This is a genomic window from Geodermatophilus sp. DSM 45219, assembly GCF_900104025.1.
Taxonomy (GTDB): Bacteria; Actinomycetota; Actinomycetes; order Mycobacteriales; family Geodermatophilaceae; genus Geodermatophilus.
This window is the reverse complement of sequence record NZ_FNIQ01000007.1, coordinates 1-230,686: the sequence shown is the minus strand read 5'-3', so window position 1 is coordinate 230,686 and position 230,686 is coordinate 1. Positions and strand designations below refer to the sequence as shown.

Here is a 230,686-nt window from a genome sequence, read left to right as displayed (position 1 = left end):
GTGAGCGGCACGACGGCCACCGTCGACGGCGCCGTCGTCCACCCGGGGGACGCCGGCGCGCAGACCCGCCAGGCGCTGGCGAACCTCGCCGAGGCGCTGGAGCGGGCCGGCTTCACCCTCGCCGACGTCGTCCGCACGCGGATGTTCGTCACCGACATCTCCCGCTGGGAGGAGGTCGGCCGCGCCCACGGCGAGGTCTTCGGCGACGTCCGCCCGGCCACCTCGATGGTGCAGGTCGCCGCGCTGATCGACCCGGCCATGCTGGTGGAGATCGAGGCCGACGCGGTCCGGAAGGTGCCCGCGTGAGCCTCGCCGTGCGGGTGATCCCGTGCCTGGACGTCGACGCCGGCCGGGTGGTCAAGGGCGTCAACTTCGTCGACCTGCGCGACGCCGGCGACCCGGTGGAGATGGCCCGGGTCTACGACGCCGAGGGCGCCGACGAGCTGACCTTCCTCGACATCACCGCCAGCTCCGGTGACCGGGAGACCACCTACGACGTCGTGCGCCGGACCGCGGAGAGCGTGTTCATCCCGCTCACCGTCGGCGGCGGCGTCCGGTCGGTCACCGACGTCGACAAGCTGCTGCGCGCGGGTGCGGACAAGGTCGCGGTCAACACCGCCGCCGTCGCCCGGCCCGAGCTGATCAGCGAGATCAGCGACCGCTTCGGCAACCAGGTGCTCGTGCTGTCCCTGGACGCCCGGCGCGCCCGCGACGGCGCGGTCACCGACTCCGGCTTCGAGATCACCACGCACGGCGGACGGCGCGGCACCGGCCGGGACGCCGTCGAGTGGGTGGTGCAGGCCGCCGAGCTCGGCGTCGGCGAGGTGCTGCTGAACTCGATGGACGCCGACGGCACCGAGGCCGGCTTCGACCTCGAGCTGATCCGCGCGGTGCGCCGAGAGGTCTCCGTGCCGGTGATCGCCAGCGGTGGCGCGGGGGAGACCGCGGACTTCCCGCCCGCGGTCGAGGCCGGCGCGGACGCCGTCCTGGCCGCCACGGTCTTCCACTTCGGCAAGCTGCGCATCGGCGACGTCAAGGCCGCGCTCGGCGACGCCGGCGTCCCGGTCCGCCGGGAGACCGACCACCCCCTGTGACACCGTCGTCCTGCCGGACGACACCGCCTCCAGGTGCCCAGAAGGACCCCCTTCTCCCCACCCCTCGCAGGCTCGGGGCGGGACCCGGAAGGGGGCCACGCGGAGCTGCTCCGTCGTTCCTCGCGGGAGCCTCCGGCCCCCACTCGTCACGACACCGTCAGCCGGTGGTGACCCGGGCGACGTCGCGCCGCCCGCTCGTCCAGAGGAGCAGCTCCAGCGGCTCGCCCTCGACCACCGTCTCCGGTGTCCCGCTGCCGTAGCGCCGCTCCACCCCGGGCACGTCGCCGCGGCGCAGCACCAGGGCACCGGGGACACCGCCGGCGGCGACCCGGCCGAAGAAGACGACGTTGCCCCAGAGCCGGTCCTGGTCCCACCGCGGGAGCTCGCGAGGGGACCAGCCCGGCTGGGCCCGGCGGACGTCCTCGTGGTGGATGGCGTACTCCGCGGTGTCGACCACCGCGGCCACCGGCGGCCACGCGGCCGGCAGCCACCGCGGCGGCCCGGAGCGCACGCGGGCGACGAGGTCGGCGTAGCGGGTGCGGGTGCGCAGCCGGTCTTCCACGGAGTGCGACCAGGCGGCGAACGGCCGGCCGATCGGCGTGGCCTCGAGGGCGAAGCCCGGCGTGGTGTCCGGACGACGGTCGCGGGTGACGAGGTGCGCGGCCAGGTGCGCCGTCGTCCAGCCCGCGCAGCGGGTGGGCGCGTCCGGTCCCAGCTCCTCGAGCAGGTCGGCGAGCGCCGTGCGCTCGCGCTGGGCCAGCGGCCGGGAAGAGGAGGTCACCGGCCGGGGTTACCGACGGGGCCGTACCCGGAAACGGACAGGCCCGGAAACAGCAGGCCCGGAAAGCGCAGGCGACCAGTCGGTCCGCCTACGTACAGTCGCAGGCACCGCCCGCACCACCACCGAGGAGACCCGTGCCCCGCCGCCGAGACGCCGTCGTCCGGCGAGGGATGCGCCACGTCGGGCGGGCGATCGTCGAGCAGCCGGGGATGTTCGCGCTGGCCTTCCTCGCCAGCACCCTCTACGGCGCGATGACCGTCGCCAGCGCCTACGTGCTCGGCGAGGTCGTCGACCGGGTCGTCCTCCCGGCGCTGCGGGACGGCGTCACCTCCGCCGGCGCGCTCACCCTGGCCGCGGCCGCGATCCTCGGCGTCGCCGTCCTGAAGATCCTCGGCATCCTCGGCCGGCGGCTGTTCGCGGGCGTCATGGGCTACCGGCTGCAGGCGGAGTACCGCCGCCGGGTGACCGGCCAGTACCTGCGGCTGCCGCTGTCCTGGCACCAGCGCCACCCCACCGGGCAGCTGCTGTCCAACGCGAACTCCGACGTCGAGGCGGCCTGGTTCTTCGTCGCGCCGCTGCCCTTCGCCTGCGGCGCGGTGGTGATGATCGGGATCACCGTGGCCGCGCTGGTGGCCACCGACCCGTGGCTGGCGGTGGTCGGCCTGGTGGTGTTCCCGCTGGTCTTCCTGGTCAACGCCGTCTACTCGCAGGCCATGAGCCCGCGGATGCGGCGGGCCCAGCAGCTGCGCGCCGAGGTCAGCGAGATCGCCCACGAGAGCTTCGACGCCGCCCTGGTGGTGAAGACCCTCGGCCGGGAGGACGTCGAGACCCGCCGGTTCACCGGCCGCGCCGAGGAGCTGCGCGACGGGCTGGTCGCGGTCGGCCGGGTGCGCGGGCTGTTCGACCCGCTGATGGAGGCGCTGCCCGCCCTCGGCACGCTCGCCGTCCTGCTCATCGGCGCCACCCGCGTCGTCGACGGCGCCACCGACGCCGGCGACCTGGTCTCCATCGCCTACCTGTTCACCCTGCTGGCCCTGCCGATCCGCGCGATCGGCTGGGTGCTCGCCGACCTGCCGCGCGCGCTCGCCGGCTTCGACCGCGTGACGCCGGTGCTCGACGCGACCGGCGAGACCCCGCACGGCACGGAGGCCGCGGTGACCGGCACCGGCGGCGCGGGGCTGGGCCTGCGCGGGGTCGACTACGGCTTCGAGGGCGCCGCGCGGCCGACCCTGTCGGGCGTCACCTTCGACGTCGCCCCCGGCAGCACGGTCGCCGTCGTCGGGCCGACCGGGTCGGGCAAGTCGACGCTGGCCGGGCTGCTCGTCCGGCTGGTCGACCCGGCCACCGGCGACGTGCTCCTCGACGGGGTCGACCTGCGCGCGCTGCGCGAGGGCGAGGTCAGCGCCCAGGCGGCGTTCGTCCCGCAGGGCACCTTCCTGTTCGACGACACCGTCCGCGGCAACGTCACCCTGGGCGGGGACGTCCCCGACGACGAGGTGTGGGCCGCGCTGGCCACCGCCGCGGTGGACGACGTCGTGCGCCGGCTGCCCGAGGGCCTGGACACCCGGGTCGGGGAGCGCGGCGCGACGCTCTCGGGCGGGCAGCGGCAGCGGATCGCGCTGGCCCGCGCCGTGGTCCGCCGTCCCCGGCTGCTGGTGCTCGACGACGCGACCAGCGCCGTCGACCCGGCCGTGGAGGCCCGCATCCTCGACGCCCTGCGGGACGCCGAGCGGCCCTCGACCGTCGTCGTGGTCGCCTACCGGCAGGCCACCATCGCGCTGGCCGACGAGGTGGTCTGGTTGGAGGGCGGGCAGGTGCTCGCCCGCGGCAGCCACGAGCAGCTGCTCGCCGAGGTCCCCGGGTACGCCGCGCTGGTGCGGGCCTACGCGCAGACGGAGGTGGCGGCGTGACGGCGCTGGTCGAGCACCGGAGCGAGGGCGCGTTCGCCACGCTGCGCCGCGGCCTGCGGATGATGCCCGAGTTCCGCCGCGGCCTGCCGGCGACCTTCGCGCTCGCGCTGGTCGCCACCGCCGGCCGGGTGGTCGTGCCGATCGCCGTCCAGCAGGTCATCGACCGCGGCCTGGCCGGCCCCGGCGGCCCGGACCTGGACCTCGTCCGGAACGTCGTCCTGGCCTGCGCCGTCGTCGTGCTGCTGACCGTCGTGGCGGTCTACCGGATGAACGTCCGGCTGTTCCGGACGACGGAGACCGCGCTGGCCGGGCTGCGCACGCAGGCCTTCCGGCACGTGCACGACCTCTCGGTGCTGCACCAGCAGGGGCAGCGCCGCGGCTCGCTGGTCTCCCGCGTGACCAGCGACGTCGACCAGCTCTCCACCTTCATGCAGTGGGGCGGGGTGCTCGGCGTGGTGAGCCTCGGGCAGCTGCTCGTCGCCACGGTGGTCATGTCCGTCTACTCGTGGCAGCTCACCCTGGTGGTGCTGGTCTGCTTCGTCCCGCTGGCGATCGCCGTCCGCTTCTTCGCCGCCCGGCTGGCCGTCGTCTACGGCATCGTGCGCGAGCGGGTCGGCGACGTGCTGGCCGCGGTGTCCGAGGCCGTCGTCGGCGCCTCCACCGTGCGCGCCTACGGCATCCGCGAGCGCACCGCCGCCCGCCTGGACCGCGCCATCGACGGCCACTACCGCGCGCAGGTGCGGGCGCAGCGGACCACCGCGGCGGTCTTCGTCAGCGGCGAGTTCGTCGCCGCGGTCGCCAACGTGGCGGTGGTCGTCGCCGGCGTCCTGCTCGGTCTGGACGGCGACCTCACCCCCGGCACCCTCGTGGCGTTCCTCTTCCTCGTCACCCTCTTCGTCGCCCCCGTGCAGACCGCCAGCGAGGTGCTCAACGAGGCGCAGAACGCGATCGCCGGGTTCCGCCGGGTGCTCGACGTGCTGGAGACCGAGCCCGACGTCCGCGACCCCGCCGTCGCCGACCCGACCACCGCGCGGGAGCTGCCGCACACGCCGCTCGGCGTGCGGTTCGAGCACGTCACCTTCCGGTACGCCCCGGGTGCACCCCCCGCCCTGGAGGACGTCGACCTGGAGATCGCGCCTCGCCGCCGGGTCGCGATCGTCGGCGAGACCGGATCGGGCAAGACGACGTTCGCCAAGCTGGTCACCCGGCTGATGGACCCCTCTGAGGGCCGCGTGCTGCTGGGCGACGACGCTGCCGGGTGGGTGCCGCTGGACCGGGTGGCGTTCGCCTCGCTCCGGCAGCGGGTGGTGATGGTGCCGCAGGACGGGTTCCTGTTCGACGCGACCGTGGCCGACAACGTGCGCTACGGCCGCCCGGGGCTGACCGACGCCGACGTGTCCGCCGCCTTCGAGGAGCTCGGCCTGGGCGACTGGGTGGCCGGCCTGGCCGACGGCGTGGCGACCCGCGTCGGCCAGCGCGGGGAGTCGCTGTCGGCGGGGGAGCGGCAGCTGGTCGCCGTCGCCCGGGCCTACGTCGCCGACCCCGACCTGCTCGTGCTCGACGAGGCCACCAGCGCCGTCGACCCGGCCACCGAGCGCCGGCTCACCCACGCGCTGGACCGGCTCACCGACGGTCGGACGACGCTCACCATCGCCCACCGGCTCTCCACCGCCGAGCGGGCCGAGGAGGTGCTGGTCGTCGACGCCGGCCGGGTCGTGCAGCGCGGTGCGCACGCCGACCTGGTCGACGCCGAGGGGCCGTACGCGCGGCTGCACGCCTCGTGGCGCCGCTCCTCGGCGGGGGAACCCCAGCCCGCGGCCTGACCTGCGCCGTCATCGCCCGGAACCCGTGGTGTCGGGTCCCGGGCGACGACGGCGGACCCCGGGCGGGAAGGGGACGACGGCGGGTCCCCGCGCCCCTAACCTGCGGAGGGTGACGACCTCCACCCCCAGCGCCCCACCGGACGCGCGCACGCCGCCGCCGGCGATCCTCTCCGCCGCCCTCGGGCTCATCGGCGCGGTCCCGACCGGCTTCCTCGCCGTCATCGCCGTCGCGCTCGGCGGGCTGACCGCCGACGCGGGCCCCGACCCGTGGGCCTACCTGCTGGTCCTCGCGCCCCTGGTGCAGGTCTGGGCCGCGATCTGGCTGCTCGCCCGCCGCGGCTGGCTGCCGATGGTGATCGCCGTGGTCCCGGTGGCGGTCCTGGCCGGCGTGGTCGTCTGGACGGCCGCCCGGACCGAGGACGCCGGCAACCCGGTCCTGCCGCTGCTGCTCCTGCTGGCCCCGGTGGTGGCCGCGGTGCTCGCGGCCACCCCGCGGGTGCGCCGGTGGGTGGCCGGGCGGCCCCGCCGCACCGGCTGACGACGTCCAGCCGAGTGGCCCCCTCGTAGGGTCCCGCCACGAGCCCGCGAGTGGTGGGGGCAAGGGGGTCCTCCTCCTACGCTGCCGGCCATGGCGTCGTCCTCCTCGCGGAACCGGGCGGCGGCGCGGCGCTCCCCGCGGGCGGCGCCGCGCCCGCAGCCGCCGTCCCCGCCGGCCGGGCGGCCGGTGCTCGTCCCGTTCACCGCCGTCTTCGCCGTCCTCGTCGCCGCCGAGTACCTGTGGCTGGCCTGGCTGCTCCGCGACCCCGAGCTGTCCGCGGCCTGGTACGTCGTCGTCCCCGTGGTGCTGGCCGTGCTGGCGCTGGGCGGCGCGGCGCTGGCCTGGCTCGGGCGGGCACGGGCGTGGGCGCTGCTGGCCGTCGTCAGCGTCGCCCTCGCCCTCGCCCTGCTGGGCACCGCCGTGCTGTTCGGCGCGCTGGGCCTCGGGGCCGTGGTCGGGCAGGCGCTGCTGCTGCTGGTCGGCCCGGTCGGCTGCCTGCTGCTCGCCGTCCGCCGCCCGGTCCGGGAGTGGACCGGCCCCGCCCGGGCGACGCGAGGCCGGGAGCAGGGACGCGGGACGCAGCGCAACGGCTAGCGTGCGATCCGTGTTGGACACCGACGTCGTGGTGGTGGGGGCGGGGCTGGCCGGGCTGGTCGCGGCCGCGGAGTTGGCCGATGCGGGCAAGCGGGTGGTGCTGCTCGACCAGGAGCCCGAGCAGTTCCTCGGCGGGCAGGCGTGGTGGTCCTTCGGCGGGCTGTTCCTCGTCGACTCGCCCGAGCAGCGCCGGCTGCGGGTGCGCGACTCCCTGGAGCTGGCCCGGCAGGACTGGCTGGGCACCGCCGGCTTCGACCGCGCGGAGGACCACTGGCCGCGGCAGTGGGCCGAGGCCTACCTGCAGTTCGCGGCGGGGGAGAAGCGGGCGTGGCTGCGCGAGCAGGGCATCGGCTTGTTCCCGGTGGTCGGCTGGGCCGAGCGCGGCGGCTACACCGCCACCGGCCACGGCAACTCGGTGCCGCGCTTCCACATCGTCTGGGGCACCGGGCCGGGCATCGTCGCGCCGTTCGCCCGCCGGGTCCGGGACGCCGCCGACCGGGGCGTGCTGCGGCTGCTGTTCCGGCACCGCGTCGACGAGCTCGTCGTGAACGGCGGCGCGGTCACCGGCGTCCGCGGCACCGTGCTGGAGCCCAGCGACGTCGCGCGCGGCGAGGCGAGCTCGCGCACGGCGGTCGGCGAGTTCGAGGTCCGCGCCCAGGCCGTCGTCGTCACCTCCGGTGGCATCGGTGGCAACCACGACCTGGTCCGGCAGAACTGGCCCGCCCGCCTCGGGCCCGCACCGCAGCGGCTGCTGTCCGGCGTCCCGGCGCACGTCGACGGCCGGATGCTGCAGGCCACCGAGGCCGCCGGCGGCTCCCTGATCAACCGCGACCGGATGTGGCACTACACCGAGGGCATCGCCAACCACTCGCCGGTCTGGCAGCGGCACGGCATCCGGATCCTGCCCGGGCCCTCGTCGCTGTGGCTCGACGCCACCGGCACGCGGCTCCCGGTGCCGCTGTTCCCCGGCTTCGACACCCTGGGCACCCTGGCCCACATCGGGCGGACCGGCCACGAGCACACCTGGTTCGTCGCCACGCACAAGATCGTGGAGAAGGAGTTCGCGCTCTCGGGCTCCGAGCAGAACCCCGACCTCACCGGCAAGGACGTCACGCTGCTGCTCGGCCGGGTCAGGGCCGGCGTCGCCCCGCCCGTGCAGGCCTTCCTCGACCGCGGCGAGGACTTCGTGGTCGCCCGGACGCTGCCCGAGCTGGTCGCCGGCATGAACCGCGTCACCGGCGGCACCCCCGAGCTGCGGCTCGCCGACGTCGAGCGGGAGGTCGTCGCCCGCGACCGCGAGATCGCCCACCCGTTCACCAAGGACCTCCAGGTCACCGCGGTCCGCGGCGCCCGGAACTACCTCGGCGACAAGCTGATCCGGGTGGCCCCGCCGCACCGGCTGCTCGATCCCGAGGCCGGGCCGCTGGTCGCCGTCCGGCTCAACCTGATCACCCGCAAGACCCTCGGCGGGCTGGAGACCGACCTGTCCGGGCGCGTGCTGCGGGACGGCGGCGAGGTCTTCCCCGGGCTCTACGCCGCGGGCGAGGTCGCCGGCTTCGGCGGCGGTGGCATGCACGGCTACCGCTCGCTGGAGGGCACCTTCCTGGGCGGCTGCCTGTTCTCCGGCCGGACGGCGGGCCGGGCGCTGGCCTCCGCGCTGTGAGCGCGCCGCCGAACCCCTGGTCGGACCCGGCGACGGAGACCGAGGCCGGCGCGCCCTACGCCGGCCCGCCGCCGACGACGACGCCGTACTGGACCGCTCCGGGCTGGCCGCCGCCGTCCCCGTGGCCGCAGCCCTGGCCGCCGGTCCCGAGGCGTCCCCAGCGGCCGGGGCAGGTCGTCGCCGCCGCGGTGCTGGCCCTCGTCCAGGCCGCCGCCGTGGCGCTGGCGACCGCCTACCTCCAGCTGCTGGTCGCGGTCTTCGCGATGGCCGCGGACCAGCCCGGCTTCCCGGCCGACGGCGCGGCCCTGGTGGCGGAGGCGGGCACGTCGGCCGCCGTCCAGCTGGTCTCCGTCGTCGTCCTGGTGGCCGCCGGCGTCCTCGCGCTGACCCGCCGCAGCCCGCTGTCCCGGTGGGCTCTCGTCGGGGCCTTCGCCCTCCAGCTGGCCCTGGCCGCCTGGTGGGCGGTGCGCCTGCTGACCGCCTTCGACACCGGGAGGGGCGTCTTCCTGGTCCTCGTGCTGGCCCTCGCCGCGGCGCCGGCGGTCGCCCTGGGCCTGGCCGTCGGCCGGCCGGCCCGCGCCTGGTTCGCGGGCACCTCCGACGGGGGGACGACGCCGCACCGGTGACCCGGCCGGGGGTGCGCGGGTGGGACGATCGGGCGCATGCCCGCCGTCCCCGCCACCGAGTCCGCCCTGGCCCCCGAGATCGCCGCACTCCTGCGCCGCGACCCCGCCGGGCTGGTCGCCGCCGTCGTCCAGCAGCACGACACCGGCGAGGTGCTCATGGTGGCCTGGATGGACGACGAGGCGCTGCACCGCTCGATGACCACCGGCCGGGCCACCTACTGGTCGCGCAGCCGGCGCGAGTACTGGGTGAAGGGCGAGACCTCGGGGCACCGCCAGTGGGTCCGCGACGTCCGCCTGGACTGCGACGGCGACGCGCTGCTGGTGCTCGTCGACCAGGAGGGCCCGGCCTGCCACACCGGCGAACGGTCCTGCTTCCACCGCCCCCTGGAGGTCACCCGTGCGGCTCGGTGAGACCTCCCCGTCGGCGGAGGAGTTCGCCGGCCTCGACCAGCCGATGGTGCCGGTCACCCGCCGGCTGCTGGCCGACGGTGAGACCGCGGTCGGGATCTACCGCAAGCTCGCCGGCAACCGGCCGGGCACGGTGCTGCTGGAGTCCGCCGAGCAGGGCAAGCAGTGGAGCCGGTACAGCTTCGTCGGCGTCCGCAGCGCCGGGGTGCTCAGCGAGCGGGACGGCGCGGCGCAGTGGCTGGGCGAGGAGCTGCCGGGCCTCACCGACGACCTCCCGGCCGACCCGCTGGCCGCCGTCCGCACGCTGTCCCGGCGGCTGCGCTCACCGCGCCGTCCCGACCTGCCCCCGCTCACCGGTGGGCTGGTCGGCTACCTCGGCTACGACGTCGTCCGCCGCCTGGAGCGGCTGCCGGTCACCAGCACCGACGACCTCGGCATGCCCGAGCTCGCGCTCGTGCTGGTCACCGACCTCGCCGTGCTCGACCACCACGACGGCACGGTGCTGCTCATCGCCAACGCGCTGAGGGGGACCGGCGGCTACGACGACGCGGTCACCCGGCTCGACGCGATGGCCGCCGACCTGACCAAGGCCGGGCCGTCCGGGGTGGCCACCTTCGCCACCGCCGAGCCGCCGCCGGTGCAGAGCAACATGGCGCCCGGGGTCTTCGAGGACGGCGTCGAGCGGATCCGCGAGCACATCCGCGCCGGCGACGCCTTCCAGGTGGTGCTCGCGCAGCGCTTCGAGGTGGCGACCGAGGTGGAGGCGCTCGACCTCTACCGGGTGCTGCGGGCGACCAACCCCTCGCCGTACATGTACCTGCTGCGTTTCGCCGGCCGCGAGTCGCCGTTCGACGTCGTCGGCTCCTCACCGGAGGCGCTGGTCACGGTGACCGGCAGCTCGGCCGTCGTCCACCCGCCCGCCGGCACCCGCCCGCGCGGGGCGACCCCCGAGGAGGACGTGCGGCTGGCCGAGGGCCTGCTCGCCGACCCCAAGGAGCGCGCCGAGCACGTGATGCTGGTCGACCTGGCCCGCAACGACCTGGGCCGGGTGTGCGTGCCGGGCTCGGTCGAGGTGCCCGACTTCATGCGGATCGAGCACTACAGCCACGTCATGCACCTGGTGTCGACCGTGGCCGGTGAGGTCGCACCGCAGTGGGACGCCCTCGACGTGTTCGACGCGACCTTCCCCGCGGGCACCGTCTCCGGGGCGCCCAAGCCGCGGGCGATGGAGATCATCGAGTCGCTGGAGCCGACCCGGCGGGCGCTGTACGCCGGCACGGTCGGCTACGTCGACGCCGGCGGCGACCTGGACATGGCGATCGCCATCCGGACGGCGGTGCTGCACCAGGGCCGCGCCTACGTGCAGGCCGGCGCCGGCGTCGTGGCCGACAGCGACCCGGCGACCGAGGAGGCCGAGACCCGGCATAAGGCGCGGGCGGTGCTGTCGGCGATCGCGACGGCGGAGGGGATGCGGGAGCTGCCGTGAGCGGTCAGCGGCGCGAGATGGCCGCGGCCGTCGTCGGGCTGGCGGGAGCCGGCGGGCTGGCGCTGTCCAGCGGCGGGCAGACCTGGGTCACCGCCACCGTGGTGCGTCCCGCGCCGTTCCCGCCGGTGACCGAGGGGCTGACCGGGTCGGACCTGGCCCCGCTGGTGCCCGCCGGCGGGCTAGTGCTGCTGGCCGCGGCGGTCGCGCTGCTCGCCGTCCGCGGCCCCGGCCGGGTGCTCGTCGGCCTGCTCGCCGCGCTCGCCGGGGGAGTGCTCGGCTGGTCGGGCCTGCGCACCCTGGTCACCGACGGGGACGCCGCGGCCGCCGGAGTGGTCGGCGGCGCGACACCGGGCAGCACGCTCACCACCGCGGTGTCCGCCGCCTGGCCGGCGCTCGCGCTGGTCGCCGGTCTGCTCGCCGTCGCCGCGGGCCTGCTCGCCGTGCTGCGCGGCCGGGGCTGGCCGGGCATGGGCCGCCGGTACGAGCGCACCGCGACCGTCGCCGCCCCCGCCCGCCGGCAGAGCGACGAGGACCGCGCGCTCGACGCCTGGCGGGCCCTGGACCGCGGTGAGGACCCCACCGAGGAGCCGACGGAACGGCGCTGACTACCCGGGACCGCGCGGTCCACACCCCCCACGGGGGAGGTCCGCCGCCCCCGCGGGGAGGGCGGCGAGCGCCGCCTCTAGAGTGGGTCCACGGATACGGTCCCGGCCGGGGCCGCACCCCGTGGGTGCTCCCAGGACCCCGGTGGGTGGACGACGAGCAGCAGCGGGAGGACTCGTGTCCGTGCTCGACGAGATCGTCGCCGGCGTCCGTGAGGACCTGACGGCACGCGAGGCGCTCACCCCCCTGGCGGAGGTCAAGGCCGCCACGGCCGACGCCCGCCCGCCGCTCGACGCGCTGGCCGCGCTGCGCGCCCCCGGCGTCGGGGTCATCGCGGAGGTGAAGCGGCAGAGCCCGTCCAAGGGCGCGCTCGCCGACATCCCCGACCCCGCGGTGCTGGCCCGGCAGTACGCCGACGGCGGCGCCCGGGTGATCAGCGTGCTCACCGAGCGGCGCCGGTTCGGCGGGAGCCAGGCCGATCTCGCCGCCGTCCGCGCTGCGGTCGACGTCCCGGTGCTGTGCAAAGACTTCGTGGTCACCAGTTACCAGGTGCACGAGGCGCGCGCCCACGGGGCCGACGTCGTCCTGCTCATCGTCGCCGCGCTCGAGCAGAACGCGCTGGTGGGCCTGCTGGAGCGGGTGGAGTCGCTCGGCATGACCGCGCTGGTCGAGGTGCACACCGAGGCCGAGGCCGACCGGGCGCTGTCGGCCGGCGCCGCGGTCATCGGCGTGAACGCCCGCGACCTCACCACGCTGCAGGTCGACCGCTCCACCTTCGAGCGGATCGCGCCGGGGCTGCCCTCGGGGGTGGTCAAGGTCGCCGAGTCCGGCGTCCGCGGCCCGCACGACCTGCTCTCCTACGCGTCCGCCGGTGCCGACGCCGTCCTCGTCGGCGAGGGCCTGGTCACCGCCGGCGACGCCCGCCAGGCGGTCGCCGACCTCGTCACCGCCGGCGCGCACCCGGCCACCCCGCACACCCCCCGCTGACAGCGGACCCCGTCCTCCGCACGCCTCGCGGGCTCGGCGCGAGCCCCTGGACGGGGCCGCCCCGGTCCAGCCGGGCCCGGACGTCGTCGGGGAGCTCGTCGACGACCAGCGCCACCCTGGCCACCTCCGCGCCCTGCCGCCGGAGGAGCCCGGCGGCCGCCTCCGCCTGGCCCCCGCGCTCGGCCCGGTCGTCGACCACCAGAACCCGGTCGCCGGGGCGCAGCACCGCCTGGACGTGCAGCTCGTGCCGCGAGCCGCGGTGGTCGGGAGCCGCCCAGCCGCTGGGGGTCGGGCCGGGCAGCCGGCCCGGCCGCTTCCGGACCGGCACGGAGCCGGCGCCGAGCGCCATGGCGGTCGGGGCGCCGACGGGGAAGCCCCGGGCCCCCAGGCCGGCCACGTGGGTCACGCCGGCGCCGGCCCACACGTCGCCGTGGCCGTCGACCCACCGGACGGCCGCCAGCGCCGCCCGCCGGCCGTCGTCCCCGCTCCCCGTCACCCCGGCAGGCTGGGTGGGACGGGCCGACTCCCGCGCCGTTCCTCCTGTCCCCGCGCTGCTGCACCGGCGCGAGAGCGTGGAGAACGGCGCGACAGTGGCGCGCACCGCACGCCGGGACGGCGCGCTGACCCCCTGCGCCCCCTGCGCCGCCGGACGCGGGACACTGGGGCCATGACCACGAGCGCCGTCCACCCGCCCGAGGAGCGACTCGAGCCGGCGCAGCCGAGCTGGCCCGACGCCACCGGGCACTTCGGGGTCTTCGGTGGCCGGTTCGTGCCCGAGGCGCTGGTCGCCGCCCTCGACGAGCTGACCGAGGCCTACCGCGCCATGCGCGCCGACCCGGCCTTCATCGAGGAGTTCGCCGCGCTGCATCGGGACTACACCGGCCGGCCGAGCCCGATCACCGAGGTGCCGAGGTTCGCCGAGCACGCCGGCGGAGCGCGCGTCTGGCTCAAGCGCGAGGACCTCAACCACACCGGCTCGCACAAGATCAACAACGTCCTGGGCCAGGCGCTGCTCACCAAGCGGATCGGCAAGCAGCGGGTCATCGCCGAGACCGGCGCCGGTCAGCACGGGGTCGCGACCGCCACGGCCGCGGCGCTCATGGGGCTGTCCTGCACGATCTACATGGGCGAGGAGGACACCCGCCGCCAGGCGCTCAACGTCGCCCGGATGCGGCTGCTCGGGGCCGAGGTCGTGCCGGTCACCACCGGCTCGCGGACCCTCAAGGACGCCATCAACGAGGCCTTCCGCGACTGGGTCACCAACGTCGGGACGACGAACTACGTCTTCGGCACCGTTGCCGGCCCGCACCCGTTCCCGGAGATGGTCCGCGACTTCCAGCGGGTCATCGGCGACGAGGCGCGCGCCCAGGTGCTCGAGCGGACCGGCCGGCTGCCCGACGCGGTCCTGGCCTGCGTGGGCGGCGGCTCCAACGCGATCGGCATCTTCACCGCCTTCGTCCCCGACGACGGCGTGCGCCTGATCGGCCTGGAGGCCGGCGGGGACGGCGTGGGCACCGGCCGGCACGCGGCCAGCATCACCGGCGGGACGCCGGGGGTGCTGCACGGCGCCCGCTCCTACCTGCTGCAGGACGAGAACGGGCAGACCACCGAGTCGCACTCGATCAGCGCCGGCCTGGACTACCCGGGGGTGGGCCCGGAGCACTCCCACCTGCACGACATCGGCCGGGCGGAGTACCGCCCGGTCACCGACGCCGAGGCCATGGAGGCCTTCGCGCTGCTGTGCCGAACGGAGGGCATCATCCCGGCGATCGAGTCCGCGCACGCGCTGGCCGGGGTGGTGAAGCTGGGGCAGGAGCTCGCGGGGCGGGCCGGGGACGAGCCCCCGCTGCTGCTGGTCAACCTCTCCGGCCGCGGCGACAAGGACGTCGAGACGGCGTCCCGCTGGTTCGGCCTCGGCGACCGCGAGCACGTGGAGCCCGGCGCCGGCATGGACACCGACCAGCAGCCCACCGAGGGCGCGGTCACCTCCGGCGACGCGGTCGCCGGGCAGGACGCGGGGGAGTCGGCATGACGTCCGAGGGCGACGGTGGAGTGAGCATCGCAGCGAGCGCCGCGGAGGCGACTGACGGCGTCGAGCGAGGAGCGGAGCGAGACCGGAGCCGAGCCGTGTCACGGCTGCAGGAGGCCATCGACGAGGCGAAGGCGGAGGGCCGGGCGGCGCTGGTCGCCTACCTCCCGGTCGGCTACCCGGACGTCGACGCCTCCATCGCGGCCATGGTCGCGGCCGTCGAGGGCGGGGCCGACGTCGTCGAGGTCGGCGTCCCCTACAGCGACCCCGGCATGGACGGCCCGGTCATCCAGCAGGCCGTCGACCCGGCCGTGCGCGCGGGCGTCGGCATGCGCGACGTGCTGCGCGCCGTCGAGGCGGTCGCCGCCGCCGGTGCGACGGCGGTGGTGATGAGCTACTGGAACCCCATCGAGCGCTACGGCGTCGACCGGTTCGCCGCGGATCTGGCCGCCGCCGGGGGAGCAGGGGCGATCACCCCCGACCTCATCCCCGACGAGGCCGCGGCCTGGCTCGCCGCGTCCGAGGCCCACGACCTCGACCGGGTGTTCCTCGTCGCGCCGTCCTCCACCGACGCCCGGCTGGCCGCGACGGCCCGTGCCTGCCGCGGCTTCGTCTACGCCGCCTCCACCATGGGCGTGACCGGCACCCGGGCCGCCGTCGGCGACGCCGCCGAGGAGCTGGTCGCCCGCACCCGCGCGGTCACCGACGTGCCGGTCTGCGTGGGCCTGGGCGTCTCGAACGGCGACCAGGCCGCCGAGGTCGCCGGCTTCGCCGACGGCGTGATCGTCGGGTCGGCCTACGTGCGGGAGCTGCTCGAGGGCCGGGGGGCCGACGGCGTCCGCCGGCTGTCGGAGGACCTCGCCGCGGGCGTCCGGCGCCCGGTGGCTGCGCAGTGACGGTGCTGGCCGCGATCCCCAGCCCCACCCAGGCGGTCTGGGAGCTCGGCCCGTTCCCGCTGCGGGCCTACGCGCTGTGCATCATCGCCGGGATCGTGGCCGCGGTCGTGATCACCGAGCGGCGCTGGGTGGCCCGCGGCGGAGCGCCCGGCGACGTCCTGGACATCGCCGTCTGGGCGGTCCCGTTCGGGATCATCGGCGGCCGGCTGTACCACGTCGTCAGCAGCCCCCGGCCCTACTTCGGCGAGGGCGGCGACCCGCTGCGCGCCCTCGCGATCTGGGAGGGCGGCCTCGGCATCTGGGGCGCCATCGCCCTCGGCGCGGTCGGCGCCTGGATCGCCTGCCGCCGCCGCGGCATCCCGCTGCCCGCCTTCGGCGACGCGCTGGCCCCCGGGCTGCTGGTCGCCCAGGCCATCGGGCGGCTGGGCAACTGGTTCAACAACGAGCTCTACGGCCGGGCCACCGACCTGCCCTGGGCGCTGACCGTCTACGAGTGGACCGGCACCCGCGCGGTCGTGGGCGCCGACGGCCAGCCCCTCGTGCTGGGCACCTTCCACCCGGCGTTCCTCTACGAGCTGCTGTGGAACCTGGCCGCGGCCCTGGTCGTGGTGTGGGCCGACCGGCGGTTCCGGCTCGGCCACGGGCGCGCCTTCGCCCTCTACGTCGCCCTCTACTGCGCCGGCCGGCTGTGGATCGAGCTGCTGCGCACCGACCCCGCGGAGACGATCCTCGGCGTCCGGCTCAACGTCTACACCGCCGCCGTCGTCGGCCTGCTCGCGGTGGGGTACATGGTCTGGCAGCGCGGCCGCCCGCGCGAGGTGATCACCCGGGGACGTGACGCCGGCGACACCGCGACCGGCCGCGGCGACCGGGCCGGTGCCGCCCCGGCGGTCGCGCCCGCCACCGCGGAGGTCCGCGACGGCGAAGACCCTGGTGGGGACGGCGGTCGGCGACACTCCGACGGCTGAGGACGACGCGCCGCCAGCCGGGGTTCGGGCGTACGAGACCGGTGTCGCGCCTGTGTACCCTTCTGCCGAGACCCCACGGTGATCCCGGCGGGGTCGCACGCGTCGGAACCGGGCCAGCGCCGCCCCGCGGACGACAGCACCGGGGCACCATCCCCGGGGCTCGCCAGCCGGGTCGGGCCCGACGGTCTCCGGACCGTCCGCCGGCCGGCTCTCCCGCAGTGCTCCGCTCCTCTGCCCTCTGACCACCGGCCGGGCCCCGCGCCCCCGCCCTGCCCCCGCCGCCGCCGCCGGGGACGCAGGTGGCGTGCCGACGACGGGAGTGACATGTCCGAGTCCACCGCCCCCGCCGCGAACTCGTCGTTCTCCGGCGGCACCGCCGTGCCGTTCTCCGCCGTCCCGGCCGCGAGCGGCCTGTACGACCCGGCCAACGACAAGGACGCCTGTGGCGTCGCCTTCGTCGCCGACGTGCAGGGACGCGCCTCCCGGAGGATCGTGGCCGCCGGTCTCACCGCGTTGCACAACCTCGACCACCGCGGTGCGGCCGGGTCCGAGCCCAACTCCGGGGACGGCGCGGGCATCCTCACCCAGGTCCCGGACGCGCTGCTGCGCGCCGAGGTCGACTTCGACCTGCCGCCGGTGGGCGAGTACGCCGTCGGCGTCGCCTTCCTGCCCGTGGACGGGACCGAGCGCGCCGCGCGGCTCGCCGACGTGGACCGCCTCGCCGCCGAGGAGGGCCTGACCGTCCTCGGCTGGCGCGAGCTGCCCGTCGACCCCGACGGCGCCGACGTCGGCCCCACCGCCCTCGCGGTCATGCCGCACTTCGCCCAGCTGTTCGTCGCCGAGACCATCGGCGCCCGCGCCGACGCCACCGCGTTCGGCGGCGGCGTCGCCGTCAACGGCGTCACCCGGCTGGAGCGGCGTGCCTTCGTGCTGCGCAAGCGGGCCGAGCGGGCCGCGTCGGAGGCAGGCAGCTCCCTCTACATCGCCTCGCTGTCCTCCCGCACCGTCACCTACAAGGGCATGCTGACCACCGACCAGCTGCCCGCGTTCTTCCCCGACCTGCGCGACGAGCGCTACGAGTCGGCGATCGCGCTGGTGCACAGCCGGTTCTCCACCAACACCTTCCCGAGCTGGCCGCTGGCCCACCCGTTCCGGCTGATCGCGCACAACGGCGAGATCAACACCATCAAGGGCAACCGGAACCGGATGCGCGCCCGCGAGGCGAAGCTCGAGACCGAGCTGTTCGACGGCCCGGCCGGTCCGGCGTCGGAGCTGGGCCTCGAGCGGATCTTCCCCGTCACCGCCAGCGACTTCAGCGACTCGGCCACCTTCGACGAGGTGCTCGAGCTGCTGCACCTGTCGGGGCGGTCGCTGCCGCACGCGGTGCTCATGATGATCCCGGAGGCGTGGGAGAACCACGACGAGATGGACCCGGCCCGCCGGGCCTTCTACCGGTTCCACGCCTCGATCATGGAGCCGTGGGACGGGCCGGCCGCGGTCGCGTTCACCGACGGAACGCTCATCGGCGCCGTCCTGGACCGCAACGGGCTGCGCCCGGGCCGCTGGTGGCACACCAAGGACGACCTGGTCGTGCTGGCCAGCGAGGTCGGCGTCCTGGAGATCCCCGACGCCGACGTCGTCGCCAAGGGCCGGCTGCAGCCGGGCCGGATGTTCCTGGTCGACACCGCTTCGGGTGCGATCGTGCGCGACGAGGAGGTCAAGGGCGCGCTCGCCGCCGAGCACCCCTACGAGGACTGGCTGCACGCCGGCCTGGTCCACCTGCCGCAGCTGCCCGAGCGCCGCCGCGCCCGGCCCAGCCACGAGTCCGTCGTCCGCCGGCAGCAGCTGTTCGGCTACACCGAGGAGGACCTGCGGGTCCTGCTCACCCCGATGGCGTCCTCGGGCGCCGAGCCGATCGGCTCCATGGGCACCGACACCCCGGTGGCGGCTCTCTCGGACCGCTCCCGGCTGCTCTACGACTACTTCGGGCAGCTGTTCGCCCAGGTGACCAACCCGCCGCTGGACGCCATCCGCGAGGAGCTGGTGACCAGCCTGGGCCGCACCTTCGGCCCCGAGCAGAACCTGCTGCAGGCCACCCCGGCGTCCTGCCGGCAGCTGTTCCTGCCGTTCCCGGTCATCGACAACGACGAGCTGGCCAAGATCCTGCACATCGACGACGACGGCGACCTGCCCGGCTACGCCGCCGTCCGGATCACCGGCCACTTCGACGTCAACGGCGGCGGGGCGGCGCTGGCGCAGGCCGTCGAGCAGCTGCGCACCAAGGTCAGCAAGGCGATCGCCGCCGGCGCCCGGATCATCGTGCTCTCCGACCGGGACTGCGACGAGAACCGCGCCCCGATCCCGTCGCTGCTGATGACGGCCGCCGTCCACCACCACCTCGTGCGGCAGAAGACCCGCATGGAGGTCGGCCTGGTCGTCGAGTCCGGCGACTGCCGCGAGGTGCACCACGTCGCGCTGCTGCTGGGCTACGGCGCGGCCGCGGTGAACCCCTACCTGGCCTTCGAGTCGATCGAGGACCTCATCCGCGACGGCAACCTGACCGGCATCCAGGCCGCGCAGGCGGTCCGCAACGTGGTCAAGGCGCTGGGCAAGGGTGTCCTGAAGGTCATGAGCAAGATGGGCATCAGCACCGTCGGCTCCTACACGATGGCGCAGATCTTCGAGGCGGTCGGCCTCTCCCAGGAGCTCGTCGACGAGTACTTCACCGGCACCTCCTGCCCGCTGGGTGGCGTCGGCATCGACGTCCTGGCCGAGGAGGTGGCCATCCGCCACCGCCGCGCCTACCCGGAGAACCCGACCGAGCGCGCGCACCGGCGGCTGGAGACCGGCGGGGAGTACCAGTGGCGCCGCGAGGGGGAGGTGCACCTGTTCAACCCCGAGACGGTGTTCCTGCTGCAGCACGCCACCCGCGCCCGCCAGTACGACGTGTTCCAGCGTTACACCGAGACCGTGGACAAGCTGTCCGAGGAGGCCGCGACGCTGCGCGGGCTGTTCACGCTGCGGACCGGCGTGCGCCCGCCCGTGCCGATCGACGAGGTGGAGCCGGTCAGCGAGATCGTCAGGCGCTTCCAGACCGGCGCGATGAGCTACGGCTCCATCTCGCAGGAGGCGCACGAGACCCTGGCGATCGCCATGAACCGGCTGGGCGGCAAGTCCAACACCGGTGAGGGCGGGGAGGACCCCGACCGCTTCCAGCCCGACCCGAACGGCGACCTGCGCCGCTCGGCGATCAAGCAGGTGGCCAGCGGCCGGTTCGGCGTCACCAGCGAGTACCTGGTCAACGCCGACGACATCCAGATCAAGATGGCCCAGGGCGCGAAGCCCGGCGAGGGCGGCCAGCTGCCCGGCGCCAAGGTCTACCCGTGGGTGGCCCGCACCCGGCACTCCACCCCGGGCGTCGGCCTGATCAGCCCGCCGCCGCACCACGACATCTACTCGATCGAGGACCTCAAGCAGCTCATCCACGACCTGAAGAACGCCAACGACGCAGCACGGGTCCACGTCAAGCTGGTCAGCGAGGTCGGGGTCGGGACGGTCGCGGCCGGGGTGAGCAAGGCCCACGCCGACGTCGTCCTCATCTCCGGGCACGACGGCGGGACCGGCGCGGCGCCGCTGACCTCGCTCAAGCACGCCGGCTCGCCGTGGGAGCTCGGCCTGGCCGAGACCCAGCAGACGCTGCTGGCCAACGGCCTGCGCGACCGCATCGTCGTCCAGGCCGACGGGCAGATGAAGACCGGCCGCGACGTGATCATCGCCGCGCTGCTGGGCGCCGAGGAGTACGGCTTCGCCACCGCTCCGCTGGTCGTCGCCGGCTGCGTGATGATGCGCGTCTGCCACCTCGACACCTGCCCGGTCGGCGTCGCCACGCAGAACCCGGAGCTGCGCAAGCGGTTCACCGGGCGGCCGGAGTTCGTCGTCACGTTCTTCGAGTTCCTCGCCGAGCAGGTGCGCCAGTACCTCGCCGAGCTGGGCTTCCGCTCGCTGGACGAGGCGATCGGCCACGCCGAGCTGCTCGACACCCGCCAGGCGGTCGACCACTGGAAGGCCGCCGGGCTGGACCTGTCGAAGATGCTGGCCGTGCCGGAGCTGCCGGAGGGCGCGGCCCGGCACAAGGTGCGCGACCAGGACCACGGCCTGGACGTCGCCCTGGACCAGACGCTGATCCAGCTCTGCGAGGGCGCGCTGCTCGACGCGCGGCCGGTCAGCCTCGAGCTGCCGGTGCGCAACGTCAACCGCACCGTCGGCACGATGCTCGGCTCGATGGTCACCCGCCGCTTCGGCGGCGAGGGCCTGCCCGACGGCACGATCGACCTCACCTTCACCGGGTCGGCCGGGCAGTCCTTCGGCGCCTTCGTCCCGCGCGGCATCACCATGCGGCTGCTGGGCGACGCCAACGACTACGTCGGCAAGGGCCTGTCCGGCGGGCGGATCGTCGTCCGCCCGGCGCGCGAGGCCGGCTTCGCCGCCGAGGACAACGTCATCGCCGGCAACGTCATCGGCTACGGCGCCACCGCGGGTGAGGTCTTCCTGCGCGGCCGGGTCGGCGAGCGGTTCTGCGTGCGCAACTCCGGCGCGCTGGCCGTCGTCGAGGGCGTGGGCGACCACGCGCTGGAGTACATGACCGGCGGATCCGCGGTGATCCTCGGCCCGACCGGCCGCAACATCGCGGCCGGCATGTCCGGCGGCATCGGCTACGTCCTGGACCTGGCCCGGCACCGGGTCAACGCCGAGATGGTGGACGTGGAGCGGCTGGACAGCGAGTCCGCGCAGTGGCTGCGCGACGTGCTGGTGCGCTACGCCGCCGACACCGAGTCGCCGGTGGCCGCCGCGCTGCTGGCCGACTGGGGCCGCTGGTCCGAGCGGTTCAGCGTGATCATGCCGCGCGACTACCGGCGCGCGCTCGAGGCCCGGCGTGCCGCCGAGGCCGCAGGTACCGACGTCGACAGGGCAGTGATGGAGGCCGCACGTGGCTGACTCGACCGGGTTCCTCAAGCACGAGCGGGCGCTGCCGCCGCGGCGTCCCGTCGACGTTCGGATCCTCGACTGGAAGGACGTCTACCTCTCCCGGCAGAACGGGGAGGACGCCGTCTTCCCGGTCACCGCGGTGCGCCAGCAGGCCGCCCGGTGCATGGACTGCGGCATCCCGTTCTGCCACCACGGCTGCCCGCTGGGCAACCTGATCCCCGAGTGGAACGACCTCGCCCGCCGCGACGACTGGACCGAGGCGATCGAGCGGCTGCACGCCACCAACAACTTCCCGGAGTTCACCGGGAAGCTGTGCCCGGCACCGTGCGAGGGCTCGTGCGTGCTGAACCTGCAGGAGTCGCCGGTCACGATCAAGCAGATCGAGTGGGAGATCATCGACCAGGCGTTCCAGCGGGACCTGGTCAAGCCCGTGACCCCCCAGGAGCACACCGGCAAGAAGGTCGCCGTCATCGGCTCCGGCCCCGCCGGGCTGGCCGCCGCCCAGCAGCTCACCCGGGCCGGGCACGACGTCACCGTCTTCGAGCGGGCCGACCGGGTGGGTGGGCTGCTCCGCTACGGCATCCCCGAGTTCAAGATGGAGAAGGCCCTCCTGGACCGGCGGCTGGACCAGATGCGGGCCGAGGGCACCCGGTTCGTCACCGGCGTCGAGGTCGGTGGCAGCGGGGTCGACGACCTGTCGGCCGAGCAGTTGCGGGCCGAGTACGACGCCGTCGTCCTGTCCGGTGGCGCCACCGTGGGGCGCGACCTGCCGGCCCCCGGTCGTGAGCTGGTGGGCATCCACCTGGCGATGGAGTACCTGCCGGGCGGCAACCGCCAGGCGCTCGGCGAGCTCGACGACCCGCCGATCGACGCCCACGGCAAGCACGTCGTGATCATCGGTGGCGGTGACACCGGCGCGGACTGCCTCGGCACCGCCCACCGGCAGGGTGCGCTCTCGGTGACGCAGCTGGAGATCATGCCGGCGCCCCCCGGCCAGCGGGACGCCGCCACCAACCCGTGGCCGACCTACCCGATGGTCATGCGGGTCTCCAGCGCCCACGAGGAGGGCGGGGAGCGGCTCTACAGCGTGAACACGGAGCGCTTCGTGGGCGACGCCGACGGCAACGTGCGGGCGCTGCTCATCCACGACGTGGAGCGGGTCGACGGCCGGTTCCAGAAGGTCGAGGGCACCGAGCGCGAGCTGCCCGCCGACCTGGTGTTCCTCGCCATGGGCTTCACCGGCGCGCAGCGCGAGGGCCTGGTCGAGGCCCTGGGCGTGGACGTCGACCAGCGGGGCAACGTCGCCCGCGACGGCGAGTTCATGTCCACCGTCCCCGGCGTCTTCGTCGCCGGCGACATGGGCCGCGGCCAGTCGCTCATCGTGTGGGCGATCGCCGAGGGCCGGGCCGCCGCCGGCGCCGTCGACACCTGGCTGACCGGGTCCTCGATGCTGCCGCGCCCGGTCACCCCCACCGCGGTGGCGCTGCGGTGAGCTGAGCAGCACCCCTCGACGACCGGGGGCCGGGTCCCGCTCCCGCGGGCCCCGGCCCTCGTCGCGTGTGGACGAGGCTCACAGGGCGGCCTGCGCACGCGGGGACGGCCGCCCCACTAGCGTTTGACCCATGTCGCGACGCGCCAAGATCGTCTGCACGCTCGGTCCGGCGACCGGCTCCCTGGAGCAGGTCACGGCCCTCGTCGAGTCGGGGATGGACGTCGCCCGGCTGAACTTCAGCCACGGGGCGCACGCCGACCACGAGAAGGCCTACCGCATGGTCCGCGAGGCCTCCGACCGCACCGGTCGCGCGGTCGCCGTCCTGGCCGACCTGCAGGGCCCCAAGATCCGTCTCGGCACCTTCGCCGACGGCCCGGTCAGCTGGGAGACCGGCAGCCGCGTGTGCATCACGGTCGACGACGTCCAGGGCAGCGCCGAGCGCGTCTCGACCACCTACAAGGGCCTGGCCGCCGACGCCAAGGTCGGCGACCGGCTGCTGGTCGACGACGGCAAGCTGGCGCTGTCGGTCGTGGGGATCGAGGGCCCGGACGTGTGGTGCCTGGTCGTCGAGGGCGGCGAGGTGTCGAACAACAAGGGCCTGTCGCTGCCGGGCGTCGCGGTCAGCGTGCCGGCGATGTCGGACAAGGACGAGGAGGACCTCCGCTTCGCCCTGCACATGGGCGTGGACTTCGTCGCGCTGTCCTTCGTGCGCTCACCGCGCGACGCGGAGCTGGTGCGTGACGTCATGCGCCAGGAGGACGTCTCCGTCCCGGTGATCGCCAAGCTGGAGAAGCCGGAGGCGGTGGAGAACCTCGAGGCGATCGTCGAGGCGTTCGACGGGATCATGGTGGCCCGCGGCGACCTGGGCGTGGAACTGGCGCTGGAGCAGGTGCCGCTGGTGCAGAAGCGGGCCATCCAGGCCGCGCGCGAGCGCAACAAGCCGGTCATCGTGGCGACGCAGATGCTCGAGTCCATGATCACCAACTCCCGGCCCACCCGTGCGGAGGCCTCCGACGTCGCCAACGCCGTCCTGGACGGCGCGGACGCGGTGATGCTGTCCGGGGAGACCTCCGTGGGCGCGCACCCGATCGGGGCGGTGCGCACGATGGAACGCATCATCGACGCGGTCGAGAGCGACACCGTGCGGGCGCCCGAGGTGGTCCGCAAGTCCCGGTCCCGGTCCGGCGCCATCGTGCGGGCCGCCCGCGACATCGCCGAGTCCCTCGACGTCGAGGCCCTGGCCACCTTCACCCAGACCGGCGACAGCGCCCGCCGGCTGGCCGCGCTGCACCCGCGGATGCCGCTGCTCGCCTTCACCATCGACGGCCGGGTGCGCAGCCAGCTGGCGCTGTCGTGGGGTGTGGAGACCTTCCTGGTGCCCGAGGTCCAGCACACCGACGACATGGTCCGCCAGGTGGACTTCTCGCTGCTGTCGATCGGCCGGCTCCGGGACGGCGACCGCGTGGTCGTCGTGGCCGGCAGCCCGCCCAACACCCCGGGGTCGACCAACCTCATCCGCGTGCACGAGGTGGGCACCGACTCGTGAGCGGGCTCGCGGGGTCACGTCGAGGCGCAGCCCGTCCCGGCAGGGGTACGAGCGCCGGCGAGGAGGGCCGGTGACCCGCATGCGGGACGAGAGCCAGGCCGCCGCGCTGATGGCGGTCCTGGGCCTCGAGGAGCGCGGCACCGACCTCTACGTCGGCCAGACGCCGCGGACGCCGCTGCAGCGCATCTTCGGCGGCCAGGTCGCCGGGCAGGCGCTGATGGCCGCCTCGCGCACGCTGCCGGGGGAGCGCGGCGTGCACTCGCTGCACTCGTACTTCCTGCGGCCCGGTGACCCGCACGAAGAGATCCGCTACGCCGTCGAGCGGATCCGGGACGGGCGCACCTTCAGCACCCGGCGGGTCATCGCCTGGCAGCGGCGCCGCGGTGAGGACGTGGCCATCTTCGCCCTCACCGCCGACGCCTCGGTGCCGGAGACCCCGGTCGCGGAGCACGCGCTGCCGATGCCCGAGGTGCCCGCCCCGGAGACCCTGCCCAGCCTGCGCGAGGTCGTCGAGCCCTACGGCGAGCGGGCCGCCGCCGCGCTGACCATCAGCCAGGCCGTGGAGCAGCGGCTGCTCGAGGACCCGTTCGACCGGACGCTGAAGTCGCCGCCGGACACCCGCACGTGCGTGTGGATGCGGGTGGCCGGCCGGCTCCCCGAGGACGCCAGCGTGCACCGCTCCGCCCTGACCTTCGTCAGCGACCTGACCCTGCTCTCGGCCGGGCTCGCCCGGATCGGCGGCGGCTGGGGCGGGGAGTTCGTCGGCGCCAGCCTCGACCACGCGGTGTGGTTCCACGCGCCGGTGCGGGCCGACGAGTGGTTCCTCTACGAGACCGACAGCCCCGCGGCCTCCGGCGGCCGGGCGCTGTGCTTCGGCCAGGTCTGGTCGGCCGACGGCACGCACGTGGCCACGGTCGCCCAGCAGGGCCTGATCCGGTCGCTGAAGGCCTGACTCAGGAGCCGGTGCCCCGGGCCCCGGCGTCGGCCTCCGCGTCCTCCGGGACGACCCCGTCGGCCTCCGGACGCGCGGCGTCCTCCCCCGCCGGGACCGGCGTCAGGCGGTCCTGCTGGGCGCCGGCCTGCGCGGCCGTCTCGTCCTGCGCGGCCGGCGTCTCGACCGCCGCGGCCCGGGCGCGCTCGGCCTCCTCCCGCGCCCGCTCGTCGGCGGCGCGGCGCTCGGCCTCCTCCCGGGCCCGCTCGGCGGCGGACTCGGCGAAGTCCGCGGCCAACCAGTCGTGGCCCTCGCACAGCAGCGCCCAGGCCCGCTCGACGTGCGCCCGGGTGGTCGAGGGCGCGCCGATCGCCACCCGGAGCACCACCTGGCCGCGCACCGTCGTGTGGGTCAGGAAGACCTCGCCGCCGTCGTTGAGGCGCTCCAGCAGGGTCATGGTCGCGACGTCGGCGTCGACCCCCTCGGCCCAGCGCGGCCGCAGGCACACCAGCGACAGCGGGTGCGGGGCGGCCACCTCGAAGCGCTCGTCAGCGGCGGCCCACCCGGCCAGCTCCTGGGCGAGCGCGACACCGTCGCGGATGTGCGCCCGCAGCCCCTCGGCGCCGTACCAGCGCAGCACGAACCACAGCTTCAGCGCCCGGAAGCGGCGGCCCAGCTCGATCTGCCAGTCGCGGTAGTCGACGACCGAGCCGGCATCGGTGGCGGCGTTGCGCAGGTACTCGGGCAGGATCGCCAGGGCCCCGGTGAGGGCGGCCCGGTCGGCCACCCAGAACAGCGTCGCGTCGAAGCCGGTGAGCAGCCACTTGTGCGCGTCGGTGGTGTAGCTGTCGGCCCACTCCACGCCGGCCTGCAGGCCGCGCAGTTCCGGGACGACGGCGCTGACCCCCGCGTACGCGGCGTCCACGTGCAGCCACACGCCGGCGTCGCGGCACACCGGACCCAGCTCGGCGAGCGGGTCCACGGCCGTCGTCGACGTCGTCCCCACCGTGGCGCACACCAGCACCGGCCGGTACCCGCGCGCGACGTCCCGCTCCAGCCGGGCCCTCAGCGACTGGGGGCGCATCGCCAGGTCGCCGTCCACCTCGACGATGCGGACGGCGTCGCTGCCCAGGCCGGCGATCCGCACGGCCTTCTCCATGGAGCTGTGCGTCTCCGCGGAGACGTAGACGGTGTACTCGTCGGGCCGGACGCCACCGCGCACCGTCCCCCCGCCGCTGGCCCGGTGCAGCGCCGCGAGCAGCGCCACCAGGTTGGCCCCGGAGCTGGAGTCCTGGACCACGCCGCCGCCCGGGCCGGTGGACAGGAAGGCCTCCGGCAGGCCGAGCAGCCCCGCGAACCAGTCGAGCAGGTGCTGCTCGAGCTCGGTGGCCGCCGGGCTGGTCACCCAGGACATGCCCTGCACGCCGAGCCCGGCGCTCACCAGGTCGCCGAGCACCGAGGGCCCGGAGGTGTTGGCCGGGAAGTACCCGAGGAAGCCCGGGTGCTGCCAGTGGGTGACCCCGGGCAGGACGACGCGGTCCAGGTCGGCCAGGACGGCGCCGAACGGCTCGCCGTCCTCGGGCGGGTGGGCCGGCAGCGCGGCGCGGACGTCGCCGGGGACGGCGGGGGAGCGGACGGGCAGCGAGCCGACCCGCGTCCAGTAGTCGGCGATCCAGTCGACGACCTCGTGGCCGTGCCGACGGAACTGCTCCGGGGTCATGTGCGGGGCGGGCGGCGTCGGCTCGGGCTGGCTCACGGCCTCACCGTAATGGCCCGGTTCCCGGGTCCTACCGCGGCGACGGGACCCCTGCAGCAACTGAGCGGCGGTCGGGCACGGCACGTGGTCGCGGTGTCGTCCGGATGAGGTGAGTCAGACGTCGTGGCAGGTCCGACGTCGACCGGTCACGACGGGTGTCCGGGTGAGCAGATCGCCGACACCGTCCCGGCAGGTGGCTGTGGACGAGCAGATCCAGGTCGTGTCGGCGGTGTTGGGGGGTGAGTCGTCGCTGGCGGAGGGCGGCACGGTGTCTCTTCGGCGACGGTGGGGAACTGGCGGGACCGGTTCGTCGACGCGGGCAAGGCGGGCCTGGACCGGTCGCCGCCGGGCCCGGACGGTGGCCTGTCGCAGCCGGAGCGGCGGCTCCGCAGTGAGTGCGAGGAGCTGAAGCCGGCGGAGGCGGCGGTGCAGTCGCGGATCTGCCAGAAGGGCTCCGAGTACATCGACTCCGGCCGAGGTCCGGCACTCAGTGCCTGGTCTCGTACCTGGTCAGGACCACGCCGTCGGGAAACGTCCGGGTCTCCACCAGGGTCAGGTTCACCCAGTCGTCCAGGGCCGTGAAGAACGGCGTGCCGCCGCCCACCAGGACCGGTGCGGTGACCAGCACGTACTCGTCGATCAGCCCGGCCCGCATCGCCGCTGCGGCGAGGGTGGCGCCGCCGATGTCCATGGGGCCGCCGTCCTCGGCCTTGAGCCGGGTGATCTCGGTGACCGCGTCGCCGGTGACCAGGCGGGTGTTCCAGTCGACCGTGCTGGTCGTGGAGGAGAACACCACCTTCGGCATGTCCCGCCAGCGGCGGGCGTACTCGATGTGCGCCGGTGTGACGCCGGGCTGCTCGTGGGCGGTCGGCCAGTGGGAGCTCATCGTCTCCCACAGCCTGCGCCCGTACAGCGCCAGGCCGGTCGCCCCCACCCGGTCGGACCACCACTGGAACAGCTCGTCGCTCGGCACGCTCCAGCCGAGGTCGTCGCCGGGCGCGGCGATGTAGCCGTCCAGGCTCAGGTTCATGCCGAAGGTCAGTTTCCGCATGGCGTAGCTCCCGTGAGTCGGTAATCGGCGTACCAGACCAGCACGGCGCGGAGAAGTGATCGGTCAGACCACACCGACGGCCGGTCGACCACCATGCCGAGCGGATGCTGCGTACGGAAGGGGACCCCCTGCGTACACCCGACACCGGGGCGCCGGACCGCCATCACCTGGCCGGGGCCTGGACGTACCTGCACTGAGCCCCGGCTGGATCGAGATCGAACCCTGCGAACTCCTCGACGCACGACACGGAGGACGGCGACGCCACGGCGCCCCCGGTACGACTCGAACGCACACTGCGCGGGTCGTGTCTCGCTCACGAAGGTGCCCCCGGTGCGACTCGAACGCACACTGCGCGGGTTTTGAATCCGCTCCCTCTGCCGATTGGGGTACGGGGGCGTACCGGCCTGCAGCGGCAGGCGGTGGGCGAGCAGCAGCCTAACCGGCCGCCGGGACCCACCCGGCATCGATAGGCTCCGGCGCGTGAGCAGCGAGCCGATCCGGGTCCTCATCGCCGAAGACGAGGCGCTCATCCGCCTCGACCTCAAGGAGATGCTCGAGGAGGAGGGGTACACCGTCGTCGCCGAGGTCGGCGACGGGCAGCAGGCCGTCGACCGGGCGACCGAGCTGCGGCCGGACCTGGTGATCCTGGACATCCAGATGCCGGTGCTCGACGGGTTGTCGGCCGCCGAGCAGATCGCCTCGGCCCGCATCGCCCCGGTGATCGTGCTGACGGCCTTCAGCCAGCGGGAGCTGGTGGAGCGGGCGCGGGACGCCGGCGCGATGGCGTACCTGGTCAAGCCGTTCTCCAAGAACGACCTGGTGCCGGCCATCGAGGTCGCGCGGGGCCGGTTCGCCGAGATGACCGCCCTCGACGGCGAGGTGCGCACCCTCGAGGAACGGCTGGAGACCCGCAAGGTGGTCGAGCAGGCCAAGGGCAAGCTGATGGCCGACCAGGGGCTCAGCGAGGCCGAGGCCTTCCGCTGGATCCAGCGGACGGCGATGAACGAGCGGACGTCGATGAAGGCGCTCGCCCAGCGGATCCTCCAGCCGCAGGCCGCCGCGGACCCCACCGCGGGCGGCTGACCTCCCGGCCGGCCGCCGATCCCGCCGTGTGTCGGGCCGGGATCGAGCAGGTCACGACCTGATCACGGTCCGAGCGACGCCTGCTCCACCCCCGGATGTGGCAGCTACCTTCCCCCCACTGACCGGTGGCCTGCCTGGGTCGGCCGGTGCACGACTGACACCACAGTGGGAGTTGTTTGATGCGAACGGGCATCCTCGCGCGCAACGCCGCGATCTCGGCTGCGGCTCTCCTCGTCCTCACCGCCTGTGGCGGCGGGGGCGACGAGGAGGGCGGCACGGCAGCCGAAGGTACGGGCGGCGGTGGCGGTGGCGAGCAGCAGGTCAACGTCTACGGCAGCGACGGCAACATGGGCAACGCGCTCGGCGAGTCCTTCACGCAGCAGGGCGCGCTGGCCGGCATGTCGGGCACCACGCCGCTCACCGAGCTGTCCTCGGACTTCCGCGAGCGGCTGGACGCCGCCTACCCGGGGCTGCAGGACTACAACTACGCCGGTGAGACCTACGACGCCGTCGTGATCACGGCCCTGGCCGCCCAGCTGGCCGGCTCCAACGACGCCAACGTCTTCAAGGAGTACGTCAACGGCGTCACCTTCGGTGGCGAGAAGTGCACCGACATCGCCGGCTGCCTCGAGATCGTCAACGCCGGCGGCAACCCGGACTACGACGGCATCTCCGGCCCGCTGGCCTTCACCGATGCCGGTGAGCCCTCGGTGGCCAGCTTCGGCATCCTCAGCTTCGGCGAGGACAACGCCATCGACGACTCGCTGACCGAGTTCGTCCTCGCCGGCGACGAGGCCAACGCCGCCAGCGACGAGGGCCCGGCCCCCGCCCCGGCCGGCGCCACCGGCGAGCAGCTGGTCGTCGGCACGCTGCTGCCGCTGACCGGCAACCTGGCCTTCCTCGGCCCGCCCGAGGTCGCCGGCGCCCGCCTGGCGATCCAGGAGCTCAACGCCGCCGGCGGCGTGCTCGGCCAGGAGGTCCGGCTCGTCGAGGGTGACTCCGGTGACGCCTCGACCGACACCGCGACCCAGACCGTCGACCGCCTCCTGCAGGAGGGCGTGAATGCCATCATCGGCGCCGCGTCCTCGGGCGTGAGCCTCACGGTCATCGACCGGATCACCGGTGCGGGCGTGCTCCAGTTCTCGCCGGCGAACACCTCCGATCAGTTCACCGACTACAACGACAACGGGCTGTACTTCCGCAGCGCGCCCCCGGACACGCTGCAGGCCCGGGCGCTGTCGGACCTGATCATCAACGACGGCAACAACACCGTCGGGATCATGGCGCTCAACGACCCGTACGGCACCGGTCTCATGGAGAACACCCGCGAGAACCTCATCGCGGCGGGCCTGTCGGAGGACAGCATCCAGACGCTGACCTACGACCCGCAGGCGGCGAACTACGACGCCGAGATCCAGCAGATGGTGGACTTCAACCCCAACGCCATCGTGGTCATCGGCTTCGAGGAGTCGGCGCGGATCATCGAGGGCCTCAACTCGCAGGGCATCGGCCCGGCGCGTTGATCCCCCCGGGCGCCGCACGCGGCGCCTGACCGACGCAGACCAGTGGCCCGGCACCGCTCGCGGTGCCGGGCCACTGTGCCGTCCGGGCCTCGCCGAGCCCGGCCCGTGCCCTGCTGCCCGGGCTCGCCAGGAGCCGCTCAGGCCTCGGGCGGCATGCGGTACGGGGCCGTGCCGCCGGCGTCGACCTGCACGGTCGTCCCGGTGACGTACCTCGACTCGTCCGAGGCCAGGAGGAGGACGGCGTTGCTGATGTCCACCGCCTCCACCCAGGGGACGGGGAGGGCGTTGACCGGCAGGAACCCCTTGGCCGCCTCCTCCCGCGAGGCACCGGGCATGCCGAAGAGCTCGTACACCGCCGGGTTCTGCACCATCGGCGTGTCCACGGTCGTCGGGTGCACTGAGTCGACCCGGATCCGGTGCGGGGCCAGCTCGGGGGCCAGCGTGCGCACGGGACCGGTCACCCCGTGCTTGGCCGCGACGTAGTGCCGGAGGTGGGGGAACGCGACCAGGCCGGCGGTCGAGCTGGTGAGGATGAGCGAGCCGCTCAGGGCCCGGCCAGGTCTCCGCGGGGAGGCCGGACGCCGTCCCGGTCGGCGCCGGCGCGCGGCAGGGGCGCGCCGGCGCGGGACCGCAGCTCCCAGGTCCGGTCGATGCCGGTGGTCCACCCGGCACGTCGGCGCCGGTCCCCCGCGGGGGACTGGCGCCGACGTGGTGAGGTGCTGGACCGGCCCTGCAGCAGGCTCCTGCTTCAGTGCGCCTTGGCCAGCGTCCCCAGGTAGAGCTCGATGACCTTCGGGTCGTTCATCAGCGACTCACCGGTGTCGGTGTAGGCGTTGCGGCCCTGGTCGAGCACGTAGCCGCGGTCGCAGATCTGCAGGCACCGGCGGGCGTTCTGCTCGACCATGATGATCGAGACGCCGGTCGCGTTGATCCGCCGGCAGCGGATGAAGACCTCGTCCTGGTAGGCGGGGGAGAGGCCGGCCGACGGCTCGTCGAGCAGCAGGACCGAGGGCTCCATCATCAGGGCCCGGCCCATCGCCACCATCTGCCGCTCACCGCCGGACAGCGACCCCGCCTTGGTCTTGCGCCGCTCCCCGAGCATGGGGAACAGGTCGGCGACGTAGTCGAAGCGCTGCCGGAAGACCTTCGGCCGCAGGTAGGCGCCCATCTGCATGTTCTCCTCGATCGACAGCGAGGGGAACACGTTGTTGTTCTGCGGCACGTAGCCCACACCGAGCGACACCAGCCGGTGGGCGGGTGCCGAGGTGATGTCCTCCCCGCGCAGCGTCACCGTGCCCGAGCGCACGGGGATGAGCCCGAACAGTGTCTTGAGCAACGTCGACTTGCCGGCGCCGTTCGGGCCGATGATGCCGACCAGCTCGCCGTCCTGCAGGTAGAAGTCGCAGCCGTTGAGGATGTTGACCCCGGGCAGGTACCCGGCCACCAGCTCGTCGGCCCGGACCAGGGCGTCCTCGGCCAGCCGCTCGTGCTCCCCACGGGTGGCGGCGAGCTCGGCGGGGGACGTCCCCTCGGCGAGCGCCCGCTGGTCGGGGGTGCCGCCGTCGTTGTGCCCGACCTGGAACATCGGGTCCTCCATGGCCGGGTCGTCCATGGTGCTCATCGGTTCTCCTCGCGTCGGGTCTCGGAGCCGATGACGTCGCCCTCGGCGTGCTGCTCGCGGGCGATGGCCGCCTCGGCCTCGGCCAGGACGCGGTCCTCCTCCTCGATGGTGAGCGGGGCGTCGTGGTGGGCGCCGAGGTAGGCGTCGACGACCGCCTGGTTCTGGCTGATCGACTGCGGCGGGCCCTCGGCGATGACCTTGCCGGCGGCCATGACGACGACCCAGTCGCTGATGTCCCGGACGACGTCCATGTCGTGCTCGACGAAGACGACCGTCATGCCCTCCTCGCGCAGGTCCTTGACGTGCCCGAGCAGGCTCTGCGTCAGCGCCGGGTTCACGCCGGCCATCGGCTCGTCGAGCATGACGACCTTCGGGTCGCTCATGAGCGCGCGCGCCATCTCGAGCAGCTTGCGCTGGCCGCCGGACAAGGTGCCGGCGAAGTCGTCCTTCTTCCGGTCCAGCTTGAAGCGGCCCAGCAGCTCCATCGCCTTCTCGGTGTTCGCCCGCTCCTGCGCCCGCCACGTGCCGGGCACCAGCGCCCGCCAGAAGCTCTCGCCCTTCTGGCCCTGCGCGCCGAGGAGCATGTTCTGCAGCACGGTGAGCCGGGACAGTGCCTTGGTCAGCTGGAAGGTGCGGACGACGCCCAGCCGGGCCACCTGGTGCGGCGCGAGCTTGCCCAGCGGCCGCCCGTCGAACGACCAGGTGCCGGTGTTGGGCTGGTCGAACCCGGTGAGCAGGTTGAACAGCGTCGTCTTGCCGGCCCCGTTGGGACCGATCAGGCCGGTGATCCCGCCGCGCTGGACCTCCAGGTGGTCCACCGAGACCGCGGTCAGGCCGCCGAAGGAGCGGGTGACCCCGTCGACGACGATCGCCGGGTCGGGCTTGGGCACCCCGACCTCCCAGGCGACGTCGCGGAGCGCCGCACGGGCGAGCAGCCGGGGCGCACCGCCGGTCGCGGCCGGGTCCAGCGACGCGGCGTGCGCGCCGCCGGCGGCCGGCTGTCCGGGCGTCTGGTCAGCGGGCATCGAGCATCACCTCTCGTCGGTCACCGAAGATGCCCTGCGGTCGGAAGACCAGCAGCAGCATGAGCCCGAGCCCGATGAGCACGAACCGGATCTGCGCCACGTCGGTCGCCGAGAGCAGGCCTTCGGGGATGACCCCGTTGCCGATCAGCGTACGCAGCCCGGTGTCGGCGAACTGGATGATGAAGTACATCAGCATCGAGCCGATGACGGGCCCCAGGACGCGGGCCGCGCCGCCCAGGATCAGGGCGGCGTAGGCCAGGAAGGTGTTCGCGTTCTGGTACTGGTCGGGGTTGGCCGACGCGGTGCCCAGGGCGTAGACCATGCCGCCGAACGCACCGAGCACGCCGCCGAGCACCAGGGCCTGCATCTTGTAGACGTACACGTTCTTCCCCAGCGCGCGGACGGCGTCCTCGTCCTCGCGGATGGACTTGACCACCCGGCCCCAGGGGCTGCGGACCAGCAGCCAGATCAGCAGGCTGGCCAGCGCCACGAGCAGCCAGCCGACCGCCGTGACCCACAGCTCGGCGCCGCTCCACTGGGTGCCGAGGATGCCGTAGCGGCGGGCGGTGTCCCACGGGGCGAGGGCCACGAACTCGGCGTTGAAGCCCGACAGGCCGCGGGTGCCGTTGGTGACCGGGGTGGCCGACACCGAACGGAACAGCAGCCGCAGACCCTCGGCCGCCGCGATGGTGGCGATGGCGAGGTAGTCCGCGCGCAGCCGCAGCGTCGGCAGGCCGAGCAGCAGGGCGAGGACGACCGCGGCCAGCAGGCCCACGACCACACCCACCCAGAACGGCAGGCCCCACTGGCTGACGGAGATCGCGATGCCGTACCCGCCGAGCATGGCGAAGGCGATCTGGCCGAAGTTGAGCAGCCCCGTGTAGCCGAACTGCACGTTGATGCCGATGGCCAGCAGCGCCAGGAAGACGGCCTGGAAGCCCAGCCCGGCCTTGAGGGCGACGGCGAAGGCGTCGATCAGTTCACCCATGGCTCAGCCCACCCGTACCCGGCTGCCCAGGATGCCCTGCGGCCGCACGATGAGGATCACGATCAGCAGGAGCAGCCCGCCGACGTACTTGATGTCGTTGGGGACGACGAGGGTCGACATCTGCACGAAGACACCCACCACGATGCTGCCGACGAGGGCGCCGTACGCGGTGCCCAGCCCGCCGAGCGTGACGCCGGCGAACATCAGCAGCAGCAGCCGGAAGCCCATGTCCCACTGCACCTCGTCGGACAGGCCCAGCAGGACGCCGCCCAGCGCCGCCAGGGCGCCACCCATCATCCAGACGACCAGGATCACCCGGTTGACGTTGATGCCCGAGGACGCCGCGAGGTCGCGGTTGTCGGCCACCGCCCGCATCGCCTTGCCGATCTTGGTGCGCTGCAGCATGACCGCCACCAGCACGAGGACGGCCAGCGCGATGACGATCGAGGCGAGGTCGGCGTCGGTCATCCGGAACAGGCCGTAGTCCACCGCCCGCTGGCCGCGGTAGTCCGCGTACGCCTCGGACCGGCCGCCGAAGATGATCTGGTACAGGTACCGCAGCAGCATCGACAGGCCGATCGAGATGACCAGCGCGGCGATCAGGCCGGTGCCGCGGCGGCGCAGCGGCCGCCAGATGGCCAGCTCGTTGAGCGCCCCGACGCCCGCGCCGATCACCATCGCGATCAACGCCGCGGGGATGAGCGGCACGCCGCCCTGGACGTTGATGAACCACGCGGCGATCGCACCGATGGTGACCAGCTCGCCGTGCGCGAAGTTGGTCAGGCCGGTGGTGCCGAAGATCAGCGAGAGCCCGACCGCGGCCATCGCGATGAGCAGGCCGAAGCGCAGCCCCTCGACGAACAGCTGCACCCAGCGGACGGTGCCACCGCCGGCGCCGGTGCTGCCGTCGCTGAGCGCGATGATCACGCCCTGGTTGCGCCCCGCGTCGACGGTCACCGTGCGGGTGTTCTCCCCGGTGAGCACGACGCCCTCGGGCAGGCCCTCCTCGTCGATGGTCACCGTGTACTGGCCCGGTCCGGGCAGCGGCACGACCCACCGGCCGTTCTCGTCGGTCTCCACGGTGTCGACCTCGTCGCCACCGTCGTCGGTGACGACCACCTCGACGCCCTCGATCGGGCCGGAGAGGTTCGTCTGGAGGGTGCCCGACACCTGCTCGCTCGCCGTGCTCTCCTCGGGCTGCGCCTGGGCGACACCGGGAGCCAGCGTCAGCGCCACACCACCGAGGACGGCCAGCAGGAGCAGGCGGAGCAGCACCCGGCCGCGGGACGTCCGGGATCGCCGGACCGTCCGGGGCCGGGTCGGGGCGGCGCCCCTCGGTACGCCGTGTCGTGGTACACGGCCTGCCGCGTTGGTCACTCGGCCTCCCTGGCTCTGCGCATGAGGGGGGACGGTAGCCCAGCCTCGTTGCCGTCGGCGCACGTCGCGGCGAGCTGTTACCTGTCCGCGACACGCCGCACGCGTCACGCCCGTCCCACCGACGGCGCGCCGTCGTGATCACGGCTGCCCGCGGGTGCAGTCTCCGCTCACCGTCCAGGGAGGGCCAGTGTCAGTTCCCGGTTCCCGGTCCCGCGTCACGACGCGCGACGCGCGTCCTGCCGACCTGCCCGCCGTGCTGGCCCTGGTGCGCCAGCACCGCGCCGAGGCCCACGCCGAGGGCGTGCTGACCGGGCAGACCCCCGGAGCCGCGGCCGCCGCCGGCTTCCGGCGGCTGCTGGCCGACCCGGCGCACCGCGTGGTGCTCGCGGTGCTGCCCGGACCGAACGCGCCGGACGGCGCCGGGGGCGGCGGCGAGCTGGCCGTGGGCCTGGCCGTCCTCGGGACGGACCCGCTCTCGGTGGTCCTCGGCGTGCCACAGGTGACCGTCGACAACCTCGTCGTCCACCGCGACCACCGCCGCTGCGGCGCCGGGGCCGCGCTGCTCGCGGCCGCGGCGGCGCACGCCGCCCAGGTGGGGGCCGCGCACGTCGTGGCCGCCGTCGGCGGACACGAGGCCGAGCGGCAGCGGTTCTTCGCCCGGATGGGCTTCGCGCCGCTGACCACCCGGCGGATCGTGCCGCGGGAGACCCTCGCGCGGACGCTGGCGGCCTGGCAGCGGAGCGGGGGGACCGTGCCGCTGCAGCGCCGTCCGCCGCTGCGCCGCCGTCCGCCGGCCCGGCTGGTGCCGCTCCTGGACGCCGCGGCGGAAGGCTGAGCCGGCCCATCCCGAGGAGGACGGCGGCCACCCTTCAGGGGCCCGCCGGCCCCGTCCCGGGTCCCGCCCCGAGCCTGCGAGGGGTGGGGAGGACGGGGTCCTCTTACGAGGCGTGGGGGGAAGGGTGGTCCTCTCTCAGGCCGTCAGGAGCATGCAGGTGAGCCGGGCGGTCGCCGTCACACGACCGTGCTGGTCGGTGACCTCGATGGTGGAGGTGACCAGCGTCCGGCCTCGGCGGACCGGCGTGGCGACGGCGGTGACGACCCCCTCGGTGGCCGCCCGCAGGTAGCTCACGTTGAGCTCCACGCCGACGGCCTGCCGGCCGGGGCCGGCGCCCAGGGCCGCCGCCCACGAGCCGACCGTCTCCACCAGCGAGCAGGTGGCGCCGCCGTGCAGCAGGCCGAAGGGCTGCTGGTTGCCCTCGACCGGCATGGTGGCGACGACGTGGTCGGGGTCGAAGTCGGTGATGCGGATGCCCAGCTTGTCGTCCAGCGGGCTCGTGCGCTCGGCGTCGAGCCAGTCGGGGCGGTCCACGGTCACCCCGGCACCGTAGCCAGCGCCGGGCGGCGCGGCGGCGGGGGCTTCTCGGTCGGGAGCCGTCGGTGGGCGGACCTAGGATCGGCGGCGATGTCCGCTCCGGTCTCCGCCCCCGCGTCCAGCCCCGCCGTCCCCGCTGCCGACGGCTCCCGCCCGCGGCTGCTGCTGCTCGACGGGCACTCCCTGGCCTACCGCGCCTTCTTCGCCCTGCCGGTCGAGAACTTCTCCACGACCACCGGGCAGCCGACCAACGCGGTCTACGGCTTCACGTCGATGCTGATCAACATCCTGCGCGACGAGCAGCCCACCCACCTGGCGGTCGCCTTCGACGTGGGCCGCAAGACCTTCCGCAGCGAGATCTACGCCGACTACAAGGCCAACCGCAGCGAGAGCCCGACCGACTTCCGCGGCCAGGTGAGCCTGATCCAGGAGGTGCTGGCCGCGCTGCACATCCCGGTGATCACCGCAGAGGGCTACGAGGCCGACGACGTCATCGCCACCCTCACCGTCGCGGCGGTCGGGCAGGGCATGGACGTGCTGATCGCCACCGGCGACCGCGACGCCCTGCAGCTGGTCAACGAGCACGTCACCGTGCTCTACCCCCGCAAGGGCGTCTCGGACCTGACCCGGTTCACGCCGGAGGAGGTCCGCGCCAAGTACGACCTGACCCCGGAGCAGTACCCCGACTTCGCGGCCCTGCGGGGGGACCCCAGCGACAACCTGCCGAGCATCCCGAGCGTGGGGGAGAAGACCGCGGCCAAGTGGGTCCGGGAGTACGGGTCGCTCGACGCGCTCGTCGACCAGGTCGACACCGTGAAGGGCAAGGTCGGCGAGAAGCTGCGCGAGCACCTGTCCTCGGTGCTGCAGAACCGGCGGCTCACGGAGCTCGACCGCGCCGTCCCGCTGGAGGTGGGGCCGGCCGACCTCGCCGTGCGCCCGTGGGACCGCAACGAGGTGCACACCCTCTTCGACAACCTGCAGTTCCGGGTGCTGCGCGACCGGCTGTTCGCCACCCTCACCAGCGCCGAGCCCGAGGCCGAGGGCGGCTTCGACGTCACCGAGGACGAGGTGCCCGCCGGCGGACTGGGCGACTGGCTCGACCAGCACGCGCGCACCGGCCGCACGGGGATCATCTTCCGCGGCACCTGGGGGCGGGGCACCGGCGAGCTCAGCGGGCTCGCGCTGGCCGCCGCCGACGACCACGCCACCTTCGTCGACGTCGGCCCGGACCTGGACGCCGCGGACGAGCAGGCGTTGGCCGCCTGGCTCGCCGACCCGGACCGGCCGAAGGTCGTGCACGAGGTCAAGGGCCCGCTGCTGGCGATCTGGGCCCGCGGCTGGGAGCTCGCCGGCGTCGTCAGCGACACCGCCCTGGCCGCGTACCTCGCGCTGCCCGGCCAGCGGTCGTTCGACCTGGCCGACCTCGCCGTCCGCTACCTGCGCCGCGAGCTGAAGGACGCCGCCGCCGAGGAACCCCAGCTGACCCTCGACGGGCTGGGGCCGTCGGAGGAGGACCTCGCCCGCGAGGCCGCGCACGCCGACGTCCTCAAGGCCGTCGCCGTCAACGACCTCTCCGACGCGCTGGAGTCCGTGCTCGGGCAGCGCGGCGGGGACCACCTGCTCGGCGCGATGGAGCTCCCGCTGACCTTCGTGCTGGCCCGCATGGAGCAGCGCGGCATCGCCGCGGACCTGGACTTCCTGCAGGAGCTGCAGCGGGAGTTCGCCGACGGCGTCGCCGCCGCGGCCGCCGAGTGCTACGCGGTGATCGGCCGGGAGGTGAACCTCGGCTCGCCCAAGCAGCTGCAGGCCGTGCTCTTCGACGAGCTCGGGCTGCCCAAGACCAAGAAGATCAAGTCCGGCTACACGACGGACGCCGAGGCGCTGACCACCCTGCTCGCCCAGACCGGCCACCCGTTCCTCGAGCACCTGCTGCGGCACCGCGACGTGACCCGGCTGCGCACCGTCATCGACGGCCTCATCCCGATGGTCGACGACGCCGGGCGCATCCACACGACGTTCCAGCAGACGATCGCCGCCACCGGACGGCTGTCCTCGACCGACCCGAACCTGCAGAACATCCCGATCCGCACCGCCGAGGGGCGCCGGATCCGGCAGGCGTTCGTCGTCGGCACCGGCCACGAGTCGCTGATGACGGCCGACTACAGCCAGATCGAGATGCGGATCATGGCCCACCTGTCCGGCGACGAAGGCCTCATCGAGGCGTTCACGTCGGGGGAGGACCTGCACTCCTTCGTCGCCTCCCGGGCCTACGACATCCCCATCGAGGACGTCGACCCGGAGATGCGCCGCCGGATCAAGGCGATGAGCTACGGCCTGGCCTACGGGCTGTCGGCGTACGGGCTGGCCGGGCAGCTGCGCATCTCCGTCGAGGAGGCGCGCGAGCAGATGCACGCCTACTTCGAGCGCTTCGGCGGCATCCGCGAGTACCTGGACGGCGTCGTCGACCACGCCCGGCAGACCGGGTACACCGAGACGACGCTGGGCCGCCGCCGCTACCTGCCCGACCTCACCAGCGACAACGGGCAACGCCGGCAGATGGCGGAGCGGATGGCGCTCAACGCCCCCATCCAGGGCTCGGCGGCCGACGTCATCAAGGTCGCCATGCTCCGGGTGGAGGAGGGGATCGCCGCGGAGGGGCTGCGCTCGCGGGTGCTGCTGCAGGTGCACGACGAGCTCGTGCTCGAGGTGGCCCCGGGGGAGCGGGAGCCCCTGGAGGCCCTGGTGCGGCGCGAGATGGCCGGTGCCGCGCAGCTGTCCGTGCCGCTGGAGGTCTCGGTCGGCTTCGGCCGCACCTGGGACGAGGCCGCGCACTGAGCCGGGGTCGGCGGCGACGGTGTGCGCGCACGTGCGGTTCGGCACGGTAGGACCGCGCACCAGCGCACACCGTTGCCGTCCGTCGCACTCCGCGCCGGCTACGTCGAGGGCGTCGCCGTCGCGCCCGGCCACCGGCGCCGGGGCGTCGCCTCCGCGGTCATGGGCGCACTCGAGGAGCTCCTGCCCGCCGCCTACGGCCTGGGAGCGCTCAGCGCCGGCGCCGCCCTCTCCTCCGCCCGCGGTTGGCAGCGCTGGCGCGGCCCGACGTCCGTGCTCGCCCCGACCGGACCGGCCCGCACCCTCGAGGACGACGGGTCGGTGTCCGTCCTCCCGGGTGCCGTGGCGCTCGACCTCGACGGGAGCCTGAGCTGCGACGTGCGGGACGGCGACGTCTGGTGACGCCGGGACCTCAGCCGGGCTTCGCGCAGACCAGGATCAGCGTGCCGGGGACGAGGGCCCCGCGGGCCGGGGACCACTGCCCCCACTCCTGCGTGCGGCCCGGCGTCCACTCCGGCTCGACCAGCTCCTCGAGGACCAGCCCGGCGCCCACGACGGCCCGCACCCAGTCGCCGACGGTGCGGTGGTGCTCGACGTAGACGGTGCGGTCGTCCTCGTCGGTCTCCACGTACGGCGTGCGGTCGAAGTAGGAGGAGACGACCCGCAGGTCCCCGGGGTCGGGGGAGTCGGGCAGCGGCCAGCGGAAGGGGTGGTTCACCGACGCGACGAACCGGCCACCGGGCCGCAGGACGCGGGCCACCTCGGCCAGGGCGCCCTCGACGTCGGCGACGAAGGGCAGCCCGCCGAAGGCCGAGCAGGCCAGGTCCACGCTCGCGGCGGACAGCGGCAGCGCGCCGACGTCGGCCTGCACCAGCGGGACGGCGATCCCGGTGGCGCTGTTGAGCTCGGCGGCCCGGGCCAGCATCCCGCCGGAGACGTCCAGCGCCACGACGTCGGCACCTGCCCGGCGCAGCCACCGCGCACACGGTGCCGACCCGCAGCCCACCTCGAGCACCCGCCGGCCCGCCACGTCGCCCAGCAGGTGCGCGTCGGCTTCGCGCAGGCCCTCGGGACACCACAGGAAGTCGGCGTCCCCGAGGTCCGTGCCGTGCTCGGCGAGGTAGGCGGGAGCCGCGGCGTCCCACCAGCGCCGGTTGGCCGCGACCGACTCCGCCGCCCCCGCTGGCCGGCGGGCCACGCCGCCGGGAGCGGGGTAGCCGGCGTCGTCCAGGGGGAGGTCGCTCGGGGTGTCCATGACACGCCGATCGTGACACGCCGGGCCGGCCGGAGCGGTCCTGCACCCAGGTGGACCGGGCAGTGCCGGGCTCCGTACCATGGGAATGCGCCAGAGGTCTGTCAGTGCTGTCCCCATCGGGGATCGGCGCGCGCCGGCTCTCCCCGCTGCCTGCGGTCACCCGGCCGCGGGCTCCCTGTCCCTACGCACCCCCCGTCCGGAGCACTCGACCACATGACCTCCACCCAGGTCCGTCCGAACAGCACCCCCCAGGTCGCCGTCAACGACATCGGCACCGCCGAGGACTTCCTCGCGGCCATCGACCAGACGATCAAGTACTTCAACGACGGCGACATCGTCGAAGGCGTCATCGTCAAGGTCGACCGGGACGAGGTGCTGCTGGACATCGGCTACAAGACCGAGGGCGTCATCCCCTCGCGCGAGCTGTCCATCAAGCACGACGTCGACCCCAACGAGGTCGTCAGCGTCGGCGACGAGGTGGAAGCCCTCGTCCTCCAGAAGGAGGACAAGGAAGGCCGCCTGATCCTGTCCAAGAAGCGCGCCCAGTACGAGCGCGCCTGGGGCACGATCGAGGCGAAGAAGGAAGCCGACGAGGTCGTCACCGGCACCGTCATCGAGGTCGTCAAGGGCGGTCTCATCCTCGACATCGGCCTGCGCGGGTTCCTCCCCGCCTCGCTGGTCGAGATGCGCCGCGTCCGCGACCTGCAGCCCTACGTGGGCCGCGAGCTCGAGGCGAAGATCATCGAGCTCGACAAGAACCGCAACAACGTCGTCCTGTCCCGCCGCCAGTGGCTGGAGCAGACCCAGTCCGAGGTCCGCAGCGAGTTCCTCAACAAGCTCGCCAAGGGCCAGGTCCGCACCGGCGTCGTGTCCTCGATCGTCAACTTCGGCGCGTTCGTGGACCTGGGTGGGGTCGACGGTCTGGTGCACGTCTCCGAGCTGTCCTGGAAGCACATCGACCACCCGTCCGAGGTCGTCGAGGTGGGCCAGGAGGTCACCGTCGAGGTCCTCGACGTCGACCTGGACCGCGAGCGGGTCTCGCTGTCGCTGAAGGCGACGCAGGAGGACCCGTGGCGTCAGTTCGCCCGGACCCACCAGATCGGCCAGGTCGTGCCCGGCAAGGTCACCAAGCTGGTGCCCTTCGGTGCGTTCGTCCGCGTCGACGAGGGCATCGAGGGTCTGGTGCACATCTCCGAGCTGGCCGAGCGCCACGTGGAGATCCCCGAGCAGGTCGTGCAGGTCGGCGACGAGATCCTGGTCAAGGTCATCGACATCGACCTCGACCGCCGTCGGATCTCCCTGTCGCTCAAGCAGGCCAACGAGGGCGTCGTCGGCGACGAGGAGCAGTTCGACCCCGCCGCCTACGGCATGGCCGCGTCCTACGACGATCAGGGCAACTACATCTACCCCGAGGGCTTCGACCCGGAGACCGGCGAGTGGCTCGAGGGCTTTGACGAGGCCCGCGAGACGTGGGAGCGGCAGTACGCCGAGGCCCAGGCGCGCTTCGAGGCGCACCGCAAGCAGATCGCCGCGGCCCGCGAAGCCGACGCCGAGGCCGCTGCCGGGGGCAACTACTCCAGCGGCGAGGCCGAGGTCAGCGACACGTCGGGCGGCACCCTCGCCAGCGACGAGGCACTGGCTGCGCTGCGGGCCAAGCTCGCCGGCGGCGAGTGATCCCCGCTCGGCTCAGCTGAGCAGCAGCACCTGAGGCCGAGGCCCGGTACCCCGCGGGGTACCGGGCCTCGGTCGTCCCTCCCATCCCCGTGGAGGGACGGCTGCGGCCCCGCAGGGGGCCCTCCTCAGAGGCTGAGGATGATCGCGAACGCGGTGCGCGGGCGGCCACCGGAGGACGCGAGGAACTGCCAGGTGTGCCGGCCGGCCGGGGCGGTCGCCGACAGCCAGCGCAGGAAAGCGTTGCCCCGCCGGGCGGCGCCGTTGCGCTCCAGCCGCTCGCGCACCATCGGCAGGTCCGAGCAGCGCACCCCGGTGGGGCGGTGGAGCCGGTGCCGACCGGGGCCGCGGCGGCGGGCGGCGGGGGTCGACGAGGGGGCGGCGTGCGCGGAACGGGACATGGTCTGGTCTGCCTCTCTGGGGCGGGGGAGATCGCCGGGGAGAGAGTTGCCGATGGGGCACGTGTGACTGGAGCGACGCGCCGGGCCGGACGGCAGGGTGTTACCTGTCCGTGATCGCCGACCGCGTGCTGGCTACTGTCCGTACGTGCTGCGGATCGGGCTGACCGGCGGGATCGGATCGGGCAAGAGCACGGTGGCGGGCCTGCTGGCCGCCCGCGGCGCTCGGGTGGTGGACGCCGACCGCATCGCCCGGGAGGTCGTCGAGCCGGGGACGCCGGGCCTGGACGCCGTCGTCGCCGCGTTCGGGCGCGACGTCCTGACCGCCGAGGGCGCCCTCGACCGGCCCGCCCTGGCCGCCGTCGTGTTCGCCGACCCCGACGCCCGCCGCCGGCTCGACGGCATCGTGCACCCGCTGGTGCGGGCCCGCGCCGCCGAGCTGGTCGCCGCGGCGCCGCCGGACGCGGTGGTGGTGCAGGACGTGCCGCTGCTCGTGGAGACCGGGCAGGCGAGCTCGTACGACCTGGTCCTCGTCGTGGCGGCCGACCTCGCCACGCGCGTCGAGCGGCTGGTCGGCCGGGGCCTGTCCGAGGACGACGCCCGCGCCCGGATCGCCGCGCAGGCCACCGACGAGCAGCGCCGCGCGGTCGCCGACGTCGTGCTCGACAACAGCGGCACCGTCGAGGAGCTCGAGGCGCAGGTGGACCGCTTCTGGGCCGAGCGCGTGGCGCCTGCCCTCCGCTGACGGCAGACTCGCCGGGTGCCCGCCGATCAGCAGGTCCCGAGGTACCGGGACGCCGAGCGGGCGCGCAACACGGCCCGCATCTGGGCCGGGCTGGCCGTCCTGTTCGCCGTCCTGGCGGTCCTGCAGTGGCTCGCGGATGCCGATCCGTGGATCCCGATCGGCTACACGGTCGCCGCCGTCGCGTACGCCGGCACCGCCCCGGGGAGCCCGCCGACACGTGCGGGAGGTCACCGCACGAGCGCGGCCCGGGGATCACGGGACCACGGGGTGAGTCGCGACCCCGGTCACGGCTGCGCCCGGCCGTGCCGGGAGACGACGAGAGGCCCGGGTCCACCGGACCCGGGCCTCTGCTGCTGTGGGCGATACTGGGTTCGAACCAGTGACCTCTACCGTGTCAAGGTAGCGCTCTACCACTGAGCCAATCGCCCGATCCGGCCTGTCGGCCGGTCGCCTCCACCGTGCTCGGCGGAGGCCGAGGTGGAGACGGGATTTGAACCCGTGTAGACGGCTTTGCAGGCCGTTGCCTCGCCTCTCGGCCACTCCACCGCACGAGGGCGCCGGTCTCGCGACCAGCGCCCGAGGTCCCGAGCGGACGACGGGATTCGAACCCGCGACCCTCACCTTGGCAAGGTGATGCTCTACCAACTGAGCCACGTCCGCGTTGCTGTGTTGCAGGGAGAACCATACCCGACCCCGAGCAGGGGTCTCACGGGGGGTCCCCCCAGGGTCACCGGCCGGTCGGGTCGGCTCCGCCGTTGGACAGCAGGGCGGCCAGCTCGCCGTCCACCTGGAGCACCGAGGACTCCTCGCCGAAGGGCACGACGCTGGCGGTCAGCTGGAGGAAGCCCGCGACCGTGCCGCGGGAGACCTCGAACAGCGCCTCGCCGGAGGGCGCCCGCAGGTGGAGGAAGAGGACGTCGCCCGACGTCCGCGACGGCCACAGCCGCACGTCGCCCTCGCCGGCGGGGTGGTCGAGGCCCGCGTGCAGCAGGTCGCGGCCCACGAGCCAGGAGATGCCGTCCTCCTCCGCGCCGTCCCCGAAGGTGATCCGCACGGCGAACGGGTCGCTGACCTCGTAGCTGAGCAGCGCGGGGACCTCGGTCCAGGACTGCGGTCCGACCAGGTGCAGCGTCGTCGGGCACGTGTACCCGGGCGTGGCGCGGTTGATCATGTCTCCAACAACGACCTTCCATGACCGTGGTGACGCCCGGATGATCTCCGGGCGTGTCGTCCCGCTGTGTGCCCGTTCGCGGCGGACCTGAACCGCGCCGCCCGCCTGTTGCGAAGACCGCGTGTGACGATGGGACTCGTGAGCAGTCCGGCACGGCGCGTCGGGGACGGCCCGGCGGGCGCCGACCTCCTCGTGCGCATGCGCGCGGGCGACCGGAGCGCCGTCGACGAGCTCTACGACCGGTACAGCCGGCCGGCCTTCGCACTCGCCCGGCGGATCCTGGCCGACGAGGTGCTCGCCGAGGACGTGCTGCAGGACGTGTTCCTCAGCGTCTGGCGTGACCCCGGTGCCTACGACGCCGCACGCGGGTCCTTCTCCTCGTGGCTCATGGCGATGGTGCACCACAAGGCCGTGGACGCCGTCCGCAAGGAGGAGTCGCACCGCCGCCGGCAGTCCCGGGCCGAGGACGACCTGGCGCTGTCCACCCCGACGTCCACCCGCGACGTCGAGGACGAGGCGTGGAGCCGCGTCGTGTCCGAGCAGGTGCGCGGGGCGCTGAGCGCCCTGCCGGCGCCCCAGCGGGAGGCGCTGACGCTGGCCTACTACGGCGGGTACACGCAGAGGGAGGTCGCGGCGTTGACCAGCACGCCGCTGGGCACGGTCAAGACGCGCATGCTCGCGGGGATGCGGCGGCTCCGCGAGGAGCTGGGGGGCACGAACGGCGCCTCGCTCGGCGGGGCCCTCGGCGGCCCTGCGCCGCTCGACGGGACCAACCGGTGACCGCGCCCATGGACCCGCGCCGCGGGGAGCACGAGACGTTCGACGAGCTCGCCGTCGGCTGGGCGCTGCACGCGCTGGAGCCGGAGGAGGAGGAGCTCTTCGCCGTCCACCTGCCGACCTGCCCCCGCTGCCGCCGGACGGTCGCCGAGACCACCGACGTCATGGGTGCCCTGGCCGGCGACCTGCCCCCGGCCGAACCCCCGCCGGGGCTGCGCGACCGGCTGCGGGCCGCGGTGGAGCAGACCGAGCAGGTGCCCCCGCCGTCCGCGGAGGCCGACCGCGTCGCCCGACCGGCCCCCGTGGCCGACGCCACGACGCCACCGCCCGCGCCGCAGCCCGTGGGTACCGGCTCCGGTGCCCACCGGGCGCCGCTGCCGCTGGGCCCGGCGGGCCCGCCGCCGAGCTGGCGCCGGGTGCTGCCCAACGCGCTCGTGGCGGCCGCGGTGGCAGCGATCCTGGCGCTGGGCACCTGGAACGTCGTCCTCAGCTCGGCGCGCGAGGAGGCGCAGGCCGCCGCCACCGAGCAGGCCGAGCTGGTGGACGCCTTGCTCACGCCCGGCCAGGCGACCATCACACCGCTGACGGCCGACGGTGCCACGGTGGCGACCGTCGTGGCCCGCGACGACCAGGTGCAGGTGGTCACCCACGGACTGTCGCCCAACGACGCGCAGGAGCAGACCTACGTGGTGTGGGGGACCGGCCCGGGGGCGCCCACCGCGCTCGACACCTTCGACGTCTCCTCCCCGCAACCGGCGCTGCAGACCGTAGGCTCCGGGGCCGCCGGGCTGGAGACCTACACCGGGTACGCGGTGAGCCTCGAGCCCGGCCGGGAGGCTCCGCCGGAGCCGAGCGACATCGTGGCGATGGGGGAGGTGCCCAGCTGAGCGGTCCGGAGACGGTCGCCCGGTCCGGTGCGGGACAGCCGGTCGGACGGGCGCCCCGCGCCACCGGCGCGCACGCGGCCGGGGACGGGCACCGCAGCCTGCGCGAGCGCGTCGGGAAGACGAGGTGGCGACGGCGGCTGGCCGCCCGGCGTCCCCTCGACCACACCTACCGCCTGGTGGTCGGGGCACTCGGCGGGATCGTCGTGGCGTTCGGGCTGGTCACCATCCCGCTGCCCGGGCCCGGCTGGCTGACCGTCATCGCGGGGCTCTTCCTGCTCGCGACCGAGTTCGCCTGGGCCGAGCGGCTGCTGGACTTCACCCGCCGGCACGTCCGGGCGTGGACCGAGTGGCTGGGCCGGCAGCGGGCGTGGGTGCGCGTCGCCGTCGCCCTGGCCACCGCGGCCTTCGTCTACGGCGTCCTGGTGGTCGTGCTGCACCTGATGGGCGTCCCGGACTGGGTGCCGGGGTGGGTGCCGCTCTGGCGCTGAGCGTCTGGCAGAATGACCGGCGCAGGGGCGATTGGCTCAGTGGTAGAGCGCTTCGTTCACACCGAAGAGGTCACTGGTTCGAACCCAGTATCGCCCACCGCACCAGAGGCCCGGGTCCGCGAGGACCCGGGCCTCTCGTCGTCCCGGGGGTCAGCCCGCGGCCGCCGCCGGGCCGTAGGTCAGGTGGGCCACCCCGTTGCTCAGGCTCTCCACCCCCAGCAGGGACAGCGGCGTCCGCGGCCCGCCCTCGGGGAACAGCCGGATGCCGGTGCCGACGGCGACGGGGTAGACGTAGAGGTGCAGCTCGTCGGCCAGGCCGTCGGCGATCAGGGCCCGGACCAGGGTGGCGCTGCCGCTCACGTACAGGTCGCCCTGCTCCTTGAGCTCCCGGATCCGGCCGGCGTCGTAGCCGCCCAGGACGGTGGAGTTGCGCCACACCGACTCGGCATCGGTCAGCGTCGAGGAGACGACGTGCTTGGTGGTGTCGTTGAAGAACGGCGCGCCGGGATCGTCCTCGACCGTCCGCGTCGACCAGGCGGGCGCGAACATCTCGAAGGTCGTGCGGCCCAGCAGGATGCCCGACGCCGGGGCCGTGAGCGCGCCGATGGACGCGGCCAGGTCGTCGGGGAACCCGTAGTCCATCGTCCACATCGGGGCGTCGACGACCCCGTCGACGGTGGTGAACTCGTGCACCCTGATCGCGCCCATACCTGCTCCTCCGTGGTGGTGGTCTCGTCCGGCGCCCGTGCGCCGGTGGTGGATGTCGTCCGGGAGACCCTGGTCGCTCCCCTTTCTCATCGGTGGACGCCGCGCCGTCCTGGCGCCGGACCCGCAGTGGCCGGCGCCGGACCTCTGCACCCTGCGCGCCGTCGTGGAGCTCGACCCGGCGCTGGGCACCGACGTCCCCGTCGACGCGGCGCACGCCGTGGTGTCCGACCTGGCCGACCGGGCCTTCGGTGCCGGCTGGCAGCGCTGGTACACGGAGGCCCTGGACGCCGAGGGCGTCGGCGACGACGCCGGGCGGCTGCTGAGGCAGGACGACGTCGCCGAGCGCGTGCTGGAGCGGCTGCGCGCCCGCATGCGGGAGGACGACGGGGCGCCGGACCCGCCGGGCGACGAGTACGGCTGGTACGCCTACGCGCCCGGGACCAGCCCGGGACGCGCCCGTTTCCGGCGGACGGTGCGCGACCGGCGCCACAACGCCCGGGCCGCGCTGCTGCTCCCTCGCCGGCACCCGGTGGCCGGACGCCGCCGCGACCGGGACCGGCCCGCCCGTCCCGGCGCGCGACCTCGCCGAGGCGCACCATGGCGGGGGTGTCCCGCCGCCGCCCGCCCGCCCCGTCCGAGCCGGTCCGCTCCCGCAGGCCGGGGCGCGCCGAACGGCTGACCGAGGCGATGGCGCGCGACGGCGACACCTGCATCTGGTGCGGCCGCGTCCTCGGCGGCCTGGTGCCGCCGACCACCGAGCACGTCGTCCCCCGGCTCAAGGGCGGCCCGTCGTGGCTGGCCAACGAGGTCGCCGCCTGCCGCCGCTGCAACGCCGAGCGCGGGCACCGCGCGCCGGTCGACTGGCTCGAGGAGTGCGAGCGGCGCGGCTGGCGACCCGACGCCGAGCGGCTGGCCCGGGCACTGGACGCCCTGCAGCTGGCCATCGACCACGAGGGCGGCCAGCGCCGGGCCCGGCCCTACCTCGACGCCCAGCGGCGCCGGCTGCACCGCCGGCTGCCGCCCGGACCGGACGGACGTACGGTCGCCTCGTGAGCGGTCCCGGCAGTGTCGTGCAGGTGAGCGTGTACCCGGTGAAGAGCCTGGCCGGGCGGACGGTGCGGGAGGCCGAGGTCGGCCCGGCGGGGCTGGTCGGCGACCGGGCCTGGACCGTCGTCGACGCCACGACGGGGGAGCGGGTCACGGTGAAGACGACGCCGCAGATGGCCGAGGTCGTCGCCACGGGGGACGACGAGGCCGACACGATCACCCTCACCGAGGTGCTGGGCCGGCCGGTGCGCCTGGAGAGGTCGGGCGAGCCGCAGGTGGACGCCGCTGCGGTGCACCTGGTCAGCCGGTCGGCGGTGGCCCGCGCCGCGCAGGGCGACGTCCCCGAGGGCTGCTCGGCCGACGACCCGCGGGCGAACCTGCTGCTCGACCTGCCCGAGGGCGAGGACGAGCGCGGCTGGGTCGGGCGGACGGTGCGCATCGGCGAGGTCGAGGTCGCCGTGACCCGCACCCCGAAGCACTGCCTCGGGGTCTACGCCGAGGTGCGCCGGCCGGGGACGGTGCACGCCGGCGACCCCGTCGAGGTGCTCCCGGGCTGAGCCGGGCGCCCCGAGGTGACGCGGCTCGCGCACTAGTCTCGGGGGGTCAGGTCGTCGACCCCGCAGGAGCTCCCGTGTCAGCCGCGCCCACCTCCGCCGCCCCCGCCCCGATCCGGGTGCCGGCCGGGACGACGGCGCAGGAGGCGCTCAAGGAGGCGGGCGTCCCGCTCAAGGGCCCCGGCGGCGCGGTCGTCGTCCGGGACCTGGCGACCGGTGAACTCAAGGACCTCGCCTGGGCCCCCGAGGGCGACGCCGAGGTGGAGCCGGTGCCCGCCGCCAGCCCCGAGGGGCGGGCGGTGATCCGCCACTCGACGGCGCACGTCCTGGCCCAGGCGGTGCAGGAGCTCTTCCCCGGCACCCGGCTGGGCATCGGCCCGCCGGTGGAGAACGGCTTCTACTACGACTTCGACCCCGAGCGGCCGTTCACGCCCGAGGACCTGGCGGCCCTCGAGAAGAAGATGACCGAGATCGTGCGTGCCGGGCAGCACTTCGCCCGGCGCGAGATCAGCGACGCCGACGCGCAGGTCGAGCTCGCGCACGAGCCGTACAAGCTGGAGCTCATCGGGCTCAAGGGCGGCGCCGGTGAGGCGGCCGAGGGCGCGTCGGTCGAGGTCGGCGGCGCGCAGCTGACCATGTACGACAACCTCGACGCCCGCACCGGCGACCGGGTCTGGACCGACCTGTGCCGCGGCCCGCACCTGCCTCGGACCAGCGGCATCCCCGCCTTCAGCCTCACCCGGTCGGCGGCCGCCTACTGGCGCGGCAGCGAGAAGAACCCGCAGCTGCAGCGGATCTACGGCACCGCGTGGGAGAGCAAGGACGCGCACAAGGCCCACCTCGAGCAGCTCGCCGAGGCCGAGCGCCGCGACCACCGGCGTCTCGGCGCGGAGCTCGACCTGTTCAGCTTCCCCGACGAGATCGGCTCCGGCCTGGCCGTGTTCCACCCCAAGGGCGGCGTGGTCAAGCGGGAGATGGAGGACTACGTCCGCCGCCGGCACATCGAGGAGGGCTTCGACTACGTCGGCACCCCGCACATCACCAAGGCGCACGTCTTCGAGCTGTCCGGCCACCTGCCGTACTACGCCGACACCATGTTCCCGCCGATGGAGCTGGAGAACGCGCAGTACTACCTCAAGGCCATGAACTGCCCGATGCACAACCTGATCTTCCGGTCGCGCGGGCGGTCCTACCGCGAGCTGCCGCTGCGCTTCTTCGAGTTCGGCTCGGTGTACCGGTACGAGAAGTCCGGCGTCGTGCACGGCCTCACCCGGGTGCGCGGGCTCACCCAGGACGACTCGCACAGCTACGTCACCTCCGAGCAGGCGCCGGGGGAGGTGCGGCACCTGCTGTCCTTCGTGCTCGGGCTGCTGCGCGACTTCGGGCTCGACGACTACTACCTGGAGCTGTCGACGAAGGGCGACGACCCGGCCAAGCAGGACAAGTTCATCGGCTCCGACGAGGAGTGGGCGGTCGCCACGGCGGTGCTGGAGGAGGCGGCCAAGGACACCGGCCTGGAGCTGGTGCCCGACCCGGGTGGCGCCGCGTTCTACGGCCCGAAGATCTCGGTGCAGGCCCGCGACGCCATCGGCCGGACCTGGCAGATGTCGACCATCCAGTACGACTTCAACCAGCCGGCCGGTTTCGGTCTGGAGTACACCTCCGCCGACGGCGGCCGGGAGCAGCCGGTGATGATCCACTCGGCGAAGTTCGGCTCGATCGAGCGGTTCTTCGGCGTCCTCACCGAGCACTACGCCGGCGCCTTCCCGGCGTGGCTGGCCCCGGTGCAGGTCGTCGGCATCCCGGTCACCGACGAGCAGGTGCCCTACCTGGCCGACGTCGCGCTGCGGCTGCGCGGGAAGGGCATCCGGGTGGAGGTCGACGACTCCGACGACCGGATGCAGAAGAAGATCCGCACCGCCAGCAAGCAGAAGGTGCCCTTCGTGCTCATCGCCGGGGCGACCGACGCCGAGGCCGGCGCGGTCTCCTTCCGGTTCCGCGACGGCAGCCAGCACAACGGGGTGCCCGTGGAGCAGGCGGTGGCCGCGATCGCGGACTGGGTGGCCGGCCGGGCGAACACCGACCCGACCGCCGAGGCGCTGGTGGCCGGATGAGCACCGAGTCGCAGGAGGCCTTCCGGGTCGCCGTCTCCAGTGACGACGGCGGCCCGGCGACGGTCTTCGAGCACCTGTGGACGCCGTACCGGATGGCCTACATCCGCGGCGAGGGGAAGCCGACGGGTAGCCACGACTGCCCGTTCTGTCTGATCCCGCAGATGGACGACGAGGAGGGGCTGGTCGTCGCGCGCGGCGCGCACGTGTACGCCGTCCTCAACCTGTACCCGTACAACGCCGGGCACCTGATGCTGGTGCCCTACCGGCACGTGCCCGACTACACCGACCTCACGGCCGCGGAGGTCGCCGAGCTCGGCGAGTACACCCAGACGGCGATGCGGGTCGTGCGCGCGGTGTCCGGCGCGCACGGGTTCAACATCGGCATGAACCAGGGGTCGGTCGCCGGGGCCGGCATCGCCGACCACCTGCACCAGCACGCCGTGCCGCGGTGGGGCGGGGACACCAACTTCATGCCGGTCATCGGGCTGACCCGGGTGCTGCCGCAGGTGCTGAGCGACACGCGGGCGCTGCTGGCGCAGCACTGGCCCGACGGCCGGCCCGCACCGGGGACCTGAGGTGCTCGGGGCCAACGCGCGCGCCGCGGTGGGCCGGTTCTGGGCCCCGGTGGTGGCCCGGCTGGCGAAGGCGGGGGTCACCCCCGACGCGGTGACCCTCGTCGGCACGCTGGGGGCCGTCGGCGGCTCGGTCGGGCTGATCGCCACCGGGCAGCTGTTCTGGGGAGCCTTCACCGTCACCGTCTTCGTGCTGCTCGACATGCTCGACGGCGCCCTGGCCCGGGCCCGCGGCGGCGGCTCGGTGTTCGGCGCGGTCCTCGACTCGACCGGCGACCGCGCGGCCGACGCCGCCATCTTCGGCGCGCTGGTCTGGTGGTTCTCCGGCGCGGGCGACGACCGGCTGATCGTGCTGCTGGCGCTGCTGTGCCTGGTGCTCGGGGTGCTGACCTCCTACGTCAAGGCCCGCGCCGAGGGCATGGGCCTGTCCTGCGACGTCGGGATCGTGGAGCGCCCGGAGCGGCTGATCCTGGTGCTGGTCGGCACCGGGTTCACCGGCCTGGGCATCCCGTTCGCCCTGCACGTCGCGCTGTGGCTGCTGACGGTGGGCAGCGCGGTCACCGTGGCCCAGCGGTTCGTCGCCGTCCGCCGGCAGGCCCGCGGCCGGGCCCTGTTGACCCCACCCGCCCCGCCGTCGCCCACCTCGCCGCCGTCCCAAGGCCGGGTGCCGTGACCGGCGTGCCCGGTGCACGCGCCCGGGCCGCGGCCCGGCTGACCGACCTCGGCTACGCCGCCGGCTGGAGCGCGGTCAAGGCGCTGCCGGAGCCGGTCGCCCGGGCCGCCTTCGACGTGGGCGGCCGGTGGGCCGCCGGCCGCGGTGGCCGGGGCGTGCGGCAATTGCGCGCCAACCTCCGCGTCGCCACCGGCGGCCGGCTGGACGACGACGCGCTCGACGAGCTGACCACGCGGGCCGTGCGCTCCTACGCCCGCTACTGGCAGGAGGCGTTCCGGCTGCCCCGGCTGGGTGTGCAGCGGGTCCTGGCCGGCACCGAGATGGCGGGCCGCGAGCACCTGGAGAAGGCGCGGGCCGACGACCGCGGGCTGATCGTGGCGCTCCCGCACAGCGGCAACTGGGACGCCGCCGGCGTCTGGCTGGTCGACTGGCTGGGCGGGCCCTTCACGACGGTGGCCGAGCGGCTGCGCCCGGAGTCGCTGTACCGCCGCTTCGTCGCCTACCGCGAGACCCTCGGCATGCGGATCGTCCCGCTCACCGGCGGGCCGCGGCCGGGCTCGGCGGTGCTCCGTGAGTGGCTGGACGGCGGCGGCACCGTCTGCCTGCTGGTCGACCGCGACCTCGGGACCGGCGGGGTGCCGGTGCAGTTCTTCGGCCGGACGGCGACCATGCCCGGCGGGCCCGCGGTGCTGGCCGAGCAGACCGGCGCCGCGCTGCACCCGGCGGTGTCGCACTTCACCGAGCACGGCTGGCGGCACGTCGTCCACCCGGAGGTCGCCGTCGCCGGGCCCGGCCGGCTGCGCGAGCGGGTCGGCGCCGCGATGCAGGGGGTGGCCGACGCCTTCACCCGGGGCATCGCCGAGCACCCCGAGGACTGGCACCAGCTCGGCCGCGTCTGGGCCGACGTCCCGCCCGACCCGGTGGTGCGCGGCTGATGCGCATCGGGCTGGTCTGCCCCTACCAGTGGGACGTGCCCGGTGGGGTGCAGTTCCACGTGCGCGACCTCGCCGAGACGCTGCGCGGGATGGGGCACCACGTCGAGGTGCTCACCCCGGCCGAGCGGGAGGAGTCGCTGCCCGCGGAGTTCACGACCTGGGCGGGGCGCACCGTGCCGGTCCCGTACAACGGCTCGATGGCCAGCCTCCAGCTGGGGCCGGTGGCGGCCGCCCGGGTCCACCGCTGGCTGCGCGACGGGCACTTCGACGTCGTCCACGTGCACGAGCCGGCCTCGCCGTCGGTGTCCTTCCTGGTCTGCATGGTCGCCCGCGGGCCGATCGTGGCCACCTTCCACGCGGCCACCACGCGCTCGAAGTGGCTGGCCGCCCTCGGCCCCTGGGCCCGGCCCTGGCTGGAGCGCATCAGCGGGCGCATCGCCGTCTCGGACTTCGCCCGCCGGGTGCAGGTGGAGCACCTCGGCGGCGACGCGGTGATCATCCCCAACGGCGTGCACGTCGGGGCTTTCGCGGACGGACCCTCGCTGCCCGGGCGCACCCGCGGCGTCGACGGGCCGACGGTCGGCTTCCTCGGCCGCTACGACGAGCCGCGCAAGGGCCTGCCGGTGCTGCTGGAGGCGATGCGCGCCGTCGTCCGGGAGCACCCCGGCGCCCAGCTGCTGATCGCCGGCCGCGGCGACCCCGACGCCGTCGACGAGCTGATCGGGGCGGACCTGCGGCCGCACGTGTCCCTGCTCGGGGAGCTCACCGAGGTGGAGAAGGGCGCGTTCCTGCGGTCGGTGGACGTGTACTGCGCGCCCAACCTGCTGGGCGAGTCCTTCGGCATCGTGCTCATCGAGGCCCTGGCCGCCGGGGCGCCCGTCGTCGCGAGCGACCTCGACGCGTTCGCCACGGTGCTGGAGGACGGCGACGCCGGCGTGCTGGTGCGCCGCGGCGACGCCCGCGCCCTGGCCCGGGCGCTGTCCGACCTGCTCGGCGACCCCGCCCGCCGCGAGCGGCTCTCGGCCACCGGGCGCCGCGTCGCGGCCGGGTACGACTGGTCGGTGGTGGCCCGCCGCGTGCTCGCCGTCTACGAGACCGTCGTGCTGCCCGGCAGCGGCACGGTCACCGCCCCGGACGACGACACCCGGCAGGCGGACCCGGTCACCGGCCCGGAGGACGCACCGACCCGGTCGGCCCCGAGAGGGTGGGTGCAGCACTAGCCTGACCCGTCGTGACCCCCGACGCCTGGCTGCTGCTCACGGCCGCGGTCGTCGTCCTGCTCCTGGCCGCCTGGGTGGCCTGGACGCTCGCCCGGCTGAGCCGCCTGGAGGCCCGCGTCGACCGGGCCTGGACCGCGCTGGACACCCAGCTGCGGCGCCGTGCGGCGCTGGCCGCCGAGCTCGCCCGCGACCACGCCGGCGGGGTGGGGGAGGAGCGGGCGGCCCGGCTGGCCGCGGTCGTGCGCGAGGTCCGGGACCCCCGCGCCGGCGACCGCGAGCTGGCGGAGAACGCGCTCGGGCGGGCCCTGCGCGAGCTCCCCGGTGACCTGCCCGGCGTGCCCGCGGCGCTGCGTGCCGACCTCGAGGGCACCGCCACCCGGATCGGCCTGGCCCGGCGCTTCTACAACGACGCCGTCCGCGACACCGCCGCGCTGCGCACCCGGCGGCTGCCCGGCCTGCTGCGGCTGCACGCCTCCCGGCCGCTGCCGCGGTTCTTCGACATCGAGGACGACCTGCGGGAGGTCACCAGCAGCGCCGCCGGGGGTGGCCGGGCCCGCCCGTAGCATCGAGGGGCCCCTCCCCGACGTCCGAGACCGAGGCAGTCCCCGTGGCAGAGCACAGCGCGACCGAACCCGGCACCACCGGCACCCGCATCACCGGGACGGAGGCCGTCAAGCGCGGCATGGCCGAACAGCTGAAGGGCGGCGTCATCATGGACGTCGTCACCCCCGAGCAGGCGAAGATCGCCGAGGACGCCGGCGCGGTCGCCGTCATGGCCCTCGAGCGGGTGCCCGCCGACATCCGCGCCCAGGGCGGGATCGCGCGGATGAGCGACCCGGACATGGTCCAGGGCATCGTCGAGGCGGTCTCCATCCCGGTCATGGCCAAGGCCCGCATCGGGCACTTCGTCGAGGCGCAGGTCCTGCAGAGCCTCGGTGTGGACTACGTCGACGAGTCCGAGGTGCTCACCCCGGCCGACGAGGCGCACCACATCGCCAAGAGCGCGTTCACCGTGCCGTTCGTCTGCGGCGCCACCGACCTGGGCGAGGCGCTGCGGCGGATCGCCGAGGGCGCGGCGATGATCCGCTCCAAGGGCGAGGCCGGCACCGGCAACGTCGTCGAGGCCGTGCGGCACATGCGCGCCATCCGCGCCGGCATCCGCCGGCTGGGCACCCTCGACGAGACCGAGCTGTTCGTCGCGGCCAAGGAGCTGCGGGCCCCGCACGCCCTGGTCGCCGAGGTGGCCCGGCTGGGCAAGCTGCCGGTCGTGCTGTTCACCGCCGGCGGCATCGCCACCCCCGCGGACGCCGCGATGATGATGCAGCTGGGCGCCGAGGGCGTGTTCGTCGGCTCGGGCATCTTCAAGTCCGGCGACCCCGCGCAGCGGGCCGCGGCCATCGTGCAGGCGACCACCTTCCACGACGACCCGGACGTGATCGCCAAGGTCTCCCGCGGGCTGGGCGAGCCGATGGTCGGCATCAACGTGGCCACGCTGCCCGAGAGCGAGCGGTACGCCACCCGCGGCTGGTGACCCCGTGACGGCGCAGCGGGACGACGTCGAGCGCCTCGCCGGTCCGGAGCGGGACACCGCGGCCGGACGGCGGATCGGCGGTCTCGACGTCGCCCGCGGCCTCGCCGTCCTGGGCATGTTCGGCGCCCACCTGGGCGACACCGGCCGGCTCGGCTGGGACCCGGCCACCTGGCGGGCGCTGGTCGACGGCCGCTCGTCGATCCTGTTCGCCACGCTGGCCGGGGTCTCCATCGCGCTGCTGTCCGGCGGCCGGACGCCGGCCACGGGTACGGAGCTGGCCCGGGCGCGCACCCGCATCCTGGTCCGCGCGGCGTGGGTGTTCGCGATCGGCGGCGTCCTGGAGCTGCTCGACACCTTCGTGGCGATCATCCTCGGCGTCTACGCGGTGCTGTTCGTGCTCGCGCTGCCGTTCCTGCGCTGGTCGCCGGGCCGGCTGCTGCTCACCGCCGGCGTCGTCGCGCTGGCCGGGCCGCCGCTCACCCTCTGGGTGGGGCAGTACGCCACCGCCCGGGACGAGGACGGCAACGCCTTCACCTTCCTGCTGTTCACCGGCTACTACCCGGCGGCGGTCTGGCTGGCCTTCGTGCTGGTCGGGCTGGCGGTGGGCCGCCTCGACCTGCGGGCCGCCCGGGTGCGCGCCGGCCTGGTCGGCGGGGGCGGCGCCGCCGCGGTGCTGGGCCACCTCGGCGGCTGGCTGAGCGCCCGGCAGCTGGCCCCGGGGCAGGAGCTCGCCGGCATCGAGACCGGTTTCGGCGCCGCGGGGCAGTGGGACCCGGCCTGGTTCGCCGGGGCCGAGCCGCACAGCTCGACGACGTTCGAGGTGGTCGGCTCCGGCGGGGTCGCGGTGGCCGTCATCGGGCTGTGCCTGGTGGCTGCCGACCTGCTGCCGCGGCTGCTCCACCCGCTGGCGTCGGTGGGCGCCCTGGCGCTGTCGGTGTACACCGCGCAGATCGTCGCCATCCGGGTGCTCGAGGTCGAGTCCTCCGACGACTGGGGACGCTGGGTGCGGTTCACCCTCACCGCGCTGCTGCTGGCCACGGTCTGGCGGCTGCGGCTGGGGCGCGGCCCGCTGGAGGGGCTGCTGACCTGGAGCTCGCGGCGCGCTGCGGGGTCGTAGCCTGGTCCCTCGTGTCCCGGACCCCCGTCATCGGTGTGCTGGCCCTGCAGGGCGACGTCCGCGAGCACCTCGCGACGCTGCCCGCGCTCGGCGTCGAGGCGGTGACCGTGCGCCGTCCCGAGGAGCTGGCCGCGGTCGACGCCCTCGTCGTCCCGGGCGGGGAGTCGACGACCATGGGCAAGCTGGCCGCCCGGTTCGGGCTGCTCGAGCCGCTGCGCGAGGCCGTGGCCGGCGGGCTGCCGGTCCTCGGCTCCTGCGCCGGGATGATCATGCTGGCCGACCGGCTGCTGGACGCCCCGCCCGACCAGGTCACCGTCGGCGGGCTGGACGTGACCGTGCGCCGCAACGCGTTCGGCCGGCAGGTGGACTCCTTCGAGGGCCAGGTGGAGGTCGACGGCGTGCCGGGCGGCCCGGTGCACGCCGTCTTCATCCGCGCGCCGTGGGTGGAGCAGGCGGGAGAGGGCGTGCAGGTCCTCGGCCGGGTCGTGGGGGGAGCCGCCGACGGTAGGATCGTCGCGGTGCGCCAGGGGAACCTGGTGGCCACCAGCTTCCACCCCGAACTGACCGGGGACCGCCGGGTGCACGCGCTGTTCGTGGAGATCGTCCGCCGTCACCAGGCCCAGCAGGCCGGCGCGGATGCCGGGAAGGAGAGGGGTCTGTCGTGAGCGGCCATTCCAAGTGGGCGACGACGAAGCACAAGAAGGCCGGGATCGACGCCAAGCGCGGCAAGCTCTTCGCCAAGCTGATCAAGAACATCGAGGTCGCCGCCCGCACCGGCGGCGGCGACCCGGCGGGCAACCCGACGCTGTTCGACGCCATCCAGAAGGCGAAGAAGAGCTCGGTGCCCAACGACAACATCGACCGCGCGGTCAAGCGCGGCTCCGGCGCCGAGGCCGGCGGCGTCGACTACCAGGGCATCACCTACGAGGGCTACGCGGCCGGCGGGGTCGCCGTGCTCATCGAGTGCCTCACCGACAACAAGAACCGGTCGGCCATGGAGGTGCGCACCGCCATGACCCGCAACGGCGGGTCGATGGCCGACCCCGGCTCGGTCTCCTACCTGTTCTCCCGCAAGGGCGTGATCGTGGTGCCGACGACCGACACGGTCGACGAGGACACCGTGCTCATGGCGGTCCTGGACGCCGGTGCCGAGGAGGTGCGCGACCTCGGCGACACCCTCGAGGTGGTGTGCGAGCCGACCGACCTGGTGGCCGTGCGCACCGCGCTGCAGGACGCCGGCATCGACTACGACTCGGCCGAGGCCGGGTTCGTGCCCAGCGTCTCGGTGGAGCTCGACGAGGAGGCCGCGGGCAAGGTCTTCCGGCTGATCGACGCGCTCGAGGACTGCGACGACGTGCAGAACGTGTACGCGAACTACGACGTCTCCGACGAGGTGCTCGAGAAGGTGGGCTGAGGCGACTCCGGGTGCCTGTCGCGCGCGGAAGGCACCCCGGAGGCGTGTCGGCCTCGGGCCGTCGGCGCCGGCGGCTACCGTGGGTCGAACACCAGTTCGGCTCACGGTAGGAGGCGCCGCCATGCGGGTGCTCGGCATCGACCCGGGCCTGACCCGGTGCGGGTGGGGGGTGGTCGACGGGCGCCCCGGCGCACGGCCGACCGCGGTCGGCGTCGGTGTGGTGCGCACCGCGGCGGAGCTGGACCTGGAGCTGCGGCTGCTCGAGCTGCACACGGGGGTCACCGCGCTGCTGCGCGAGCACCGCCCGGACGTGGTCGCGATCGAGCGGGTGTTCACCCAGAACAACAAGGGCACGGCCACGGGGACGGCGCAGGCCGCGGGCGTGGCCGCGCTGGCCGCGGCCCAGGCCGACCGGCCGGTCGCCTGGCACACCCCCAGCGAGGTCAAGGCCGCCATCTCCGGCAGCGGCCGCGCGGACAAGGAGCAGGTCACCCTGATGGTCACCCGGGTGCTGGGGCTGGCGTCCCCGCCCAAGCCGGCCGACGCCGCCGACGCGCTGGCGCTCGCGGTCTGCCACGTCTGGCGCGGTCCCGCCCAGCAGCGGCTGCGGGTCGCCGCGCTGGCCGGGGGGATCGGCGCCCCCGTGCGGTCCACCACGCTGCCGCGCTGGCAGGGGGTGTCCCGGTGATCGCCTCGGTGAACGGCCGGGTGGCCGCGGTGTCGCCGGACGGCGCCGTGGTCGAGGTCGGCGGGATCGGCCTGTCGGTGCAGTGCACCCCGGGCACCATCGCGCGGCTCCAGGTCGGGGAGAGCGCCCGCCTGGCGACCAGCCTCGTGGTGCGGGAGGACTCGCTCACCCTCTACGGCTTCGCCGACGACGACGAGCGGCAGCTGTTCGAGCTGCTGCAGACGGCCAACGGCGTGGGCCCGCGGCTGGCCCAGGCGGTGCTCGCCATCCACCCGCCGCGCGAGGTGCGCCGGGCCGTGTCGATGGCCGACGTCAAGGCGCTCATGCAGGTCCCCGGCATCGGCAAGAAGGGCGCCGAGCGGCTGATCCTGGAGCTGCGCGACCGGCTGGGCGTCACCAGCACCGACACGCAGCTGGACGGCGGCGCCGCACCCGCCGGCCTGCCCGCGGTCACCCCGGTGGCGCCGTGGCGCGACCAGCTGACCTCGGCGCTGGTCGGCCTGGGCTGGACGACCAAGGAGGCCGACGCGGCGATCGTCCAGCTGTCCCCGATCGCCGACGAGCAGGTCGCCGTGACCGGATCGGTCGAGGTCGCCGTCCTGCTGCGGCAGGCCCTGCGGCTGCTGGGCCGGTCGTGAGCTCGCCTTTCGACCGGGGCCTCCCGGCCGCCGACGCGGGGCCCGGCCGGTTCGCCGACGCGGCGGTCGACCCGCAGGCCGGTGACGAGGAGCGGGTCGTCGAGTCGGCGCTGCGGCCGCACTCGCTGACCGACTTCATCGGCCAGCCCAAGGTGGCCCGCCAGCTGGAGCTCGTCCTCGAGGGCGCCAAGCGGCGCGGCCGCCCGCCGGACCACGTGCTGCTCTCCGGCCCGCCCGGGCTGGGGAAGACCAGCCTCGCGCTGATCATCGGCTCCGAGCTCGGGACGGCGGTGAAGATCACCAGCGGCCCGGCGATCGAGCGCTCCGGCGACCTGGCGGCGATGCTGTCCAACCTCGCGCCCGGCGACGTCCTGTTCATCGACGAGATCCACCGGATCGCCCGCCCGGCCGAGGAACTGCTCTACATGGCGATGGAGGACTTCCGGGTCGACGTCGTCGTCGGCAAGGGGCCCGGCGCCACCGCGATCCCGCTGGAGATCAACCCGTTCACGCTGGTCGGGGCGACCACCCGCGCCGGGCTGCTCACCGGGCCGCTGCGCGACCGGTTCGGCTTCGTCGGGCAGATGGAGTTCTACGAGCCGGCCGAGCTCGAGCGGGTGCTGGCCCGCAGCGCCGCGCTGCTGGGCGTCGAGCTGACCGCCGACGGGTCGGCGGAGATCGCCGGCCGGTCGCGGGGCACCCCCCGGATCGCCAACCGGCTGCTGCGCCGGGTGCGCGACTACGCCGAGGTGCGCGCCGACGGCCGGGTGACCCGCGCGGTCGCCGAGGCGGCCCTGGCGCTCTACGACGTCGACCACCTGGGCCTGGACCGGCTGGACCGCGCGGTGCTGGAGGCGCTGGTCATGCGCTTCGCCGGTGGACCGGTCGGCGTGGCGACCCTGGCGGTGGCCGTGGGGGAGGAGCCGCACACCGTGGAGGAGGTGTGCGAGCCGTTCCTCGTGCGGGCCGGCCTGCTCGCCCGCACCCCGCGTGGCCGGGTGGCCACCGAGGCGGCGTGGCACCACCTCGGCCAGCCGGTGCCGCGCGGCGGCGTCCCCCTCGGTCGGGTCACAGCCGACCCACCGGCCCCGGGGTCGTCGTCAGAGACGTTGTTCGACGCCTAGACTGCGGAGCGCTGGCGCGCAACTCGTCCGGCTCACCCGCGCGCGTCCCCACTCGGACGCCCGGGGAGCCCCGCGCCACAGCCGACGCACCCGAGCGGTCCCGTCCCGGGCCGCACCCACCGCGGCCCGCACGGCGCGGTAGAGAGGCACATCTGTCGTGGAGTTGTTCCCGCTCATCGTCCTGGTCCTGGCCTTCGTGCTGCTGATCGTGGTCCCGGCGCGGCAGCGCAAGAAGATCCAGGAGCGGCAGCGGGTGCTGCAGGAGTCGCTGACCCCCGGCACCCCGGTCATGACGACCGCGGGCCTGCACGGCACGGTCGCCGCGCTCGGCGAGGGCACCGTCGACCTGGAGGTCGCCCCCGGCGTGGTCGTCACCTTCGCCCGCCAGGCGGTCCTCGAGGTGCGCAAGCCGGCCGTCGCCGACCCCGCCGACGGCCCGGTCCTCGGTGACGACGCGAACGGCACCGCGGACGGCGGTCCGGCCGACCGCACCCGCTGATCCGGAGCCGTCCCGTGGCCCAACGCCCGCTCCGCGCGCGCTCGTACTTCGGCGCGTTCCTCCTCGTCGTCGCCGTCCTGTACGGCCTCGTCTTCTTCACCGGCGACACCCGCACGCCGCAGCTCGGTCTCGACCTGCGCGGCGGGACGACGGTCACCCTCACCGCCGCCACCCCCGACGGCCAGGCGCCCGACCCCGCCGAGCTCGAGCTCGCCCGTCAGATCATCGAGCAGCGGGTGAACGGCCTCGGCGTCGCCGAGGCCGAGGTGGTCACCGAGGGCGACGACAACATCGTCATCTCCGTCCCGGGCGACGACGGCGAGCAGGCCCGCGAGCTCGGCGCGACGGCGCAGCTGCGCTTCCGGCCGGTCGTCCAGGGACCCGAGCCGGCCGCCCCGGCGGCCGAGGAGGCGCCGGCCGCCGAGACCCCCGCGGCCGAGACCCCCGCCGCCGAGGCCCCCGCCGCAGGTGGGACGGCGGCGCCGTCCGACCCGGCCGCGGAGCCGGCCGCGCCCAGCGAGCCGGCCGCAGCGAGCGACGGCGCCGCCGCGGACCCCGCGATCCCCGACCCCGACGCCCCGCCGGTGACCCAGGAGGAGGCCGCGGCCGAGTACGCCGCGCTGACCTGCGACCCCGAGGACACCGCGCCCGAGGTGGACCGGCCGGACAGCTTCGTCGCCGCGTGCAGCGAGGACGGGACGGCCAAGTACCTGCTCGGCCCGGCGATCATCGAGGGCACCCAGGTCACCGACGCCAGCGCGGGCACCCAGCAGGCCACCGGCGAGTGGGTGGTGCTGCTCGACTTCAACAACGAGGCCGAGGCGGTCTGGGCCGGGTACACCGCGGCCAACGTGGGCTCCAACGTCGCCTTCACCCTCGACGGCCGGGTCATCTCCGCGCCGACCATCCAGGGCGCGATCACCAGCAACCCGACGACGATCACCGGTCAGTTCGACCAGGAGGGCGCCGAGGAGCTGGCCAACCAGCTGCGCTACGGCGCGCTGCCGCTGACCTTCACCCAGGCCACCGCCCAGTCGATCTCCACCGAACTCGGCGCCGAGCAGCTGCGGGCCGGCCTGATCGCCGGCGCCATCGGCATCGCCCTGGTGTTCGTCTACGCGCTGCTCTACTACCGGCTGCTGGGCCTGGTGATGATCGCCAGCCTCGTGCTGTCGGCCGTCGTCGTCTACGGCGTGCTGGTCGTGCTGGGCCGCCAGATCGGCTTCACCCTCAGCCTGGCCGGCATCGCCGGGTTCATCGTGTCGCTCGGCATCACGGCGGACTCGTTCGTCGTCTACTTCGAGCGGCTCAAGGACGAGGTCCGCGAGGGCCGCACGCTGCGCTCGGCGGTGCCCCGCGCGTGGGTCCGCGCCCGGCGCACCATCCTCTCGGCGGACGCGGTCAGCTTCCTGGCCGCCGCGATCCTCTACGTGCTCGCCATCGGGGACGTGAAGGGCTTCGCCTTCACCCTGGGCATGTCGACGGTGCTCGACCTGGTCGTCGTCTTCCTCTTCACCCACCCGCTGATGGCGGTGCTGGCCCGCTTCCGGACCTTCGGCAGCAGCCGCTTCTCGGGGTTGGGCGGCAGCCTCGACCGCCCCCGCGCGGCCGCCGGCCGCCGTCCCGCTGCCGCGCGCGAGCTCGTCACCGCCGGCACCGGCCGCACCGCCCAGGACAGGAGCGACGCATGACCGGCCCCATGGACCGGCGGGACGCCGACGAGCTGCCCGTGGGCACCGACGCCGACGAGGCGGCGGCTGCCGGATCGGCCGCCGACGACGCCGCCGCGGCCGCCGACGACGTCGCGCTGGCCGACGCCGGCCTGCCCCGCGAGGGCGAGACCGGTCCCCGGCGGCCGCCGCACCGGGGGTCGCTGGCCCACCGGCTCTACAACGGCGAGGCGGGGCTGGACGTCGTCGGCCGCAGCCGGCTGATCTACCGGGTCACCGCCGTGGTGCTGCTTCTCTGCATCGCCGCGATGGTGTTCCGGGGCTTCAACTTCGGCATCGACTTCGCCGGCGGCAACAGCCTGCGGCTGCCGGGCGGCACCGAACAGCTCGAGCAGGTGCAGGAGGCCGCGGAGGACGCCGGCGCCGAGGTCGCCTCCGCGCAGGTGGTCGGCGGCAACACGCTGCTGCTGCGCACCGGCGAGCTGGACAACGACACCGAGCGCGCGGTCGTCGACGCGGTCGCGGCCGCGGCCGGCGTCGAGCCCGCACAGGTCAGCCCCGAGTCGGTCAGCCCCGAGTGGGGCCAGGACATCACCCGCCAGGCGCTGGTCGCCCTCGCGGTCTTCCTGGTGGCGGTCGTGGCGTTCCTCGCGGTGCGCTTCCAGCCCAAGATGGCGATCGGCGCGATCGCGGCGCTGCTGCACGACATCGTCGTCACCGCCGGGGTCTACGCGCTCATCGGCTTCGAGGTCAGTCCCTCGACCGTGATCGGCTTCCTCACCATCCTGGGCTTCTCGCTCTACGACACCGTCGTCGTGTTCGACAAGGTCGACGAGAACGTCCGCGACCTGGACAAGTCGGCCCGCATGACCTGGGGCGAGGCGGCCAACCTCGCGGTCAACCAGACGCTGATGCGCTCGATCAACACCTCGGTGATCGCCCTGCTCCCGGTGGCCGGCCTGCTCTTCGTGGGCGCCGGGCTGCTGGGCGTCGGCACGCTCAAGGACCTCGCCCTGGTGCTGTTCGTCGGCCTGGCCGCCGGCGCCTACTCCTCGATCTTCCTGGCGACGCCGATCGTGGCCGACCTCAAGGAGCGCGAGCCGGAGGTGCAGGCGCTGCGCCGCCGGGTGCAGGCCCGCCGCTCGTCGCAGGCGCGCCAGGGTTCGGACCGGGCGCCCGTCGCCGGCCCGGTGGCCAGCGCCCGCCGCTCCGCCGGCGCGGCACGGTCCGGTGCCGGGGTGGCGCTGGCCGAGCGCGAGGCCGACCTCGGACCGGTGCAGGCCGACGTCGTCGTCGAGTCGCCCGAGTCGGTGCGCCCCGACGCCGGGGGGACGCCGCCGCCGTCCCGCAGCGGGGCGACCGCCGCGCCGCGAGCGGGAGCCCGCCCGCAGCAGCCGGGCCGCCGCGCCGGCGGCCGGAAGCGCCGGTGACCGCCACGGGCAGCACCCCGCTCGACGGGCTGATCGCCTCGCTGGCCGTCGACATCCCGGACTTCCCGGAGCCGGGGGTGGTCTTCCGCGACCTGACGCCGGTGTTCGCCGACGGGCCGGCCTTCCGCCGGGTGGTCGAGGGGCTGGCCGCGCCGGCCATGGTGGACCCCCGGGCCGCCGCGCTGGCCGCGCCGGGCAGCAGCGGCCCCGGGTTCGACGTGGTGGTCGGCGTGGAGGCCCGCGGCTTCCTGCTGGCCGCCGCGGTCGCGCTGGAGGTGGGGGTCGGCGTCGTCCCGGTGCGCAAGGCCGGCAAGCTGCCCCGCGAGCGGCTCTCGGCGGACTACGCGCTGGAGTACGGCACCGCGACCCTCGAGGTGCACACCGACTCCATCACGCCCGGGCAGCGGGTGCTGGTCGTCGACGACGTGCTGGCCACCGGGGGCACGCTGGCCGCCAGCGTGTCGCTGGTCGAGGCGCTGGGCGGGGTGGTCGTCGCCGTGTCGGTGGTCATCGAGCTGGCCGGCCTCGGCGGCCGGCAGCGGCTGGCCCCGCACACCGTGCACGCGCTGTGGACCACCTGAGCGGGAGACGACCCCGCGCCACGCGTCGCGAACAGGGCGTTCCCGTCTAGCATGGGGAGGGTCACCGACCCACCTCTGGGCAGGAGTCACCATGGGCCCCGACGCCGCCACCAACGTGGCTGCCACGCGGCCCGACGCGCCGGCTCTGCCGGCAGGGGACGCTGCGCCGGCTCTGCCCGCAGGGCCCGGCACCCCCGACGGGGCCGAGCGTCCGCCGCTGCCGAGCCGGCCGCTGGTCCGCCGTCCCGACGACGTGGGGGCCGAGCCCCCGAACGAGCAGGACCCGCAGGGCGTGCCCCGGCGGCGGGTGCGCGACCGGCTGGCCCGGCGCATCGTCGCCGGTCAGCGCAGCACCGTGGTGCGCCCGGTCCTGGAGCCGCTGGCCGTGCTGCACCGGCAGAGCCACCCCAAGGCCGACCTGGCGCTGCTGCAGCGCGCGTACGACGTCGCGGAGGCGGCGCACGCCACGCAGAAGCGCAAGAGCGGCGACCCGTACATCACCCACCCGCTGGCGGTCGCCACCGTGCTGGCCGGGCTGGGCATGGACACCACGACGCTCGTCGCGGCGCTGCTGCACGACACGGTGGAGGACACCGGGCAGACGCTGGAGTCCATCACCGAGGCGTTCGGCCCCGAGGTGGCGCACCTGGTGGACGGCGTCACCAAGATCGACCGGGTCAAACTCGGCGACGCCGCCCAGGCCGAGACGATCCGCAAGATGATCGTCGCGATGGCCCGCGACCCCCGGGTGCTGGTCATCAAGCTGGCCGACCGGCTGCACAACATGCGCACGCTGCGCTTCCTCCCGCCGGAGAAGCAGGAGAAGAAGGCGCGCGAGACGCTGGAGATCCTCGCCCCGCTGGCCCACCGGCTGGGCATGAACACCATCAAGTGGGAGCTGGAGGACCTGGCGTTCGCCACGCTGTACCCCAAGCGCTACGACGAGATCGTGCGCCTGGTGGCCGAGCGGGCGCCGTCGCGGGACACCTACCTGGCCGAGGTCACCGCCGCGGTCACCGAGCAGCTCAAGGCCGCCGGGATCGAGGCCGTCGTCACCGGCCGGCCCAAGCACTACTACTCGATCTACCAGAAGATGATCGTCCGCGGCCGCGACTTCACCGACATCTGGGACCTGGTCGGGATCCGCATCCTGGTCGACTCGGTGCGCGACTGCTACGCGGCGCTGGGCATCATGCACGCGCACTGGCAGCCGGTGCCGGGCCGCTTCAAGGACTTCGTCGCGATGCCGAAGTTCAACATGTACCAGTCGCTGCACACCACGGTGATCGGCCCGCAGGGCAAGCCGGTCGAGCTGCAGATCCGCACGCACGACATGCACCGCACCGCCGAGTACGGCATCGCCGCGCACTGGAAGTACAAGGAGAAGGCCAAGTCCGGCGGGCGGCCCGCCGGCGAGGGCCGCGGGGCCAAGACCGGTTCGCCCGACGACATGCTGTGGCTGCGCCAGCTGCTGGACTGGCAGCGCGAGGCGCAGGAGCCCGGCGAGTTCCTGGAGACGCTGCGCTACGACCTCGGTCCGCAGGAGGTCTTCGTCTTCACGCCCAAGGGCGACGTCGTGAGCCTGCCGGGCAACGCCACGCCGGTCGACTTCGCCTACGCGGTGCACACCGAGGTCGGCCACCGCTGCATCGGCGCCCGCGTCAACGGCACGCTGGTCTCCCTGGACAGCAAGCTGGGCAACGGCGACGTCGTCGAGATCTTCACCTCCAAGTCGCCGACCGCCGGCCCGTCGCAGGACTGGCTGGCGTTCGTCGGGTCCTCCCGCGCCCGGACCAAGATCCGCCAGTGGTTCACCAAGGAGCGCCGCGAGGACGCCGTCGAGGCCGGCAAGGAGGCGCTGACCCGGGCGATGCGCAAGGCCGGCCTGCCGCTGCAGCGGCTGCTCGGCGGCGACGCGCTCGGCACCCTGGCCAAGGACCTGCGCTACGCCGACGTCACGGCGCTCTACGCCGCGGTGGGGGAGAGCCAGATCTCCGCCTCGTCGATCGTCGAGAAGCTGATCGCGGCCCTGGGCGGGACCGAGGGCGCGGTCGAGGACATCGCCGAGACGACCATCCCGATGCGGCGCCCGGCGCACCGGCGCTCCTCCGGCGGCGACCCGGGCATCGTCGTCCACGGCATGACCGACGTCTGGGCCAAGCTCGCCAAGTGCTGCACGCCGGTGCCCGGTGACTCCGTCCTCGGGTTCGTGACCCGCGGCGGTGGGGTCAGCGTGCACCGCACCGACTGCACCAACGCCGCCGACCTCGAGCGCAAGCCGGAGCGGCTGGTCGAGGTCGAGTGGGCGTCGCAGCCGGGATCGGTGTTCCTGGTGGCCATCCAGGTCGAGGCGCTCGACCGGCACCGGCTGCTGTCCGACGTCACCAAGGCGCTGGCCGACGAGCGGGTGAACATCCTGTCGGCGTCGGTGCAGACCAGCCGCGACCGGGTGGCGATCAGCCGGTTCACCTTCGAGCTGGCCGACCCGGCGCACCTGGGCGCGGTGCTGCAGACGGTGCGCAACGTGGAGGGCGTCTTCGACGTCGAGCGCGTCACCGCGTGAGCCCGGCGGGGCTGCCGGGGTGACCGACGTCGTCGCCCGCGCCCGTCAGCTGGCCACCGAGCTGCTCGCGCCGGCGGCTGCAGCGGTGGAGGCCGCAGGCGCGGTGCCCCGCTCGCACCTGGACCGGCTCGCCGCCGACGGCCTCCACGGGCTGACCGGACCGGCGGACGCCGGGGGCCTGGCCGCGGACCCCGCCACCGTCACCGCGGTGGTCGAGGAGCTCGCCGCGGGCGACCTGGCGACCGCGTTCGTGTGGCTGCAACACCTCGGCGCCGTCGCCCGGTTGGCGGCGGCCGGCCCACCCCGGCTCCGTGCTTCGTTCCTCGGCGACCTCTGCCGCGGTCGGCTGCGCGCCGGCGTGGCGCTGCAGGCCGCGCTGCGTCCCGGTCCGCCCGCGCTGCGGGTGCACCCCGACGGCGGTGACCTGGTGCTCGACGGCGTCGTCCCGTGGGTCACCGGGTGGGGGCTGGCCGACCTGCTCCTGGTCGCCGCGCGGGACGGGGACGACGTCGTGTTCCTGCTGGCCGACACCGGCGACGTCCCGACGCTGACCGCCGCCCCGCAGCCGATGACGGCCGTGGCCGCCAGCCTCACCGTCGAGCTCAGGGTGAGAGACCACCGCGTGGCCGCCGAGCGCGTCGTCCAGCGGGTGCCGCACGCGGAGCTGCTGGCCGGGGACGCCGCCGGGCTGCGGCTGAACGGCTCGCTGGCCCTCGGGGTCGCCCTGCGCTGCACCCGGCTGCTCGGTCCGTCGCCGCTCGACGCCGAGCTGGCCGCCGTCCGCGCCGGGCTGGACACCGCCGGGCCGGTCGGCCTGCCCGCCGCCCGGGCCGCTGCTGCCGCGCTGGCGCACCGTGCGTCCGGAGCGCTCGTGGCGGCCACGGGCAGCGCCGCCGTCCGGACCGGCTCGGTCGCGGAGCGGACCGCGCGCGAGGCGGTGTTCCTGCTCGTGTTCGGCTCGCGTCCGGCGATCAGGGCGGCGCTGCTGGACCGGCTGGGCGCGGCGGGTTGACTCCCCGGTGCCTTCCGCGCGCGGGAGTCACCCCAGCCGGGTGGCGGTGACCGCGTACAGCGGGTCGCCGACGCCCGGGGGCGTCCGCAGCTCGACCCGCGGCTCGCCGAAGGCCCCCGCCCGGCGGACCAGCTCGGCGACGACCACGCCGTGCTGCTCGTCGTCGGTGGCCAGCCAGCCGCGGACGGCCTTGGTGGGGAAGCAGCGGTTCGAGTACGTGACCGCCAACGTCCCGCCCGGCCGCAGCACCCGGCCGGCGTCGGCGAGCACCTCGATCGGCCGGGTCAGGTAGTCGATCGACACGCAGCACACCACGGCGTCGACGTCGGCGTCGGGGAGCGGGATCCGCGGGTCGGCGTTCAGGTCGTGCACCAGCCGCTCGGTGGCCGCCGGGTTGGCCGCCAGCTCGTCGGCGTTCATGCCGAGCACGACCAGCTCGGCCGGCGGGGTGGCGAAGTGCGACACCCACGACGACATCAGGTCCAGCACCCGCCGCGGCCCGGGCGCGGACCCGTCGATGCCGAGCGCCGCGTACAGCCGGCCCACCGCGGCGATGGCGGCGTCGTCGATGTGGGTGACCAGCCGGGGCGGCGCGTAGAACACCGCGTCGGGCAGGTCGTCGGCCCGCTCGAAGAACCCGGGCGGGAAGCCGGCGTACCGGTCGCCGTCCGGCGAGGTCACCCGGCGACCGTCATCGACTCGATGACCACCTCGACGTTCGGGGCGCCGCCCCCGGGGCTGGGGTCCAGCGAGCCGTCGTTGCCGTTGGCCGCCACGACGTCGAGGACCGCCAGCCCGGGCTCGTCGATCGTGCCGACGACGGTGTAGTCCGGCGGCAGCCGGCTGTCGCCGAAGACGAGGAAGAACTGGCTGCCGTCGAAGCCCTGCCCGCTGTTGGCCATCGCGACCGTGCCGCGCGGGTAGGTCTCCTCACCGGTCACCTCGGTGGGGGAGGTGTAGGTGGGGCCGCCCGCGCCGGTGCCGGTCGGGTCGCCGCACTGCAGCACCTGCAGCCCCTCGCTGTCGACCTGGCGGTGGCAGGGGGTGTCGTCGAAGAAGCCCAGCTCGGCCAGGTGCACCAGGCTGGCCGCCGCGCAGGGCGTGGCCGACCGGTCGAGGGACAGCGTGAGCTCGCCGAGGTTGGTCACCATCGCCAGCTCGGCGGTGCCGGCGGCGGGGACGACGTCGTCGGGCGGGGCCACCTCGGTGAGGTAGGGGTTGGCCGAGGCGCCCTCGCCCCACTCGCAGGTGGTCTCCCCGGACGCGGCCGTCCCGCCGTCCCCGGAGCCGGAGCCGCCGCCGTCCGGCCCGGCGCCTGCGGCGGAGTCCCCGCCGCAGGCGGACAGGGCCAGCAGGAGGCCGGTCAGGCCGGCCGCGGCGCGCAGCCTCACGCGGCGACCGCGAGGGACTCGATCCGGACCTCCTGGGTGGGCGCCCCGTCGTTCGGGCCGTTGCTGGCGTCGTTGCCGTTGGCCGCGATCGTGTCCAGGGTGGCCAGGCCGGCCTCGTCGATGGTGCCGAGCACCGTGTAGGACGGCGGCAGCTGGCTGTCGCCGTAGACGAGGAAGAACTGGCTGCCGTCGAAGCCCTGCCCGCTGTTCGCCATCGCCACGGTGCCCCGCGGATAGGTCTCGTCGCCGGCGACCTGGGTGGGGAACTCGTAGGCCGGACCGCCGGCGCCGCTGCCGCTGGGGTCGCCGCACTGCAGCACCTTCAGGCCCTCGGAGTCGGTCTGGCGGTGGCAGACCGTGTCGTCGTAGTAGCCCTGGCCGGCCAGGTACACCATGCTCGCCACCGCGCACGGGGCGTCGGCGTTGTCCAGCGTCAGCCCGATGGGGCCGACGTTGGTCGCGATGTCCACCTCGGTGGTGCCGGTGGGGGTCACCTCGACCGGAGGGGTGCCGGTGTCGGCCTGCAGGTCCGGGTTGGCCGCGGTGTCGGCCGGCGTCCAGTCGCAGGTGCCGTCGGCGCCGTCGACCGCGGCCGGCGTGGGACTGGCCGGGGCGGGCTGCGCCGCGGCGTCGGTGTCGTCGCCCCCGATGCCGGTGATCAGCAGGACGGCGCCGACGACGAGCACCACCGCGGCGGCGGTGACGCCGATCAGGAGGTTGCGACGGCGCTTGCGCGCCAGCTCGGCGCGGCGTTCCAGCTGGCGCTGCAGGCGCCGCTGGGCGGCCTCCCGCCGCTGCTTGTTGCTCGGCACGGGTCGGTACTCCTCGGGACGGACGGCTGCGGGGGGACGTCCGTGTGTGCGCCCGCACCCCGCTGGTCGAAGCGCCGAGTCTAGGTCGTCCGCCTGACCGTTCCCTGGGAACGGAGACGTCCGGAGCGGCGCGGGGCCCCCGCGTAACCTGCACGGGTGCTCATCCGCTCGTTCCCCGCCGGCGCGTTCGGCACCAACTGCTACGCCGTCGCCCCGGGGCCCGGGCAGGAGTGCGTGGTGGTCGACCCCGGCATGGACGCCGTCGAGCCGCTGGCCCGGATGCTGGCCGAGGACGGGCTGAAGCCGGTCGCCGTCGTGCTCACCCACGGCCACCTCGACCACACCTTCTCGGTGCTGCCGGTCTGCGACGGCTACGACATCCCCGCGTACCTGCACCCGGCCGACAACGGGATGCTGTCCGACCCGGCGACGTGGCACGGCCCGCAGCTGGCCCCGCTGGTCACCGGCGTGCGGCTGCCCGACCCCACCGACGTGAAGCCCCTGGACGACGGCGCGGTGCTCTCGCTCGCCGGCGTCGAGCTGACCGTCCGCCACGCCCCCGGGCACACCCAGGGGTCGGTGGTGTTCTCCCTGGACCTGGGCGAGGCCCCGGGGCTGCTGGCCGGCGACGTGCTGTTCGCCGGCTCGGTGGGCCGGGTCGACCTGCCCGGCGGGTCGTGGGAGGCGATGCTGCGGTCGCTGCGCGACGTCGTCCTGCCGCTGGACGACGAGACGGTGGTGCTGCCCGGGCACGGCGCGGCGACGACGATCGGCCGGGAGCGGGCGACCAACCCCTACCTGGCCGAGGCCGCGGGCGCTCCGAGGGGCCGGGGGCTGTGAGCGGCCTGACCGCGCCGAAGGGCACGTTCGACACGCTGCCGCCGGAGTCCGAGCGCTTCCTCGCCGTCCGCGAGACGCTGACCGCGCCGCTGCGGCGGGCGGGCTACGGCTACGTCGAGACGCCGGTGTTCGAGGAGACCGCCGTCTTCTCCCGCGGGGTGGGGGAGTCCACCGACGTCGTGACGAAGGAGATGTACACCTTCGACGACCGCGGCGGCCGCTCGCTGACCCTGCGCCCGGAGCTCACCGCCGGGCTGGTGCGGGCGTTCATCGAGCACCGGCTGCACACCGGCGCGCTGCCGGTGAAGCTGTGGACGGTCGGCTCGGCGTTCCGCTACGAGCGTCCGCAGGCCGGGCGCTACCGGCACTTCACCCAGGTCGACATGGAGGCCCTCGGCGTCGACGACCCGGCGCTGGACGCCGAGGTGGTGGCACTGGGCGTGCAGGGCTTCCGCGACCTCGGGCTCACCGACTTCGAGCTGCTGCTGACCTCGCTCGGCGACGCCACCTGCCGGCCGCAGTACCGCGAGCTGCTGGTGGCGTACCTGGAGAAGCTGGACCTCGACGAGGACACCCGGCGGCGCGCGGCGATCAACCCGCTGCGCGTCCTCGACGACAAGCGGCCCGAGGTGCAGGCGCAGCTGGACGACGCCCCGCTGATGGTCGACCACCTCTCGGACTCCACGAGGGCGCACTACGACGCCGTCCGCCAGCACCTGACCGACCTGGGCGTTCCCTGGACCGAGGCGCCGCGGCTGGTGCGCGGGCTGGACTACTACACGAAGACGACGTTCGAGTTCGTGCACCACGGGCTGGGCGCGCAGTCGGCGATCGGCGGCGGTGGGCGCTACGACGGGCTGTCCGCGGCGCTCGGCGGGCCGGACGTCTCGGGCATCGGCTACGCCGTCGGCGTGGACCGGACGCTGCTGGCGGTGCAGGCCGAGGGCCTCGACGTCGGCACCGTGACCGGCGTGCAGGCCTTCGTCGTGCCGCTGGGCGAGGAGGCCAGGCGGCTGGCGGTCCGCCTGGTCGGGCAGCTCCGCTCGGCCGGCGTCTCGGCGGACACCGTCTACGGCGGGCGCGGGCTCAAGGGCGCGATGAAGGCCGCCGACCGGTCGGGCGCCTCGCACGTCGTCGTCGTCGGCGAGCGGGACCTGGCCGAGGGCGTCGGCCAGCTCAAGGACATGCGCACCGGCGAGCAGCACCCCGTCCCGGTGGGCGAGCTGTTCGAGCGCGTGCGTGCGAGCGTGAACGTGAGAGCGACGCACGAGTGAGCATCGCAGCGAGCGCCAGCGAGCGAGGAGCGGAGCGAGTGCGGAGCCGAACCGGAGGTAGGGGATGAGCATGCAGCAGCGGCCGCTCGGCCGGACGGGGGCCGACGTCAGCGTCGTCGGCCTGGGCACCTGGCAGCTCGGCGCGGACTGGGGGGACGTCGACGACCACGCCGCCGCCGACGTCCTCGACGCCGCGCTGGACGCCGGGATCACCCTGCTCGACACCGCCGACGTCTACGGCGACGGCCGCTCCGAGGAGCGCATCCGCCGGGCGCTCGTGGCCCGCTCGGACCGGCCGTTCGTGGCGACCAAGGCCGGCCGCCGGGCCGACCCGTTCGAGGCCGCCCAGTACACGCCGGAGAACCTGCGCGCCTGGGTCGACCGGTCTCGCCGCAACCTCGGCGTGGAGACGCTCGACCTGGTCCAGCTGCACTGCCCGCCGCCGGCGACCTACGAGGACGACCGCGTCTACGACACCCTCGACACCCTCGTCGCCGAGGGTGCGATCGCCGCGTACGGGGTGTCGGTGGAGACCGTGGCCGAGGGGTTGCGCGCCCTCCAGCGGCCGGGCGTGCAGTCGCTGCAGGTCATCCTGAACGTCTTCCGGCGCAAGCCGCTGGAGGAGTTGCTGCCCGCGGCGGTGAAGGCCGACGTCGGCATCCTCGCCCGGGTGCCGCTGGCCAGCGGGCTGCTGACCGGCAAGTACGACGAGACGACGACGTTCGCCCCGGACGACCACCGGAACTTCAACCGCAACGGCGAGGCCTTCGACGTCGGCGAGACCTTCTCCGGGGTGCCGTTCGAGGTCGGCCTGGCCGCCGCGCGCGAGGTCGCCGAGATCGCCGGCGACGCCCCGACCGCCGCCTTCGCGCTGCGCTGGGTGATCGACCAGCCCGGCGTGACCACGGTGATCCCCGGCGCCCGGACCGTCGAGCAGGTCCTGGGCAACGTCGCCGCCGCCGAGCTGCCCCCGCTCACCGACGCCCAGCTCGCAGACCTCGAGCGCGTCTACGACGAGCGCATCCGCGCGCACGTCCACGACCGCTGGTGACCCCCTCCCTGGAAAGGCCCTGAAGTGCTCCGCACCCACGACGCCGGCACGCTGCGCGCGTCCGACGCCGGTTCCACCGTCACCCTCGCCGGCTGGGTCGCCCGCCGCCGCGACCACGGCGGGGTGGTCTTCGTCGACCTGCGCGACGCCTCGGGCTACGTCCAGGTCGTCGTCCGCGAGGAGGAGGCGCACGCCCTCCGCAACGAGTTCTGCGTCCTGGTCACCGGTGAGGTGCGCCGGCGTCCCGAGGGCAACGAGAACCCCGAGCTGCCGACCGGCGACATCGAGGTGGCCGCGGCCGAGCTGCGCGTCCTGTCGGCGTCGGCGCCGCTGCCGTTCCCGATCGAGACCGACCAGCCCGCCTCGGACGACGTCCGCTACCGGTACCGCTACCTCGACCTGCGCCGGCAGGGGCCGGCCCGGGTCCTGCGGCTGCGCTCGGAGGTCAACCGGGTCGCCCGCGGGGTCATGGCGCAGCACGGCTTCGTCGAGGTCGAGACGCCGGACCTCACCCGCTCCACGCCGGAGGGCGCCCGCGACTTCGTCGTCCCGGTGCGGCTGCAGCCGGGCAAGTGGTACGCCCTGCCGCAGTCCCCGCAGCTGTTCAAGCAGCTGCTGATGATCGGCGGGCTGGAGCGCTACTACCAGATCGCGCGCTGCTTCCGGGACGAGGACTTCCGCGCCGACCGGCAGCCGGAGTTCACCCAGCTGGACTTCGAGATGAGCTTCGTCGAGCGGGACGACGTGCTCGCCGTCGTCGAGGACGTCGTCCGGGCGCTGTGGCGGGAGCTGGCCTCCTACGAGGTGCCGGAGATCCCGCGGATGAGCTACCGCGAGGCGATGGACCGCTTCGGCTCGGACAAGCCGGACCTGCGCTTCGGCATCGAGCTGACCGAGCTGACGTCGTACTTCGCCGAGACGCCGTTCCGGGTGTTCCAGGCGCCCTACGTCGGCGCGATCGTGATGCCCGGCGGCGGGTCGCAGCCGCGGCGGGCCTTCGACGCCTGGCAGGACTGGGCGAGGTCCCGCGGGCACCGGGGCCTGGCGTACGTGACGATCGCCGAGGACGGCACGCTGGGCGGGCCGGTCGCCAAGAACATCTCCGAGCAGGAGCGGTCCGGGCTGGTCGCGGCCGTCGGGGCGCAGCCGGGTGACTGCGTGTTCTTCGCCGCGGGCGCGCGCCGCCCGGCGCAGGAGCTGCTCGGCGCGGCGCGCAACGAGATCGCCCGCCGGCTGGACCTGATCGAGCCGGGCTCGTGGTCGTTCCTCTTCGTCGTCGACTTCCCGATGTTCGAGGAGACCGAGAGCGGCGACTGGACCTTCATGCACCACCCGTTCACCTCGCCCACGCCGGAGTGGCGGGACCGGTTCGCCGAGGACAAGGGCGGCGCGCTGTCCGACGCCTACGACCTGGTGTGCAACGGCAACGAGCTGGCCAGCGGGTCGGTCCGCATCGCCGACCCCGACCTGCAGGAGCGGGTGTTCGAGACCCTCGGGATGTCCCGCGAGGAGGCCCGCGAGCGGTTCGGGTTCTTCCTCGAGGCCTTCGCCTACGGCCCGCCTCCGCACGCCGGCGCCGCGATCGGCTGGGACCGCACCTGCGCCCTGCTCGCCGGGGTGGACTCCATCCGCGAGGTCATCGCCTTCCCCAAGACCGGCGCCGGGTTCGACCCGCTGACCGGTGCGCCGACGCCGATCACCGAGGCGCAGCGCAAGGAGGCCGGCATCGACGCGGAGCCGGAGGAGCCGGCGCTGCCCGGGGAGCCCGGTGCCCCGGGGCCGACCGACCCGACCGGCTGAAGCCGGCCCTCCTTCGTGATCATCGGTGGGTGGCTGCCCGACCCGGCGTGTCGGGCAACCACCTGCCGGTGATCACGAGGCCGTCTCGGTCGGCGACGTCGGGCGGCCACACGACGCGGAAGCGCTCGAACACCACCTCGAGGTCGTCGTCCCACGCGAACCCGCGAGCAGCCAGGGAGCGCCGGAAGTAGCGCCCGTGGCCGGCGAGCCAGCTGTCGCGGGTGCGGTCGTCCTCGCCCTCGTCCCAGGCGAAGGCGTCGTCCACGCTGTCGAGCCGTCCCAGCCGCAGCTCGGTCGTGCGCAGGACCGCCCGCGGGGTGCCGGCGCCGTCGCAGACCACCCAGTGGCCGCCGACACGGGGCAGCGGCTCGGCCTCCAGCGCGTGGTCGAGGGCGAGCCCGGCCGTGGCCCGCTTGGTACCGGCGAGCACCAGGGCCAGCAGCTCGTCGGCCAGCGCGGCGGAGTCGCCGAACCGGCCCACCCACGGCTCCTCCTCGGGCGGCACGGGTCCCGGGCGGGTGGCGGTGCAGGCCGACCAGAGCGCCAGCGCGTCGTCCCGACGGACCGGCGGCAGTGCGGACGTCGTCATGCGCCCATCCTCCCGGCGCCGGTCCAGGCCGCCGTGATCATCGCCGGGTGGCTGCCTGCTCCTGCGTGTCAAGCGACCAGCTGCCGATGATCACGGTCGCCAGCCGCGGCTGACCAGCGCTCGGCGCGTGCGATCCACGACGAGGGCGGGGTTCTCGGCATGCCGGGCTGCGAAGCGGAGGACCAGCCAGCCGTCCGCAGCCACGAGCGAGTACCGGTCGACGTCCCTGCCGAATTGCTCGGGCTCCGCGTGCTGCCGACCCTCGTACTCCAGCAGGACCTTCCACTCCTCGTATCCGAGGTCGGCGTGTGCGACGACGCGGCCCCACCGGTCGCAGACGGGCAGCTGGGGCTGCGGGTCGGGCAGATCGCTGGTGACCAACCAGTACCGCACCAGGCTCTCCGGTCGGGACATCGACCGCGGGTCCAGCAACGGCGCGCACTCGCGGGCTCGAACCACACCACGGACCCGGGCCGCGCGCTCCAGGCGACGGGCCAACGCCTCGGGCGGCAGGTGACCGCCGCGCATCAGTGCGTCGCCGACCGCGAGCAGTTCGTGCGCCGGCAGCTGTCCGGCGAGGTCGAGCCAGGTCTGCGGTCCGGACGTCGTGCGCAGCCCACGATGGAGGACGACGTCCTGCTCGGTCAGCCCACGCGCGTGCACGACGAACTCGGCGCGCTGGGGGAGCACCCGGCGCGGGGTCATCGCGACGTGGGCGCGGGCCGGCAGGTCCACGTGCGCACCGAGCAGCGCGGCAGCGGTGGCGTGGCTGTAGGCGGCGTCCGCAGGCAGTAGACCGGCGAGCAGAGCCAGGCGCTCCCGGGAGTCGATCGCGTCGTCCAGTCGCACGACGAAGTCGTGGGCGAGCCGGACGAACCGCGGTCCGCGCAGTCGGCCCCTGGTCAGTCCGGCGGCGCGGGCGGAGGCGGCGGTGAACGTCGGGGGTGGAGACACCGGGCGAGGCTGCTACCGACGCGCCGGACTCAGCCGTTCCGGCGGGTGACTGTGGAGTACCGCAGCCGCTGTGGACAGCCGTCAACCGGCCGTGATCATCGTCAGGTGGCTGTCCGACACGCCGGGACTGGCGGCCACTCGCCGATGATCACGGGGATCTCAGGCGTCAGGAGGACAGGCGGGCGAGCTGGTCGGGGGTCAGCTGCAGGTCGGCCGCGGCCGCGGAGTCCTCGATGGACGACGGCCGGGACGCACCCGGGATGGGGACGACGACCTCGGACTGCGCCAGGTGCCAGGCCAGCGTCACCCGGTAGACCGACACCCCGAGCTCCTCGGCGACCTCGGCGAACGCCGGCGCGGACGACGACAGGGACCCGGCCGCCGACACCCCGCCGAACGGGCTCCACGGGATGAACGCCAGCCCGTGCGCCTCGCAGTGCGCCAGCTCGTCGGCGGAGAACCGCCAGCCGGGGGAGAACTGGTTCTGCACGCTCACCAGCGCCGGCCCGACGATCGAGCGGGCGACGTCGATCTGCGCGACGTCGGCGTTGGAGATGCCGACCATGCGCACCAGCCCGTCGTCGGCCAGCTGCCGCAGCGCGCCCATCGACTCCTCCCACGGCGTCTCCGGGTCGGGCCGGTGGAACTGGTAGAGACCGATCGCGTCGACACCCAGCCGGCGCAGCGAGTCCTCGCACGCCGTGCGGAGGTAGGCAGGGGAGCCGTCCAGCTCCCAGTCGCTCCCGCGCCGGGTGTGCCCGCCCTTGGTCGCCACCAGCACGGAGCCGGCCGAGCCCCCGTAGGAGGACAGCGCCGCGGCGACCAGCTCCTCGTTGTGGCCGAACTCCGCCTCGTCGCGGGCGTAGGCGTCGGCGGTGTCGATGAGGGTCACGCCGGCGTCCAGGGCCGCGTGCACCACCGCCTGCGCGTCCTCCGGTGAGGGCCGGTCGTCCTTGGTCGACAGGGGCATCGCCCCGAGCCCGACGGCACTGACGGTCTGGTCTCCGATGCGTCGCTGCTGCACGGACCCTGTCGTGCCCCGCGGGTAGCGTCGGCAACCTCTGAGCGGACAGGGGCGCGAGCATCGCAGCGAGGAGCCGAGCGCCCCGCGGGAGCGAGGTGAGGGCACGGTGTCGCTGTTCGACGAGCCGGCGCAGGAGGCCACGGGCGTCGACCCGGGGGCGCCGCTCGCCGTCCGGATGCGGCCGCGGTCGCTCGACGAGGTCGTCGGCCAGTCGCACCTGCTCGGCCCGCGCGCGCCGCTGCGCCGACTGGTCGAGGCCGACGAGCCGATGTCGCTGGTGCTCTACGGCCCGCCGGGCACCGGCAAGACCACCCTCGCCCACGTCATCTCGCTGGCCACCAAGCGCCAGTTCGTGCAGCTGTCGGCCCTGGACGCCGGGGTCAAGGAGGTCCGCGCGGTCATCGCGAGCGCCAAGCGCGAGCTGACCTTCGCCGGCCGGCGCACGGTGCTGTTCATCGACGAGGTGCACCGCTTCTCCAAGACCCAGCAGGACAGCCTGCTGTCCGCGGTCGAGGACCGGATCGTCAGCCTCATCGCCGCCACCACCGAGAACCCGTTCTTCTCCGTGGTCAGCCCGCTGCTGTCCCGCAGCCTGGTGCTCGCGTTGCAGCCACTGGACGACGGCGACGTCCGCACGCTGCTGCACCGGGCGCTCACCAGCGACCGGGGGCTGGACGGCGGGGTGACGCTGAGCCCGGAGGCCGAGGAGCACCTGGTCCGGATCGCCGGCGGGGACGGCCGCAAGGCGCTCACCGCGCTGGAGTCGGGGGCGGGTGCGGCCCGGGCGGCCGGGGCCGAGGTGCTCGACCTCGCGACGCTGGAGACGGCGGTCGCCCAGGCCGCGGTGCGCTACGACCGGCAGGGCGACCAGCACTACGACGTCGCCAGCGCGCTGATCAAGTCGATCCGCGGCAGCGACGTCGACGCCGCCGTGCACTACCTCGCCCGCATGGTCGAGGCAGGGGAGGACCCGCGCTTCATCGCCCGCCGGCTGGTCATCTCCGCCAGCGAGGACATCGGCATGGCCGACCCGACGGCGCTGCAGACCGCGGTCGCCGCCGCCGAGGCCGTCGCCTTCATCGGCATGCCCGAGGGCCACTTCCCGCTGGCGCAGGCCGTCGTCCACCTGGCCACCGCGCCGAAGTCCAACGCGGTCACCGTCGCGATGGGCGAGTCGGTCGCCGACGTGCGGGCGGGGCTGGCCGGGCCGGTGCCGGCGGGGTTGCGCGATGCGCACTACGCGGGAGCGAAGAAGCTCGGCCACGGCGGCAGCTACGTCTACCCGCACGCCCACCCCGACGGCGTCGTGCCCCAGCAGTACCCGCCCGACGCCCTGGTGGGCAAGGACTACTACCGGCCGACCAACCGCGGCGCCGAGGCGACGATCGCCGCCCGGCTGCCCAAGCTGCGGGCGATCCTCCGCCGCGGCCGCTGAGCCCGGCGGGGCACGGACGGCCGTCGGGGCCCCCGACTACTGTGACCACGCCGGGCCGACGCCCGCCGGCGGCGACCGGCGGGGCGGACCCGGACGCCGCAGATCGACGTCGAACAACCAGGAGGACCGGGTGTCCGCAGGAGAGTGGGCCGGACTGATCGCAGCGCTGGCGCTGGTGCTGCTGGTGGTGCTGCTCGCCGTCCCGATCCTCAAGCTGGGTCGCACGCTGGACGAGGCGACGCTGACGATCCGCCAGACCCGGGAGCAGAGCGGGCCGATCCTGAGCCAGGCGTCGACGACGGTCGCCCACGTCAACAGCAACCTGGAGCGGGTCGACGACATCACCGGCAACGCCGCCAACGTCTCGAGCAACGTCGCCGCCCTCACCAGCGTCGTCGCCGCCACCATCGGCAGCCCGCTGATCAAGGTGGCCGCGTTCAGCTACGGCGTGCGCAGCGCCGCCCGCAAGAAGCGGGAGGGCCAGGCCCTCGCCGACGCCGCCGCCCGTGACAAGGCCGAGCGCCGCGCGCGCCGCTCCGCCCGGCGGGCCGCCTGATGCGCCGGCTGTTCTGGTTGGCGATGGGCGTCACCATCGGCGTCCTCGTCGTCCGCAAGCTCTCCGCCGCGGCGGAGAAGATCACCCCCGCCGGCATCGGCGGCTCGATCGCCGAGGGCCTGCGCGACCTGGCCGACGCCATCGGTGACTTCGGGGCCGACGTGCGCGCCGCGATGGCCGAGCGCGAGGACGAGCTGCGGGCCGGTACCGGCCTGGACGCCCCGCTGCCCGAGGTCGACCAGGCGCAGCTGCCCGGCCGGCACAGCGCCACCGGCCGCTGAGCCCCGCGGGACGCCGCCGCACCCCCGACCGAGCCCCCCGACCCGAGTAGGACATGCAGACCGCCGAGATCCGCCGCCGCTTCCTGGAGCACTTCGCCACGCGCGGGCACACCGTGGTCCCCAGCGCCTCGCTGGTCTCCCCGGACCCGTCGCTGCTGTTCACCGTGGCCGGCATGGTGCCGTTCATCCCGTACCTCACCGGCCGGGAGCCGGCGCCCTACCCGCGGGCCACCAGCGTGCAGAAGTGCGTGCGCACCCTCGACATCGAGGAGGTGGGCAAGACCACCCGCCACGGCACGTTCTTCCAGATGAACGGCAACTTCTCCTTCGGCGACTACTTCAAGGAGGGGGCGATCCAGCACGCCTGGGAGCTGGTCACCGGGCCGGTGGCCGACGGCGGGCTGGGCTTCGACCCCGACCGCATCTGGGTGACCGTCTACCTCGACGACGACGAGGCCGCCGAGGCCTGGCACCGGATCGCGGGCCTGCCGGTCGAGCGGATCCAGCGGCTGGGCAAGAAGGACAACTACTGGCACACCGGCGCCGACGGTCCCGGTGGCCCGTGCTCGGAGATCTACTACGACCGGGGCCCGCAGTTCGGCCCCGACGGCGGCCCGCTGGTCGACACCGCCGGCGACCGGTTCCTGGAGATCTGGAACCTCGTGTTCATGCAGTACGAGCTCACCGACGTCCGGAGCAAGGAGGAGTTCCGGATCGTCGGCGAGCTGCCGAACAAGAACATCGACACCGGCATGGGCCTGGAGCGGGTGGCCTACCTGCTGCAGGGCGTCGACAACCTGTACGAGATCGACGAGGTCGTCCCGGTGCTGCGCCGGGCCGCCGAGCTGGCCGGGGTCACCTACGGCGCGGAGCACCAGGACGACGTCCGGCTGCGGGTCGTGGCCGACCACGTGCGCAGCGGGCTGATGCTCATCGGCGACGGCGTCACCCCGGGCAACGAGGGCCGGGGCTACATCCTGCGCCGGCTGCTGCGCCGCGCCGTCCGCTCGATCAAGCTGCTCGGCGTCGACGAGGCCACCCTGCCCGAGCTGCTGCCGGTGTCGAGGGACGCGATGAAGGCCAGCTACCCGGAGCTGGAGACCGACTTCGCCCGCATCTCCGCCGTCGCGTACGCCGAGGAGGAGGCCTTCCGGCGCACGCTGACCTCCGGGACGGCGCTGTTCGACACCGCCGTGCGCGCGGCCAAGGCCGCCGGGACGCCGTCCCTCTCCGGTGAGCAGGCGTTCTCGCTGCACGACACCTACGGCTTCCCGATCGACGTCACCCTCGAGATGGCCGCCGAGCAGGGCGTGCGCGTCGACGAGGAGGGCTTCCGCGCGCTCATGCAGCAGCAGCGCGACCGGGCCCGCGCCGACGCCCGGGCCAAGCGCACCGGCTCGGTCGACGTCCTGGCCTACCGCCGGCTGCTCACCGAGCACGGACCCACCGACTGGCGGGCCTACGACACGCTGCGCACCGACGCGCGCGTGCTCGGCCTGGTCACCGAGCTGGCCGACGACGACGGCCCGAGCGCCCCTGCCGGCCCCGGGGAGATGACCCGGGTGGTGCTGGACCGCACGCCGTTCTACGCCGAGTCCGGCGGCCAGGTCGCCGACGCGGGCGTGCTCACCTGGGACGGCGGCCGGGCCGAGGTGCTCGACGTGCAGCGCCCGGTCAAGGGCCTGGTCGCCCACCAGGTGCGGGTGCTGGAGGGTGAGCTGCGCGAGGGCACCGAGCTCACCGCCGAGGTGGACCGCGAGTGGCGGCTGTCGGCCTGCCAGGCGCACTCGGGGACCCACGTGGTGCACGCCGCGCTGCGCCAGGTGCTCGGCCCGCAGGCGCTGCAGTCGGGCTCCTACAACCGGCCCGGTTACCTGCGGCTGGACTTCGCCTGGCAGGGCGCGCTGTCGGCGCAGCAGCGGCACGACATCGAGGACGTCGCCAACGCCGCCGTCCGCGCCGACCACCGGGTCAGCGCCCGGTACATGACGCTGCCCGAGGCGCAGGCATTCGGCGCCCTGGCGCTGTTCGGCGAGACCTACGGCGAGCAGGTCCGCGTCGTGGAGATCGGCGGCCCGTGGTCGCGCGAGCTCTGCGGTGGCACGCACGTGCAGGGCAGCGCGCAGATCGGCACGCTGGCGCTCACCGGCGAGTCGTCGGTCGGCTCGGGCTCGCGCCGGGTCGAGGCCGTCGTCGGTCTGGAGGGCTTCCGCTACCTCGCCCGCGAGCGCGACCTGGTCCGCCAGCTCGGCGAGCTGCTCAAGACGCCGAGCGACGACGTGCTCGAGCGGGTCAGCGCGATGCTGGCCCGGCTCCGCGACGTCGACAAGGAGCTGGCCGAGCTGCGCGCCCAGCAGACCCTGGCCGTGGCCGGGGAGCTGGCCGCCGGCGCCCGCGACGTCGGCGGGGTGGCCGTGGTCACCGGCGCGCCGAGCGGGCTGGGCGGTGGCGACCTGCGCACACTGGCCCTCGACGTGCGCGGGCGGCTGCCCGCCGACCGGCCGGCCGTGGTCTTGCTCGCGTCCGGGTCGGGGGGCAAGGTGGTTCTCGTGGCGGCCCTCAACCCGGCCGCGCAGGAGCGGGGGCTGTCCGCCAGCGACGTGCTGCGCGCGGCGGCCGCCCCGGTCGGCGGACGTGGCGGTGGCAAGCCCGACGTGGCCCAGGGGGGCGGTACCGACCCCGCGGGCATCCCAGCGGCCCTGCAGGCCGGCGAACAGGCGGTCGCTACCGCCGCACGGAGGTGAGCGGAGTGTCCGACCAGCACCCCGACCAGACCGGCCCGGCGGGCGAGCGCCCGATGCAGGGACGGCCCGCCGTCCCGCCGTCGCGGCCGCGCCAGACCCCCCAGCAGCCGGTGCACCACCGCACCGAGCAGATCGACCTGCGCGCCGGCTTCCCGCCGGTGCGGCACGAGACCGCCCAGATCGACCTCTCCGGCGGGCTGCCCGGCGGCCTGCCGATCCCGCCGCGCCCGCGCCGGCAGGGCCGCCGGCTGGGCATCGACGTGGGCTCGGTCCGCGTCGGGGTGGCGATCTCCGACCCGACGGGCACGCTGGCCAGCCCGCTGGAGACGGTCCAGCGGGCCCGGGACGAGGCCGACCTCGACCGCATCGCCGCGCTCGTGACGGAACACGAGGTGACAGAGGTGATCGTGGGGGAGCCGAGGCACCTCTCGGGTGCGTCGGGCGCGTCGGCGAAGGAGGCGCGTGCCTACTCTCGGGCACTCGCCGGGCGCATCGGCTCGGTGCCCGTGCACCTCGTCGACGAAAGGCTCTCCACCGTGTCCGCAGCCAGTTCCCTCCGGGCGAACGGTCTCGACAGCCGTCAACAGCGGTCGGTGATCGACCAGGCCGCGGCGGTGGTCATCCTCCAGGCCTATCTGGACGCGCAGCGGGAGCGCTCGTGAACGAGCTCGCGAGTCCACGCAGGGACACGGCACCGCCGGTTCCGCGGCCGGCGAGCGTCGGCGAGGAGGAAGCGTGACCGACCCGACCCCGCCGAGGCGGCGGGGTCGGCACGCCTCGCCGGAGCTGCCGAGCGGCGTGCCCACGTCCGCGTGGCTGGCCTCCATGCCCAGCCGGGCGACGACCCCGCAGGCCGCCGACGACCACGGCCGGCACCCGGGCGCCGTCCCGCGCGGGCGCCGCGCCGCCGACGACCGCAGCACCGGCCCGCTGGGCGCCCCGGTCGCGGACGCCGGCACACCGCGCGCCCCGCACCCCTCCGAGCCGCTGCCCGACCTGCCGCCGCTGCCGGCCGGCGCCTGGTCCCGGCTGAGCAGCCGCCCCGACGGGGCCGCCGACGACGCCACGGTCGGTCTGGGCGCCGTCCCCGCCGTACCCGGCGCGGAGCGGGCCGACGACCACGACCTGCACGGCTGGGACGACGACGCCACCGGTGGCCTCGAGGTCATCGGCGCCGCCGGCTCCGACGACGCCCACCGTGGGCGCCGCGGCCGCCGCGCCGAGCGCTCCGGCGGCTCCGGTGGCGGCTCCGACGACCCGCCCGGTGGCCACGGCGGCGACCGCCCGCGGCGCCGGCGCGGTCCGCTGTCGGTCGTCCTCTCCCTGCTCGTGCTGGCCGCCCTCGTGGCCGGCATCTTCTTCGGCGGCCGCGAGCTGATCGCGCTGGTCAACCCCGCCAGCGAGGACTACGCCGGGCAGGGCGCCGGCACCGTGGAGGTGCGCGTCGCCTCCGGTGACACGCTCAGCGACATCGCCCGCACCCTCGTCGCCGAGGACGTCATCGCCTCGGCCGGCCCGTTCGTCGACGCCGCGGAGGACGAGCCGGCGGCGACCGGCATCCAGCCCGGCGTCTACGCGCTGCGCTCGCAGATGAGCGGCGCGGCGGCCCTGGCCCTGCTGCTGGACCCCGAGGCGCGGCAGGTCACCCGGGTCACCGTGCGGGAGGGGCTCACCGTGGCCGCCACCCTGCAACTGGTATCCACGGAGGCCGGGATCCCGCTGGCCGAGCTGGAGGCGGCCGCAGCCGACCCCGCGGCGATCGGGCTGCCGCCCTACGCCAACGGGATGCTCGAGGGGTTCCTGTTCCCGGCGACCTACGACGTCGAGCCCGGTGACACCGCCAGTGGCGTGCTCAGCGGTATGGTGGTGCGGACGGTGCAGGCGCTCGACGCGCTGCAGGTCCCCGAGGCCGACCGGCTCACCGTGCTCACCAAGGCGAGCATCGTGCAGGCCGAGGCCGCCTCGCCCGGGGACATGGCCATGGTGGCCCGCGTGCTGGAGAACCGGCTGGCCGACGGCATGCCGCTGCAGCTGGACACCACGGTCAACTACGCCAACGGCAAGTCCGGGATCACCACCACGCCCGAGGACCGCGCCAACCCCTCCCTGTACAACACCTACGTGCACACGGGGCTGCCGCCCGGCGCCATCTCCAACCCGGGCGAGCAGGCCATCCGGGCGGTGCTCGCCCCCACCGAGGGCGACTGGCGGTTCTTCGTCGTCGTCGACCCCGACACCGGCGAGACCCGCTTCGCGCGGACCGCGGAGGAGCACCAGCAGAACGTGCTGCTGTTCCAGCAGTGGCTGCGCGAGCAGCCGGGCGGGTGAGGGCAGCCGTCCTCGGCCGCCCGGTGGGGCACTCGCTGTCCCCGCTGCTGCACCGCGCCGCCTACGCGGCGCTCGGCCTCACCGACTGGACCTACGACGCCCTCGACATCGGCGCGGAGGACCTGCCGGTGCTGCTGGCCGGGCTGGGCGGGGAGTGGCGCGGCTTCTCGGTGACCATGCCGTGCAAGCAGGCCGCCGCGGACGTCGCCGACGAGGTCGAGCCGCTGCCCCGTCTGCTGCACGCGGCCAACACCCTCGTGCGCACGGCCGCGGGCTGGCGGGCGGAGAACACCGACGTGCTCGGCGTCGGCACCGCGCTGCAGCAGGCCGGCGTCGAGCAGGTGGACCGCGCCGCGATCGTCGGCGCCGGGGGGACGGCGGCGGCCGCGGCCGTCGCGCTGGCCTCGCTCGGCGCCCGGCACGTCGACGTCGTCGTCCGCGAGCCGGCCCGCGCCGGGGACCTGCTGCGGGTGCTCGACACGCTCGGCGTCCCCACCTCGGTGGTGTCGCTGACCGAGGCCGTCGTCGACGCCGACGTCGTGGTGAGCACCGTGCCGGTCGGCGGCCAGCCGGCCGTCGCGGCGCTGCCCTGGCGGGCGGGGCAGACCGTGCTCGACGTGCTCTACGCGCCGTGGCCGACACCGCTGGCCACCCGCGTCACCGAAGTCGGCGGCACGGTCGTCGGTGGCCTCGAGGTGCTCTTCTGGCAGGCGACCGCCCAGGTGGAGCTGATGACGGGGCAGCCCGCGCCCCTGGTCGCCATGCGCGGCGCGCTCGACGCCGCCGTCGGCACCCGCTGAGCGGCGTGCCCGCGGCCGACCTCCCGGCCGGTGCCGTCGCCGCCCTCGCGCTCGCCGCGGCGCTCGTCCTGGGCCCTTGGCTGGCCCGGGTGTCGGTGGGCCTGGCCGCCCGGGACGACGCGGCGCGGGCGACCCCGCTGCGCACCGCGGTCACCGCCGCCCTGGTGTGCCTGGCGGTGGCCGGCGCGGTGCTGGTGGGCGGGGTCCGCCCGGCCACCGTCGGGCTGGCCTGGGCCGCGGTCGCCGGGGTGGTGCTCGGCGCGGTCGACCTCGCGGCGCACCGGCTGCCCGACCGGGTCGCCGTGCCGGCGTACGCGGTGGTGGCCACCGCGTTGCTGGTGGACGCGGTCGCGCTCGGCACCTGGCCGGACCTGCTGCGCGCCGTCCTGGCCGCGGCGGCCGCGTTCGGGGTGGCCGCCTTCGGCGCCGTCCTCTCCCCGCGGGGATTCGGGTTCGGCGACGTGAAGCTGCTGGGCCTGCTCGGCCTGGTGCTCGGCTGGGTGGGCTGGGGCGTGCTGCTCACCGGGGTGTTCCTCGGACTGGTGGCCGGCGCCGCGGCGTCGGTGACCCTGGTCGCCGCCGGGCGGGCCGGCTGGCGCACCGCCCTGCCGTTCGGCCCGCCGCTGCTGGCCGGGGCGGCCCTGGCGCTGGCCCTGCAGGGGTCGGTCGCCCTCCCCTGAGGGGAGCGGCCCCCTTGCCGGAGAGGCAGGGGGTCCCCCTACTGGCACAATCGCGGACATGTTGCGCTGGCTGACCGCCGGTGAGTCGCACGGCCAGCAGCTCACCGCCATCCTCGAGGGCCTGCCCGCCGGCGTGCAGGTCTCCACCCCGGACCTGGACGTCGACCTGGCCCGCCGCCGTCTCGGCCACGGCCGGGGCGCCCGGATGTCCTTCGAGCAGGACGTCGTCTCGCTGACCGGGGGCATCCGGCACGGGCTGACCATGGGTGGGCCGATCGCGGTCCAGGTCGGCAACACCGAGTGGCCGAAGTGGCAGACGGTCATGTCCGCCGACCCGGTCGACCCCGAGGTGCTCGCCGGACAGGCGCGCAACGCCCCGCTGACCCGCCCGCGGCCGGGGCACGCCGACCTCGCGGGCATGCAGAAGTACGGCTTCGACGACGCCCGGCCGGTGCTGGAGCGGGCCAGCGCCCGGGAGACCGCGGCGCGGGTCGCCCTCGGCGCGATCGCGCGGGCGTTCCTGCGGCAGGCCCTCGGCGTCGAGGTGGTCAGCCACGTGGTCGGCATCGGCCCGGTCGTCGTCCCCGACGGCGTGGTGCCCGGGCCGGGTGACAACCCGCGCGTCGACGAGGACCCGGTCCGCTGCGCCGACCCGGCGACCAGCGAGCTCATGGTGGCCGAGGTCGACGACGCCCGGAAGAACGGCGACACCCTCGGCGGCGTCGTCGAGGTGGTCGTGCACGGACTGCCGCCGGGTCTGGGCAGCCACGTGCACTGGGACCGCCGGCTGGACTCCCGGCTGGCCGGCGCGCTCATGGGCGTGCAGTCGGTCAAGGCCGTCGAGGTCGGCGACGGGCTGGAGACCGCGCGCCGCCGCGGCTCGGTGGCCCACGACGAGATCGTGCTCGCCGACGGTCGCGTGCAGCGGCTGTCCGACCGCGCCGGCGGCATCGAGGGCGGGATGACCAACGGCGAGGTGCTGCGGGTCCGCGCCGCGATGAAGCCGATCTCCACGGTGCCACGTGCGCTGGCCACCGTCGACGTCGCCACCGGTGAGCCGGCCGTCGCGATCAACCAGCGCAGCGATGCCTGCGCGGTGCCCCGCGGCGCCGTCGTCATGGAGGCGATGGTGGCGCTGGTGCTGGCCGACGCCGCCCTGGAGAAGTTCGGCGGCGACTCGGTGACCGAGACCCGCCGCAACGCGCGCGCCTACCTCGACGCGCTGACGATCCGATGAGCTCCGCCGGACCCGGGAGCCCCGACGGGCCGCCGGCCGCTGCGCGCCGGCCGCTGCTGGTCCTGGTCGGGCCGCCGTCGTCGGGCAAGACCACGGTCGGCACCGCCCTGGCCGGCCGGCTCGGGATCCCGTTCCGCGACACCGACAGCGACGTCGAGGCCGCCACCGGGCAGCGGGTGGCCGACCTGTTCGTCGACCTCGGCGAGGCGCACTTCCGGGGACTGGAGCAGCAGGCGGTGGCCACTGCGCTGGGGGAGCACGAGGGGGTGCTGGCCCTCGGCGGCGGCGCGGTGCTCAGCGCCGCCACCCGGGAGCTGCTGACCGCCTACACCCGCGCCGGCGGGACCGTCGTCTGGCTCGACGTCGACCTGGCCTCGGCCGCCGAGCGGGTCGGCCTGAGCCGCAGCCGCCCGGTGCTCGGGCTCAACCCGCGGGCCACCCTGCGCACCCTGCTCGCGGCCCGCGCGCCGCTCTACGCCGAGGTCGCCACCGTCACCGTCACCACCGGCGGCCGCGAGCCCGGCGAGGTCGTCGACGAGGTGGCCACCGCCGTCGTCGCGCGCCAGGTCACGCCGTGAGGCGGGTGACCGTCCCCGGCGAGCGGCACTACGACGTGGTCATCGGGCCCGGCGCGCAGCACGAGCTGGGCCTGGTCCTGGCCGGCACCGCCCGCGCCGCCATCGTCCACGCGCCGCCGCTGGCCCCGCTGGCCGGCGGGCTGGTGGAGACGCTGCAGACGGCGGGGGTGGCCGCCGAGGCCGTCGTCGTGCCCGACGGGGAGGCGGCCAAGACCGCCGAGGTCGCCGCCGGCGTGTGGGAGGAGCTCGGCCGGCTCGGGCTGACCCGCTCGGACGCCGTCGTCGGTGTGGGCGGCGGTGCGGTCACCGACCTCGCCGGGTTCGTGGCCGCGACGTGGACGCGGGGCGTGCGGGTCGTGCAGGTGCCCACCAGCGTGCTCGGCATGGTCGACGCCGCCCTGGGTGGCAAGACCGGCATCAACACCGGCGCGGGCAAGAACCTCGTCGGCGCCTTCCACCCGCCGGTCGCCGTGCTGGCCGACACCGACGTCCTCGCGGGCCTGCCGGAGGCGGAGTTCCGCTCGGGGATGGCCGAGGTCGTCAAGTGCGGCTTCATCGCCGACCCGGTGATCCTGGACCTGCTCGAGGCCGACCCGACCGGCCGCCGCGACACCGAGGAGCTCATCGAGCGCGCGGTGCGGGTCAAGGCCGACGCGGTGGGCCAGGACCTCTACGACACCGGCGTGCGGGAGTTCCTCAACTACGGGCACACGCTGGCGCACGCGATCGAGCGGGTGGAGGACTTCGGCTGGCGGCACGGCGAGGCCGTCGCCGTCGGGCTGGTCTTCGCCGCCGAGCTGGCCGGCCAGGCGGGGCTGCTCACCCGCGCCGAGGTCGACCGGCACGCCCGGCTGGTGGCCGCGATGGGGCTGCCCACCCGGTACGGCGGCGACTGGGAGCGCATCCGGTCGGTGATGCGCGTGGACAAGAAGGTCCGCGGCGCCTCGCTGCGGTTCGTCGTCCTGGACGGCATCGGCGACCCCCGCATCCTCACCGACCCCGACCCGGCCTGGCTCGACGCGGCGTGGGCCGCAGTATCGGAGGCGGCATGACGATCCAGGTGCTCAACGGCGCCAACCTCGGCCGTCTCGGCACGCGCGAGCCGGACAAGTACGGGGCGACGACGTACGCCGAGCTCGTCGAGCTGGTGGAGTCCGCGGCCGGCGAGCTGGGCCTGGAGGCGCGGGTCCGGCAGACCGACGACGAGGGGGAGCTGCTGCGCTGGGTGCACGCCGCGGCCGACGCCGGCGACCCGGTGGTGCTCAACCCCGCCGGCTGGTCGCACACCTCGGTCGTGCTGCGCGACGCGCTCGCGATGCTCACCGCCCCGCTGGTGGAGGTGCACATCAGCAACATCCACAAGCGCGAGGAGTTCCGGCACCACTCCTACGTCTCCGCGGTCGCCGACGGCGTGATCGCCGGGCTCGGCGTGCAGGGGTACGTGCTGGCGCTGCGCTGGCTGGCCGACAAGGGCGTCCGGTGAGGTACGGCGAGCGGCGGGAGCGGCTGCGGGCGACGGCGACCGAGCGCGGCCTGGACGCCGTCCTGGTGACCGACCTGCTCAACGTGCGTTACCTGACCGGCTTCACCGGCTCGAACGGGGCGCTGCTGCTCCGTGCCGACGGCGCGGACGTGTTCGGCACGGACGGCCGCTACACCACCCAGGCCGGCACGCAGGTGCCCGACGTCGAGCTGCTCGTCGACCGCGGCACCGTGGCCGCCCTCGCCCGCGAGGCCGTGCGCCGCGGCGCCGGTCGGATCGGTTACGAGAGCCACCACGTGACCGTCGACGGGCTGCGCGCGCTGGAGTCGGTCCTCGCCGACGCGGCCGCCGGGGGCACCGTGCCCGAGCTGACCAGCGTGCGCCGCGCGGTCGAGGTCCTGCGCGCGGTGAAGGACGACGACGAGGTCGACGCGCTGCGCCGGGCCTGCGCGGTGGCCGACGCGGCGCTGGCCGAGCTGGCGTCCGAGGGGGCGCTGCGACCCGGGCGCACCGAGCTGCAGGTCGGCCGCGAGCTGGACGCCCGGATGCTCGCGCTGGGTGCCGAGGCGCCGTCCTTCGAGACGATCGTGGCCACCGGCGCCAACTCCGCCATCCCGCACCACCGCCCGGACGCCACCGAGCTGCGCGGGGGAGACCTCCTCAAGCTGGACTTCGGCGCCACCGTCGACGGCTACCACTCCGACATGACCCGCACGGTGGTGCTCGGGGAGGCGGCCGACTGGCAGCGCGAGGTGTACGAGCTCGTCGCCACGGCGCAGGCCGCGGGCCGGGCCGCGCTGGCGGTCGGCGCCGACGTGGTCGCCGTCGACGCCGCGGCCCGCGACGTGATCGCCGCCGCGGGGCACGCCGAGCACTTCACCCACGGCCTGGGGCACGGCGTGGGTCTGGAGATCCACGAGGCGCCGGGCATCGGCCAGCTGGGCGCGGGTAGGCTGGCCGCCGGCATGGCCGTCACCGTGGAGCCGGGCGTCTACCTGCCCGGCCACGGCGGTGTCCGGATCGAGGACACGTTGATCGTCACGGACGACGAGCCCGAGTTGTTGACCCTCACGAGCAAGGAACTGCTGGTCCTCTAGATGGCTACCACCAACGACCTCAAGAACGGCATGGTCCTCAACCTCGACGGCCAGCTCTGGGCCGTCACCGAGTTCCAGCACGTCAAGCCGGGCAAGGGCGGCGCGTTCGTCCGCACCACGCTGAAGAACGTGCTCTCGGGCAAGGTCGTCGACCGGACCTTCAACGCCGGCACCAAGGTGGACACCGCCACCGTCGACAAGCGGTCCATGACGTACCTGTACAAGGACGGCACCGACTTCGTCTTCATGGACGGCGACACGTTCGACCAGATCCACGTGCCCGCCGAGACCGTCGGCGGCGGCGCGGACTACCTGCTGGAGAACACCGAGGTGGTCGTCGCCGTCCACGAGGGCAGCCCGCTCTACGTCGAGCTCCCGGTCACCCTCGAGCTGGTCGTGCAGCACACCGACCCGGGCCTGCAGGGCGACCGCTCCACCGGCGGCACCAAGCCCGCGACGCTGGAGACCGGCGCGCAGATCCAGGTGCCGCTGTTCGTGAACACCGGTGACCGGCTCAAGGTCGACACCCGCGACGGCCGGTACCTCGGCCGCGCCAACTGACGACGGGGCGGGTGGGGAAGGGCATGGCTGCCCGCACCAAGGCGCGCAAGCGCGCCGTCGACGTCCTCTACGAGGCCGACGTCCGCGGCAGCGACCCGCTGGAGCTGCTCCGCGAGCGGGTGGCGCTCGCCTCGCCGCCCATCCCCGACCACGCCGTCCGGCTGGTCGAGGGGGTGGCCGGGCACGCCGCCCGCATCGACGAGCTGATCGACCGGCACGCGCACGGCTGGTCGATCGACCGGCTGCCCGACGTCGACCGGGCCATCCTGCGGATGGCGGTCTTCGAGCTGCTGTGGGTCGACGACGTGCCCGACCCGGTCGTCATCGACGAGGCCGTCGGGCTCGCCCGGTCGCTGTCCACCGACGACTCCCCGGCCTACGTCAACGGCGTCCTCGGGGCCATCCTCGACGCCGAGGTCCCCACCGGCTGACCGTCGGACGACGAGTTCAGGCTCGGGCGACGGTGAACGTCACCGCGTGGTCGGTGGTGGCCGTGCAGGCGAGGCGCAGCGCGCCGACCGAGACACTCTGCCCTGAGGGGCAGGTGACGTCCCGGCCATCGACGCGGAGGGTCGCCCGGTCCCCGTCGATCGCCGCGAGGCGGAAGTCCGTCCCGAGGACGCGCGCCCGTGAGCCGCTGCCGCCGAGCGTCACCGTGCAGGAGTCCCCGGAACAGGACACGAGGCTCACGGAGCCGGACCCCGACCCGGAACCGCCCGCCGCGGACGCGCTGGCCGCGCTGGCCGAGACACCGGCCCTGCCGGCGGCCCCAGCGCCGCTCCCGGGAGACGCCCGAGTGCACGCCGCGAGCAACGCCAGCAGGAGCGTCGGTGCGAGGGCGTGCACGTGCACGTGCACGGGGACGGTGCGCCTCCTCGAGACCGAGGACAGCACGCGGAACGGACGTCTCACGGGGCACCTCCGGACGGACGAGGGGTGGCCATCGCACCGAGCGCGCCGGCGCCGGGCCTCGACGTCCGATCCCACCACGGTGCGGGGCCGCGGGGACGGAGCAGGAGCCGGTCCGGGAGTCCGCGCTGTCGACCACCGGCTCTCCCGGGCCTGCCGGTCACCGACCGCGGCGGTGCCGGCGGGTCGAAGGTGCTCCCGACCGGTCATCGACTACTCCTCCACGAACCGGACGCGGAACGAGACGGGCCACAGCTTGCCGGAGAGCAGGTACTCGTCGTTGCCCAGCGCCGCGATGCCGTTGAGCACCGCGTCGGCGTTCGCGCGCTGCTCCGGGTCGAGCAGCCCGGCCGCGTCCACGGCGGCGGTGACCCCTCCGCTCGCCGGGTCGATGCGGACGAGGACGTCGGACGGCCACACGTTCGCCCAGACCTGTCCGTCGACGCACTCCAGCTCGTTGAGCTGGGTCACCGGCTCGCCGTCGATCGTCACCGTGACCGAGCCGGTCTCGGCGAAGGTGACCGGATCGTGGAAGCGGAGGCGGTCGGTCCCGTCGCTGCGCACCAGGCGGGTGCCGTCGTGGCACAGCCCCCAACCCTCTCCGTCGAGCGGCAGCTGCTGGCGCAGTGTGAGAGTGGCGCGGTCCCACTCGAGCACCACGCCGTCCTGCCAGGTGAGCTGCCAGATGCGGTCCGCCGCCACGGCGATGCCCTCCCCGAACAGCTGTCCGGGCAGCGGCTCGGCGCGCAGGACCTCACCCGTTGCCGGGTCCAGCACGCGCAGCTGGGACTCCCCCTCGAGGCCGGTGCCCTCGTAGAGGGTGCCCTCGTGCAGCTCCAGTCCCTGGGTGAAGGCCGACGGGTCGTGCGGCACCTCGGCCAGGACCTCGGGCCGCAGGACCTGGATCGACTGCGTCGAGTCGTCTGTGATGGCGTCCTGAACGGCCAGACCACCCTCAGCCGGGACCTCGGCACCGTCCCCTGAAGAGCAGCCGCTCAACACCGCGACGGTGAGGACGGCGCCGAGGGTTCGCCGGTGGATGACGCGGTTCATGGAGCGATCTCGGTCCCTTCAGGCGTGGTGCGGGGGTCACTCGCCGACGGCCCGGCGCCGACCATGTCGACCGAGCCCCTCCCGTCAGCCCCTGGTGGGGCACGGACCCCGCTGACCTTCTCGAGCGCCCTGGTGGGCAGTGCCGAGCGGTCCAGGACCCGTGGAGACAGGGGGAGGAGGGGCGACCGGTGCCCGGTCGCCCCTCCTCGTCACCGGTTCAGCGGCACGCCGTCATCGGCACAGTGTCATCGGTGCGGTGCCGCCAGCAGGGGTCAGCGATCAGTCGTCGCCACCGACGCCACCGGCGCCACCGGCGCCGCCGTCGCCGCCGGTCGCCGTGGCAACACCCGACGTCGCCGACAGGTCGCTGTCGTCCACGTTGCCCTGGACGAAGATGGCCGCGGCCGAGATGGCGACGGCGTCTCCGCCGCGACCGCCCGCACCGCCGGCACCGCCGTTTCCGGCCTGCAGGGTGGTCCGTGCGGGCAGCAGGTCGACGGTCTGGTCCTCGAACATGATTCCTCCTGGAACGTCCTCGACGAAATCGTGCCAGAAGAGCCGGAATGCCCTTGTGAAGGAAGCGCGCAGGCGCGCTGTGTCCATTCCCGGCCCGGCTGGCCGCCGATCACCGTGTCGATGTCGGCGGATTCGATCCTGACGAGAGTCCGACCTCCAGGCAACGTCGAGCGCCACCGAGATGACAGTGCACGTACACGGATATGTGGGAGCGGACTACGTAGTCGCGAACGGGGACACGCACGTCAACGGTCCCCGCGGATCCGCACAGGATGAACTGCTGCTCACCGGAAGGCCTGCCCATGAGGCCGGAGCCGGGAGGGCAGGCGCCGCCCGAGCACGGGCCCGGTGGAGGTGGGAGGCCGGTCCGTCTGCCACGGCCTGCGACCGAGGTCCGTCGGGACTGCCGCCCCACCTCGGTGTCCCTCGTGGGCGCGTGCCGTCGCCGGTGTCGACGGCCTCCGCCTCCCCAGGTGATCGGCGCCGAGCGGATGACCTTCGCCGTCGACCGACTCGCCTCCGCTCAGGGCGCTGACCTCAGGCGGGCGAGACGGTCATGGTGACGGTGTCGCTCGTGACGTCCGTGCACGTCAGCGTCACGGGACCGGCTGATGCGCGCTGCCCCTCGGTGCAGGTGATGTCCTGGTCATCGACGCGCAGGACCGCCTGGCCGTCGCGGATGTCCTGGAACGAGATCGTCGTACCGAGGACCTGAACGCGTGAGCCGGTGCCCGCGAGCGTCACCGCGCATGAGCCCTCCGAGCAGGAGGCGGTGCTCATGGCACCGGCATCGGCACCGGGGGAGCCGTCCGCACCGGGGGAGCCGTCCGCACCGGGGGAGCCGTCCGCACCGGGGGAGCCGTCCGCACCGGGGGAGCCGTCCGCACCGGGGGAGCCGTTCGCGCTCACGGCGCCGGCTGTGACGCCAGCGCTTCCCACACTGCTCGGATCGGCAGAGGTCGAGCAGGCCATGAGCACCAGCGCCGGGACGAGGGCATCCGCACAGAGCTTGGTGGCCCGCGTGGTGCCCCCGAGGGAATCACCGGAGATCGAGAATCGCAAGACTACCTCCAAGATTGTGTCGGAACGTCGACGGTGTCATCAGAAATGACCTCCGCTCGGTAATAGTGTGCTCCTCGCAGCACCGATAGTCACTCGTGGTGAGTGCCATTTCCGGTCCACTTCGACGCGGACCGGGAACAGCTCATGGGATCCCCCGGGGCGCGCGGTCGGATCGAGCCTGGTGGGTGGGTTCGATCGTCGTAGCCGTTGCGCCGCCCGGAGGCGTGCGGTCGGGGAGGCCACGCTCGACGCCTCCCGTGATGGCCGACCCGGAGACGTGCCGTGACGCCGCGGCGGTGCTCACCGTGGTCGTGACCGCCGTCGGCGCACGGCCGCCCCGGCCGGGCACCAACGGCCGGCGTCGAGCAGCGACTCCCGCCGGACGCCCCTGACGGCGCGGCTGACGGCGAGGTGGAACCGGTCAGGGTGGAGTGGTGGTGCCGATCGACGTGCTCGCGGACCTGGCTGGGGACGGTCCGGCCCTTCCGGTTCCCACGTCGGCGGGCCGCGGGGCCGACCCGGGACCCGCCCACGCTGCGTGCAGCAGTCGCCCGAGGCCCCCGCAGCCGGGACACGCCTACCGCATCGGCGCGATCAGAGGAGGGCCCCGACGATCACGAAGACGAGGGTCGGGACGACGAGCAGTGCCCTGAGCAGCGGATGCGGCCGCTCCTCCACCGGGTGACACGTCAGCGCCTGGACGAGGAGCGCACCGAGCACGGCGGTCGAGCAGAGCACGAGGGGAGCGGCGGCGGCGACGCCGAGCGCGGGAACGACGGCGATCAGGACGACGAGAGCGAGGGCGGCGGCCGGCCACCGGAGCTCGCGGATCATCGACGCGCCTATCACCGTCAGCCCCGCGATCAGCAGGATGACCTGATGCCCCGCGGGGGACAGCGCGCTCGGGATCGTCCGGAGCAGGGCAGGCGTGGCCAGGGCGGCCAGCGCGGTGACCCCGAGCAGGCCGACCATCGACAGAACCCACTCGCGCATCGGCCCGTGGCTGTGCCACCCCGTCCTGATGGCCAGGAGCGCAGCACCCACTGCCAGCGGCAGCGCCAGCAGCGGCGTCGTCGCCACACCGGCGGCGATGGCCACCACCCCCGCTCCGATCAGGACACGGTGCCACGGCACCGACCGTGGTCCTCGTCGACCAGCGCTGACACCGAGCCGGTTCGCCGTCACCAGGATCGTCGTCCCCAGCGCCGTCCACGCCACACCCACCACGGCAGGGGACGGAGTGGCCAGGATCGACACGGCGGGTCCCATCGCCGCGACCACGGCCAGCGGCACGACGACCGCCGACAGCCGCCACCGGAGCAGTGCGGCCGATGTCAGGAAGCTGACGACCAGCACGGTGCAGGTCAGCACCGCGAGCGCCGGGCTGCTGATCAGCACGTCGACGTCCCGGCCGCCCGCCCCGGTGTGAGGGGTCGACGTCGGAGCCGACCCGGCCGCGTGCGCCACGCGCCCGACGAGCGCACCGGCGAGCCCGGTGACCCCCACGAACGCTGCGTACCGCCGGACGGCGCTCCACCGCCCTGGGGCGGCCCACGCCCAACCCCGCGCATCGCCGAAGCGACGCAGGATCCCCAGGAGCATGGCGATCACCAGGGCGGCGCCCGCCCATGGCAGGAGGATGAGGAGGAGCTGGAACACGCTCAGGGCGACGGTCGTGACGTCGCCGGCCCGCATCGCCGCCTCCATCCGGCTCTGGTACTCGAGCAGCACGTCCCACACCACCGGCAGGACCCTCGGCACGACGAGGAGGAAGGTGATCAGGTAGAACAGCAGCATCGGAACGGTCACGGCGACCCAGACCGCGATCAGCCGCCGTGGGCGGGGCCGCAGCTCCTGCACCCGTGGATGTGCGGGTCGGCCCGGGACCAGGCTCCTCAGCACTGGGCCCACGTAGTTGAACAGTTCCGGCACCCCGGCCAGGTCGGCGAGCATGTAGTAGCCGTCGAACCGGATGCTCGGCAGGAACTGCTGGGCGGCCTGGACGTGCATGAGCAGGATCCCCGGGAGCAGCCAGGTCGCGTCCGTGCGGAGGTACAAGCCGGTCAGGACGGCCATGAAGACGGCGTTGAAGTAGACGCCCGCGAGGTCCGTGCGCAGCCGTCCGACCCGACCCAGGCGGTAGGTGTCGGTCACCGTGCTGTAGAGGGCCGGCCAGACGAGGTACAGGCCGACCCCCATGTCGCCAGGACGAGCCCCGCCGTAGCGGCACGCCGTGACGTGGCCGATCTCGTGGAAGACCATCGAGAGGACCAGGAGCGTGAGGAGGACGAGGGTCAGCTCCGGTCGGTGGACCAGCGTCGTCGCGCCCGCCGTGACACGGTCCACGAAGTCGCCCTGCAGGAGGACGAGCGCGTCCAGGGCCAGGAAGGTGGCCAGCGCCGCCACCCATGCGGGACGCCTGAAGAACACCCGGAAGACGCCGGCGATGCGCCACGTGACCCCTGCCGGGACCACGGTCTTCCGGTAACGGAGTGCCAGCAGGGGATCGGACCGGGTCGGGGCCGTGACCGTGCCGGGGTCGTCGGTGTCGGTGTGGTCGGGGGCGATGAGGCCGGCCGGTCGGAGCCGCTCCTCGACCAGGTACGACACCTGCTCGGCGGTCAGGTCCTGGCCGAGTTCGGCGCTCAGGTCCGTGGCCATGCGCCCGGCGTCGCGACCGTCCAGGGAGCAGGCCACCCGGTACAGGAGCAGTGGCAGCTGCATGACCTGGCCGTCGGCCCGTCGCACCAGGAACTTGGGCGTCCGGTACCCGGAGTCCTGGTACTCCCCGAGCAGCTCCGTGCCCTCGGCGAGCCGGCGCCCGGGGTCTCCCCCGACGGGCGTGGGCGGGCTCTGCCCGTCGTCGGTCAGGGTCGTCATCCAGCTCACCTCAGCTCTGCCGGGTCCGAGGACCCGGATCGGACGGAAGGAGGGGCGACCGGTGCCTGGTCGCCCCTCCTCCTCACCGGTTCAGCGGCAGGCCGTCGTCATCGACGCGGTGCCGCTGTCGACGCCCAGCGATCAGTCGTTGTCGTCGCCACCCGAGCCGCCGTCGCCGCCGGCGCCACCGGCGCCGCCGGTCGCGGTCGCGTCACCCGAGATCACCGTGATCTCGCTGTCGATCACGTCGCCGTAGATGATGACGACCGCGGTCGAGGCGGCGAGCGCGTCTCCGCCGCGACCGCCGTTACCGCCGTTCCCGCCCCAGCCCGCCTGCAGGGTGGTCCGTGCGGGCAGCAGCTCGATGGTCTGGTCTTCGAACATTGTTCCTCCTGGATGTCCTTGACGAGATGGTGCCGAGGACACGAGGTGATGGCGTCCGGAAACCGAGGCCGCCGTGAATGCGGCCCGAGAGGGAGCCACAACAAGCCGAATTCGTTCCCATCCACCCGAGAGCGGATCACCCCGTTGAGATCGACACCATTCCGGTGTTGGCCCGACCGATCCTGACGAGCCGGACACGTCCAGGCAACGTCGTGCATCACGGGGATTGCGGCACGCGAACACGGAACCACCCGCGTGCCAGTACGTACACGGAGGTGCCGACCACGTAGCCCAGTTCGACGCACGAGGCGGGGGAAATGTCATCGCAGGCGGTGCGACCGCCGCGCGGTGGAGTGCGCGGAGGGGGTGGCCCGATCCCGGCGTCCGTCCAGGACCTGCGGCGGAGACGGGAGGAGGGGCGACCGGTGCCCGGTCGCCCCTCCTCGTCACCGGTTCAGCGGCACGCCGTCACCGATGCGCTGTCGTCGGTGCGGTGCCACGAGCGGCGGTCAGCGATCAGTCGTTGCCACCGGCGCCACCGTCGCCACCGGCGCCACCGGCGCCACCGGTCGCCGTGGCGTCACCGGCCGTCGCCGTCAGCGTGCTGTCGTCCACGTCGCCACCGACGAAGATGACCGCGGCCGACACGGCGACGGCGTCTCCGCCGCGACCGCCGTTACCGCCGTTGCCGCCCGCTCCGGCCTGCAGGGTGGTCCGTGCCGGCAGCAGGTCGACGGTCTGGTCCTCGAACATGGTTCCTCCTGGGATGTCCTCGACGAAGTGGTGCCAGAAGAGCCGGTGACTGCTGGTACAGGGCAGCCCGCAGGCACGAGTCCATTTCCGGCTCGACTGGCCGCCGATTCCCTTGTCGATATCGGCGAACCCGATCCTGACGAGAGGTCGGCGTCCGAGCATCGGTGAGCGCCACCGAGATGACGTCGGGGCGCACGGATTCTCAGCGCGGTGGGTCACGTACGAATGGCGTCCGACCACGTAGTGCCCGGCGGCGGCACCTCCACGACACCGGTGCCGACCGTCGGACGCGTCTCAGGGACGGCGTGGCGGGACCTGGGCGCCCAGGCTGACCGCGACCGTTCCGCAGCATCTCTCGGTGAGATTTCCGTGACCTTCTGTGGTGACCGGGCCGTCCGCTTCGTCCTGATCCAGGGGGAACGCAAGACGGCCCGTGATGAGACGGCTCCGTGGCGAAACCGTCACTACTCTGCGCGACAGGGCCGCTTCGCACATTGGCCCGGGGGGAGCCAGCGCTCATGATCGTTCTCGTGCACGTCCGCACCCGGCAGTGGCTGGATCCGGGCAGGGGGGATCCACCGGAGAGCCGGACCGCGATCCCTGCTCCGACGGACTGATGGCCGGGGAGCGCGCGCTGCTGCTCGGGCGGGATGCCGCCTGCCAGATCATCATCGGCGCGTTGGGCGCCGACCCTCCGGGCAACCTGGTGATCGTGGGGCCATCGGGCGTCGGGCGCACCCGGCTCGCCCGGGAGGCGCTGGTCCTGGCGGAGCGAGAGGGACGTGTCACCCGCTGGGCCGCGGGGACGAGGGCTGCTGCGCGGGTGCCGCTCGGCGCCCTCGCCCACCTGCTCCCCACCATCGACACCGGGGCGGACACCCTGGCGCTCCTGCAGCAGGCGACCAGGGCCATCGTCGGCGACCGGGCCGGACCGCTGAGCGTTCTGGGCGTCGACGACGTCCACCTCCTCGATCCCCTGTCGGTCACCCTGCTGCACCAGCTCGCTGCCGGGGGAGCGGTGAACCTGGTCCTGACGGTCCGCACCGGCAACGCGGTCCAGGACCCGGCGGCGACCCTGTGGAAGGACGGGCTGGCCACCCGCATCGAGCTGCAGCCGCTCCAGCGTGAGGACGCCGCACTGCTGGTCGGCCAGTGCGTGGACGGTCAGGTGCAGACCCGGACCGTCGAGCGGCTGTGGCGGCTGAGCGGGGGGAACCCGCTGTACCTGCACGAACTCGTGGAGGACGGCCTTCGCTCCGGCCGGCTGCGGCAGTACGAGGACCTCTGGTACTGGGTCGGGGAGATGGTCCCGTCCCAACGTCTCTCGGAGATCGTCCTGACCCACCTCGGGGACCTGGACGCCGACGAGTGGCGGGCCCTGCAGGTCCTCGGTACTGCCGGGACCTGCAGCGTGGAACAGCTGGTGGAGCTCAGCACTCCGGACGCCGTCACCGCTCTGGAGAGGCGCGGCACGATCGAGGACGACGTGGGTGGATCCGGAGAGGTGCGGGTCGCCCACCCGCTGTACACCGAGGTGGTCCGGGGCCTCGTCCCGCAGGCTGCGCGGCAGCGGATCCGTCGCCGGCTGGCCCGGGCCCAGGACGTCGGTGGACGCGACGACCACCTCCTGCACCGCGCCGTCGTGCTGCTCGACAGCGGGGCCACCGCGAACAGCGGCCCCCTGCTCACCGCTGGTGCCCGTCGCGCGGTCGCGCAGCTGGACCTCCCCCTCGCCGAGCGCTTGGCCCGGGCCGCCGTCGAGGAGGGCAGCGGGTTCCCGGCCCACGCGACGCTGATCGAGGCCGTCCGATGGCAGGGCCGGTCGGCGCCCGCAGAACGGCTGGCAGCGGCCGCAGCACCCGCGGCGAGCTCCGACGACGACCGGGCGCGGTTGGCAGCGGCGCGGGCGCTGACCCTGTTCTGCGGGCTGGGGCAGGCCGACCAGGCGGGGGCAGTGCTCAGCGAGGCCCGTGCCACCGTGCAGGACGACGAGGCGCGCGGCCTCCTCGCCGCAGCCGAGGCGATGCTGGCCTTCCTCGGTGGGGATCCCCACCGAGCGGTGCAGCGGGGCACGACCGTGCTGTCCGCACCCACCGGCGCCGCCCACGCGCTCGCGGCGGCCGCGGTCGCAGCCGGCCTGGCGGTGACCGGCCGGACGGCGCAGGCGCTGACCACCGTGGAGTCGGGCCGGCTGGCGCTCGACTCCCATCCCGATCCGGCGGAACGGATCCACACGCGGGTGGCGCTCGCACAGGCGGAGATCCTGGCGCTGGGACTGAGCGGACGGTTCTGCCGACTCGAGCAGCGGGCGGCCGAGCTGCACCGGCAGAACCTGGCGACGGCGCCCGAGTGGATCGGGGATGCGATCGCCTGCGTCCACCAGGGGTGGGCGGCTCTGGCCAGCGGGCGGCCGCGGGTGGCGAGCCGGTGGCTGGCCGAGGCGTTGCCGGCTCTCCAGGATCGGGATCCGATCTGCCTGCTCCCGCTGTGCCGGTCCGCCCTGGCGGCGTCGCGAGCGCTCGTCGGAGACGTCCGCGACGCCCGCCGGCTGATCGACGGCCCGCAGCCGGCCTGTGCCGGGGCGATGGCGGTGTTCGCCCCGCTGCGGCGCATGGCTGAAGCATGGGTCGCCGCCGCGGAGGGCCGGAGGGGCCAGGCCGGTGTCCTCGTGCTCGAGGCTGCGGCGCTGGCCGCTGGTCAGGGCCAGGAAGCCGTCGAGGCGGTCCTGCTGCACGAGGGCCTCCGGCTGGGACAGGGACCGAGGATCATCGACCGGCTGTACGAGCAGGCCGAGCGACTGGACGCACCGTTCATGGCCGACCTCGCCGCGCACGCGGCGGCCGCTGTCGCCGAGTCCGCCGAGGGGTTGGACGAGGTGAGCTCGCGCTTCGAGCAGACCGGAGCGCTGCTGCTGGCGGCGGACGCGGCGACCGAGGCCGCCTCGGCCTACGAGCGGCGCGGGGAACGTCGAGCGGCGGCCGCAGCCCGCCTGCGGGCGGCCACCTTCGCGCGCGAGTGCGGCGTGACCCAGGGGCCGGCGCTCGACGTCCTGGCACTGCCGGCGTTGACCGCCCGTGAGCAGGAGGTCGCCCGACTGGCCAGTGCGGGGTTGAGCAACCAGGCGATCGCCGACCGGCTCGTGGTGTCGGTGCGCACGGTGGAGACCCACCTCTCGCACGCCTACGCCAAGCTGGGGATCAGCAGCCGCGCGGACCTGGGGGCGATGCTGCCGCCGGCGGTCCTGGCGCGTTCCTGACGTCGACGTCGACGTCGACGTCGTACGACCATCGGCCACTGGCCGGGCTTTCTTCGTGATCACCAGGGTGAGCGGGCATCCCGACCCCTGGAGGACAGATGAGAACACCCGTACCCGCACGGCGCCGCTGGCGCGCCGCCGTCATGACCCTCGCGCTCGCGGTCCCGCTGCTGGCGCTGACCTCGCCGGCCCAGGCCGCGTCGTCCAAGGCGTGCGAGGGCGGCGGCTACCGGCTGGTGGACCTCGACAGCCAGCGCGTGGTGGCCCGGGCCAGTGAGCGGGAGACGGTCACGACGGTGCCGGCCGCGAGCCTCGGCAGCCGGATCCTGGTGCAGGGCCGCTACAACCAGTACGTCGTGCGGACGAGCGACTTCGCGCTCTTCGACTACGCCTTCACCGGGGCAGCCAACCGGCTGGACATGACCGGCGGCCGGTTCACCCCGGTCTTCGCCAGCAAGGTGCCCGACCACCGCGGCCTGACCCTGGCCGGGGACCTCACGGTGACGCTCGAGGAGGAGGACCTGGTCGTGCAGCGGGCGGGCGCCGGGGTGTCGGTGAAGATCCAGTCGAAGGACTGCGCGCAGGGCGGCATCTTCCAGATGGAGCCCGAGCGGGCCGACGGGACGCGGACCCGCATCGTGCACACCCTCGCCACCGGCGGGGGCGCGGTGGCCCCGTTCTACTTCGACAACCCGAACTTCCGCGCCCGGGCCGGCCAGTTCCTCGGCTCGGCCTGCACCAGCGCGGAGACCGGCCCGCCGAGCCGCTTCTGCGTCCAGGTCTCCCCGCGGGTCAACATCGGCAACGACGCCTCGCCGCGCTTCGTCGCGCGAGACAGCGCCCAGGTCGCCGAACGGGTCGACCAGCCCGACTGCGGAGCCGCGGTCGCCCCGGACGTCGACCACTGCGGGCGGGTGTCGGTGTGGGACGTGGCCAGCGGCGGTCGGATGGGCTTCGTCACCGGTGAGGACGCCGTCGAGGTGGCCAACCCGCCCACCGAGTGCGTCTCGGACTGCCAGGCGCAGAACCAGGTCCGCGGCCGGCTCGCCGTCCTCGGGCACCCGTTCCCGGTCCCGGCCGACAGCCGGCTGACCCCGCCGGTGTCCTCGCTGCCGCTGCCGGCGCTCACCGCCCCCTGACCCGGGGCGTCCGCTGGACACCGAGGGCCCACTCCGATCGTCGGAGTGGGCCCTCGGCGTTCACTGCTCGATGCTCAGCGGGGAGTGCGGCGGCGCTCCCAGTTCGGGTTGACCTCGTCCTCGTCCTCGTCGCCGCCGAACCCGACGACGCTCTCCATGCCGGGGGAGAGGACGCCCCACTCGATGAGCCGGCTGGTCAGCTCGTCGGGGCTCATGTCGTAGATGATCGCCAGCGACTTGAGGTCCTCGGCCCGGATGGAGAGGACCTTGCCGTTGTAGTCGTGCCGCTGCGCCTGGATCGTGGAGGCGTAGCGGGCCAGCGGACCGGCCTCGTCGGCGGGCAGCGAGCCCAGCGACTCGAGGTTCAGCACGATCTTCGTCGTCGAGGTGACCGCCGAGCTCGGCCGCGGGTCGGGCAGCAGTTCGGAGACCGGCACGCCGTAGAAGACGGCGAGCTCGGAGAGCCGCTGCACCGTCACCGCCCGGTCGCCGCGCTCGTACGAGCCGACGACCACTGCCTTCCAGCGGCCGTGCGACTTGTCCTCGACTCCCTGGAGCGAGAGTCCCTGCTGGTTGCGGATGGCGCGGAGCCGGGCACCGAGGGCCCGCGAGTAGTCGGTGCTCATCGCTTCCTGCTCACTGTCCGTCGTCGTGGAGGGGGTGTCGTCACGGAGCGTACTGGTCGAGCGGGTCCGAGGACACCGGGACACTCCTCCGGGTCACAGGGGCCCCGATCGTGCCGCCTCCCGGCGCGGCGCGGGTCACACCGCTGCGTGCAGTACCGTCGTCGCCGGTCCGACCACTCCTTTAACGACCCGTCCCGTGAGGCGGGGAAGGAGGCCTGATGGCCAGCACGACCGAGCCTGCCCACGACGGCGCACCGTCGCCGTCCGCAGTCCTCTCCGCCGCCGACGTCGCCCGCGTGGTCGACCGGATGGCCCACCAGATCATCGAGAAGTGCGCCGGGGCGGACGTCGTCCTCGTCGGGATCCCGACCCGCGGCGCCCCGCTGGCCCGCCGGCTGGCCGGCCGCGTCGAGGCGTTCTCCGGCAGCCCGGTCGACGTCGGCACCGTCGACATCACCCTCTACCGCGACGACCTGCGGATGCGCGGCGTCCGCGCGCTGGAGGACACCGTGCTGCCCGAGGCCGGCATCGACGGCCGGCTGGTGGTGCTGGTCGACGACGTCCTGTACTCCGGCCGGTCGGTGCGCGCCGCGCTGGACGCGCTGCGGGACGTCGGCCGGCCGCGGGCGGTGCAGCTGGCGGTGCTGGTCGACCGCGGCCACCGCGAGCTGCCGATCCGCGCCGACTACGTGGGCAAGAACCTGCCGACGTCCCGCAGCCAGCAGGTGAAGGTGCACCTCGCCGAGACCGACGGCGCGGACGAGGTGCTCGTGATCGAGGAGGGGAGCCGGTGAAGCGGCACCTGCTGGAGGCCGCCGACCTGGACCGCGCCGACGCGACCCTGGTGCTCGACACCGCCGCGCAGATCGACCAGGCGCTGGCCGGCCGCGAGGTGAAGAAGCTGCCCACCCTCCGCGGCCGGACGGTGGTCAACCTCTTCTACGAGGACTCCACCCGCACCCGGATCTCCTTCGAGCTGGCGGCCAAGCGCCTCTCCGCCGACGTCCTCAACTTCTCGGCCAAGGGCAGCAGCGTCTCCAAGGGCGAGAGCCTCAAGGACACCGCGCTGACGCTGGAGGCGATGGGCTCCGACGCGATCGTCGTCCGGCACCCGGCCTCCGGCGCCCCGCACCGGCTGGCCAACTGGGTGCGCGGCAGCGTGGTCAACGCCGGCGACGGCACCCACGAGCACCCGACGCAGGCGCTGCTGGACGCCTACACGATCCGGCAGCGGCTGGGTCGGCTCGAGGGCGTGCGGGTCGCCGTCGTCGGCGACGTGCTGCACAGCCGGGTGGCCCGCTCCAACGTGCGGCTGCTGCACACCCTCGGCGCCGAGGTCACCCTGGTCGCGCCGCCGACGCTGCTGCCGGTCGGCGTGGGCAGCTGGCCGGCGGAGGTGTCCTACGACCTGGACGCCGTGCTGCCCAAGTCCGACGTGGTGATGATGCTGCGGGTCCAGGCCGAGCGGATGAACGCCTCGTTCTTCCCGAGCGCGCGGGAGTACAGCCGCCGCTACGGCCTCGACGCGCGCCGGATGGCGGCCCTGGGCGACGACGCGATCGTCATGCACCCGGGCCCGATGAACCGCGGGATGGAGATCGCCGCCGAGGTGGCCGACTCCGCCCGCTCCACGATCGTCGAGCAGGTCGGCAACGGGGTCTCCGTGCGCATGGCCGTGCTCTACCTGCTGCTGGGAGGAGCGCCCTCGTGAGCGTGTTGATCAAGGGCGCCCGCCCCTACGGCGAGGACGTCGCCGACATCCTGCTGCAGGACGGCCGGATCGCCGCGATCGGCGACTCCCTGTCGGTCCCCGGCGCCGACGTCGTCGACGCCGCCGGGCTGGTCGCGCTGCCCGGCCTGGTCGACCTGCACACCCACCTGCGCGAGCCGGGCCGGGAGGACGCCGAGACCGTCGAGACCGGCAGCCGCGCGGCGGCCCTCGGCGGCTACACCGCGGTGCACGCCATGGCCAACACCGACCCGGTCGCCGACACCGCCGGCGTGGTCGAGCAGGTGTGGCGGCTGGGCCAGGAGGCCGGCCTGGTGGACGTCGTCCCGGTGGGGGCGGTGACCGTCGGCCTCGCCGGCGAGCGCCTCGCGGAGCTCGGTGCGATGGCCGACTCCGCCGCCCGCGTGCGGGTGTTCTCCGACGACGGGCACTGCGTCGCCGACCCCGCGCTGATGCGCCGGGCGCTGGAGTACGTCAAGGCGCTGGACGGCGTCGTCGCCCAGCACGCCGAGGAGCCGCGGCTCACCGTCGGCGCGCAGATGCACGAGGGCGACCGCTCGGCCCGCCTGGGCCTGACCGGCTGGCCGGCCGCCGCGGAGGAGGCGATCATCGCCCGCGACGTGCTGCTCGCCGGGCACGTCGGCGCGCGGCTGCACGTCTGCCACGTCTCCACGGCGGGCTCGGTGGAGATCCTGCGGTGGGCGAAGTCGCGCGGGGTCCAGGTGACCGCCGAGGTCACCCCGCACCACCTGCTGCTCACCGACGAGTGCGCCGAGGGCTACGACCCGCTGTTCAAGGTCAACCCACCGCTGCGCACCGACGCCGACGTCGAGGCCCTGCGCGCCGGTCTCGCCGAGGGCGTGATCGACGCGGTCGCCACCGACCACGCGCCGCACGCCGTCGAGGACAAGGAGACCGAGTGGGCCAGCGCCCGCCCCGGGATGCTCGGCCTGGAGCAGGCGCTGTCGGTGGTCGTCGCGACGATGGTCGACACCGGCCTGCTCGACTGGCGCGGGGTCGCCGACCGGATGTCGGCCCGCCCGGCGGCCATCGGACGACTGGACGGGCACGGCCGGGCGCTGGCTCCGGGCGAGCCCGCCAACCTGCTGCTGCTGGACCCCGGCACGCGCGCGGTCGTCGACCCCGCCGCGCTGGCCAGCCGCAGCCGCAACAGCCCCTATGCCGGTCGGGAGCTGCCCGGCCGGGTGGTGGCGACGTTCCTGCGGGGCGTCCCCACCGTGCTCGACGGAAAGGCGACCCGGTGAGGCGACAAGGAGTGAGCATCGCAGCGAGCGCTGCGAGCGAGGAGCGGAGCGACCGCGGAGCCGAACGGGGGGCGCAGTGAGTGAGGCGCTGCTCGTCCTGGAGGACGGGCGCACGTTCCGCGGCGAGGCCTACGGCGCGGTCGGGACGACGCTGGGCGAGGCGGTGTTCGCCACCGGGATGACCGGCTACCAGGAGACGCTGACCGACCCCAGCTACGCCCGCCAGATCGTGGTCATGACCGCCCCGCACATCGGCAACACCGGCGTGAACGGCGAGGACGACGAGAGCCGCCGCATGTGGGTGGCCGGCTTCGTCGTCCGCGACCCCGCCCGCCGCCCGGCCAACTGGCGGGCCACCGGCAGCCTGGACGACGAGCTGGCCGGTCAGGGCGTCGTCGGCATCAGCGGCATCGACACCCGCGCGCTGACCCGGCACCTGCGCGACCGCGGCGCCATGCGCGCGGGCATCAGCAGCGAGGGCCTGTCGGCCGACGAGCTGCTGACCCGCGTGCGCGCCTCGGAGAGCATGACCGGTGCGGACCTCGCGCCCGCCGTCACCGCCAACGACCCCTACGTCGTCCCGGCGGTGGGGGAGCGGCGGTTCACCATCGCCGCGCTCGACCTCGGCATCAAGACCGCCACCCCACGGCACCTGGCCGAGCTCGGCGTGGAGACCCACGTGCTGCCGGCGACCGCGACCGCGGCGGACCTGCTGGAGCACGGCCCCGACGGCGTCTTCCTCTCCAACGGCCCGGGCGACCCGGCCGCCGCCGACTACGCGGTGGAGGCGGTGCGCGGGGTCCTCGACGCCCGCCGTCCGCTGTTCGGCATCTGCTTCGGCAACCAGATCCTCGGCCGGGCGCTGGGCCTGGGCACCTACAAGCTGCGCTTCGGCCACCGGGGTCTCAACCAGCCGGTGCTCGACCGGGTCAGCGGCACCGTGCGGGTCACCAGCCACAACCACGGCTTCGCCGTCGACGCCCCGCTCGACCGGCCGACCGACACCCCCTACGGGCAGGTCGAGGTCAGCCACGTGGGCCTCAACGACGACGTCGTGGAGGGCCTGCGCCTGCTGGAGGCGCCGGCGTTCAGCGTGCAGTTCCACCCCGAGTCCGCCGCCGGCCCGCACGACGCCGCGCCGCTGTTCCAGCGGTTCGTCGACCTCATGGAGTCCGCCCGCGAGGGCAGGGACGCGGTCAGCCCGCCCACCACGGTGCAGCAGAGCACGGGGGAGGAGAACTGATGCCCAGGCGCACCGACATCCAGCACGTGATGGTGATCGGCTCCGGGCCGATCCTCATCGGCCAGGCCGCCGAGTTCGACTACTCCGGCACCCAGGCCTGCCGGGTGCTCAAGGCCGAGGGGCTGCGGGTCAGCCTGGTCAACAGCAACCCGGCGACGATCATGACCGACCCGGACATCGCCGACGCCACCTACGTGGAGCCGCTGACGCCGGAGTTCGTCGAGAAGGTGATCGCCAAGGAGCGCCCCGACGCGCTGCTGGCCACCCTCGGCGGGCAGACCGCGCTCAACATCGCGATCGGCCTGTTCGAGAACGGCGTGCTGGACAAGTACGGCGTCCGGCTGATCGGCGCGGACGTCGACGCGATCAACCGCGGCGAGGACCGGCAGATGTTCAAGGACATCGTCCGCTCCATCGGCGCCGACGCCCCGCGCTCGCGGGTCTGCGCGAGCGTCGACGAGGCGCTGGAGACCGCCGCCGAGGTCGGCTACCCGGTGGTCATCCGGCCCAGCTTCACCATGGGCGGCCTCGGCTCCGGCATCGCCACCGACGAGCCGATGCTGCGGCGCATGGCCGGGCACGGCCTGGCCGACTCCCCGGTGCACACGGTCCTCATCGAGGAGTCGGTGCTCGGCTGGAAGGAGTACGAGCTGGAGCTGATGCGCGACCGCAGCGACAACGTCGTCGTCGTCTGCTCGATCGAGAACATCGACGCGATGGGCGTGCACACCGGCGACTCGGTGACCGTCGCCCCGGCGATGACGCTCACCGACCGCGAGTACCAGCGGATGCGCGACGTCGGCATCGCGGTGCTGCGCGAGGTGGGTGTCGACACCGGCGGCTGCAACATCCAGTTCGCCGTCCACCCCGGGACCGGCCGGCTGGTCGTGATCGAGATGAACCCGCGGGTGTCGCGGTCGAGCGCGCTGGCGTCCAAGGCCACCGGCTTCCCGATCGCCAAGATCGCCGCGAAGCTCGCCATCGGATACACCCTCGACGAGATCACCAACGACATCACCGGCGAGACCCCGGCCGCGTTCGAGCCGACGCTGGACTACGTGGTGGTGAAGATCCCGCGGTTCGCCTTCGAGAAGTTCCCCGGCGCCGACCCGCGGCTGACCACGACGATGAAGAGCGTCGGCGAGGTCATGGCGATGGGCCGCAACTTCCCCGAGGCGCTCGGCAAGGCGATGCGGTCCACCGAGACGAAGGTGGCCGGGTTCTGGACCGGTCCGGACGACGAGCGGTCGGCCGCCGAGCTGCTGGAGGCGCTGCGCACCCCGGTCGACGGGCGGCTCTACGTTGCGGAGGCCGCGCTGCGCGCCGGGGCGACCGTCGAGCAGGTCGCCGGGGCCAGCGGCTTCGACCCGTGGTTCGTCGACCAGCTGGCCCTGATCGGGGAGGTCGGCGCCGAGGTCCGCGACGCGCCGTCCCTCACCGCGGAGCTGCTGCGCCGGGCCAAGCGGCACGGCCTGTCCGACCGGCAGGTCGCTGCGCTGCGGCCCGAGCTGGCCGGGGAGGACGGCGTCCGCACGCTGCGCCGGCGCCTCGGCGTCCGGCCGGTCTACAAGACCGTCGACACCTGCGCCGCCGAGTTCGCCGCCCGCACGCCTTACCACTACTCCTCCTACGACGAGGAGACCGAGGTCGAGCCGCGGGAGAAGCCGGCCGTGCTGATCCTGGGCTCGGGTCCCAACCGGATCGGGCAGGGCATCGAGTTCGACTACTCCTGCGTGCACGCCGTCATGGCGCTGCAGGACGCCGGCTACGAGGCGGTGATGGTCAACTGCAACCCCGAGACGGTCTCCACCGACTACGACACCGCCGACCGGCTGTACTTCGAGCCGCTGACCTTCGAGGACGTCCTCGAGGTGGTCGAGGCCGAGCGCGCGGCCGGCCCGGTCGCCGGCGTCATCTGCACCCTCGGCGGGCAGACCCCGCTGGGCCTCGCGCAGCGGCTCAAGGACGCCGGCGTCCCGGTGCTGGGCACCTCCCCGGAGGCCATCGACGACGCCGAGGACCGCGGGGCGTTCTCCCGCGTCCTCGCCGACACCGGGTTGCTCGCGCCCAAGCACGGCATGGCCACCACGTTCCCCGAGGCGCGGGAGATCGCCGCCGGCATCGGCTACCCGGTGCTGGTCCGCCCGTCCTACGTCCTGGGCGGCCGCGGGATGGAGATCGTCTACGACGACGCCACCCTCGAGGCCTACATCGCCAAGGCGACCGACGTCAGCGCCGCCCACCCGGTGCTGGTCGACCGGTTCCTGGAGGACGCCGTCGAGATCGACGTGGACGCCCTCTACGACGGCACCGACCTCTACCTCGGCGGGGTCATGGAGCACATCGAGGAGGCCGGCATCCACTCCGGCGACTCCGCGTGCGCGCTGCCGCCGATCACGCTGGGTTCGGCGGACCTGCTGAAGATCCGCGCGGCGACCGAGAAGCTCGCCGCCCGCATCGGCGTCCGCGGGCTGATGAACGTCCAGTACGCGATCAAGGACGACATCCTCTACGTCATCGAGGCCAACCCCCGGGCCAGCCGCACGGTGCCGTTCGTCTCCAAGGCGACCGCCGTGCAGCTGGCCAAGGCGGCCGCCCGGATCGCGGTGGGGGAGACGATCGCCTCGCTCCGCGCGGCCGGGGTGCTGCCCGCGAACGGTGACGGCACCGACCTGCCCGAGCACGCGCCGATCGCGGTCAAGGAGGCGGTGCTGCCCTTCCACCGGTTCCGCACCGTGGAGGGCCACGGCGTCGACACCGTGCTCTCGCCGGAGATGAAGTCGACCGGTGAGGTCATGGGCCTCGACGCGGAGTTCGGCACCGCCTTCGCCAAGTCGCAGGCGGCCGCCTACGGCTCGCTGCCGACCGCGGGGACGGTCTTCGTCTCCCTGGCCAACCGCGACAAGCGCTCGGCGGTCTTCCCCGTCAAGCGGCTGGCCGACCTCGGCTTCCGGGTCCTCGCGACCGCCGGCACCGCGCAGGTGCTGCGCCGCAACGGTGTCGCCGCCGAGGTGGTCGGAAAGTTCAGCGAGGGGCCGGGCAACGTCGTGGAGCGCATCCTGGCCGGCGAGGTCGACATCGTCGTCAACACGCCCTTCGGGTCGCCCGGCAACAGCGGGCCCCGCCTGGACGGCTACGAGATCCGCACCGCCGCCGTCGCCGCCGGGATCCCGTGCATCACGACGGTGCAGGGCATGGCCGCGGCCGTGCAGGGCATCGAGGCGCTGCGCGGCGGCGACATCGGCGTCCGCAGCCTGCAGGAGGTCCACGCGGCGCTGGCCGCCCGCCCGTGAGCAGCCTGGCGCGTGCGGGGGGCACCGGCACGGTCGGCCGGGTGCGGGACGAGCTGGCGCGCCGTGGGCAGGTCGATGACCTGCCCACGGCGTTCCTCGCCGGGGTGACCCGGTTCGGGCGGCCGCCGCAGGCCGAGCTCGACGCGCTGGCCGCGGCGGCCGAGGGGCTGGCCCGCCGGCTGGCCACGGACGACGTGGCGGACGACGACCTGCCGCTGCTCACCCGGGTGCTGTTCCTCTCCGGCGCCGCGGACGTGCTCGCCGAGGCGGGTGTGCTCACCCCGGCCTACGACGTGCTGGGCTCCTACCGGGACAACATCGACCGCCCGCTCGGCCCCCGGCTGGCCGAGCGCCCGGTGGCCGGGGGACGGCGCTGGCGGGTGCTCGGCCGCGACGTGGGCCTGCCGATCGGGATCCCGGCGTGCGTGCTCAACGGCGGGGAGGCGTGGGTGCGGCACAACGCCGGCAACGGCTGGAACGTGCTGACCTACAAGACCGTCCGCAGCCGCGCGCACGCGCCCAACGACCGGCCCAACTGGGTGTTCGCGGCCCGGGAGACGCGCAGCCTGCCCGCGGGTGCGGCCGCCGACGTCACCGCCGACCCGTGGGACTGGGTGCCGCCCGGCTCGGCCGACGTCAGCACGGTCAACTCCTTCGGCGTCCCCTCCCCGGCCCCCGGGGAGTGGATGCCCGACCTCGAGCGCTCGCTGGCCGCCGTGGGCGAGGACCAGCTGCTGCTGGTCAGCGTGATGGGGGAGGGCGACGGCACCGCCCTGGTCGAGGACTTCGCCCGCACCGCGCGGCTGGCCGAGGAGGCCGGCGGCACCGTCGTCGAGCTGAACCTGTCCTGCCCCAACACGCTCAGCCCCTCGGCCGCTGCCGGGGTCAAGCCGCCGCTGTGCCTGGACGCCGACGCCACCGTCGCCGTGGTCGAGGGCGTGCGCCGCGCGCTGGACGACCGCACCGGGCTGGTCGCCAAGCTCTCCTGGCTCGACGAGGCCCGGCTGGCCGCGCTGGTGCCCCGGTTGGCGCCGCTGGTCGACGGGATCGCGGGCATCAACACGCTGCAGAGCCGGGTGCGCCGCAGCGACGGCGAGCCGACCTTCCCCGGCCGCGAGCTCGCCGGGCTGTCGGGCGTCGCGGTGCGCGACTCGGCCCTCGACCTCACCCGCCGGCTGGTCGCGCTCCGCGAGGCGGGCGGACGGCACTTCGACGTCCTGGCGATGGGCGGGGTCACCGACCCGGCCTCGTTCGAGGCGCTGTTCGCGGCCGGCGCCGACGCGGTGCAGTCGGCTTCCGGGGCGTTCGCCGACCCGCACCTGGCCCGGGACTGCGTCGCCGCGCTGGGGGAGACGCTGCCCCGGGCGGTGACGCGGTGACCGCGCCGTTCGGGCAGCGTCTCGCCGACGCCGTCGCCGCCCGCGGGCCACTGTGCGTGGGCATCGACCCGCACGTGCCGCTGCTGGCGCGCTGGGGCCTGCCCGACAGCCCCGCGGGCCTGGCGCGCTTCACCGACACCGTCGTCGACGCCCTGGCCGGCACCGTCGCCGTCCTCAAGCCGCAGCTGGCCTTCTACGAGCGGCACGGCTCCCGCGGGCTGGCGGTGCTGGAGGACGCCGTCGCCCGCGCCCGGGCGGCCGGTGCGCTGGTGCTGCTCGACGCCAAGCGCGGCGACATCGGATCGACGATGGACGCCTACGCCGACGTGCTGCGCCCGGACCACCCGATGGCCGCCGACGCGCTCACCGTGAGCCCCTACCTGGGCACGGGGGCGCTGCAGCCGGCCGTCGACACCGCCCGGGCGCACGGTGGCGGGCTGTTCGTGCTGGCCCGCACCTCCAACCCCGACGCCGGGACGCTGCAGCACGCGCTGGTGGGCGGGCCGCCGTCCGGCCCGGGCAGGAGCGTGGCCCAGGTCGTGGTCGACACCGTCCGCGGCTGGAACGCCGACGACGGCTCCGGCTCCTTCGGCGTCGTCGTCGGGGCGACCCTGCCGGAGCTCGACGTGGACCTGGCCGGACTCGGTGGCCCGGTGCTCGCACCGGGCCTGGGTGCGCAGGGCGGCTCGGTCGCCGACCTGCGCCGGCTCTTCGGACGCGACACCGCCGTCGTGCCCACCGTCTCCCGGGACGTGCTCGCCGCCGGGCCCGACCCGGCCGGGCTGCGGGACGCCGCCGCGCGCTGGGCCGCGGCCCTCGCCGGGTGACGGGGCCGGGCCGGCAGAACCGGCCGGTCCGGCCGCTCACCAGCGGGTTTCCTCCCGGCCCTGGCGTGTCGCCCGCGGCGTGTCGGCACGGGTCCGTCCGATACCCCGACGTACGAGGACGGGGCGCAGCAGCCGCTGACCTGCGGCGATGACCGCGCGTGACGGGAGTGCTCGACGCAGAGTCGGGACGCCCTCACCGAAAGCCGGGAACCCGGGGTTCAAGCGGGCGTGACCTGCGCATATGTCGGGAGCTAGGTTGACCGACAGGCTCAGCAGTGAGTCCTGCCCCCGACACAGCCCGAGCCCCCGCCGGTCGATCCGATGACCGGCGACGACAGATTGGGTCGCACCATGCCCCTCCCTGACCTGTCCCCCGAACAGCGCGCCGCGGCCCTCGAGAAGGCGGCGGCCGCCCGAAAGGCCCGAGCCGAGCTGCGCGAGCGGCTCAAGAGCAAGGGCGCCACGGTCGGTGACGTCCTGCGCCAGGGCGAGACCGACGAGGTGATCGGCAAGATGCGCGTCTCCGCGGTGCTGGAGTCCCTGCCCGGCGTGGGCAAGGCCCGGGCTGCGAAGATCATGGAGCGGCTCGAGATCTCCCCGACCCGCCGGGTGCGCGGTCTGGGTGCCAACCAGCGGCGGGCCCTCGAGACGGAGTTCGGCGGCGAGAAGGTCGCCGCCGAGCAGGTACCCGTCGAGGGCTGACCCGCAGGACCAGGCACCCGGAGGTCGAGGACGACGACGAGTGGCACCTGCTGCCGAGGAGCACCCCCCGGCTCGGCTGACCGTGCTCTCCGGACCCTCCGGGGTCGGCAAGGGCACGGTCGTGGCGGAGGTCCGGCGCCGGCACCCGGAGGTCTGGGTGTCGGTGTCGGTCACCACCCGCGCCCGCCGTCCCGGTGAGGTCGACGGGGTGCACTACCACTTCGTCGGTGACGCCGAGTTCGACCGGCTGATCGCCGAGGACGGCCTGCTCGAGTGGGCCGAGTACGCCGGCAACCGCTACGGCACGCCGGTGGCCCCGGTGCGCGCCCGCCTGGCCGCCGGTGCCCCGGCGCTGCTGGAGATCGAGCTGCAGGGCGCCCGGCAGGTCCGCGGGCGCGATGCCGAGGCCCAGCTGGTGTTCCTGGCCCCGCCCTCGTGGGGGGAGCTGGTGTCCCGGCTGGCCGGCCGGGGCTCCGAGCCGCCGGCGGTCCAGGAGCGCCGGCTGGCCATCGCGCAGGCCGAGCTGGACGCAGCGGGGGAGTTCGACGTGGTGGTCGTCAACGACGACGTGGCCCGCGCCGCCGACGAGTTGGTAGGATTGCTGACTGCGCCGTGGCCGGGCACCGCCCCGAGCAGCGACGCCCACGAGCAGCGGGCCATCGCATCGCCGCCCGCCGAACCGATCTGAGGAGCACGCCCGCCCGTGTCCGGAGTCGCACCCGCCCCCGAGGGCATCACCAACCCGCCGATCGACGAGCTGCTCGAGCGCACCAGCAGCAAGTACGGCCTGGTGATCTTCGCCGCCAAGCGCGCGCGCCAGATCAACGCCTACTACAGCCAGCTCTCCGAGGGCCTGCTGGAGTACGTCGGCCCGCTGGTCGACACCGCTCCGCAGGAGAAGCCGCTCTCCATCGCCCTGCGCGAGATCAACGAGGGCCTGCTCACCCACACCGCCGGCGAGAACTGAGGCCCCGTCCCGGGACCCGCCCTGAGCGTGCGGAGGGTGGGGAGGGCGGGGTCCTTCCGCCCGTCGCCCCCCACCGCTCGCACGCTCGCGGCGGGACCCTGCGACGGGGCCGTTCCGGCACCTCACGAGTGATGCCCCCGGCCTGCGCCGGGGGCATCGCCGTGTCTGCGGGAGGATGGACGGCATGAGCCGCATCGTGCTGGGGGTCGCCGGGGGCGTGGCCGCCTACAAGGCCGCCCTGCTGGTCCGCGCGTTCACCGAGGCCGGGCACGACGTCCGCGTCGTCCCCACGCCCGCGGCGCTGCACTTCGTGGGTGCGGCGACCTTCGAGGCGCTCTCGGGCAATCCCGTCACCACCGACGTCTGGAGCGACGTCGACGAGGTCGCGCACGTCCGGATCGGGCAGACCGCCGACCTCGTCGTCGTCGCACCGGCCACCGCCGACCTGCTCGCCCGCGCCGCGGCCGGGCGCGCCGACGACCTGCTGACCGCCAGCCTGCTCGCCGCACACTGCCCGGTGGTCTTCGCCCCGGCCATGCACACCGAGATGTGGCTGCACCCGGCCACGCAGGACAACGTGGCCACGCTGCGCCGGCGCGGCGCGGTCGTGCTCCCGCCCGCGGTCGGCCGGCTCACCGGCCCCGACTCCGGCCCCGGCCGGCTGCCCGAGCCGGCCGACATCGCGGCGCTGGCCTCGGTGGTGCTCGCCGCCGGGGCGGCCGCGCTCACCCCCGACCTGGCCGGCCGCCGGGTCGTGATCAGCGCCGGCGGCACCCGCGAGCCGCTGGACCCGGTCCGCTACCTCGGCAACCGCTCCTCGGGGAAGCAGGGCTGGGCGCTGGCCCGGGTGGCCGCGGCCCGCGGGGCCGAGGTGGTGCTGGTGGCGGCCAACGCCGAGCTGCCGGTGCCGTTCGGCGTCCGCGTCGTCCCGGTGGGCACGGCCGAGGAGCTGCGGACGGCGATGGTGGCGGAGTCGGGCGAGGCGGACGTCGTCGTGATGTCCGCCGCGGTCGCCGACTTCCGGCCGGCCTCGGTCGCGGCCACCAAGCTGAAGAAGGGCAGCGCCGCCGAACCCGACGCCGTCCCGCTGGTGCGCAACCCCGACGTCCTGGCCGAGCTGGTCGCCAAGCGCCCGGCCGGCCAGCTGGTCGTCGGGTTCGCCGCCGAGACCGGCGACGACGACGGCGACGTCCTCACCCACGCCCGGGCCAAGCTCGCCCGCAAGGGCTGCGACCTGCTCGTGGTCAACGACGTCTCGGGCGGCCGCGTGTTCGGCCGGGCCGACAACGCCGCCGTCGTCCTGTCCGCCGACGGCTCGGTGACCGAGCTGCCGGAGGGCAGCAAGGACGCCGTGGCCGCCGGGGTCTGGGACGTCGTCGCCCCCCGGCTGGGGTGAGCCCCGCCCGAGCCCGACACCCCGCAGGGCGCGCGCCGGTAACGTGCCACCCGACAGGACGTCCGCGCCCGGGCGCCCCCCACCGTTCCCGACCCCCAGGGAGTACCGCGTGTCACGCCGCCTCTTCACGTCCGAGTCGGTGACCGAGGGCCACCCGGACAAGATCGCCGACCAGATCAGCGACTCGATCCTCGACGCGATGCTCGCGCAGGACCCGCGCAGCCGGGTGGCGGTCGAGACCCTCATCACCACCGGCCAGGTCCACATCGCCGGCGAGGTCACCACCGCCGGCTACGTCGACATCGCCGACATCGTCCGGAAGACCGTCCTCGGCATCGGCTACGACTCCTCCCGCAAGGGCTTCGACGGCGCCTCCTGCGGCGTCAGTGTCTCGATCGGCGCGCAGTCGCCGGACATCGCCCAGGGCGTCGACACCGGCTACGAGGCGCGCACCGCGGGCGCCACCGACGACGAGATCGAGCGCCAGGGCGCCGGCGACCAGGGCCTGATGTTCGGCTACGCCACCGACGAGACCCCCGAGCTCATGCCGCTGCCCATCGCGCTGGCCCACCGGCTGTCCCGCCGGCTCTCGGCGGTCCGCAAGGACGGCTCGGTGCCCTACCTGCGCCCCGACGGCAAGACCCAGGTCACCGTCGTCTACGAGGACGACCGCCCGGTCGGCGTGGAGACGGTCGTCGTCTCCTCCCAGCACGCCGAGGACATCTCCATCGAGCAGCTGCTCACCCCCGACGTGCAGGAGCTGGTGGTCGAGCCCGAGCTCGCCGCCCTCGGCCTGCCCACCGACGGGTACCGGCTGCTGGTCAACCCGACCGGCAAGTTCGTCATCGGCGGCCCGATGGGCGACGCCGGGCTGACCGGCCGCAAGATCATCGTCGACACCTACGGCGGGATGGCCCGCCACGGCGGCGGGGCCTTCTCGGGCAAGGACCCGTCCAAGGTCGACCGCTCCGGTGCCTACGCGATGCGCTGGGTGGCCAAGAACGTCGTGGCCGCCGGGCTGGCCCGCCGCTGCGAGGTGCAGGTGGCCTACGCCATCGGCGCCGCGCACCCGGTCGGGCTGTTCGTCGAGACCTTCGGCACCGGCTCGGTCGCCGACGAGGTGCTGGAGAAGGCCATCGGCTCGGTGTTCGACCTGCGGCCGGGGGCGATCGTCCGCGACCTGGACCTGCTGCGGCCGATCTACGCGCCGACCGCCGCCTACGGCCACTTCGGCCGCACCGACGTCGACCTGCCCTGGGAGCGCCTGGACCGGGTCGACGCGCTGCGCTCGGCCACCGGGGTCTAGCGCCGGATCACCCACACCCGCTCGGTGATGTGCGCCCGTGGCGCGTCCTGTCCGCAGGATGCGCCACGGGCGCACATCGCTGCCGGGTCCTGTCGTCATGGGTGACCACACTCGGGACGACGCCCCTGCCGAACGGAGACCGCGCTGTCGAAGGACCCCGCCCCCCTCGTCCCTCGCGAGCTCGGGGCGAGCCTCCGGGCGGGGGCGAAGCGGGTCGCCCGGGTCGTCGTCGACGTGCCCCTGGCCCACCTGGACCGGCCCTTCGACTACGCCGTGCCCGACGACCTGGCCGCCGACGTCCGGGCCGGCTGCCGGGTCCGCGTGCGGTTCGCCGGGCAGCTGGTCGACGGGTTCGTGCTGGAGCTCGCCGAGAGCACCGAGCACGGCGGGAGGCTCGCCCCGCTGGCCAAGCTGGTCTCCCCGGAGCCGGTGCTCACCCCGCAGGTGGTCACGCTGGCCCGGGCGGTGGCGGAACGCTGGGGCGGCACGGTCACCGACGTGCTGCGGCTGGCCGTCCCGCCCCGCCGGGCCGCGGCCGAGAAGCGCCCTCCGGCCGAGCCGCCGCCACCGCCGCCACCGCCGGACCCGGCCGGGTTCGCCCGGTACCCGACCGGCCCGGCGCTGCTGACCGCCGTCGCCGAGGGGCGGCCCGCCCGGGCGGTGTGGACGGCCCTGCCCGGCGAGGACTGGCCGGCCCGGCTCGCCGAGCTGTGCCAGGCCGCGCTCTCCGGCGGCCGGGGCGCCCTGGTCGTGACCCCGGACGGCCGCGACCTCGACCGGCTCGCCGCCGCTGCCGAGGCGCGGCTGCCGCAGGGGTCGGTCGTCGTGCTGCGCGCCGACGCCGCACCCGACGCCCGCTACCGGCGCTACCTGGAGGCCGTCCGCGGCACCGCCACGGTGGTGCTCGGCACCCGCGCCGCCGTCTTCGCCCCCGTCGCCGACCTCGGGCTGGTCGCCATCTGGGACGACGGCGACGACCTGCACGCCGAACCCCGCGCGCCCTACGCCCACGCCCGCGACGTGCTGGTCCACCGCGCGCACCTGTCCTCGTGCGCGGCCGTCGTCGCCGCCACCGCGCGGACCGCCGAGGCGCAGCTGCTGGTGGAGAGCGGCTGGGCGCACGAGCTGGTCGCCGACCGCGCCACCCTGCGTGCGGCGTCCCCCCGCGTGCAGGCGCTGGGTGCCGACGCCGAGCTGGCCCGCGACCCGGCCGCCCGCACGGCGCGGCTGCCCAGCCTCGCCCATCGGGCAGCGCGGCAGGCCCTCTCCGACGGCGCACCGGTGCTCGTGCAGGTCCCGCGGGCCGGCTACGCGCCCGGGCTGGCCTGCGACCGCTGCCGGGCCCCCGCCCGCTGCGCGGTCTGCTCCGGGCCGCTGGGCGTCGCCGCCACGCCCGGGCCGGGGGGGTCACGGGTGCCGGCCTGCCGGTGGTGCGCCCGGCCCGCGGCCACCTTCGACTGCCCGTACTGCCACGGGACCAAGCTGCGGGCCTCCGTCGTCGGTGCCGCCCGGACCGCCGAGGAGCTGGGCCGGGCCTTCCCCGGCGCGGCCGTGCGGGTCTCCGGCCGGAGCTCGGGCGTGCTGGCCTCCGTGCCCGGCGGGCCGGCGCTGGTGGTCGCCACCCCGGGCGCGGAGCCGGTCGCCGAGGGCGGCTACGGGGCGGCGCTGCTGCTGGACTCCTGGGCGCTGCTGGGCCGGGCCGACCTGCGGGCGGGGGAGGAGACGCTGCGGCGCTGGGTGAACGCCGCCACGCTGGTCCGCCCCGCGGCGGCCGGCGGGCAGGTGGTCGTGGCCGCCGACGCCGCGCACCCCGTCGTCCAGGCGCTGGTGCGCTGGGACCCGGGCTGGCTGGCCGCCCGCGAGCTGGCCGACCGGCGCGAGCTGGGCTTCCCGCCGGCGACCCGGATGGCGTCGCTGTCGGGCTCCCCGGCCGCGCTCGCGGAGTTCCTGGCGGCCGCCCGCCTGCCGGCCGACGCCGACCTGCTCGGTCCGGTGCCCGAGCCGCCGCGGCAGGGGCAGGAGGGGGAGCGGGAGCGCTTCCTGGTACGGGTGCCGCGCGGCGAGGGGGTGGCGCTGGCGCACGCGCTCGCGGAGGTGCAGGGCGTGCGCAGCGCCAAGAAGGTCGCCGAGCACGTCCGCGTCCAGCTGGATCCGCTCGAGCTGGTCTGACCGGCGGGTGTCGGGCGGGCCGCCCGGGGTAGTGGTGCGCACAGCGGCCCGGCCGCGGCGTCCGGGGAGCGCTGCCGTGACGGCCACCGATCCCCGGCCTGGCGACCCGTAGCCCTCGGACCTGTGCCGCTGGATCCGACGGATCCTGCCGGGCCCGGTCCTGCTGGTCGCCGTCCTGGCCGTCACCGTCCCGCTGAGCCGTCGCGGCCCGACGACGGGCCGAGCGGCGGAGAGCCCCAGGGGCTGGGCGCGGTGATGACCTCGGCCTCACCGCGGTGTATCCGTTTACGTCGTAAGCACCAAAGGGTAGGTGTGGCCGGCCCCCGGTCGGGGGCCCGTGACGGAACGCCGGGGCAGTCGCCCGCGAGGTCGTCCGCGCGGACGAGCGGACCCCCGAGGAGCACCGAGTGAGTGAGTCGCGCACGCCGTCGACCGGCCCTGGACAGCAGCGCGGGGCCACGCCCGTGGGCGGTGGCGACCGCGCCGGCGGACGCCGTCGCGGCCTGCTGATCGGGGCGCTGCTGCTGGCCGGGCTCGTCGTCCTGGCGCTGCTGCTGAGCCAGTGCTCCGGCAGCGACCCGGAGGCGGGCTCCGACCCGGCGGCGCAGACGTCCCAGGCTGCCGGTGGCTCGGGTACCGCCTCCGCGGGCCCGTCGTCCTCGGCCTCCGCCGGCGCCTCGTCCCCGGCCGCCCCGTCGGGCGGCGCGGCCGGGGGCCCGGCCGCCGGTGGCCAGGTCGTGACGGCCGACGGACAGCAGGTGCTGGCGCTGGCCGCCGGCCCGGACGCCGCGACGGCGCTGGCCGGGCTGTCGGGCCAGCAGGTGACCGCCACCGGTGCCCGCGTGCTGTCCGTCCCGGCCGACGAGGGCTTCTGGCTCGGCACCTCCGAGACCGAGCGGGTGTGGGTGCAGCTGACCGGAGAGGCCGGCGAGTCGCCGTACCAGGTGCGGGAGGGCGACCTGGTGGACTTCCAGGGCGCGGTCGAGGCCCACGACGCGACCTTCCCCGAGCAGGCGGGCGTCGACGCCGCCGAGGGCGCCCAGCAGCTGGCCGGGCAGGGCGCGCACCTGACCGCCGCCAAGTCCGCGGTGCGGCTCGCCTCCTGAGCGCCGGACCGTCCCCCGGGGCCCGGCCCGGGGGACGGCGCAGCGCCGCCACCTACGATCGACCGGTGAGCGTGACCCCCATCCGGCTGCTGGGCGATCCGGTGCTCCGCACCCCCGCCGCCCCGGTCGTCGACTTCGACCAGGAGCTGCGCCGGCTGGTCGACGACCTCACCGACACGATGCACGCCGCCGGCGGCGCCGGGCTGGCCGCGCCGCAGATCGGTGTCGGGCTGCGGGTGTTCACCTGGTTCGTCGACGGCGAGGTCGGCCACCTGGTCAACCCCGAGGTGACGCCGGTGGGGGAGGAGACCGAGGAGGGCCCCGAGGGCTGCCTGTCGATCCCCGGCTTCACCTTCGACTGCCGCCGGCACCTGTACGTCGCCGCCACCGGCTTCGACGTGCACGGCGAGCCGGTCCGCGTCGAGGGCTCGCACCTGCTGGCCCGCGCGGTGCAGCACGAGGTCGACCACCTCGACGGCGTGCTGTTCGTCGACCGGCTCGACGCCGAGGCGCGCGCCGCCGCGCTGGCCGCCATCGGCGAGGCCGAGTGGGCCGGCGCCGGCGCGTGGGTCCCGCGGGTGGAAGCGAGCCCCCACTGAGGCTCCTCTTCGCCGGGACGCCGGAGGTCGCCGTCCCCTCGCTGGACCTGCTGCTCGCCTCCGAGCACGAGGTCGCCGCCGTCCTCACCCGGCCCGACGCCCGCTCCGGCCGCGGCCGCACGGTCACCCGCTCACCGGTCGCCCAGCGCGCCGACGCCGCCGGGGTGCCGGTGCTCACACCCCGCTCGCCGCGGGAGCCTGAGTTCCTCGCCCGGCTCGCCGGCCTCGCCGTCGACAGCGCACCGGTCGTGGCCTACGGGGCTCTAGTGCCGCAGGCGGCCCTCGACGTGCCGCGGCACGGCTGGGTCAACCTGCACTTCTCGCTGCTGCCCGCCTGGCGGGGCGCCGCTCCGGTGCAGCACGCGATCATGGCCGGCGACGAGGTCACCGGCGCCTCCACCTTCCGGCTGGAGGCCGGCCTGGACACCGGTCCGGTCTACGGCGTGGTCACCGAGCCGATCGCGCCCCGGGACACCGCCGGTGACCTGCTCGGCCGGCTCTCGGTCAGCGGGGCCCGGCTGCTGCTGGCCACCCTCGACGGCATCGCGGCCGGCACGCTGCAGCCGCGGCCGCAGCCGGCCGAGGGCGTCAGCCTCGCGCCGCGGATCGAGCCGGCCGACGCCCGCGTCGACTGGTCGTTGCCCGCCCACGTCGTCGACCGCCGGGTCCGCGGGGTCGTCCCCGCACCGGGTGCCTGGACGACGTGGCGCGGCGACCGGCTGCGGCTGGGCCCGGTCGAGCCGCTGCCCACCTCGCCGGGCCTGGCGCCGGGTGAGCTGTCGGTGGGCCGTACCGGCGTGCTGGTCGGCACCGGCGGCGGCGCGGTCCGGCTCGGCGAGGTGCAGCCGGCCGGCAAGCGGGTGCTCCCGGCGGCCGACTGGGCCCGCGGGGCGCGGCCGGCGCCCGGCGAGCAGCTCGGCGGGGACGCATGACCGCCCCGCGACGCGGCAACCGCCGCCCACCCGCCCGCCGGCACCGGCCGGCGCTCGACGGTGCCCGGCTGACCGCGTTCGACGTCCTCGACGGCGTGAGCAGCCGCGCCGCCTACGCCAACCTGCTGCTGCCCCAGCTGTTGCGTGAGCGTGCGGCCGACCTCGCGGACCGAGACGCCGCCTTCGCCACCCAGCTCGCCTACGGCACGCTGCGCGCCACCGGCACCCTCGACGCGGTGCTGGCGACCCTGGTGTCCCGCCCGCTCGACGAGCTCGACCCGCGGGTGCTGGACCTGCTGCGGCTGGGCACCCACCAGCTGCTCGACCTGCGGGTGCCCGCGCACGCCGCCGTCGACACGACCGTGGCGCTCACCCGGGCGATCGTCGGCACCGGCGCCTCCGGCCTGGTCAACGCGGTGCTGCGCAAGGTCGCCGCGGGCGGGGACCGGGCGGCCTGGCTGGAGCGGCTCGACGCGCACGGCGACGAGCGGCTGGCCCTGGCCACCGACCACCCGCGCTGGATCGTCGAGGCGTGGCGCGACGCGCTGGGTGAGGAGGCCGAGGTCGAGCCCGCGCTGCTGGCCGACGACGCCGCGCCCGAGGTGCACCTGGTCGCCCGGCGGGTGCCCCGCGAGCAGCTGGTCGAGGAGTCCGGCGGGCAGCCCGGACCGTGGTCGCCGTATGCCGTCCGGCTCGGCGGCGGCGACCCCGCGCGCGTGCCGTCGGTGCGCGCCGGCCTGGCCGCGGTGCAGGACGAGGGCAGCCAGCTGGCCGCGCTGCTGCTGGCCCGCGCGCCGCTGGAGGGCCCGGACGCCGCGTGGCTCGACCTGTGCGCGGGCCCCGGCGGCAAGGCCGGGCTGCTGGCCGCCGTCCGGCCCGAGGGGGTGCGGATCACCGCGGCCGACCGCGCGCCGCACCGCGCGGAGCTGGTCCGCCGGACGCTGCGCGACGAGGACGACGTCGAGGTGCTGGTCGCCGACGGGCGGACGCCGCCGTGGGCGCCCGGCTCCTTCGACCGCGTGCTGCTCGACGCGCCGTGCACCGGCCTGGGCGCGCTGCGTCGCCGTCCCGAGGTGCGCTGGCGGCGCACCCCGGACGACGTCGCGCCGCTGGTGGAGTTGCAGACCGCCCTGCTCGACGGGGCGCTGGCCTCGGTGCGCCCGGGCGGCGTGGTCGCCTACGTGACCTGCTCGCCGCACACCGCCGAGACCGTCGCCGTGGTCGAGGCCGCGGCCGGCCGGGACGAGGTGGAGGTGCTGCCGGTCGCCCCGCTCTTCCCGGAGGTGCCCGGGCTCGCGCGCGGGGACCACGGGCAGCTGTGGCCGCACCGGCACGGCACCGACGCGATGTTCCTGGCGCTGCTCCGCCGCACCCGCTGAGGCGGCCGCTCAGTCGGGCGGGTCGGGGATCGTCGCCAGGACCTTCGTGGGGGACGGGGTCGCGGTCGGTGACGGTGCAGCCGTGGCGGACGGCGTCGCGGTGGCGGACGGCGTCGCGGTGGGCGTCGGTGCGGCGTCCGGCGTCGCGGGACGGTCGGGGTCCCGGCGTCCGTCGCGGTCGTGGTGGTGCTGCTCGTCGTGGTCGCGGTGCGCGTGACCCGGGCGGCCGTCGTCGTCCCGGTCGTCCGCCTCGTCGTCGTCCCCGTCACCCTCCTCGTCGCGGTGCTCCTCGTCGTCGGACCGCGGCGGAGCCGACGTCGGGGCGGGCGCCGTCGGGGTGGGGGTTGCCGGGGTGGGGGTTGCCGGGGTGGGGGCTGCCGGGGCCGGCTGGGACGGCGCCGGCTCCGCGGCCGGTGGCTCCGCGGCCGGCGCGGGTCGCGCGGGCGCCGGTGCGACGGGGACCGGTGCGCCGGGGGCAGGCGCGGACCGGGTGGACGACGGAGCCGCCGCTGTGGCCGAGGGCTCCGGGGCGGTCGCGCCCGTCGTCGGCGTGGCCGGCTGGTCGTCCGCGGGGTCGCGCGGTACCTGCCGGAAGGGCGCAGGGGCCACGCCGGACGCCGTCGCAGCGGCGGGCGGCCCGGGCGGTTCGGCCCGGCGGTCGGGCGCGGTGGACCGCTCCGGCGCCGCGGTGGCCGGGGGGCCCTCCGGCGGGGGCGTCCCGGGTGGTGGCGGGGCGGGGGCCTCCGCGGTCGCGGGCCGGGCGGGCTCGACACCCGCACCGAGCAGCGAGAAGCCGGCCCACGCGCCGGTCAGCGTGGCCGTGCCGATGGCGGCCAGGACGGCGAGCGCGCCGGCCGCCAGGGCCAGCCGCTCGGACCACCGCCGCCGGGCCGGCCACCCGGTCGCGGCGTAGTGCAGCAGGACCGGGCGCCGGCGCGGATCGGCCGGGGGTCCGGTCGCCCGCCGGGGCCGGCGGTGGGCGCCGGTCACCCCGTGCCCCGGTGCGGGAGCCCCGACGGCCGCAGCCGGCGCTCGGCCCACAGGGCCGCCTGCGTGCGGTCGGTGGCGCCGATCCGCTGCAGGATGTGGGTGACGTGGGTCTTCACGGTCGCCTCGCTGATCCGCAGCCGACGGGCGATGACCTTGTTGGGCAGGCCCTGCCGGACCAGCTCCAGGACCTCCTTCTCGCGCTCGGTGAGCAGGTCGCCCTGGCTGCGGTCGCGCAGGTCGGCGAGGACGGCCGAGGTGACCATCGGGTCGACCGGCGCCCCGCCCGCGGCGATGCACCGCACCGCGTCCAGGATCGACTCGCCGTCCTGGTACTTGAGCAGGTAGCCGTCGGCGCCGGCGACCAGGGCGGGCACCACCAGGTCGGGCTCGCCGAAGGAGGTGAGCACCAGCACCGGTGTGCGGTGGCCGCGTTCGCGCAGCGTGCGGATCACCGTGACGCCGTCGCGGCCCGGCATCGACAGGTCCAGCAGCAGCACGTCGGGTTCCAGGCGCTCGACCATCTCCAGGGCCGCGTCGCCGTCGCCGACCGCGCCGACGCACTCCAGGCCGTCGGCGGCGGCCAGCAGGCTGGCGATGCCGCGCCGGACGACGGCGTGGTCGTCGACCACCAGGACCCGGATCACCGTGCGACCCCCGCGGTCAGCGGTGTGGTGCTCGACAGCGGCACGGTCGCCACCAGCCGGGTGCCCTCGCCCGGGGCGCTGCTCAGCGTCAGGGCGCCGCCCGCGTCGACCAGCAGCTCGCCCAGCGTCCGCAGTCCGACGTGCCCGGCCGCGGCCCGCTGGGCCAGGCGGCTCTCGTCGAAACCCTGCCCGTCGTCCTCGATCTGCATCGTCGCGACCCCCTCGTGCTGCGTGACGACGACCTCGACCGAGGTCGCCCTGCTGTGCGTGGCGACGTTGCGCAGCGCCTCCTGGGCGCAGCGGTAGAGCAGTGCGGCCGTCGGCCCGGGCAGGTCCCGGGCGTCCTCGGCGTGCACGGTGATACGGATCCCGGAGCGGCTGAGTTCAGCGGCCAGCACCTGCAGGGCCGGCAGCAGCCCGCCGCGGAAGGCGCCACGGGCCGGGATGAGGGCCACCAGGAGGGACCGCAGGTCCTCCACGGTCTGCCGCACCCCCTGGGCGGTCCGGTCCAGCAGCTCGGCGTCCTCCGGGTCGCGCGGCTGGCCGCGCATCTGGGCGGCGTCCAGGTCGAAGGCGATACCCGTGAGGTCCTGGACGACGTGGTCGTGCACCTCCCCGGCGATCCGGCGGCGTTCGGCGTCCGAGGCGTCGACGGCCGCCTGCAGCAGTGCGTCCTCGGCCTGCTGCGATCGCCGCAGCCGGGACGCCAGCCGCCAGGCCAGCGGCACCTGCAGCACCTGCAGCAGCGCCAGGGCCCCCAGCACGGCGGGCGCGAAGCGCCGCCAGGTGAGCTCGGCGAGCTCGGCGACCTCCGAGTAGCTCTCGAGGAACTCCACCAGCAGCGGGGTGCCATGGAGGTCCCGCACGCCCACCCAGGCGACCAGCACGCGGCCGCTGCTGCGGCCGGTCACCACCCGTGGGTCCCCGGGCTCGGCCACGAGCGAGGCGACCGACCCGGTGCGCAGCGCCCGCCGGGCCTCGGGCAGCAGCGGGAGGACCTGCCCCACCACGCTGCGGTCGTCGGCCCACACCACCTCGCCGTCGGCCGACCGCACCCGGACGGCGACCACCGGGCCGGCCGTCACCAGCGCGCTGACGTGGGTGCGCAGGTCCGCTGTCGGGTCCGGCGGCACGCCCCGCTGGGCGTCCAGGGCCGGGGTGAGCGTGGCGGCGGTGACCCGGGCGAGGTTCTCGAACGCCCGCGTGCCCTGCTCGAGGCCGGCCCGGCGGGCGAGCACGCCGGTGAGCAGCGCCAGGGCGAGGGTCACGGCGAGGCCGGCGCAGGTGAACCACGCCACGGGGGCGACGACGGACGTGCGCCGTCCTGCGTGGTGTCCTGCGCTCCGTTCCCCCCGGGCCACGGTCAGGACCCTAGGGCGGAGCCGTTCCGTATCGGAGGCCGTCGTGCGCGGTGCGTCGGGGACGCGACACGCCGGGCGCGGCGCGCCGGTGTGCCGCACGCACGGCAACCCCGCCGCCACCGCCCGCCGACCGGATCCGGGTCCCGGGAACCCCGGGAGGCCCGGCGACGACCACTGCCCCGTGACCTCTCGCCCGCCGGCCGTGCGCCGTGCCGCCGCCACCGCCCTCCTGGGCGCCGCCCTGTTCGCCGCCGGCACCGGGACGGCGGCCGCGCACGTCCACGTCGACGCCCCCGGGGCCACCGCCGGCAGCGGTCCGGTGACCCTCGAGTTCTCCGGCGCGTCCGAGGCCGACGCCGGCATCGCCGGGATGCGGACCCAGCTGCCCGCGGGGATCGCACCGGGGGACGTGACGCTGGCCTCCGGACCGGCCGGCTGGACGCTGACGCCGACCGCCCAGGGCTTCGAGGTGGGCGGCCCGGCGCTGGCGTCCGGGGAGGACGTCGCGTACGGGGTGACCGTGGCCACGCTGCCCGCCGGGGTGACCGAGCTGGCCTTCCCGACCGTGCAGGTCTACGCCGACGGCACCGAGGACGCCTGGATCGAGCCCGAGGTGCCCGGTGGGCCCGAGCCGGAGATGCCGGCACCGGTGCTCGCCGTCGCCCCGGGGACGGCGGTGCCCACCACCCCCGCCCCCGCGCCGACCACCCCGGCACCGACGGTCGAGACCCAGCCCGCCGCACCCGGCACGGGAACGCCGGAGCCGGTCGCCGCGGCCGAGCAGGAGACCGGCGGCGCCTGGTTCGTCGCGGTGGCGGCCGTCGCGGCGCTCGCCGCGGTGGCCGGCGGCCTCTGGTACCGCCGCTCCCGCGCGGGGCGGTGATCACCCCGGCCTAGACTCGGCGGACGTGTCCTCGACCCCGCTGATCGCGCCCAGCCTCCTGTCGGCGGACTTCGCCCGGCTGGCCGAGGAGGCACACCGGGTCGCCGACGCCGACTGGCTGCACTTCGACGTCATGGACGCGCACTTCGTGCCCAACCTGACCTTCGGCCTGCCCGTCATGCAGGCGGTCCAGGCGGTCAGCCCGGTGCCGCTGGACTGCCACCTCATGATCGAGGACCCCGCGCGGTGGGCTCCGGGCTACGCCGAGGCCGGTGCACGCAACGTCACCGTGCACGCCGAGGCCTGCACCGGCGACCCCCGCGCCGTGGCACGCGACCTGCGCGCCGCCGGGTCGCTGGCCGGCCTGGCGCTCAAGCCCGGGACGCCGCTGGAGGACTACGTCGAGGTCCTGCCCGCGTTCGACACCCTGCTGGTGATGACCGTCGAGCCCGGCTTCGGCGGCCAGTCCTTCCTGGCCGAGACGCTGTCGAAGGTGCGCCGCGCGCGGGAGCTGGTCGACACCGGGCACCTCACGCTGCTGGTCGAGGTCGACGGCGGGATCAACGCGGACACCATCGAGCAGGCCGCGGCGGCCGGGGCCGACGTCTTCGTCGCGGGCTCGGCGGTCTACGGCGCCGACGACCCGGCCCGCGCCATCGCCGCCCTGCGCGACCGGGCGACCGCGGCGCGGCAGGGGTGAGCGTCTCCGCGGCCGAGCTCACCGCCATGGCCCGAGCGCGCGAGCTGGCGCTGGGCGTGCTCGGCACCACCAGCCCGAACCCCGCGGTGGGCGCGGTGGTGCTGGCCGCCGACGGGACGCCGGTGGGGGAGGGCGCCACCGCACCGCCCGGCGGCCCGCACGCCGAGGTCCGCGCGCTGGCGCAGGCCGGTGCGCGCGCCCGGGGCGGCACCGCCGTGGTCACCCTGGAGCCGTGCGCGCACACCGGACGCACCGGGCCCTGCGCCGACGCGCTGGTCGCCGCCGGCGTCGCCCGCGTGGTCGTCGCCGTCCCGGAGCCGACGCGGCTGGCCGGGGGAGGAGCCGCCCGGCTGCGGACCGCCGGCGTCGACGTGGAACTGGGCGTCGAGCAGACCGAGGCGGAGGAGGGCGCGCTGGGCGGCTGGCTCACCGGCGTGCGCGAGCAGCGCCCGTTCGTCGTCTGGAAGGTCGCCGGCACCCTCGACGGGCGGGTCGCCGCGGCCGACGGCAGCAGCCGCTGGGTCACCGGCCCGGAGGCCCGCGCCGCCGTCCACCGGCTGCGCGCCACCTGCGACGCGGTCGTCGTGGGCTCGGGGACGGCGCTGGCCGACGACCCGCGACTCACCGTCCGCGACGCCGACGGCCGGGACGCCGCACGGCAGCCGCTGCGCGTCGTCCTCGACCGCCGGGGCCGGCTGCCGCGCACCGCCCGGGTGCTCGACGGGGCGGCGCCGACCCTGGTCAGCGCCGCGGGGTCCCCGCGCGAGCTGCTGGCCGAGCTGTTCGCCCGCGACGTGCGGCGGGTGCTGCTGGAGGGCGGCCCGACGCTGGCCGCGGCCTTCCTGCGCGCCGGGCTGGTCGACGAGGCGGTGGTGCACCTGGCGCCCAAGCTCCTCGGCGCCGGCGCCCCGCTGGTGGGGGACCTGGGAATCACCGGGATCGGCGACGCGCTGACCCTCTCGGTCACCGGCCTCACCCGCCTGGGCGGGGACGTGGAGCTCCGGCTGCGGCCCACCCGGCACACTGGGGAGCGGCGCACCGGGGACCACCGCGGCGCGACCGGAGGGAGTTGATCGTGTTCACCGGCATCGTCGAGGAGGTCGGCGTCCTGCTGGCCTGCGAGGAGCAGCAGGACTCGGCCCGGCTGCGCATCCGCGCGCGCAGGGCGCTCGAGGGCGTGGCCCTGGGTGACTCGATCGCCGTCAACGGCGTCTGCCTCACCGTCACCTCTGCGGACGGCGAGGAGTGGACGACCGACGTGATGGCCGAGACCCTCCGCCGCAGCAGCATCGGCGCCCTGGGCGCCGGCGACCCGGTCAACCTCGAGCGGGCGGTCACCGCGCACACCCGGCTGGGCGGGCACCTGGTGCAGGGCCACGTCGACGGCGTCGGCACCGTGCTCACCCGGACCCCCGGCGAGCACTGGGAGGTCGTGCGGATGGCGCTGCCGGCGGAGCTGGCGCGCTACGTCGTCGAGAAGGGCTCGATCACCGTGGACGGCGTGTCACTGACCGTCAGCGCGGTCAGTGCCGTCGACGACCCCGAGCCGTGGTTCGAGGTCAGCCTCATCCCCACCACCCTGCGCGAGACCACGCTGGGTGCCGCCCCTCCGGGGAGCCCGGTCAACCTGGAGGTCGACGTGATCGCCAAGTACGTGGAACGCCTGTTGGGAGCACGCCGGTGACTGCCCCCGTCCGGCTGGACACCGTCGAGGACGCCATCGCCGCGGTGAAGAGCGGCCGCCCGGTCGTCGTCATCGACGACGAGGACCGCGAGAACGAGGGCGACCTGATCTTCGCCTCGGAGCTGGTCACCCCCGAGCTGGTCGCGTTCATGGTCCGCTACACCTCGGGCTACATCTGCGTGGCCGTCACCGAGGCCGACGCCGACCGGCTGGACCTGCCGCCGATGTTCCGGGTCAACCAGGACCGCCGCGGTACCGCCTACACCGTCACCGTCGACGCCCGCGAGGGCGTGAGCACCGGCATCTCCGCCTCCGACCGCGCGCACACCATCCGGCTGCTGGCCTCGCCGGAGACCGACTCCACCGACCTGGCCCGGCCCGGGCACATCGTGCCGCTGCGCGCCCGGGACGGCGGGGTGCTGCGCCGGCCGGGGCACACCGAGGCCGCCGTCGACCTCGCGGTGCTCGCCGGGCTGCGCCCCTCGGGCACGCTGTGCGAGCTGGTCAGCGAGAAGGACCCGACCGGCATGGCCCGGGGTGACGAGCTGCGGGTGTTCGCCGACGAGCACGACCTGTGCCTGATCTCCATCGCCGACCTGATCGCCTACCGCAAGCGGTTCGACAAGCTGGTCGAGCGGGTCGCCGAGGCGACCGTGCCGCTGGCGCCGGGCACCTTCACCGCGGTCGGCTACCGCAGCTCCTACGACGAGCGGGAGCACGTCGCGTTCGTCTACGGCGACATCGCCGACGGCGAGGACGTGCTGGTCCGGGTGCACTCCGAGTGCCTCACCGGCGACGTCTTCGGCTCGCTGCGCTGCGATTGCGGCCCGCAGCTGCAGGCGGCCCTGGCCGCGGTGGCGCAGGAGGGGCGCGGCATCGTGCTCTACGTCCGCGGGCACGAGGGCCGGGGCATCGGCCTGCTGCACAAGCTGCAGGCGTACCAGCTGCAGGACCGCGGCATCGACACCGTCGACGCCAACCTCGACCTGGGCCTGCCCGCCGACGCCCGCGACTACGGCACCGGGGCGCAGATCCTCGTCGACCTCGGGGTGCACACCATGCGGCTGCTCACCAACAACCCGGCCAAGCGCGCCGGCCTGGAGGGCTACGGGCTCAAGGTGACCGGCCGGGTGCCGCTGCCCAGCCACGTCACCGCCGAGAACCTGGCCTACCTGCGCACCAAGCGCGACCGGATGGGCCACCTGCTCGACATCATCGAGCCGGAGACCGAGTCCGGCCCGGCCGATGCCGCGACCGTGCCGGGCACCGACGTCCCGCTGCGCCAGACGGAGCAGCTGCTGTGAGTGGGAAGGGTGCGCCGGAAGCGGCCGCGGTCGACGCGACCGGGCTGACCCTCGGCATCGTCGCCACCACCTGGCACGCGGAGATCACCGGCGCGCTGCTGGACCGGGCGGTCGCCGCGGCGGTCGCCAGCGGGGTCCCGCGGCCGACCGTCGTCCGGGCGCCGGGTGCCGTCGAGCTGCCCGTGGTGGCCCAGGCGCTGACCGAGCGGCACGACGCCGTGGTCGCGCTCGGCGTGGTCATCCGGGGCGGGACGCCGCACTTCGAGTACGTCTGCGACGCGGTCACCGCGGGCCTCACCCGGGTCGCGCTCGACGCGGGCACGCCGGTCGGCAACGGCGTCCTCACCTGTGACACCGAGGAGCAGGCGCGCGACCGCGCGGGCCTGCCGGGCTCGACCGAGGACAAGGGCTGGGAGGCGGCGGTGGCCGCCCTGGCCACCGCCCTCACCCTGCGCGGCCTGCGCGGGACGGCCGGCCCCACCGGCTTCTCGATCCGACCGGCCGACGGGAGCCGCGCGTGAAGACCTTCGACGAGCTGTTCGCGGAGCTCTCCGGGAAGGTCGCCGCCGGCGACCCCGGCTCGGGGACCGTCGCGGCGGTCCGCGACGGTGTGCACGCGGCGGGCAAGAAGGTCGTCGAGGAGGCCGCCGAGTCCTGGATGGCCGCCGAGCACGAGGGCCCCGAGCGCACCGCCGAGGAGGTCAGCCAGCTCCTCTACCGGGTGCAGGTGCTGATGCTCGCCCGCGGGCTGACCCTCCGCGACGTCTACACCCACCTCTGAAGAAGGACCCTCGCGCCCCCCACGGCACGCTCCGCGCGCCGCGGGACCCTGCGCGAGGGCCGACCGCCCGTCACCGACCGAAGGAGACCAGACCGTGCTGCGCATCGCCGTGCCCAACAAGGGCGTCCTGAGCGAGCCGGCCGCCGAGATGCTCGCCGAGAGCGGCTACCGGCAGCGCCGCAGCACCAAGGACCTCGCCGTCTACGACCCGGACAACGACACCGAGTTCTTCTACCTGCGGCCCCGCGACATCGCCGTCTACGTCGCCGCCGGCACCCTGGACGTCGGCATCACCGGGCGCGACATGCTGCTGGAGACCGCGCCCGCGGCCGGCGAGGGCCCGGCCGCGGTGGAGGTCATGCCGCTGGGCTTCGGCCGCAGCTCGTTCCGGTTCGCCGGCCCGCTGGAGTCCGGCATCCAGACCGTCGAGCAGCTGGCCGGCAAGCGGATCGCCACCGCCTATCCCGTGCTGCTGCGGCGCTACCTCGACGAGCAGGGCATCGCCGCCTCGGTGGTGAAGCTCGACGGTGCCGTGGAGACCGCCTGCCGGCTCGGCGTCGCCGACGCGGTGTGCGACGTCGTCGAGACCGGGACGACGCTGCGCGCGGCGGGCCTGCGGATCATCGGCGAGCCGGTGCTCACCAGCGAGGCCGTCCTGGTGCGGCGCGCCGGTGCCGAGGAGATCCCCGCGGTCGCCCAGCTGCGCCGCCGGCTGCGCGGTGTCCTCGTCGCCCGGCAGTACGTGATGCTCGACTACGACTGCCCCAACGACCTGCTGGAGAAGGCCACCGCGCTGACCCCGGGCCTGGAGGGGCCGACGGTCAGCCCGCTGCAGACCGAGGGCTGGTCGGCGGTGCGGGCGATGGTGACGCAGTCCGACACCAACCGGGTGATGGACGAGCTGTGGGAGCTCGGCGCCCGCGCCATCCTCGTCACCAGCATCCACGCCTGCCGGATCTGAGGGCGATGACATCGTCGTCCTACCGGACGACACCGCGGCAGGAGCCGTCCCCGGCTCGCGCTGAGCCCACCCGTCACCCCGCGTCGGGGAGCCTCCGGCCGCCGCGCCGCGGGCCGACCCTCGCAGGGCGGCTGCTGCCAGCGCCGCGACCGCGGCCAGGAGCCGTCCTCGGCTCGCGCTGAGCCCACCCGTCACCCCGCGTCGGGGAGCCTCCGGCCCCCGCGCCGCGGGCCGACCCTCGCAGGGCGGCTGCTGCCAGCGCCGCGACAGGGGCCACCTCGTCGTGGCCGGGGAGCGCGAGAGCCCCCGTCCGGCCGGACGGGGGCTCTCGGCGTCTCGGCCTTTCAGCGGGGGCGCGTGGTCCGGTCGACGAGGTCGATCGCGGTGCACAGCCCCAGCGCCATGGCCCGGCCGCTCGTGGCACCGGTGGACAGCAGCCCGGCGATCGCCGGCGCCAGCGGCCGCTCGCCGACCAGGCCGTGCAGCACCGCGGCGTACTCGGCGCTCACCCGGCCGGCGGCGGCGTGCCGCAGCAGGGCCCGGGACAGCTCGGTGGTCCGGCCGGCGGCCAGTGCCGACACCGCGGCGGCGAACCGCTCGGCGGCCGGGTGGCCCAGCAGCACCAGCCCGGCCATCGTCCCGGCCATGACGTCGTCCCCGGCCGGGGTCAGCCCCGGGCCCAGGCCGATCAGCCGGGTGGCGGTGCGCAGTGCGGCGTCGAGGTCGGCCCGGCGGACGGCGCCCCGCAGCGCGGCCAGCGGGCCACCGGGACCGGCCGGCAACCCCGGCAGCGTGAACGCGCTGTGCGGCACGCCCTCGCCGTAGAGGGCGTTGCGGAGCTGACGCACGCCCTCGGGCAGCAGGGCCGGGCGCGGACGTGGCAGCCGGGGCCGCGGGTCCCACCAGGCGGCGGCGCTGACCGCGAGGTCGCCCACGACGATCCGCCCGCCGCCGACCTCGGCCGGGGCGTCGGGCGGCAGGGCGACCAGCGGCCGGCCGTTGCTCGGGCGGAACAGGACGCAGGCCAGCGGCAGCCGCGCGGCGTCGCTGGTCAGCACGCCGACGACGTCACCGCCGCGTTCGGTCGGCACGTGTAGGTAGACGGCGGCCGGGATGCTGAGCAGCACCCGTGCCTGGCGGACCGGGCCGCGCAGCAGCTCGGCGACCCCGGTGCTGGCGGACGCCGGCACGGCCGTGGCGGCGCGGGCGGGACGGGCTGTGCGCGCGGTCGCCTGGGCGGACTCGCGCGGCAGCGGGATGGTCGGGAATCCGGCCCGCGCGGCGTGGCCACGCGGAGAGGTGTGGGCCCCGGGGCGGCTCCCGCCCGGGCCTGCGGTCTCGTCGATGGTGCGCATGGCGACCCTCTTCACGCTGGTGACCACGGGGAGCACCGTCGGCTCGAGACCCCCCGCCCGGGCCCGCACACCTGCTGGAGGGGGTTGGCCGGCACCCTGGGAGGGGAACCGGCCTACCATCCACCGGGCGAGTGGAACCGGGCTTCGAACCTATGCGGCGCGTCGCACGCCCAAGTATGGCGGATATCGCCAAGAATGGGGCGTTGCGTCCAGGCACTCCTGACAGGGTGCCGCGAGGTGGCCGTGTGCATCGGCAACTGAAAAGGTGTGTGTCGTGACCCAGGGTGAAGCGTCCCTCGTCGTCCCCACGCAGGGTGAGGGCATGATCTCGTCCCGGCGTCACCTGTCGGCAGCGGAGGCGCCGGTGACCGAGAGCCGCGGGGAACGGCCCAGCTGGCAGGAGCGCATGGGCCTGACCCTGGCAGAGGCGCTGCGGGTGCCCGGCCTGGCCGGGACCGAGGTGGTCGCCGGGGGCGGCGGCCTGGACCGCGTCGTCCGCTACATGGTCGTCGACGACCCCGCCGACCCGCTGGCCGTCGCCGGTCCCGACGTGCTCGTCGTCCTCGGCGCCCGGCTCCCGCCGGCCGACGCGGCCAACTGCCGGGCACTGGTCGAGCGGCTGGACTCCATGGGCACCGCGGCGCTGGCCTACCGCGCCGCCGAGGGGCCCGCGCCGGTGCCGCCCGACGTGCTCGCCGAGGCCGACCGCCGCGCGCTGCCGGTGCTGGCGCTGCCCGCCGGGGTGCGGATGGGCGAGGTCGTCTCCGAGGTGCTCGGGGCGGTCGTCGGCAAGCAGAGCGAGGCGCTGGCGCTCTCCAACCGCATGCACGACCAGTTCATCGACGTCGCGCTCAGCGGTGGCGGGCTGGCCGAGGTCACCGACCAGCTCGCCGTCTCGCTGGAGGGCGCGGCCGTGCTGGGGTTGGGTCCCGACCGCGAGATCGTCACCAGCGCCGGCCCGCCCGAGGACGTCGCCGAGATCAGCGACTGGCTGTGGCTGCTGGACGCCGAGGCCGAGGACGAGATGGCGATGATGGCGCCCTCCCGCCGGCTCTCCGGTCTGCGCGCCGACCAGACCGTCGTCACCCCGGCCGACGTGCTCGCCGACGCCGACCTGTCCCCGGCCGACGGCATCCTGCTCGTGCCCGGGCACCACGAGCTGCCCGGCGGGGTGGGGGAGTACGCCGTCGCCCCCATCATGGCCGGCGACCAGCGGCACGGCTGGCTGGTCGCCGTGCACCGCAGCGGTCCGATGCTGGTCGGCGCCGGTGCGGTGCTGGAGCGGGCAGCGGTCGTCTCGGCCCTGTCGGTGATCCGCCAGCAGGCGGTGCACTCCGTCGAGCTGCGCTTCCAGGGCGACCTGGTGCGCCGGCTGGTCGCCGGGGCGCTGCGGCACACCGAGCGGGCGCTGGCCCAGACCCGGTCCTTCGGCTGGCGCCTCGACGGGCCGGTCGCCGTCCTGGTGACCGCCACCGAGACCGCCGCCGACCCGCAGGCCGACCCCACCCGTGCCCTCGACGTCCTCGACCGGCTGGCCGACGGCTGGCGCGCGGCCCTGGAGACCGAGGTCTCCGGCGCCGCGGTCGCGGGGCTGTCCACCGAGATCGTCACCGTGCTGCCGCTCGACGGGCGGACGCCGGAGGAGATCACCTCGCTGGTGGCGGCGGTGACCGGGCGGGTCAACGCGCGCGTGCGCCGCGTGGGGCGGGTGCTCGGCACCGGGATCGGCCGGCCCGCCGCCTCGCTGTCGGCGCTGGGCGAGGCGCACCAGCAGGCCTCCCGCGCGCTCGGTGTCGGCCAGGAGATCCACGGGACCCAGGCGGTCACCCACTTCGACCAGCTGGGCGTCTTCCGGCTGCTGTCGCTCATCCCGGACAGCACCGAGCTGCGCAACTACGTCGACGAGGTGCTCGGCACGCTGGCCGACGCCGCCGACCCCGACTCCGCGGACCTGCGCGAGACGCTGCGGGTGCTGCTGGAGACCAACCTCAACGTCGCGGAGTCCGCCCGCCGGCTGCACTTCCACTACAACACGATGCGCTACCGCATCGGCAAGCTGGAGCGGCTGCTCGGGCCGTTCACGACCGACCCGACGCTGCGGCTGAACCTGCTGCTGGCCCTGCACGCGGCGCGGATGCGCGGCCTGGACCAGCCGCACCGGCCGCCGGTGGACGCCGGCCTGACGCTGCCGCCGGACGACGGCCTCGACGCGCTGGTCTGATCAGCCCGCCGGCAGCCCGACCAGCTCCGCACTGACCTCCCACAGCTCGCGGGCGCGGTCGGGGTCGGCGCTCTCCGGTGACGACGGGGCCTCCACGCCGCGCTCGACGTACCGGCCGCTGCGCCCGGCCGGGCCGGTGGTCAGTGCGACGAGCTGGGCGGCCGCCTGCTCGGGCGTCTGGGCGAACGGCAACCGGGCGAGCAGCGGCGTCAGGACGGCGTAGAGGGCGCGGGCCGGTGCCGGGTAGGACCGGGCCAGCCCGGTGGCAGGCATCAGCCCGGGGTCGAAGACGGCGACCGACAGCCGGGGGCAGCGGCGGGCCAGCTCGCGGCCGAAGTAGACGTTGGCCAGCTTGGACGTGGCATAGGCGCGCTGCCCGGACCCCGGTCGGGGCCGGGCCAGCGCGCGGGGGTCGCCCCAGCGCGGCCCGGGGAACGGCCCCGACCGGCGCAGGGTGCCGAAGTGCGTGCCGCTGCTCACCACCACCACGCGCGCGCCGGCCACCAGGTGCGGCAGCAGCTCCCGGGTGAGCAGGTAGTGCCCGAGGTGGTTCACCGCGAAGGTGAGCTCGTGACCCTCGGCCGACGTGCGGTCGGCCCGGGTCACCTGGACGCCGGCGACCAGCAGCAGCGCGTCCAGCGGACCCTGCGCGGCCGCGACCGTGGCGGCCGCCCGGACGGAGTCCAGGGACGCCAGGTCCATCGGGACGACGTCGGCGCCGAGCTCGCCGGCGAGCCGGTCCCCGGCGCCGGCGTCCCGGGCGCCGAGCAGCACCCGCCATCCCGGCGTCGCCGCGAGCAGGCCGGCGGTGGCCCGACCCAGCCCCGAGGTGGCACCGGTGACCAGCGCCGTCCGCGTCCCGTCCATGACGTCTCCTGTTCCACTCCCGTGGGGGATCCGGGACGACGTCCCGATGTGAGACGGTGTGTCATATCGGGACGGGATGTCAAGCCGTCACGAGGGGAGGGGTCGTGGTGGAGACCGCCGCACAGCGCCGTCGCCGCCGGACGCGCGCCGAGGTGACCCGCCGCGCCGTCGAGCTCTTCGCCGCCCAGGGCTACGCAGCCACGAGCACCGAGCAGGTCGCCGCCGCCGCCGACCTCTCGCGCAGCACCCTCTTCCGGCTCTTCGCCGACAAGGACGACCTGCTCTTCGGCCTCGAGGACGACCTGCTGGCCACCGCCGCGGTCGCCGTCGCCGAGGCGCCTCCCGGACTGGCGCCGTGGGCGGCGCTGCGCGCGGCCGCCGTGCGGATCGCCGAGCAGGTCGGCCCGCTGCGCGACCTGCTCGTCACCCGGGAGCAGGTGGTCGCGACGGTCCCGGCGCTGGGTGCCCGTGCGGCCGCCAAGCACCGGCGGTGGGAGGAGGCGCTGGCGACCGGCCTGACCGCACACCGCGGCGTCCCGGCGGCCGAGGCACTGCTGCTGGCCAAGCTCGCGGTCGCCTGCTTCGAGGTGGCGCAGGCCGACTGGCTGACCGGTGCGGCCGAGGACCTGCCCGCCCTGCTCACCGCCGCGCTTGACCGGCTGCCGGGTCTGCTCGAGGGCTGACCTGCGCGCGCGGCCGCCACCGGGCACGATCGCGGGGGTGACCGCGCCGGTGGACGAGCTCATCGCCCGCATGCAGGACCTGCTCGACGACCTGACCGCCGACGGCGACCCGGCCCGCCACTTCCTCGGTACGTACCTGCGCACCACCGTCGCGGTCGGCGCGGCCATCGACGCCGGCCGGTTCGAGGACGCGGAGTGGGTCACCGCCTGGGACGTCGACTTCGCCGACCTCTACCTCGACGCGCTGACCGCGTACCGCCGCGACCCGGCGTCGGCCCCGCGGCCGTGGCAGCTGGCCTTCGGCGCGCGCCCGGACCTCCCTCCGGAGGCGCACGTGCTGCTCGGCATGAACGCGCACATCAACCTCGACCTGCCGCAGTCGCTGGTCCGGATGGTGCCGGCGGCCGAGTTCGACGACCCGGCGTGGTGGGAGTTGCGTCGGCGCGACCACGAGCGGATCGACGCCGTCCTCGCCTCCAGGGTGGCGGCCGAGGACGGCGAGCTGCACCGGGCCGGGGGACGACGCACCCGGCTGGACCGGCTGCTCGCGCCGGTGAACCGGACCGCCAGCCAGGTGTTCCTGCGCGAGTCCCGGCGCCGGGTGTGGGCGAACGCCGGCCAGCTCGACCTGGCCCGGCGGCGCGGCCCGGAGGCGTACGCCACCCGGCTGGCCGAGCTGGAGGCGGCGTCCGCGGCCCGCGTCGACGACCTGCTGCGCCCCGGGCCGGTGCTGGTCCGGCTGGCCGTCCGTGGTTTCGGCGTCACCCTCCCGCCGGCCAACGCGACCGGCTGAGCCGGGAGAGGCTGGGACGACGGCCGCACCGGGCGGCCGCACGAGGAGGAGGTCGCAGTGAACGAGGTCGCCCGTCCGCTGTCCGGCAGGGTCGCACTGGTGACCGGCGCGTCGTCGGGGATCGGGGAGGCCACCGCGATGGCCCTGGCCGAGGCCGGTGCCGCGGTGGCGGTCGGCGCCCGCCGCCGCGACCGGCTGGAGGGGCTCGCGCGGAAGCTGACCGACTCCGGCACCCGCGTGCTCACCCTGGACCTGGACGTGACCGACGAGGCGGCCTGCCGCGATGCCGTGGCCCGCACCCGGGCCGAGCTCGGCGGCCTGGACGTCCTGGTGAACAACGCCGGCGTGATGCTGCTCGGCACCCTCGTCGGGGCGGACACCGAGGACTGGCGCCGGATGGTGGACACCAACGTGATGGGTCTGATGTACATGACCCACGCGGCGATCGACGGCATGCTGGAGCAGGGCTCGGGCGACGTCGTGAACATCTCCAGCACCGCCGGCCGCACCGCCCGCGCCGGTGCCGGGGTCTACAACGCCAGCAAGTGGGCGGTGAACGCCTTCAGCGAGTCGCTGCGCCAGGAGGTGACCGCCCGGGGCGTGCGGATCTCCCTCGTCGAGCCCGGCGCGGTCGAGACCGAGCTGCGCTCGCACATCACCCAGCCCGAGGCGAAGGCGGCCGCGCTGGCGCACGCCGAGAGCATGCGGTCGCTGCAGCCCGACGACGTCGCCCGGGCGATCCTCTACGTGGTCACCCAGCCGCCGCACGTGGCGGTCAACGAGGTGCTGGTGCGCCCCACCGACCAGGAGCGCTGAGCGGGTCGGCCTCCCGGCCGGCCGGCACTCTCGCGCTGTTCCTGACACCTGCGCGCTGGTGCACCGGCGCAGCGGCGGGAGGAACGGCGCGAGAGTGGCGCAGGGGCCCCGTCCCGGTCCCGCCGGCCGAGCTCGAGACGGGGCCTAGTCGTGGAAGACCTCGATGCGGGCGCCCATCTCCACCAGGCGCTCGTAGAGCTGCTCGTAGCCGCGGGCGATGATGTCGACGTTGCGCAGCACCGACGTCCCCTTGGCCGCGAGCATCGCGAGCAGGATGCAGACCGCCGGGCGCAACGCCGGCGGGCAGACCACCTCGGCGCTGGACCAGTGCGTCGGGCCGCTCACGAGCACCCGGTGCGGGTCGAGCAGCCGGACGTCGGCGCCGAGCCGGGTCAGGTCGGACAGGTGGATCGCCCGGTTGTCGTAGACCCAGTCGTGGATGAGCGTCGAGCCGGTCGCGGCCGCCGCGATGACGGCGAAGAACGGCAGGTTGTCGATGTTGAGGCCCGGAAACGGCATCGGGTGGATCTTGTCGATCGGCGCCTGGAGCTCCGACGGCGAGATGGTGACGTCGACCAGCCGGGTGTGCCCGTTGTCGGCCAGGTACTCCGGCGACAGCGTGTAGCGCAGTCCCATCTCGGCGAGGGTGGCCAGCTCGACCTCGAGGAACTCGATCGGCGCCCGGCGCACGGTGAGCTCGGAGTCGGTGACGATGCCGGCGGTCAGCAGGCTCATCGCCTCGACCGGGTCCTCGCTGATCGTGTAGTCGACGTCGGCGTCGAGCACCGGCTTCCCGCGGACGACGAGGGTGGTGGTGCCCAGACCCTCGACGCCCACGCCGAGCAGCTGCAGGTACAGGCAGAGGTCCTGGACCATGTAGTTGGAGCTGGCGTTGCGGATGGTCGTCGTCCCGTCGGTGCGGGCCGCGGCCAGCAGCGCGTTCTCGGTGACGGTGTCGCCCCGCTCGGTCAGCACGATGGTGCGGTCGGCCGTGCCGGGTGCGCTGACCTCGGCGTGGTACTGGCCGCCCCGCGCCTCGACCTCCAGGCCGAAGGGGCGCAGCGCGATCATGTGCGGCTCGACGGTGCGGGTGCCCAGGTCGCAGCCGCCGGCGTAGGGCAGGTCGAACACCGGCGCCCGGTGCAGCAGCGGGCCGAGGAACATGATGATGCTGCGGGTCCGGCGGGCGGCGTCGGCGTCGATGCCGGCCAGGTCGAGCTCCTCGGGGACGACGAGGGTGAGGTCGCGGCCGGTCGCGTCCCAGGTCGCGGAGACCCCGATCGAGCGCAGCACGTCGAGGATGCGGTCGACCTCGACGATGCGGGCCACGTTGCGCAGCGTCGTCCGGCCGCGGTTGAGCAGGGCGGCGCACAGCAGCGCGACGGCGGCGTTCTTCGAGGACTTGACGGTGACGCTGCCGCGCAGTGGCACACCACCGGTCACCCGCAGGTGCGTGGGGCCGGAGGGGCCGACGCTGAACAGCTCCCGCTCCAGGGCCTCGGAGAGGCGGCCGAGCAGCTCGAGGGTGAGGTTCTGCCCGCCCTGCTCGATGCGGGCGACGGCGCTCTGGCTGGTGCCCAGCCGCTCGGCGAGCTGCTGCTGGGTCAGACCGCGGTGCCGGCGGGCGTCGCGGACGAGCATCCCGATCCGCTGCATGGCGCTGGACTCGTGCGCCCGGGTGTCAGCGGTGTCGGTCAGGGGTTCGGTGGGAGCCGTCACGAGGGGTCACCGTATCTCGTGTGTGAGATAGCGGGGGTCTGGCGCGCCGCGACGGACCGGTCCGGCCAGACTGCCGGGCATGGACGCTCTGGTGACGGGAGCAACGGGGCCGCTCGGGCGGGAGGTGGCTGCCCGGCTGCAGGACGGCGGCCACCGGGTGCGGCGGATGTCGCGGCGGGGGGCCGGTCCGGGCGGGGTCCGCGGGGACCTCGCGACCGGACGTGACCTGCCGCAGGCACTGGCGGGCGCCGAGGTGGTGGTGCACGCGGCCACGGGGATCCGCGCGCGGGAGCACTGGGAGGTCGACGTGGCCGGCACCCGGCGGCTGGTGCAGGCGGTCGACCGCGACCGGCTCCGGCACCTGGTGTACGTCTCGATCGTCGGCGTCGACCGCATCCCGTGGGGCTACTACCACGCCAAGTACGCCGCCGAGCAGGTGCTGCTGGCGTCGGGGCTGCCGGTGACGCTGCTGCGCCTCACCCAGTTCCACGACTTCGTCGACCAGATGCTCGCGACCGCCCGGCGCGGCCCGCTGCTGCCGGTGCCGATGGGGTGGCAGCTGCAGCCAGTCGACGTCGCCGACGCCGCCGCCCACACCGCCGAGGTGGCGGTCGGGCCGCCGGCCGGGGGTGTCGTCGAGTTCGGCGGGCCCGAGGAGCTCACCGCGGCGGAGGTCGCGCGGACGTGGGCGGCGGCCCGCGAGCCGGGCGCGCACGTGGTGGCCACCCCGGTGCCCGGGCGGTTGTCGGCCGCGGTCCGGGACGGCGGCGCGCTGCCCACCCGCGGCGCCCGCGGACGGCGCACGTACGCCGAGCACCTGCGCGCGTAGCAGCGGCATTCCTGCCGCACTCCGCAACTCCGAGGACGACGTCCGGAAACCGCCGGGGTCGAGCGAGGGAGTCGCCCTAGGTTTGCGGCGTGCCCCGATCCACCGTCCCCGTGCTCGCGGCCGTCGTGGTCACCCTGCTGGCCTGGGCGTCGGCGTTCGTCGGCATCCGCGCCGTGGGCGCCGACCTGTCGCCGGGCCCGCTGGCGCTGGGCCGGCTGCTGGTGGGCACCGCGGTGCTCGGCGTGCTGCTGGTCGCCGCCCGGCGGCCCTGGGTGGCGCCCGGCCGGCGCGAGTGGCTGCTGCTCGCGGTGTGCGGGGTCGGCTGGTTCGGCGTCTACAACGTGGCGCTCAACGCCGCCGAGCAGTACCTGGACGCGGGGACGACGGCGATGCTGGTCAACGTCGGGCCGATCCTCATCGCCGTCCTCGCCGGGGTCGTGCTGGGCGAGGGCTTCCCGCGGTGGCTCGTCGCCGGTCTCGCCGTCGCCTTCGGCGGCGTGCTGCTCATCGGGCTGTCGACCCGCGGCGCCGGCGCCGACGTGCTGGGCGTGGTCCTCTGCCTGGTCGCCGCCGTCACCTACGCCGTGGGTGTCGTGGCGCAGAAGCCGGTGCTGCGCCGGCTGCCGCCGCTGCAGGTCACGTTCACCGCGTGCGCCGTCGGGGCGCTGTGCTGCCTGCCGTGGGCCGGGGCGCTGGCGGCGGAGCTCGGGGAGGCCCCGGCCGGGTCGGTCGCCGGCCTGGTCTACCTGGGCGTGGTGCCGACGGCGCTGGCGTTCAGCACCTGGGCGTACGCGCTGGCGCGGACCGACGCGGGGCGGCTCGGCGTCACCACCTACCTCGTACCGCCGCTGGTCGTGCTCATGGGCTGGCTGCTGCTCGGCGAGGTGCCGCCGCCCCTCGCCGTGGTGGGCGGTGCGGTCTGCCTGGCCGGCGTCGCGCTCTCCCGCCGGCGGGCGCGCGTGCGCCCGCCGGCGCCGGACGCCCGGGAGGCGACCGCGTCGGCGTGACCGGGGTCAGGCGCCGCGGGAGGGGACGACCAGCACGGGGCGGTGCGCGCAGTGCAGCAGCGCCCGGGTCACGTGGCCGACCAGGGTCTCGCGCGTGCCGCCCCGGCCACGGCTGCCCACGACCAGCACCGCGGCTCCGCGGCGGGCGGCCTCGTCGGCCAGCGTCGACGCCGTGGCCCGCGGCCTCCCCGGCCGCCCGCTGCACCGGACGGTGACCAGCTCGGTGCCCTCGACGGGCGACGCGGACGCCCCCTGCTCCTCCACGGCGACCAGCAGCCGCTTACGGTCGGGGAACAGCGTGGTGGCCGCGGCGAGCGCGCGGGCCGCGTGCGGGGAACCGTCGGTGCCCACGACGACCGGCCCGGACTCGGCTGCGGCCCACTCGACGGTGGTCAGCGGGTAGGGGACCACGAGCACCGGGATCGGGCTGACGTGCACCACCAGCTCGGAGACGCTGCCCATGGCCCGCATGCCGCTGATCCCGCGCGAGCCGACGACCATGAGCTCGGCGCCGAGCTCCTCGGCCGTCCGGGCGAACTGGTAGCCGTCCCCGCCGAAGGTGCGCTTGACCAGCGGCTCGGCGTCCCACCCGGCAGCCTGGGCGAGCTTCACGCCGGTGCGCGCCATCCGCTCCGCCTCGGCGTGGCCCTCGGTCTCGATCAGCCGGCCGAGCGCCTCGGGGTTGGCGGCGCGGTCGAAGACCCGGTGCCGTAGTTCGGGGGAGGTGAACGGCGGCTCCCACAGGTGCAGGATCGAGGCGGTGGCCGCGGGCAGGAGCGTGGCGGCCGCCTCGATGGCGTTCACCGCGCTGGGCGAACCGTCGTAGCCGACCAGCACGCGCGGGCCCCGGACACCGCTGTCAGGTGCGCTCATGGCGGCATGGTCCTCCGCCGGGGCCGTTCGCGGGAGGGCCCGGAGACCGTCGACCTGCGCTCGAGGGTGTACTACGCAGGGGGCACCGGGACACGGAGCGGGGGAGCGGTGCCGATGGACGAGCAGCAGTGGACGATGGTGGTGGCCGCGGCCATCCGGGCGCCGTCGATCCACAACACCCAGCCCTGGCACTTCACCGCCTCCGGCGACCGGCTGGAGCTGCGCCTCGACCGCGAGCGCGCGCTGCCGGTGCTCGACCCGACCGGCCGCCAGCAGGTCATCAGCTGCGGTGTGGCCGCCGAGTTCGCCGCCGTCGCGCTGCGTGCGGCGGGCGTGGAGGCGGAGGTCGAGCTGCTGCCCGCGCCGGAGGACCCCGACCACCTGGCCACCGTGCGCGCCGGGGCGTCACGAGAGGTCTCCCTCGGGGACGCGGCGCTGGCCGAGGCGGTCGGCCGCCGGCACACCGAGCGGGCGCCGTTCCTGCCGCGCGCCGTCCCCGCCGAGCTGCTCGACCGGTTCGGGTCCGACGCCCGGCCGTACGGGGTCTGGGTGAAGACCGTCACCGGGTCCGAGGAGGAGGTCGCCACCGCCTTCCTGGTCTCCCGCGCCGAGGAGCTGGAGCGCGGCGACCCCGGCTACCTCGCCGAGCTCGAGCGGTGGCTGCGCACCGACCCGGCCGCGGTGGACGGCATCCCGGTCGACGCCGTCCCGGGTGAGGACCCGGCGACGCGGCCGTCCAACTGGCTGGTCCGCGACTTCGTCGCCGGCAGCCGCGAGCCGCACCTGTTCCTGCCGGCGGGGGACCCCACGGCGCCGCCGCCGGAGGTGGAGCGGCCGACGGTGGTCCTGCTGGGCACCCACGGGGACGACCGGACGGCGTGGCTGCTCGCCGGCCGCGCGCTGGGCCGGCTGCTGCTCACCGCGACGACCGAGGGGCTGGCCGCCTCGCCGCTGACCCAGGCGCTGGACTGGCCGGTCACCCGCACCCGGATGCGCGCGCGGCTCTCGCTGCTGGGCTACCCGCAGATGCTGTTGCGGATGGGCTACCCGTCGTCGACGGCCAGCGCCTCCTCGGGACGGCGTCCGGTGAGCGACGTGCTCCGGTTCGACGCGGCCGGCTGACCGGCTCAGTCGCGGCGGCGGGAGGTCGCCCAGGGGTCCTCGGGGTCGAAGTCGTCGTCCGGTTCGCCGGCGGGAGCGGCCGGCCGTGGGCTGGCGGCCCCCGTCGGGCCGGCCGCGGCCTCCAGCGCGGCGTCCCGCTCGCGGGCGCGCTCGGCGGCCGCGGTCCGCTCCTGGGCCCGCAGCTCGCGGCGGGACGGGCCGGGTGCGGGCTCCGGGCGCCGGCTGAGCGACCACAGGCCCGCGCCGGCCAGCGCCAGCCCGACGGGGATCGGGTAGGCGGCGGCGCGCTCGGTGCCGCCCTCGCCGAGGAACGAGGTGATGCCGAGGGCGAAGAAGAGGGTCATCGCGGTGCTGAGCAGACCGAGCAGGGCCAGCGCCGTCCCCAGGGCCTCCGAGCGCGGGCGGACGGCGTAGGCCAGGGCGAGCAGCCCGAGCCCGCCGCCGACGAAGTGCAGCCCGGCGCCGGCCTGGTGCAGGTCCTCCTGGCTGCCGAGCGGGAAGACCCCCACGAGGACGACACCCACCGCGGCCGCGGTCGTGAAGGCGGGCACCAGCTGACCGCCGCGGCCGGCCAGCGCCGGGCGCAGCAGGGCCGCGCCCGCGCCGATGAGCACGCCCTGGACGACGAAGGAGGCGTTCATGAGCAGCGCGGCCGGGGCGCCCGAGGCGCCGAGCTCGCTGATGACGTCGCCGGCGCGGCTGTGGCCGCCGGTCCGCAGCTGGGCGACGGTCTCGGCGACGAAGAACTGCAGGGTGAGCAACCAGGCGATCGCGCCCCAGCGGTAGCGGGTGGGAGTCACACCGGCCATGGTCCCAGCGCGCCCCCGGGCAGGAGCGCGAGGACGGCGGCGTACTGGGCGGGCGACAGCCAGGAGGGGTTGCTGCCCGCGGGCATCCGCAGCACCTCGGCGTCGCGCGCGGCGGGGTCGGCCAGCAGGTCGGCGCGGGCGACCGGGGCGGTCAGGCGGGTCAGCCTCACCGCCACGACCGGGCCGTCGGCCTGGTCCTCGGGCGCACCGGTCACCTCGCCGAGCGCGTGCACGCCGGGTGCGGTTCGGCCGCTGACCCAGAGCAGCACGCGGTGGCCGGGGGAGAGCAGGTCCAGCCGGTAGGAGCGCCGGACGCAGCGGGTGAGCTCACGCGTGCCGCCGGCCGGCCAGCCGGGGTCGATCAGCTCCGGCGGTCGGGTCGACTTCAGCACCCAGCACGCGACGTCCCCCGGCCCCAGACGACTCAACGGGATCTCCTCGGAGCGGGGGACGTCGGCGGCTCGGCGGCGGTCGGGGACGGCACCCGAGCCGGGGTGGACCGGTCGCGGGGGCCCGGAGGGTCCCCCGACCGGGACACGGGCAGCGGCTCAGCGGCGATCGGGGACGGCACCTGGCCGCGGTGTCGGCCGGTAGGCCGACAGATCAATCCGTGGCGGAGTGGACGTCGGCGCCCGCCGGGTCGGCGTCGTCGGCGTCGACCAGCTGCCGCTCGTGCTCGGTGCGGTGCTGCAGCTCCTCGTCGTTGGGGCGGGCGTAGCCGCCGGCGTGCTCCTGGCGGTCGCGCGGCGCGGACTCGGTGGGGGTCATGACGTCGTCCAGGGTGGGACGGTCGGGCTCGCTCACGGGTCTCTCTCCTTCGTCGGGGACGGTGCGTCGGGGGAGCCATAGCCACCCGGCCGTCGCGGTAACCGGTGGTCAGCGCTGTTCGAGGAGGGCGGCGGGCACCCACGCCTCGACCAGCACGGTGCCCTGGGGTGCGGCGACGGCGTAGGTCACGCGGCCGTGCCAGCCGCCGTCGGCCTGCCGCCACTCGACGAGCAGCCCGGGCCAGACCCCGGGGGCGCCGGGCGGGTCGTGCACCCAGCAGTGCCGGCCCCGGGCCCGCTCCGGGCGGGCGCCGGCGCCGCCGACCGGGGGCTCCGGCTGCGCGATGCCGGAGCGGGCCGCTCGCTCGCCGAGGGAGCGCCCGGACCGCCCGGGGTGCATGCCGCCAGCCATGCACGGAGTGTCGCACGACGTCGAACGCACGTTCGACCCGAGCGGCCGCGGTCACCCGGGCCGCTCCGGCCGGTGACCAGGGCAGACGGTCCCCGCACCGTGCGTACCAGGGGTCCCGCCCGCGGTGACCCTGAGTGAGCAGAGCCGCCCGTTGGGCGTGTCATCGATTGGTCACCTACCGTCACGACCGTGTTCACCCGGCGCTCGTAGCGTCCGGGCGTCCCGCCGCTCATCGGAGGTTCCCTCGTGCCATCCCCAGCCGGGGGCCCGGGCCGCACCGCAGCCCGCGCCGCCGTCGGCGTCACCGCCGTCTCCCTGGCCGTCGCCGGCCTGCCCACCGTCGCGTCCGCCGCACCGCCGGCCGGCCCGTACGTCTCCGAGATCCACTACGACAACGCCGGCACCGACACCGGCGAGTTCGTCGAGATCACCCTGCCGTCCGGGACGACGTCGGCCGGGCTGTCGGTGGTCCGCTACAACGGCACCGGCGGGGTCACGTACGCCGGCGCGGGGAACCCGACGGTCCCGGTGGTGACGGCCCCGGCCGGCGCGCCGGCAGCGGTCGTCGTCGAGTACCTGAGCAACGGCCTGCAGAACGACACCGACGGTCTCGCGCTGGTGCGCAACGGCACCGAGGTGCTCGAGTTCCTGTCCTACGAGGGCACCTTCGCCGCCACGAACGGCCCCGCGGCCGGCTCGACCAGCGCGGACATCGGTGTGGCGGAGTCCGGGTCCACCCCGGCCGGCCAGTCGCTGTCGCGCACCTACGACGCCGCCGCGGACGCGCTCGTCTGGGCCGGGCCGGCCGAGGCGACCCCCGGCACGGTCGACGGTGGCGGGAGCGAGCCGGAGCCCGAGCCGGTCGACGTGTGCGCCAGGGCGCCCACGCACGAGATCGGCGCCGTCCAGGGAGCCGGGGACACCACCCCGCTGGCCGGCCAGCAGGTCACCGTGCGCGGCGTCGTCGTCGGCGACGTCCCGGGCCTGTCCGGTTTCCACCTGCAGGACGCGGACGGGGACGGCGACGACGCCACCTCCGACGCGGTCTTCGTCCTCAGCTCCGCCGCGGTCGACGTCGGCGACACCGTCGCGGTCACCGGCCGCGCCGAGGAGTACTTCGGCCAGACCCAGGTCGGCGCGGGCGCGAACGCCGCCGTCTGCGCCGAGGGGACCGGCCTGCCGGCCCCCGCCCCGCTGGACCTCCCGGCCGGCGACGCCGCCCGCGAGCGGCTCGAGGGCGTGCTCGTCAGGCCGGCCGACGCGCTCACCGTCAGCGAGGTCTTCGACCTGGTCAGCTACGGCGAGCTCACCCTGTCCGCGGGCGGGGTGCTCGTGCAGCCCACCGAGGTGGCCCGCCCCGGCCCGGCGGCCGACGCGGTCGCGGCGGAGAACGCGCTGCGCCGCATCGTCCTGGACGACGGCAGCAGCGCCCGGGTCACCCCGGCCACCCGGCCGTACCTGACGCCCGGGACGCCGGTCCGGGTGGGCGACGAGCTCGAGTTCACCGAGCCGCTCGTCCTCGGCTACGGCTTCGAGGCGTGGCGGCTGCAGCCGGCCGACGGCAGCGCCGACGGCGTCTTCGCCCCGCAGGACAGCCGCCCGGCGGCACCCGGCGAGGTCGGTGGCGACGTCCGGGTCGCGGCGTTCAACGTGCTCAACTATTTCCTGACCCGCGAGGACCCACCGGGCCGCGGCGCCACCTCCGACGCCGAGTTCGAGCAGCAGGCCGACAAGATCGTCGCCGCGCTCACCACGCTGGACGCCGACGTCGTCACGCTCATGGAGATCGAGGACACCGACTCCACCGGCTACAGCCCCGGCGACGCCGACCGGGCGCTGGCCGACCTGGTCGGGCGGCTGGACGCCGTCGACGGGCCGGGCGTCTGGGCGTACGTGCCGCTGCCGGCCGCGCTCTACGACGTCGACCGCGACGCCATCCGCAACGGCATCGTCTACCGCACCGACGTCGTCACGCCGGTCGGCGAGCCGCGCGCCGTGGTCGACGAGACCGTGTGGGACAACGCCCGCGAGCCGATCGCGCAGACCTTCACCAAGGACGGCGACGCCTTCACCGTGGTCGCCAACCACTTCAAGTCCAAGAGCCCCGGGCGGCCGACCGGCGACAACGTCGACGCCGGCGACGGGCAGGGCGCGTGGAACGGCGACCGGGTCCGGCAGGCGCAGTCGCTGGCGGCGTTCGTCGACCAGCTGCGGACCGCCACCGGCGACGCCGACGTCCTGGCGCTGGGCGACCTCAACGCCTACAGCGAGGAGGACCCGGTCGTCGCGCTGCGGGAGGCCGGCCTCACCGACCTCGGCGTGGCCTTCGACCCCGGCGGCTACAGCTACGTGTTCGACGCGCTGTCCGGCTCGCTGGACCACGCGATGGCCACCGCGGAGCTGACCGCCAAGGTCGACGGCGCCGTCCACTGGAACGTCAACTCGGTCGAGTCGGTCGCCTACCAGTACGACGGGGACCCGGCGCTCTACGACGACGACCCGTACCGGTCCAGCGACCACGACCCGATCGTGGTCGGCATCGACCTCGACGAGCGTTGCAACGGGCTCGCGCCGACGATCCGCGGCACCGCGGGGGACGACGTCCTGAGCGGCACCACCGGCCCGGACGTGGTCGTGGGCCTCGGCGGGGACGACGTCGTCGAGGGCGGCAACGGCGACGACGTGGTCTGCGGCGGTGCCGGGGACGACACCCTGGCCGGCGACAACGGGGCCGACGTCCTGCTCGGCGGCTCCGGCACCGACGCGCTCGACGGCGGCAACGGCGACGACACCCTGGTCGGCGGTCCCGGCGAGGACGTCCTCGAGGAGGGCCGGGGCAACGGCACGCGGGAGCAGGAGGGGCCGGCGTCCTGAGCCGGCACTGACGGGATCGGCGATCTCGCACGCACCCGGGCCGGGGAGCGTGCGAGATCGCCGATCCCGCCGGGGAAGAGCGGCGGCTAGGAGCGGCCGACCCCCGCGGCGAGGGTCCGCGCGACCGTCGTCAGCAGCGGGTGCCCCGGCAGGTCCTCGACCGGGACCGGCAGCGGCAGCGACCAGTTGGGCCGGTCGGTGGTGCCGGGCATGTTCGGCCGGCGCCGCTCGCCGACGGCGTCGTCCAGCGTGGCCGACAGCAGCAGCGACGGCGCCTGGGCGAGCAGCTCGTGCGCCCGCTTCACCGCCGTCTCCGGCTTGGCGTTCCTCCGCACGCCCGGCAGCTTCTCCAGCAGCGACCGCCGGCCGCGCTCGAGCTCCTCGTCGGTCCCGGTGCCGTGCTCGCGCTGTTCCTCGACGTCCGACCCGGTCCACAGCCCGGCCACCGTCGGCAGGTCGTGGGTGCTGATCGCGGCCATCGCGGTCTGCGGCCACTCGGCCGGCGGGTCCTCCTCGAACCACAGCAGCCGGTAGCTGAGGATGCCGTGCTCGGCCATCGCCTCGCGGACGCCGTCCTCGACGGTGCCCAGGTCCTCGCCGACGACGACGGCCTGCGCCCGGTGGCTCTCCAGCGCGACGATGTCGAGCAGGTCCTCGGCCGGGTAGCGCACGTAGGCGCCGTCCGCGGCGCTGCCGCCCGAGGGCACCCACCACAGCCGGAACAGGCCCATGACGTGGTCGATCCGCAGGCCGCCGGCGCCGGCCATGGTGGCGCGGATCGACTCGACGAACGGCTCGTAGTCCGCGGCGCGCAGCTGCCAGGGGACCAGCGGCGGGGAGCCCCAGTCCTGGCCCTGCGAGTTGAAGGCGTCCGGCGGGGCACCGACCGTGGCGCCCTGCGCCAGCACGTCCTGCCAGGTCCAGGCGTCCGCGCCGCCGCCGGCGACGCCGATCGGCAGGTCCTGGATGACGGTCATGCCCTCGGTGGCCCGCTCCAGCTGCAGCTGCAGGGCCCACTGCAGCCAGGCGTGGAAGGCGACGTCGCGCTCGTGCCCGGCCACGAAGGAGCCGACGGCCTCGCTGCGCGGGTCGCGCAGCTCCTCCGGCCAGGCGTGCCAGTCCGGGCCGTGGACGTCGGCCAGCGCGCACCAGGTGGCCCAGTCCTGCAGCTTCTGCCCCTGGTACCACCACCACTCCGGGAAGGCCGGGTCGTCGCGGCCGGTGGCGTCGAAGACCCGGCGCAGCGCCTCGCGCTTGCGGGCCCAGATCGCGTCGCGGTCGATCAGCCCGCCCTCGCCGAGCGCCCGGCCGGCGTCGGACCCGACGTCGACGGCGTCGGCGCCGGGCACCTCCTCCACGCGCAGGTAGACCGGGTTGCGGAAGCGCCGGGTGGCCGGCAGGTAGGGGCTGGCCTCCTGCTGCGGGGTCGGGGCGACGGCGTGCAGCGGGTTGATCAGCACGAACCCGGCGCCCTGGCCGGCGGCCATCTCGCGGACGGCGCGCAGGTCGGCGAGGTCGCCGATGCCCCAGCCGGCGCGGCTGCGGGTGGCGTAGAGCTGCACCGCCCAGCCCCAGGCGCGCCCGTCGGGCAGCCAGCACCGGCCGGGGGAGACCACCAGCCGGCGGCGCGGCCCGCCGGGGGCCTGCAGCCAGTGGTAGCCGAGCGGGAAGTCCTCGGGCAGCTCGCCGTCCACGTGCCGGGTGGAGCCGTCCTCGAGGGTCACCTCCCCCTCGTCGACCTCCAGCGCGTCGCCGGGGCGGGCCACGATCGGGGCGCGGTCCTCCAGGTCGGCCGGGGGCGTGCCGATGACCTCGCGCAGGCGGTCGATGGTCGCCGGGTCGACCTGGTGTTCCTCGTCGAGGGCGTCGAGCCAGCTGGAGTCGATGCCCCACTCGTCGGTGGGAGGCGTGCGTGTCACGCACCGATACTCCCCAGCGCACCCCCCGCCCACACGGCAGGGCGGGGCGTGGTGCCGGTCTCGTCCCGGCGGCCGGCCTCCGCGGGGGTGACATCGGCGGTCCCGCACCGCAGGCTCCAGGGGCGGCCGCACCGGTCCGGGCGGCTGTTCCCGCGCGACCCGTGGAGGCCTGCATGAGATCCCCCGACCCCGCACCTGCGCCGGCGTCCCCCGCTGACCCGGCCGGCGGGGGAGGAGGCCGGGGCGCCGACCACCTCGTCGCGGCCCTGCAGGACCTCGGCGTGGACACGGTGTTCGGGCTGCCCGGCGTGCACAACCTCGCCGTCTGGGAGGCCGCGGCGGCGGCCGGGCTGCGGGTGGTGGGGGTCCGGCACGAGCAGGCCGCGGCGTACGCCGCCGACGGGTACGCGCGCGCGACCGGCCGCCTCGGGGTGGCCGTCGTCACCACCGGCCCGGGAGCGGCCAACACGCTCGGTGCCACCGGTGAGGCGATGGCCTCGGGGGCACCGGTCCTCGTCGTCGCCACCGACGTCCCGTCGACGCTGCGGCGTCCCGGCGTGGTCCGCGGGGTCCTGCACGAGACCCGCGACCAGGCGGCGATGTTCGCGCCGGTCACCAAGGCCACCGTGGTGGCCGCGGCCGCAGGGGACCTGTACGCCGACACCGTCCGCGCCGGCTCGGTCGCCCTGCAGCCGTCCAGCGGGCCGGTCTACCTGGGGGTGCCCACCGACCTGCTCGGCGCGCCGGCGGGCAGCGTGGCGCGCGCGCCGGTGCGGCCCGCTCCCGCGCCGCCGGTGGACGACGACGAGCTGGCCCGCGCCCGCGAGCTGCTGGCCCGCGCCCGCCGTCCGCTGGTGTGGGCCGGCGGCGGTGCGCTGCGCTCCGGTGCGGGGGACCTCGTCGGCGAGCTCGCCCGGCGGCTGGCCGCTCCGGTGGTCACCACCTTCGGCGGGCGCGGCCTGCTGCCACCGGACCACCCGTGCCTGGTGCCCGGTCCGCCGCACGTCCCCGCGGTCGGCCGGCTCTGGGACGACGCGGACCTGGTGGTGTCCGTGGGCAGCGACCTGGACGGGACGGACACCCAGAACTGGGCGATGCCGCGACCGCCGGCGCTGCTCGCGGTCACCGTCGACCCCGCGGACGCGACGAAGAACTACCCGGCCGACGTCACCGTGGCCGGCGACGCGTCCGCCGTGCTGGGCCATCTGCTCGACGGGCTGCCGCAGCGGGACGGCCTCCCCGGGCTCCGGGAGACCCTCGACGCGGTGGCCGGGGAGGTGCGGGCGGTGGTGGCCGCCGACGAGCCGCAGGCCGGAGCGCTGCTCGACGCGCTCGACCGGGTGTCCGACCGGACCGGCGTGCTGCTGGCGGACATGTGCATCGCCGGCTACTGGGCCGCCGGCTTCGCCCGGGTGCCGGGGCCGCGACGGCTGGCCTTCCCGCTGGGCTGGGGGACGCTCGGCTACGCCTTCCCCGCCGCGATCGGCGCCGCCCTGGCCGGGCGGGGGCGGGCCCTGGTCCTGGTCGGGGACGGCGGCTTCCTCTTCGCCTGCGGCGAGCTGGCCACCCTGGTCCAGGAGGAGCTGCCGGTCACCACCGTCATCGTCGACGACGGCGGGTACGGGATGCTGCGGTTCGACCAGGTGCACTCCGGCGTCCCGACGCAGGGCGTCGACCTGGTCACCCCCGACTTCGTCGCGCTCGCCCGCTCCTTCGGTGTCCCGGCCCGGGCGGTGGACGGCTTCGGCGAGGAGTTCGCGTCCGCGCTCGAGGAGGGGCTCGGCACCCGGGGTCCCGACGTCGTCGTGGTCCGCGCCGCGCTCGTCCCGCCGCCGTCCACCTCGCCCCGCTGGTACCGCCGCCGGCAGGCGGTCCCGTGACGGGCCGCACCTGGCTGCTGGTCCACCCGCCGCTGCTCGGCCCCGCCGTGCTGCAGCCGCTCGCCGCGGAGCTGCGGCGGCGGGGGAGCGCGGTCGCCGTCCCGGACCTGCGCGGGGCGGTGGCGACGGCGCCCGGCTGGCCGGAGCGCTGGGTCGAGGGCGCCGCGGCGGCCGGCCGGGCCGAGGTGGTCGTCGGGTTCTCCGGGGCGGGCATCGTGCTGCCCGCCGTCGCGGCCGCGGCCGGCGCGCGGCGGGTCGTGTGGCTGGACGCCGTCCTGCCGACGGTCACCTGGTCCGAGGAGATCCGCACGCTGACCGCGCCGCTGGTCCGCGACGGCCGGATCGCCGACTGGACGACGTGGTGGGGGCCCGGGGCGATGGCCGAGCTGGTGCCCGACGAGCGGCTGCGGGCGGCGCTGCTGGCCGAGGGGCACGAGCTGCCGGCGGACTTCTACGACGTCGCCGTCCCGGTGCCCGACCGCTGGCCCGACGACGACGTCCGCTACGTGCACCTCTCGGCGTCCTACGACGCCGAGGCCACCGCCGCGCGGGCCCGCGGCTGGACCGTCGTGGGCGACGGCACGGGGCAGCACCTGGACGTCGCCAACGAGCCGCGGCGGGTCGCGGACCTGTTCGGCTGAGCGGGCTCACCCCTGCGGGTGGGCGCCCCGGCCGCCACCTCAAGCCGGGTCCCCGGGCCGTCGAGAACCGAGGGGAACGCACCCGACGAGAGGCCAGCAGTGGACGACGCACCGGCACGGCCCCCTGCCCGCGGCCTGCGGGTCGTCGCCCTCTCCGGTCTGCTGGCCGCCGGGCTGGCCGCCGCACACCTGGCCGTCGCGCGGCTCGCGGACGGCGACCGTCCGGAGGTGCTGCTGCACCTGCTGCTCAGCGGCAGTGCCGCCGCGGCCGCCGCGGCACTGGCCGCCCGCCGGGTGCGGCGCACCGAGGCCGACCTCGCCGCCCTGGCCTTCTCCGACGTGCTGACCGGGCTGGCCAACCGGGCGCTGTTCACCGACCGGCTGGAGCTCGCGCTGCGCCGCACCGCCCGCAGCGGCGGCGAGGTCGCGGTCGTCTTCATCGACCTCGACGGCTTCAAGTCGGTCAACGACAGCCTCGGTCACGCCAGCGGCGACCGGCTCATCCGCGAGGTCGGCCGGCTGCTGCAGTCCGCCGTCCGCACCGAGGACACCCTCGCCCGGCTCGGCGGCGACGAGTTCGCGATCCTCGTCGAGCGCTCGCCCGGCGTGGAGGAGGCCACCGGGATCGCCGAGCGGGTCCTGGCGGCGCTGTCCTCGCAGGTCGACCTGGGCGGGCAGCGGGTGCGCGTCTCGGCGAGCATCGGCATCGCCACCGGGGACGTCGCGGCGACGGCGTCCTCCCTGCTGCGGGACGCCGACAACGCCATGTACTGGGCCAAGGGCGCCGGTCGCGGCCGCTACGTCGTGTTCGACCCGCAGATGCGCTCGGCCGCCGCGGAGCGCCGGCAGCTGGAGGCCGACCTGTGGGCGGCGCTCGCCGGTGGGCAGTTCCGGCTGGTCTACCAGCCCGTCGTCGACCTGAGCAGCGAGCGGGTGACCGGCTTCGAGGCGCTGCTGCGCTGGGACCACCCGGCGCTCGGCGTCGTCCTGCCCGAGCGGTTCCTGCCGGTGGCCGAGGAGATCGGCTTGGTGCCCGACATCGGCCGGTGGGTCGTCGCCGAGGCGTGCGCCGCCGCGGCCGCCTGGCGCCGCGACCACCCCGCGGCGGCCGACCTGTCGATGGCGGTCAACGTCTCGCCGTCCCAGCTCGGGTCACCCGGGCTGCTCGACGACGTCCGGACGGCGCTCGCGGCCAGTGGGCTGCCGCCGTCGGCGCTGGTGCTCGAGCTGACCGAGTCGGTGCTGGTGCGCGACCCGGTCGTGGCCGCCGAGCGGCTGCACGAGCTGCGCGGCCTGGGCGTGAAGGTGGCCCTCGACGACTTCGGCACCGGCTACTCGTCGCTGTCGCACCTGCGCCAGTTCGCCGTCGACATCCTCAAGATCGACCGGTCGTTCGTCAGCACCATCGACGACGCCGAGACGATGCCGGCCATCCTGCGCGGGCTGATCAACCTCGGGCACACCCTCGACCTGGAGATCGTCGCCGAGGGCATCGAACAGGAGCGCCAGCGCACCCACCTGCGGGACGGGCACGTGGCCCTGGCGCAGGGCTACCTGTTCGCCGCGCCGCTGGAGCACACCGACGCCGAGCTGCTGCTGCTCGGTGGCGCCAGCACGCCCACCGAGGGGACCGGTACCGCCGCGTCGGCCTGACCCGCTGCCCCCGCCACTCGCAGGCTCGCGGCGGGACCCTGCAGGGAGCCGCCGTGATCATGGGGTTGTTGCTGCCCGTCACGGCGTGTTCGCGCGTGTCGCCGGCCACAACCCCATGATCAACGTCTTTGCGGGCGTCTTCGCTGGTCAGCGGCGGAAAGTGTCGTACCCCCGCCCTAGGTTGGGGGCATGTTCTTCGGCGGGGGGTTCGGGGTCGGGCTGACGGTGGCCGACCTGGCGCCGCCTGCCGTCGGTCCGCCGGGGACCGGGTCGCCGGTGCTGGCCGAGGTGCTGCCGGTCTACGCCCGCACGCCGGTGGAGAAGGCCGCGGAGCTGGAGCGGGTGCAGCGGGTCAAGGCCGAGCTGGCCGCCTACGAGGTGGAGCTGGTCGCCGCGTTCGCCGCCGACCGCCCGGACTCCCTCGACCGTCAACCCGGCCAGCGGGGTGCCCCCGCCGAGGACGGCTCGGTGCCCGGCCCCGGTGCGCCCGCGGGAGTGTCGGAGTTCTTCGCCGACGAGCTGGCGCTGGTACTCAACTGCTCCCGGACGGCGGCCAGCGTGCTCACCGAGCACGCCTCCACCCTCACCGGCACGCTGCGCGCCACGCTGGCCGCGCTCGCGCAGGGCCGGCTGGACTGGTCCCGCGCCCGCACCATCGCCGAGGAACTCGGCGAGAAGGTGCGCGGCACCCACCCGCAGGTGCTCGCCGCGGTGCAGGCCGCGGTGCTGCCCGAGGCGATGTCGCTGTCGGTGCGCCGGCTGCGGGACCGGCTGCGCGCCGAGCTGGCCGCCCGGGACGCCGCCGCGGTCGACCGGGCCCGGGCGCGCGCCCAGCGCGCGGTGGACGTGCGCCGCCGCCCGGTCGCCGACGGGGTCAGCGAGCTGGTCGCCGGGATGACCGACGAACTCGCCGCCGCCTGCCAGACGGTGATCGACGACCTCGCGCACCGGGCCAAGACCGCCGGCGACGCCCGCCCGATCGGCATGCTGCGCTCCGGGGTGCTGGCCGACCTGATCCTGCGCCCCTGGGCCGCACCCCAGCCGGTCACCGCCCAGATCGAGGTGCAGGTGCCCCTCGGTGCCCTCGCCGCGGACCGGTTCCCGGCCGCCGGCGCCCCGCTGCCGGCGGCGTTCACCCGCCCCGGCGCGGTCGCGCAGCCCACCGGCACGGTGGCCGGGGTGCCGATCACCGCCGCGCACGTCCGCGGCCTGCTCGCCCAGCTCGACGCCATCGGCCTGAGCGCCCCGCCCGGCGGGACGCTGCAGTTCTCCTTCCTCGACGACCGCGGCGCGCTGACCGCGGTGGCCACCCTGCGCGAGCTGCGCGCCGCCGCCCGCCGCGGCTGCCCGACCCACCCGGCGGCCGGCTGCGGCTGCCCGGTCATCGACCGGCCACCGCCGACCGGCGCCTACACCCCCACCCCCGCCCAGCAGCGCTTCCTCCGCACCCGGGACCGCACCTGCCGCCACCCCGGCTGCACCAACAAAGCGGTGTGGGCCGACGCCGACCACGTCATCCCCCACGCCACCGGCGGCGCGACCGACTGCGCCAACCTGTGCTGCCTGTGCCGCCGCCACCACCGGCTCAAGACCTTCGCCCCCGGCTGGATCTACACCATGACCGCCGATGGGATCCTGACGGTGACGACCCCGAGCGGGGTGACCCGCACCAGCCGGCCACCCGGCCTGCAGCTCACCGGACCCCGCGTGCTCACCCGCCCACCCGACCAGCCACCTGACCCCACCGACGACCCACCACCCTTCTAGAGCTCGTCCTGCGGATCATGTCGCCCCGAAGGCGGCTTGAGGGACAACCCTCCTCATGCGCCGGGGTGGACTATCTGCGTAGATAGGGCTGAGTGCGCCCCGCCGGTCATTCCGTGGAGGCGTGCGCCCCGGAGCGGCCTACTAGGCCATACCACCACTCCCGAGCCTGCGGATCGCGGCCAGCGGATCGGTCGTCGTTCGTCAACGAGAGCGCCTCCTGGGGTAGCGTCGAGGAGTGGCCGACGTGACGCTCCTGCTCTTGCTCGTCGCCCTATTCATCGGAATCCCCGCCGGTTTTCTATGGCTTGCAAGACGGGGTCGGCAACGCCGCATCCCGGGCTCGGTTCTGAGCACGTTCGACGAGGTCTTCAATCCGGCCGCCAGCAACTCATCCATCGAGTTGCAGCTCCATGTCGAGCGCGGGACCCCGGCGCCCGGCGACAGCCCCTCAACCCGGGCTCACCACGCCGAGGCCCTCTTGCCGCAATCTGAATCGCGTAGCCGGTAGCAGGTCAGAACCACCGGTCGGCGTCTCGCGGTGTCCCTTAGTGAGCCGATCAGGGACACCGAACGGCTTGCCGCAAGGCGACGTCGGTGACGTCCGAGCGACCCGGGAGTCGCTGCATCGGATGAGCCGGGCGCGACAGATACCTTCGGGCGATGCGCGACGAAGAACATCTCATAATGTCCGAGCCCCGACTGAAACCCTGGGACCTGAGACTCGTCGCCTTCACCGCGACAGCGGTCGCGATGTACGCCATTGCCTTCCGCCTGCACATCGCTTGGTTCATCACCCCGGCTGTCATCGTGGGACTCTGCTCCGTCGGTGAGTGGGCGATGCAACGCAGGCAAGGACGGCCCAGGTCCTGAGACCCTTCTCGTCTCCCTCGGTGGGCCGCTCCGCGACACGGACGGCGGTGCTGGCGCACGGGAACCGCAGGACAGGCCTCGTGGCCTCGACCCTGCTCCGCGGCGAACACGCCAGCCCGCCGTGGGGCGACTGGCGACGTCGCAGGCCGGTCGTATGGGGACCCGGAGCAGATCCGTGGGCGGAGCGAGGTCGGACCCCGGAGCCGGTCCGAGGGGGACCGCACCAGTGCGGGACCGACCCCGCACCCGGACCGGCCCACGACGTCGCAGGTAGGAGCTGCGGCGGCGGGGTAGGGGCCGGTCATGACGGTGATCGGGTTCCACAACTCGCACGAGCAGGTGCACCCCGCCGAACTGCTGCGCGCGGTCCAGCACGCCGAGGAGGTCGGTTTCACCGCGGCGATGTGCTCCGACCACTTCGCCCCCTGGAACAAGGCCCAGGGGCACTCCGGCTTCGCCTGGTCCTGGCTGGGCGCCGCGCTGGCCACCACGAACCTGCCGCTCGGTGTGGTGAACGCGCCGGGGCAGCGCTACCACCCGGCGATCATCGCCCAGGGTGCCGCGACGCTGGCGGCGATGTTCCCCGGGCGCTTCTGGATGGCGCTGGGCAGCGGTCAGGTGATGAACGAGCGCATCACCGGTGAGCCGTGGCCGCCCAAGCGGGTCCGCGACGCGCGGCTGCGCGAGTGCGTGGACGTCATCCGCGCCCTGCTGGCCGGCGAGGAGGTGACCCACCGCGGGCTGGTCGACGTCGAGCGGGCGAAGATCTGGTCACTGCCGGACCAGCAGCCCGCCCTCTTCGGCCCGGTGATGAGCGTGCCGACGGCCCGGCGGCACGCCGACTGGGCCGACGGCTTCATCACCATCAACCAGCCGCACGAGACGCTGCGCGAACTGACCGGCGCCTACCGGGACGCCGGCGGACGCGGCCGGCTCGCGCTCCAGGTGCACCTGTGCTGGGACCCCGACCCGGACCGCGCCAGGGCCATCGCCTACGAGCAGTGGCGCACCAACACGTTCCCGCCGCCGCTGTGCTGGGACATCGACGGGCCGGAGGCCTTCGAGCAGGCCAGCCAGCACGTGCCGCAGGCGGCGGTCGAGGGGGCCGTGCTGGTCAGCTCCGACCTCGGGCAGCACGCCGCCTGGCTGGCCGGGTACGCCGAGCTCGGCTTCGACGAGATCTACCTGCACCACGTCGGCAAGGAGCAGCTGCCGTTCCTCGACGCCTTCGGCGAGCACGTCCTGCCGCAGCTCGGCGTCAGCCGCCCCGCCCCGGCGGTCGCCCTGGACCCGGCCGGTCCGCCGCAGCCGCGCCGTCCCCACCAGGAGCCGCAGCCGGCCGGCCTCCCGTGAGCGGTGGGGTCACCGTCCGGATCGTCCGGGAGGACGACGTCCCCGCGCTGACCGCGCTGCTCACGGCCGACCGCGAGCACCTGGCGCCGTGGGACCCGCAGCGCCCCGACGACTACTGGACCGAGGCGTTCCAGCGGCAGGACACCGCCAGGACCGGGCGATCCCCGGCGTGATCGTCGAGGACGGCCGGCTCGTCGGGCAGGTCACCGTCGCCGACGTCGCCCGCGGGCCGCTGCAGTCCGGCACCCTCGGGTACCGGGTGGCCGGGCACGCCACCCGCCGCAGCGTGGCCACGGCCGCCGCGGCCGCGATGGTCCGCACCGCCTTCGACGAGGCCGGGCTGCACCGCCTGGAGGCCGGCACCCTGCCGCACGACACCGCGTCCCAGCGGGTCCCGGCGCGCACCGGCTCCCAGCGGTTCGGGTACGCGCCGCGGTACCTGCGCATCGCGGGGGAGCGGCGGGACCACGTGCTCTTCCAGCTGCTGGACGAGCCCGGGATGCGGTAGGGACGACGGATGCGGATCACCGACACGGCCGACCTGTGGTGGAAGAACGCGGTCGTCTACTGCCTCGACGTCGAGACGTTCATGGACTGGGACGGCGACGGGTGCGGCGACCTCCCGGGCCTCGCGCAGCGCATCGACCACCTCGCCGACCTCGGCGTGACCTGCCTGTGGCTGATGCCCTTCTACCCGACCGCCGAGCGGGACGACGGCTACGACATCACCGACTTCTACGGCGTCGACCCGCGGCTGGGCACGCACGGCGACCTGGTCGAGGTCATCCGGACGGCGAACGACCGCGGGATGCGGGTCATCGCCGACCTGGTCGTCAACCACACCTCGCGCAAGCACCCGTGGTTCCGCTCGGCCGAGGCGTCGAAGGACTCACCGTTCCGCGACTTCTACGTCTGGCGGTCGGACCCGCCCCCGGACACCTCCGACCAGGTCGTCTTCCCCGACCAGGAGGACGGCATCTGGACGCTGTCGGAGCCGACGGGCGAGTGGTACCTGCACAAGTTCTACAAGGAGCAGCCCGACCTCGACGTGACCAACCCGCGGGTCCGCGACGAGGTCGCCAAGATCATGGGCTTCTGGCTGCAGCTCGGGCTGTCCGGCTTCCGCGTCGACGCCGTCCCCTTCTTCCTGGAGACCGCCGGCACCGACGGCGGGGCCCTCCCGGAGCCGCACGACTACCTGCGCGACCTGCGCTCGGTGGTCGGCCGGCGCACCGGCGACGGCGTCCTGCTCGGCGAGGTGAACCTGCCCTACGAGCAGCAGCTCGAGTTCTTCGGCGGCACCGACGGCGACGAGCTCACCATGCAGTTCGACTTCATCGGGATGCAGGCCCTCTACCTGTCGCTGGCCCGCGCCGACGCCGGACCGCTGGCCACCGCGCTGCAGGGCCGGCCGGCGCTGGACCCCGACTCGCAGTGGGCCACCTTCGTCCGCAACCACGACGAGCTCACCCTCGACAAGCTCACCGACGACGAGCGCGCCGAGGTCTTCGCCGCCTTCGGCCCCGAGGAGCGGATGCAGGTCTACGGCCGCGGCCTGCGCCGCCGGCTGCCGCCGATGCTGGACGGCGACCCGCGCCGCGTCCGGATGGTCTACAGCCTGCTGTTCTCCCTGCCGGGCACGCCGGTGCTGTTCTACGGCGAGGAGATCGGCATGGGCGAGGACCTCGACGCCGAGGGGCGGCTGGCCGTCCGGACGCCGATGCAGTGGACCTCGGGGCCCAACGGCGGCTTCTCCACCGCCGACCCCGGGCAGCTGCCCGGCCCCGTGGTCGACGGCGGGTTCGCGCCCGAGTTCGTCAACGTGGCCGACCAGCGCCGCGACGAGGACTCGCTGCTGTCGTTCATGAAGCTGCTGATCCGCCGCTACCGCGAGTCGCCGGAGCTGGGCTGGGGCGGGTTCCGGCTGCTCGACCAGCCGCACCCCGAGGTGCTGGCCCACCTGTGCAGCTGGGACGACGGCGCGCTGGTCGCCGTCCACAACCTCGGGCCGGAGCCGCGCACCGTGCCGCTGTCGCTCGAGGACTGCGGCGCCGGGCACCGGCTGGAGGACCTGCTGGTCACGCAGACGACGCCGGTCGGGGAGGACGGCGCGGTGGAGCTGACCCTCGACGGCTACGGGTACCGCTGGCTGCGCGTGGTCGGGCCCGACAGCCGCCGGCTGGTCTGACGCAGCAGCGGTCCGGCGTCCCGGTCCACCACGTCGTCCGGTGGGGTGCCCAGGCCCGCGAGCGCGGCGACCGCGCCGGACGGCGCGGGCAGGTCCCGCAGCCACACCGGCCCCGCGTCGTCGTGCCGCAGCACCCGAGGCGCGGTGGACGGCGGGCTGACCACGAGCCCCTCCGGCGGGACGCCGAGCCCCTGGCCGGTGGCCTTGAGCACCGCCTCGCGCCGCACCCAGTAGCCGGTGAACGCCTGCGGCTGCTCGGGCTCGGGCAGCCCGGCCAGGTGCTCGCGCTCGGGCCCGGCCAGCGCGCACTCGGCCAGGGCGGCGACCTCCCCGGGGGCGAACCGGCCGACCGTCTCGACGTCCACGCCCACCGGGCAGCCGGGCAGCACGGCGACGACGACGCAGTCCGCCGAGTGGGAGACCGAGAAGTGCAGCCCCGCCTCGTCCGGCAGCCGCGGCCGCCCGTGCGGGGAGCCGCAGGTGGCGCACGTCCGGTCGATCTGCAGCGCGGCCGGCGGCGTGCCGAGCGCCGCGCCCAGCACCAGCCGGGCCACCGCGGCGGCCGCGGTCAGCCGCCGCCGGTCGGCCGGGCAGGCCAGCCGCGCCCGGCGGACCAGGTCGGCCCGGCCGAGCAGCCGGTCGTGCTCGGGCCGGACGTCGTCGGGGCAGACCCACCACACCTGGCACACCCCGGGCAGCGGCGCGGTGTCCGGCCCGGACCGGGGCCAGGGCGGCCGTCCGTGGACACGGGGGCGCGGCATGCGGACCACCTCGGCGCCGGCCACGGTCAGCGGGACCCGGAGAGGGCCCGCTCGACCGCGCCGAGGGAGTCGGTGACCAGCACGCGGTCCGGCCCGCCCGGCGCGGCCGGGCCGGCCCCGCCCCGCCCGGTGACCAGCAGGACGGTGGTCTCCAGCCGGTCGACCGCACCGGTCGCGAGCACGGCCTCCAGCCCGGCGAGCGCCGCCGCACCGGCGGGCTCGGCGCCGACGCCGGCCCTCGCGGCGAGCCCGTCGACGGCGCGCCGCAGGTCGTCCTCGCCGACCGCGACCAGTTCCCCGCCGGTGCGGCCGACCGCGTCCAGGACGGCGTCCCCGATGGCCGGGCGCAGCACCGCGATGCCGTCTGCTGCCGTCGCGCCGGGGTCCAGCTCTCCGGACCCGGCCGGCCTACCCTGCCACGCCCGCACCAGCGGCTGGCAGCGGGCCGCCTGCACGCCGACCAGCCGCGGTCGCCGGGTGGCCAGGCCGCAGTCGACGAGCTCGGCGAAGCCCTTGTCCAGGGCCACGAGGGTCGGGCCGTCACCGACCGGGGCCACCACCACGTCCGGGACGACGCGGCCGAGCTGCTCCCACACCTCGAACGCGACGGTCTTCTTGGCCTCCAGGGTGACCGGGTTGACGCCGGTGTTGCGGTCCAGCCAGCCGAACGCGCGGGCTGCCGCCCGGGACAGGTCGACCGCGGCCGCGTAGCCCTCGGGCACCTGCAGCACCCAGGCGCCGGCCTGCGCCATGCGGGCGACCTTCTCCGGCCGGCAGGACGGCGACACGAAGATGACCGCCCGCAGCCCCGCGGCCGCGGCCCCGACGGCGGTGGACACCGCGGCGTTGCCGGTGGAGGCGGTGGTGACGGTGTCCACCCCGCGGCGCAGCCCGTCCTCGATGACCAGCGCGGTGGCGCGGTCCTTGTTCGACGCCGTCGGGTTGCGCGTCTCGTCCTTGACCCACAGCCGCGGGGTGCCCAGGGCCTGCCGCAGCCCGGGCACCGGCAGCAGCGGCGTCCCGCCGACCGGCACCGGGTAGCGCACCGGGCCGTCGGGCACCGGCAGCAGCCCGCGGTAGCGCCACATCGTGAACGACTCCGGCGGGTCGGCCGCGAGCAGGCCGGCCCGGTAGTCGTACTGCAGCCACTCGCAGCCGGCCAGGCCGACCGATCCGGTCACGCTGCCCACGGTGGTCCTCCTCGCCCGCGGCGCCGGTCGCGGCCGCTCATCCGTGACGGCGCAGTTCGCTGAAGAAGTCCTCCACGACGTGCAGCTCGCCCGCGGCGGCGACCGCGTCGTAGACCGCCTTGCCGACGGCGAGGTCCAGCACGCCGAGGCCGAACGGCGAGAAGACGACCGGCCGCCCCTCGGGCACCGTCACCCGGCCGGTCATCACGTCGGCGAGCGTGCCGAGCAGGAAGTCCCGGTTGCCGGTCCGCTGCTCGACCAGGTGCGGCGAGGTGTCGGCCTTGAGGCAGTGCTCGACGTCGTCCACCAGGTTGGTCGACGCGAGCAGCACCTCCGGCGCGAGGTCGCGCAGCGACACGTGCAGCACCAGCGGGGCGTGGTCGAACCACGACACGTCGCTGACGTGCGGTGCCGACGCGACGGTGGCGAACACGACCAGGTCGCTGGCGCGGATCAGCTCCTCGGCGGTCGGGTGCACGGTGAGCCGGGCCGAGGTCCCCGACTGCTCCAGGTACCCGCGGAAGCCGGCCGCGCTGTCGGCGGACAGGTCGTGCACGCCGACCTCGTCGAAGGACCAGCCGGTGGCGGCGAGGTAGGTGTGCACGTACCGGGCGATGAGGCCGGTCCCGACGAACCCGACCCGGGCCGGCCGGCCGCCGCGGCGGCCCCGGCTCAGCCAGTCGGCGGCCGCGGCCGCCGACGCCGCCGTCCGCGTGGCGCTGATGACCGAGGCCTCCAGGCAGGCGAACGGGTAGCCGGTGTCGTGGTCGTTGAGCACCAGCACCGCCGAGGCGCGGGGGATCCCGGCGGCCACGTTGTCCGGGAAGCTGGAGATCCACTTGATCCCGTCGACCCGGACGTCGCCGCCGATCGAGGCCGGCAGCGCGATGATCCGCGCCGACGGGCGGTCGGGGAAGCGCAGGAAGTACGACGGCGGGTTCACCGAGTCCCCGGCCGCGTGCCAGCGGTAGGTGGCCTCGACCAGCTCCACGACCTGCTTCTCCCGGCCCTGCAGCGCCCGCTGCACCTGCGCACCGGGCACGACCGCGAACGGCGGGACGGCGCCCGCGCTCACCGGGAGCCCCCGACCGCGACCGTCGGCGAGCAGTCGGCCAGCCGGACCGGGTCGGCCATCGCGACCAGCAGCTCGCGCGGCCCGGTGTAGGCCTCCCGGCTGTGCGCGCTGCGGACGTTGTCGACCGCCAGCAGGTCGCCCTCCTGCCACGGCTCGCGGACCGTGTGCCGCTCGTAGACCTCGTTGAGCAGCGCCACGACGTCCTCGCCGATCGGCTCCCCGTCGCCGTACGCGGTGGTGAACGGCAGCCCCTCGCGCCCGTAGACGTCGACCAGGTACTCGCGGACCTCCTCGGCGAGGGTCCACTCGTTGAGGAAGGCCACCTGGTTGAACCAGCAGCGCCGGCCGGTGACCGGGTGCCGGACGACGGCGCTGCGCCGCTGCCGGGTGCGCAGCCCGCCGTCGGGCTGCCACGCCCACTCGATGCCGTTCGCGCGGCAGTACGCCTCGACCGCGCCGCGGTCGGCGGTGCCGAAGGCCTCCGGCCAGGGCGCGCCGATCTCGTCGGTGTAGCTGCGCACCAGCAGCCAGCCCTCCCGCTCGAACCGGTCCACCAGGTCGGCCGGCAGCGCGTCGAGCACCGCGGTCGCGTCGGCCACGCCGGTCGCCCCGCCGGACGCCGGCGCGGTGAGGCAGGCGAACAGCAGCAGGCCGGGGAACTCCAGCGCGTAGCTCAGCTCGTGGTGCATGCACATCGGCTGGTTGGCCGGCCACGGCGTCGAGGAGTACAGCCCGCCGGGCAGGCTGGCCCGCGGGGCGAAGGCCTCCCGCTCGGCCACCAGGCCGGTGGTCAGCCGGCCCGCCACGTCGGCGACCCCGGCCACCTCCGCCAGGCCGAGGCCGCGCACCAGCACCGCGCCGTGCTCGAGGACGACGGCGCGCAGGGAGTCGCGGTGCGCGGCCGCCCAGCCGGCCGCGTCGCCGGCGGCGTCGGCGTGCAGCAGCGGTGGCGCACCCGGCCGCAGGTCGAGGTCGAGCAGGGACGCCGGGGAGGAGGACGTCATCGGGCACTGCCTTCCGGGGCTCGGGGTGCGGGGACGGGGGAGGAACCGGTGCGCCGGTCGAGCAGCACGGCGAGGGCGGCGAGGTCGGGGGTGGCCGCGAGCTCCTTGAACGACACCGCGCGGTCGAGAGCGACCAGGAGCTTGACCGCGGACAGCGAGCTCCCGCCGAGTGCGCCGAAGGAGTCGTGCCGGCCGATCTGCTCCTCGGGGACGCCGAGCACCCTCGACCAGGTGGCCGCCAGCCGGCGCTCGGTCGGCGTCGCGGGCGCGTCGTGGTCCTGGCTGCCGGCGAGGAGCTCCCCGGCGAGCGCGGTCAGCGTCGTCCGGTCGACCTTGCCGTTGGGCGTCAGCGGCAGGCGCTCGCGCCAGTGGCAGGCCGACGGGACCATGTAGTCGGGCAGGGACGCGGCCAGCCGCTCGCGCAGCTCGCCGTCGGCGATCGGCCCGGCACCGGAGTAGAAGGCCACCAGGTGCGGCGTCCGGTCGGCGCCCTCGGCCACCACCGCCGCGCCGTCCCGCACGCCGGGGAGCTGCAGCAGCGCACCCTCGACCTCGCCGATCTCGATGCGGAAACCGCGGATCTTGACCTGGTCGTCGCGCCGGCCGAGGAACTCCAGCGTCCCGTCGGCCAGCCACCGCCCGTGGTCACCGGTCACGCAGACCCGCTGCCCCGGCCGGTTGGGGTCGTCGCGGAACACCCGGGCGGTGCGCTCCGGGTCGCCCCTGTAGCCGCGGCCCACGCAGACCCCGGAGAAGACGATCAGCCCGGGGGCGCCCAGCGGCACGGGGGAGCCGGACTCGTCGACCACGTCGACGTGCGTGTTGCGGATCGGCCGGCCCAGCGGCACGCGGTCGTGTGCGGGGACGCCGGTCATGACCAGGTGGACGGCGTCGTCGGAGGTCTCGGTCAGCCCGTAGGTGTTCACCAGCGGGATCTGCGGGAACGCGGCGAACCAGCGCTGCACCAGCTCCTTCTTGAGCAGGTCACCGGTCGGGCAGACGTGGTGCAGGTCCGGCAGCTCCCGCGGGTGCTGCTCGAGGTAGGCCAGCACGACGTCGAGGTAGGACGGCACCACCTGCAGCACGCCGGCCCGGCCCTCGACCAGGGTGTCGACGAACCGCTCGACGTCGAGCACGGCCTCCTGCGGGACGAGCAGGGTCCGCCCGCCGACCACCAGCGCGCCGACCAGCTGCCACACCGAGATGTCGAAGCACTGCGGCCCGGTCTGCGGGACGACGTCACCCTCCCGCACGCCGAGGTCCTCGAGCTTGGCGAGCAGGTGGTTGAGCATCCCGGCGTGCTCGCACATCACGCCCTTGGGCTCGCCGGTGGAGCCGGAGGTGAACAGCACGTAGGCGAGCTGGTCGCCGCCGACCGCCACCCCGAGGTCGCCGTCGGGGTGGCCCTCGGCGAGGGCGTCGCCGACCAGCAGCCGCTCGACCTCCGGCAGCTCGTCCAGGGCCCGGTCGAGGGTGCCGGTGCTGCCGGGCTCGGTGAGGACCAGCGGGCAGCCCGCGCGGGCGAGCGCGGTGCCGATCCGCCCGGCGGGGAAGTGCGGCTCGAGCGGCAGGTACGCCAGCCCCGCCTTCCAGATCCCCAGCACCGAGGCCATCCAGTCCAGGTCCCGCTCGGTGACCACCGCGACCACCGTCTCCGGCGCCAGCCCGCGCGCGAGCAGCGCCGCCCCGATCCGGTTGGCGCGGGCGTTGAGCTCCCGGTAGGTCAGCTGCCGGTCGCCGAGGACGGCGGCGACGGCGTCGGGGTGCCGGACCGCGCGCTCCTCGAACAGCTCGTGCACGCGGCGGTCGGGCAGCTCGCGGACCGGGCCGCCGAGGTCCTCCAGCTGGGCCCGCCGCTCGTCGTCCGACAGCAGGCGGGCCCGGCCCGGGTCGGCGTCCGGGTCGTCGCCCAGCTGCGCCAGCGCGGCGAGGTGGTAACCGACGACGCGGGCCGCGGCGCCGGCGTCCAGCACGTCGGTCCGGTACCGCAGCCGCAGGGCCAGCCGGCCGCCGTAGTGCACCGGGGCCACCTCGAGGACCGTGCCGGCGGCCAGGCCGCTGCCGGCACCGGTGGGGTCCAGGACGGTCTCGAACGCCGGGCCGGGGACGCCCAGCTCGGCGCGCAGCGCGCCGACGGGCTCGTGCCGGTGCGCCAGCATGCCGGCCTCCAGGGCCGCGGTCCGGCGCACCAGCTCACGCCACGACCCGGCGGAGACGGTCAGCCGGCACGGCAGCGGGGAGTCCCCGTCGTCGGCGACGTACCCGGTGACCACGTCGCGCTCGCCGGTCAGCGCGGCGAGCACCCGGGCGTGCGCGGCCAGCAGCACGGAGTCCAGCGGCACGGCGAGGGCGTCGGCCACCCGGTGCAGCCGCACCCCGACGGCGTCGGGGACGGCCACCTCCACCTCGGCCTCGCTGGGCAGCGGGGCGGTCGTCCAGCGGGGCAGGACCGTCGAGCCGCCGGCGGTCAGCACCCCGGCCCAGAACGCGCGGCCGGCGTCGGTGGCCGTGTCGAGCGCGGTCACCGGGACCCCGCCAGGTGGCGCTGGGTCGCACGGTGCCGGCCGCTCCGGCGCGGGACCGGGATGACCGGGGCCCCGTCGCCCATCCGGAACAGGTCCATGGGGTCCTCCTCGGACTGGGTGGTGAGCTCGTCGCGCTCGCGCGGGCGCGGGACCGGTGCGGGGAGGGGTGGGGGAGGCCCGGTCAGTTCGACGGCGGGGTTCCCACCCCACCGGGCACCGGGCGGGACCTCCTCGCCCTTCATGACGAAGGAGTCGGCCTCCACGACGACGTCGTCCCCGATGACCACGCCGTAGTGCGCCATGGCACCGACCCCGAAGGTGACGCCGGAGCCGACCGTGGTCACGTCGGACTTGAAGGCGTAGTCCTCCTGCGTGTGCACCTGGATGTACGAGCCGGCGTTGAGGGTGACGTCGTCGCCGATCGTCACGAGGGTCTTCTCGGCCATGAGGTGGCCGTCGTCGAACAGCCGCTTGCCGAGCCGCAGGCCCGCGATCCGCCAGAGCAGGGACGCGAACGGGGTGCCGGCGGCGAGCCGGTGCACACCCATCCGGGCGGTGAACTTGAAGAAGCGTTCCCGCCGCCAGAAGTCGATCTCGTAGATCGAGCAGTGCAGAGGCCGCACGTCGAGCAACCGGGTGGCGACTCGCTCGAGGCCGCTGAAGTAGACGATGCTGATCAGCAGGATGCTCAGGCTGGCGAGCGTGATCGCCCACGCCCCCAGCTCCCCGAGGAAGTCCACCGCGGTCGTGATGACGAAGGAGAGGAGGAAGAAGTAGAACCACCGCGCCGTCAGGTACAGCCCGATGGTGCGCAGGTTGTACCGGTTCTTGGCGGCCAGGCGGCGCGGGAAGGCCTCGTCGTGGGCCATCCGGATGAACGTGCTGTCCCGGTCCACCGTGCGCGGGATCTCGAAGGCGGGCGACCCGAGGAGCCCGACGTTCTCCCGGACCTCCCCGTCGATGGGGACCAGCACCTTCGTGGCCAGCAGGACGTTCTCGCCGGTCCTGCTCTCGGGGGGGTAGACGATGTCGTTGCCGAGGAAGCTGTTCGCCCCGATGGCGGCCCGGGAGAGCGTGAACGACGTGCTCGAGTAGGTGGCGTTGAGCGCCGACAGCCCACTGGCGACGACCGTGCCCCGGCCGATCGAGGTCAGGGTGGGGGCCTCCTGCTTGACCTCCATGCCGAAGTTCGACCCGGTCTGCACGACCGGCTTGAGCTTGTACCCGATGCTGCTCAGGTAGCCGACGATGTAGGAGCTGTCGCCGGTGAGGATCTGGAAGAACTTGCTGTTGCTGTAGTGCGCGATCGTCCGGTGGATCGAGTAGTGGAAGCCGTACAGGGGGTACACCTTGTCCGGCCGGAGGGCCAGTGCGAGCACCCGGGAGACGGCCACGACGAACAGGAAGCGGACGAGGATGCCGCCGAAGAAGAGGACCAGCGACAGGATCACCGCGAACTGGTAGAACGCCGCCGTCGTCAGGGCCGCCGGGCCCGGTTCCAGCAGGACAGCCAGCTGCGGGACGACGTCCAGCAGCAGGACGATGCCGCCGAACCCCACCGGCAGGTACACGAGCAGCACGGTCAGCAGCTGCATGGTGCTGTAGCCGATCCGTCGCCAGGTGCTGCAGGGGGCGGGTTCGATCCGCTGGTAGTCCGACCCGGTCGGCTCGGCCGGGGAGCCGTGCCAGCGCTCTCCCGCGGGGACGGCCTGGCCGGCGTGCAGCGTGGAGGCGTGGCCGAGCTGTGCTCCGTCACCCACCGAGGTCCCGATGTCGAGCACTGCCTTGTCGCCGACGAACGCGTTCTTCCCGATGGTGACCGGGCCGGTCTGGATCCAGCCGGCGTGGGCCCGGTAGCCGTTGAGGTAGGAGTCCTTGCGGACGACGGTGCCCTCACCGATGGTGATCAGGTCGGTGCACACCGGCGCGTGCCGGGTGAAGACGACGGCGCCGCGCCCGACCTTCGCGCCCATCGCCCGGAGGTAGAGGTTGTAGAGGGGCGAGCCGGCGAAGAGGACCAGCGGGTTGGCCATGGTCAGGGTCTTGACCAGCCAGAAGCGGACGTAGCCCAGGCTCCACACGGGGATCTGCCGGGGTGTCCACCGGCCGAGGAGCACCCACTTGGCCAGGATCGGCAGGGTGCACAGGACCACGAAGGTGACGCCTGCGGCCACCACCGACCGCAGGTAGTGGTCGACCAGGTCACCGCGAGCGGTGATCCAGCCGTAGCTCCACACGAACACCAGTGCGTTGAGGTAGGAGTACCCGACGAAGAGCACGAACTGCAGCGCTCCGGTCAGGACGTACTCCGGGGTGGTGGCCCGGTGGGCCACCTCGGCCGGCCGGGGGGACGTCGCCGCGGCAGGGGCCGGCGCCGCCCCGGCCGCGAGCGCCGTCGCCAGCCTGCGGACCGTCGGGTTCGCGTAGACGTCCTTGATCGACACCGGGGGCAGGTCCGGGTGCTTGCGCACGCGGGCGCAGAACCGGGCCATGACCATGGAGTCCGCGCCCAGGTCGTCGAAGACGTGCGCGCCGGGGTCCACCGTCCCGACGCCGAGGACCTCGGCCAGCAGCGCGGCGTAGCCGTCCTGCACCGGGTCGGCGGCCGGCGCGGGGGCCAGCGCGCGGGCCAGACCGGCGATGGTGGGGTGCTGGTAGACGTCCTTGATCGACACCGGGGGCAGGTCCGGGTGCTTGCGCACGCGGGCGCAGAACCGGGCCATGACCATGGAGTCCGCGCCCAGGTCGTCGAAGACGTGCGCGCCGGGGTCCACCGTCCCGACGCCGAGGACCTCGGCCAGCAGCGCGGCGTAGCCGTCCTGCACCGGGTCGGCGGCCGGCGCGGGGGCCAGCGCGCCGGCCGAGACGATGTCCACGGGGTGTCCCAGCACGTCAGCTCCCCGACCGGGGCAGCGGCAGGGGCACGACGTCGGCGGGGGTCGCCGTGCTGGTCGCCGTCGTGGTGGCCGTGGCCGCCCGCGGCAGGCTCTCCGGGAAGGGGTGGGCGGCCCGCACCGGGTCGAGCACGCCCTTGCCGAAGAGGTCCTCCAGCCAGTTGGTCTGGTAGACGGTGTCCAGGTAGCGCTCGCCGAGGTCCGGGGCGATCGCGACGGCGGTGAGGCCGCTGTCGCCGTGGCGGGCCAGCCAGCTGGTCGCACCGCTGACCACCGTGCCGGTGGAGCCGCCGAACAGGAACCCGCGGCGGGCCAGCCGGTGGCAGGCGCGCAGCGTGTCGGCCTCCTCGACCAGCTCGACCTCGTCGACGTAGGACTCGTCGAGCAGCGGCGGGCGCACCCCGCTGCCCAGCCCCGGGATCATCCGCCGGGCCGGCGGTCCGCCGAAGGTCACCGAGCCGACCGAGTCGACGGCCACGACGTGCACCCGGCGGTGCCACTCGGCGAAGAACCGCGCGCAGCCCATGAGGGTCCCGGTCGTCCCGGCGCCGACGAAGAGCACGTCGAGGTCGGGGAAGTCCCGGGCGATCGCCGGTGCGGTGCGCTTGTGGTGCGCCCGCCAGTTGCCCTCGTTGCGGTACTGGTTGAGCCAGACGAAGCGCGGGTCGGAGGCGCACATCGCCTCGACGTAGTCGATCCGGGCGCCCAGGAAGCCGCCCACCGGGTCGGGTTCGGTGATGATGTGCACCTGGCTGCCCAGGGCCTCCATCAGCCGCCGGGTGGAGAGGTTGCAGCGCGGGTCGGTGACGCACAGGAAGCGGTAGCCGCGGCTGGCCGCGATCATCGCGAGCGCGACGCCGAGGTTGCCCGACGAGGACTCGATGAGCACCGAGTCCGGGGTCAGGACGCCGTCCCGCTCGGCGCCCTCGACCATCTCGGCCGCCGCCTTGAGCTTGATCGAGCCGGCGAAGTTGAAGCCCTCGCACTTGAGGTACAGCGGGGCGTCGACGATCGACCGCAGGTCCACGTACAGGTCGTCCTCGTTGAAGGCCTGCGGGACGGAGATGACGGTCACGGGCGGTCTCCTCGGGTGGCGCCCCTGCGGACGCTCGGCCAGCCGGCCGGCCGCGTCGTCGGAGCTCCGGGCGACGTCGACCGGTGTGGTGCAGAGGAGTCTGTGTTACGAGGAGGTTTCGTCTCCATCAGACATGTGGTGTAGTCCGGACGACCCAGGACCAGGGACCCTCGTCGCCAGGTCGACACCTCGACACCTCGACACCTCGACACCTCGACACGGGGACACGGGGACACCCCTCCCGGCCGGTGTCGGCGGGGCGGCCTAGCGTGGGTCCCCGTGTCCGAGGAACCACGCACCCCGTCCCCCGTGACCACCGAGCTGCCCGCGGCCCCGCCCGCGGGCGCGACCGCCGCCGGCGCTGCGCCGGCCACCCCCACGGCGACCGGGCCCATCCCGGTGGCCACCCCACCGGCGCCGCCGCAGCCGGCCGAGCAGCCGGCTCCGGCGGCGGCCGCCCCCGGTGCCGGTGCTCCCGGCGTCGCCGCCTCTGGTGCGCCGGCTCCCGGTGGCGCCCCGGCGGCCGCGCCGACCGCCGAGGGGCCGCACCCCACCGTGCCGGTGGCGCGCCGGCCCCGGATCGGCGCCCGCGGCACGTTCCCGCTGACCCGGATGGGCCCGTGGGCGCCGGTCGCCGGTGCGGTGGCCGGAGTGCTCGCCGGCCTGCTCGTCGTGCTGCTGCTCGGTGGGGTCGCCGAGGCCTTCCGGGAGCGCCTGGCGCTGGTCTTCCTCACCGTCGGGCTGGGCATGCTCGGCGCGGCCGGTGCGCTGCTGGCCGACGAGGTGCGCCTGGTGCGCCGCGGCGCGCGCGAGGCCGGCATCCGGCCCGCCTGGGTCGAGGCGACGGCCAACCTGATCAACGGCCTCACCCCCGCCCGCCTGCTGCTGCTGGCCAGCGCGTTCGTGCTGTTCCTCTCCGCCTACGTCAGCGGCTGAGCCGCGGGCGGCCCCGTCCCGGGTCCCGCCCCGAGCCTGCGAGGGGTGCGGAGGACGGGGCCCTTCCTCAGCCGTGGGCCTGCAGGCCCAGGTGCACCGCGAGGCCCAGGCCGGCCAGGGCGATGAGCCGGCGCAGCAGCGTCTGCGGCGCGACGCGCACCACCCGCGGGCCCAGCCGCCCGCCCAGGAACAGCCCGACCGCCAGCGGCAGCGCCGCGGACCAGGCGACCGGCGCGAACACCACGAAGCCCACCGCTGCGGTGGAGTTGGCCACGCCGAGCACGACGTTGCGCAGCGCGTTGCCCCGGGCCAGCCCCTCGCCGGTGGACAGCAGGAAGACCGCGAGCATCATCACGCCGGCCGCCGCGCCGAAGTAGCCGCCGTAGACGGCGATGACCACGGTGACCAGCGGCAGCCACCACGGGTCCCGGTGCGCCGGGTTCCCCGCGGCGCCCTCCGCGGCCAGCTCCCGCGGGGGTCGCTGGACGAGCAGCGCGAGTGAGGCGCCGCCGATCAGCCACGGCACGATCGCCTCGAAGGCGTCCGAGGGCGTGAGCAGCAGCAGGGCCGCGCCGGCCGCGCCACCGAGCACCGCGGCGGAGGACAGCGGCAGCAGCCGCCGGGCCTGCCCGCGCAGCTCCGGGCCCGAGGCGCTCACCGCCCCGACGCCGTTGAGCACCAGGGCCACGGTGTTGGTCACGTTGGCCGCCACCGGGGGCAGTCCGGCCGCGAGCAGCGCCGGGTAGCTCACCAGCGACGCCAGGCCCGCGATGCTGCCGATCAGCCCTCCGCCGATGCCGGCCAGCACGAGGAGGGCGAACTGCAGGAGGGTCACCCGGCGTCGTCCTCGCGGCCCGGGGCCGCCCGCAGGTCCGCCGGGACGAGCCGGCCGGCCACGATGTCCTCGGCGACGTCGTCCAGCACCCGGCCCGCGGCGATCGCCGCGGCGCGCATCGTGGCGATCGCGTCGGCCGCGTCGAGGCCGAAGGCGACGCCGACCAGACCCATCGCCTGCCAGACGGTGGCCCGGCGGCGGGCGTCGGGCCCGTCGAGCCAGTTGCTGCCGTCGTCGGGGAACTCCGGGCCGGTCACCGTGAGCGCCAGCTCCTCGGTCGTCGCGCGGGCGACCTCCTGGGCGTCGGCGCGGTCCAGCACGGTCAGCGCCGCCGGGTCGCGCACCCACAGGTCGAGCACCACCAGCGGCCCCATCGGCGGGGGCAGCGGCATCGAGAGCACCGCCTGGAACGGCGTCGTGTCGATCAGCGCGGCCCACAGCTCCGGCCAGTTGCGGGCGATGTCCTCGAGCGAGAAGTCGATCTGCTCGCCGTCGTCGTTGGCCCGCAGGCAGGGCCCGTCGCCGACGGTGAACTGCAGGCGCTCGGCGTGCGCGGTCAGCGGGTCGCTGGCGCCGATCGGGGTCCGCAGCAGGCCGACGTGCAGGCTCAGCCCGGCGCCGTCGACGGCCAGCGCCGCGGCGCAGGCCCGCGCGAGCCGCGCGGGCAGCAGGTCGGGGCTGTCGAGGTGCGGCGGTGAGGCGGCGAGGGCCTCGTCGAAGCGTTCGGCGGCTCTCCCGGTCATGGGTCCAGCTTGCCCGCCCGGCGCCGCGACACCGACACCGGCCGGTCCCACCCGTTCAGCGGGTCAGCAGGACGGCGATCGCGACGCAGCCCAGCACGACGATCGCCGTCCGCAGCACCGGCGCCGGCAGCCGGCGGCCGAACCGGGCGCCGACGTGCCCGCCGAGCAGCGACCCGGCGGCGACCAGCCCGGCGGCGAGCCAGTCGACGCGGTCGGTGGCCACCACGACGTAGGCCGCGGCCGCCACGGCGTTGACCGCGAGGGTGAGCACGTTCTTGATCGCGTTCAGCCGCTGCAGCGACTCGCGCAGCAGCAACCCGAAGACGCCGATCTGCAGCACGCCCTGGCTGGCGGCGAAGTAGCCGCCGTAGCTGCCGGTGGCGTAGGCGCCCGCGAACAGCGCGGCCATGCGACCCGGGCCCAGCCGCTGCGGGGGCGCGTCCACGGCCCGCCGGCGGGCGAGCACCCGCTGCACCAGCGGCTGCACGGCGACCAGGACGACGGCCAGCCCGACCAGCGTCGGCACGATGGCCTCGAAGCTGCTCGCCGGGAGGGTGAGCAGCAGGAAGGCGCCGGTCAGCGCGCCGAGGACCGAGGCCGGGAGCAGCCGCAGCAGCAGCCCCCGCTGCCCGGCCAGCTCGCGCCGGTAGCCCAGCGACGCGGTGAGGTTGCCCAGCACCAGGCCGAGGGAGTTGCTGATCGTCGCCGTCACCGGCGGCAGCCCGACCGCGAGCAGCACGGGGAAGGTGACCAGCGTGCCGGAGCCGACGACGGCGTTGATCGAGCCCGCGGCCAGCCCCGCAGCGGCGACGGCCAGCATCTCGAGGCCGGTCATGTGGACATCGCCGCTGAGCCTGCCAGGTGGGGAGGAGGCGGCGATCGACGGGTCGGGGTGGTCGTGACCCGGTCGTCGGTGGCGGCCACGTCCGGTGGCAACGCGCGGACGGGTCGCCGGCGGGCGTGCGGGAGGGCGCCGGCGTGCCCGCGTGGTGCCAGGCTCGTCCCGGCCTCTTCGTCCACGGAGGAGGGGAACGGTGGTGCTGGCGGACATCGCACTCGGGGTCAGCGTCGTCGCCGCCGGCCTCTGGTCGGGGCTGCTGCTGATGCTCACGACGATCCTGCACCCGGTGTACGCGACCCAGGGGCCGCGCGGCTTCGCGGAGGCGATGCGCGCGTTCCTGCCGGTGGCCCGCACGTCGCCCACGAACACCGTGCTCGTCGCCTTGCTGGTGCTCGCCCCGGCCGTGGCGCTGGTGGGGTTGCGGGACCGGGTCCTCAGCGCGCCGTTCGTCCTCACTGCGGTGGGGTGGGCAGCGACGGTCACCGGCCCGTTCCTGGTCTCCCGGCGGTGGTCGGAACCGAACTACGACGTGATGCTGTCCTGGGAGCCCGAGGCCGTGCCCGACGACTGGCGGGTCGCCCGGGCCCGCTGGCGGCGCGCCAACTGGGTCCGCGCCGCGCTGACCTGGTTCGCACTGGCCTGCTTCGTGCTCGCCTGGTACCTGCACCTCACCTGATCAGGCGAGCGCCGTGACGCGCTCCAGCAGCTCTGCGCCGAGCCGTCGGTCGGCGTGGACCAGCCGGACGGCGGCCGGGTCGGGGTTGCCGGTGTCCGGACCCCGCCACTGCGGTGACAGCCCGGAGCGCTCCGCCCGCCCGCGGGACTCCTGGTCGTGCTCGAGCAGCCAGGTGACCACGAAGCGTTCCGGGGCGACGGCGTGCTCTGCGTCGAGGGCGGCGACATGCGCGCGTGGCCCTCTCCAGGGGCCCGCGCCGAGTTCGCGAGGTGTGCGGATCAGAGGGTCCTCGTCACGTCCCCTCGTGGACCGCACAGCCGCCGGACCCCACCACCTGCCCCGGCCTCAGCAGTTCCTGTGTCCGGCGGTCCGAGGGCCGAAGGCCTCCCGCTGATGGGTCGTCCACCTCGCCGTTCCTCCCCGGCCGCGCTCCCGGCGTTGATCATGGGGTCGTTGCCCGTGTCAGCGGCGTGTCCACCCGTGTCGCGAGCAAGAACCCCATGATCAACGTCAGGAGACGAGGAGCTGTTCAGTCCTTGCGTCCCGCGTCGACGAGGCGGAGGACGACGGCGCCCTCCTCGTCGGACGCTTCGAGGTCGACCTCGACGTCGAAGCCCCAGTCGTGGTCGCCCGCGGGGTCGTCGAGGATCTGCCGGACCCGCCAGATCCCGGGCTGCCTGTCCCAGACCAGCAGCGCCGGTCCGCGGGCGTCGGCGCCCGTGGAGAGCTCGGCGTGCTCGGCGAAGTAGGCCTGCACCACCTCGCCCCAGCGGTCGGCGTCCCACCCGGAGCCGCGGTCGAGCTCGCCGAGGTCGTACCAGCGGCGGCGGGCGAACAGCTCCACCCGGCGGAACAGCTGGTTGCGGACCATCGCGGTGAACGCCCGCTCGTTGCCGGTCAGCGGCCGCGGGCGGACCGGGACGGCGACCGGTGCGTCCAGCGGCTGGTCGGCGCTGGTCAGCTGCTCCCACTCGTCGAGCAGCGAGGAGTCGACCTGGCGGACCAGCTCGCCCAGCCACTCGACGAGGTCGGTGACCTCGTCGGTGCGGGCGGCGGCGGGGACGCCGGAGCGCAGTGCCTTGTAGGCGTCCGACAGGTAGCGCAGCACCGCGCCCTCGGCCCGGGTCAGCCCGTAGGCGTTGACCAGCTCGCGGAAGGTGTAGGCGTTCTCCCACACGTCGCGGACGACGGACTTCGGCGACAGCTGCGCGTCGCGCGCCCACGGGTTGGACCGGGTGTAGACCTCGAACGCGTGCTCCAGCAGCTCCGCCAGCGGCCTGGGGTGGGAGATCTCCTCGAGCAGCTCCATGCGCTCCTCGTACTCGATCCCCTCGGCCTTCATCTGGGCCACCGCCTCGCCCTTGGCCTTGTTCAGCTGGGCGGCGAGGACCTGCCGCGGGTCGTCGAGGGTGGCCTCGATGACGCTCACGACGTCGAGGGCGTAGGTGTCGGAGTCGGGGTCGAGCAGGTCGATGGCGGCCAGCGCGAAGGTCGACAGCGGCTGGTTGAGCGCGAAGTCCGGCGGCAGGTCCAGCGTCAGGGTGTGGCGCCGTCCGTCGGGTTCGGGCTGGTCCAGCCGCTCCAGGACGCCGGCCTGCAGCAGGGACCGGGCGATGCCGATCGCCTCCCGGACGTGCCGCAGCTGCCGCTTCCGCGGCTCGTGGTTGTCCGTCAGCAGCCGGCGCATCGCGGCGAACGGGTCGCCGGGGCGGTCGACGACGTCGAGCACCATCGCCGTCGACACCCGGAAGTTGCTGGTCAGCGGCTCGGGCTCGGCCTCGACCAGCCGGCGCATGGTGCCCTCCGACCACGGCACCATGCCCTCGGGCGCCTTCCGGCGGACCAGCTTGCGGCGCTTCTTCGGGTCGTCGGCGACCTTCGCGAACTGCTTGAGGTTCTCCACCTCGTGCTCCGGCGCCTGGACGACGACGGTGCCCGCGGTGTCGTAACCCGCGCGCCCGGCCCGCCCGGCGATCTGGTGGAACTCGCGGGCGCTGAGCAGCCGGGTGCGGGTGCCGTCGTACTTGGACAGCGCGGAGAACACCACGGTGCGGATCGGCACGTTGATGCCGACGCCGAGGGTGTCGGTGCCGCAGATGACCTTGAGCAGGCCGGCCTGGGCCAGCTGCTCCACCAGCCGCCGGTACTTGGGCAGCATCCCCGCGTGGTGCACGCCGATGCCGTGGCGGACCAGCCGCGACAGCGTCGTCCCGAAGGCGGTGGTGAACCGGAAGCCACCGATCGTCTCGGCGATCGCGGCCTTCTCCTCCTTGGTGCACACGTTCACGCTCATCAGCGCCTGCGCGCGCTCCAGCGCCGAGGCCTGGGTGAAGTGGACGACGTAGACCGGCGCCTGCCGGGTGTCCAGCAGCTCCTGGATCGTCTCGTGCATCGGCGTGGTCGCGTAGTAGTGGTGCAGCGGCACCGGCCGCTCGGCGTTCGCGACCAGCGCGGTGGGCCGGCCGGTGCGGCGGGTGAGGTCCTCGCGCAGCCAGCCGGTGTCGCCGAGGGTGGCGCTCATCAGCAGGAACTGCGCCCTCGGCAGCTCCAGCAGCGGCACCTGCCAGGCCCAGCCGCGGTCCGGGTCGCCGTAGAAGTGGAACTCGTCCATGACGACCAGGCCGACGTCGGCGTCCGCGCCCTCGCGCAGCGCCACGTTGGCCAGCACCTCGGCGGTGCAGGCGATGATCGGGGCGTCCCGGTTGACCGCGGCGTCGCCGGTGAGCATGCCGACGTTCTCCGCGCCGAAGACGCCGCACAGCGCGAAGAACTTCTCGCTGACCAGCGCCTTGATGGGCGCGGTGTACCAGCTGCGCCGTCCGGCGGCGAGTGCGGCGTACTGCGCGCCGGTGGCCACCAGCGACTTGCCCGAGCCGGTCGGCGTCGCCAGGACGACGTTGGCGCCGCTGACCAGCTCGATCAGCGCCTCCTCCTGCGCCGGGTACAGCGTCGTGCCGCCGGCCTCCGCCCACGCGGCGAAGGTGCTGAACAGCTCGTCGGGGTCGGCGCCGGCCGCCCGCAGCGCGCTGAGGTCGGTGGTGCCGTCGAGGAGGGGAGGGGCGGTGGCGGTCATCGTGGGGGACAGCGTGCCCGACGCCGTCCTGCTTCCCGCACAGGCGCCGGTTCCGGCGCGCAGCACCCGGGTAGGCGAGCGCCCGTACCGACGCCGCACCTCGATGGAGGACGACCGTGTCCGAGCTCCGCCCCGAGTCCCAGCCCGCCCAGCAGCAGGAGGTCCCCGGCACCCTCGGGCAGATGGACCCCAAGCCCGACCACGGGGAGGAGAGCTACCGCGGCTCCGGCCGGCTGACCGGCAAGGCCGCGGTCATCACCGGCGGCGACAGCGGCATCGGCCGCGCCGTCGCGATCGCCTTCGCCCGCGAGGGTGCCGACGTCCTGATCTCGTACCTGGACGAGCACGAGGACGCCGAGGACACCAGGAAGTACGTCGAGGAGGCCGGCCGGACGTGCGTCCTCGTCCCCGGCGACATCTCGGACAAGGCGCACGCGCACTCGATCATCCCCAAGGCCGTGGAGGCCTTCGGCAGGGTCGACGTCCTGGTCAACAACGCCGCGTTCCAGATGAGCCACGACTCGCTGGACGAGGTGTCCGACGACGAGTGGGACCACACCCTCGCCACGAACCTGACGGCCATGTTCGTCCTGTGCAAGGACGCCGTCCCGCACATGCAGCCGGGCGCGTCGATCATCAACTCGTCGTCGGTGAACTCCGACAACCCCAGCCCCAACCTGGCGCCGTACGCGATGACCAAGGCCGGCATCGCCAACTTCACCGCCAGCCTCGCGCAGATGCTGGCCGAGAAGGGCATCCGCGCCAACAGCGTCGCTCCCGGCCCGGTCTGGACGCCGCTGATCCCGGCGACCATGCCGGAGGAGAAGGTCGAGAGCTTCGGGCAGCAGTCGCCGATCGGGCGCGCCGCCCAGCCGGCCGAGCTGGCGCCGGTCTACGTGCTGCTGGCCAGCGACGAGGCGTCCTACGTCTCCGGCGCGCGGGTCGCGGTGACCGGCGGCAAGCCGATCCTCTGAACGAGGGCCCCGTCCTCGCACCACTCGCGCGCTCGTGCCGGACCCCGTCCTCGGCCCCGCGCACGCCCGGGGAGCCGAGGAGGCGGCCGGTCCGCGCCGGCTCAGCCGGGCGGCGACTCGGAGGTGACCCGAACCGGGTCGGTCCACGGCGTGGCCGTGCCCTCCCGGGTGACCGCCCGCACCCGGTAGGTCAGGCCGGCGGCGTCGGAGAGCGCGATCTCGCGGTTGAGCAGTCCGGCGTCGGCGGGGTTGAGGCCGGTGGCGACGTCGAGGTCGACGCAGTTGCCGGGCAGCTGCTCGACGTCCGGCGAGGCCCCCTCGGGGGTGACCAGCTGCGCCTCCCAGCGGGCCACTCCCGCCGGATCGTCGTCGGCCGGGGCGAAGCAGGCCTCCCAGGTGGTGGTCCAGGAGATCCGCCCGTCCTCCTGCGGGACGACGGTGTCCTCCAGCGTCGCCGACACCAGCCGGACCGGCTCGCCGGCCACGGGGAGCCGGTCCGGTGGCGGCGAGGCGGTGGCGGAGGCCGGCCCGGACGCGTCCTCGGCGGACGAGCACCCGGCGAGCGCGACGGCCAGCGCGAGACACGCGGCCGGGGCACCCGCCGGGTGCGTGGACCTCAGTCGCACGTCACCACTCGACGGAGCCGAAGACCTCGCCGTTGAGCACGATCGTCCGGTCCGGGACGACGCTGTTCGGCGCCAGGTCGGTGCCGACCACGGCGCTGCGCTCGCCGATCGTGGACCCCTCGCCGATGGTGCTGCGGAACACGACGGCCTCGTCCTCCAGGGTCACGCCGTCGTGGATCACGGTCGGCTCCTCGGGCTCGCCGGCGACCACGACGCGGCCGCCGCCGTGGGCGATGACGCCCTCGCCGTAGGAGACGTCGTTGCCGACGACGAGGTCGGTGTCCTCCAGCGCGTGGAAGATCACGTCGTCGTCCATCTCGTCGATGCGGCCCAGGGAGAGGTTCTCGCCCTCGTCGGCGCGCAGCGAGATGTCGTCCCCGACCACCCGGTCGAAGCGGCTGAACCGGTCACCCAGGGTCACGTCGCCGATGACCCGGTTGCGGTGACCCGGCACGGCCAGGTCGCGGCCGGCGAAGCTGGGCAGGTCGCGGACCGGGTTGGCCTCCACACCGGCCGGGTCGAGGTTCGCCCCGTACACGGCGCTGGGGTCCTCCCGGTAGAGCTCGCTGTACTCGCGGGCGAAGGCGATGTTCACCTCGATGACCGCCTCGTTGAAGGCGACGTCGGCCTCGTTGATGTCCCGGACCTCGCCCAGCGACCGGTCGTCGGCCTCGGCCTGGGTGGTGACGTCCTTCCCGGGGAGCACGAGGGTGCCACTGCGCAGGACCACGCCCGGCCCGACCCGCCCCAGGGCGGAGACGCCGGTGTTCTTCTCCAGGATGGCGCCGTCGACCCGGGCGCCGAAGGAGAGGAACACCTCCTGGTCGTCGTCGGGATCGGCGGCGATGTCGCTGCCCTGGACGCCGATCTGCGCCGGGCCGATGATCGAGGACCCGTGCGCCATGATCACCCGGTCGGCGACCTCCACGCCGGCCGGCGCCTGTGGGCCACCGGGCGCCGGCTCGCCGGAGCTGCCGAACACGCTCGGGTCCTCGTCCGGGTCACCGACCAGGTCCCGTGAGCCGATGACCGACACGTTGTCCTGGACGTTGCTCTCCGGGCCGATGGAGATCGGGGCCTCCTCGCTCGCGACCAGCTCGGCGAACGGGCCGACGTAGCCGGACGCGCCCAGGCTCACGTGCTCGCCGCCGACGACGCGCGCGGTGGGGTCGAGGAAGGTGACCGTCTCCGCCGCGCCGCCGGCCGGGCAGACCGGGAGGTCCCCCGCGGTCGGGTGGCAGCCCTCGGCCTCGGTGTCCGCCGAGGCGGGAGCCAGCGCACCGACCGCCATCAGGGAGGCGGCCGCGGTCGTCAGGAGTCTTCGTCTCATGGAGCTGGGTGTCCTTCTCTGCAGGGGGACGCGGTCGGTCGTGCACCGGCGTCCTGCGGAGGGTGCACAGCCCGGTGGCGGGCGGCCACACAGGACCGCCGGCAACGGCGCGGTGCGCCCGCGCGGCGGTGACCCGCGGTGCGGCACCGCCCGGGCCGCGTCACCAGGTGGGAGCTGCACCCGTCCCCTCCTCGCGGACGTCGGGACGGGCCGCGCAGACGTCCGCGAGGGCGGCGATCGACGCCGGTCCCACCCGGCAGCAGCCGCCGACCAGGCGCGCGCCGGCATCGAGCCAGGTCAGCGCGTCGGTGGGGGACAGGCCGGGGGTGCCGGTCCAGCGGCGGGCGGCGGCGTCCCAGCGCTCGCCGCTGTTCGGGTAGACGACCACCGGCTTGGCGGCGACCGTGGCAGCGGTCACAGCCGCCAGGACGCCGTCGGGGTCGGTGCAGTTGACGCCGACGGCGACCACCGCGTCCACGCCGTGGGCCATCGCGAACACCTCCTCGGCCGGCTCGCCGCGGCGGGTGCGGACGACGCCGTCGCCGTCCACCACCGTGGTGAGCGAGAGCCACACCGGGATGCCCAGCATGTCGGCCTCCTCGACCAGCGCCTCCGCCTCGGCGGCGGCGGGCACCGTCTCGCAGGCCAGCACGTCGGCGCCGGCCTCGGCCAGCCACTCCATCCGCGGCCGGTGCCAGCGCCGCAGCCGCTCGACGCCGAGCAGGTCGGCGTAGCCGCCGGAGTACTCCGAGCCGTCGGCCAGGGCCGCGCCGTAGGGCCCGACCGACCCGGCGATCCACGCGTCCGGGGCGCCGCGCCGGGCCAGGTCCACCGACCGGGCCACGAGCCGGCGGGCCCCGTGGGCGTCCACCCCGACCCGGGCCAGCCCCTCGACCGAGGCCTGGTAGCTGGCGGTGGTCGACACCGCCGCGCCGGCGGCGGCGAACGCGGCGTGCGCGGCCACGACCGCCTCCGGGGCGTCGTGCAGCAGCCGCGCCGACCACAGCGCCGAGGACAGGTCGTGGCCCTGCGCCTCGAGCTGGGTGGCCAGGCCGCCGTCGAGGACCACCGGCCCGGCGGCCAGCGCGGTGGCGAGGGGGACGTCGGGCATGCCCCGATGGTCCTCCCGCGCTCACCCTGCGGTGCCCCCCGCCCGCACGGAGGATCGGCGCATGGTCTTCATCTGGAGCAGCGGCTGGGCCCCGCGCCGGCGGCGGCACGGGCCGGGCTACGGCCGCCGGTACGGACCGGGTCGCGGCTACGGGTTCGGCCCCGGGTTCGGCTACGGACGCCGGCGCCGGGGGTACGACCGCGACGGCTCGTGCCTGCGCGACCTGCTGTTCCTCAACACCGGGTGCTGCCTGGCCAACGCGATCGGCTGCGGCGTCGAGGGGTTGTTCCTCGTGCCCACCACGGTGCGGCACGTGCACGCCGCCGGCACCGGACGGCGGGGGACGCGGGCGCGCGACCGGCTGCTGGCCGCCGTCCGGGTCTACCGCCGGGAGGTCAGCCCCCGCCGCCCGCCGTGCTGCCGGTTCGAGCCGACCTGCTCGGGCTACGCCGTCCAGGCCCTGGAGCGGCACGGCGCCGCCCGCGGCAGCTGGCTGACCGTGCGCCGGCTGGTGCGCTGCCGGCCCGGCGCGGCCGGCGGCCCCGACCCCGTGCCGACGGCGGGGTGAGACCGGTCAGCGCAGCCGCGTGGCGGCGACGGCGACGACCAGCGGGACGACGCCCAGCACGGCCGTGCTCCAGAGCGTGCCGAGGACTGCGCCCAGCACGTCCGACGAGAGCAGCAGCGCCCAGCCCAGGGCGAGCAGCGGCAGGGTGACCACGGCGGTGCCCAGGGTCGCGCGCAGCTGGGCACGAGGTCCCGCACCCCTGGTCGCCAGCCCCACGACGAGCGCGGGCACGAACGTGAACAGCCAGTGGAGCACCGGGATGACCGCGCCGAAGGCGACCGCGGACAGCGCCGCGCTGTAGAGGGCGTTCCACGTCAGGGCGAACGCCGACGCCAGCGCCAGCACCCACCAGGTCACGGCGGCCGCGCGTCCCGGCAGGGACCCGGGGCGTACGAGGGTCGCCGCCACCACCACGCACAGCACGGCCGCGCCGGCCACCAGGCAGGCCGTGGACGGCGGGACGTCGGCGACCTGCCACCCGGAGCCGGTCAGCTCCGGTGACGGCCACGCCACCAGGGCGCCGAGCACGGTGACGGCGCAGGTCGACGCGATGCTCGCCGCCACCACGGGCCCGGGGCCGGCGGACGCGGTCGTCGGTGTACCGGTGGTCACGCGGGGGACCCTGGCACGCATGATCACCGCCCGGTAGCCGGAACGGCAGGTGTCGCCACACTGGGGGACGTGCCCGCCATCGACGACGCCGCAGGCGACCTGCCGGTCACCGGCTCGCTCGTCGTGCCGGCGACCGCGCTGCACTGGCGCTTCTCCCGCTCCTCGGGGCCCGGCGGGCAGGGGGTCAACACGGCCGACTCGCGGGTGGAGCTGTCGGTGGTGCCGCTGGAGCTGCCAGGGCTGGCGGACGCGCAGCGGCAGCGGCTGGCCGAGCGCCTGGGCGGCCGGCTGGTCGACGGCGTGCTCACCGTGGCCGCCAGCGAGCACCGCCAGCAGCTGCGCAACCGGCAGGCCGCCCGCGAGCGGCTGGCCGCCGTGCTGCGCGCCGCGCTGGCCCCGCCACCCGCGCAGCGCCGGCGCACCCGGCCCACGCGCGGGTCGCAGGAGCGGCGGATCCAGGCCAAGAAGCAGCGCGGCGAGCTCAAGAAGCAGCGCCGCTCCTGGGACTGACGTCCCCCGGCGTCACGCCTCCGCCGTGGACGGTCGTGCTCTGCCACCACGGTGGGCAGAGCACGACCGTGGCCGAGCAGGGTCAGGTGCCCGCGACCCCGGCCCGCCGCCGCTGCAGGAAGTCGCGCTCCACGCTGGTGCCGACCAGCGCGAGGGCCTCGTCGTAGGCCGCGGCGGCCTCGGCGTCGCGGCCCAGCCGGCGCAGCAGGTCGGCCCGCACGGCGGGCAGCAGGTGGGTGCGCGGCAGGTCGAGGGCCTCGACCAGGGCGAGCGCCGCGGCCGGCCCCTCGACCTCGGCCACCGCGACCGCCCGGTTGAGCGCCACCACCGGGCCGGGCGTCAGCGCCACGAGGTGGTCGTAGAGCGCGAGCACCTGCGACCAGTCGGTGTCCGCCGCGGTCGCCGCGTCGCTGTGCACCGCCTGGATCGCCGCCTGCACCTGGTACGGCCCGGGGGCGCCGCGGCGCAGGCAGCGCCGCACGAGCTCCTGCCCCTCGGCGACCAGGGCGGCGTCCCACAGCGACCGGTCCTGCTCCGGGAGCGGCACCAGCGACCCGTCCGGCCCGACCCGGGCGGCCCGGCGGGACTCGGCGAGCAGGACCAGCGCCAGCAGGCCGAGCACCTCGGGCTCGTCGGGCATCAGGCCGGCCAGCTCCCGGGCCAGCCGCACCGCCTCGGCGCACAGGTCGGTGCGGACCAGCCGGTCGCCGGAGGACGCCGTGTGCCCCTCGGTGTAGACGAGGTGGACCACCGCGAGGACGCCGGCCAGCCGGTCGGGCAGGTCGGCCTCGGCGGGCACGCGGTAGGGGATGCGGGCGTCGCGGATCTTGGCCTTGGCCCGCACCAGGCGCTGGGCCATCGTCGCCTCGGGCACCAGGAAGGCGTGCGCGACCTCGGCGGTGGACAGCCCGCCGACCAGCCGCAGGGTCAGCGCCACCCGGGCGGCCGGTGCCAGGGCGGGGTGGCAGCAGGTGAACAGCATGCGCAGCCGGTCGTCGCGCACGGCGCCCTCCTCGGGCGGGGGTGAGTCGTCGGCCAGCAGTGCCGCCGCGCGGTACCGGTCGGTGCGGGTGGACTCGCGGCGCACGCGGTCGATGGCCCGGTTCCGGGCGGTCGTCACGATCCACCCGGCCGGGCTGGGCGGCACGCCCTCGGCCGGCCAGCGCTGCACGGCGGTGAGGAACGCGTCCTGCACCGCCTCCTCGGCGGCGTCGATGTCGCCGAGGAGGCGGGTGAGGACGGCGACCGCGCGCCCGTAGGACTCGCGGAACACCGCCTCGACGTCGGGCATCGCCTCAGACGCCGGGCTTCGCGACCGGGCGGACCTCCACCGGCAGGGTCGTCGCCCGGGCCACCTCGCGGCCCCAGGCCAGCGCCGCGTCGAGGTCCTCGGCCTCGACGACGGTGAAGCCGCCGACGTGCTCCTTGGCCTCCACGTAGGGCCCGTCCGTCACCAGGAACTCCCCGCCCGCCGGGCGCACCACGGTCGCGGTCTCCGGCGCGTGCAGGCCGGCGGAGAACACCCAGGCCCCGGCCGCGCGCATCGCCGCGGTCACCGCGGCCACGTCCCGCATGATCGGGTCGAGGACCTCGGGCGGGGGCGCCTCGCCGGCGGGCTGGATCAGGCTGAGCAGGTACTGCGGCATCGCTGCCTCCTCGGGTGCGGCGGCCGGCACCGTACCGGCCGCTCACCCCCTGGACGAACGGGATCCGCCCGGATCGACACCCGCGGGAGATCCCCCTCGAGGATCCTGCGGCGGGACGTCCGCCGTCCCGGATCGCGCCGCGGTGTGCCGACCGGTAGGACGGGGACCGGGACGCCGGCCCTGGGCGCCCCATCCCCTTCCCGACGACGCGAGCGAGGACCGGACGTGGCCGCCCCGACCTTCGACACCGCCCCGTGGCTCGTCCGTGAGCCGCGCGTGGACCCCGGGACGCGCGCCGTCGCCGAGTCGGTCTTCAGTCTCTCCAACGGCTACGTCGGGATCCGCGGGACGCTCGACGAGGTCGAGCCCGCCGGCATGCGCGGCACCTACCTGTCCGGGGTCCACGAGCTCCACCCGTTGTCCTATCCCGAGGGTGGCTACGGCCAGCCCGAGGAGGGGCAGGCGATGCTGACCGTCGCCGACGGCACGCCGCTGCGGCTCCTGGTCGACGGGATCGTGCTCGACGTGCGCGAGGTCCGGCCGTCGGTCCACGAACGCGCGCTGGACCTGCGCGCCGGCACGCTCGACCGCCGCGTGCGCTGGACGGCGCAGTCGGGCACGACGGTGGAGGTGACCTCGCGGCGGCTGGTCTCCCTGGTGGAGCGGTCGGTCTGCGCGGTCCGGTACGAGGTCCGCGTCCTGGACGCGCGCGCGCCCGCGCACGTGCTGGTCCGGTCCGAGCTGGCCGCCGGCGAGGTGACGCCGGCCGGCGTGGAGAACGACGACCCGCGTGTCGCAGCGGCCCTGGACCAGGCCTTCGAGCCGCGCGCGCAGATCGGCAACGCGAACGGTGGCGCCCTCGTGGAACGGACGCGCCGGTCGGGCATCACGATCGCGGCCGCGGTCGCCCACGAGGTCGACGGCGGGCGGGTGAGCACGCACGTCGACGAGCAGCACGTCGTCACCACGGTCGCCGCCGACCTCCGACCCGGGGAGACGATCACGATCGTCAAGGTCGTCGGGTACAGCTGGTCGCACGACGCCGGGAGCGACTCCGTCGTCGCCGAGGCGTCGGCGGCCGTGGGTTCCGCACTCGACCTCGGGTGGGAGGGGCTGCTCACGGCCCAGCGTGCCGCGCTCGACGAGCTGTGGGCCACGGCGGACGTCGAGGTCGACGGCGACCCCGAGCTGCAGCAGGCGCTGCGCTACACCGTGTTCCAGCTGTTCAGCTCGGCGGCCTGCATCTCCGATGCCCCCGTCGGGGCCAAGGGACTGACCGGTATCGGGTACAGCGGGCACACCTTCTGGGACGTCGAGGGGTTCGTGGTGCCCGCCCTGACGCTGCTGCGCCCGGACGCGGCGTCCCGTCTGCTGCGGTGGCGTGCGGCCACGCTGGACCTCGCGCGGGAGCGGGCCCGCACGCTGGGGCTCGAGGGGGCGTCCTTCCCGTGGCGCACGATCAGCGGGCGCGAGACCTCCGCGTACTGGCCGGCGAGCACGGCGGCGATGCACGTCAACGCCGACATCTCCCGCGCCTTCTGGCTCCACCAGAACGTCACGGGCGAGGACCTCGAGTTCCTCGGCGGTCTGGCGGTGCTCGTCGAGACGGCGCGGCTGTGGATGTCCATCGGCCACGAGGACGCCGCCGGGGGATGGCACCTGTTCGGCATGACGGGGCCGGACGAGTACACGGGGGTCGTGGACGACAACGTGTTCACCAACCTCATGGCCCGGCGCAACCTGCGGTGGGCCGCCGACGCGTGCCAGCGGTTGCCGGAGCGTGCGGCCGAGCTGGGCGTCACCCACGCCGACACCGCCGCGTGGCGGTCCGCGGCGGATGCGGTGCACGTCCCGTGGGACGAGGGCCTGGGCGTGCACCCGATGAACGCGAACTTCACGACGTACCGGGAGTGGCGGTTCGAGGACGAGCCGAACTCCTACCCGGTCCAGGAGCACCAGCACTACGCGACCTTCTACCGGCGTCAGGTGCTCAAGCAGGCCGACCTGGTCCAGGCCCTGTGGTGGTGCCGCGACGACTTCACGGCCGAGGAGGTGGCGCGCGACCTCGACTACTACGAGGCGCGCACCGTCCGGGACTCCTCCCTCTCGGCCGCCGTCCAGGCGGTCGTGTGCGCGCAGGCGCAGCACCCCGACCTCGCCCTGCGTCATCTGCGGGAGTGCGCGTTCGTCGACCTGCGGGACATCCAGGGCGACACCGCCGGGGGCCTGCACCTGGCCGCGGTGGGAGGGGCGTGGCTGGCCTTCGTCGCCGGTCTCGGCGGGCTGCGGGAGGACCACGAGGACCTCGAGATCGCGCCCCTGCTGCCGTCCTCGCTCTCCCGCACCGCGTACCGCGTCACCTGGCGCGGCAGGGTGCTCCGCGTGGAGACGACGGTCGAGGGCACCACGGTCACGCTCCTGCGCGGCGAGGGGCCGGTGACCGTCGTCGTGGACGGCGCACCGCTGCGGGTGGCGGCTGCCGCGCCCGTGCACGCACCGCTCCGTGCCCCGACCCCGCTCCTGGACGAGCCGAGGCAGCCGGCCGGCCGGGAGCCGCGCACCGGAGGGCGTCCCGTGCGGTGACGGGCCACCCCCGCAGGACCCTGCCGGGGGGTGGTCAGCCCTGCGGCGGGCGCACCAGCAGCCACTGCTGCAGGGCGCCGTCCGCCGACGGCACCTCCCGGTCCACCTCGAAGCCGAGCCGCCGCAGGAACCGGACCGCGGCCCAGGTGGAGACGACGGTCGCGGCGGGCAGGCCGGTCGTGTCGCAGGAGGCCAGCCCGGGGGCCAGCAGCGCGGTGCCGTAGCCGCGGCGCCGGCTGCTGGGCCGGGTGCCCAGGTGGGCCAGCCACCAGTGCGGGCCGGCCGGGCGGGCGGCGTCGACCAGCGCGTGGGTCTCCCGGACCCGCGACCAGTGCGAGCCGGTGATGTGCGGCAGCTCCCGGGCGAGGGCCTCACGGACGTCGTCGGGCAGCGGCCGGGTGCCCGGCGCGCCGTCCGGGGCCTCCCAGGTGGCGACGGCGGAGACGTCCTCGGTGACCCACCCGGTGCCGGTCGAGACCGCGCGGTGCGCGGCGTCGAGCTCGTGCAGCCGGGTCAGCCGCTGCACGCGGCCGTCGTCCGGGAGCGCCCAGCGGGCCCAGCGGGAGGTGGCCTGCACGAGGGTGAGGGTGGCAGCGATCCGCGGCACGTCGCGCTGCTCGGCGAGGCGGACCGACGGGGTGCCGAGGTGCACGGAGATCACGCGGTCGGCCACCCGGCCAGCGTAGGTCGGTCCTAACAACCGCCGGCGGGACGCCGTGAGGTCGACGGAACGCAGGCTTGACGTCGATGCCGCCGCCGGGAAACCGCGGCCCCGGAACCTCGTCCCCGTGACCGCGACCGCCCTGCCCGGAGTGCTCGCCGGCGTGGGTCCCCGCACCCGCACGACGCAGACGCACTGCCCGTACTGCTCGCTGCAGTGCGGGGTCACCATGACCGGCGGCGACCGCCCCGCCACGCTGCAGCCGGCGGACTTCCCGACCAACCGCGGCGGCCTGTGCTCCAAGGGCTGGTCGGCGCCGGAGCTGCTGGACCACCCCGAGCGGCTGACCCGCCCGCTGGTCCGCGCCGTCCCCGGCGACCGCAGCAGCGCGCTGGTGGAGACGACCTGGGACGCGGCGCTGGACCGGGTGGTCGAGGCGATCGGGCGCACCCAGGCCGAGCACGGCCGCGACGCCGTCGGCTGCTTCGGCGGCGGCGGGCTGACCAACGAGCAGGCCTACCAGTTCGGCAAGTTCGCCCGGGTCGCCCTGCGCACCTCGCGGATCGACTACAACGGCCGGTTCTGCATGTCCTCGGCGGCGGGGGCGGCCAACCGCGCCTTCGGCCTGGACCGCGGCATGCCGTTCCCGCTGGCCGACGTCGCCGCGGCCGACGTCGTCGTGCTCGTCGGGTCGAACCCGGCGGACACCATGCCGCCGGCGATGCAGTGGTTCGACGAGGGGCGGGCCCGCGGTGCCCAGCACGTCGTCGTCGACCCCCGCCGGACGGCGACCGCCCGCAACGCCGCACTGCACCTGCAGCCGCTGCCGGGCACCGACCTGGCACTGGCCAACGGGCTGCTGCACGTCGCGATCGCCGAGGGCCTGGTCGACGAGCAGTACGTCGCCGCCCGGACCACGGGCTTCGAGCAGGTCCGGGAGGGGGTCACGGCCTACTGGCCCGACCGGGTGGAGCGGCTCACCGGCGTCCCCGTGGCCGACCAGCGGCGCACCGTCTTCGCCCTCGCGCGGGCCGGGCGGGCCATCGTGCTGACCGCCCGCGGCGCCGAGCAGCACCGCAGCGGCACCGACACCGCGCAGGCGTGGATCAACCTGGCGCTGGCCCTGGGGCTGCCCGGCCGGGAGGGGAGCGGCTGGGCCACGGTCACCGGCCAGGGCAACGGGCAGGGCGGCCGCGAGCACGGGCAGAAGGCCGACCAGCTGCCCGGCTACCGCAGGCTCGCCGACCCCGCCGCCCGCGCGCACGTGGCCGCCGTCTGGGGCGTCGACCCCGACGACCTGCCGCAGCCGGGGCCGTCGGCGTTCGAGCTGCTCGACGCGCTCGGCACCGACGGCGGGGTGCGCACGCTGCTGGTGCTCGCCTCCAACGTCGCGGTGTCCGCGCCCGACGCACGGCGGGTGATGAGCCGGCTGGCCGACCTGGACTTCCTCGTGGTCAGCGACTTCTTCCTCTCCGAGACCGCCGAGCTCGCCGACGTCGTCCTGCCCAGCGCCATGTGGGCCGAGGAGGACGGCACGATGACCAACCTCGAGGGGCGGGTCGTCCGCCGCCGGCGCGCGCTGGACCCGCCCGACGGCGTCCGCGACGACCTGCAGCTGCTCGCCGAGCTGGCCGGGCGGCTCGGCGCCGGGCACCTGTTCTCCGCCGACCCGGAGACCGTCTTCGCCGAACTCGGCCGGGCCAGCGCCGGGGGAGCGGCCGACTACTCCGGCATCAGCTACCGGCGCATCGACGAGGAGCAGGGCGTCTTCTGGCCCTGCCCCGCGCCCGACCACCCGGGCACCCCGCGGCTGTTCACCGAGCGGTTCGCCACCCCCGACGGACGGGCGCGGTTCGTCCGGGTCGAGCACGTGGAGGCCAACGAGCGGCCCGACCGCGACTACCCCTACGTGCTCACCACCGGCCGGGTGCTGGCGCAGTACCAGTCGGGCACCCAGACACGGCGGACCAGGAGCCTGCAGCTGGTCGCCCCGCTGCCGCGCGCCGAGCTGCACCCCGACCTCGCCCGCCGGCTGGGCATCGGCCCGGACGACGTCGTGGAGCTGGCCACCCGCCGCGGCCGCGCCCGGTTCTCGGCGCTGCTGACCGACGACATCCGGCCCGACGTCGTCTTCGCGCCCTTCCACTGGGGCGGGGGCTCCAGCGCGAACGCGCTCACCGACCCCGCCCTCGACCCGACGTCGGGGATGCCCGCCTTCAAGGTCTGCGCGGTCGCGGTCACCCGCGTCGCCGGCCCGGTCGAGCGGCTGCCCGCCCCCGAGGCCGCCACCCAGCCCGGGACCAGCCCGCACACCCCGACCCCGGCGCGCACGCCGCTGCCGCCGTCCCGCACCCCGAACCGCCTTTATCGCGATAAAGGCAGTCCGGAGCCCGCGTTCCCCGCACCGAGGAGGACCCCCCGCGTGAAGAGCACCCCCCGATTCCTGCAAGGCGTGTACCCGATCACGGGGGAGGGCCTGGACGAGCCGGGCCCGGTCGACCCCGCGCTGCGCTACACGGTGCCCGCCGGCGCCGCCGCCCAGGCCCTGTACTTCCGCGGCGGCAACTCCACCGAGCACCTGGTCTACGTGCTGCTGGTGCGCGACGGGGTGCCGGTGCGCTGGTTCCCCATCGGGGCGAAGAACGAGGTGCACGTGCCGCTGCGGGTGGTCGAGGACATGCCCGGCGGCACCGTGGTCGAGCTGCAGGCGGCCGCGCCGATCGGCGTGACCGGCGAGCTGGTCGTCGACCTCGGGCTGGTGGAGGTCTGATGACTGCCGTCCTGGGTGGCCGGCCGGCCGGCTCGACCGCTCTGCACCTGGACGACGACGACCTCGACCAGCGCAGCCGCCTGGTCGTCGTGGGCAACGGCATGGCCGGCGCCCGGCTGGTCGAGGAGGTGCTCGAGCGCGGCGGCGGCGAGCAGTTCCGGATCACCGTCCTCGGCGACGAGCCGCACGGCAACTACAACCGGATCATGCTCTCGCCGGTGCTGGCCGGGGAGTCGCACGAGGACGACATCGTCCTCAACAGCCACGACTGGTACGCCGACAACGGCGTGCAGCTGCGGGCCGGCGTCCGGGCGACGCGGATCGACACCGCCGCCAAGCAGGTGCACGCCGACGACGGGAGCGTCGTCCCCTACGACCACCTGGTGCTGGCCACCGGCAGCTACTCGTTCATCCCCCCGATGACGGGCGTCCGGACCGACGACGGCGAGCTGCTGCCCGGCGTGTACGGCTTCCGCACCATCGACGAGACCCGCGCCATGCTCGAGGCCACCGGCCGGTGCAGGCGCGCGGTGGTGATGGGCGGCGGCCTGCTCGGCCTGGAGGCGGCCCGCGCGCTGCAGGGCCACGGCCTGCAGGTCGACCTGGTGCACGCCATGCCGCACCTGATGAACATGCAGCTCGACGCCGAGGCCGGCGCCATCCTGAAGCGGAGCGTCGAGTCGCTGGGCATCACCGTGCACTGCGACGTCCTGGCCACCGAGGTGCTCGGCACCGGGCACGTCGAGGGCGTCGTGCTGAAGGACGGCCGGCGGCTGGACGCCGACCTGCTCGTCGTCGCCGCCGGTGTGCGCCCCAACAGCGACGTCGCCGTCCTCTCCGGGCTGGAGGTCGAGCGCGGCATCGTCGTCGACGACCAGCTGCGCACCGACGACCCCGACGTCTACGCGATCGGGGAGTGCGCGCAGCACCGCGGCTCGGTCTACGGCCTGGTGGCCCCGGCGTGGGAGCACGCGAAGGTCCTGGCCGACGTGCTGACCGGCACCGACCCCGACGCCGAGTACCACGGCAGCCGGACGGCGACCAAGCTCAAGGTGGCCGGCGTCGACGTCGCCACCATGGGGGTCAACACCCCCGAGCGGGACGACGACGAGTTCCTCGTCATCTCCGAGCCCAAGCGCGGCGTGCACCTGTCGGTGGTCATCCGGGACGACGTGCTGATCGGCGCGACGCTGCTCGGGGACACCCGCAAGGTCGCCTACCTGACCCAGGCCTTCGACCGCGGCACGCCGCTGCCGGAGGAGCGGATCCGGCTGCTGGTCGACCTCTCCGACGGCGCGGAAGAGGTCGGTGTCGCCGAGATGCCCGCCGACTCCCAGGTGTGCAACTGCAACGGGGTCTCCAAGGGCGACATCTGCGGAGCCGTCGCCGGCGGGTGCGGCAGCGTGGGCGCGGTCATGGACGCCACCCGCGCCGGCAAGGGCTGCGGCTCGTGCAAGTCACTCGTCAAGCAGATCGTCGAGTGGGCCGCCGACGGCGACCTCGCCGAGGACCCGGCCGCCTCGTACTACGTGCCGGGCATCCCGATGGCCAAGCCCGAGCTGATGGCCGCCATCCGCGAGCAGGACCTGCGCAGCGTCTCGGCCGTCTTCGCCGCGCTCGCCCCGAGTGGGAAGGAGGACGCGAAGTCCAAGATGGGCCTGACCTCGCTGCTCAAGATGCTCTGGGGCGTGGACTTCGTCCCGGAGAAGGACGGCGAGTTCATCAACGACCGCGTCCACGCCAACATCCAGCGCGACGGCACCTTCTCCGTCGTCCCGCAGATGAAGGGCGGGGTGACCACCCCGGCCCAGCTGCGCCGGATCGCCGAGGTGGCCGAGAAGTACGAGGTCCCGATGGTCAAGGTGACCGGCGGGCAGCGGATCGACCTGCTGGGCGTCCGCAAGGAGGACCTGCCGGCGGTGTGGGACGACCTGGGCATGCCGTCCGGGTACGCCTACGGCAAGAGCTTCCGCACCGTGAAGACCTGCGTGGGCAGCGACTTCTGCCGGTTCGGCCTGGGCGACTCCACCCAGCTCGGCATCGACCTGGAGACCCGCTTCCAGGGCATCGAGAGCCCGGCGAAGATGAAGCTCGCCGTCGTCGGGTGCCCCCGCAACTGCGCCGAGGCCTACGTCAAGGACGTCGGCGTCGTCGCGGTAGGCAACGGGAAGTGGGAGGTCCACGTCGGCGGTGCCGCCGGGGCCACCGTCCGCAAGGGCGACCTGCTGGCCACCGTCGGCTCCCCGCAGGAGGTGCTCCGGCTGACCGGCCGGTTCCTCCAGTACTACCGGGAGAACGCCAACTGGCTGGAGCGCAGCTACGACTTCGTGCCGCGGATCGGCCTGGAGCGGATCCGGGCGGTGCTGCTCGAGGACAGCGAGGGGATCGTGGCCGAGCTCGACGCCGCCCTGCAGAGGTCGGTCGACGCCTACACCGACCCGTGGGGCCAGGACGGCAAGGAGCCGGCCACCCCCGGCCAGTTCCGCACCTCCCTGCCGCTGATCGACCTCCCGAAGGTGCCCGCCCGATGAGCCTCACCGATCTCCGCACGACCACCGAGCACGCACTGGGGCCGGTGGAGCAGATCCCGCCGGGAGAGGGACGGGCGTTCGTCGCCGGTGGCGTCCAGGTGGCGGTGTTCCGGCTGCGGGACGGCTCGCTGCACGCCACCCAGGCCGCCTGCCCGCATGCCGGGGGGCCGCTCGCCGACGGGCAGACCGACGTCGACGTGCTCCTCTGCCCGCTGCACCTCTACGCCTATCGGTGGAGCGACGGCGCCTCGACCTCGGGGGCCGCGCCGATCCGGCTGTACCCGGTGCACGAGTCCGACGGCGAGGTCGTCGTCGAGGTCTGAGCAGGACCTCAGCCGGCCGTGATCATGGGGTTGTTGCTGCTCCGTACGGTGTGTCTGCGCGTGTCGCCGGCAACGACCCCATGATCAACTCCTCGTGCGAGCGCGGCCGCGGTGACTCCGGACGCCGGCCGGCTCAGCGGGGTCGCGGTCCGCCTCGGCGCCCACGCAGCGCCCCCACGGAGACCATGACGGCGCCGTGCAGCACCACGTCGAGCACCGCCGGGCCGAAGGTCACCGCGAGCCAGGGCACGGTCGACAGCCCGTCGAACTGGTAGGGGTCCTCGATCGCCGGGTGCGACCAGGTCAGCCCCAACAGCAGCAGGGGCGGGGCGGGGATCCCGAGACCGATGGGCACCCCATCCGCGGGATCCACGGTCAGCGACGCGACGACGAACAGGGCGGCCAGGCCCAGGACCACAGCGGCGTGGACGGCCGGACCCGCAGCCAGCTCCGGTCGACCCACGACATCGGCACGTGACCCACCCTGCCACTGCGTCGTCCGGTGAAGGTGCAGGTCGGCGCGGCCCCCGTCCTCGGGAGTCGGGAACGGTCACCGGCGGGCGGGGCGGGCGCGCACGTGCATCCGCTCGCCCTGCGGACCGAACAGGGCCAGCACCTCGGTCGGCGAGTCGCCAGGGTTGCCGATCCAGTGCGGGGTGCGGGTGTCGAACTCGGCGACCTCGCCGGGGCCGAGGACGAGGTCGTGCTCGCCGAGCAGCAGGCGCAGCCGGCCGGACAGCACGTACACCCAGTCGTACCCCTCGTGGGTCTGCAGCTCGGGCTCGCCCGACGGCGTCCGGGGCGGGTACACCAGCTTGATCGCCTGGATGCCGCCCGGCCGCCGGGTCAGCGGGACGGCGGTCACGCCCCCGTGGCCGTGGCGCGGTCGCAGGTGCACCCGCGGATCGCCGGTCTCCGGCGCGCCGACCAGCTCGTCGAGCGGCACCTGGTGGGCCCGGGCCAGCGGCAGCAGCAGCTCCAGCGTCGGCCGCCGCTGCCCGGACTCCAGCCGGGACAGCGTGCTCACCGACACGCCGGTCTCCTCCGACAGCTGGGCCAGGGTGCTGCCGCGCCGCCGGCGCAGCTCGCGCAACCGCGGCCCGACCGCGGTCAGCACGGCGTCGGTCGTCTCCTCGTCGGCCATGACCCATTTGCTGGTCCGGCAAGGCCGTTTGTCAAGACGGCGTCCCCCGGGGGAGTCTGCCGCACATGGACGACGACGCACACCGCCGGCATGCCGAGCTCGGGTTCGACGAGGCCTCGTGGGAGGAGCGCTACCGCATCGCGCCGGCACTGTGGAGTGGCCGGGCCAACCCGCAGCTGGTGACCGAGGCCGCGGACCTGCCGCCGGGCCGGGCGCTGGACGCCGGCAGCGGCGAGGGCGGCGACGCGCTCTGGCTGGCCGGCCGCGGCTGGCAGGTCACGGCTGCCGACTTCTCCACCGTCGCGCTGGCCCGCGCCGCCGCGGCGGCCGAGCGCCTCGACCCCGGGGCCGCCGGGCGGGTCGAGTGGGTGCACGCCGACCTGACCCGCTGGACGCCGCCGGCGGGGGCCTTCGACCTGGTGTCGGCGCAGTACTTCCACCTGCCGGCGGCCGACCGCGACCCGGTGTTCGCGCGGCTGGCGGCCGCCGTCGCCCCGGGCGGCAGCCTGCTGGTCGTCGGGCACGTGGCCAGCGAGCTGCACACCGGGATGCCGGAGATGTTCTTCACCGCCCAGCAGGTCGCCGCGACGCTGGACCCCGGGGTCTGGGACGTCGTCGTCTGCGAGGACCGCGCGCGGACGGCGAGCGGCCCCGCGGGGCACGAGCTGCCCGTCGCCGACACCGTCCTGCGGGCCGTCCGCCGGCGCTGACCGTCAGGGGGCGGGACGGCGGCAGCGACCTCGTGCGACCGGTCAGCGTGCGACGGTCGGCGACGCCGGGGAGCGGCCCGCACGCCGGTCATCCGCCCCGGGCGGTGAGTGGCTCGACCGACGCGAGCACCGCGCCGTCCGCGGCCAGCACCTCGACGGTGGCCGTCCCCTCCGGCGCGGACTGCACCGCCACCCCGTCGACGAGCGCGAGCTCGGCCAGCGGGGCGCCGTCGCCGTCGACCACGCGGGCGGTGGAGGCGGGGGGCGGCGAGACGACGGCCAGCGTCCCGGTCGCGGGGTCCCACAGCGCGGCGGGCTCGCCGGCCGCGGTCACGACGGGGCCGGTCCTCAGGCGCAGCTCGTCCGGCTCCGCACCCGGGGGGCCGGCGAACCAGGCGAGGGCGACGGAGTCGACGCCCAGCCGGCGCTCCAGCTCGTCGTCGTCCACCAGCGGCGGCGGCACGGTCAGCGGGCGGGAGACCAGCGCCCAGCGCCCGCTGGGCACGTCGCCGGCGAAGACGACCTGCGACCCCGCCGGCGGCGGGTCGGCTGCACCGGCACCCGGGTCGCTCCAGGACAGCTGCCGCACGGCCTCCAGGAACGCCGCGTCGCCGGCCAGCGAGCCCCGGGTCGGACCGCCCGGCACGGCGGCGTCCGCGGGCGCCCCCTCGGCGACGGCGGCGACCGATCCGGCCGGCTCGCCGTCGGCCACCACCGGGACGGCGACGACGGCCGCCGCCGCGACCGCCACCGCGGCCGCGCCACCCCGCAGCTGCGCCCGTCGCCGCGCCCGGTGCCGCCGCTCGACCACCGCGGCCAGGTCACCGCGCGGCGGCGGCGCGGTGGCGGCGGCCAGCGCGTGCAGCCGGTCCCGGAGCTCGTCGTCCCTCACCGCTCCTCCCTCCCGGTCGGCTGCAGCGCGGCGAGCGCGGTGCGCAGCCGGGCCAGCCCGCGGGCGGTCTGCGTGTTCACCGTGCTGGGCGAGCAGCCCATGAGGTCCGCGGTCTGCTGCTCGGAGAGGTCCTCGAAGTAGCGCAGCACCACCGCCGTCCGCATCCGCACCGGCAGCTCCCGCAGCGCGGCGCGCAGCTGCTCGTCGCCCTCCGCCTGCGCCGGTGCCGCCCGGTCGGGCACCGACTCCACCACCTGCTCGGTGGTGCACAGCAGGCGGCGCCAGCCGGCGTGGGTGGTGACCAGCACCCGGCGCACGTACGCCGTGGGGGTCCCGGAGCGGCTGATCCGGTCCCAGTGCCGGTAGGTCTTGAGCAGTGCGGTCTGCACGAGGTCCTCCGCGTGTCCGCGATCGCCGGAGAGCAGGACGGCCAGGCGCAGCAGGGCCGCCTGTTCAGCGGCCACGAACTCCGCGAAGCCCCCGTCGGCCACCCGCGTCCCCTCCCCGGTCCCTGCCCTCTCCACGCGGTGGGGGCAGCCGCAGACCCACAGCCGCGGGTCACGGACCGGTTCCGATCCTGCCGGGGGATCAGCCGGGGAGGGCGAGGTCCGCGAACGCCGTGGCGACGTCGTCCTCGCGGACGAAGCCCAGCGCCAGCAGCCGGTGCACGAGCACGCCGCGGCGGGTCAGCCGCAGGTCCGCCGGGCGCAGCCGGGGGAGGGCCGCGCCCCCGGGCCGGGGCTGCGCGGGCGGCGGGTCGAGCAGGCCGGTGCGCTGCAGGTCGGCGACGTCCTCGCGGGCGCCCCACGCGGTCCAGCCCCGCGGGTCGTCGGACAGCGGGGTCATCGGCAGCGGCGAGCGGTCGCGGCGGCCGACCCCGGCCAGCAGCGCGAGCTGCCGCCAGTCCAGCCCGGCGGCGAGCGCCAGCGCCCGGTCGACCAGTGCGGCGTCCAGGTCGGGGGAGGAGACGACCTCGGCGAGCAGGTAGCCGAGGTGGCGCACCCGCCGCTCGTCGTGCGAGGCGCGGGCGGCGGCGACCACGGCTTCGGTGACCGAGTCGGCGGGCGAGCGGCCACCGGTCCGCGGGGTGAAGAAGCCGTCGTCCCGGACCGGCCGCCCGCCGCGCGCCAGCGCGACGGCGTGCTCCACGGCGAAGGCGAGGACGGCGCCGGCGCGGGCCCGCTCGCGGGGGACCGGGATCACCACCGCCTCGTCCGCGGCCGTGCGCAGGCAGCGGGCGAGGGGTTCCTCCAGCCGCACCGCCGCCCGGCTGCCGGGGCCGGGGTAGACCAGCGTCGCGGCGCTGCGGCTCATCGACCCCGCGACCGCGGCACCGGCCTCGAACAGGGCGCGGCCGGTGGCCGGGGTCTCCTCGGTCGCAGTCACGGGACCGATCCTCTCCGCTGGCCGGGGCGGTGCGCACTCCGGCGGCGGGGGCCTCACCACAGCGGGTCAGCGCCGGTGAGCACAACGGAACACGAGATCTGCCCGGCAGCAACGGCGGGGGAACGACGGGGCGTCACCGTTCTGCCCCATGGCCGCCCCCACGCCCACCACCCGACAGCCGACCGCGCCGCTCCCAGCCAGGCCGCGCCCCGGCCGCTGGATCGACGACTGGCGCCCGGAGGACCCCGCCTTCTGGGAGTCCACCGGCAAGCCGGTCGCCCGCCGCAACTTGTTCTCCTCGGTGTTCTCCGAGCACATCGGCTTCTCCGTCTGGAGCCTGTGGTCGGTGCTCGTGCTGTTCCTGCCCGAGGCGGTGTACGGCATCGACCCGGCCGGGAAGTTCCTGCTCACCACGCTGCCGACGGCGCTCGGCGCGTTCGTCCGGCTGCCCTACACCTTCGCCGTCGCCACGTTCGGCGGCCGCAACTGGACGATCGTCAGCGCCGCGCTGCTGCTGGTGCCCACGATCGCCACGGCCGTCGTCCTCGAGCCCGGCGTCGACTACTCGACGCTGCTGCTGGTCAGCTGCCTGGCCGGTGTCGGCGGCGGCAACTTCGCCAGCTCCATGGCCAACATCAACGCCTTCTACCCGAACCGGCTCAAGGGCTGGGCGCTCGGCCTCAACGCCGGCGGCGGCAACCTCGGCGTCCCGGTCGTCCAGCTGGTCGGCCTGCTCGTGCTGGCCACCGCCGGGGTCGAGCACCCGCGGATCGTGCTGGTCGTCTACATCCCGCTGATCGTCGCCGCCGCCGTCGGCGCGGCGCTGCTCATGGACAACCTGACGACGGCGCGCAACCAGCCGCGGGCCATGCGCGAGGCCACCCGCGAGCCGCACACCTGGATCATGTCGTTCCTCTACATCGGCACCTTCGGGTCGTTCATCGGCTTCGGGTTCGCCTTCGGCCAGGTGCTGCAGAACCAGTTCACGCAGGACTTCGCCACGCCGCTGGCCGCCGCCTCGCTGACCTGGCTCGGCCCGCTGCTGGGCTCGCTGATCCGCCCGCTCGGCGGCTCGCTGGCCGACCGCTTCGGCGGTGCCCGGATCACCTTCTGGAACTTCGCGGCGATGGCGGTGGGCGCGTCGATCGTGTGGACGGCGAGCCGGCTGGAGTCGCTGCCGCTGTTCGTGGTCGGGTTCGTGGCGCTGTTCGTGCTCAGCGGGGTGGGCAACGGCTCGACCTACAAGATGATCCCGGCGATCTTCCGCAGCCAGGCCCAGCAGCGGGTGGCCGCCGGCGAGGACGGCGACGCCGCCGACCGGCACGCGCTGCGCACGTCCGGCGCGCTCATCGGCATCGCCGGCGCGGTCGGCGCCTTCGGCGGGGTGCTGGTCAACCTGGCGTTCCGCCAGTCGTTCCTGACCACCGGCGCCGGTGACTCGGCCTACCTGGTGTTCATCGCCTTCTACCTGGTCTGCCTCGTCGTCACCTGGACGGTCTACCTGCGACCGGCGGCTCGGATGGCGGGGGTGTAGTCGTCACCCTCGCCGTCCGTGATCACGGGGTCGTTGCCGGCGTCCGCGGCGAGTCGTCGCGTGTCGCCGGCAACGACCCCATGATCAACTGCGGCGGAGGGTGGGATCACACCGCCAATCGGTAGCCGCGCTTCACCACGGTCTCCACGACACCGGGCCCGAGCGCCGCCCGCAGCCGGGTCACGGCCATCTCGACGGCGTGCCCGTCCCCGCCGCCGGGGAGGCCGGCCACGAGGTCGGCCTTGGGGACGACGGTGCCCGGCCGGGCCGCCAGCGCCCGCAGCACCGCCATCGGCCCGGGCGCCAGCTCGACCACGCGCCCGTCCAGCAGGGCGGCGTGCCCGCGCACCTGCAGCTCCTGCTCCCCGACGCGCAGGACCGGGTCGCGCTCGGGCAGCCGGGCCACCACCTCGCGGGCCAGGGCGCCCAGCCGGGCGCGCTCGGGCTGCACCGCGTCGATCCCCGCGGCGGTGAGCGGGCCGGCGGTCACCGGGCCCACCGCCACCGGCAGGACGCCGCCGGTGAGCGCGGCGACCAGCTCCGCCCGCCGGCCCAGCTCGTCGGCCACCGCCAGCAGGCTCGCCGCCGCGGGGGCGCTGGTGAAGGTGACCGCGTCGACGGTCCCGGCGACCACCGAGCGCACCAGCCGGCGCACCGGCTCGACGTCCTCCGGCAGCACCCAGCGGTACACCGGCACGGTCACCACGTCGGCCCCGGTCGCCCGCAGTGCCGCGACGAAGTCCGGCAGCGGGTCGCCGTGCAGCTGGACGGCGATGCGGCGTCCCTGCAGCGGGCCCTCGGCCCCCGACAGCAGGTGCTCGAGCACCTCGGCCGACGACTCCGACGCCGGCGACCACGCGTCGACCAGCCCGCCGCCGCGGATCGCGCCGCGCGCCTTGGGGCCGCGCGCCAGCACCCGGGCGCCGCGCAGGTGGTCGACCAGCGGCAGGTCCCACGCGTCGGCGGCCTCCAGCCACCCGCGGAAGCCGACGCCGGTGGTGGCGACGACCAGGTCCACCGGCGCGGCCAGGACGGCGCGGGTGGCGGCGACCAGCTCGGCGTCGTCGGCCAGCGGCACGATCCGGATGGCCGGGGCGTGGACGACCCGCGCGCCGCGGCGGGCCAGCAGCGCGCCCAGCTCCTCGCGGCGCCGGGCGGCGGTCACCGCGACGGTGTAGCCGGCCAGGGGCAGCGGCCCCTCACTGCCGGGCGGGGCCTCGGGCAGGGCTTCGGTCACGGGTCCCCCTCCTCGACGGCGCACCCTGGACTCGGGGCGCAGGACCATGGTGCGTCCTCCCCGTTGCGCCCGTGTGTCCTGCGCGGGTCGGCCGGCTCACAGTCCGCGCGGCTCCGGCGCCCAGCGCGCGAGCAGCACGCTGGCGTCGTCCTGCAGCAGTCCGTCCTGGTGGTCCAGCACCGCGTGCATCAGCCGGCGGGCCGTCTCCGGTGGGGTCTGACCGCCGGCGACCTCGCGGGTGAGCAGGTCGACCAGCCGTTCCTCGCCGAACCAGGCGCCGGTGGCGTCCCGGGCCTCGGTGACGCCGTCGGTGTGCACCGCCAGCCAGTCGCCGGGCTGCAGTGCCTCCTCGGCCACGGTGAGGACGCCGGTGCCCAGCCCGAAGGGCCGGCGCCGTCCGCCGGCCAGCGACTTCACGACCTTCCCACCGCGCAGCAGGTAGGGCGTCGGGTGCCCGGCGTTGACGTAGCGCAGCCGGCCACTGGGGACGTCGAGCTCGGCGAGCACCCCGGTGACGAACGCGCTGCCGGGGAAGGTGTCCGCCACCACCTCGTCGATCGCCCGCGCCTGGTCATAGACGCCGCGGCCGTCGCGGCGGGCGCTGCGGTAGGCCGACACCGCGGCGGCGGCGAGGAGGGCAGCGGCCAGGCCGTGCCCCATCGCGTCGAAGGCGGCCAGGGAGACGGTGGTGTCGGACAGCGAGTAGTCGAAGGCGTCCCCGCCCGCCTCGTAGGCCGGCTCCAGCACCCCGGAGAGCACGAAGGTCCCGCTGCCGGCCGTCAGCGGCGGCAGCAGCTGCCACAGCAGCTCGGCGGAGGCGGTGCGGGGCCGGGTACGGCGGGGCCGCTCCAGCCCGTCGCCGTACTGGCCCATCGACGCCAGCAGCGAGCCGACCAGCTCCGCCAGCCAGCGGCACTCCTCCCGCAAGCCGGGGTCGTAGAGCTCCGACTCCGTGCCGACCCGCACCTCGAGGACCCCGATCCGGTCCGAGCCGTCGAGCAGCGGGAGCCACAGCCGGCGCACGCCGTCGGCGTCGGACGGCAGCAGCCGGACCGACTGGAAGACCCGGCCGGGCAGGGAGCCGTCGATGGGCAGCGAGTCGGGGGAGCCGGGACCGGCCGGCCGCAGCGGCCACAGCCGGCGCTGCTCGTGGTCGGCGACGTGGACCGTCACCTCCACCCCCAGGGCCGCGCCGGCCTCGCCGACCAGGGCGGGCAGCCGGTCGGGGGGCGCGAGGTGCGCCGTCTCGACCAGGCGCAGCAGGGTGGCGAACGGCCCGCGGGTCCGGCCCCGGCGCACCGGTGGGAGGTAGGGGACCCGGTGCTGGGTCACCAGCTCGTCGAGCCGCTCGTTGAGGGCGTGGGCCAGGACGTTGACCTCCGCGGGCGGCAGCGACAGGAGTCCCTGCAGGTGGCCCTCCACCTCGAACAGGTCTGCGTGACCGCCGATCGCGAAGTACCGCGTCCACAACTGGTCCAGGGTCAGGTCGGCGGCCTCGAGGGCCGACCGCAAGGCGTGGCGGCGCTCCTCCTCGGAGGGGTCCTCGGGCGCGCCCGGCCCGGGGCGGCGGGTCACCGTCGCCGGCGGACGGCGGACTCCACCACCGTCCGGGCGACGTCGGCCAGCGCGGCGCCCTCCTCGCCCGCGCGGGACACGAGGATGCCGAAGGCCACGTCCTCCGGCACCCCGTGCTGGGCCATGACGACCCCCTTCGCGGTGCTCACCACGTCCCGCTCCCGGACCGCCTGCCGCAGCCCCTCGGTGAGCCGCCGGGCGCGTTCCCGGGTCTGCACGTTCGCCGCGAGGATCGCCGCCTGCGCCGCGGACAGCGTCAGCCGCCTCTCGGCGGAGACGTCGAAGGACCCCGGCCGTTCCGCGTACACCTTGAGCGCACCGAGCGAGGCGTCACCGGCGACCAGCGGCACGCTCATCGCCGCCCGCAGGCCCAGCGGGGTCACCGCCGACGCCCACCGCGGCCACCGGCGGTCGGTGGGCAGGTCGTCGACGCGGACCATCCGGCGTCCCGCCGCCGCGGCCAGGCAGGGCCCCTCGCCGAGCTCGTACTGCAGGGCGTCGGCGCGCTGCACCCGGGCGTCGGTGGAGCCGGAGCTGCGGCGGCCGCGCTCGTCGACGATGGAGACACCCGCGCCCACCGCCCCCGGGACGGCGTCCAGGGCCAGCGAGCTGACCAGGCCGAGCGCGGTGTCCACCGTCTCCTCGGAGAGCAGCAGCCCGGCCACGCGGGCGGAGACGGCCGACAGCTCGTCGGCGAGGGGGAGGTCGTGACGTGGGCGCTCCGAGCCCTGGTGGTCGTGGCGCACGGGCACCTCTCGGCGGTCGGCTGCGACCTCCGCCGTAGTTGGACGGGGCGGCAGCGCCGCGGTCAGCCTAGCCCGGTGGGAGACCCCGACCCGCGGGCCTGCACCGCGGGGTGGCCCGGCGCCCGGCCCCGGCCTGGGAGGATGGGCGCGTGCCAGCCACCGCGCCGACCGCCGTCTCCGCCGTGCCGCGCCGATGGCGGCTGCTGTGCGCGGGAGCGGCTCTCGTCGTCGTCACCGTCCTGACCTACGTCGGGGTGACGCTGCAGGAGAACGCGACCGGCGTGGCGCGCTTCACCACCGCGGACCAGGTCGCCATCGTGGGCCTCGGGCTGGTGCTGGGCGCGGGCCTGCTGGCCCTGGGCCGACCGCGGGTGGACGCCGACGCGACCGGCGTCCGGGTGCGCAACCTGGCCGGCGAGCGCACCGTGCCCTGGACCGCGGTGCAGGCGATCCGCTTCGACCGCCGGTTCCGCTGGGCCACGCTGCTGCTCACCAACGACGACGAGTTCGCCCTGCTGGCGATCCAGGGTGCCGACGGCGACCGCGCCGTCGAGGCCGTCGAGGGGCTGCGGGCGCTGCTGGCCGCGGCCCGGGCGTCCCAGCCGCCGCCTCCGCCACGTCCGCCGCTGCTCTACGACGACTGAAGGAGGACCACCCTTCCCCCCACGTCTCGCACGCTCGGCGCGGGTCCCTGGAGGGTGGCCGTTCCAGGCGGTCACCACCGGGAATGACCGCCGTCCCCGTGACGCTGTAGTATCAGCGTGCCTCCCCGCTACACGAGGCGCGCGAACCACTGAGCGGCCCTGCCCCGGGCCGCTCGACCAAGAGGAGCCCGCTCCCACCTGGCGCCGTCGAGGCGTCCAGGTCCCCGGATCGCGGAGCCCGGCCCCGGCCGGGCCCGCGGCGTGCACGAGCTTCCGGGCTCGGTGCACCCCGGCGAGTGGGCCCCACGAGCACTGCTCGTGGGGCCTCTCTCACGTCGGCATCCGGTGGCCGAGCGAGCCCTCCCCATGCAGCAGCAGAGGAGAGGCCATCACCGAGCCCCGCATCAACGACCGCATCCGCGTCCCCGAGGTCCGCCTGGTCGGCCCCGAGGGCGAGCAGGTCGGCGTCGTGTCGATCGGCGAGGCGCTGCGCCTGGCCCAGGACTCCGAGCTCGACCTGGTCGAGGTCGCGCCCATGGCCAAGCCACCGGTCGCCAAGCTCATGGACTACGGGAAGTTCAAGTACGAGTCCGCCCAGAAGGCCCGCGAGGCCCGGCGGAACCAGGCGCTCACCGTCATCAAGGAGATGCGGCTGCGCCTGAAGATCGACCCGCACGACTACGAGACCAAAAAGGGCCACGTCGAGCGCTTCCTGCGAGGCGGCGACAAGGTCAAGATCACCGTGATGTTCCGCGGCCGCGAGCAGTCCCGTCCGGAGATGGGCTACCGGCTGCTCCAGCGGTTGGCCGCCGACGTCGCCGAGCTCGGCGTCGTGGAGTCCAACCCGAAGCAGGACGGCCGCAACATGGTCATGGTGATCGCCCCGCACCGGAACCAGGCCGCGACCGACGCGGCCCGCCGCTCCGCGAAGGCCGAGAAGGCCGCCGAGGGGCAGGGTCCGCAGGCCTGACCGGCCGCAGGACCGCACCACCAGACGCACCGGCGCCGGAACCGGTGGACGCCGCGGCAGCTCCCGGGCTGCCGCGACGTCGACGTGCCACGGCGCCGCCACACACGAACGAGGACCGAGGACATGCCGAAGCAGAAGACGCACAAGGGCACCGTGAAGCGAGTGCGCGTGACGGGCAGCGGGAAGCTCATGCGCGAGCAGGCCAACAACCAGCACAAGTTCGAGCACAAGTCCTCGCGTCGCAAGCGCCGGCTCGACCAGGACCAGGTCATCTCCCCGGCCGACACCAAGAACCTCAAGAAGCTGCTCGGGCTCTGAGCGCCCCCCTAGACGAGAAGGAGCCCTTCCGTGGCACGCGTGAAGCGGGCGGTCAACGCCCAGAAGAAGCGCCGGACGACCCTCGAGGCGGCCAGCGGCTACCGGGGCCAGCGGTCCCGGCTGTACCGCAAGGCCAAGGAGCAGATCCTCCACTCGGCGACCTACCAGTACCGCGACCGCAAGGTGCGCAAGGGTGACTTCCGCAAGCTGTGGATCACCCGCATCAACGCCGCGGCCCGCCAGAACGACATGACCTACAACCGGTTCATGCAGGGCCTCAAGCTCGCCGGCATCGAGCTCGACCGCCGCGTGCTGGCCGAGCTGGCCGTCAACGAGCCGGCCGCCTTCGCCGCGCTGGTGGAGACCGCCCGCGCCGCGCTCGCCGCGAACCCCGAGGCGACCGGCACCCAGGCCGCCTGAGCGAACGCACCGCTGACGCCGCCGGCGCCGACCCCTCGACGGGCCGGCGCCGGCGGCGTCGCCGTGTGTGCGGGCCGTGAGATCTGCACACTCGCGGCCATCGGGAGCCGGATGACCACCACTGTGCAGATCTCGCGGGAGGACGACGAACGGTGACCGAGCCGCTGACCGAGCGCTCGGCGCGGGTGGTCGCCGCGCGCAAGCTGACCCGGCGGGCCGGCCGCGACGCCGCGGGACTGTTCCTCGCCGAGGGGCGGCAGGCCGTGGTCGAGGCGCTCGCCGACCCGGCGGGGGTGCGCGAGGTGTTCGCCACCGAGGCCGCCGCCGAGACGCACCGCGACCTGCTGACCGGCTCGCCCGTCCCGGTCCGCGTGGTCACCGACAAGGCCGCGGCGACGCTGTCGGAGACGGTCACCCCGCAGGGCCTGGTCGCGGTCTGCGCGCTCCGCGACGTGCCGGCCGACGTCCTGCTGGGCGCGCCGCCGCGGCTCGCCGTGGCGCTGGCCGAGCTCGCCGACCCCGGCAACGCCGGCACCGTGCTGCGCACCGCGGACGCCTGCGGCGCCGGGGCGGTCGTGTTCGGCGCCGGCTCGGCGGACCCCTACGGCGGCAAGGCGGTGCGGGCCAGCGCCGGCAGCCTCTTCCACGTCGACGTCGTCCGCGGGACGCCGCTCGAGGCGCTGCTGCCCCGGCTGCAGGCCGCCGGGGTCACCGTGTTCGCGGCCGACGGCGGGGGCGAGGCGACGCTCCCGGAGGTCACCGAGCGGCTCACCGGCCCGGTGCTGTGGTTGTTCGGCAACGAGGCCCGCGGGGTGCCCGCCGACCTCGCCGCAGTGGCCGACGCACGGGTACGCATCCCGATGCGGGGGCGCGCCGAGAGCCTCAACCTGGCCGCGGCCGCGGCGATCTGCCTCTACGCCACCCAGCTCGCGCGGGGCTGACTGGGCCGGCGTTCAGGTGGTCGGGTCGGTCCGGGTGGCGTACATCCGCATGTCGGCCGAGTGCAGCAGCGCGGGGAAGTCCGCGCCGTCCTCGGGCCAGACGCTGACTCCGATGCTCGCCCGCACGGTGACCTCCTGCTCGCGCAGTGACACGGGGCGGGCCACCACCTCGGCCAGCTCGCCGGCGATCCGGCGGGCCTCGGCGGCCGCGGTGGCCTCGGGCAGGCCGGTGAGCGCGACGAGGAACTCGTCGCCGCCGAGGCGGGCCAGCAGGTCGTTGCGGCGCAGCCGGCCGCGGAGCCGGTCGGCGACGGCGACCAGCAGCTCGTCGCCCACCGCGTGCCCGAACCGGTCGTTCACGCACTTGAAGCCGACCAGGTCGACGAACAGCACCGCCACCGCCTCACCGTGGGCCCGGGCGTTCCAGATGGCGGTGTCGACCTGCTCGGCCAGCCGCCGCCGGTTGGGCAGGCCGGTGAGCGAGTCGGTGTAGGCCAGCTCCTCGATGCGGGCCAGGTAGGTGCGGGTGCGGTCGCGCTCCTGCACGAGGGCGCGCTCCGCGTCCACCCGCGCGGTGACGTCGACCTGGGTACCGATGTAGTGGGTCACCGTGCCGTCGGGCCCGACGACCGGCGCCAGGTGCAACTCGTTCCACCACGGCGTCTTCTCCGGCCCGCGGTGGTTGAGGACGGTCACGCGGCACTCCTCGCCGGCGTCCACCGCACGGCGGACGGCGGCGACCGCGGTCGGGTCGGTGTCCGGGCCCTGCAGGAACCGGCAGTTGCGGCCCAGCAGCTCCGACTTCGGCAGCCCGGCGAGCTTCTCGAAGGCCGGGTTGACGTACACCAGCGGCTGGTCGGGCCGGCGCATGTCGACGATCGAGACGCCGGTGGGCGTCGAGGCCAGCGCGCCCTGGACGAGCGTGTCGCCGGTCGCGGCGATCAGCACGCCGGCGTCGAACCGATCGGGGTCGGGCACGACGGGAGCGGGCGGAGCGGCCGGTGCCTGGGCCGGCGCCGGCAGCGGCTCCGAGCGCGGGGCGACGCGGGCCAACAGCGCCGCGGTCGCGCGGACGACGGTGTCGCGGTCGTAGGTCAGCGCGTAGGCGAACCGGCGCTCGGCGTCGGGACCGTCGTCGCCCAGGTCGCGGGCCAGCAGCGCGGCGGCGAAGTGCGGGCCCAGCACGGTGACGTCCCACTCGCCGCGGACCGGGTCGCCGGGGGCGAGCGTCGCGCCGCGCAGGCCGGGCAGCGGCTCGACCGGCAGGTCCTCGCCGAGGGCGCAGACGAAGCCGGTGCGCTCGACCAGGTCGCGGTAGCGCAGCGTGGTGGCCGGCGTGAAGTGCCGGGCCTCCTGGAAGGTGGCGGCCACGACCGCGGTCTCGCCCAGCCGCAGCGCCTCGCGCTCCAGCTGCTTGGACAGCTCGATGAGCAGCGCCTTCGGCGACTCCCGCAGCGGGACGTCGATCGGCAGGCAGGCGAACGGCGAGACGTCGGCGTCCCGGGTGACGGTCTCGGCCCGCTGCGAGGGCAGCACCAGCGAGCCGGTGACCGCGCCCTCGACCGGGCCGGGGCCGGGGCGGCCGAAGAACCACCCCTGGCCCAGCGTCGCGCCGAGCGCGCGGGCCGTCCGCAGGTGGGCCTCGTCCTCGATGCCCTCGGCGAGCACCACGGCGCCGGTGCGCTCGGCGTGCGCGTTGACCGCGTTCATGATCTCGGCGATCACCGGGCCCGGGCGCTCCTGCACCAGGCTCAGGTCCAGCTTGATCACGTCCGGGCGCAGCAGCGGCATGAAGGCCAGCGACATCGCCTCGGCGCCGACGTCGTCCACCGCGACGCCCCAGCCGACGGCGCGGACCCGCTCGACGGTGCGCAGCAGCTCGGCCGGCCGGGTGGCCAGCGCGCGCTCGGTGATCTCCAGGACCACCCGCAGGCCACCCGGGGCGGTCTGCGCGATGGACAGCAGCTCCTCCATCGGCGCGCGGTCGAGGACCTCGGGCTCGACGTTGACGAAGAGGGTCAGCGGCGCCTGCAGGCCGGCCTCCACCGCGCCGGTGAGCGCGGCGCTGCGGCAGGCGGCGTCGAGCTCGGCGAGCCGGCCGGCCGCGCGGGCCGCGGCGAAGAGGCGGTCGGGGCGCTCCAGCGGACCCTGCGGGCCCCGGGCGAGGGCCTCGTAGGCCACCACGCGCCCGGTGTCGAGCTCGACGATGGGCTGGAAGACGCTGTGCACCACCCCGTCCCGCAGGACGTCGTCGATGCCCGCACCGGAGAGGGTCGAAGAGGAAGCCACGTCCTCCCATCGGACGCCGCCGTCCCCCGTTGAGCGGACGCGGGACCGGGCTCGCTCCATCGGGTGAGCCCCCACCGGGCGGGCCGGGCCGCAAACCCGGCAGCGGCGGCCCGGGCGGCCCGGGCAGAATGGCCTCCCGTGTCTGGCGCCAACGACCCCTACGACCCCAAGCAGGTCGCCGCCCTGTCGCCCGAGGCCCTCGACGCCGCGGTCGCCGCGGCGCGGCAGGCCTTCACCGGGGCCGCGGACCTGGAGGCGCTGGCCGCCGTCCGCCCGGCCCACCTCGGTGACCGCGCGCCGGTGCCGCTGGCCCGCCGCGAGCTCGGCGCGCTGCCCCCGGCGGCGAGGGCGGACGCCGGCAAGCGGGTGAACGCCGCCCGCGTGGCCGTCACCGAGGCCTTCGAGGCCCGCCGCGCCGAGCTCGAGGCCGAGCGCGACGCGCGGGTGCTGGCCGAGGAGCGGGTCGACGTCACGCTGCCGTGGGACCGGCTGCCCCGCGGCGCCCGGCACCCGCTGACCACGCTCACCGACCGGATCGCCGACACCTTCGTCGGGATGGGCTACGAGGTCGCCGAGGGCCCGGAGCTCGAGGCGGAGTGGCTCAACTTCGACGCGCTCAACATCGGCCGCGACCACCCGGCGCGCACGATGATGGACACCTTCTTCGTCGCCCCCGAGGACTCCGGCCTGGTGCTGCGCACGCACACCAGCCCGGTGCAGGCGCGCACGATGCTGTCCCGCACCCCGCCGATCTACGTCGTGGCGCCCGGCCGGGTGTACCGGACCGACGAGCTCGACGCGACCCACCTGCCGGTGTTCCACCAGGTCGAGGGGCTGGCGGTCGACCGCGGGCTGACCATGGCACACCTGCGGGGCACCCTGGACCACCTGGCCCGCTCGCTGTTCGGCGCCGACGCGGTCACCCGCTGGCGACCGTCGTACTTCCCGTTCACCGAGCCGTCGGCGGAGTTCGACGTCTGGTTCCCCGAGCACCGCGACGGCCCGCGCTGGGTCGAGTGGGGCGGCTGCGGGATGGTCAACCCGCGGGTGCTCGTGGCCTGCGGCATCGACCCGGACGCCTACACCGGCTTCGCGTTCGGCATGGGCATCGAGCGGGCCCTGCAGTTCCGTTCGGCCGTCGGCGACATGCGGCACTTCGCCGAGGGCGACGTCCGGTTCACTTCTTCGTTCGGAGTCGAGCAGTGAGGGTCCCCATCGGCTGGCTGGCCGAGCACGTCGACGTCCCCGCCGGCACCCCCGTCGAGGACCTCGACACCGCCTTCGTGCGGCTGGGCCTGGAGGTCGAGGAGGTCCACCGGCCCGCCGAGGTCACCGGCCCGCTCGTCGTCGGCCGGGTGCTGGAGATCGAGGAGCTGACCGGCTTCAAGAAGCCGATCCGGTACTGCCGGGTCGACGTCGGGGAGGGGACACCGCGGGGCATCGTCTGCGGTGCCACCAACTTCGCCGTCGGGGACGCCGTGGTCGTCGCGCTGCCCGGGGCGGTGCTGCCCGGCGGCTTCCAGATCGCCGCACGGACGACCTACGACCACGTCTCCGACGGGATGATCTGCTCGGTCCGCGAGCTGGGCGTCGGCGACGACCACGCCGGCATCCTGGTGCTCGGCGACGACGCCCCGGCCCCGGGCACCCCGGCCGCTCCTGTCGTCGGGCTGGACGACGTCGTCATCGAGCTCGCCGTCACCCCCGACCGCGGCTACTGCCTGTCCATGCGCGGCATCGCCCGCGAGATGGGCACCGGGCTCGGCGTGCCGTGGCGCGACCCCGGCGCGCTGACCCCGCCGGCCTGGTCCGGGGAGCCGGCGTGGCAGGTGACGGTCGAGGACGCCGAGCGCTGCGACCGGTTCTCGATGGTCGCGCTGGAGGGCCTGGACCCGACCGCGCCGAGCCCGTGGTGGATGCGCCGGCGGCTGGCGCAGTCCGGCGTCCGCAGCATCTCGCTGGCCGTCGACGTCACCAACTACGTGATGCTCGAGCTCGGCCAGCCGATGCACGCCTTCGACCGCGACCGCGTGAGCGGTGCGATCGTCGTCCGCCGGGCGCGCGAGGGGGAGCGGCTGACCACCCTGGACGGCAGCCAGCGCCGGCTGGCGTCGGACGACCTGCTGATCACCGACGACTCCGGGCCGATCGGGCTGGCCGCGGTCATGGGCGGCGCCTCGACCGAGATCGGCGCCGCCACCGGCAGCGTGCTGCTGGAGGCCGCGCACTGGGAGCCGACCGGCGTGGCCCGCACCGCCCGCCGGCACCGGCTGCCCAGCGAGGCGGCCAAGCGCTTCGAGCGCGGCGTGGACCCGGAGATGACGATGGTCGCGCTGGCCCGCGCCGCGGCCCTGCTCGCCGAGTACGGCGGCGCCCGCGTCGTCGGCACGCCGGTGGACGTCGACACCCGCGGCCCGCGCCCGGCGATCGCGCTGGACCCGGCGCTGCCCGGCCGCATCGCCGGCGTGGCCTACACCCCGGCGCAGGTCAGCGGGCTGCTCGGCGCGGTCGGCTGCACCGTCGAGGGGGACGGCGGCGCGCTGGCGGTCACCCCGCCGTCCTGGCGCCCGGACCTCACCGACCCCGCCGACCTGGTCGAGGAGGTCGTCCGGCTGGCCGGCTACGACGACGTCCCCTCGGTGCTGCCCACCGCGCCGCCCGGCCGCGGGCTGACCGACGGCCAGCGCCGCCGGCGCGCCGTCGGCCGGGCCCTGGCCGAGTTCGGCTACGTCGAGGCGCCGTCCTTCCCCTTCCTCGGGACGGCGGCCCTCGACGCGCTCGGGCTGCCCGACGGCGACCCGCGCCGGCAGGTGCTGCTGGTGCGCAACCCGCTGTCGGAGGAGGAGCCGGCGCTGCGCACGACGCTGCTGCCGGGCCTGCTCGCCGCCCTGGCGCGCAACCTCTCCCGCGGGCTGCGCGACGTCGCGCTCTTCGAGCACGGCTCGGTCTTCCCCGGCGGCGAGCGGCCCGCGGCCCCGCTGCCCGGCGTCGACCGGCGTCCGGACGACGAGACGCTGGCCGCGCTGCTCGGCGCGGTGCCCGAGCAGCCGTGGCACGTCGCGGTGGCGCTCTCCGGGCACCGCGAGCCGCGCGGCTGGTGGGGGCAGGGCCGCCCGGCCGTCTGGGCCGACGCGGTGCAGGCCGCCCGCCGGGTGGCCGAGGCCGCCGGCGTCGAGCTGACCGTGCGGGCGAGGGAGCGGGCGCCCTGGCACCCGGGCCGCTGTGCCGAGCTGCTCGTCGACGGGCGCGTGGTCGGCCACGCCGGCGAGCTGCACCCGCGGGTGTGCGCGGCGCTGGACCTGCCCCCGCGCACGGCGGTCATGGAGCTGGACGTCGACGCGCTGCCGCCGGTGCCGGTGCCCACCGGGCCGCACCTGTCGAGCTTCCCGCCGGTGTTCGTCGACCTGGCCTTCGTCCTCGCCGAGGAGGTGCCGGCCGCGGCCGTCGAGGCTTCGATCCGCGAGGCGGCCGGGGACCTGCTGGAGGCGGTGCGGCTGTTCGACGTCTACACCGGACCGCAGGTGGGCGAGGGCCGGAGGTCGCTGGCGTACTCGCTGACCCTGCGCGCGCCCGACCGGACGCTGTCCGGGGAGGAGGCCGCCGAGCTGCGCCAGCGCGTGGTCGCGCACGTCGAGCAGGCGCAGCAGGCGGAGCTCCGTGGCTGAAGGACCCCGTCCTCCCCACCCTTCGCAGGCTCAGGGCCGGACCCGGGACGGGGCCACAGCACTCGCCGGTCAGGTCGCGCTGGTCACCGGGGCGTCGACCGGGATCGGCCGGCACCTGGTGGACGGGCTGGCCTCCCGCGGCATGGCCGTGGCGGGCCTGGCCCGGAACGGCGACCGGCTGGCGGCGGCGATGGACGAGGTCACCGCCGCCACCGGTGCCCGCACCCTCGCCGTGGCCGCCGACGTCACCGACCGGGCCGCCGTGGACGACGCCGTGGCGCGGGTCCGCGAGGAACTCGGCCCGGTCGACCTGCTGGTCAACAACGCCGGGCTGATCGACGCGGCCGAGGAGCCGCTCTGGGAGGCCGACCCCGACCAGTGGTGGGCGGTCGTGGAGAGCCACGTCCGCGGGGCCTTCCTGCTCGCCCGCGCCGTCGTCCCGTGGATGGTGCTGCGCAACCGCGGCCGGGTCGTCGACATCGCCAGCGGGATGGGCGTGCGGGCCCGCCCGGAGTACTCGGCGTACTCGGTGGCCAAGACCGGCCTGATGCGGATGACCGAGGCACTGGCCGGCGCCCTGGAGGGCCTGGACGTGCGGGTGTTCGACGTGGCGCCGGGCGTCGTGGACACCCCGATGACCCGCGCCATGCCGATGTGGCAGGGCTTCACCGACTGGACGCCGCCCGAGCTCGTCGTGGAGCTGGTCGCCGCGATCGCCGCCGGTGAGCTCGACCAGTGGTCCGGCCGGTTCCTCCGGGCCGGCGCCGACGACCTCGCCGTCCTGCGGGCCACCACCCCGGACGGCGCGGCCCGGCAGCTGCGCCTGCAGCCCTACGGGGACGGCGACCCGCTGGCCTGACCCCGGTAGCCTTTCAGAACACCGTGGCCAGCGCCCGCGGTGCGATGTCGACGGCGACGGTGGTGCCCGCCTCCAGCTCCACCAGCTCGCCGTCCAGCTGCAGCGGCATCGGCGCGAGTGCCGTGAACGCGTAGTGGGTGGCGCTGGGTTGCGGACCGAGTCCGCGGGTCGCCGCCCGGATGAGCGTCCCCAGCACCTGGAGCTTGCCGGTGCGCCGCTGCGTGATCACCTCGAACCGACCGTCGTCGGGGCGGCCGCCCTCGCTGAGCGTCGCGTACTTGGCCATCTGGTCGATGTTGGCGAACACCAGGCTGTCGATGGTGCGCCGCCTGCCGTCCTCGAGCCTGATCGGGAACGGCCGGAACCGGGAGAAGGACCGCACCACGGTCACGATCTCCTTCCACGACCCCTTCCCGCCCTCCTCCAGGTCGACGGCGACCACCGGGGTCAGGCCGACGCCGATGTAGGAGTGCGCGTACCGGACCTGCGCGGCGTCCCCGCTGCCGATGGTCAGCCGCAGCAGGTCGATCCGGCGGACGTCGCCGGCCACGACGGCGTCGGCCAGGGGTCGCCGCCGCGTCGTCCGGCGGTGGTCGTTGGCGTTGCCCGCCGCCCGCACCGCGCACACGGCCTCGCCGTTCCCGGCCTGCATGACGCCGTCGACGACCTCGTTGTACCCGCCGTCGCCGCTCACCGAGACCAGCAGCGGGCGCCCGGTGCGGGCCGCCTCGCGTGCCAGGTCGCGGGCGTGCCCAGCGTGCTGGGTGGGGCACAGCTCCACCGGTACGGCTGGCAGCCGGCGGGTCAGCTCGGCGTGCAGCTCCTCCGCCGACTGCGGCGCGTCGCCGGTGCTGTGCGGGTTGAAGATGATCACGATCCGGTCGAACGGGCTCACGTGCGGACTCCTCGGACGGGCCGGCGCCCTCGTCGACCGGCTACATGCCCCGGTGGCGCTGTGCGCACGCGTGCCGGATGGAGCGGCACGTCGAGGGGAGCCCCGGCCGCTGTCGTCAATTGCGACGCAAGTGATGATAAGATGACCCGATGTCGTCGGACGTGCTCCCGCGGTGGCCGGCGATCGGCGCCGAGGAGCGGCCCTGGGTTCCCGGCATCCCGGCCGACGCGGTGCCCCGGGCCGTCCGCGCCCGGCACGTCGGGCCCTACCGGGCGGCGGTGGTCCCCGCCATCGCCGACGTGCGGGTCGGCCTGCCGTCGGACGTCGCCGCGCTGGAGGCCGAGGCCACCGCGGAGATCGCCCGCTTCGACGCCGAGGTGGGCGCGGAGCTCGCGCCGTTCGCCGTGGTGCTGCTGCGGTCGGAGTCGGCGTCCTCGTCGATGATCGAGAACCTCACCTCGGGTGCCCGGGCCGTCCTCCTCGCCGAGATGGGCAGCACGGAGAAGCGGAACGCCCAGCAGATCGTCGGCAACGTGGCCGCGATGCGGGCGGCCCTGGACCTGGCGGACGACGTCGACGAGCGGGCCGTCCTCGCGATGCACGACGCCCTGCTCCGCACGGTCGACCCGGGCATCGCCGGGCGGTGGCGCACCGAGCCGGTCTGGATCGGCGGGGACTCCTACGGGCCGCACGGCGCGGAGTACGTGCCGCCGCACGCCGACGCCGTCCCGGGGCTGATGGCGGACCTGGTCCGCTTCGCCCGGCGGACGGACCTGCCGCTGCTGGCCCAGGCCGCGCTCGCCCACGCGCAGTTCGAGACGATCCACCCCTTCGCCGACGGCAACGGCCGCACCGGGCGGGCGCTCGTCCACGCGATGCTGCGCGCCGGCCGGCTCACCCGGCGGGTCACCGTCCCGGTCTCGGCGGGTCTGCTCACCGACACCCGCGCGTACTTCGACACGCTCACCGCCTACCGGTCGGGCGATCCGGTGCCCATCGTCGCCATGCTCGCCACGGCCTCCTTCGCGGCGATCGCCAACGCGCGACAGCTCGTCGCCGAGCTGCACGACGTCCGGCGCGGCTGGGAGGACACCGTGCGGGCCCGGCGTGGGGCGACCACCTGGCGGCTGGCCGACCTGCTGCTCCGCCAGCCGGTGGTCGACGCCGCCACCGTCGCCCGGGAGCTGGGTGTCTCGCCGGCCAACGCGCTGCGCCCGATCCGGCCGCTGGTCGAGGCCGGCGTGCTCACCGAGTTCACCGGCGCCGCGCGCAACCGGATGTGGCAGTCACCGGAGGTGCTGGCCGCCCTTGACGCCTTCGCCGTCCGGGCCGGACGGCGCTCGCTCGGCTGACCGGGAGCTACTGCGCCGGTCCCGGTAGCAGCGCGACGGCGGCCCGCACCAGTGCGGCGTTGTCGGGAGCCGGCGAGCCGTCGGGCAGCTCGAGGGTGTCCTCCAGGCCGATCCGCGTCGACACCCCGCGGCGGCCCGCGCGCCGCACGGCGGGCCAGGCGCTGCTGCCCGCACCGTGCAGCAGGACCGGGACGCCGCCGCCGGTGCGTCCGCCGGGTCCGGTGCCCACGCCCGTGATCAGCGCGTCGGCGGCCTCGCCGGTCGCCGCCTCGTCGAGGCCGGCGGGCAGCTCCAGGAGCACCCGCAGGCAGCGGTCGCGGTCCGGCCACCGCCGCCAGCTCTCGACGGCCTCGGCGTGCCACAGCCCCGCCTCGACGCCGACGCCGCGGTCCACCAGCAGGGCGGCGACGTCCTCGGCGCCGGGCTCGTGCCAGTTGACGGACGCGAAGTCGGGCAGCGCCGTCCACGCGGCGACGGCGGCCAGCCGGTCGGCCGGGTCCGGTGCCGCCCACGCCCCGGTGGTGACACCCACCGGCACACCGGGGACGGCGGCCCGTACCGCCGCCAGCACCGCGCCCAGCGCCGCGCCGTCGAGGGTGTCCGCGCCCTGGGCGTCCTTGACGTGCAGGTGGACCGCCCCGGCTCCGGCCGACGCCACCGCCACGGCGTCGGCCGCCAGCTGGGCCGGGGTGACGGGGAGGGCCGGGTGCCGCGAAGGACGCCGGGCACCGTTGACACACGCCTCGAGCAGCACACCCGCATGGTGGCGAAAGAGTCAGTCCGCGGCAGCTCGTGCTCTGCCCACCACCGTGGGCAGAGCACGACCTCCGTGGAACGCACCTACTGGCCCCCTCCCGCCGTGAACAGTCATGCACGCCCGTGTATGGTCATGCACCATGAATCCAGGGCGGACGTGGACGGTCGGGGTCACCGGCGCCACCGGGTACGCGGGGGGAGAGGTGTGCCGGCTGCTGGCCGGGCACCCGTACCTCCGGCTGGCCGGGGTGCACGCCAACTCGAGTGCCGGCCGACGCCTGGGCGAGCTGCAGCCGCACCTGCTGCCCTACGCCGACCTCGAGGTGCAGCCGAGCGACGCGGAGGACCTCGCCGGCTACGACGTCGTCGTCCTCGCCCTGCCGCACGGGGAGTCGGCGGCCATCGCCGCGCAGCTGCCCGAGGACACGCTGGTCATCGACTGCGGCGCCGACCACCGGCTGAACGACCCCGCCGCGTGGGCCCGCTGGTACGGCTCCGAGCACGCCGGCACCTGGCCCTACGGCCTGCCCGAGCTGCCCGGCCAGCGGGAGGAGCTGGCGGGCGCCCGGCGGATCGCCGTCCCCGGCTGCTACCCGACCTCGGTGACCCTCGCCCTCGCCCCGGCGCTTGCCGCCGGTCTCGTGGAGCCCGAGGTGGTCGTGGTCGCGGCCAGCGGCACCTCGGGTGCCGGGAAGTCGGCCAAGCCGCACCTGCTCGGCAGCGAGGTCATGGGATCGGTCAGCGCCTACGGCGTCGGCGGGGTGCACCGGCACACGCCGGAGATGGTGCAGAACCTGTCGCGGGCCGCCGGTGCGCCGGTCCGCGTCAGCTTCACGCCGACCCTGGTGCCGATGAGCCGGGGCATCCTCGCCACCTGCTCGGCGAAGCTCGCCCCGGGGACCGACGAGGCGGCCGCCCGGGCCGCCTACGAGAAGGCCTACGCCGACGAGCCGTTCGTGCACCTGCTGCACGAAGGGCAGTGGCCGACGACGGCACAGGTGCTCGGCGCCAACACCGTCGCCCTGCAGCTCGCGGTCGACCCCGACGCCGGCCGGCTGGTCGTCGTCGCCGCCGTGGACAACCTGACCAAGGGCACCGGGGGAGCGGCGATCCAGTGCGCCAACCTCGCCCTGGGCCTGCCGGAGACGACGGGCCTCCCGGTCGTGGGGGTGGCACCGTGAGCGCCACCGCGCCCAGGGGCTTCTCCGCGGCGGGGGTCGCGGCCGGGCTGAAGTCCAGCGGCGACCTCGACGTCGCCGTCGTCCTCAACCACGGCCCGGACGACACCGCCGCCGCCGTCTTCACCACCAACCGCTTCCCGGCCGCGCCGGTGCTCTGGAGCCGGCAGGTGCTGGCCGGCGAGCGAGCGCGGGCGGTCGTCCTGAACTCCGGCGGTGCCAACGCGTGCACCGGGCCGGAGGGCTTCGGTGACACCCACGCCACCGCCGAGCACGCGGCAGCGGAGCTGGGCATCGGCGCGATCGACGTCGCGGTGGCCTCCACCGGCCTGATCGGCGTCCGGCTGCCCATGGACGAGCTGACTGCCGGGGTCACCGCGGCGGTGGCGGCGCTCAGCGAGGACGGCGGGGACGACGCCGCCCGCGCGATCATGACCACCGACAGCGTCCCGAAGACGACCGTGCAGGCGCGGGACGGCTGGACCGTCGGCGGCATGGCCAAGGGCGCGGGGATGCTCGCGCCGAGCCTCGCCACGATGCTCGTCGTCCTCACCACCGACGCGGTGGTCGACGCCGGCACCTTGCGGACCGCGCTGGAGCAGGCGACCAGCGTCTCCTTCGAGCGGGTCGACTCCGACGGCTGCCTGTCCACCAACGACACGGTCATCGTGATGGCGTCCGGCGCCAGCGGGGTCACCCCGTCGGCCGAGGAGGTCGCCGAGGCGCTCACCGCCGCGTCGACCGACCTGGCGATGCAGCTGCTGGCCGACGCCGAGGGCTCGACCAAGGACATCGCGATCACGGTCCGCAACGCCGCCAGCGTCGAGGACGCGCTGACCGCCGGCCGCGCCTGCGCCCGCAACAACCTGCTGAAGACGGCGCTGTTCGGCAACGACCCCAACTGGGGCCGGGTGCTGGCCGCGATCGGCACCACCGACGCCGCCTTCGAGCCCGACCGGGTGGACGTGACGATCAACGGCGTCACGGTCTGCCGCGGCGGCGCGATCGGCGACCCGCGCGAGGGCGTCGACCTCACCGGCCGCCGGATCACCATCGACGTCGACCTCGGCGCCGGTGGCGAGCAGGCCACGATCTGGACCAACGACCTGTCCATCGCCTACGTGCACGAGAACTCGGCGTACTCCACGTGACCGCCCAGGACCCCACCCCGCCCGACGTCCGGGTCGAGGAGGCACCGCCCACCGTGCCCGCCGTCCGCAAGCGGATCGGCACCAGCCGGGTCATGCGCACCGACGACCCCGAGGGCGACGCCCGCAAGGTCGCCGTGCTCACCGGGGCGCTGCCGTGGCTCAAGGAGTTCCACGGCAACGTCGTGGTGATCAAGTACGGCGGCCACGCGATGGTCGACGAGGAGTGCCGCCGGGCCTTCGCCGAGGACATGGTCTTCCTGCGGACCTGCGGCATCCTGCCCGTCGTCGTGCACGGCGGCGGCCCGCAGATCACCGAGATGCTCGGCCGGCTCGGCATCGCCAGCGAGTTCCGCGGCGGGCTGCGGGTGACCACCGAGGAGACGATCGACGTCGTCCGCATGGTGCTCACCGGCCAGGTCACCCCCGAGGTGGTCGGCCTGATCAACCAGCACGGCCCGCTGGCCGTGGGCCTGTCCGGCGAGGACGGCGGCCTGTTCACCGCCGAGCGCACCGCCGCGGTGGTGGACGGCGAGCCGGTCGACGTCGGCCTGGTCGGCGACGTGGTCGCGGTCGACCCGGCGCCGGTGCGGGCGCTGCTGGACTCCGGCCACATCCCGGTGATCGCCACGGTCGCCCCGGATCCGGACGGCGTGGTGCACAACGTCAACGCCGACACCGCGGCGGCGGCGGTGGCCGTGGCGCTGGGCGCGGTGAAGCTCGTCGTCCTCACCGACGTCGAGGGGCTCTACGCCGACTGGCCCGACCGCGACTCGCTGGTGCAGCAGATCGACGCCGCCGAGCTGGCCGAGATCCTGCCCACCCTGGACTCGGGGATGGTGCCGAAGATGGCCGCCTGCCTGCGGGCGGTCGAGGGCGGGGTGAACCGGGCGACCGTCGTCGACGGCCGCACCCCGCACGCCCTGCTGCTGGAGATGTTCACGTCCGAGGGCACCGGGACCATGGTGGTCCCGGCCCGCGGCACCACCGGGGAGGAGCCGGCATGACCCGCACGGAGGAGCTGGCCACCCGCTGGTCGGCCGTGATGATGAACAACTACCGGACCCCGCCGGTGGCGCTGGCCCGCGGCGAGGGCGCCACGGTGTGGGACGTCGACGGCCGTGAGTACACCGACCTGCTCGGCGGCATCGCGACGACGATCCTCGGCCACGCCCACCCGCGGGTGGTCGAGGCGATCACCACGCAGGCCGCGCGGCTCGGCCACGTCTCCAACCTGGCGATGCACGAGCCGGGTGTGACCCTCGCCGAGCGGCTGCTGGAGCTCGCCGGCCGGCCGGGCCGGGTCTTCTTCTGCAACTCCGGCGCCGAGGCGAACGAGGCCGCGTTCAAGCTCTCCCGGCTCACCGGGCGCCCCGAGGTGGTCACCGCCGAGGGCTCCTTCCACGGCCGGACCATGGGCGCGCTGGCGCTCACCGGCCAGCCGGGCAAGGCCGACGCCTTCGCCCCGCTGCCCGGCGGCGTCCGGTTCGTGCCCTACGGGGACACCGAGGCGCTGGCCGGCACGGTCAGCGAGGCCACGGCGATGGTGCTGCTCGAGCCGATGCTGGGCGAGGGCGGCGTGCAGCCGGCCCCGCCCGGCTACCTCGCCGCCGCGCAGGACGCCGCGCGGTCGGCCGGTGCGCTGTTCGCCGTCGACGAGGTGCAGACCGGCACCGGCCGCACCGGCCACTGGTTCGCCCACCAGGCCGAGGGCGTGGCGCCGGACGTCGTCACGCTGGCCAAGGCGATCGGTGGCGGGCTCCCGCTCGGCGCCACCCTCGCGTTCGGCGACGCCGCCGACCTGATGACCGCCGGCTCGCACGGCTCCACCTTCGGGGGGAACCCGATCGCCGCCGCGGCCGCGCTCGCCGTGCTGGACACGATCCGCGACGAGGGGCTGCTGGAACGGGCCAAGGAGCTCGAGCACCGGTTCACCGCCGGCATCGAGGCCCTCGGCCACCCGGGTGTCTCCGGCGTCCGCGGCCGGGGCGCGCTGCTGGGCGTCGTCCTCACCGCGCCGGTCGCCGCCGCCCTGGAGGCCCGGCTGCGGGACGCCGGCTTCCTCGCCAACGCCGTCGCCCCGGACGTGCTGCGGCTGGCGCCGTCCCTGGTGCTGACCGACGCCCAGGTCGACGCCTTCGTCACGGCTCTGCCGGCGGCCCTGGACGCGGCGGTGCAGGAGTGACCCGCCACTTCCTGCGGGACGACGACCTGACCCCCGCCGAGCAGGCCGAGGTGCTGGCGCTGGCGGCCGAGCTCAAGCGCACCCGGCACACCGCGGCCGCGCCCGCCCCGCTGCGGGCCGCCAACGGCGCGCCGCGCGCGGTCGCGGTGCTGTTCGACAAGCCCTCGACCCGCACCCGGGTGAGCTTCTCCGTGGGCGTCGCCGAGCTCGGCGGGTACCCGCTGGTGGTCGACGCCGGCAGCAGCCAGCTCGGCCGCGGCGAGTCGGTGGAGGACACCGCCCGCGTGCTGGACCGGCAGGTCGCCGCGATCGTCTGGCGCACCTTCGGCCAGGACCGGGTCGAGGCGATGGCCGCGGTCAGCCGGGTGCCGGTGGTCAACGCGCTCACCGACGGGTTCCACCCCTGCCAGATCCTCGCCGACCTGCAGACCGTCGCCGAGCGCAGGGGCGCCCTCGCCGGCCTCACGATGAGCTACCTCGGGGACGGCGCCAACAACATGGCGCACTCCTACCTGCTGGGCGGCGCGACGGCGGGCATGCACGTGCGCATCGGCTCGCCGGAGTCCTTCCAGCCCTCGCCGGAGGTGCTCGAGCGGGCCGGGGAGATCGCCGCGGAGACCGGCGGCTCGGTGCGCTGGACCGACGACCCGGCGGCCGCCGCGGACGGCGCCGACGTCCTGGTCACCGACACCTGGGTGTCCATGGGGCAGGAGGACGAGTACGACGCCCGTGTCGCACCGTTCCTGCCCTACGCGGTGGACGACGACGCGCTGGCCCGGGCCGCCGCGGACGCCGTCGTCCTGCACTGCCTGCCCGCCTACCGCGGCAAGGAGATCGCCGGCTCGGTCATCGACGGGCCGCAGAGCGCGGTGTGGGACGAGGCGGAGAACCGGCTGCACGCGCAGAAGGCCGTCCTCATCTGGCTCCTGGAGCACTCATGAGACCGGCCGTCGCCCGTCGCGCCCCGGAGGGCGCACGTCCTTCGCGCCTCCTGGAGCACTCGTGACGACCCGCGCGCCCGGCCGGCCCGCGCGCCGACGATCCCGGGGGCGGCGGTGACGACGGCGCTGACCCGCTCGGCCCGCCAGGCGCGGATCCGCGAGCTCATCGAGGCCCAGCCGGTGACCTCGCAGACCCAGCTCGCCGGCCTGCTCGCCGGCTCGGGCATCGAGGTCACCCAGGCCACCCTCTCGCGGGACCTGGAGGAGCTCGGCGCGGTCAAGATGCGCGGGTCGGACGGCGCACCGGCGTCCTACGTGCTGCCGCCGGAGAACGCCCCGCTGCGTCCGGCCCAGGCGGCGCCGGCCCGGCTCACCCGGCTGCTGGCCGACCTGCTGACCTCCGCCGAGGGCAGCGCCAACCTCGCCGTCCTGCGCACGCCGCCGGGCGCGGCGCAGTTCCTGGCCTCCGCTCTGGACAAGGTCGGCCTCCCCGACGTCCTGGGCACGATCGCGGGGGACGACACTCTGCTGGTCGTCTCCCGCGAGCCGGACGGCGGGGTCGCCCTGGCCGACCGGCTGCGCGCGATGGCCCAGCGCCTGCCCGCCGCCTACCCCGAGCTGAAGAACGACCTGGAGGACCCCGCACCGTGAGCCCGGCCGAGCCTGTCGCCCCTACGCACACCCGGCTCTGGGGTGGCCGCTTCGGCGGCGGCCCGTCCCCGGCGATGGCCGCCCTCTCGAAGTCCACGCACTTCGACTGGCAGCTGGCGCCGTTCGACCTGGCCGGATCCCGCGCCCACGCCCGTGTGCTGCACCGGGCCGGACTGCTCACCGACGAGGAGCTCGACCGGATGGTCGGCGCCCTCACCGAGCTCTCCGCCGAGGTCGCGGCCGGCACCTTCACCGCCATCGACTCCGACGAGGACGTGCACGAGGCACTCGAGCGGGGGCTCACCGAGAAGCTCGGCGCGCTCGGCGGCAAGCTGCGCGCCGGCCGCAGCCGCAACGACCAGATCGCCACCGACCTGCGGCTCTACCTGCGGCACACCGTCCGCGCCCTCGTCGGCGAGCTGTCCTCCCTGGAGTCCGCGCTCGTCGGCCTCGCCGAGCGCTACCGGGACGTCCCGGCCCCGGGCATGACGCACCTGCAGCACGCCCAGCCGGTGCTCATCGCCCACCAGCTGCTCGCGCACGCGCACGCCGTCGCCCGGGACGTCGACCGGCTGCAGGACTGGGACCGCCGCGCGGCCGTCAGCCCCTACGGCTCCGGTGCGCTGGCCGGCTCGTCCCTGCCGCTGGACCCCGACGCCGTCGCCGCCGAGCTCGGCTTCGACCGCGCCTCGGACAACTCCATCGACGGCGTGAGCGACCGCGACTTCGCCGCCGAGTTCTGCTTCGCCGCGGCGCTGCTCGGCGTGCACCTGTCCCGGCTGGGGGAGGAGGTCGTGCTCTGGACGTCGACCGAGTTCGGCTGGGCCCGGCTCGACGACGCCTGGGCCACCGGGTCGTCGATCATGCCGCAGAAGAAGAACCCCGACATCGCCGAGCTGGCGCGCGGGAAGTCCGGCCGGTTCGTCGGCAACCTCACCGGCCTGCTCACCATGCTCAAGGGCCTGCCGCTGGCCTACGACCGCGACCTGCAGGAGGACAAGGAGCCGGTCTTCGACTCCATGGAGCAGCTCCTGCTGCTCCTGCCCGCGGTCACCGGGATGATGGCCACCCTCACCCTGCGACCCGAGGTGCTCGAGGCCGCCGCGCCGCAGGGCTTCGCGCTGGCCACCGACGTCGCCGAGTGGCTGGTCCGCCAGGGCGTGCCGTTCCGGTCGGCGCACGAGATCGCGGGCTCGATGGTCGCCTTCTGCGAGCAGGCCGGTCTGGAGCTCGACCAGCTCGACGACGACCAGCTCGCCGGCATCGACCAGCGGCTCACCCCCGCGGTGCGGTCGGTGCTCTCGGTCCCGGGCGCGCTGGCGGCCCGCACGGCCCGCGGGGGGACGGCGCCCGAGCGGGTCGCCGGCCAGATCACCGCGCTCACGGCGCTGGCCACCGAGCACGCCCGCTGGGCCTCGTCCTCACCCGTGGCGGCGGCCCTCTGAGCGCTCCGGGACCGCTCGTCACGGCGGGGGAGCTGCTCGGTCCGCCGGACGACGTGGCGCCCACGCTGCTCGGCTGCTGGGTGGTCACCGACCGCCCGGAGGGACGGGTGGCGCTGCGGCTCACCGAGGTGGAGGCCTACGCCGGCGACGGCACCGACCCGGCGGCGCACTCGCACCGCGGGCCCACGCCGCGCGCGGCGGTCATGTTCGGCCCGCCCGGGCGGCTCTACGTCTACTTCAGCTACGGCGTGCACTGGTGCGCCAACGTCGTCGTGGGCGCCGCGGGCCAGGGGTCGGCGGTGCTGCTGCGCGCCGGGGACGTCGTGGTGGGGGAGGACCTCGCCGCCGCCCGCCGTCCCGCCGCGCGCGCTCCCCGCGACCTGGCCCGCGGTCCCGCCCGGCTGACCCAGGCCCTGGCCATCGGGCCCGGAGACAAGGACGCCGACCTGCTCGACCCGTCGTCGTCGGTGCGGCTGCACCGCGGCGACCCGCCGGCGCAGGTCTCGGCCGGGCCGCGGGTCGGGATCAGCGTGGCCACCGAGCTGCCGTGGCGGTTCTGGGAGACGGGTGCGGAGTCGGTGAGCGTCTTCCGAGCGGGTGGCAGACCCGGCTCCCGGCGGGCCAGGCAGGATTGAGCCCGTGATCGACGTGATCGACGAGCTGCACCGCCGCGGGCTGATCGCCCAGAGCACCGACGAGGACGCCCTGCGCGCCCACCTGGCCGCCGGACCGGTCACCTACTACGCCGGCTTCGACCCGACGGCGCCCAGCCTGCACGTCGGCCACCTGCTGCAGTTCATGGTGCTGCGGGCGCTGCAGCGGGCCGGGCACCAGCCCGTCGTCCTGGTCGGCGGCGCGACCGGCCTGATCGGCGACCCCCGGCCGACCGCGGAGCGCCAGCTCAACGACCGCGACACCGTCGCCGGCTGGGTGGACAGCATCCGCACCCAGGTGGCCCCTTTCCTCGAGGTGCCGGCGGAGCAGGAGGGCCTGAGGGGACCGGTCTACGTCGACAACCTCGACTGGACGGCGCCCCTGACCGCGATCGACTTCCTGCGCGACATCGGCAAGCACTTCCGGGTCGGCCGGATGCTGGCCAAGGAGGCGGTCGCCGCCCGGCTCAACTCCGAAGCGGGGATCAGCTACACCGAGTTCAGCTACCAGATCCTGCAGGCCAACGACTACCGCGAGCTCTTCCGCCGCCACGGCGTGACGCTGCAGACCGGCGGCTCGGACCAGTGGGGCAACCTGACCGCCGGCATCGACCTCGTGCGCCGGACCGAGGGCGCGACGGTGCACGCGCTGTCCACCCCGCTGGTCACCAAGTCCGACGGCACCAAGTTCGGCAAGACCGAGGGCGGCGCGGTCTGGCTCGACCCGGTGCTCACCTCGCCCTACGCGTTCTTCCAGTTCTGGCTCAACGCCGACGACGCCGACGCCCGCGCCTGGCTGCCGCTGTACTCCGAGCGCCCGGCCGAGGACGTCGAGGCGCTGATCGCCGAGTCGGTGGAGCGCCCCGCCGCCCGCGCGCTGCAGCGGGCACTGGCCGAGGAGCTGACCCGCCTCGTGCACGGTGAGGACGAGCTCCGCCAGGCGGAGGCCGCCGGCCGCGCGCTCTTCGGCCGTGACGACCTGTCCGCCCTGGGACCGGAGACGCTGGGCGCCGCCCTGCAGGAGGCCGGCAGCGTCACCGTCGACGGGAGGACGCCGACCGTCGCGGCGCTGCTGCAGCAGACCGGTCTGGTCAGCAGCCTGTCCGAGGCCCGGCGCACCGTGAAGGAGGGCGGCGCCTACCTCAACAACGAGCGGGTGACCGACGCCGACACCGTGCCGGGGGACGGCGACTGGCTCCCCGGCGGCTGGCTGGTGCTCCGCCGGGGCAAGCGCTCGGTGGCCGGGGTCCGGCGCGGGTCGGCCCAGGTGAACGGCGTGTGACGGTGCCGTTCCACCCGGGTGTCGACCGTCACCCCGGGCCGGTTTGACAGCCCGGACGACACCGACGTAACTTCTCTCTGCGCCCGGCGAGACCGGAGCGGGACGGAGACCGAGTCACCGCCCGCAGGTCGGACCAGGCGCCGCCTGCCCGGCAACTCAGCGGGCCCCAGGAACACCACCCGGGGGACGCTCGTTGCACCGGGCACTGCCGCTCCGAGCGCCGAGCCCGGGTCCTGGACCCGCCGCTTGACGGACACGGAGAGCGGCGTAACGTGGAACAGCCGCCGCGATCGATGGCCTCACCGGGCCGGGCATCGTGAGCGTCCGCTCCTTGAGAACTCAACAGCGTGCCGAAAGTCAGTGCCAAGTAACAACCCCTTTTTGTGGGTTTCTTTGGGTTGATTGATCGAGAGCG

General features: G+C 75.2%; 213 protein-coding genes and 5 tRNA genes (1 of these 218 cut by a window edge). 145 read left to right on the top strand and 73 right to left on the bottom strand.

The genetic code is table 11. The features are described from left to right. Positions 1-306, top strand: the 3' portion of a protein-coding gene (locus BLR12_RS21390; protein ID WP_091382276.1) for a RidA family protein. 87 nt of this gene lie to the left of the window's left edge; only the last 306 of its 393 coding nucleotides appear in the window; the start codon falls outside the window, past its left edge; it ends in the stop codon at positions 304-306. Beyond that, positions 303-1,094 carry an imidazole glycerol phosphate synthase subunit HisF gene (gene hisF / locus BLR12_RS21385; RefSeq protein ID WP_091382275.1) on the top strand — a complete coding sequence of 264 codons (792 nt, stop codon included), beginning with the start codon at positions 303-305 and terminating at the stop codon, positions 1,092-1,094. The genes BLR12_RS21390 and hisF overlap by 4 nt, the downstream gene beginning before the upstream one ends. A 157-nt stretch (positions 1,095-1,251) precedes the next feature. On the opposite strand, the gene BLR12_RS21380 is transcribed toward hisF, so the two are convergent. Beyond that, positions 1,252-1,875, bottom strand: a complete 624-nt coding sequence (locus BLR12_RS21380) for a TIGR03085 family metal-binding protein (RefSeq protein WP_091382274.1) — start codon at positions 1,873-1,875, stop codon at positions 1,252-1,254. Between the two features lie 134 nt (positions 1,876-2,009). Between BLR12_RS21380 and BLR12_RS21375 the strand changes: the two genes are divergently transcribed. The 10 genes from BLR12_RS21375 (at position 2,010) to trpC (ending at position 12,513) form a co-directional block, all read left to right on the top strand. Next, on the top strand, positions 2,010-3,785 hold the full coding sequence (locus BLR12_RS21375) for an ABC transporter ATP-binding protein (RefSeq protein ID WP_255363686.1): 1,776 nt from the start codon (positions 2,010-2,012) through the stop codon (positions 3,783-3,785). Beyond that, the gene (locus BLR12_RS21370; RefSeq protein ID WP_255363685.1) at positions 3,782-5,608 is read left to right on the top strand and encodes an ABC transporter ATP-binding protein; all 1,827 of its coding nucleotides are present in this window, start codon (positions 3,782-3,784) and stop codon (positions 5,606-5,608) included. The genes BLR12_RS21375 and BLR12_RS21370 overlap by 4 nt, the downstream gene beginning before the upstream one ends. A gap of 109 nt (positions 5,609-5,717) precedes the next feature. Further along, positions 5,718-6,146 carry a hypothetical protein gene (locus BLR12_RS21365; protein WP_091382272.1) on the top strand — a complete coding sequence of 143 codons (429 nt, stop codon included), beginning with the start codon at positions 5,718-5,720 and terminating at the stop codon, positions 6,144-6,146. Between the two features lie 90 nt (positions 6,147-6,236). After that, positions 6,237-6,740: a hypothetical protein gene (locus BLR12_RS21360; protein ID WP_091382271.1), complete on the top strand. Its 504-nt coding sequence runs from the start codon at positions 6,237-6,239 to the stop codon at positions 6,738-6,740. A gap of 10 nt (positions 6,741-6,750) precedes the next feature. Next, complete coding sequence (locus BLR12_RS21355; RefSeq protein WP_091382336.1) at positions 6,751-8,403, top strand: FAD-binding dehydrogenase; 1,653 nt, start codon at positions 6,751-6,753, stop codon at positions 8,401-8,403. Beyond that, on the top strand, positions 8,400-9,029 hold the full coding sequence (locus BLR12_RS21350; protein ID WP_091382270.1) for a hypothetical protein: 630 nt from the start codon (positions 8,400-8,402) through the stop codon (positions 9,027-9,029). The genes BLR12_RS21355 and BLR12_RS21350 overlap by 4 nt, the downstream gene beginning before the upstream one ends. A gap of 36 nt (positions 9,030-9,065) precedes the next feature. Continuing rightward, positions 9,066-9,440, top strand: a complete 375-nt coding sequence (hisI, locus tag BLR12_RS21345) for a phosphoribosyl-AMP cyclohydrolase (protein WP_091382268.1) — start codon at positions 9,066-9,068, stop codon at positions 9,438-9,440. Further along, positions 9,427-10,923, top strand: coding sequence for an anthranilate synthase component I (locus BLR12_RS21340; protein ID WP_091382267.1), 1,497 nt, complete (start codon positions 9,427-9,429; stop codon positions 10,921-10,923). The genes hisI and BLR12_RS21340 overlap by 14 nt, the downstream gene beginning before the upstream one ends. Next, positions 10,920-11,528, top strand: coding sequence for a Trp biosynthesis-associated membrane protein (locus tag BLR12_RS21335; protein WP_255363684.1), 609 nt, complete (start codon positions 10,920-10,922; stop codon positions 11,526-11,528). The genes BLR12_RS21340 and BLR12_RS21335 overlap by 4 nt, the downstream gene beginning before the upstream one ends. Before the next feature lie 175 nt (positions 11,529-11,703). Next, the gene (trpC, locus tag BLR12_RS21330) at positions 11,704-12,513 is read left to right on the top strand and encodes an indole-3-glycerol phosphate synthase TrpC (protein WP_176832624.1); all 810 of its coding nucleotides are present in this window, start codon (positions 11,704-11,706) and stop codon (positions 12,511-12,513) included. Here the strand turns inward: trpC and BLR12_RS21325 are convergent. Then, on the bottom strand, positions 12,470-13,009 hold the full coding sequence (locus tag BLR12_RS21325; protein WP_091382264.1) for a type I phosphoribosyltransferase: 540 nt from the start codon (positions 13,007-13,009) through the stop codon (positions 12,470-12,472). The two genes, trpC and BLR12_RS21325, sit on opposite strands and share 44 nt — an antisense overlap. A gap of 171 nt (positions 13,010-13,180) precedes the next feature. Between BLR12_RS21325 and trpB the strand changes: the two genes are divergently transcribed. The 7 genes from trpB (at position 13,181) to BLR12_RS21290 (ending at position 25,382) form a co-directional block, all read left to right on the top strand. Next, positions 13,181-14,545, top strand: a complete 1,365-nt coding sequence (trpB, locus tag BLR12_RS21320; protein ID WP_091382263.1) for a tryptophan synthase subunit beta — start codon at positions 13,181-13,183, stop codon at positions 14,543-14,545. A gap of 95 nt (positions 14,546-14,640) precedes the next feature. Then, complete coding sequence (trpA, locus tag BLR12_RS21315; protein ID WP_091382262.1) at positions 14,641-15,438, top strand: tryptophan synthase subunit alpha; 798 nt, start codon at positions 14,641-14,643, stop codon at positions 15,436-15,438. Continuing rightward, on the top strand, positions 15,435-16,406 hold the full coding sequence (gene lgt / locus BLR12_RS21310; RefSeq protein ID WP_091382261.1) for a prolipoprotein diacylglyceryl transferase: 972 nt from the start codon (positions 15,435-15,437) through the stop codon (positions 16,404-16,406). The genes trpA and lgt overlap by 4 nt, the downstream gene beginning before the upstream one ends. A gap of 324 nt (positions 16,407-16,730) precedes the next feature. Beyond that, the gene (gene gltB, locus BLR12_RS21305; RefSeq protein ID WP_218120780.1) at positions 16,731-21,401 is read left to right on the top strand and encodes a glutamate synthase large subunit; all 4,671 of its coding nucleotides are present in this window, start codon (positions 16,731-16,733) and stop codon (positions 21,399-21,401) included. Continuing rightward, positions 21,394-22,884: a glutamate synthase subunit beta gene (locus BLR12_RS21300; RefSeq protein WP_091382259.1), complete on the top strand. Its 1,491-nt coding sequence runs from the start codon at positions 21,394-21,396 to the stop codon at positions 22,882-22,884. The genes gltB and BLR12_RS21300 overlap by 8 nt, the downstream gene beginning before the upstream one ends. A 130-nt stretch (positions 22,885-23,014) precedes the next feature. After that, positions 23,015-24,430 carry a pyruvate kinase gene (pyk, locus tag BLR12_RS21295; RefSeq protein WP_091382258.1) on the top strand — a complete coding sequence of 472 codons (1,416 nt, stop codon included), beginning with the start codon at positions 23,015-23,017 and terminating at the stop codon, positions 24,428-24,430. Between the two features lie 79 nt (positions 24,431-24,509). Continuing rightward, on the top strand, positions 24,510-25,382 hold the full coding sequence (locus tag BLR12_RS21290) for an acyl-CoA thioesterase (protein WP_255363692.1): 873 nt from the start codon (positions 24,510-24,512) through the stop codon (positions 25,380-25,382). Between the two features lies 1 nt (position 25,383). On the opposite strand, the gene BLR12_RS21285 is transcribed toward BLR12_RS21290, so the two are convergent. From BLR12_RS21285 to BLR12_RS21275, 3 genes are all read right to left on the bottom strand, one after another. Beyond that, the gene (locus BLR12_RS21285; protein WP_255363683.1) at positions 25,384-27,117 is read right to left on the bottom strand and encodes a pyridoxal-dependent decarboxylase; all 1,734 of its coding nucleotides are present in this window, start codon (positions 27,115-27,117) and stop codon (positions 25,384-25,386) included. A 487-nt stretch (positions 27,118-27,604) separates the two neighbouring features. Continuing rightward, positions 27,605-28,168 (bottom strand): dihydrofolate reductase family protein, encoded by a 564-nt coding sequence (locus BLR12_RS21280; protein ID WP_091382255.1) that lies wholly within the window; start codon positions 28,166-28,168, stop codon positions 27,605-27,607. Between the two features lie 322 nt (positions 28,169-28,490). Continuing rightward, positions 28,491-28,564: transfer RNA gene (locus BLR12_RS21275), tRNA-Leu, on the bottom strand. An 84-nt stretch (positions 28,565-28,648) separates the two neighbouring features. On the opposite strand from BLR12_RS21275, the gene BLR12_RS21270 reads away from it, so the two are divergent. Both BLR12_RS21270 and BLR12_RS21265 read left to right on the top strand, forming a co-directional pair. Next, entirely contained in the window at positions 28,649-29,251 is a 603-nt protein-coding gene (locus tag BLR12_RS21270) for an ANTAR domain-containing response regulator (RefSeq protein WP_091382254.1), read from the top strand. Between the two features lie 179 nt (positions 29,252-29,430). Continuing rightward, the gene (locus BLR12_RS21265) at positions 29,431-30,774 is read left to right on the top strand and encodes an ABC transporter substrate-binding protein (protein WP_091382252.1); all 1,344 of its coding nucleotides are present in this window, start codon (positions 29,431-29,433) and stop codon (positions 30,772-30,774) included. 137 nt (positions 30,775-30,911) lie between these two features. Here BLR12_RS21265 and BLR12_RS21260 read toward each other — a convergent pair whose 3' ends face one another. The 5 genes from BLR12_RS21260 to BLR12_RS21240 all read right to left on the bottom strand — a co-directional run bounded on the left by BLR12_RS21260 (position 30,912) and on the right by BLR12_RS21240 (position 35,683). Continuing rightward, the gene (locus BLR12_RS21260; RefSeq protein ID WP_255363682.1) at positions 30,912-31,439 is read right to left on the bottom strand and encodes an SDR family oxidoreductase; all 528 of its coding nucleotides are present in this window, start codon (positions 31,437-31,439) and stop codon (positions 30,912-30,914) included. 83 nt (positions 31,440-31,522) lie between these two features. Continuing rightward, positions 31,523-32,395 (bottom strand): ABC transporter ATP-binding protein, encoded by an 873-nt coding sequence (locus BLR12_RS21255; RefSeq protein WP_218120779.1) that lies wholly within the window; start codon positions 32,393-32,395, stop codon positions 31,523-31,525. After that, positions 32,392-33,420: an ABC transporter ATP-binding protein gene (locus BLR12_RS21250; protein ID WP_091382249.1), complete on the bottom strand. Its 1,029-nt coding sequence runs from the start codon at positions 33,418-33,420 to the stop codon at positions 32,392-32,394. Before BLR12_RS21250 ends, BLR12_RS21255 begins: the two co-directional genes overlap by 4 nt. Further along, positions 33,410-34,408 carry a branched-chain amino acid ABC transporter permease gene (locus BLR12_RS21245; RefSeq protein WP_091382248.1) on the bottom strand — a complete coding sequence of 333 codons (999 nt, stop codon included), beginning with the start codon at positions 34,406-34,408 and terminating at the stop codon, positions 33,410-33,412. The genes BLR12_RS21250 and BLR12_RS21245 overlap by 11 nt, the downstream gene beginning before the upstream one ends. Before the next feature lie 3 nt (positions 34,409-34,411). Next, positions 34,412-35,683: a branched-chain amino acid ABC transporter permease gene (locus BLR12_RS21240; RefSeq protein ID WP_091382246.1), complete on the bottom strand. Its 1,272-nt coding sequence runs from the start codon at positions 35,681-35,683 to the stop codon at positions 34,412-34,414. Positions 35,684-35,972: 289 nt separating this feature from the next. Here BLR12_RS21240 and BLR12_RS21235 point away from each other — a divergent pair, with 289 nt between their 5' ends. Further along, the gene (locus BLR12_RS21235; protein ID WP_176832623.1) at positions 35,973-36,620 is read left to right on the top strand and encodes a GNAT family N-acetyltransferase; all 648 of its coding nucleotides are present in this window, start codon (positions 35,973-35,975) and stop codon (positions 36,618-36,620) included. A gap of 135 nt (positions 36,621-36,755) precedes the next feature. Here BLR12_RS21235 and BLR12_RS21230 read toward each other — a convergent pair whose 3' ends face one another. After that, positions 36,756-37,160 carry a PaaI family thioesterase gene (locus BLR12_RS21230; protein ID WP_091382244.1) on the bottom strand — a complete coding sequence of 135 codons (405 nt, stop codon included), beginning with the start codon at positions 37,158-37,160 and terminating at the stop codon, positions 36,756-36,758. An 87-nt stretch (positions 37,161-37,247) separates the two neighbouring features. Here BLR12_RS21230 and polA point away from each other — a divergent pair, with 87 nt between their 5' ends. Together polA and BLR12_RS21220 are read left to right on the top strand one after the other, a co-directional pair. After that, positions 37,248-39,992: a DNA polymerase I gene (gene polA, locus BLR12_RS21225; protein ID WP_091382242.1), complete on the top strand. Its 2,745-nt coding sequence runs from the start codon at positions 37,248-37,250 to the stop codon at positions 39,990-39,992. A 72-nt stretch (positions 39,993-40,064) separates the two neighbouring features. Next, entirely contained in the window at positions 40,065-40,391 is a 327-nt protein-coding gene (locus BLR12_RS21220) for a GNAT family N-acetyltransferase (protein ID WP_218120778.1), read from the top strand. A 10-nt stretch (positions 40,392-40,401) separates the two neighbouring features. Here the strand turns inward: BLR12_RS21220 and BLR12_RS21215 are convergent, their stop codons facing one another. Further along, the gene (locus BLR12_RS21215) at positions 40,402-41,244 is read right to left on the bottom strand and encodes a class I SAM-dependent methyltransferase (RefSeq protein ID WP_091382240.1); all 843 of its coding nucleotides are present in this window, start codon (positions 41,242-41,244) and stop codon (positions 40,402-40,404) included. A gap of 213 nt (positions 41,245-41,457) precedes the next feature. On the opposite strand from BLR12_RS21215, the gene rpsA reads away from it, so the two are divergent. Further along, positions 41,458-42,918, top strand: a complete 1,461-nt coding sequence (rpsA, locus tag BLR12_RS21210; RefSeq protein WP_091382238.1) for a 30S ribosomal protein S1 — start codon at positions 41,458-41,460, stop codon at positions 42,916-42,918. Positions 42,919-43,043: 125 nt separating this feature from the next. Here rpsA and BLR12_RS21205 read toward each other — a convergent pair whose 3' ends face one another. After that, complete coding sequence (locus BLR12_RS21205) at positions 43,044-43,316, bottom strand: hypothetical protein (protein WP_091382237.1); 273 nt, start codon at positions 43,314-43,316, stop codon at positions 43,044-43,046. A gap of 145 nt (positions 43,317-43,461) precedes the next feature. Between BLR12_RS21205 and coaE the strand changes: the two genes are divergently transcribed. Then, on the top strand, positions 43,462-44,058 hold the full coding sequence (gene coaE / locus BLR12_RS21200; protein WP_091382236.1) for a dephospho-CoA kinase: 597 nt from the start codon (positions 43,462-43,464) through the stop codon (positions 44,056-44,058). 356 nt (positions 44,059-44,414) lie between these two features. Here coaE and BLR12_RS21195 read toward each other — a convergent pair. From BLR12_RS21195 to BLR12_RS21180, 4 genes are all read right to left on the bottom strand, one after another. Continuing rightward, a tRNA-Val gene (locus BLR12_RS21195) sits at positions 44,415-44,486 on the bottom strand. A gap of 47 nt (positions 44,487-44,533) precedes the next feature. Then, positions 44,534-44,604 (bottom strand) — tRNA-Cys (locus BLR12_RS21190). 41 nt (positions 44,605-44,645) lie between these two features. Continuing rightward, a tRNA-Gly gene (locus tag BLR12_RS21185) sits at positions 44,646-44,718 on the bottom strand. A gap of 67 nt (positions 44,719-44,785) precedes the next feature. Beyond that, on the bottom strand, positions 44,786-45,229 hold the full coding sequence (locus tag BLR12_RS21180) for an SsgA family sporulation/cell division regulator (protein WP_091382234.1): 444 nt from the start codon (positions 45,227-45,229) through the stop codon (positions 44,786-44,788). 129 nt (positions 45,230-45,358) lie between these two features. On the opposite strand from BLR12_RS21180, the gene BLR12_RS21175 reads away from it, so the two are divergent. The 4 genes from BLR12_RS21175 to BLR12_RS21160 all read left to right on the top strand — a co-directional run bounded on the left by BLR12_RS21175 (position 45,359) and on the right by BLR12_RS21160 (position 47,478). After that, the gene (locus BLR12_RS21175; RefSeq protein ID WP_091382328.1) at positions 45,359-46,009 is read left to right on the top strand and encodes a sigma-70 family RNA polymerase sigma factor; all 651 of its coding nucleotides are present in this window, start codon (positions 45,359-45,361) and stop codon (positions 46,007-46,009) included. Then, positions 46,006-46,893 (top strand): anti-sigma factor, encoded by an 888-nt coding sequence (locus BLR12_RS21170; RefSeq protein ID WP_091382233.1) that lies wholly within the window; start codon positions 46,006-46,008, stop codon positions 46,891-46,893. Before BLR12_RS21175 ends, BLR12_RS21170 begins: the two co-directional genes overlap by 4 nt. Before the next feature lie 98 nt (positions 46,894-46,991). Then, positions 46,992-47,381 (top strand): TIGR02611 family protein, encoded by a 390-nt coding sequence (locus BLR12_RS21165; RefSeq protein WP_255363691.1) that lies wholly within the window; start codon positions 46,992-46,994, stop codon positions 47,379-47,381. Between the two features lie 25 nt (positions 47,382-47,406). After that, positions 47,407-47,478, top strand: a tRNA-Val gene (locus BLR12_RS21160). Positions 47,479-47,531: 53 nt separating this feature from the next. Here BLR12_RS21160 and BLR12_RS21155 read toward each other — a convergent pair. Beyond that, on the bottom strand, positions 47,532-48,089 hold the full coding sequence (locus BLR12_RS21155) for a dihydrofolate reductase family protein (protein ID WP_091382232.1): 558 nt from the start codon (positions 48,087-48,089) through the stop codon (positions 47,532-47,534). Positions 48,090-48,141: 52 nt separating this feature from the next. Here BLR12_RS21155 and BLR12_RS21150 point away from each other — a divergent pair, with 52 nt between their 5' ends. The 22 genes from BLR12_RS21150 (at position 48,142) to BLR12_RS21045 (ending at position 69,471) form a co-directional block, all read left to right on the top strand. Then, positions 48,142-48,768 (top strand): hypothetical protein, encoded by a 627-nt coding sequence (locus tag BLR12_RS21150; protein ID WP_091382230.1) that lies wholly within the window; start codon positions 48,142-48,144, stop codon positions 48,766-48,768. Positions 48,769-48,776: 8 nt separating this feature from the next. Beyond that, positions 48,777-49,142, top strand: a complete 366-nt coding sequence (locus BLR12_RS21145) for an HNH endonuclease (RefSeq protein ID WP_176832621.1) — start codon at positions 48,777-48,779, stop codon at positions 49,140-49,142. Further along, positions 49,139-49,693 carry an MOSC N-terminal beta barrel domain-containing protein gene (locus BLR12_RS21140; RefSeq protein WP_091382227.1) on the top strand — a complete coding sequence of 185 codons (555 nt, stop codon included), beginning with the start codon at positions 49,139-49,141 and terminating at the stop codon, positions 49,691-49,693. Before BLR12_RS21145 ends, BLR12_RS21140 begins: the two co-directional genes overlap by 4 nt. A gap of 74 nt (positions 49,694-49,767) precedes the next feature. Continuing rightward, on the top strand, positions 49,768-51,804 hold the full coding sequence (gene thrS, locus BLR12_RS21135) for a threonine--tRNA ligase (RefSeq protein ID WP_091382226.1): 2,037 nt from the start codon (positions 49,768-49,770) through the stop codon (positions 51,802-51,804). Beyond that, positions 51,801-52,379, top strand: a complete 579-nt coding sequence (locus tag BLR12_RS21130; RefSeq protein WP_176832620.1) for an HIT family protein — start codon at positions 51,801-51,803, stop codon at positions 52,377-52,379. The genes thrS and BLR12_RS21130 overlap by 4 nt, the downstream gene beginning before the upstream one ends. Before the next feature lies 1 nt (position 52,380). Beyond that, positions 52,381-53,049 (top strand): phosphatidylinositol phosphate synthase, encoded by a 669-nt coding sequence (pgsA, locus tag BLR12_RS21125; RefSeq protein ID WP_091382225.1) that lies wholly within the window; start codon positions 52,381-52,383, stop codon positions 53,047-53,049. 5 nt (positions 53,050-53,054) lie between these two features. Beyond that, on the top strand, positions 53,055-53,984 hold the full coding sequence (locus BLR12_RS21120) for a phosphatidylinositol mannoside acyltransferase (RefSeq protein ID WP_255363681.1): 930 nt from the start codon (positions 53,055-53,057) through the stop codon (positions 53,982-53,984). Continuing rightward, complete coding sequence (locus BLR12_RS21115) at positions 53,984-55,204, top strand: glycosyltransferase family 4 protein (RefSeq protein WP_091382222.1); 1,221 nt, start codon at positions 53,984-53,986, stop codon at positions 55,202-55,204. Before BLR12_RS21120 ends, BLR12_RS21115 begins: the two co-directional genes overlap by 1 nt. Positions 55,205-55,215: 11 nt before the next feature. Then, entirely contained in the window at positions 55,216-55,767 is a 552-nt protein-coding gene (locus tag BLR12_RS21110) for a LemA family protein (protein ID WP_091382221.1), read from the top strand. A gap of 89 nt (positions 55,768-55,856) precedes the next feature. Then, positions 55,857-56,735 (top strand): pyridoxal 5'-phosphate synthase lyase subunit PdxS, encoded by an 879-nt coding sequence (pdxS, locus tag BLR12_RS21105; RefSeq protein WP_255363690.1) that lies wholly within the window; start codon positions 55,857-55,859, stop codon positions 56,733-56,735. Between the two features lie 4 nt (positions 56,736-56,739). After that, entirely contained in the window at positions 56,740-57,852 is a 1,113-nt protein-coding gene (locus BLR12_RS21100) for a heparan-alpha-glucosaminide N-acetyltransferase domain-containing protein (RefSeq protein WP_091382218.1), read from the top strand. An 11-nt stretch (positions 57,853-57,863) separates the two neighbouring features. After that, positions 57,864-58,517 carry a pyridoxal 5'-phosphate synthase glutaminase subunit PdxT gene (gene pdxT, locus BLR12_RS21095; RefSeq protein WP_091382216.1) on the top strand — a complete coding sequence of 218 codons (654 nt, stop codon included), beginning with the start codon at positions 57,864-57,866 and terminating at the stop codon, positions 58,515-58,517. Beyond that, positions 58,514-59,266, top strand: coding sequence for a YebC/PmpR family DNA-binding transcriptional regulator (locus BLR12_RS21090; RefSeq protein WP_091382215.1), 753 nt, complete (start codon positions 58,514-58,516; stop codon positions 59,264-59,266). Before pdxT ends, BLR12_RS21090 begins: the two co-directional genes overlap by 4 nt. 121 nt (positions 59,267-59,387) lie before the next feature. Beyond that, positions 59,388-59,954, top strand: a complete 567-nt coding sequence (ruvC, locus tag BLR12_RS21085) for a crossover junction endodeoxyribonuclease RuvC (RefSeq protein WP_091382213.1) — start codon at positions 59,388-59,390, stop codon at positions 59,952-59,954. Next, positions 59,951-60,592: a Holliday junction branch migration protein RuvA gene (gene ruvA / locus BLR12_RS21080; RefSeq protein WP_091382212.1), complete on the top strand. Its 642-nt coding sequence runs from the start codon at positions 59,951-59,953 to the stop codon at positions 60,590-60,592. The genes ruvC and ruvA overlap by 4 nt, the downstream gene beginning before the upstream one ends. Continuing rightward, the gene (gene ruvB / locus BLR12_RS21075) at positions 60,589-61,716 is read left to right on the top strand and encodes a Holliday junction branch migration DNA helicase RuvB (protein WP_091382210.1); all 1,128 of its coding nucleotides are present in this window, start codon (positions 60,589-60,591) and stop codon (positions 61,714-61,716) included. Before ruvA ends, ruvB begins: the two co-directional genes overlap by 4 nt. 157 nt (positions 61,717-61,873) lie before the next feature. Beyond that, entirely contained in the window at positions 61,874-62,215 is a 342-nt protein-coding gene (gene yajC, locus BLR12_RS21070; protein ID WP_091382209.1) for a preprotein translocase subunit YajC, read from the top strand. A 14-nt stretch (positions 62,216-62,229) separates the two neighbouring features. Continuing rightward, a complete protein-coding gene (gene secD, locus BLR12_RS21065; protein ID WP_091382207.1) occupies positions 62,230-63,906 on the top strand; it encodes a protein translocase subunit SecD in 1,677 nt (558 codons plus the stop codon). Next, positions 63,903-65,315 (top strand): protein translocase subunit SecF, encoded by a 1,413-nt coding sequence (gene secF, locus BLR12_RS21060; RefSeq protein WP_255363680.1) that lies wholly within the window; start codon positions 63,903-63,905, stop codon positions 65,313-65,315. Before secD ends, secF begins: the two co-directional genes overlap by 4 nt. Next, on the top strand, positions 65,312-65,896 hold the full coding sequence (locus BLR12_RS21055; protein ID WP_091382206.1) for an adenine phosphoribosyltransferase: 585 nt from the start codon (positions 65,312-65,314) through the stop codon (positions 65,894-65,896). Before secF ends, BLR12_RS21055 begins: the two co-directional genes overlap by 4 nt. A 91-nt stretch (positions 65,897-65,987) precedes the next feature. After that, a complete protein-coding gene (locus BLR12_RS21050) occupies positions 65,988-68,459 on the top strand; it encodes a RelA/SpoT family protein (protein ID WP_091382204.1) in 2,472 nt (823 codons plus the stop codon). Between the two features lie 19 nt (positions 68,460-68,478). Further along, positions 68,479-69,471: an acyl-CoA dehydrogenase family protein gene (locus tag BLR12_RS21045; protein ID WP_091382203.1), complete on the top strand. Its 993-nt coding sequence runs from the start codon at positions 68,479-68,481 to the stop codon at positions 69,469-69,471. A gap of 27 nt (positions 69,472-69,498) precedes the next feature. Here the strand turns inward: BLR12_RS21045 and BLR12_RS21040 are convergent, their stop codons facing one another. From BLR12_RS21040 to BLR12_RS21030, 3 genes are read right to left on the bottom strand one after another with little or no spacing between them, the layout of a single operon-like run. Continuing rightward, entirely contained in the window at positions 69,499-70,152 is a 654-nt protein-coding gene (locus BLR12_RS21040; protein ID WP_091382201.1) for a class I SAM-dependent methyltransferase, read from the bottom strand. Beyond that, positions 70,149-70,862, bottom strand: coding sequence for a peptidylprolyl isomerase (locus BLR12_RS21035; protein ID WP_091382200.1), 714 nt, complete (start codon positions 70,860-70,862; stop codon positions 70,149-70,151). The genes BLR12_RS21040 and BLR12_RS21035 overlap by 4 nt, the downstream gene beginning before the upstream one ends. Further along, positions 70,859-71,674, bottom strand: a complete 816-nt coding sequence (locus BLR12_RS21030; protein WP_091382198.1) for a peptidylprolyl isomerase — start codon at positions 71,672-71,674, stop codon at positions 70,859-70,861. The genes BLR12_RS21035 and BLR12_RS21030 overlap by 4 nt, the downstream gene beginning before the upstream one ends. Positions 71,675-71,830: 156 nt before the next feature. Between BLR12_RS21030 and BLR12_RS21025 the strand changes: the two genes are divergently transcribed. The 4 genes from BLR12_RS21025 (at position 71,831) to aspS (ending at position 76,639) form a co-directional block, all read left to right on the top strand. Further along, a complete protein-coding gene (locus BLR12_RS21025) occupies positions 71,831-72,514 on the top strand; it encodes an MBL fold metallo-hydrolase (protein ID WP_091382197.1) in 684 nt (227 codons plus the stop codon). After that, the gene (hisS, locus tag BLR12_RS21020) at positions 72,511-73,788 is read left to right on the top strand and encodes a histidine--tRNA ligase (protein WP_091382195.1); all 1,278 of its coding nucleotides are present in this window, start codon (positions 72,511-72,513) and stop codon (positions 73,786-73,788) included. The genes BLR12_RS21025 and hisS overlap by 4 nt, the downstream gene beginning before the upstream one ends. Positions 73,789-73,852: 64 nt before the next feature. Beyond that, a complete protein-coding gene (locus tag BLR12_RS21015; RefSeq protein ID WP_255363679.1) occupies positions 73,853-74,839 on the top strand; it encodes an aldo/keto reductase in 987 nt (328 codons plus the stop codon). Positions 74,840-74,863: 24 nt separating this feature from the next. Next, a complete protein-coding gene (aspS, locus tag BLR12_RS21010) occupies positions 74,864-76,639 on the top strand; it encodes an aspartate--tRNA ligase (protein ID WP_091382194.1) in 1,776 nt (591 codons plus the stop codon). A 19-nt stretch (positions 76,640-76,658) separates the two neighbouring features. Here the strand turns inward: aspS and BLR12_RS21005 are convergent, their stop codons facing one another. The 3 genes from BLR12_RS21005 to BLR12_RS20995 all read right to left on the bottom strand — a co-directional run bounded on the left by BLR12_RS21005 (position 76,659) and on the right by BLR12_RS20995 (position 79,206). Beyond that, complete coding sequence (locus tag BLR12_RS21005) at positions 76,659-77,228, bottom strand: ASCH domain-containing protein (RefSeq protein ID WP_091382192.1); 570 nt, start codon at positions 77,226-77,228, stop codon at positions 76,659-76,661. A gap of 90 nt (positions 77,229-77,318) precedes the next feature. Further along, on the bottom strand, positions 77,319-78,182 hold the full coding sequence (locus BLR12_RS21000) for a DUF559 domain-containing protein (RefSeq protein ID WP_091382191.1): 864 nt from the start codon (positions 78,180-78,182) through the stop codon (positions 77,319-77,321). Positions 78,183-78,348: 166 nt separating this feature from the next. Next, the gene (locus BLR12_RS20995) at positions 78,349-79,206 is read right to left on the bottom strand and encodes an aldo/keto reductase (protein WP_091382190.1); all 858 of its coding nucleotides are present in this window, start codon (positions 79,204-79,206) and stop codon (positions 78,349-78,351) included. Positions 79,207-79,312: 106 nt separating this feature from the next. Between BLR12_RS20995 and BLR12_RS20990 the strand changes: the two genes are divergently transcribed. The 15 genes from BLR12_RS20990 to nusB all read left to right on the top strand — a co-directional run bounded on the left by BLR12_RS20990 (position 79,313) and on the right by nusB (position 93,417). Next, on the top strand, positions 79,313-80,641 hold the full coding sequence (locus BLR12_RS20990; protein WP_091382188.1) for a replication-associated recombination protein A: 1,329 nt from the start codon (positions 79,313-79,315) through the stop codon (positions 80,639-80,641). A 130-nt stretch (positions 80,642-80,771) separates the two neighbouring features. Continuing rightward, positions 80,772-81,197: a DUF948 domain-containing protein gene (locus tag BLR12_RS20985; RefSeq protein ID WP_091382186.1), complete on the top strand. Its 426-nt coding sequence runs from the start codon at positions 80,772-80,774 to the stop codon at positions 81,195-81,197. After that, the gene (locus BLR12_RS20980; protein ID WP_091382185.1) at positions 81,197-81,478 is read left to right on the top strand and encodes a hypothetical protein; all 282 of its coding nucleotides are present in this window, start codon (positions 81,197-81,199) and stop codon (positions 81,476-81,478) included. Before BLR12_RS20985 ends, BLR12_RS20980 begins: the two co-directional genes overlap by 1 nt. A gap of 53 nt (positions 81,479-81,531) precedes the next feature. Then, on the top strand, positions 81,532-84,222 hold the full coding sequence (alaS, locus tag BLR12_RS20975; RefSeq protein WP_091382183.1) for an alanine--tRNA ligase: 2,691 nt from the start codon (positions 81,532-81,534) through the stop codon (positions 84,220-84,222). 5 nt (positions 84,223-84,227) lie between these two features. Beyond that, positions 84,228-84,884 carry a Holliday junction resolvase RuvX gene (gene ruvX / locus BLR12_RS20970; RefSeq protein ID WP_218120777.1) on the top strand — a complete coding sequence of 219 codons (657 nt, stop codon included), beginning with the start codon at positions 84,228-84,230 and terminating at the stop codon, positions 84,882-84,884. A 73-nt stretch (positions 84,885-84,957) separates the two neighbouring features. Continuing rightward, on the top strand, positions 84,958-86,550 hold the full coding sequence (gene mltG, locus BLR12_RS20965; protein ID WP_091382182.1) for an endolytic transglycosylase MltG: 1,593 nt from the start codon (positions 84,958-84,960) through the stop codon (positions 86,548-86,550). Then, entirely contained in the window at positions 86,547-87,350 is an 804-nt protein-coding gene (locus BLR12_RS20960) for a shikimate dehydrogenase (protein ID WP_091382318.1), read from the top strand. The genes mltG and BLR12_RS20960 overlap by 4 nt, the downstream gene beginning before the upstream one ends. Positions 87,351-87,355: 5 nt before the next feature. Next, positions 87,356-88,030 (top strand): prepilin peptidase, encoded by a 675-nt coding sequence (locus BLR12_RS20955; protein WP_091382180.1) that lies wholly within the window; start codon positions 87,356-87,358, stop codon positions 88,028-88,030. Between the two features lie 58 nt (positions 88,031-88,088). Then, positions 88,089-89,267 carry a chorismate synthase gene (aroC, locus tag BLR12_RS20950; protein ID WP_091382179.1) on the top strand — a complete coding sequence of 393 codons (1,179 nt, stop codon included), beginning with the start codon at positions 88,089-88,091 and terminating at the stop codon, positions 89,265-89,267. Next, a complete protein-coding gene (locus BLR12_RS20945; RefSeq protein ID WP_091382177.1) occupies positions 89,264-89,845 on the top strand; it encodes a shikimate kinase in 582 nt (193 codons plus the stop codon). The genes aroC and BLR12_RS20945 overlap by 4 nt, the downstream gene beginning before the upstream one ends. Beyond that, positions 89,842-90,897 carry a 3-dehydroquinate synthase gene (gene aroB / locus BLR12_RS20940; protein WP_091382176.1) on the top strand — a complete coding sequence of 352 codons (1,056 nt, stop codon included), beginning with the start codon at positions 89,842-89,844 and terminating at the stop codon, positions 90,895-90,897. Before BLR12_RS20945 ends, aroB begins: the two co-directional genes overlap by 4 nt. Continuing rightward, a complete protein-coding gene (gene aroQ, locus BLR12_RS20935) occupies positions 90,894-91,328 on the top strand; it encodes a type II 3-dehydroquinate dehydratase (protein ID WP_091382174.1) in 435 nt (144 codons plus the stop codon). The genes aroB and aroQ overlap by 4 nt, the downstream gene beginning before the upstream one ends. Beyond that, the gene (locus tag BLR12_RS20930) at positions 91,325-92,425 is read left to right on the top strand and encodes a M24 family metallopeptidase (RefSeq protein ID WP_091382171.1); all 1,101 of its coding nucleotides are present in this window, start codon (positions 91,325-91,327) and stop codon (positions 92,423-92,425) included. The genes aroQ and BLR12_RS20930 overlap by 4 nt, the downstream gene beginning before the upstream one ends. Next, complete coding sequence (efp, locus tag BLR12_RS20925) at positions 92,426-92,986, top strand: elongation factor P (protein ID WP_091382169.1); 561 nt, start codon at positions 92,426-92,428, stop codon at positions 92,984-92,986. It begins immediately after the preceding gene. Positions 92,987-93,009: 23 nt separating this feature from the next. Then, entirely contained in the window at positions 93,010-93,417 is a 408-nt protein-coding gene (nusB, locus tag BLR12_RS20920; RefSeq protein ID WP_091382316.1) for a transcription antitermination factor NusB, read from the top strand. Between the two features lie 691 nt (positions 93,418-94,108). On the opposite strand, the gene BLR12_RS20910 is transcribed toward nusB, so the two are convergent. The 6 genes from BLR12_RS20910 to BLR12_RS20885 form a co-directional block, all read right to left on the bottom strand. Then, positions 94,109-94,948: a glutaminyl-peptide cyclotransferase gene (locus tag BLR12_RS20910; protein WP_176832619.1), complete on the bottom strand. Its 840-nt coding sequence runs from the start codon at positions 94,946-94,948 to the stop codon at positions 94,109-94,111. 279 nt (positions 94,949-95,227) lie between these two features. Beyond that, positions 95,228-95,464, bottom strand: a complete 237-nt coding sequence (locus tag BLR12_RS20905; RefSeq protein WP_091382165.1) for a hypothetical protein — start codon at positions 95,462-95,464, stop codon at positions 95,228-95,230. A gap of 537 nt (positions 95,465-96,001) precedes the next feature. Further along, positions 96,002-96,526, bottom strand: a complete 525-nt coding sequence (locus BLR12_RS24730; RefSeq protein ID WP_218120776.1) for a collagen-like triple helix repeat-containing protein — start codon at positions 96,524-96,526, stop codon at positions 96,002-96,004. Positions 96,527-97,120: 594 nt separating this feature from the next. Further along, on the bottom strand, positions 97,121-99,406 hold the full coding sequence (locus BLR12_RS20895; RefSeq protein WP_091382161.1) for a hypothetical protein: 2,286 nt from the start codon (positions 99,404-99,406) through the stop codon (positions 97,121-97,123). Between the two features lie 141 nt (positions 99,407-99,547). Then, positions 99,548-99,790, bottom strand: a complete 243-nt coding sequence (locus BLR12_RS20890) for a hypothetical protein (RefSeq protein WP_091382160.1) — start codon at positions 99,788-99,790, stop codon at positions 99,548-99,550. Positions 99,791-100,306: 516 nt separating this feature from the next. Continuing rightward, positions 100,307-100,543: a hypothetical protein gene (locus BLR12_RS20885; protein WP_091382158.1), complete on the bottom strand. Its 237-nt coding sequence runs from the start codon at positions 100,541-100,543 to the stop codon at positions 100,307-100,309. A gap of 616 nt (positions 100,544-101,159) precedes the next feature. Here BLR12_RS20885 and BLR12_RS20880 point away from each other — a divergent pair. Together BLR12_RS20880 and BLR12_RS20875 are read left to right on the top strand one after the other, a co-directional pair. Then, positions 101,160-103,799 (top strand): helix-turn-helix transcriptional regulator, encoded by a 2,640-nt coding sequence (locus BLR12_RS20880; protein WP_091382156.1) that lies wholly within the window; start codon positions 101,160-101,162, stop codon positions 103,797-103,799. A 98-nt stretch (positions 103,800-103,897) separates the two neighbouring features. Then, on the top strand, positions 103,898-104,938 hold the full coding sequence (locus tag BLR12_RS20875) for a hypothetical protein (RefSeq protein WP_218120775.1): 1,041 nt from the start codon (positions 103,898-103,900) through the stop codon (positions 104,936-104,938). Between the two features lie 74 nt (positions 104,939-105,012). Here the strand turns inward: BLR12_RS20875 and BLR12_RS20870 are convergent, their stop codons facing one another. After that, positions 105,013-105,564, bottom strand: coding sequence for a transcriptional regulator BldD (locus BLR12_RS20870; protein WP_091217936.1), 552 nt, complete (start codon positions 105,562-105,564; stop codon positions 105,013-105,015). A gap of 218 nt (positions 105,565-105,782) precedes the next feature. On the opposite strand from BLR12_RS20870, the gene pyrR reads away from it, so the two are divergent. The 17 genes from pyrR to BLR12_RS20785 all read left to right on the top strand — a co-directional run bounded on the left by pyrR (position 105,783) and on the right by BLR12_RS20785 (position 125,856). After that, the gene (gene pyrR, locus BLR12_RS20865) at positions 105,783-106,358 is read left to right on the top strand and encodes a bifunctional pyr operon transcriptional regulator/uracil phosphoribosyltransferase PyrR (RefSeq protein ID WP_091382153.1); all 576 of its coding nucleotides are present in this window, start codon (positions 105,783-105,785) and stop codon (positions 106,356-106,358) included. Next, positions 106,355-107,275, top strand: coding sequence for an aspartate carbamoyltransferase catalytic subunit (locus BLR12_RS20860; RefSeq protein WP_091382151.1), 921 nt, complete (start codon positions 106,355-106,357; stop codon positions 107,273-107,275). Before pyrR ends, BLR12_RS20860 begins: the two co-directional genes overlap by 4 nt. Beyond that, a complete protein-coding gene (locus tag BLR12_RS20855; protein WP_091382150.1) occupies positions 107,272-108,558 on the top strand; it encodes a dihydroorotase in 1,287 nt (428 codons plus the stop codon). The genes BLR12_RS20860 and BLR12_RS20855 overlap by 4 nt, the downstream gene beginning before the upstream one ends. A gap of 76 nt (positions 108,559-108,634) precedes the next feature. Next, positions 108,635-109,801, top strand: coding sequence for a glutamine-hydrolyzing carbamoyl-phosphate synthase small subunit (gene carA / locus BLR12_RS20850; RefSeq protein ID WP_091382148.1), 1,167 nt, complete (start codon positions 108,635-108,637; stop codon positions 109,799-109,801). Beyond that, complete coding sequence (carB, locus tag BLR12_RS20845) at positions 109,801-113,094, top strand: carbamoyl-phosphate synthase large subunit (protein WP_091382146.1); 3,294 nt, start codon at positions 109,801-109,803, stop codon at positions 113,092-113,094. Before carA ends, carB begins: the two co-directional genes overlap by 1 nt. Positions 113,095-113,135: 41 nt before the next feature. Then, positions 113,136-114,473 (top strand): beta/alpha barrel domain-containing protein, encoded by a 1,338-nt coding sequence (locus tag BLR12_RS20840; protein ID WP_255363678.1) that lies wholly within the window; start codon positions 113,136-113,138, stop codon positions 114,471-114,473. Next, positions 114,470-115,300 carry an orotidine-5'-phosphate decarboxylase gene (gene pyrF / locus BLR12_RS20835; protein ID WP_091382145.1) on the top strand — a complete coding sequence of 277 codons (831 nt, stop codon included), beginning with the start codon at positions 114,470-114,472 and terminating at the stop codon, positions 115,298-115,300. The genes BLR12_RS20840 and pyrF overlap by 4 nt, the downstream gene beginning before the upstream one ends. A gap of 351 nt (positions 115,301-115,651) precedes the next feature. Next, complete coding sequence (gene mihF, locus BLR12_RS20830) at positions 115,652-116,002, top strand: integration host factor, actinobacterial type (RefSeq protein WP_091217915.1); 351 nt, start codon at positions 115,652-115,654, stop codon at positions 116,000-116,002. A gap of 40 nt (positions 116,003-116,042) precedes the next feature. After that, on the top strand, positions 116,043-116,690 hold the full coding sequence (gene gmk, locus BLR12_RS20825; RefSeq protein ID WP_091382143.1) for a guanylate kinase: 648 nt from the start codon (positions 116,043-116,045) through the stop codon (positions 116,688-116,690). Between the two features lie 15 nt (positions 116,691-116,705). Continuing rightward, positions 116,706-116,969 (top strand): DNA-directed RNA polymerase subunit omega, encoded by a 264-nt coding sequence (rpoZ, locus tag BLR12_RS20820; protein ID WP_012949163.1) that lies wholly within the window; start codon positions 116,706-116,708, stop codon positions 116,967-116,969. A 184-nt stretch (positions 116,970-117,153) separates the two neighbouring features. Beyond that, entirely contained in the window at positions 117,154-118,365 is a 1,212-nt protein-coding gene (gene coaBC, locus BLR12_RS20815; protein ID WP_091382142.1) for a bifunctional phosphopantothenoylcysteine decarboxylase/phosphopantothenate--cysteine ligase CoaBC, read from the top strand. Positions 118,366-118,474: 109 nt separating this feature from the next. Continuing rightward, positions 118,475-119,671: a methionine adenosyltransferase gene (gene metK / locus BLR12_RS20810; RefSeq protein WP_091382140.1), complete on the top strand. Its 1,197-nt coding sequence runs from the start codon at positions 118,475-118,477 to the stop codon at positions 119,669-119,671. Positions 119,672-119,905: 234 nt separating this feature from the next. After that, on the top strand, positions 119,906-121,840 hold the full coding sequence (locus BLR12_RS20805; RefSeq protein ID WP_091382139.1) for a primosomal protein N': 1,935 nt from the start codon (positions 119,906-119,908) through the stop codon (positions 121,838-121,840). 407 nt (positions 121,841-122,247) lie between these two features. Next, positions 122,248-122,946 carry a hypothetical protein gene (locus BLR12_RS20800; RefSeq protein ID WP_143018832.1) on the top strand — a complete coding sequence of 233 codons (699 nt, stop codon included), beginning with the start codon at positions 122,248-122,250 and terminating at the stop codon, positions 122,944-122,946. A gap of 65 nt (positions 122,947-123,011) precedes the next feature. After that, the gene (gene def, locus BLR12_RS20795; RefSeq protein WP_091382136.1) at positions 123,012-123,545 is read left to right on the top strand and encodes a peptide deformylase; all 534 of its coding nucleotides are present in this window, start codon (positions 123,012-123,014) and stop codon (positions 123,543-123,545) included. Then, complete coding sequence (fmt, locus tag BLR12_RS20790) at positions 123,512-124,477, top strand: methionyl-tRNA formyltransferase (protein ID WP_255363677.1); 966 nt, start codon at positions 123,512-123,514, stop codon at positions 124,475-124,477. The genes def and fmt overlap by 34 nt, the downstream gene beginning before the upstream one ends. Continuing rightward, positions 124,474-125,856: an RsmB/NOP family class I SAM-dependent RNA methyltransferase gene (locus BLR12_RS20785; RefSeq protein WP_091382134.1), complete on the top strand. Its 1,383-nt coding sequence runs from the start codon at positions 124,474-124,476 to the stop codon at positions 125,854-125,856. Before fmt ends, BLR12_RS20785 begins: the two co-directional genes overlap by 4 nt. A 9-nt stretch (positions 125,857-125,865) precedes the next feature. Here the strand turns inward: BLR12_RS20785 and BLR12_RS20780 are convergent, their stop codons facing one another. The 3 genes from BLR12_RS20780 to BLR12_RS20770 are packed head-to-tail and all read right to left on the bottom strand — an operon-like array spanning position 125,866 to position 128,788. Next, a complete protein-coding gene (locus BLR12_RS20780) occupies positions 125,866-126,846 on the bottom strand; it encodes a hypothetical protein (RefSeq protein WP_143018831.1) in 981 nt (326 codons plus the stop codon). Further along, entirely contained in the window at positions 126,843-127,490 is a 648-nt protein-coding gene (locus BLR12_RS20775; protein WP_091382132.1) for a response regulator, read from the bottom strand. Before BLR12_RS20775 ends, BLR12_RS20780 begins: the two co-directional genes overlap by 4 nt. Then, the gene (locus BLR12_RS20770) at positions 127,487-128,788 is read right to left on the bottom strand and encodes a sensor histidine kinase (RefSeq protein WP_143018830.1); all 1,302 of its coding nucleotides are present in this window, start codon (positions 128,786-128,788) and stop codon (positions 127,487-127,489) included. Before BLR12_RS20770 ends, BLR12_RS20775 begins: the two co-directional genes overlap by 4 nt. Positions 128,789-129,032: 244 nt before the next feature. On the opposite strand from BLR12_RS20770, the gene BLR12_RS20765 reads away from it, so the two are divergent. The 8 genes from BLR12_RS20765 to hisG all read left to right on the top strand — a co-directional run bounded on the left by BLR12_RS20765 (position 129,033) and on the right by hisG (position 135,164). Then, complete coding sequence (locus BLR12_RS20765; RefSeq protein WP_143018829.1) at positions 129,033-129,734, top strand: DUF1775 domain-containing protein; 702 nt, start codon at positions 129,033-129,035, stop codon at positions 129,732-129,734. Positions 129,735-129,759: 25 nt separating this feature from the next. Next, entirely contained in the window at positions 129,760-130,434 is a 675-nt protein-coding gene (rpe, locus tag BLR12_RS20760) for a ribulose-phosphate 3-epimerase (protein ID WP_091382127.1), read from the top strand. Continuing rightward, the gene (ribD, locus tag BLR12_RS20755; RefSeq protein WP_218120774.1) at positions 130,431-131,507 is read left to right on the top strand and encodes a bifunctional diaminohydroxyphosphoribosylaminopyrimidine deaminase/5-amino-6-(5-phosphoribosylamino)uracil reductase RibD; all 1,077 of its coding nucleotides are present in this window, start codon (positions 130,431-130,433) and stop codon (positions 131,505-131,507) included. Before rpe ends, ribD begins: the two co-directional genes overlap by 4 nt. A 2-nt stretch (positions 131,508-131,509) precedes the next feature. Continuing rightward, positions 131,510-132,118: a riboflavin synthase gene (locus BLR12_RS20750; RefSeq protein ID WP_091382125.1), complete on the top strand. Its 609-nt coding sequence runs from the start codon at positions 131,510-131,512 to the stop codon at positions 132,116-132,118. Further along, positions 132,115-133,422 carry a bifunctional 3,4-dihydroxy-2-butanone-4-phosphate synthase/GTP cyclohydrolase II gene (locus BLR12_RS20745; RefSeq protein ID WP_091382123.1) on the top strand — a complete coding sequence of 436 codons (1,308 nt, stop codon included), beginning with the start codon at positions 132,115-132,117 and terminating at the stop codon, positions 133,420-133,422. Before BLR12_RS20750 ends, BLR12_RS20745 begins: the two co-directional genes overlap by 4 nt. Further along, complete coding sequence (ribH, locus tag BLR12_RS20740; protein ID WP_091382122.1) at positions 133,419-133,943, top strand: 6,7-dimethyl-8-ribityllumazine synthase; 525 nt, start codon at positions 133,419-133,421, stop codon at positions 133,941-133,943. The genes BLR12_RS20745 and ribH overlap by 4 nt, the downstream gene beginning before the upstream one ends. Then, on the top strand, positions 133,940-134,203 hold the full coding sequence (locus BLR12_RS20735) for a phosphoribosyl-ATP diphosphatase (RefSeq protein WP_091382121.1): 264 nt from the start codon (positions 133,940-133,942) through the stop codon (positions 134,201-134,203). Before ribH ends, BLR12_RS20735 begins: the two co-directional genes overlap by 4 nt. Before the next feature lie 94 nt (positions 134,204-134,297). Next, on the top strand, positions 134,298-135,164 hold the full coding sequence (gene hisG, locus BLR12_RS20730) for an ATP phosphoribosyltransferase (protein WP_091382119.1): 867 nt from the start codon (positions 134,298-134,300) through the stop codon (positions 135,162-135,164). A gap of 344 nt (positions 135,165-135,508) precedes the next feature. Here the strand turns inward: hisG and BLR12_RS20725 are convergent, their stop codons facing one another. After that, positions 135,509-136,534, bottom strand: a complete 1,026-nt coding sequence (locus BLR12_RS20725; protein ID WP_255363676.1) for an oxamate carbamoyltransferase subunit AllH family protein — start codon at positions 136,532-136,534, stop codon at positions 135,509-135,511. Between the two features lie 259 nt (positions 136,535-136,793). Here BLR12_RS20725 and BLR12_RS20720 point away from each other — a divergent pair, with 259 nt between their 5' ends. Further along, positions 136,794-138,740 carry a PucR family transcriptional regulator gene (locus tag BLR12_RS20720; RefSeq protein WP_255363675.1) on the top strand — a complete coding sequence of 649 codons (1,947 nt, stop codon included), beginning with the start codon at positions 136,794-136,796 and terminating at the stop codon, positions 138,738-138,740. Here BLR12_RS20720 and BLR12_RS20715 read toward each other — a convergent pair whose 3' ends face one another. Further along, positions 138,741-139,607 (bottom strand): SDR family NAD(P)-dependent oxidoreductase, encoded by an 867-nt coding sequence (locus BLR12_RS20715; RefSeq protein WP_091382116.1) that lies wholly within the window; start codon positions 139,605-139,607, stop codon positions 138,741-138,743. A gap of 104 nt (positions 139,608-139,711) precedes the next feature. Here BLR12_RS20715 and BLR12_RS20710 point away from each other — a divergent pair, with 104 nt between their 5' ends. Genes BLR12_RS20710 through BLR12_RS20700 form a run of 3 tightly spaced genes read left to right on the top strand, consistent with a single transcriptional unit; the run spans position 139,712 to position 141,899 of the window. Then, on the top strand, positions 139,712-140,290 hold the full coding sequence (locus BLR12_RS20710) for a TetR/AcrR family transcriptional regulator (RefSeq protein ID WP_176832618.1): 579 nt from the start codon (positions 139,712-139,714) through the stop codon (positions 140,288-140,290). A gap of 37 nt (positions 140,291-140,327) precedes the next feature. Further along, positions 140,328-141,083, top strand: coding sequence for a DUF5995 family protein (locus BLR12_RS20705; RefSeq protein ID WP_176832617.1), 756 nt, complete (start codon positions 140,328-140,330; stop codon positions 141,081-141,083). 57 nt (positions 141,084-141,140) lie between these two features. Then, a complete protein-coding gene (locus BLR12_RS20700) occupies positions 141,141-141,899 on the top strand; it encodes an SDR family NAD(P)-dependent oxidoreductase (RefSeq protein WP_091382113.1) in 759 nt (252 codons plus the stop codon). Positions 141,900-142,043: 144 nt separating this feature from the next. Here the strand turns inward: BLR12_RS20700 and BLR12_RS20695 are convergent, their stop codons facing one another. Further along, a complete protein-coding gene (locus tag BLR12_RS20695; RefSeq protein ID WP_255363674.1) occupies positions 142,044-143,618 on the bottom strand; it encodes a helix-turn-helix domain-containing protein in 1,575 nt (524 codons plus the stop codon). A gap of 79 nt (positions 143,619-143,697) precedes the next feature. Here BLR12_RS20695 and BLR12_RS20690 point away from each other — a divergent pair, with 79 nt between their 5' ends. Beyond that, complete coding sequence (locus tag BLR12_RS20690) at positions 143,698-144,447, top strand: SDR family oxidoreductase (protein WP_091382111.1); 750 nt, start codon at positions 143,698-143,700, stop codon at positions 144,445-144,447. Between the two features lie 89 nt (positions 144,448-144,536). Then, positions 144,537-145,454, top strand: coding sequence for a DMT family transporter (locus tag BLR12_RS20685; protein ID WP_091382108.1), 918 nt, complete (start codon positions 144,537-144,539; stop codon positions 145,452-145,454). A gap of 6 nt (positions 145,455-145,460) precedes the next feature. Here the strand turns inward: BLR12_RS20685 and BLR12_RS20680 are convergent, their stop codons facing one another. Then, entirely contained in the window at positions 145,461-146,327 is an 867-nt protein-coding gene (locus BLR12_RS20680; protein ID WP_091382106.1) for a universal stress protein, read from the bottom strand. A 114-nt stretch (positions 146,328-146,441) separates the two neighbouring features. Here BLR12_RS20680 and BLR12_RS20675 point away from each other — a divergent pair, with 114 nt between their 5' ends. Then, complete coding sequence (locus BLR12_RS20675; RefSeq protein ID WP_091382104.1) at positions 146,442-147,449, top strand: Acg family FMN-binding oxidoreductase; 1,008 nt, start codon at positions 146,442-146,444, stop codon at positions 147,447-147,449. A 5-nt stretch (positions 147,450-147,454) separates the two neighbouring features. Here BLR12_RS20675 and BLR12_RS20670 read toward each other — a convergent pair whose 3' ends face one another. The 4 genes from BLR12_RS20670 to BLR12_RS20655 form a co-directional block, all read right to left on the bottom strand. Beyond that, entirely contained in the window at positions 147,455-148,258 is an 804-nt protein-coding gene (locus tag BLR12_RS20670; protein ID WP_091382102.1) for a DUF998 domain-containing protein, read from the bottom strand. After that, a complete protein-coding gene (locus tag BLR12_RS20665) occupies positions 148,246-148,686 on the bottom strand; it encodes an EVE domain-containing protein (RefSeq protein ID WP_091382101.1) in 441 nt (146 codons plus the stop codon). The genes BLR12_RS20670 and BLR12_RS20665 overlap by 13 nt, the downstream gene beginning before the upstream one ends. Positions 148,687-148,861: 175 nt before the next feature. Continuing rightward, a complete protein-coding gene (locus BLR12_RS20660) occupies positions 148,862-149,062 on the bottom strand; it encodes a hypothetical protein (RefSeq protein ID WP_091382099.1) in 201 nt (66 codons plus the stop codon). A 72-nt stretch (positions 149,063-149,134) separates the two neighbouring features. Further along, positions 149,135-149,437 (bottom strand): hypothetical protein, encoded by a 303-nt coding sequence (locus BLR12_RS20655; RefSeq protein WP_255363673.1) that lies wholly within the window; start codon positions 149,435-149,437, stop codon positions 149,135-149,137. A 246-nt stretch (positions 149,438-149,683) separates the two neighbouring features. Here BLR12_RS20655 and BLR12_RS20650 point away from each other — a divergent pair, with 246 nt between their 5' ends. Beyond that, positions 149,684-152,311 carry an ExeM/NucH family extracellular endonuclease gene (locus tag BLR12_RS20650; protein WP_091382096.1) on the top strand — a complete coding sequence of 876 codons (2,628 nt, stop codon included), beginning with the start codon at positions 149,684-149,686 and terminating at the stop codon, positions 152,309-152,311. Positions 152,312-152,397: 86 nt separating this feature from the next. On the opposite strand, the gene malQ is transcribed toward BLR12_RS20650, so the two are convergent. Then, entirely contained in the window at positions 152,398-154,230 is a 1,833-nt protein-coding gene (malQ, locus tag BLR12_RS20645) for a 4-alpha-glucanotransferase (protein ID WP_091382095.1), read from the bottom strand. Between the two features lie 173 nt (positions 154,231-154,403). Here malQ and BLR12_RS20640 point away from each other — a divergent pair, with 173 nt between their 5' ends. The 10 genes from BLR12_RS20640 (at position 154,404) to BLR12_RS20600 (ending at position 164,582) form a co-directional block, all read left to right on the top strand. Continuing rightward, positions 154,404-156,110, top strand: coding sequence for a thiamine pyrophosphate-binding protein (locus BLR12_RS20640; protein ID WP_091382093.1), 1,707 nt, complete (start codon positions 154,404-154,406; stop codon positions 156,108-156,110). After that, complete coding sequence (locus BLR12_RS20635; protein WP_091382092.1) at positions 156,107-156,751, top strand: hypothetical protein; 645 nt, start codon at positions 156,107-156,109, stop codon at positions 156,749-156,751. Before BLR12_RS20640 ends, BLR12_RS20635 begins: the two co-directional genes overlap by 4 nt. A gap of 99 nt (positions 156,752-156,850) precedes the next feature. After that, positions 156,851-158,404, top strand: a complete 1,554-nt coding sequence (locus BLR12_RS20630) for a putative bifunctional diguanylate cyclase/phosphodiesterase (RefSeq protein ID WP_143018828.1) — start codon at positions 156,851-156,853, stop codon at positions 158,402-158,404. Positions 158,405-158,593: 189 nt separating this feature from the next. After that, positions 158,594-160,171: an HNH endonuclease signature motif containing protein gene (locus BLR12_RS20625; protein ID WP_091382089.1), complete on the top strand. Its 1,578-nt coding sequence runs from the start codon at positions 158,594-158,596 to the stop codon at positions 160,169-160,171. Positions 160,172-160,406: 235 nt separating this feature from the next. Further along, complete coding sequence (locus BLR12_RS20620) at positions 160,407-160,679, top strand: hypothetical protein (protein ID WP_143018827.1); 273 nt, start codon at positions 160,407-160,409, stop codon at positions 160,677-160,679. Between the two features lie 152 nt (positions 160,680-160,831). After that, positions 160,832-161,041 carry a hypothetical protein gene (locus tag BLR12_RS20615; protein ID WP_091382085.1) on the top strand — a complete coding sequence of 70 codons (210 nt, stop codon included), beginning with the start codon at positions 160,832-160,834 and terminating at the stop codon, positions 161,039-161,041. 303 nt (positions 161,042-161,344) lie between these two features. Next, positions 161,345-162,394: a TIGR03885 family FMN-dependent LLM class oxidoreductase gene (locus tag BLR12_RS20610; protein WP_091382083.1), complete on the top strand. Its 1,050-nt coding sequence runs from the start codon at positions 161,345-161,347 to the stop codon at positions 162,392-162,394. Continuing rightward, entirely contained in the window at positions 162,391-162,567 is a 177-nt protein-coding gene (locus tag BLR12_RS24920) for a hypothetical protein (RefSeq protein WP_218120773.1), read from the top strand. Before BLR12_RS20610 ends, BLR12_RS24920 begins: the two co-directional genes overlap by 4 nt. Further along, positions 162,564-162,902, top strand: a complete 339-nt coding sequence (locus tag BLR12_RS20605) for a GNAT family N-acetyltransferase (RefSeq protein WP_218120772.1) — start codon at positions 162,564-162,566, stop codon at positions 162,900-162,902. Before BLR12_RS24920 ends, BLR12_RS20605 begins: the two co-directional genes overlap by 4 nt. A gap of 9 nt (positions 162,903-162,911) precedes the next feature. Beyond that, on the top strand, positions 162,912-164,582 hold the full coding sequence (locus tag BLR12_RS20600) for an alpha-amylase family protein (protein WP_091382081.1): 1,671 nt from the start codon (positions 162,912-162,914) through the stop codon (positions 164,580-164,582). On the opposite strand, the gene BLR12_RS20595 is transcribed toward BLR12_RS20600, so the two are convergent. Genes BLR12_RS20595 through sbnA form a run of 7 tightly spaced genes read right to left on the bottom strand, consistent with a single transcriptional unit; the run spans position 164,528 to position 175,106 of the window. Continuing rightward, a complete protein-coding gene (locus BLR12_RS20595) occupies positions 164,528-165,343 on the bottom strand; it encodes a 4'-phosphopantetheinyl transferase family protein (protein ID WP_143018826.1) in 816 nt (271 codons plus the stop codon). The genes BLR12_RS20600 and BLR12_RS20595 overlap by 55 nt on opposite strands. Positions 165,344-165,369: 26 nt before the next feature. Next, positions 165,370-166,524 carry a threonine synthase gene (locus BLR12_RS20590; RefSeq protein WP_255363672.1) on the bottom strand — a complete coding sequence of 385 codons (1,155 nt, stop codon included), beginning with the start codon at positions 166,522-166,524 and terminating at the stop codon, positions 165,370-165,372. Between the two features lie 46 nt (positions 166,525-166,570). Continuing rightward, positions 166,571-167,608, bottom strand: coding sequence for a 2,3-diaminopropionate biosynthesis protein SbnB (gene sbnB, locus BLR12_RS20585; protein WP_218120771.1), 1,038 nt, complete (start codon positions 167,606-167,608; stop codon positions 166,571-166,573). Further along, positions 167,605-168,612, bottom strand: a complete 1,008-nt coding sequence (locus BLR12_RS20580; RefSeq protein WP_091382075.1) for a TauD/TfdA family dioxygenase — start codon at positions 168,610-168,612, stop codon at positions 167,605-167,607. The genes sbnB and BLR12_RS20580 overlap by 4 nt, the downstream gene beginning before the upstream one ends. After that, on the bottom strand, positions 168,609-171,137 hold the full coding sequence (locus BLR12_RS20575; protein WP_091382073.1) for a non-ribosomal peptide synthetase: 2,529 nt from the start codon (positions 171,135-171,137) through the stop codon (positions 168,609-168,611). The genes BLR12_RS20580 and BLR12_RS20575 overlap by 4 nt, the downstream gene beginning before the upstream one ends. Further along, positions 171,134-174,028: a Pls/PosA family non-ribosomal peptide synthetase gene (locus BLR12_RS20570; RefSeq protein ID WP_091382071.1), complete on the bottom strand. Its 2,895-nt coding sequence runs from the start codon at positions 174,026-174,028 to the stop codon at positions 171,134-171,136. The genes BLR12_RS20575 and BLR12_RS20570 overlap by 4 nt, the downstream gene beginning before the upstream one ends. A 1-nt stretch (position 174,029) precedes the next feature. Next, entirely contained in the window at positions 174,030-175,106 is a 1,077-nt protein-coding gene (gene sbnA / locus BLR12_RS20565; protein ID WP_091382069.1) for a 2,3-diaminopropionate biosynthesis protein SbnA, read from the bottom strand. Positions 175,107-175,385: 279 nt separating this feature from the next. On the opposite strand from sbnA, the gene BLR12_RS20560 reads away from it, so the two are divergent. After that, complete coding sequence (locus tag BLR12_RS20560) at positions 175,386-176,042, top strand: hypothetical protein (RefSeq protein WP_255363671.1); 657 nt, start codon at positions 175,386-175,388, stop codon at positions 176,040-176,042. Positions 176,043-176,109: 67 nt separating this feature from the next. On the opposite strand, the gene BLR12_RS20555 is transcribed toward BLR12_RS20560, so the two are convergent. The 3 genes from BLR12_RS20555 to BLR12_RS20545 are packed head-to-tail and all read right to left on the bottom strand — an operon-like array spanning position 176,110 to position 178,455. Further along, positions 176,110-176,877: a sulfite exporter TauE/SafE family protein gene (locus tag BLR12_RS20555; RefSeq protein ID WP_091382068.1), complete on the bottom strand. Its 768-nt coding sequence runs from the start codon at positions 176,875-176,877 to the stop codon at positions 176,110-176,112. After that, positions 176,874-177,620 (bottom strand): hypothetical protein, encoded by a 747-nt coding sequence (locus tag BLR12_RS20550; RefSeq protein ID WP_091382066.1) that lies wholly within the window; start codon positions 177,618-177,620, stop codon positions 176,874-176,876. The genes BLR12_RS20555 and BLR12_RS20550 overlap by 4 nt, the downstream gene beginning before the upstream one ends. A 55-nt stretch (positions 177,621-177,675) precedes the next feature. After that, complete coding sequence (locus BLR12_RS20545) at positions 177,676-178,455, bottom strand: sulfite exporter TauE/SafE family protein (protein ID WP_091382064.1); 780 nt, start codon at positions 178,453-178,455, stop codon at positions 177,676-177,678. A gap of 199 nt (positions 178,456-178,654) precedes the next feature. Here BLR12_RS20545 and BLR12_RS20540 point away from each other — a divergent pair, with 199 nt between their 5' ends. After that, a complete protein-coding gene (locus BLR12_RS20540; RefSeq protein WP_091382062.1) occupies positions 178,655-179,137 on the top strand; it encodes a hypothetical protein in 483 nt (160 codons plus the stop codon). On the opposite strand, the gene BLR12_RS20535 is transcribed toward BLR12_RS20540, so the two are convergent. Further along, positions 179,138-179,317: a hypothetical protein gene (locus BLR12_RS20535; protein ID WP_091382060.1), complete on the bottom strand. Its 180-nt coding sequence runs from the start codon at positions 179,315-179,317 to the stop codon at positions 179,138-179,140. Positions 179,318-179,666: 349 nt separating this feature from the next. Beyond that, complete coding sequence (locus BLR12_RS20530; RefSeq protein ID WP_091382058.1) at positions 179,667-182,210, bottom strand: DEAD/DEAH box helicase; 2,544 nt, start codon at positions 182,208-182,210, stop codon at positions 179,667-179,669. A gap of 116 nt (positions 182,211-182,326) precedes the next feature. On the opposite strand from BLR12_RS20530, the gene BLR12_RS20525 reads away from it, so the two are divergent. Beyond that, the gene (locus BLR12_RS20525) at positions 182,327-183,184 is read left to right on the top strand and encodes an SDR family oxidoreductase (protein ID WP_176832616.1); all 858 of its coding nucleotides are present in this window, start codon (positions 182,327-182,329) and stop codon (positions 183,182-183,184) included. Between the two features lie 101 nt (positions 183,185-183,285). Here the strand turns inward: BLR12_RS20525 and BLR12_RS20520 are convergent, their stop codons facing one another. The 3 genes from BLR12_RS20520 to mmuM form a co-directional block, all read right to left on the bottom strand. After that, positions 183,286-183,810, bottom strand: a complete 525-nt coding sequence (locus tag BLR12_RS20520; RefSeq protein WP_091382056.1) for a hypothetical protein — start codon at positions 183,808-183,810, stop codon at positions 183,286-183,288. Position 183,811: 1 nt separating this feature from the next. Then, complete coding sequence (locus tag BLR12_RS24725; RefSeq protein ID WP_176832615.1) at positions 183,812-185,140, bottom strand: LbetaH domain-containing protein; 1,329 nt, start codon at positions 185,138-185,140, stop codon at positions 183,812-183,814. Between the two features lie 160 nt (positions 185,141-185,300). Continuing rightward, on the bottom strand, positions 185,301-186,251 hold the full coding sequence (mmuM, locus tag BLR12_RS20510) for a homocysteine S-methyltransferase (protein WP_091382053.1): 951 nt from the start codon (positions 186,249-186,251) through the stop codon (positions 185,301-185,303). 61 nt (positions 186,252-186,312) lie between these two features. Between mmuM and yidD the strand changes: the two genes are divergently transcribed. Next, positions 186,313-186,819 carry a membrane protein insertion efficiency factor YidD gene (yidD, locus tag BLR12_RS25390; RefSeq protein ID WP_255363670.1) on the top strand — a complete coding sequence of 169 codons (507 nt, stop codon included), beginning with the start codon at positions 186,313-186,315 and terminating at the stop codon, positions 186,817-186,819. A 6-nt stretch (positions 186,820-186,825) separates the two neighbouring features. Here yidD and BLR12_RS20500 read toward each other — a convergent pair whose 3' ends face one another. Continuing rightward, entirely contained in the window at positions 186,826-187,431 is a 606-nt protein-coding gene (locus BLR12_RS20500; RefSeq protein ID WP_143018825.1) for a hypothetical protein, read from the bottom strand. Between the two features lie 69 nt (positions 187,432-187,500). Between BLR12_RS20500 and arfB the strand changes: the two genes are divergently transcribed. Continuing rightward, positions 187,501-187,941 (top strand): alternative ribosome rescue aminoacyl-tRNA hydrolase ArfB, encoded by a 441-nt coding sequence (gene arfB / locus BLR12_RS20495; protein ID WP_091382050.1) that lies wholly within the window; start codon positions 187,501-187,503, stop codon positions 187,939-187,941. An 82-nt stretch (positions 187,942-188,023) separates the two neighbouring features. On the opposite strand, the gene BLR12_RS20490 is transcribed toward arfB, so the two are convergent. Next, positions 188,024-189,232 carry an RNA polymerase sigma factor gene (locus BLR12_RS20490; RefSeq protein ID WP_091382048.1) on the bottom strand — a complete coding sequence of 403 codons (1,209 nt, stop codon included), beginning with the start codon at positions 189,230-189,232 and terminating at the stop codon, positions 188,024-188,026. Between the two features lie 4 nt (positions 189,233-189,236). After that, positions 189,237-189,587 carry a YciI family protein gene (locus tag BLR12_RS20485; protein ID WP_091382047.1) on the bottom strand — a complete coding sequence of 117 codons (351 nt, stop codon included), beginning with the start codon at positions 189,585-189,587 and terminating at the stop codon, positions 189,237-189,239. Positions 189,588-189,812: 225 nt separating this feature from the next. Between BLR12_RS20485 and BLR12_RS20480 the strand changes: the two genes are divergently transcribed. Beyond that, complete coding sequence (locus BLR12_RS20480; RefSeq protein WP_091382045.1) at positions 189,813-192,170, top strand: glycoside hydrolase family 65 protein; 2,358 nt, start codon at positions 189,813-189,815, stop codon at positions 192,168-192,170. 34 nt (positions 192,171-192,204) lie between these two features. Here BLR12_RS20480 and BLR12_RS20475 read toward each other — a convergent pair whose 3' ends face one another. Further along, positions 192,205-192,843 carry a GNAT family N-acetyltransferase gene (locus BLR12_RS20475; RefSeq protein WP_255363669.1) on the bottom strand — a complete coding sequence of 213 codons (639 nt, stop codon included), beginning with the start codon at positions 192,841-192,843 and terminating at the stop codon, positions 192,205-192,207. A 115-nt stretch (positions 192,844-192,958) separates the two neighbouring features. On the opposite strand from BLR12_RS20475, the gene BLR12_RS20470 reads away from it, so the two are divergent. Genes BLR12_RS20470 through BLR12_RS20460 form a run of 3 tightly spaced genes read left to right on the top strand, consistent with a single transcriptional unit; the run spans position 192,959 to position 198,455 of the window. Next, positions 192,959-195,601 (top strand): molybdopterin oxidoreductase family protein, encoded by a 2,643-nt coding sequence (locus BLR12_RS20470; RefSeq protein WP_218120770.1) that lies wholly within the window; start codon positions 192,959-192,961, stop codon positions 195,599-195,601. Then, positions 195,601-198,132 carry a nitrite reductase large subunit NirB gene (gene nirB / locus BLR12_RS20465; protein ID WP_218120769.1) on the top strand — a complete coding sequence of 844 codons (2,532 nt, stop codon included), beginning with the start codon at positions 195,601-195,603 and terminating at the stop codon, positions 198,130-198,132. The genes BLR12_RS20470 and nirB overlap by 1 nt, the downstream gene beginning before the upstream one ends. Continuing rightward, the gene (locus BLR12_RS20460) at positions 198,129-198,455 is read left to right on the top strand and encodes a Rieske (2Fe-2S) protein (RefSeq protein ID WP_091382042.1); all 327 of its coding nucleotides are present in this window, start codon (positions 198,129-198,131) and stop codon (positions 198,453-198,455) included. The genes nirB and BLR12_RS20460 overlap by 4 nt, the downstream gene beginning before the upstream one ends. 133 nt (positions 198,456-198,588) lie before the next feature. Here the strand turns inward: BLR12_RS20460 and BLR12_RS20455 are convergent, their stop codons facing one another. After that, positions 198,589-198,918, bottom strand: a complete 330-nt coding sequence (locus BLR12_RS20455) for a hypothetical protein (RefSeq protein WP_091382039.1) — start codon at positions 198,916-198,918, stop codon at positions 198,589-198,591. A gap of 87 nt (positions 198,919-199,005) precedes the next feature. After that, entirely contained in the window at positions 199,006-199,599 is a 594-nt protein-coding gene (locus tag BLR12_RS20450) for a helix-turn-helix domain-containing protein (RefSeq protein ID WP_091382037.1), read from the bottom strand. Positions 199,600-199,664: 65 nt separating this feature from the next. On the opposite strand from BLR12_RS20450, the gene BLR12_RS20445 reads away from it, so the two are divergent. Continuing rightward, complete coding sequence (locus BLR12_RS20445) at positions 199,665-200,309, top strand: class I SAM-dependent methyltransferase (protein WP_091382034.1); 645 nt, start codon at positions 199,665-199,667, stop codon at positions 200,307-200,309. Between the two features lie 88 nt (positions 200,310-200,397). Here the strand turns inward: BLR12_RS20445 and BLR12_RS20440 are convergent, their stop codons facing one another. The 3 genes from BLR12_RS20440 to BLR12_RS20430 form a co-directional block, all read right to left on the bottom strand. Beyond that, positions 200,398-201,201, bottom strand: a complete 804-nt coding sequence (locus tag BLR12_RS20440; RefSeq protein ID WP_091382032.1) for a hypothetical protein — start codon at positions 201,199-201,201, stop codon at positions 200,398-200,400. After that, positions 201,198-201,692 (bottom strand): SigE family RNA polymerase sigma factor, encoded by a 495-nt coding sequence (locus tag BLR12_RS20435; RefSeq protein ID WP_091382030.1) that lies wholly within the window; start codon positions 201,690-201,692, stop codon positions 201,198-201,200. The genes BLR12_RS20440 and BLR12_RS20435 overlap by 4 nt, the downstream gene beginning before the upstream one ends. A 97-nt stretch (positions 201,693-201,789) precedes the next feature. Further along, positions 201,790-202,587 (bottom strand): vWA domain-containing protein, encoded by a 798-nt coding sequence (locus BLR12_RS20430; RefSeq protein WP_091382028.1) that lies wholly within the window; start codon positions 202,585-202,587, stop codon positions 201,790-201,792. Positions 202,588-202,735: 148 nt separating this feature from the next. Between BLR12_RS20430 and BLR12_RS20425 the strand changes: the two genes are divergently transcribed. After that, positions 202,736-204,121 carry a nitrate/nitrite transporter gene (locus BLR12_RS20425; protein ID WP_091382026.1) on the top strand — a complete coding sequence of 462 codons (1,386 nt, stop codon included), beginning with the start codon at positions 202,736-202,738 and terminating at the stop codon, positions 204,119-204,121. Between the two features lie 106 nt (positions 204,122-204,227). Here BLR12_RS20425 and BLR12_RS20420 read toward each other — a convergent pair whose 3' ends face one another. The 3 genes from BLR12_RS20420 to BLR12_RS20410 all read right to left on the bottom strand — a co-directional run bounded on the left by BLR12_RS20420 (position 204,228) and on the right by BLR12_RS20410 (position 207,679). Further along, positions 204,228-205,358, bottom strand: a complete 1,131-nt coding sequence (locus tag BLR12_RS20420) for a uroporphyrinogen-III synthase (RefSeq protein WP_091382024.1) — start codon at positions 205,356-205,358, stop codon at positions 204,228-204,230. 96 nt (positions 205,359-205,454) lie between these two features. Next, entirely contained in the window at positions 205,455-206,933 is a 1,479-nt protein-coding gene (locus tag BLR12_RS20415) for a PP2C family protein-serine/threonine phosphatase (protein ID WP_091382022.1), read from the bottom strand. Continuing rightward, positions 206,930-207,679, bottom strand: coding sequence for a GAF and ANTAR domain-containing protein (locus BLR12_RS20410; RefSeq protein ID WP_143018824.1), 750 nt, complete (start codon positions 207,677-207,679; stop codon positions 206,930-206,932). The genes BLR12_RS20415 and BLR12_RS20410 overlap by 4 nt, the downstream gene beginning before the upstream one ends. 149 nt (positions 207,680-207,828) lie before the next feature. Here BLR12_RS20410 and BLR12_RS20405 point away from each other — a divergent pair, with 149 nt between their 5' ends. The 5 genes from BLR12_RS20405 to BLR12_RS20385 all read left to right on the top strand — a co-directional run bounded on the left by BLR12_RS20405 (position 207,829) and on the right by BLR12_RS20385 (position 210,972). Beyond that, entirely contained in the window at positions 207,829-208,323 is a 495-nt protein-coding gene (locus BLR12_RS20405) for a PH domain-containing protein (RefSeq protein ID WP_091382019.1), read from the top strand. Positions 208,324-208,663: 340 nt separating this feature from the next. Further along, positions 208,664-209,293, top strand: a complete 630-nt coding sequence (gene infC / locus BLR12_RS20400; RefSeq protein ID WP_091382292.1) for a translation initiation factor IF-3 — start codon at positions 208,664-208,666, stop codon at positions 209,291-209,293. Between the two features lie 123 nt (positions 209,294-209,416). Then, on the top strand, positions 209,417-209,611 hold the full coding sequence (gene rpmI, locus BLR12_RS20395; RefSeq protein ID WP_091156063.1) for a 50S ribosomal protein L35: 195 nt from the start codon (positions 209,417-209,419) through the stop codon (positions 209,609-209,611). 30 nt (positions 209,612-209,641) lie between these two features. Continuing rightward, positions 209,642-210,031 (top strand): 50S ribosomal protein L20, encoded by a 390-nt coding sequence (rplT, locus tag BLR12_RS20390; protein ID WP_091382017.1) that lies wholly within the window; start codon positions 209,642-209,644, stop codon positions 210,029-210,031. A 152-nt stretch (positions 210,032-210,183) separates the two neighbouring features. Further along, positions 210,184-210,972, top strand: coding sequence for a TrmH family RNA methyltransferase (locus BLR12_RS20385; RefSeq protein WP_091382015.1), 789 nt, complete (start codon positions 210,184-210,186; stop codon positions 210,970-210,972). A gap of 12 nt (positions 210,973-210,984) precedes the next feature. On the opposite strand, the gene BLR12_RS20380 is transcribed toward BLR12_RS20385, so the two are convergent. Continuing rightward, a complete protein-coding gene (locus BLR12_RS20380; protein ID WP_255363668.1) occupies positions 210,985-213,261 on the bottom strand; it encodes a diguanylate cyclase domain-containing protein in 2,277 nt (758 codons plus the stop codon). Positions 213,262-213,399: 138 nt separating this feature from the next. Here BLR12_RS20380 and pheS point away from each other — a divergent pair, with 138 nt between their 5' ends. The 3 genes from pheS to BLR12_RS20365 are packed head-to-tail and all read left to right on the top strand — an operon-like array spanning position 213,400 to position 217,785. Then, positions 213,400-214,467 (top strand): phenylalanine--tRNA ligase subunit alpha, encoded by a 1,068-nt coding sequence (pheS, locus tag BLR12_RS20375; protein WP_091382012.1) that lies wholly within the window; start codon positions 213,400-213,402, stop codon positions 214,465-214,467. Beyond that, entirely contained in the window at positions 214,464-216,926 is a 2,463-nt protein-coding gene (pheT, locus tag BLR12_RS20370) for a phenylalanine--tRNA ligase subunit beta (protein WP_091382011.1), read from the top strand. Before pheS ends, pheT begins: the two co-directional genes overlap by 4 nt. Continuing rightward, positions 216,919-217,785 (top strand): SDR family NAD(P)-dependent oxidoreductase, encoded by an 867-nt coding sequence (locus tag BLR12_RS20365; protein WP_091382009.1) that lies wholly within the window; start codon positions 216,919-216,921, stop codon positions 217,783-217,785. Before pheT ends, BLR12_RS20365 begins: the two co-directional genes overlap by 8 nt. A 13-nt stretch (positions 217,786-217,798) precedes the next feature. Here the strand turns inward: BLR12_RS20365 and BLR12_RS20360 are convergent, their stop codons facing one another. After that, positions 217,799-218,680, bottom strand: a complete 882-nt coding sequence (locus BLR12_RS20360; protein ID WP_091382008.1) for a diacylglycerol/lipid kinase family protein — start codon at positions 218,678-218,680, stop codon at positions 217,799-217,801. Between the two features lie 149 nt (positions 218,681-218,829). Here BLR12_RS20360 and BLR12_RS20355 point away from each other — a divergent pair, with 149 nt between their 5' ends. Further along, positions 218,830-220,032, top strand: a complete 1,203-nt coding sequence (locus BLR12_RS20355) for a Fic family protein (RefSeq protein WP_091382006.1) — start codon at positions 218,830-218,832, stop codon at positions 220,030-220,032. 7 nt (positions 220,033-220,039) lie between these two features. Here the strand turns inward: BLR12_RS20355 and BLR12_RS20350 are convergent, their stop codons facing one another. Next, positions 220,040-220,786, bottom strand: coding sequence for a 3-keto-5-aminohexanoate cleavage protein (locus BLR12_RS20350; RefSeq protein WP_091382005.1), 747 nt, complete (start codon positions 220,784-220,786; stop codon positions 220,040-220,042). A 142-nt stretch (positions 220,787-220,928) separates the two neighbouring features. Here BLR12_RS20350 and argC point away from each other — a divergent pair, with 142 nt between their 5' ends. From argC to tyrS, 9 genes are all read left to right on the top strand, one after another. Next, positions 220,929-221,969: an N-acetyl-gamma-glutamyl-phosphate reductase gene (gene argC, locus BLR12_RS20345; RefSeq protein WP_091382003.1), complete on the top strand. Its 1,041-nt coding sequence runs from the start codon at positions 220,929-220,931 to the stop codon at positions 221,967-221,969. Further along, complete coding sequence (gene argJ / locus BLR12_RS20340) at positions 221,966-223,117, top strand: bifunctional glutamate N-acetyltransferase/amino-acid acetyltransferase ArgJ (RefSeq protein ID WP_091382002.1); 1,152 nt, start codon at positions 221,966-221,968, stop codon at positions 223,115-223,117. Before argC ends, argJ begins: the two co-directional genes overlap by 4 nt. Then, positions 223,114-224,121 carry an acetylglutamate kinase gene (gene argB, locus BLR12_RS20335; RefSeq protein WP_218120768.1) on the top strand — a complete coding sequence of 336 codons (1,008 nt, stop codon included), beginning with the start codon at positions 223,114-223,116 and terminating at the stop codon, positions 224,119-224,121. Before argJ ends, argB begins: the two co-directional genes overlap by 4 nt. Further along, positions 224,118-225,299 carry an acetylornithine transaminase gene (locus tag BLR12_RS20330; protein WP_091382000.1) on the top strand — a complete coding sequence of 394 codons (1,182 nt, stop codon included), beginning with the start codon at positions 224,118-224,120 and terminating at the stop codon, positions 225,297-225,299. Before argB ends, BLR12_RS20330 begins: the two co-directional genes overlap by 4 nt. Beyond that, positions 225,296-226,240, top strand: coding sequence for an ornithine carbamoyltransferase (gene argF, locus BLR12_RS20325; protein WP_091381999.1), 945 nt, complete (start codon positions 225,296-225,298; stop codon positions 226,238-226,240). The genes BLR12_RS20330 and argF overlap by 4 nt, the downstream gene beginning before the upstream one ends. A gap of 114 nt (positions 226,241-226,354) precedes the next feature. Further along, complete coding sequence (locus BLR12_RS20320; protein WP_091381997.1) at positions 226,355-226,891, top strand: arginine repressor; 537 nt, start codon at positions 226,355-226,357, stop codon at positions 226,889-226,891. Continuing rightward, positions 226,888-228,336: an argininosuccinate lyase gene (gene argH, locus BLR12_RS20315; protein ID WP_091381996.1), complete on the top strand. Its 1,449-nt coding sequence runs from the start codon at positions 226,888-226,890 to the stop codon at positions 228,334-228,336. The genes BLR12_RS20320 and argH overlap by 4 nt, the downstream gene beginning before the upstream one ends. Then, complete coding sequence (locus BLR12_RS20310) at positions 228,300-228,971, top strand: DNA-3-methyladenine glycosylase (protein ID WP_369803484.1); 672 nt, start codon at positions 228,300-228,302, stop codon at positions 228,969-228,971. The genes argH and BLR12_RS20310 overlap by 37 nt, the downstream gene beginning before the upstream one ends. Positions 228,972-228,975: 4 nt before the next feature. Next, the gene (gene tyrS, locus BLR12_RS20305) at positions 228,976-230,271 is read left to right on the top strand and encodes a tyrosine--tRNA ligase (RefSeq protein ID WP_091381993.1); all 1,296 of its coding nucleotides are present in this window, start codon (positions 228,976-228,978) and stop codon (positions 230,269-230,271) included. Positions 230,272-230,686 lie beyond the last annotated feature (415 nt).

Coding starts and splice junctions, on each gene's coding strand:
- BLR12_RS21360 (WP_091382271.1), top strand. CDS start 6,237: ATGGCGTCGTCCTCCTCGCGGAACCGGGCGGCGGCGCGGCGCTCCCCG.
- hisI (WP_091382268.1), top strand. CDS start 9,066: ATGCCCGCCGTCCCCGCCACCGAGTCCGCCCTGGCCCCCGAGATCGCC.
- trpB (WP_091382263.1), top strand. CDS start 13,181: ATGACCACGAGCGCCGTCCACCCGCCCGAGGAGCGACTCGAGCCGGCG.
- gltB (WP_218120780.1), top strand. CDS start 16,731: ATGTCCGAGTCCACCGCCCCCGCCGCGAACTCGTCGTTCTCCGGCGGC.
- pyk (WP_091382258.1), top strand. CDS start 23,015: ATGTCGCGACGCGCCAAGATCGTCTGCACGCTCGGTCCGGCGACCGGC.
- BLR12_RS21290 (WP_255363692.1), top strand. CDS start 24,510: ATGCGGGACGAGAGCCAGGCCGCCGCGCTGATGGCGGTCCTGGGCCTC.
- BLR12_RS21280 (WP_091382255.1), bottom strand. CDS start 28,168: ATGCGGAAACTGACCTTCGGCATGAACCTGAGCCTGGACGGCTACATC.
- BLR12_RS21265 (WP_091382252.1), top strand. CDS start 29,431: ATGCGAACGGGCATCCTCGCGCGCAACGCCGCGATCTCGGCTGCGGCT.
- BLR12_RS21255 (WP_218120779.1), bottom strand. CDS start 32,395: ATGAGCACCATGGACGACCCGGCCATGGAGGACCCGATGTTCCAGGTC.
- BLR12_RS21250 (WP_091382249.1), bottom strand. CDS start 33,420: ATGCCCGCTGACCAGACGCCCGGACAGCCGGCCGCCGGCGGCGCGCAC.
- BLR12_RS21245 (WP_091382248.1), bottom strand. CDS start 34,408: ATGGGTGAACTGATCGACGCCTTCGCCGTCGCCCTCAAGGCCGGGCTG.
- polA (WP_091382242.1), top strand. CDS start 37,248: ATGTCCGCTCCGGTCTCCGCCCCCGCGTCCAGCCCCGCCGTCCCCGCT.
- BLR12_RS21215 (WP_091382240.1), bottom strand. CDS start 41,244: ATGGACACCCCGAGCGACCTCCCCCTGGACGACGCCGGCTACCCCGCT.
- rpsA (WP_091382238.1), top strand. CDS start 41,458: ATGACCTCCACCCAGGTCCGTCCGAACAGCACCCCCCAGGTCGCCGTC.
- BLR12_RS21205 (WP_091382237.1), bottom strand. CDS start 43,316: ATGTCCCGTTCCGCGCACGCCGCCCCCTCGTCGACCCCCGCCGCCCGC.
- BLR12_RS21180 (WP_091382234.1), bottom strand. CDS start 45,229: ATGATCAACCGCGCCACGCCCGGGTACACGTGCCCGACGACGCTGCAC.
- BLR12_RS21175 (WP_091382328.1), top strand. CDS start 45,359: ATGGGACTCGTGAGCAGTCCGGCACGGCGCGTCGGGGACGGCCCGGCG.
- BLR12_RS21155 (WP_091382232.1), bottom strand. CDS start 48,089: ATGGGCGCGATCAGGGTGCACGAGTTCACCACCGTCGACGGGGTCGTC.
- BLR12_RS21150 (WP_091382230.1), top strand. CDS start 48,142: ATGTCGTCCGGGAGACCCTGGTCGCTCCCCTTTCTCATCGGTGGACGC.
- BLR12_RS21145 (WP_176832621.1), top strand. CDS start 48,777: ATGGCGCGCGACGGCGACACCTGCATCTGGTGCGGCCGCGTCCTCGGC.
- BLR12_RS21130 (WP_176832620.1), top strand. CDS start 51,801: ATGAGCACCGAGTCGCAGGAGGCCTTCCGGGTCGCCGTCTCCAGTGAC.
- BLR12_RS21115 (WP_091382222.1), top strand. CDS start 53,984: ATGCGCATCGGGCTGGTCTGCCCCTACCAGTGGGACGTGCCCGGTGGG.
- ruvC (WP_091382213.1), top strand. CDS start 59,388: ATGCGGGTGCTCGGCATCGACCCGGGCCTGACCCGGTGCGGGTGGGGG.
- secF (WP_255363680.1), top strand. CDS start 63,903: ATGACCGGCCCCATGGACCGGCGGGACGCCGACGAGCTGCCCGTGGGC.
- BLR12_RS21050 (WP_091382204.1), top strand. CDS start 65,988: ATGGGCCCCGACGCCGCCACCAACGTGGCTGCCACGCGGCCCGACGCG.
- BLR12_RS21015 (WP_255363679.1), top strand. CDS start 73,853: ATGAGCATGCAGCAGCGGCCGCTCGGCCGGACGGGGGCCGACGTCAGC.
- BLR12_RS21005 (WP_091382192.1), bottom strand. CDS start 77,228: ATGACGACGTCCGCACTGCCGCCGGTCCGTCGGGACGACGCGCTGGCG.
- BLR12_RS20980 (WP_091382185.1), top strand. CDS start 81,197: ATGCGCCGGCTGTTCTGGTTGGCGATGGGCGTCACCATCGGCGTCCTC.
- alaS (WP_091382183.1), top strand. CDS start 81,532: ATGCAGACCGCCGAGATCCGCCGCCGCTTCCTGGAGCACTTCGCCACG.
- aroC (WP_091382179.1), top strand. CDS start 88,089: ATGTTGCGCTGGCTGACCGCCGGTGAGTCGCACGGCCAGCAGCTCACC.
- BLR12_RS20945 (WP_091382177.1), top strand. CDS start 89,264: ATGAGCTCCGCCGGACCCGGGAGCCCCGACGGGCCGCCGGCCGCTGCG.
- aroQ (WP_091382174.1), top strand. CDS start 90,894: ATGACGATCCAGGTGCTCAACGGCGCCAACCTCGGCCGTCTCGGCACG.
- efp (WP_091382169.1), top strand. CDS start 92,426: ATGGCTACCACCAACGACCTCAAGAACGGCATGGTCCTCAACCTCGAC.
- nusB (WP_091382316.1), top strand. CDS start 93,010: ATGGCTGCCCGCACCAAGGCGCGCAAGCGCGCCGTCGACGTCCTCTAC.
- BLR12_RS20910 (WP_176832619.1), bottom strand. CDS start 94,948: ATGAACCGCGTCATCCACCGGCGAACCCTCGGCGCCGTCCTCACCGTC.
- BLR12_RS20905 (WP_091382165.1), bottom strand. CDS start 95,464: ATGTTCGAGGACCAGACCGTCGACCTGCTGCCCGCACGGACCACCCTG.
- BLR12_RS20895 (WP_091382161.1), bottom strand. CDS start 99,406: ATGACGACCCTGACCGACGACGGGCAGAGCCCGCCCACGCCCGTCGGG.
- BLR12_RS20890 (WP_091382160.1), bottom strand. CDS start 99,790: ATGTTCGAAGACCAGACCATCGAGCTGCTGCCCGCACGGACCACCCTG.
- BLR12_RS20885 (WP_091382158.1), bottom strand. CDS start 100,543: ATGTTCGAGGACCAGACCGTCGACCTGCTGCCGGCACGGACCACCCTG.
- BLR12_RS20880 (WP_091382156.1), top strand. CDS start 101,160: ATGGCCGGGGAGCGCGCGCTGCTGCTCGGGCGGGATGCCGCCTGCCAG.
- BLR12_RS20875 (WP_218120775.1), top strand. CDS start 103,898: ATGAGAACACCCGTACCCGCACGGCGCCGCTGGCGCGCCGCCGTCATG.
- BLR12_RS20870 (WP_091217936.1), bottom strand. CDS start 105,564: ATGAGCACCGACTACTCGCGGGCCCTCGGTGCCCGGCTCCGCGCCATC.
- pyrR (WP_091382153.1), top strand. CDS start 105,783: ATGGCCAGCACGACCGAGCCTGCCCACGACGGCGCACCGTCGCCGTCC.
- carB (WP_091382146.1), top strand. CDS start 109,801: ATGCCCAGGCGCACCGACATCCAGCACGTGATGGTGATCGGCTCCGGG.
- mihF (WP_091217915.1), top strand. CDS start 115,652: ATGCCCCTCCCTGACCTGTCCCCCGAACAGCGCGCCGCGGCCCTCGAG.
- coaBC (WP_091382142.1), top strand. CDS start 117,154: ATGAGCCGCATCGTGCTGGGGGTCGCCGGGGGCGTGGCCGCCTACAAG.
- BLR12_RS20785 (WP_091382134.1), top strand. CDS start 124,474: ATGACCGCCCCGCGACGCGGCAACCGCCGCCCACCCGCCCGCCGGCAC.
- BLR12_RS20715 (WP_091382116.1), bottom strand. CDS start 139,607: ATGGACGGGACGCGGACGGCGCTGGTCACCGGTGCCACCTCGGGGCTG.
- BLR12_RS20690 (WP_091382111.1), top strand. CDS start 143,698: ATGGACGCTCTGGTGACGGGAGCAACGGGGCCGCTCGGGCGGGAGGTG.
- BLR12_RS20680 (WP_091382106.1), bottom strand. CDS start 146,327: ATGAGCGCACCTGACAGCGGTGTCCGGGGCCCGCGCGTGCTGGTCGGC.
- BLR12_RS20675 (WP_091382104.1), top strand. CDS start 146,442: ATGGACGAGCAGCAGTGGACGATGGTGGTGGCCGCGGCCATCCGGGCG.
- BLR12_RS20670 (WP_091382102.1), bottom strand. CDS start 148,258: ATGGCCGGTGTGACTCCCACCCGCTACCGCTGGGGCGCGATCGCCTGG.
- BLR12_RS20655 (WP_255363673.1), bottom strand. CDS start 149,437: ATGGCTGGCGGCATGCACCCCGGGCGGTCCGGGCGCTCCCTCGGCGAG.
- BLR12_RS20640 (WP_091382093.1), top strand. CDS start 154,404: ATGAGATCCCCCGACCCCGCACCTGCGCCGGCGTCCCCCGCTGACCCG.
- BLR12_RS20625 (WP_091382089.1), top strand. CDS start 158,594: ATGTTCTTCGGCGGGGGGTTCGGGGTCGGGCTGACGGTGGCCGACCTG.
- BLR12_RS20615 (WP_091382085.1), top strand. CDS start 160,832: ATGCGCGACGAAGAACATCTCATAATGTCCGAGCCCCGACTGAAACCC.
- BLR12_RS20610 (WP_091382083.1), top strand. CDS start 161,345: ATGACGGTGATCGGGTTCCACAACTCGCACGAGCAGGTGCACCCCGCC.
- BLR12_RS20600 (WP_091382081.1), top strand. CDS start 162,912: ATGCGGATCACCGACACGGCCGACCTGTGGTGGAAGAACGCGGTCGTC.
- BLR12_RS20595 (WP_143018826.1), bottom strand. CDS start 165,343: ATGCCGCGCCCCCGTGTCCACGGACGGCCGCCCTGGCCCCGGTCCGGG.
- BLR12_RS20580 (WP_091382075.1), bottom strand. CDS start 168,612: ATGACGTCCTCCTCCCCGGCGTCCCTGCTCGACCTCGACCTGCGGCCG.
- BLR12_RS20550 (WP_091382066.1), bottom strand. CDS start 177,620: ATGACCGGGAGAGCCGCCGAACGCTTCGACGAGGCCCTCGCCGCCTCA.
- BLR12_RS20545 (WP_091382064.1), bottom strand. CDS start 178,455: ATGACCGGCCTCGAGATGCTGGCCGTCGCCGCTGCGGGGCTGGCCGCG.
- BLR12_RS20530 (WP_091382058.1), bottom strand. CDS start 182,210: ATGACCGCCACCGCCCCTCCCCTCCTCGACGGCACCACCGACCTCAGC.
- BLR12_RS24725 (WP_176832615.1), bottom strand. CDS start 185,140: ATGAGACGAAGACTCCTGACGACCGCGGCCGCCTCCCTGATGGCGGTC.
- mmuM (WP_091382053.1), bottom strand. CDS start 186,251: ATGCCCGACGTCCCCCTCGCCACCGCGCTGGCCGCCGGGCCGGTGGTC.
- yidD (WP_255363670.1), top strand. CDS start 186,313: ATGGTCTTCATCTGGAGCAGCGGCTGGGCCCCGCGCCGGCGGCGGCAC.
- BLR12_RS20490 (WP_091382048.1), bottom strand. CDS start 189,232: ATGCCCGACGTCGAGGCGGTGTTCCGCGAGTCCTACGGGCGCGCGGTC.
- BLR12_RS20485 (WP_091382047.1), bottom strand. CDS start 189,587: ATGCCGCAGTACCTGCTCAGCCTGATCCAGCCCGCCGGCGAGGCGCCC.
- nirB (WP_218120769.1), top strand. CDS start 195,601: ATGACTGCCGTCCTGGGTGGCCGGCCGGCCGGCTCGACCGCTCTGCAC.
- BLR12_RS20460 (WP_091382042.1), top strand. CDS start 198,129: ATGAGCCTCACCGATCTCCGCACGACCACCGAGCACGCACTGGGGCCG.
- BLR12_RS20450 (WP_091382037.1), bottom strand. CDS start 199,599: ATGGCCGACGAGGAGACGACCGACGCCGTGCTGACCGCGGTCGGGCCG.
- BLR12_RS20445 (WP_091382034.1), top strand. CDS start 199,665: ATGGACGACGACGCACACCGCCGGCATGCCGAGCTCGGGTTCGACGAG.
- BLR12_RS20425 (WP_091382026.1), top strand. CDS start 202,736: ATGGCCGCCCCCACGCCCACCACCCGACAGCCGACCGCGCCGCTCCCA.
- rpmI (WP_091156063.1), top strand. CDS start 209,417: ATGCCGAAGCAGAAGACGCACAAGGGCACCGTGAAGCGAGTGCGCGTG.
- BLR12_RS20355 (WP_091382006.1), top strand. CDS start 218,830: ATGTCGTCGGACGTGCTCCCGCGGTGGCCGGCGATCGGCGCCGAGGAG.
- argC (WP_091382003.1), top strand. CDS start 220,929: ATGAATCCAGGGCGGACGTGGACGGTCGGGGTCACCGGCGCCACCGGG.
- BLR12_RS20330 (WP_091382000.1), top strand. CDS start 224,118: ATGACCCGCACGGAGGAGCTGGCCACCCGCTGGTCGGCCGTGATGATG.